This window comes from Streptococcus pyogenes (genome assembly GCF_002055535.1).
In the GTDB taxonomy this organism is placed as follows: domain Bacteria; phylum Bacillota; class Bacilli; order Lactobacillales; family Streptococcaceae; genus Streptococcus; species Streptococcus pyogenes.
On the sequence record NZ_LN831034.1, the window covers coordinates 1,667,697 to 1,898,382 of the forward strand.

General features: G+C 39.3%; 202 protein-coding genes, 2 tRNA genes, 1 other RNA gene and 10 pseudogenes (2 of these 215 only partly in view). 65 read left to right on the plus strand and 150 right to left on the minus strand.

Going from position 1 to position 230,686, the window contains the following annotated elements:
* The 13 genes from B6D67_RS08850 to lacA all read right to left on the minus strand — a co-directional run.
* A protein-coding gene (locus B6D67_RS08850; RefSeq protein WP_011285713.1) for a sensor histidine kinase crosses the window boundary here: on the minus strand, positions 1–11 show its start. 1,552 nt of this gene lie to the left of the window's left edge; the window shows 11 of its 1,563 coding nt (coding positions 1–11); the start codon lies at positions 9–11; its stop codon lies beyond the left edge, outside the window.
* A gap of 39 nt (positions 12–50) precedes the next feature.
* Positions 51–1,958: an FtsX-like permease family protein gene (locus B6D67_RS08855; RefSeq protein WP_010922659.1), complete on the minus strand. Its 1,908-nt coding sequence runs from the start codon at positions 1,956–1,958 to the stop codon at positions 51–53.
* A gap of 1 nt (position 1,959) precedes the next feature.
* On the minus strand, positions 1,960–2,697 hold the full coding sequence (locus tag B6D67_RS08860; protein WP_000812013.1) for an ABC transporter ATP-binding protein: 738 nt from the start codon (positions 2,695–2,697) through the stop codon (positions 1,960–1,962).
* Positions 2,694–3,173 (minus strand): ABC transporter ATP-binding protein, encoded by a 480-nt coding sequence (locus B6D67_RS08865; RefSeq protein ID WP_323740326.1) that lies wholly within the window; start codon positions 3,171–3,173, stop codon positions 2,694–2,696. Before B6D67_RS08865 ends, B6D67_RS08860 begins: the two co-directional genes overlap by 4 nt.
* 55 nt (positions 3,174–3,228) lie before the next feature.
* A complete protein-coding gene (locus B6D67_RS08870) occupies positions 3,229–4,854 on the minus strand; it encodes a DUF4135 domain-containing protein (protein ID WP_011285715.1) in 1,626 nt (541 codons plus the stop codon).
* Between the two features lie 82 nt (positions 4,855–4,936).
* Positions 4,937–5,092, minus strand: a complete 156-nt coding sequence (locus B6D67_RS08875) for a type A2 lanthipeptide (RefSeq protein WP_002982773.1) — start codon at positions 5,090–5,092, stop codon at positions 4,937–4,939.
* A 502-nt stretch (positions 5,093–5,594) separates the two neighbouring features.
* On the minus strand, positions 5,595–7,001 hold the full coding sequence (gene lacG, locus B6D67_RS08880) for a 6-phospho-beta-galactosidase (protein ID WP_010922661.1): 1,407 nt from the start codon (positions 6,999–7,001) through the stop codon (positions 5,595–5,597).
* 87 nt (positions 7,002–7,088) lie between these two features.
* Positions 7,089–8,786 carry a lactose-specific PTS transporter subunit EIIC gene (locus B6D67_RS08885; RefSeq protein WP_010922662.1) on the minus strand — a complete coding sequence of 566 codons (1,698 nt, stop codon included), beginning with the start codon at positions 8,784–8,786 and terminating at the stop codon, positions 7,089–7,091.
* Positions 8,786–9,103: a PTS lactose/cellobiose transporter subunit IIA gene (locus B6D67_RS08890; RefSeq protein WP_002982760.1), complete on the minus strand. Its 318-nt coding sequence runs from the start codon at positions 9,101–9,103 to the stop codon at positions 8,786–8,788. The genes B6D67_RS08885 and B6D67_RS08890 overlap by 1 nt, the downstream gene beginning before the upstream one ends.
* Positions 9,104–9,126: 23 nt before the next feature.
* Positions 9,127–10,110 carry a tagatose-bisphosphate aldolase gene (gene lacD / locus B6D67_RS08895; RefSeq protein ID WP_002982755.1) on the minus strand — a complete coding sequence of 328 codons (984 nt, stop codon included), beginning with the start codon at positions 10,108–10,110 and terminating at the stop codon, positions 9,127–9,129.
* A gap of 3 nt (positions 10,111–10,113) precedes the next feature.
* Complete coding sequence (locus tag B6D67_RS08900; RefSeq protein WP_010922663.1) at positions 10,114–11,043, minus strand: tagatose-6-phosphate kinase; 930 nt, start codon at positions 11,041–11,043, stop codon at positions 10,114–10,116.
* Positions 11,044–11,090: 47 nt separating this feature from the next.
* Positions 11,091–11,606, minus strand: coding sequence for a galactose-6-phosphate isomerase subunit LacB (gene lacB / locus B6D67_RS08905; protein WP_002988082.1), 516 nt, complete (start codon positions 11,604–11,606; stop codon positions 11,091–11,093).
* 34 nt (positions 11,607–11,640) lie between these two features.
* On the minus strand, positions 11,641–12,069 hold the full coding sequence (lacA, locus tag B6D67_RS08910) for a galactose-6-phosphate isomerase subunit LacA (RefSeq protein ID WP_010922664.1): 429 nt from the start codon (positions 12,067–12,069) through the stop codon (positions 11,641–11,643).
* 446 nt (positions 12,070–12,515) lie between these two features.
* On the opposite strand from lacA, the gene B6D67_RS08915 reads away from it, so the two are divergent.
* From B6D67_RS08915 to B6D67_RS10455, 4 genes and pseudogenes are all read left to right on the plus strand, one after another.
* The gene (locus B6D67_RS08915; protein ID WP_002982738.1) at positions 12,516–13,289 is read left to right on the plus strand and encodes a DeoR/GlpR family DNA-binding transcription regulator; all 774 of its coding nucleotides are present in this window, start codon (positions 12,516–12,518) and stop codon (positions 13,287–13,289) included.
* Positions 13,290–13,949: 660 nt separating this feature from the next.
* Entirely contained in the window at positions 13,950–14,237 is a 288-nt protein-coding gene (locus B6D67_RS08920; protein WP_002988079.1) for a DNA-damage-inducible protein J, read from the plus strand.
* Complete coding sequence (locus B6D67_RS08925; RefSeq protein WP_010922665.1) at positions 14,227–14,562, plus strand: type II toxin-antitoxin system RelE/ParE family toxin; 336 nt, start codon at positions 14,227–14,229, stop codon at positions 14,560–14,562. Before B6D67_RS08920 ends, B6D67_RS08925 begins: the two co-directional genes overlap by 11 nt.
* A gap of 97 nt (positions 14,563–14,659) precedes the next feature.
* Positions 14,660–15,667: pseudogene (locus B6D67_RS10455) on the plus strand (tyrosine-type recombinase/integrase); the annotation flags it as partial.
* 119 nt (positions 15,668–15,786) lie between these two features.
* Here the strand turns inward: B6D67_RS10455 and rpsI are convergent.
* From rpsI to B6D67_RS09040, 20 genes and pseudogenes are all read right to left on the minus strand, one after another.
* Positions 15,787–16,179: a 30S ribosomal protein S9 gene (gene rpsI, locus B6D67_RS08940; protein ID WP_002982716.1), complete on the minus strand. Its 393-nt coding sequence runs from the start codon at positions 16,177–16,179 to the stop codon at positions 15,787–15,789.
* Between the two features lie 20 nt (positions 16,180–16,199).
* Entirely contained in the window at positions 16,200–16,646 is a 447-nt protein-coding gene (gene rplM, locus B6D67_RS08945; protein ID WP_002982710.1) for a 50S ribosomal protein L13, read from the minus strand.
* 217 nt (positions 16,647–16,863) lie between these two features.
* A complete protein-coding gene (locus B6D67_RS08950; protein WP_002982695.1) occupies positions 16,864–17,070 on the minus strand; it encodes a helix-turn-helix transcriptional regulator in 207 nt (68 codons plus the stop codon).
* Entirely contained in the window at positions 17,067–17,573 is a 507-nt protein-coding gene (locus tag B6D67_RS08955; RefSeq protein WP_002988070.1) for a hypothetical protein, read from the minus strand. The genes B6D67_RS08950 and B6D67_RS08955 overlap by 4 nt, the downstream gene beginning before the upstream one ends.
* A 135-nt stretch (positions 17,574–17,708) precedes the next feature.
* Entirely contained in the window at positions 17,709–18,569 is an 861-nt protein-coding gene (locus tag B6D67_RS08960; protein WP_002982687.1) for a DegV family protein, read from the minus strand.
* Positions 18,570–18,665: 96 nt separating this feature from the next.
* Positions 18,666–19,184 carry an NYN domain-containing protein gene (locus tag B6D67_RS08965; protein WP_002982682.1) on the minus strand — a complete coding sequence of 173 codons (519 nt, stop codon included), beginning with the start codon at positions 19,182–19,184 and terminating at the stop codon, positions 18,666–18,668.
* Positions 19,185–19,187: 3 nt separating this feature from the next.
* Complete coding sequence (rlmB, locus tag B6D67_RS08970; protein ID WP_010922667.1) at positions 19,188–19,934, minus strand: 23S rRNA (guanosine(2251)-2'-O)-methyltransferase RlmB; 747 nt, start codon at positions 19,932–19,934, stop codon at positions 19,188–19,190.
* A gap of 46 nt (positions 19,935–19,980) precedes the next feature.
* Positions 19,981–20,778 (minus strand): hypothetical protein, encoded by a 798-nt coding sequence (locus tag B6D67_RS08975; RefSeq protein WP_010922668.1) that lies wholly within the window; start codon positions 20,776–20,778, stop codon positions 19,981–19,983.
* A gap of 195 nt (positions 20,779–20,973) precedes the next feature.
* On the minus strand, positions 20,974–21,387 hold the full coding sequence (locus B6D67_RS08980; protein ID WP_002982672.1) for a Mini-ribonuclease 3: 414 nt from the start codon (positions 21,385–21,387) through the stop codon (positions 20,974–20,976).
* Positions 21,380–22,723 (minus strand): cysteine--tRNA ligase, encoded by a 1,344-nt coding sequence (cysS, locus tag B6D67_RS08985; protein ID WP_010922669.1) that lies wholly within the window; start codon positions 22,721–22,723, stop codon positions 21,380–21,382. Before cysS ends, B6D67_RS08980 begins: the two co-directional genes overlap by 8 nt.
* Before the next feature lie 27 nt (positions 22,724–22,750).
* Complete coding sequence (locus B6D67_RS08990) at positions 22,751–22,981, minus strand: hypothetical protein (RefSeq protein ID WP_010922670.1); 231 nt, start codon at positions 22,979–22,981, stop codon at positions 22,751–22,753.
* Between the two features lie 478 nt (positions 22,982–23,459).
* Complete coding sequence (cysE, locus tag B6D67_RS09000) at positions 23,460–24,041, minus strand: serine O-acetyltransferase (protein ID WP_010922671.1); 582 nt, start codon at positions 24,039–24,041, stop codon at positions 23,460–23,462.
* Positions 24,042–24,049: 8 nt separating this feature from the next.
* Entirely contained in the window at positions 24,050–24,802 is a 753-nt protein-coding gene (locus B6D67_RS09005; protein ID WP_010922672.1) for an SseB family protein, read from the minus strand.
* Positions 24,795–26,927, minus strand: a complete 2,133-nt coding sequence (gene pnp, locus B6D67_RS09010; RefSeq protein WP_010922673.1) for a polyribonucleotide nucleotidyltransferase — start codon at positions 26,925–26,927, stop codon at positions 24,795–24,797. The genes B6D67_RS09005 and pnp overlap by 8 nt, the downstream gene beginning before the upstream one ends.
* 280 nt (positions 26,928–27,207) lie before the next feature.
* Positions 27,208–27,939, minus strand: a complete 732-nt coding sequence (locus B6D67_RS09015; protein ID WP_029714162.1) for a transaldolase — start codon at positions 27,937–27,939, stop codon at positions 27,208–27,210.
* A gap of 9 nt (positions 27,940–27,948) precedes the next feature.
* Positions 27,949–29,327, minus strand: a pseudogene (locus tag B6D67_RS09020) (PTS ascorbate transporter subunit IIC).
* Positions 29,328–29,353: 26 nt separating this feature from the next.
* Positions 29,354–29,638 (minus strand): PTS sugar transporter subunit IIB, encoded by a 285-nt coding sequence (locus B6D67_RS09025; RefSeq protein WP_002982644.1) that lies wholly within the window; start codon positions 29,636–29,638, stop codon positions 29,354–29,356.
* On the minus strand, positions 29,631–31,691 hold the full coding sequence (locus tag B6D67_RS09030) for a BglG family transcription antiterminator (RefSeq protein WP_010922676.1): 2,061 nt from the start codon (positions 31,689–31,691) through the stop codon (positions 29,631–29,633). The genes B6D67_RS09025 and B6D67_RS09030 overlap by 8 nt, the downstream gene beginning before the upstream one ends.
* A gap of 351 nt (positions 31,692–32,042) precedes the next feature.
* A complete protein-coding gene (gene rpsO / locus B6D67_RS09035) occupies positions 32,043–32,312 on the minus strand; it encodes a 30S ribosomal protein S15 (RefSeq protein ID WP_010922677.1) in 270 nt (89 codons plus the stop codon).
* A 157-nt stretch (positions 32,313–32,469) separates the two neighbouring features.
* Positions 32,470–32,625: a hypothetical protein gene (locus tag B6D67_RS09040; RefSeq protein WP_010922678.1), complete on the minus strand. Its 156-nt coding sequence runs from the start codon at positions 32,623–32,625 to the stop codon at positions 32,470–32,472.
* Positions 32,626–32,750: 125 nt separating this feature from the next.
* On the opposite strand from B6D67_RS09040, the gene B6D67_RS09045 reads away from it, so the two are divergent.
* Together B6D67_RS09045 and def are read left to right on the plus strand one after the other, a co-directional pair.
* Entirely contained in the window at positions 32,751–33,020 is a 270-nt protein-coding gene (locus B6D67_RS09045; protein WP_002982627.1) for a transcriptional regulator, read from the plus strand.
* 100 nt (positions 33,021–33,120) lie between these two features.
* Entirely contained in the window at positions 33,121–33,735 is a 615-nt protein-coding gene (def, locus tag B6D67_RS09050) for a peptide deformylase (protein ID WP_002982624.1), read from the plus strand.
* 33 nt (positions 33,736–33,768) lie between these two features.
* Here def and B6D67_RS09055 read toward each other — a convergent pair whose 3' ends face one another.
* The 13 genes from B6D67_RS09055 to B6D67_RS09120 all read right to left on the minus strand — a co-directional run bounded on the left by B6D67_RS09055 (position 33,769) and on the right by B6D67_RS09120 (position 53,479).
* Positions 33,769–34,311: an NADPH-dependent FMN reductase gene (locus B6D67_RS09055; RefSeq protein ID WP_010922679.1), complete on the minus strand. Its 543-nt coding sequence runs from the start codon at positions 34,309–34,311 to the stop codon at positions 33,769–33,771.
* Between the two features lie 130 nt (positions 34,312–34,441).
* Complete coding sequence (locus tag B6D67_RS09060; protein WP_002982615.1) at positions 34,442–34,870, minus strand: MarR family winged helix-turn-helix transcriptional regulator; 429 nt, start codon at positions 34,868–34,870, stop codon at positions 34,442–34,444.
* A gap of 109 nt (positions 34,871–34,979) precedes the next feature.
* Entirely contained in the window at positions 34,980–39,377 is a 4,398-nt protein-coding gene (locus B6D67_RS09065) for a PolC-type DNA polymerase III (RefSeq protein ID WP_011285722.1), read from the minus strand.
* A gap of 254 nt (positions 39,378–39,631) precedes the next feature.
* Entirely contained in the window at positions 39,632–41,488 is a 1,857-nt protein-coding gene (locus tag B6D67_RS09070; protein ID WP_010922681.1) for a proline--tRNA ligase, read from the minus strand.
* 197 nt (positions 41,489–41,685) lie between these two features.
* Positions 41,686–42,945, minus strand: coding sequence for an RIP metalloprotease RseP (gene rseP, locus B6D67_RS09075; protein WP_010922682.1), 1,260 nt, complete (start codon positions 42,943–42,945; stop codon positions 41,686–41,688).
* Positions 42,946–43,017: 72 nt separating this feature from the next.
* Complete coding sequence (locus B6D67_RS09080) at positions 43,018–43,812, minus strand: phosphatidate cytidylyltransferase (RefSeq protein WP_002982606.1); 795 nt, start codon at positions 43,810–43,812, stop codon at positions 43,018–43,020.
* 12 nt (positions 43,813–43,824) lie between these two features.
* Positions 43,825–44,574, minus strand: coding sequence for an isoprenyl transferase (locus tag B6D67_RS09085; RefSeq protein WP_010922683.1), 750 nt, complete (start codon positions 44,572–44,574; stop codon positions 43,825–43,827).
* 218 nt (positions 44,575–44,792) lie between these two features.
* Positions 44,793–45,158 carry a preprotein translocase subunit YajC gene (gene yajC / locus B6D67_RS09090; RefSeq protein ID WP_011285724.1) on the minus strand — a complete coding sequence of 122 codons (366 nt, stop codon included), beginning with the start codon at positions 45,156–45,158 and terminating at the stop codon, positions 44,793–44,795.
* A gap of 115 nt (positions 45,159–45,273) precedes the next feature.
* Positions 45,274–45,648 carry a thioredoxin domain-containing protein gene (locus B6D67_RS09095; RefSeq protein WP_010922685.1) on the minus strand — a complete coding sequence of 125 codons (375 nt, stop codon included), beginning with the start codon at positions 45,646–45,648 and terminating at the stop codon, positions 45,274–45,276.
* Between the two features lie 114 nt (positions 45,649–45,762).
* On the minus strand, positions 45,763–49,260 hold the full coding sequence (locus B6D67_RS09100) for a pullulanase (RefSeq protein WP_010922686.1): 3,498 nt from the start codon (positions 49,258–49,260) through the stop codon (positions 45,763–45,765).
* A gap of 197 nt (positions 49,261–49,457) precedes the next feature.
* Complete coding sequence (gene dexB / locus B6D67_RS09110; protein WP_011285728.1) at positions 49,458–51,071, minus strand: glucan 1,6-alpha-glucosidase DexB; 1,614 nt, start codon at positions 51,069–51,071, stop codon at positions 49,458–49,460.
* A 128-nt stretch (positions 51,072–51,199) separates the two neighbouring features.
* The gene (locus B6D67_RS09115; RefSeq protein WP_010922688.1) at positions 51,200–52,333 is read right to left on the minus strand and encodes an ABC transporter ATP-binding protein; all 1,134 of its coding nucleotides are present in this window, start codon (positions 52,331–52,333) and stop codon (positions 51,200–51,202) included.
* A gap of 297 nt (positions 52,334–52,630) precedes the next feature.
* Positions 52,631–53,479: a helix-turn-helix domain-containing protein gene (locus tag B6D67_RS09120; protein WP_010922689.1), complete on the minus strand. Its 849-nt coding sequence runs from the start codon at positions 53,477–53,479 to the stop codon at positions 52,631–52,633.
* A gap of 359 nt (positions 53,480–53,838) precedes the next feature.
* Between B6D67_RS09120 and ska the strand changes: the two genes are divergently transcribed.
* Positions 53,839–55,161 (plus strand): streptokinase, encoded by a 1,323-nt coding sequence (ska, locus tag B6D67_RS09125; protein ID WP_029714159.1) that lies wholly within the window; start codon positions 53,839–53,841, stop codon positions 55,159–55,161.
* A gap of 97 nt (positions 55,162–55,258) precedes the next feature.
* Here ska and dtd read toward each other — a convergent pair whose 3' ends face one another.
* The 3 genes from dtd to slc1 all read right to left on the minus strand — a co-directional run bounded on the left by dtd (position 55,259) and on the right by slc1 (position 59,234).
* Complete coding sequence (dtd, locus tag B6D67_RS09130) at positions 55,259–55,702, minus strand: D-aminoacyl-tRNA deacylase (protein ID WP_010922691.1); 444 nt, start codon at positions 55,700–55,702, stop codon at positions 55,259–55,261.
* A 14-nt stretch (positions 55,703–55,716) separates the two neighbouring features.
* Complete coding sequence (locus B6D67_RS09135; RefSeq protein WP_002988003.1) at positions 55,717–57,936, minus strand: RelA/SpoT family protein; 2,220 nt, start codon at positions 57,934–57,936, stop codon at positions 55,717–55,719.
* A 251-nt stretch (positions 57,937–58,187) separates the two neighbouring features.
* Positions 58,188–59,234: an adhesin Scl1 gene (gene slc1, locus B6D67_RS09140; RefSeq protein ID WP_010922693.1), complete on the minus strand. Its 1,047-nt coding sequence runs from the start codon at positions 59,232–59,234 to the stop codon at positions 58,188–58,190.
* A 381-nt stretch (positions 59,235–59,615) separates the two neighbouring features.
* Between slc1 and nrdI the strand changes: the two genes are divergently transcribed.
* The gene (nrdI, locus tag B6D67_RS09145) at positions 59,616–60,098 is read left to right on the plus strand and encodes a class Ib ribonucleoside-diphosphate reductase assembly flavoprotein NrdI (RefSeq protein WP_010922694.1); all 483 of its coding nucleotides are present in this window, start codon (positions 59,616–59,618) and stop codon (positions 60,096–60,098) included.
* Positions 60,099–60,491: 393 nt separating this feature from the next.
* On the opposite strand, the gene B6D67_RS09150 is transcribed toward nrdI, so the two are convergent.
* The 5 genes from B6D67_RS09150 to B6D67_RS09170 all read right to left on the minus strand — a co-directional run bounded on the left by B6D67_RS09150 (position 60,492) and on the right by B6D67_RS09170 (position 66,180).
* Positions 60,492–61,310, minus strand: coding sequence for an endonuclease/exonuclease/phosphatase family protein (locus tag B6D67_RS09150; RefSeq protein ID WP_010922695.1), 819 nt, complete (start codon positions 61,308–61,310; stop codon positions 60,492–60,494).
* An 82-nt stretch (positions 61,311–61,392) separates the two neighbouring features.
* Positions 61,393–63,579 (minus strand): PTS transporter subunit IIBC, encoded by a 2,187-nt coding sequence (locus B6D67_RS09155; RefSeq protein WP_010922696.1) that lies wholly within the window; start codon positions 63,577–63,579, stop codon positions 61,393–61,395.
* A 357-nt stretch (positions 63,580–63,936) separates the two neighbouring features.
* Positions 63,937–64,686, minus strand: coding sequence for a 16S rRNA (uracil(1498)-N(3))-methyltransferase (locus B6D67_RS09160; protein ID WP_010922697.1), 750 nt, complete (start codon positions 64,684–64,686; stop codon positions 63,937–63,939).
* Positions 64,686–65,639, minus strand: a complete 954-nt coding sequence (prmA, locus tag B6D67_RS09165) for a 50S ribosomal protein L11 methyltransferase (protein ID WP_010922698.1) — start codon at positions 65,637–65,639, stop codon at positions 64,686–64,688. Before prmA ends, B6D67_RS09160 begins: the two co-directional genes overlap by 1 nt.
* A 70-nt stretch (positions 65,640–65,709) precedes the next feature.
* Complete coding sequence (locus B6D67_RS09170; protein WP_011285734.1) at positions 65,710–66,180, minus strand: DUF3013 family protein; 471 nt, start codon at positions 66,178–66,180, stop codon at positions 65,710–65,712.
* 199 nt (positions 66,181–66,379) lie between these two features.
* On the opposite strand from B6D67_RS09170, the gene pabB reads away from it, so the two are divergent.
* From pabB to smeZ, 8 genes are all read left to right on the plus strand, one after another.
* Positions 66,380–68,137, plus strand: coding sequence for an aminodeoxychorismate synthase component I (pabB, locus tag B6D67_RS09175; RefSeq protein WP_010922700.1), 1,758 nt, complete (start codon positions 66,380–66,382; stop codon positions 68,135–68,137).
* A gap of 32 nt (positions 68,138–68,169) precedes the next feature.
* A complete protein-coding gene (locus B6D67_RS09180; protein ID WP_010922701.1) occupies positions 68,170–68,736 on the plus strand; it encodes an aminodeoxychorismate/anthranilate synthase component II in 567 nt (188 codons plus the stop codon).
* 32 nt (positions 68,737–68,768) lie between these two features.
* Positions 68,769–70,037: a replication-associated recombination protein A gene (locus B6D67_RS09185; RefSeq protein WP_029714155.1), complete on the plus strand. Its 1,269-nt coding sequence runs from the start codon at positions 68,769–68,771 to the stop codon at positions 70,035–70,037.
* 88 nt (positions 70,038–70,125) lie between these two features.
* Positions 70,126–70,322: non-coding RNA, 6S RNA (gene ssrS, locus B6D67_RS09190), on the plus strand.
* Positions 70,323–70,395: transfer RNA gene (locus B6D67_RS09195), tRNA-Lys, on the plus strand.
* 138 nt (positions 70,396–70,533) lie between these two features.
* Positions 70,534–70,974, plus strand: a complete 441-nt coding sequence (locus tag B6D67_RS09200; RefSeq protein ID WP_010922703.1) for a GNAT family N-acetyltransferase — start codon at positions 70,534–70,536, stop codon at positions 70,972–70,974.
* A 54-nt stretch (positions 70,975–71,028) separates the two neighbouring features.
* Complete coding sequence (locus B6D67_RS09205; protein WP_010922704.1) at positions 71,029–71,535, plus strand: DNA topology modulation protein; 507 nt, start codon at positions 71,029–71,031, stop codon at positions 71,533–71,535.
* Between the two features lie 248 nt (positions 71,536–71,783).
* A complete protein-coding gene (gene smeZ, locus B6D67_RS09210) occupies positions 71,784–72,485 on the plus strand; it encodes a streptococcal mitogenic exotoxin SmeZ (protein WP_010922705.1) in 702 nt (233 codons plus the stop codon).
* Positions 72,486–72,768: 283 nt separating this feature from the next.
* On the opposite strand, the gene B6D67_RS09215 is transcribed toward smeZ, so the two are convergent.
* A complete protein-coding gene (locus tag B6D67_RS09215; protein WP_011285736.1) occupies positions 72,769–73,035 on the minus strand; it encodes a hypothetical protein in 267 nt (88 codons plus the stop codon).
* Positions 73,036–73,213: 178 nt separating this feature from the next.
* On the opposite strand from B6D67_RS09215, the gene B6D67_RS09220 reads away from it, so the two are divergent.
* From B6D67_RS09220 to B6D67_RS09240, 5 genes are all read left to right on the plus strand, one after another.
* Entirely contained in the window at positions 73,214–74,842 is a 1,629-nt protein-coding gene (locus tag B6D67_RS09220) for an ABC transporter substrate-binding protein (RefSeq protein WP_010922707.1), read from the plus strand.
* 112 nt (positions 74,843–74,954) lie between these two features.
* On the plus strand, positions 74,955–75,932 hold the full coding sequence (locus B6D67_RS09225; RefSeq protein WP_009880585.1) for an ABC transporter permease: 978 nt from the start codon (positions 74,955–74,957) through the stop codon (positions 75,930–75,932).
* Entirely contained in the window at positions 75,929–76,750 is an 822-nt protein-coding gene (locus B6D67_RS09230) for an ABC transporter permease (RefSeq protein WP_029714151.1), read from the plus strand. Before B6D67_RS09225 ends, B6D67_RS09230 begins: the two co-directional genes overlap by 4 nt.
* An 11-nt stretch (positions 76,751–76,761) precedes the next feature.
* Positions 76,762–77,565, plus strand: coding sequence for an ATP-binding cassette domain-containing protein (locus tag B6D67_RS09235; RefSeq protein ID WP_003059481.1), 804 nt, complete (start codon positions 76,762–76,764; stop codon positions 77,563–77,565).
* The gene (locus B6D67_RS09240) at positions 77,549–78,175 is read left to right on the plus strand and encodes an ABC transporter ATP-binding protein (protein ID WP_010922708.1); all 627 of its coding nucleotides are present in this window, start codon (positions 77,549–77,551) and stop codon (positions 78,173–78,175) included. The genes B6D67_RS09235 and B6D67_RS09240 overlap by 17 nt, the downstream gene beginning before the upstream one ends.
* Before the next feature lie 80 nt (positions 78,176–78,255).
* Here the strand turns inward: B6D67_RS09240 and B6D67_RS09245 are convergent, their stop codons facing one another.
* The 5 genes from B6D67_RS09245 to scpA/B form a co-directional block, all read right to left on the minus strand.
* A complete protein-coding gene (locus tag B6D67_RS09245; protein WP_002982507.1) occupies positions 78,256–78,456 on the minus strand; it encodes a CsbD family protein in 201 nt (66 codons plus the stop codon).
* Positions 78,457–78,624: 168 nt separating this feature from the next.
* Complete coding sequence (locus B6D67_RS09250) at positions 78,625–81,102, minus strand: pneumococcal-type histidine triad protein (RefSeq protein WP_010922709.1); 2,478 nt, start codon at positions 81,100–81,102, stop codon at positions 78,625–78,627.
* Between the two features lie 12 nt (positions 81,103–81,114).
* Positions 81,115–82,035: a metal ABC transporter substrate-binding lipoprotein/laminin-binding adhesin Lmb gene (gene lmb, locus B6D67_RS09255; RefSeq protein WP_002987954.1), complete on the minus strand. Its 921-nt coding sequence runs from the start codon at positions 82,033–82,035 to the stop codon at positions 81,115–81,117.
* A gap of 235 nt (positions 82,036–82,270) precedes the next feature.
* Complete coding sequence (fbpA, locus tag B6D67_RS09260) at positions 82,271–83,554, minus strand: LPXTG-anchored fibronectin-binding protein FbpA (RefSeq protein WP_029714149.1); 1,284 nt, start codon at positions 83,552–83,554, stop codon at positions 82,271–82,273.
* A gap of 96 nt (positions 83,555–83,650) precedes the next feature.
* Positions 83,651–87,145, minus strand: coding sequence for a C5a peptidase ScpA/B (gene scpA/B, locus B6D67_RS09265; protein ID WP_011285740.1), 3,495 nt, complete (start codon positions 87,143–87,145; stop codon positions 83,651–83,653).
* Positions 87,146–87,578: 433 nt separating this feature from the next.
* Between scpA/B and B6D67_RS09270 the strand changes: the two are divergent.
* A pseudogene (locus tag B6D67_RS09270) lies at positions 87,579–88,945 on the plus strand (IS1182 family transposase).
* Between the two features lie 417 nt (positions 88,946–89,362).
* Here B6D67_RS09270 and sic read toward each other — a convergent pair.
* The 4 genes from sic to mga form a co-directional block, all read right to left on the minus strand.
* Positions 89,363–90,280 carry a complement-mediated lysis inhibitor Sic gene (gene sic, locus B6D67_RS09275; protein WP_046735276.1) on the minus strand — a complete coding sequence of 306 codons (918 nt, stop codon included), beginning with the start codon at positions 90,278–90,280 and terminating at the stop codon, positions 89,363–89,365.
* Positions 90,281–90,468: 188 nt separating this feature from the next.
* Positions 90,469–91,599 (minus strand): YSIRK-type signal peptide-containing protein, encoded by a 1,131-nt coding sequence (locus tag B6D67_RS09280; RefSeq protein WP_046735277.1) that lies wholly within the window; start codon positions 91,597–91,599, stop codon positions 90,469–90,471.
* 211 nt (positions 91,600–91,810) lie between these two features.
* A complete protein-coding gene (gene emm, locus B6D67_RS09285) occupies positions 91,811–93,265 on the minus strand; it encodes a M protein (protein WP_011285743.1) in 1,455 nt (484 codons plus the stop codon).
* A 143-nt stretch (positions 93,266–93,408) separates the two neighbouring features.
* Positions 93,409–95,037 carry a virulence factor transcriptional regulator Mga gene (gene mga, locus B6D67_RS09290; protein WP_029714100.1) on the minus strand — a complete coding sequence of 543 codons (1,629 nt, stop codon included), beginning with the start codon at positions 95,035–95,037 and terminating at the stop codon, positions 93,409–93,411.
* A gap of 384 nt (positions 95,038–95,421) precedes the next feature.
* On the opposite strand from mga, the gene B6D67_RS10580 reads away from it, so the two are divergent.
* On the plus strand, positions 95,422–95,607 hold the full coding sequence (locus B6D67_RS10580; RefSeq protein ID WP_011285744.1) for a hypothetical protein: 186 nt from the start codon (positions 95,422–95,424) through the stop codon (positions 95,605–95,607).
* Between the two features lie 105 nt (positions 95,608–95,712).
* On the opposite strand, the gene B6D67_RS09300 is transcribed toward B6D67_RS10580, so the two are convergent.
* The 9 genes from B6D67_RS09300 to B6D67_RS09340 form a co-directional block, all read right to left on the minus strand.
* Positions 95,713–95,964: a hypothetical protein gene (locus tag B6D67_RS09300; RefSeq protein WP_002982472.1), complete on the minus strand. Its 252-nt coding sequence runs from the start codon at positions 95,962–95,964 to the stop codon at positions 95,713–95,715.
* Positions 95,965–96,042: 78 nt separating this feature from the next.
* Positions 96,043–97,668 carry a CHAP domain-containing protein gene (locus B6D67_RS09305; protein ID WP_010922716.1) on the minus strand — a complete coding sequence of 542 codons (1,626 nt, stop codon included), beginning with the start codon at positions 97,666–97,668 and terminating at the stop codon, positions 96,043–96,045.
* Positions 97,669–97,769: 101 nt separating this feature from the next.
* The gene (locus B6D67_RS09310; protein ID WP_029714102.1) at positions 97,770–99,158 is read right to left on the minus strand and encodes a sensor histidine kinase; all 1,389 of its coding nucleotides are present in this window, start codon (positions 99,156–99,158) and stop codon (positions 97,770–97,772) included.
* Entirely contained in the window at positions 99,155–99,808 is a 654-nt protein-coding gene (locus B6D67_RS09315) for a response regulator transcription factor (protein ID WP_002991237.1), read from the minus strand. Before B6D67_RS09315 ends, B6D67_RS09310 begins: the two co-directional genes overlap by 4 nt.
* Positions 99,809–99,901: 93 nt before the next feature.
* Complete coding sequence (locus B6D67_RS09320; RefSeq protein WP_002993552.1) at positions 99,902–101,119, minus strand: ABC transporter permease; 1,218 nt, start codon at positions 101,117–101,119, stop codon at positions 99,902–99,904.
* Positions 101,120–101,131: 12 nt separating this feature from the next.
* Complete coding sequence (locus B6D67_RS09325) at positions 101,132–101,806, minus strand: ABC transporter ATP-binding protein (RefSeq protein ID WP_002982458.1); 675 nt, start codon at positions 101,804–101,806, stop codon at positions 101,132–101,134.
* Positions 101,793–103,061 (minus strand): efflux RND transporter periplasmic adaptor subunit, encoded by a 1,269-nt coding sequence (locus B6D67_RS09330; RefSeq protein WP_010922718.1) that lies wholly within the window; start codon positions 103,059–103,061, stop codon positions 101,793–101,795. Before B6D67_RS09330 ends, B6D67_RS09325 begins: the two co-directional genes overlap by 14 nt.
* A gap of 422 nt (positions 103,062–103,483) precedes the next feature.
* Positions 103,484–103,768, minus strand: coding sequence for a hypothetical protein (locus tag B6D67_RS09335; RefSeq protein ID WP_002982442.1), 285 nt, complete (start codon positions 103,766–103,768; stop codon positions 103,484–103,486).
* A 146-nt stretch (positions 103,769–103,914) separates the two neighbouring features.
* Positions 103,915–104,211, minus strand: a complete 297-nt coding sequence (locus B6D67_RS09340; RefSeq protein ID WP_002982439.1) for a DUF4298 domain-containing protein — start codon at positions 104,209–104,211, stop codon at positions 103,915–103,917.
* A gap of 243 nt (positions 104,212–104,454) precedes the next feature.
* Between B6D67_RS09340 and B6D67_RS09345 the strand changes: the two genes are divergently transcribed.
* A complete protein-coding gene (locus B6D67_RS09345) occupies positions 104,455–104,691 on the plus strand; it encodes a hypothetical protein (RefSeq protein ID WP_011285231.1) in 237 nt (78 codons plus the stop codon).
* A 275-nt stretch (positions 104,692–104,966) separates the two neighbouring features.
* Here the strand turns inward: B6D67_RS09345 and prsA are convergent, their stop codons facing one another.
* The 4 genes from prsA to B6D67_RS09370 all read right to left on the minus strand — a co-directional run bounded on the left by prsA (position 104,967) and on the right by B6D67_RS09370 (position 108,321).
* The gene (gene prsA, locus B6D67_RS09350) at positions 104,967–105,896 is read right to left on the minus strand and encodes a peptidylprolyl isomerase PrsA (protein ID WP_010922719.1); all 930 of its coding nucleotides are present in this window, start codon (positions 105,894–105,896) and stop codon (positions 104,967–104,969) included.
* A 479-nt stretch (positions 105,897–106,375) separates the two neighbouring features.
* Positions 106,376–106,681 (minus strand): Spi family protease inhibitor, encoded by a 306-nt coding sequence (locus B6D67_RS09360; protein WP_002993568.1) that lies wholly within the window; start codon positions 106,679–106,681, stop codon positions 106,376–106,378.
* A 1-nt stretch (position 106,682) separates the two neighbouring features.
* Positions 106,683–107,879, minus strand: a complete 1,197-nt coding sequence (gene speB, locus B6D67_RS09365) for a cysteine proteinase exotoxin SpeB (RefSeq protein ID WP_010922720.1) — start codon at positions 107,877–107,879, stop codon at positions 106,683–106,685.
* A gap of 271 nt (positions 107,880–108,150) precedes the next feature.
* The gene (locus B6D67_RS09370) at positions 108,151–108,321 is read right to left on the minus strand and encodes a hypothetical protein (protein ID WP_002982418.1); all 171 of its coding nucleotides are present in this window, start codon (positions 108,319–108,321) and stop codon (positions 108,151–108,153) included.
* Positions 108,322–108,819: 498 nt separating this feature from the next.
* Here B6D67_RS09370 and ropB point away from each other — a divergent pair, with 498 nt between their 5' ends.
* Positions 108,820–109,662 (plus strand): quorum-sensing system transcriptional regulator RopB/Rgg1, encoded by an 843-nt coding sequence (ropB, locus tag B6D67_RS09380; RefSeq protein WP_002982409.1) that lies wholly within the window; start codon positions 108,820–108,822, stop codon positions 109,660–109,662.
* A gap of 240 nt (positions 109,663–109,902) precedes the next feature.
* On the opposite strand, the gene sdaB is transcribed toward ropB, so the two are convergent.
* Positions 109,903–110,718 carry a streptodornase B gene (gene sdaB / locus B6D67_RS09385; RefSeq protein WP_010922721.1) on the minus strand — a complete coding sequence of 272 codons (816 nt, stop codon included), beginning with the start codon at positions 110,716–110,718 and terminating at the stop codon, positions 109,903–109,905.
* 363 nt (positions 110,719–111,081) lie between these two features.
* On the opposite strand from sdaB, the gene B6D67_RS09390 reads away from it, so the two are divergent.
* The gene (locus tag B6D67_RS09390; RefSeq protein ID WP_009880864.1) at positions 111,082–111,591 is read left to right on the plus strand and encodes a phosphatidylglycerophosphatase A family protein; all 510 of its coding nucleotides are present in this window, start codon (positions 111,082–111,084) and stop codon (positions 111,589–111,591) included.
* A gap of 81 nt (positions 111,592–111,672) precedes the next feature.
* Here the strand turns inward: B6D67_RS09390 and B6D67_RS09395 are convergent, their stop codons facing one another.
* From B6D67_RS09395 to B6D67_RS09430, 8 genes are all read right to left on the minus strand, one after another.
* Positions 111,673–112,761, minus strand: coding sequence for a glycerol dehydrogenase (locus B6D67_RS09395; RefSeq protein ID WP_010922722.1), 1,089 nt, complete (start codon positions 112,759–112,761; stop codon positions 111,673–111,675).
* A 56-nt stretch (positions 112,762–112,817) separates the two neighbouring features.
* Positions 112,818–113,486 carry a fructose-6-phosphate aldolase gene (locus B6D67_RS09400; RefSeq protein WP_010922723.1) on the minus strand — a complete coding sequence of 223 codons (669 nt, stop codon included), beginning with the start codon at positions 113,484–113,486 and terminating at the stop codon, positions 112,818–112,820.
* A gap of 12 nt (positions 113,487–113,498) precedes the next feature.
* Positions 113,499–115,916 (minus strand): glycyl radical protein, encoded by a 2,418-nt coding sequence (locus B6D67_RS09405; RefSeq protein ID WP_010922724.1) that lies wholly within the window; start codon positions 115,914–115,916, stop codon positions 113,499–113,501.
* 209 nt (positions 115,917–116,125) lie between these two features.
* A complete protein-coding gene (locus B6D67_RS09410; RefSeq protein WP_010922725.1) occupies positions 116,126–117,430 on the minus strand; it encodes a PTS sugar transporter subunit IIC in 1,305 nt (434 codons plus the stop codon).
* 9 nt (positions 117,431–117,439) lie between these two features.
* Complete coding sequence (locus B6D67_RS09415) at positions 117,440–117,748, minus strand: PTS sugar transporter subunit IIB (protein WP_002992103.1); 309 nt, start codon at positions 117,746–117,748, stop codon at positions 117,440–117,442.
* A gap of 27 nt (positions 117,749–117,775) precedes the next feature.
* On the minus strand, positions 117,776–118,096 hold the full coding sequence (locus B6D67_RS09420) for a PTS lactose/cellobiose transporter subunit IIA (protein WP_002992105.1): 321 nt from the start codon (positions 118,094–118,096) through the stop codon (positions 117,776–117,778).
* Positions 118,097–118,383: 287 nt separating this feature from the next.
* Positions 118,384–119,364 carry a sugar-binding transcriptional regulator gene (locus B6D67_RS09425; protein WP_002991275.1) on the minus strand — a complete coding sequence of 327 codons (981 nt, stop codon included), beginning with the start codon at positions 119,362–119,364 and terminating at the stop codon, positions 118,384–118,386.
* 15 nt (positions 119,365–119,379) lie between these two features.
* Entirely contained in the window at positions 119,380–120,126 is a 747-nt protein-coding gene (locus tag B6D67_RS09430; RefSeq protein ID WP_002991277.1) for a DeoR/GlpR family DNA-binding transcription regulator, read from the minus strand.
* Between the two features lie 125 nt (positions 120,127–120,251).
* Between B6D67_RS09430 and B6D67_RS09435 the strand changes: the two genes are divergently transcribed.
* Positions 120,252–121,025, plus strand: coding sequence for a glycyl-radical enzyme activating protein (locus tag B6D67_RS09435; RefSeq protein WP_010922726.1), 774 nt, complete (start codon positions 120,252–120,254; stop codon positions 121,023–121,025).
* Positions 121,026–121,261: 236 nt separating this feature from the next.
* Here the strand turns inward: B6D67_RS09435 and secE are convergent, their stop codons facing one another.
* Genes secE through B6D67_RS09460 form a run of 4 tightly spaced genes read right to left on the minus strand, consistent with a single transcriptional unit; the run spans position 121,262 to position 124,408 of the window.
* Positions 121,262–121,438, minus strand: coding sequence for a preprotein translocase subunit SecE (gene secE / locus B6D67_RS09445; RefSeq protein WP_002982348.1), 177 nt, complete (start codon positions 121,436–121,438; stop codon positions 121,262–121,264).
* A gap of 13 nt (positions 121,439–121,451) precedes the next feature.
* Positions 121,452–121,604, minus strand: coding sequence for a 50S ribosomal protein L33 (gene rpmG / locus B6D67_RS09450; protein WP_002982344.1), 153 nt, complete (start codon positions 121,602–121,604; stop codon positions 121,452–121,454).
* Between the two features lie 48 nt (positions 121,605–121,652).
* Positions 121,653–123,989 (minus strand): penicillin-binding protein PBP2A, encoded by a 2,337-nt coding sequence (pbp2a, locus tag B6D67_RS09455; protein ID WP_010922727.1) that lies wholly within the window; start codon positions 123,987–123,989, stop codon positions 121,653–121,655.
* 38 nt (positions 123,990–124,027) lie between these two features.
* Positions 124,028–124,408 (minus strand): RidA family protein, encoded by a 381-nt coding sequence (locus B6D67_RS09460; RefSeq protein ID WP_002982339.1) that lies wholly within the window; start codon positions 124,406–124,408, stop codon positions 124,028–124,030.
* 490 nt (positions 124,409–124,898) lie between these two features.
* On the opposite strand from B6D67_RS09460, the gene B6D67_RS10460 reads away from it, so the two are divergent.
* Positions 124,899–125,090 carry a hypothetical protein gene (locus tag B6D67_RS10460; protein ID WP_002982334.1) on the plus strand — a complete coding sequence of 64 codons (192 nt, stop codon included), beginning with the start codon at positions 124,899–124,901 and terminating at the stop codon, positions 125,088–125,090.
* Positions 125,074–125,985 (plus strand): RluA family pseudouridine synthase, encoded by a 912-nt coding sequence (locus B6D67_RS09470; protein ID WP_015056008.1) that lies wholly within the window; start codon positions 125,074–125,076, stop codon positions 125,983–125,985. Before B6D67_RS10460 ends, B6D67_RS09470 begins: the two co-directional genes overlap by 17 nt.
* 88 nt (positions 125,986–126,073) lie before the next feature.
* Here the strand turns inward: B6D67_RS09470 and B6D67_RS09475 are convergent, their stop codons facing one another.
* Complete coding sequence (locus tag B6D67_RS09475) at positions 126,074–127,714, minus strand: zinc ribbon domain-containing protein (RefSeq protein ID WP_011285753.1); 1,641 nt, start codon at positions 127,712–127,714, stop codon at positions 126,074–126,076.
* A gap of 246 nt (positions 127,715–127,960) precedes the next feature.
* Between B6D67_RS09475 and B6D67_RS09480 the strand changes: the two genes are divergently transcribed.
* A complete protein-coding gene (locus tag B6D67_RS09480) occupies positions 127,961–129,457 on the plus strand; it encodes a C69 family dipeptidase (protein WP_010922730.1) in 1,497 nt (498 codons plus the stop codon).
* Between the two features lie 323 nt (positions 129,458–129,780).
* Positions 129,781–130,132 (plus strand): annotated as a pseudogene (locus B6D67_RS10465) (NUDIX domain-containing protein); the annotation flags it as partial.
* Here the strand turns inward: B6D67_RS10465 and B6D67_RS10585 are convergent.
* The 7 genes and pseudogenes from B6D67_RS10585 to B6D67_RS09520 all read right to left on the minus strand — a co-directional run.
* Positions 130,109–130,409, minus strand: a pseudogene (locus B6D67_RS10585) (helix-turn-helix domain-containing protein); the annotation flags it as partial. The pseudogenes B6D67_RS10465 and B6D67_RS10585 sit on opposite strands and share 24 nt — an antisense overlap.
* Positions 130,410–130,659: 250 nt before the next feature.
* Entirely contained in the window at positions 130,660–132,291 is a 1,632-nt protein-coding gene (groL, locus tag B6D67_RS09495) for a chaperonin GroEL (RefSeq protein WP_010922731.1), read from the minus strand.
* 35 nt (positions 132,292–132,326) lie between these two features.
* Positions 132,327–132,617 carry a co-chaperone GroES gene (gene groES / locus B6D67_RS09500; protein ID WP_002991292.1) on the minus strand — a complete coding sequence of 97 codons (291 nt, stop codon included), beginning with the start codon at positions 132,615–132,617 and terminating at the stop codon, positions 132,327–132,329.
* 177 nt (positions 132,618–132,794) lie between these two features.
* Complete coding sequence (locus B6D67_RS09505; RefSeq protein WP_010922732.1) at positions 132,795–135,239, minus strand: ATP-dependent Clp protease ATP-binding subunit; 2,445 nt, start codon at positions 135,237–135,239, stop codon at positions 132,795–132,797.
* Positions 135,239–135,700, minus strand: coding sequence for a CtsR family transcriptional regulator (locus B6D67_RS09510; RefSeq protein ID WP_002982312.1), 462 nt, complete (start codon positions 135,698–135,700; stop codon positions 135,239–135,241). The genes B6D67_RS09505 and B6D67_RS09510 overlap by 1 nt, the downstream gene beginning before the upstream one ends.
* A 195-nt stretch (positions 135,701–135,895) precedes the next feature.
* Positions 135,896–136,099 (minus strand): cold-shock protein, encoded by a 204-nt coding sequence (locus B6D67_RS09515; RefSeq protein WP_002991299.1) that lies wholly within the window; start codon positions 136,097–136,099, stop codon positions 135,896–135,898.
* Positions 136,100–136,618: 519 nt separating this feature from the next.
* Positions 136,619–136,689: transfer RNA gene (locus B6D67_RS09520), tRNA-Cys, on the minus strand.
* 405 nt (positions 136,690–137,094) lie between these two features.
* Here B6D67_RS09520 and ahpC point away from each other — a divergent pair.
* Together ahpC and ahpF are read left to right on the plus strand one after the other, a co-directional pair.
* Entirely contained in the window at positions 137,095–137,655 is a 561-nt protein-coding gene (ahpC, locus tag B6D67_RS09525) for an alkyl hydroperoxide reductase subunit C (protein ID WP_002982304.1), read from the plus strand.
* 20 nt (positions 137,656–137,675) lie between these two features.
* Complete coding sequence (gene ahpF, locus B6D67_RS09530) at positions 137,676–139,208, plus strand: alkyl hydroperoxide reductase subunit F (protein WP_002982300.1); 1,533 nt, start codon at positions 137,676–137,678, stop codon at positions 139,206–139,208.
* A gap of 57 nt (positions 139,209–139,265) precedes the next feature.
* Here ahpF and hutI read toward each other — a convergent pair whose 3' ends face one another.
* Positions 139,266–140,531: an imidazolonepropionase gene (gene hutI, locus B6D67_RS09535; protein WP_011285756.1), complete on the minus strand. Its 1,266-nt coding sequence runs from the start codon at positions 140,529–140,531 to the stop codon at positions 139,266–139,268.
* 291 nt (positions 140,532–140,822) lie between these two features.
* On the opposite strand from hutI, the gene B6D67_RS09540 reads away from it, so the two are divergent.
* From B6D67_RS09540 to B6D67_RS09575, 8 genes are all read left to right on the plus strand, one after another.
* The gene (locus B6D67_RS09540; protein ID WP_010922734.1) at positions 140,823–142,853 is read left to right on the plus strand and encodes a urocanate hydratase; all 2,031 of its coding nucleotides are present in this window, start codon (positions 140,823–140,825) and stop codon (positions 142,851–142,853) included.
* Between the two features lie 88 nt (positions 142,854–142,941).
* Positions 142,942–143,841 (plus strand): glutamate formimidoyltransferase, encoded by a 900-nt coding sequence (gene ftcD, locus B6D67_RS09545; protein WP_010922735.1) that lies wholly within the window; start codon positions 142,942–142,944, stop codon positions 143,839–143,841.
* 10 nt (positions 143,842–143,851) lie between these two features.
* The gene (locus B6D67_RS09550; RefSeq protein ID WP_010922736.1) at positions 143,852–144,478 is read left to right on the plus strand and encodes a cyclodeaminase/cyclohydrolase family protein; all 627 of its coding nucleotides are present in this window, start codon (positions 143,852–143,854) and stop codon (positions 144,476–144,478) included.
* Between the two features lie 17 nt (positions 144,479–144,495).
* Complete coding sequence (locus tag B6D67_RS09555; RefSeq protein WP_010922737.1) at positions 144,496–146,169, plus strand: formate--tetrahydrofolate ligase; 1,674 nt, start codon at positions 144,496–144,498, stop codon at positions 146,167–146,169.
* 21 nt (positions 146,170–146,190) lie between these two features.
* The gene (locus B6D67_RS09560; RefSeq protein ID WP_010922738.1) at positions 146,191–146,787 is read left to right on the plus strand and encodes a HutD/Ves family protein; all 597 of its coding nucleotides are present in this window, start codon (positions 146,191–146,193) and stop codon (positions 146,785–146,787) included.
* A 219-nt stretch (positions 146,788–147,006) separates the two neighbouring features.
* Entirely contained in the window at positions 147,007–148,350 is a 1,344-nt protein-coding gene (locus tag B6D67_RS09565) for an APC family permease (RefSeq protein ID WP_010922739.1), read from the plus strand.
* 10 nt (positions 148,351–148,360) lie between these two features.
* Entirely contained in the window at positions 148,361–149,902 is a 1,542-nt protein-coding gene (hutH, locus tag B6D67_RS09570; protein WP_010922740.1) for a histidine ammonia-lyase, read from the plus strand.
* A 185-nt stretch (positions 149,903–150,087) separates the two neighbouring features.
* The gene (locus tag B6D67_RS09575) at positions 150,088–151,074 is read left to right on the plus strand and encodes a formimidoylglutamase (RefSeq protein ID WP_010922741.1); all 987 of its coding nucleotides are present in this window, start codon (positions 150,088–150,090) and stop codon (positions 151,072–151,074) included.
* Between the two features lie 30 nt (positions 151,075–151,104).
* On the opposite strand, the gene B6D67_RS09580 is transcribed toward B6D67_RS09575, so the two are convergent.
* On the minus strand, positions 151,105–154,179 hold the full coding sequence (locus tag B6D67_RS09580) for an AAA family ATPase (protein ID WP_010922742.1): 3,075 nt from the start codon (positions 154,177–154,179) through the stop codon (positions 151,105–151,107).
* A gap of 303 nt (positions 154,180–154,482) precedes the next feature.
* Between B6D67_RS09580 and rpsB the strand changes: the two genes are divergently transcribed.
* On the plus strand, positions 154,483–155,250 hold the full coding sequence (gene rpsB / locus B6D67_RS09585) for a 30S ribosomal protein S2 (RefSeq protein WP_002982262.1): 768 nt from the start codon (positions 154,483–154,485) through the stop codon (positions 155,248–155,250).
* Positions 155,251–155,383: 133 nt separating this feature from the next.
* Positions 155,384–156,424, plus strand: coding sequence for a translation elongation factor Ts (tsf, locus tag B6D67_RS09590; protein WP_010922743.1), 1,041 nt, complete (start codon positions 155,384–155,386; stop codon positions 156,422–156,424).
* A gap of 165 nt (positions 156,425–156,589) precedes the next feature.
* On the opposite strand, the gene pepO is transcribed toward tsf, so the two are convergent.
* The 3 genes from pepO to treP form a co-directional block, all read right to left on the minus strand.
* The gene (gene pepO, locus B6D67_RS09595) at positions 156,590–158,485 is read right to left on the minus strand and encodes an endopeptidase PepO (RefSeq protein WP_011285757.1); all 1,896 of its coding nucleotides are present in this window, start codon (positions 158,483–158,485) and stop codon (positions 156,590–156,592) included.
* Positions 158,486–158,692: 207 nt separating this feature from the next.
* A complete protein-coding gene (gene treC, locus B6D67_RS09600) occupies positions 158,693–160,321 on the minus strand; it encodes an alpha,alpha-phosphotrehalase (protein ID WP_010922745.1) in 1,629 nt (542 codons plus the stop codon).
* A 66-nt stretch (positions 160,322–160,387) separates the two neighbouring features.
* A complete protein-coding gene (gene treP / locus B6D67_RS09605) occupies positions 160,388–162,412 on the minus strand; it encodes a PTS system trehalose-specific EIIBC component (protein ID WP_010922746.1) in 2,025 nt (674 codons plus the stop codon).
* 210 nt (positions 162,413–162,622) lie between these two features.
* Between treP and treR the strand changes: the two genes are divergently transcribed.
* Positions 162,623–163,336 carry a trehalose operon repressor gene (treR, locus tag B6D67_RS09610; protein WP_029714110.1) on the plus strand — a complete coding sequence of 238 codons (714 nt, stop codon included), beginning with the start codon at positions 162,623–162,625 and terminating at the stop codon, positions 163,334–163,336.
* 278 nt (positions 163,337–163,614) lie between these two features.
* Here treR and B6D67_RS09620 read toward each other — a convergent pair.
* Positions 163,615–163,953 (minus strand): annotated as a pseudogene (locus B6D67_RS09620) (winged helix-turn-helix transcriptional regulator).
* A gap of 186 nt (positions 163,954–164,139) precedes the next feature.
* On the opposite strand from B6D67_RS09620, the gene B6D67_RS09625 reads away from it, so the two are divergent.
* A complete protein-coding gene (locus B6D67_RS09625; protein ID WP_010922747.1) occupies positions 164,140–164,997 on the plus strand; it encodes a VOC family protein in 858 nt (285 codons plus the stop codon).
* A 41-nt stretch (positions 164,998–165,038) separates the two neighbouring features.
* Positions 165,039–165,770 (plus strand): peroxide stress protein YaaA, encoded by a 732-nt coding sequence (yaaA, locus tag B6D67_RS09630; protein ID WP_010922748.1) that lies wholly within the window; start codon positions 165,039–165,041, stop codon positions 165,768–165,770.
* Between the two features lie 173 nt (positions 165,771–165,943).
* Here the strand turns inward: yaaA and nrdG are convergent, their stop codons facing one another.
* From nrdG to argR, 19 genes are all read right to left on the minus strand, one after another.
* Positions 165,944–166,558, minus strand: a complete 615-nt coding sequence (nrdG, locus tag B6D67_RS09635; RefSeq protein ID WP_002982219.1) for an anaerobic ribonucleoside-triphosphate reductase activating protein — start codon at positions 166,556–166,558, stop codon at positions 165,944–165,946.
* A complete protein-coding gene (locus B6D67_RS09640; RefSeq protein WP_011018311.1) occupies positions 166,558–167,067 on the minus strand; it encodes a GNAT family N-acetyltransferase in 510 nt (169 codons plus the stop codon). The genes nrdG and B6D67_RS09640 overlap by 1 nt, the downstream gene beginning before the upstream one ends.
* An 8-nt stretch (positions 167,068–167,075) precedes the next feature.
* Positions 167,076–168,011, minus strand: a complete 936-nt coding sequence (locus tag B6D67_RS09645; RefSeq protein WP_010922750.1) for a Gfo/Idh/MocA family protein — start codon at positions 168,009–168,011, stop codon at positions 167,076–167,078.
* Positions 168,012–168,039: 28 nt separating this feature from the next.
* On the minus strand, positions 168,040–168,186 hold the full coding sequence (locus tag B6D67_RS10295) for a hypothetical protein (RefSeq protein WP_002982210.1): 147 nt from the start codon (positions 168,184–168,186) through the stop codon (positions 168,040–168,042).
* 181 nt (positions 168,187–168,367) lie between these two features.
* Positions 168,368–170,566, minus strand: coding sequence for an anaerobic ribonucleoside-triphosphate reductase (nrdD, locus tag B6D67_RS09650; RefSeq protein WP_002992831.1), 2,199 nt, complete (start codon positions 170,564–170,566; stop codon positions 168,368–168,370).
* Between the two features lie 96 nt (positions 170,567–170,662).
* A complete protein-coding gene (locus tag B6D67_RS09655; RefSeq protein ID WP_010922751.1) occupies positions 170,663–172,222 on the minus strand; it encodes a glycosyltransferase family protein in 1,560 nt (519 codons plus the stop codon).
* 412 nt (positions 172,223–172,634) lie between these two features.
* Positions 172,635–172,940, minus strand: coding sequence for a DUF1292 domain-containing protein (locus B6D67_RS09660; RefSeq protein ID WP_002982199.1), 306 nt, complete (start codon positions 172,938–172,940; stop codon positions 172,635–172,637).
* An 11-nt stretch (positions 172,941–172,951) separates the two neighbouring features.
* Complete coding sequence (gene ruvX / locus B6D67_RS09665; protein WP_010922752.1) at positions 172,952–173,371, minus strand: Holliday junction resolvase RuvX; 420 nt, start codon at positions 173,369–173,371, stop codon at positions 172,952–172,954.
* Positions 173,368–173,637: an IreB family regulatory phosphoprotein gene (locus tag B6D67_RS09670; RefSeq protein WP_002982194.1), complete on the minus strand. Its 270-nt coding sequence runs from the start codon at positions 173,635–173,637 to the stop codon at positions 173,368–173,370. Before B6D67_RS09670 ends, ruvX begins: the two co-directional genes overlap by 4 nt.
* Before the next feature lie 112 nt (positions 173,638–173,749).
* Complete coding sequence (spx, locus tag B6D67_RS09675; RefSeq protein ID WP_002982188.1) at positions 173,750–174,148, minus strand: transcriptional regulator Spx; 399 nt, start codon at positions 174,146–174,148, stop codon at positions 173,750–173,752.
* A gap of 290 nt (positions 174,149–174,438) precedes the next feature.
* Complete coding sequence (gene recA, locus B6D67_RS09680; RefSeq protein WP_010922753.1) at positions 174,439–175,575, minus strand: recombinase RecA; 1,137 nt, start codon at positions 175,573–175,575, stop codon at positions 174,439–174,441.
* Between the two features lie 88 nt (positions 175,576–175,663).
* Entirely contained in the window at positions 175,664–176,935 is a 1,272-nt protein-coding gene (locus tag B6D67_RS09685; RefSeq protein WP_010922754.1) for a competence/damage-inducible protein A, read from the minus strand.
* Positions 176,936–177,003: 68 nt separating this feature from the next.
* Positions 177,004–177,564 (minus strand): DNA-3-methyladenine glycosylase I, encoded by a 561-nt coding sequence (locus tag B6D67_RS09690; RefSeq protein WP_010922755.1) that lies wholly within the window; start codon positions 177,562–177,564, stop codon positions 177,004–177,006.
* A 9-nt stretch (positions 177,565–177,573) separates the two neighbouring features.
* The gene (gene ruvA / locus B6D67_RS09695) at positions 177,574–178,170 is read right to left on the minus strand and encodes a Holliday junction branch migration protein RuvA (protein ID WP_002992186.1); all 597 of its coding nucleotides are present in this window, start codon (positions 178,168–178,170) and stop codon (positions 177,574–177,576) included.
* Position 178,171: 1 nt separating this feature from the next.
* A complete protein-coding gene (locus tag B6D67_RS09700) occupies positions 178,172–179,392 on the minus strand; it encodes an MDR family MFS transporter (protein ID WP_010922756.1) in 1,221 nt (406 codons plus the stop codon).
* A 10-nt stretch (positions 179,393–179,402) separates the two neighbouring features.
* Positions 179,403–181,385, minus strand: coding sequence for a DNA mismatch repair endonuclease MutL (gene mutL / locus B6D67_RS09705; RefSeq protein WP_010922757.1), 1,983 nt, complete (start codon positions 181,383–181,385; stop codon positions 179,403–179,405).
* Positions 181,386–181,513: 128 nt separating this feature from the next.
* Positions 181,514–184,069 carry a DNA mismatch repair protein MutS gene (mutS, locus tag B6D67_RS09710; RefSeq protein WP_029714114.1) on the minus strand — a complete coding sequence of 852 codons (2,556 nt, stop codon included), beginning with the start codon at positions 184,067–184,069 and terminating at the stop codon, positions 181,514–181,516.
* On the minus strand, positions 184,056–184,262 hold the full coding sequence (locus tag B6D67_RS10620) for a YlbF family regulator (protein ID WP_010922774.1): 207 nt from the start codon (positions 184,260–184,262) through the stop codon (positions 184,056–184,058). Before B6D67_RS10620 ends, mutS begins: the two co-directional genes overlap by 14 nt.
* Before the next feature lie 142 nt (positions 184,263–184,404).
* Complete coding sequence (gene argR / locus B6D67_RS09720; protein ID WP_002982171.1) at positions 184,405–184,842, minus strand: arginine repressor; 438 nt, start codon at positions 184,840–184,842, stop codon at positions 184,405–184,407.
* A gap of 290 nt (positions 184,843–185,132) precedes the next feature.
* Between argR and argS the strand changes: the two genes are divergently transcribed.
* Entirely contained in the window at positions 185,133–186,824 is a 1,692-nt protein-coding gene (argS, locus tag B6D67_RS09725) for an arginine--tRNA ligase (RefSeq protein WP_002991367.1), read from the plus strand.
* 87 nt (positions 186,825–186,911) lie between these two features.
* Positions 186,912–187,220 (plus strand): bacteriocin immunity protein, encoded by a 309-nt coding sequence (locus B6D67_RS09730; protein ID WP_002991370.1) that lies wholly within the window; start codon positions 186,912–186,914, stop codon positions 187,218–187,220.
* 26 nt (positions 187,221–187,246) lie between these two features.
* Here the strand turns inward: B6D67_RS09730 and B6D67_RS09735 are convergent, their stop codons facing one another.
* The 5 genes from B6D67_RS09735 to hisS all read right to left on the minus strand — a co-directional run bounded on the left by B6D67_RS09735 (position 187,247) and on the right by hisS (position 193,360).
* The gene (locus B6D67_RS09735) at positions 187,247–188,119 is read right to left on the minus strand and encodes a YitT family protein (RefSeq protein WP_002982164.1); all 873 of its coding nucleotides are present in this window, start codon (positions 188,117–188,119) and stop codon (positions 187,247–187,249) included.
* 42 nt (positions 188,120–188,161) lie between these two features.
* Positions 188,162–189,040: a YitT family protein gene (locus B6D67_RS09740; protein ID WP_002991372.1), complete on the minus strand. Its 879-nt coding sequence runs from the start codon at positions 189,038–189,040 to the stop codon at positions 188,162–188,164.
* A 19-nt stretch (positions 189,041–189,059) separates the two neighbouring features.
* Complete coding sequence (locus tag B6D67_RS09745; RefSeq protein WP_010922775.1) at positions 189,060–190,001, minus strand: YitT family protein; 942 nt, start codon at positions 189,999–190,001, stop codon at positions 189,060–189,062.
* Positions 189,994–191,742, minus strand: coding sequence for an aspartate--tRNA ligase (gene aspS, locus B6D67_RS09750; protein WP_010922776.1), 1,749 nt, complete (start codon positions 191,740–191,742; stop codon positions 189,994–189,996). Before aspS ends, B6D67_RS09745 begins: the two co-directional genes overlap by 8 nt.
* Positions 191,743–192,079: 337 nt before the next feature.
* A complete protein-coding gene (gene hisS, locus B6D67_RS09755; RefSeq protein WP_010922777.1) occupies positions 192,080–193,360 on the minus strand; it encodes a histidine--tRNA ligase in 1,281 nt (426 codons plus the stop codon).
* 219 nt (positions 193,361–193,579) lie between these two features.
* Between hisS and rpmF the strand changes: the two genes are divergently transcribed.
* Together rpmF and rpmG (B6D67_RS09765) are read left to right on the plus strand one after the other, a co-directional pair.
* A complete protein-coding gene (gene rpmF, locus B6D67_RS09760) occupies positions 193,580–193,762 on the plus strand; it encodes a 50S ribosomal protein L32 (protein WP_000290414.1) in 183 nt (60 codons plus the stop codon).
* A gap of 15 nt (positions 193,763–193,777) precedes the next feature.
* Entirely contained in the window at positions 193,778–193,927 is a 150-nt protein-coding gene (rpmG, locus tag B6D67_RS09765) for a 50S ribosomal protein L33 (protein ID WP_002982147.1), read from the plus strand.
* A gap of 39 nt (positions 193,928–193,966) precedes the next feature.
* Here the strand turns inward: rpmG (B6D67_RS09765) and B6D67_RS10480 are convergent.
* Positions 193,967–194,191, minus strand: a pseudogene (locus B6D67_RS10480) (FanG protein).
* A gap of 28 nt (positions 194,192–194,219) precedes the next feature.
* Between B6D67_RS10480 and B6D67_RS09775 the strand changes: the two are divergent.
* The 5 genes and pseudogenes from B6D67_RS09775 to B6D67_RS09795 all read left to right on the plus strand — a co-directional run bounded on the left by B6D67_RS09775 (position 194,220) and on the right by B6D67_RS09795 (position 197,575).
* Positions 194,220–194,834: a CadD family cadmium resistance transporter gene (locus B6D67_RS09775; protein ID WP_002995289.1), complete on the plus strand. Its 615-nt coding sequence runs from the start codon at positions 194,220–194,222 to the stop codon at positions 194,832–194,834.
* Between the two features lie 11 nt (positions 194,835–194,845).
* Positions 194,846–195,184 (plus strand): Cd(II)/Zn(II)-sensing metalloregulatory transcriptional regulator CadX, encoded by a 339-nt coding sequence (gene cadX, locus B6D67_RS09780; RefSeq protein WP_002995294.1) that lies wholly within the window; start codon positions 194,846–194,848, stop codon positions 195,182–195,184.
* 50 nt (positions 195,185–195,234) lie between these two features.
* Positions 195,235–196,146: pseudogene (locus B6D67_RS09785) on the plus strand (transcriptional regulator); the annotation flags it as partial.
* Positions 196,140–196,976, plus strand: a pseudogene (locus B6D67_RS09790) (ATP-binding cassette domain-containing protein); the annotation flags it as partial. The pseudogenes B6D67_RS09785 and B6D67_RS09790, both read left to right, overlap by 7 nt.
* Positions 196,973–197,575, plus strand: coding sequence for a hypothetical protein (locus tag B6D67_RS09795; protein WP_002982120.1), 603 nt, complete (start codon positions 196,973–196,975; stop codon positions 197,573–197,575). The pseudogene B6D67_RS09790 and the gene B6D67_RS09795, both read left to right, overlap by 4 nt.
* A gap of 475 nt (positions 197,576–198,050) precedes the next feature.
* Here B6D67_RS09795 and B6D67_RS10170 read toward each other — a convergent pair whose 3' ends face one another.
* Together B6D67_RS10170 and B6D67_RS10625 are read right to left on the minus strand one after the other, a co-directional pair.
* Positions 198,051–198,332 carry a hypothetical protein gene (locus B6D67_RS10170; RefSeq protein WP_015446326.1) on the minus strand — a complete coding sequence of 94 codons (282 nt, stop codon included), beginning with the start codon at positions 198,330–198,332 and terminating at the stop codon, positions 198,051–198,053.
* Between the two features lie 6 nt (positions 198,333–198,338).
* Positions 198,339–198,383 (minus strand): annotated as a pseudogene (locus tag B6D67_RS10625) (hypothetical protein); the annotation flags it as partial.
* Between the two features lie 402 nt (positions 198,384–198,785).
* Here B6D67_RS10625 and B6D67_RS09805 point away from each other — a divergent pair.
* On the plus strand, positions 198,786–199,628 hold the full coding sequence (locus B6D67_RS09805; protein ID WP_002991650.1) for a DUF368 domain-containing protein: 843 nt from the start codon (positions 198,786–198,788) through the stop codon (positions 199,626–199,628).
* 46 nt (positions 199,629–199,674) lie between these two features.
* Here B6D67_RS09805 and B6D67_RS09810 read toward each other — a convergent pair whose 3' ends face one another.
* Complete coding sequence (locus B6D67_RS09810) at positions 199,675–200,316, minus strand: NUDIX hydrolase (protein ID WP_010922781.1); 642 nt, start codon at positions 200,314–200,316, stop codon at positions 199,675–199,677.
* Between the two features lie 206 nt (positions 200,317–200,522).
* Between B6D67_RS09810 and B6D67_RS09815 the strand changes: the two genes are divergently transcribed.
* Genes B6D67_RS09815 through B6D67_RS09825 form a run of 3 tightly spaced genes read left to right on the plus strand, consistent with a single transcriptional unit; the run spans position 200,523 to position 202,499 of the window.
* Complete coding sequence (locus B6D67_RS09815) at positions 200,523–200,849, plus strand: PadR family transcriptional regulator (RefSeq protein WP_002982104.1); 327 nt, start codon at positions 200,523–200,525, stop codon at positions 200,847–200,849.
* Positions 200,836–201,423, plus strand: a complete 588-nt coding sequence (locus B6D67_RS09820; RefSeq protein ID WP_010922782.1) for a DUF1700 domain-containing protein — start codon at positions 200,836–200,838, stop codon at positions 201,421–201,423. Before B6D67_RS09815 ends, B6D67_RS09820 begins: the two co-directional genes overlap by 14 nt.
* Positions 201,420–202,499 carry a DUF4097 family beta strand repeat-containing protein gene (locus B6D67_RS09825; protein WP_010922783.1) on the plus strand — a complete coding sequence of 360 codons (1,080 nt, stop codon included), beginning with the start codon at positions 201,420–201,422 and terminating at the stop codon, positions 202,497–202,499. Before B6D67_RS09820 ends, B6D67_RS09825 begins: the two co-directional genes overlap by 4 nt.
* A 117-nt stretch (positions 202,500–202,616) precedes the next feature.
* On the opposite strand, the gene B6D67_RS09830 is transcribed toward B6D67_RS09825, so the two are convergent.
* Positions 202,617–204,890 carry a YhgE/Pip domain-containing protein gene (locus tag B6D67_RS09830; RefSeq protein ID WP_010922784.1) on the minus strand — a complete coding sequence of 758 codons (2,274 nt, stop codon included), beginning with the start codon at positions 204,888–204,890 and terminating at the stop codon, positions 202,617–202,619.
* Between the two features lie 134 nt (positions 204,891–205,024).
* Between B6D67_RS09830 and B6D67_RS09835 the strand changes: the two genes are divergently transcribed.
* Entirely contained in the window at positions 205,025–205,558 is a 534-nt protein-coding gene (locus tag B6D67_RS09835; protein ID WP_010922785.1) for a TetR/AcrR family transcriptional regulator, read from the plus strand.
* 153 nt (positions 205,559–205,711) lie between these two features.
* Here B6D67_RS09835 and rpsD read toward each other — a convergent pair whose 3' ends face one another.
* The 9 genes from rpsD to mnmA all read right to left on the minus strand — a co-directional run bounded on the left by rpsD (position 205,712) and on the right by mnmA (position 216,818).
* Entirely contained in the window at positions 205,712–206,323 is a 612-nt protein-coding gene (rpsD, locus tag B6D67_RS09840; RefSeq protein WP_002982092.1) for a 30S ribosomal protein S4, read from the minus strand.
* Between the two features lie 290 nt (positions 206,324–206,613).
* Positions 206,614–207,747, minus strand: coding sequence for an ISAs1-like element IS1548 family transposase (locus tag B6D67_RS09850; RefSeq protein WP_011285737.1), 1,134 nt, complete (start codon positions 207,745–207,747; stop codon positions 206,614–206,616).
* Between the two features lie 631 nt (positions 207,748–208,378).
* Positions 208,379–208,651 carry a Veg family protein gene (locus tag B6D67_RS09855; protein WP_002991405.1) on the minus strand — a complete coding sequence of 91 codons (273 nt, stop codon included), beginning with the start codon at positions 208,649–208,651 and terminating at the stop codon, positions 208,379–208,381.
* Positions 208,652–208,667: 16 nt separating this feature from the next.
* Complete coding sequence (dnaB, locus tag B6D67_RS09860) at positions 208,668–210,035, minus strand: replicative DNA helicase (protein ID WP_010922787.1); 1,368 nt, start codon at positions 210,033–210,035, stop codon at positions 208,668–208,670.
* 29 nt (positions 210,036–210,064) lie between these two features.
* On the minus strand, positions 210,065–210,517 hold the full coding sequence (gene rplI, locus B6D67_RS09865; RefSeq protein ID WP_002991410.1) for a 50S ribosomal protein L9: 453 nt from the start codon (positions 210,515–210,517) through the stop codon (positions 210,065–210,067).
* Positions 210,514–212,490 carry a DHH family phosphoesterase gene (locus B6D67_RS09870; RefSeq protein WP_010922788.1) on the minus strand — a complete coding sequence of 659 codons (1,977 nt, stop codon included), beginning with the start codon at positions 212,488–212,490 and terminating at the stop codon, positions 210,514–210,516. Before B6D67_RS09870 ends, rplI begins: the two co-directional genes overlap by 4 nt.
* A gap of 90 nt (positions 212,491–212,580) precedes the next feature.
* Positions 212,581–214,479: a tRNA uridine-5-carboxymethylaminomethyl(34) synthesis enzyme MnmG gene (gene mnmG / locus B6D67_RS09875; protein ID WP_010922789.1), complete on the minus strand. Its 1,899-nt coding sequence runs from the start codon at positions 214,477–214,479 to the stop codon at positions 212,581–212,583.
* A 123-nt stretch (positions 214,480–214,602) separates the two neighbouring features.
* On the minus strand, positions 214,603–214,920 hold the full coding sequence (locus tag B6D67_RS09880; RefSeq protein WP_010922790.1) for an NUDIX domain-containing protein: 318 nt from the start codon (positions 214,918–214,920) through the stop codon (positions 214,603–214,605).
* Positions 214,921–215,696: 776 nt separating this feature from the next.
* Positions 215,697–216,818 (minus strand): tRNA 2-thiouridine(34) synthase MnmA, encoded by a 1,122-nt coding sequence (gene mnmA / locus B6D67_RS09885; protein WP_010922791.1) that lies wholly within the window; start codon positions 216,816–216,818, stop codon positions 215,697–215,699.
* Between the two features lie 297 nt (positions 216,819–217,115).
* Between mnmA and sdaAB the strand changes: the two genes are divergently transcribed.
* Together sdaAB and sdaAA are read left to right on the plus strand one after the other, a co-directional pair.
* Positions 217,116–217,787: an L-serine ammonia-lyase, iron-sulfur-dependent subunit beta gene (sdaAB, locus tag B6D67_RS09890; protein WP_010922792.1), complete on the plus strand. Its 672-nt coding sequence runs from the start codon at positions 217,116–217,118 to the stop codon at positions 217,785–217,787.
* 11 nt (positions 217,788–217,798) lie between these two features.
* Complete coding sequence (sdaAA, locus tag B6D67_RS09895; protein WP_010922793.1) at positions 217,799–218,671, plus strand: L-serine ammonia-lyase, iron-sulfur-dependent, subunit alpha; 873 nt, start codon at positions 217,799–217,801, stop codon at positions 218,669–218,671.
* A gap of 412 nt (positions 218,672–219,083) precedes the next feature.
* Here the strand turns inward: sdaAA and B6D67_RS09900 are convergent, their stop codons facing one another.
* The 8 genes from B6D67_RS09900 to yfmF all read right to left on the minus strand — a co-directional run bounded on the left by B6D67_RS09900 (position 219,084) and on the right by yfmF (position 226,688).
* A complete protein-coding gene (locus tag B6D67_RS09900) occupies positions 219,084–219,698 on the minus strand; it encodes a transglycosylase SLT domain-containing protein (RefSeq protein ID WP_010922794.1) in 615 nt (204 codons plus the stop codon).
* 371 nt (positions 219,699–220,069) lie between these two features.
* Complete coding sequence (locus B6D67_RS09905) at positions 220,070–220,870, minus strand: energy-coupling factor transporter transmembrane component T family protein (RefSeq protein WP_002991426.1); 801 nt, start codon at positions 220,868–220,870, stop codon at positions 220,070–220,072.
* Positions 220,863–221,705, minus strand: coding sequence for an energy-coupling factor transporter ATPase (locus B6D67_RS09910; RefSeq protein WP_002982066.1), 843 nt, complete (start codon positions 221,703–221,705; stop codon positions 220,863–220,865). Before B6D67_RS09910 ends, B6D67_RS09905 begins: the two co-directional genes overlap by 8 nt.
* On the minus strand, positions 221,681–222,520 hold the full coding sequence (locus tag B6D67_RS09915) for an energy-coupling factor ABC transporter ATP-binding protein (RefSeq protein ID WP_014407975.1): 840 nt from the start codon (positions 222,518–222,520) through the stop codon (positions 221,681–221,683). Before B6D67_RS09915 ends, B6D67_RS09910 begins: the two co-directional genes overlap by 25 nt.
* Before the next feature lies 1 nt (position 222,521).
* Entirely contained in the window at positions 222,522–223,064 is a 543-nt protein-coding gene (gene pgsA, locus B6D67_RS09920) for a CDP-diacylglycerol--glycerol-3-phosphate 3-phosphatidyltransferase (RefSeq protein ID WP_002991432.1), read from the minus strand.
* A gap of 13 nt (positions 223,065–223,077) precedes the next feature.
* Complete coding sequence (locus tag B6D67_RS09925) at positions 223,078–224,103, minus strand: helix-turn-helix domain-containing protein (RefSeq protein ID WP_010922795.1); 1,026 nt, start codon at positions 224,101–224,103, stop codon at positions 223,078–223,080.
* Positions 224,104–224,152: 49 nt separating this feature from the next.
* Positions 224,153–225,442 carry an EF-P 5-aminopentanol modification-associated protein YfmH gene (gene yfmH, locus B6D67_RS09930; RefSeq protein ID WP_010922796.1) on the minus strand — a complete coding sequence of 430 codons (1,290 nt, stop codon included), beginning with the start codon at positions 225,440–225,442 and terminating at the stop codon, positions 224,153–224,155.
* Position 225,443: 1 nt separating this feature from the next.
* A complete protein-coding gene (yfmF, locus tag B6D67_RS09935) occupies positions 225,444–226,688 on the minus strand; it encodes an EF-P 5-aminopentanol modification-associated protein YfmF (RefSeq protein WP_011285767.1) in 1,245 nt (414 codons plus the stop codon).
* Positions 226,689–227,118: 430 nt separating this feature from the next.
* Between yfmF and hasA the strand changes: the two genes are divergently transcribed.
* The 3 genes from hasA to hasC all read left to right on the plus strand — a co-directional run.
* Positions 227,119–228,378, plus strand: a complete 1,260-nt coding sequence (gene hasA, locus B6D67_RS09940) for a hyaluronan synthase HasA (RefSeq protein ID WP_029714250.1) — start codon at positions 227,119–227,121, stop codon at positions 228,376–228,378.
* 35 nt (positions 228,379–228,413) lie between these two features.
* Positions 228,414–229,622, plus strand: a complete 1,209-nt coding sequence (gene hasB / locus B6D67_RS09945) for a UDP-glucose 6-dehydrogenase HasB (RefSeq protein ID WP_009880737.1) — start codon at positions 228,414–228,416, stop codon at positions 229,620–229,622.
* A 181-nt stretch (positions 229,623–229,803) separates the two neighbouring features.
* Positions 229,804–230,686, plus strand: the 5' portion of a protein-coding gene (hasC, locus tag B6D67_RS09955; RefSeq protein WP_010922799.1) for a UTP--glucose-1-phosphate uridylyltransferase HasC. It continues 32 nt past the right edge of the window; only the first 883 of its 915 coding nucleotides appear in the window; the start codon lies at positions 229,804–229,806; its stop codon lies beyond the right edge, outside the window.

Consider the following 230,686-nt stretch of genomic DNA (forward strand, 5'->3'; position numbering starts at 1 on the left):
ATTCTTATCATATTATTTACTTAATCGTTAAAGTTAAAAGATTTTTAAAATTAATTTTTGATTATGGATGTCACTAACCGCAATGTCAATACATAAAATGTGCCATATATTATCAAGAAGAAAAGCAGACAAAGCAATAAAGATAACATTATGATATTGCCTGCTACCAATGTATCCATGAATAAATATTTATAGTAAATAAGCAACATACCACCATTTACAATCCCAATGAATACAGGAATAAGGAAAAGTATACCTGTTTCATATCGAAGAATCCGATGAATCATTTTTTTACTATAACCTAGCTTACTTAGATAGCCATATTCTTCTTTATTTTCCATGATTTCGATGAGGCTTGTAAAGTACAGAATACTACCTGTACAAATAATAAAGAGTATGGATAGGAAAGTTATAAAGATATAAGTCGCAATATTAGCAGTCTTTACTGTGTGTTCCTTACTATAACTACTGATAACATCAGGAACCATACTAAACTGATTGTAAAATGCTTCACTTGACCTAATCGAAGTTCCATTAAAAGTCCTAATTGTCATTTCTTTCTCTGGAAAACGAGAACTAAGTTTAGCATATAATTTATCAGAAACAACCAGGGTCGTGACACTTGTAGAAAAACTAAAAACATTATTCGTTGATACTTGTTTTACAGTAACATCATATGCATTTCCTAAGTTAAAGGTTTTTCCAAGGCTAATTTCTGTTGGATAATAATTTATTAACAATGGGAGTGACTTACTACCTTCAATAGAATTTGTTCTGCCTTGAGCTTTCATTAACTCTTTGTAGTCACTGTAGTTAATTATATCAAAATAAGGTATTGTTTGCCCAGAGTCTGTGATAGTCACCTCTGGGATAGTATTCAATCGCAACAGGCCAACATCAACCAAGCTCACTTGGTCGTTCTCTAAAATAGTTGTAACATTGACTTGACCGTTTTCTGATTCAACATTATATTCTATGGCAGATGGAGTCAACCTCTCTATCCCATTAAGAGAATAAGCATAGAGCATTACCATCATTCCGGCAACTGAAACGGTTACTGTTAAAAGACCTCCCAAGACTGTTAATAATTTATTTTTTGTTGCAATACGATAGTTAAATTTGGGATAGATGATATTAGACAGAGGACGGTATAACCTTTTTTTATTTTCTTTTAACAACGAAACTACAAAAGCCAATCCATATCTGATGGTGAACACTGTTCCTAAAACAACTAAGACAATTATCAATAGAGAAACCGGTACCATCCCTATGCTTAATAGCATATTTCGTGTGGATGAAAACACTGTCGCCAAACATAAAATATATGACAATAGCAATGCAGTGATAGCAATAATAGCTCTGACTTTTCTTATCTTAATTTTTTTCTCAGCCTTTCTTGAGAAATTAACAAATTCAATCAAAGACTGTTTACTAATGATAAGTCCATTTGTGATGACATTAATCAGAAAAACTACGACTAATATTCCTAAAGACTCTATAATCTCATTAACTGTAATAAACCACTGAACTTCCATTGTTAAATTCAATAGATGAGTAATTGCCAGTACAGCTAAAAAATATAAAGTCGGTCCCAGCAATAAACTTACCAAGTAACTCAGAACTAGAATAACAAGATTTTCTAAAGTTAGTAATTTTGTTAATTCTCTTTTTGAAAACCCTAGTATTGCTAAGACTCCAAGCTCTTGACTACGTTTTTTTACAAAGAAATTATTGAAGTAAATTAAGAATACCACCAAAAATACAATCAAAAAAATCAATGACCCATTAGCGATAACTAGAGCTTGACCACTATCCCCAATTTTTTCTGTAATGATTTTATCTGAGATAAAATTTAGAAAAGCTATAAAAATACTTAATAAACCAATCGTAGCTAGAAAATAGATACGATATAACGAAAAATTTTTTTTAATGTTAGATTTTGTAATTGACCAAATCATATTACTCTCCTCTATCGGATAAAGCTTGACTAATTACATCGTAAAACGACTCTCCACAATCTTTTTTATCAATCTCCATGTGAAGTTTCCCATCTTTGAGGAGTATAACTCTGTCAGCATAAGAAGCTGATAAAACGTCATGAGTAACCATTAAAATAGTTACCTTTTCTGTTTTATTGATTTCACTCAAAATCATCATTGTTTCCTCAGAAGATTTCAAGTCAAGTGCTCCAGTTGGTTCGTCAGCAAAAATAATCTCTGGTTCTTTAATGATTGCTCTGATAATACTGACCCTCTGTCTTTGACCTCCAGAAAGTTGATACGGATATTTCTTCAACTGTTCATATAAATTAAATCTTTTTGCATAGCTATTTATCAAATCATCAATCTTTGAAGAATCAATATTTTTTAGAGACAAAGCAACAGAAATATTCTCCCTAATGGTTAGACTATCTAACAGCATATAATCTTGAAAAACAAAACCAATATCATTTTTTCTAAAATTAGTTGCCTCCTTATCAGAGAATGTGCTAATCTCTTTATCCGCACAATAAATATTCCCACTATCAATTTTATCAATAATTGAAGTAACATTTAAAAGCGTCGTTTTCCCACTACCGCTACGCCCCATGACAGCTACAAATTCTCCTTTTTCCACAATCAAATTGATATGGTCTAGAGCATAATTCAGTTGATTGGGATATTTTTTGCAAACATCTTTTAATACTAATTGTTTCATTTTACCTCTTCCTCCTGATATTTATTCATATACGAGTCATATAAGTCACAATAATCCTTATTATTTTTGTACAAATAATGATGGTTTCCATAGTCAATAATTTTGCCATTATCCATTATTAAAATCTTATCAGCTTTTTCAACTGTATTAAGTCTATGGGTAACCAAAACCCTCGTACAATGTAAAGCCTCAACATTTTTTTGGATTATTCTTTCAGTTTTTACATCTAAAGCTGATGTAGGTTCATCAAGAACTAAGATTCTAGGGGTAGTTACTAACTCTCTTGCTAGAGAAATTCGTTGTTTTTGCCCCCCAGATAGTGATGGATTGTCTCGAAAAAGTGGGGTATGAAACTTCATTGGCATACTCCTGATATCCTCATATAGTGATACCCTTTTACAGATTTCAATAACTTGTTTTTCTGTAACAGATTCTCTTCCTAGCAAAATGTTATACATCACATCCCCATCAAATATTGGAGAATCTTGAGGTACAAAAGCCGATATATTCCTAAAATCAGTTTTATCAATTTTAGAGAAGGTAATGTTCTGAGGAGATTGATAAAAACTGATAAGATTTGCCCTTTTCCCTCTCCCAATGCTTAATCGGTTTTTTCAAGACTATTTCAAGCAATTCACAAGTGAACTTCAATCTTTCATCGTTCAAAATAGTTATACTATCAAATAACGAGGTTGTATCTCCTAGATTTCCAATTAATGTCCCTACAGAATTATAGACGTTTCCTCTGGTATCCATTGAAAAGTAAGGAATATCACCATTCATCAAATCTTTAATTTCATTATCAACAATAAAATGTTCAATATGTTTTGTCTCATATAGTATCGAAAATAAATTCTTCCTCTTTTTTTCTGAGAAAAGATATTTTGGATTCGTAGAAGCTTGCAAAAATTTTCCATAGTCGGAAGTATTTCGAAATGGGACTCTGCTTTTCAATTCTGGAAAACCTTCTACTATTTCTTTAATCTTTGAACGTTGTGATAGAAGAAATATGTAGCACTCTCTAAATCCTGAAATGATCTCATTAGCATAGTCAAGAGGCTCTACCACTTTCCCATTTAATGTGGGAATATTGAACCCATCTTCTTGAAAATAGTCAACTTTTACTAACTTCATATCTCCACGATTTTTATTTATCAGTTCATATTTTCCTTTTTTTCTTTTTCCACCTTTTCCACTTATTCCAGAAACGTTAGGAGCGCTGTTTTTCTCAAATTGTACAGGAAATAAACCGTTTGAAAGTGATGTCTCATAAATTCTCTGATAGGTGTCTACAGTAATCCCTTCAAAATTCTGATTTTGTACATTCAACTTTCTTTGAAAAAATGTTTCAACGTCAATTAAATATAAATCTCCGCCTGAAACAATCACATTTTCCATATGTAAGTCCGTAATAGAAAATATTTCAGAAAATGCTGCTAAAACACCATACTTAAAGTAAATTTTCGCTACTTCATCTTTATTGGAACTTGTATAAGCTACACCAAGTTGCCAACAATAATCTGCTTTAACTAAGCTTTTAGGAAGACTGAATGAGGGTATATTACTAGATTTCAATAAACTAGTAAGTTCTAACAAGATACTGTGTGAATGATAACTTTTAGGCTTGTAGTAAACAGATTTCTCTTTAAACGCAATTTTAACGACTGTTTGCTTTTTAGAGTGACTGTCACCAAGTGAAAAGGCAACATTGCTTAGGGGCTCACTAATGTTAAAGCACGACTTTATCTCAGATAAGTCTTCTAAAAATCTATCAAATAATAAAGAATATGATTCCTCTATCAGTCCTACTTCTTTATTAATTTGTTTTAGCAAATACGGATACCTGTCAAAAAAATGATTTATTCCGTTTTCTTCTCTTATCTGCTGTATATACTGCTCATATGCCTCTGACTTATTTTCAATTTCCTTGGAAAAATGATTTATATCTAAAACTAGTGTTTTCATCGAAAGGAACATGATCGTTTCAAATAACTGATTTTCAAACTCACTATAAAATAACTTATGTGTCTTTTTCCTTAACACTTCACTGGTTTCTCTAATAGAAGTATCTAATATGTCATAGTCAAAAATTGAGTTAAAGTATTCGTAAAACTGATGTTGCTGATACTCTAACTTTAATTCATTTCTTTTTATCATTTTTTCCTACCACTACTTAAAAATCCTGCCTAGACTGAGTCTAAACAGGAAATTTTTAGTCTGCTTGTCCAGATTGTTTTAATTAACAACAAACAAATACTGAGTTCGGACAGTCATCAGTAATAGTTGCAAACCAACCGGAACCTTTTTTACCACCAGCTACTTCCATAAGTTCTTTTTCAGAAACTTCTTCGATAGCATTAGTCAAAATATCCTTTGAATTTTTCATAAAACTCATTCTCCTTTCTATCAGTATGTAGTGACTATTTTCTACACTTTTATTGTAAATAATACGTCTTCATTTTCAATGAGTAAAAAGTGCAAAAATGACTTTTTTCATATTTTTTAGTAAGATTTTTGAGATGTCACATAAGAGGTCACTTTATAACAAATAGCCCTCTGATATAAAAAACAAAACTCGTTCTTTACAGCTATTTTACAATCTAATCGCTTCTCGTTATAACATCAATCTCTAATCAGAAAATGGTTACTTTACTTATTTAATCAGGTCAGGAGTTTGAATGACAGAAGTCAAATATCTGAAAAAGGATGTTAAATAAAACTTTCAAAACCCATTTTCATCAACTAAAAACACTTATAACCCGATCTTACAACTAATGGATTACCATCAACAGCAAATAATACTATGCTTGAAAAATGTCAACATCATCTACTTTTTGTGACTATAATTCAGTAAACGAACATGACGTGTAAAAATGTATTAAAGAAGTATCTCAAAATCATTCAATCACTTGAGTTTCTGCTACTTTTTTATACCAGTAGGCACTCTTCTTAGGATAACGTTCTTGAGTTTCAAAATCAACATAGAAGAGACCGTAACGTTTTTCATAGCCATTTGACCATGAAAAGACATCCATCAGTGACCACATAAAGTATCCTTTAACATTTGCACCATCAGAAATAGCATCAGAAATAACTTCTAAGTGTTTTTTCACATAATCGATACGTCCACCATCATAGACAGTATTATCTACAAACTCATCTTTGTAGCCAAGACCATTCTCTGTAATGTAAATTTTCTTGTAATTAGGATAATCGGCTTTGACACGCATGATTTGATCATATAAGCCTTGTGGGAAGATAATCCAGTCCCAGTCCGTTTTTGGAACATCAACGGGTGCTTTTCTTCGACCAACACCCTTGATTTGGTATTTAGAGCTGCCTTTTTCACCCTTGCCATTGTGAATGATTTCAGTCTCACCATCAAAAGCTTGCATCCAATCACTCATATAGTAGTTAATACCAAGGAAATCATTCAAATCTTTTGCGGCGTCTAGTGCGGCAAAATCTTCTTCGCGAAGATCAAGTTCACCGCCATTCACCTCAAGGATATGGTTAACACCTTCCATTGTTTTATCTGAATACTTACCAAGATAAGTAGCATCAAGGATAAATTTATTATGGATGATATCTTCAAGTTCAGCTGCTCTAACATCATCAGGATTGTTAGCGTCAAATGGATACTTAGTTGGAAGTGCATGGACAACACCAATTTCACCTGAATAACCACTATCTTTAAAGAGTTTGACTGCACGAGCATGAGAGACCATCATGTTATGGTGTGATTGGAAAACTTTAGCAAGATCATATTGGATACCTGGAGGGAATTTACCAACTAAGTATTGGCCATCACCAATAGGCCCAATTTCGTTAAATGTTGTCCAATAGTTAACTTCTGAGAATTCTTTAAAACAAAATTCTGCATAATTTACAAAATGTTCAATGTTCTCACGATTGAGGAAGTCACCATCCGAGTGGAGAGCTTCTGGGGTATCAAAATGGTGAAGTGTAACAAAAGGCTCAACATGACGCTTATGACACTCTGCAAAAAGATTGTGGTAGTATTCTACTCCTTTAGGGTTAACTTCTCCTTTTCCTGTTGGAAAAATACGAGACCAGGCAATAGAGATACGGATGCCGTTGACACCAAATTCTTCACTAAGTTTCAAATCGACAGGGTAACGATTATAAAAATCACTTGCTGGCTCAGCTGTGTACCAATAGTTGTCTTCTAAGTATTTATCCCAAGCTACTGGTCCTTTACCATCTGTGTGGGTAGCGCCTTCAGCCTGGTAAGCAGCTGTAGCACCACCAAAAATAAAATCTTTAGGTAATGTTTTAGTCATCTCAGTTTCTCCTTGAATATCTTTCAAAAATAAAGTTCCCAAAACAATTTTTGTGTTTGAGAACTTTACGACATTTAAACTGTTTTCTTAATTTTCAAACTGTGCTTTTACAAAATCAAGAGCTCCTTGACCATCACGGGTCAATTTGATGTATTGAGCCCCTTCTGTTTTAGCTAATTTAATATCAAGTTTATCAGTTTCCACTTTCATATCTTCATAGTTAGAAGCTACTTGAGGTGCAAGGATAACAAGTTGATATTGTGGTAAAATCTCACGGTGAGCACCATAACTTCCTGCTGCTGCAGTGACAGGTGCACCATATTCTTTAGCTGCTTTATTCAAAGCATTTGCAAGCAAACCACTTGTACCACCACCGGCACAAAGAACGAGAACATTAGTTTGATCAGTGATTTCTTTGGTTTCTTTAGCTGCTGATTTTTCAAGAATAGCATCAGCTTTTTTAGTATCAAAGTTTGCTGCTACTTTTTCTTTGAGGGCATCTGATGAATTCGTACCTGCTGCTTCTTCAGCAAGAATTTGCTCATCATATACTTTCAAGAATGGGTAGTAGATGATCACATCAACGACAATTAACAAAGCTGCCAAAATGAATGCTAGAACTTGGAAGTTTGTACCAAGAATGAGACCTAATGGAGCTGGTGTAGTCCAAGGTAAGTTTGCAGTGAAACTGTTCATTCCAAGTGTGTCAATGAAGAATTTGAAAATCCATACGTTGACAATCGGTGCCAAGATAAATGGAATAAAGAAAATTGGGTTCAAAACAAGTGGAGCACCAAACAAAATGGGTTCGTTAACACCAAAGAATGTTGGAACAACTGATGCACGTCCAATGGCTTTGTTACGTTTTGATTTTGTTAACCACATGAACATGAATGGAACGACGAGAGTTGCACCAGTACCACCCATGGTAACGATGAACATTTGAGTCCCTGAAGTCAAAATCTTGTCAGCATGTTCACCAGCTTGAAGTAATTGAAGGTTGGTTTCAGCATTTGCGTAAGTAATCGCTGCAATGGCTGGTTCAACAATAGATGGTCCATGAATACCAACAAACCAGAAGAAAGCAAATGCACCGAAGATAATAGTGATTCCAACATAACCATCTGCTGCTTGGAACAATGGTGCAAGAAGTTTACCAATTGACTCGGCAACGTTAACGCCTAAAGTAGTATGAACAATCAATTCAATCACATAAAGAAGTACAACTGATAATGTAAATGGAATCAAATCTTTAAAAACTTGAGATATATTTGGTGGCACCTCTTCTGGCATGCGAATAGTAACATTGTTTTTCACACAGGCTTTATAGACATTTACGGTAATAAAAGCTGCGATGAAGGCCGTTAACAAACCTTTTGTTCCCATAAATCCAGTTAAGAAACCACCGTCTTTTGCTGGATTTGCTGCCATAAGTAAAAAACCTACAATAGCAGCAAGCATGGTTGAAATAAAGTTGATTTGGTTAGTGCTAGGCAATGAGCGGTTCATTGAATCGGTTAATGCTTTTGCAGTCGTACCAGCCACAAACAAACCTAAAATACCCATTGAGTAGTTGTATGGCGTCATCAAGAGATTCTCAATATCCTTACTCCAATGGAAGCCCCATGCATTTGGAACATAGGCAATCAAGATAAAGATACTTGAAAACAAGATAACAGGCATACCAGCGATAAAACCATCACGAATAGCGCGAAGATAGATGTTTCGAGAAATTTTCTCGAAGAAAGGTTTCCCTTTCTCAATCTGAGCAATTAATCCATTCATTATTTTGCTCCTCTCTTATAAAGTTCAATCATGTGTTTCATTAAATCTTGTAATAAAATGGTCGTCATTAAATGATCTTGACCATGCATTAAAGTGACACTATAAGCTAAGTCATCTCCAGCTGCTTCTTTTTGTAGTAGACTTGTCTGAGCATTGTGAGCATCATTCAAGCAGTCACTACCTGCAGCGATTAATTCTTCTGCTTTAGCATAATCTCCTTCTTGCGCTGCTTTAAGCGCTTCCAAAAATTTTGAACGGGCATCACCAGCATAGGCTACGATTTCAAAACCTAAAAGAGTAGTTTCTTCTCTATTCATTGTAGTTTCCTCCGAAAATAATGTTACATTTTTTCAGTCCAAGGACTTGCAGTTTTATCTAGTACTTTGTTTAATTCGTCAATATTTTTAAAACCTTCTGTACGCAACCATTCACGAGCTGCTTGTGGTCCTTCTTCGATATAGACTTTTACAGATCCTGCCCAGGTAGCACGTCCACATAAGACACCGTTGAATTTAGCACCTGATTCTGCTGCAAACACCAAAGTATCTTGGAACAATTTGGCAGAAACACCAGCACTCAAATAAATGTATGGTAAATCAGTAGAAGCTTCTTGGTCACGGAAAGCTTGAGCTGCTTCTTCTTTTGTAAAGAGAACCTCACCATCTGCAAAGCCTTCTACAAATTTCATATTTACTGGAACTTCAACTTTCAACACGTCAACTCCAAAGCGCTCTTTTGAGAAAACTTTCATTGCTTCGTTAACTTTATGAGCTTTAACTTTTGCAAACTCAGGGCTTGCATTGTCAGCAATTTTCTCATCATAAGTTAGAATTTCTAAGTAGAATGGAATATCTTCTGCACGGCATTCAGAACCAATACGTTCAATGTAAGCTTTTTTCTGCTCGTTAACATCTTGATCTCCATCAATATCATAGTAAAGAAGGAATTTAACTGCTTCTGCTCCAGCTTCTTTAATACGTTTTGCAGACCAAACATCTAAACAATCAGGTAAGCGACTAGTTGTTGTTGCATCGTATCCTGTTTTCTCATATGCCAACAACAAGCCTGCTTCTTCTGAACGAACACGACTTGCTGGCAAGCCATATTCAGGATCAAGTAGAATTGAGGATGCAAATGGTGTTAGTTCTTCAGAAACTAAACTTTTAAGCTCTTCAATTTGTTCTACTGTTGGCTCTTTTGTTTGATGTTGAGCCATCATACGTTTGAGAGCTCCACGTTGGTCAAAAGCTAAGGCAGAAATAACACCATCTACACTTAGTTTTTCCATGCTTTTGCGTTTGTTTTCAGTTAAAGTAATTGTCATTTTTTATACCTCTTTGACTTTAATAGATTGATATAACTTATCGTAATTTGCCATGTTAACATGCCCAGTTGTTTTTTCTTGCGCATTTAACATCCCTAAGACATTTGCTTTTGTTAATAAAGCTCGATCATCTTCATCATTCGCTAAACCTGAAGCAATACCTGCCACTGTAGAATCCCCTGAACCTACAGCGCTTACAATTTTGATTTTAGGAATGTCAACGTTATAAAACGTATCCTTGTGCTTTGCAAATACACCATCAGCACCAAGAGAAACGATTATCCATTCAATTCCATCAAATAGTTCATCTTGTAAGACTTCTTTTAAGGCATCAAAATCTTTTGTCATTTCTTTACCTAGAAGTTGAGAAAGTTCTTCAAGATTAGGTTTGATAACTGTTGGTTTACTATCACCTTTTAGTACTGCTTCTAGAGCATTTCCAGAACAATCCAGAACCGTTTTCTTACCATTAAGATTGGCAATCTTGATTAACTTCTGATAGTAATCATCTGGCATACCAGCAGGCAAACTGCCTGAGAGCGTCACTACGTCAACATCATTCAGTAAATACTTAAAATGATGAGTAAATCCATCAATTTCATCTACACTTAACATCGGTCCTTTTTCTAAAATCTCCGTTTGATTACCTTCGTGTAAAATGGCTATACAAGTTCTAGTATCACCTGAAATTTTATAGAAGCGACTTAAAATCGAATCAGGAAGATGATTAATGATAAAATCACCGCTTTCTCCACCTACACAACCTGTAGCTTTGACTGTCTCACCGAATTCATTAAGAACTCGGGAAACATTCAAGCCTTTACCACCGGGTGTCTTTGTAACGTCTACAACTCGATTGACAGTATCGCATTTTAGCTCATCCAAAGGGTAGGAGACATCAATAGCTGGATTTAAAGTAACTGTTAAAATCACAATAGCTCCTTTTTCTATATATATCCCTATAGTAATTTATTCAAATATTAGTCGTGATATTCACCACGGTCCCATTTTTCTAGGAATTCATCAAAGAAGTGTGGGTTGTTTTGATCTTGGCTAGCATGTTGCAAGCTATCCATTTTTTCAATCCATTTTTTATTTTCTTCAGTTGGTTTGTATTCCGCGGCCAAGAAAGCATCGATAATATCATTCATCAATAAACCACCGATAATTTTTCCACCAAAACCAATAACGTTTGCGTTTAGCTCTTCTTTTGAGTAGATAGCAGATGTCATATCTCTAACGAGTGCTGAACGAATTCCAGGAACTTTGTTTACAGCATTTGTGATACCAACACCAGTACCACAGATAACAACACCTAGTTCTGCTTCACCACTTGCTACTGCTTCACCAACTTTTTTACCAAAAATTGGATAGTGTGTGCGAACATTATCATACGTACCACAATCAATAACTTTATGACCTTGTGATTTTAGGTAATCCACAACAGCGATTTTTTCATAAGTAACAATATGGTCACAACCTACAGCAATTTTCATTTTTGTTCTCCTTGTTTTAACCTATTTCAATCAATTAGCACATTTTATTAAGCATGTCGACACGAACTTGATGACGTCCACCATCATATTTACCTTCGACAAAGCCTTTGATAATGTTCTTTGCAATTCCTGGAGCACTAATTTCAGAACCAAGCGTGATGATTCGAGCATTGTTGTGTCCTCTTGTCATGTATGCTGAGCGCTCATCTGATACTTCAGCTGCCACCATTCCTTTGATTTTAGTAGCTACCATGAAAGAACCAACACCATATGCATCAATGACAATACCTAAGTTATCATCGGATGCATTAACTTCTTTTACAACAGCTAAAGTTGTATCTACAAAGTCACGTACTTCGTTTTCACTAACATCAACGACTTCGTATTTACCTTCTTTAAGGTAATCTTTGATAACTTCTTTAAGTTCTTGACCTGCTTTGTCAGCACCGATAATAATTGCCATTTTATTTCTCCTATGATTTAGAATAAGTAAATGTGGAAAACCTACGTAGATAGTTAATTAACGATTTGCAACATCTTTTGAAATAACGCTTTCATTATTTCTATGACCTAATCATACACCCACCAAACATAAAAGTCAACATTTTTTTGTTTTATTTTTATAAAAAATAAACAAAATATGTTTATTTTTTTCATTTTTACGTTATTATCCTAATGTTTCTTGTGTTTCTTTTTCATTTCATAAATCCCTTTAACAGCCACTCGTAACCTATCATATATTACGAAACCCTTATCTCTATTTATTGTAAACGTTTTATTTAAAACATTTTCTATTTTGTTAATTTTTGTTTTTTCTAATGTTTATGTTTGTTTTGTTTGATTTTTTTATTGATATTATGTTATGATACCTTTAATAGTTATACCCTAAGACACTGATAGGAGATAAGAATGAAAAAGAAAGAGCGTCATGAAAAAATTCTCGATATCTTAAAAGTTGACGGTTTTATAAAAGTAAAAGATATTATCGATGAAATGAACATCTCAGATATGACCGCTAGACGAGATCTCGATACATTGGCAGATAAAGGATTACTTATCAGGACCCATGGTGGTGCTCAATATTTGGATTATTCTTCAGCAAAGGACGAAGGTCACGAGAAAACACACACTGAAAAGAAGGTCTTACAGACTACCGAAAAAAAACAAATTGCACAAAGAGCTAAAAACATTATTAAAGATGGCGAAACTGTCTTTATAGGTCCAGGGACAACATTAGAGCATCTAGCTGTCGAATTGAAAAATAGAAATATCAGAGTTATTACAAATAGCCTTCCTGTTTTTTTAATTTTGCACCCGAGCACTACTATTGATTTGATTTTAATTGGTGGTGAATGTCGTGAAATTACTGGTGCTTTTGTTGGTGCTATTGCCATTAATAACCTAGAAACATTAACATTTTCAAAAGCTTTTGTCAGCGCAAACGCAGTTTACAATAATTCTATTGCGACGTACAGTGATCTCGAAGGAGAAGTTCAAAGGGTTGCATTGAATAATGCTGTTGAGAAAATCCTTCTAGTTGATAGTACCAAGTTTGAAAGTTATGACTTCTATAATTTTTACCAACTAGATCAAGTGGACTTAATTGTGACTGATAAAAATGTGACAACTGATATCATAGAAAAGTACAAGAAATTCTCAAAAATCATAATCGCTGACAAGTAAAGGACCTACTCATATTAAAAAGCACTTCAGGGTTTAGATATATCCCCTGTCAAGTAAACAGGGAGCATATCTGAAAGTAGTGTTTGTGTTATAAAGAAGTTTCTTGCTAACTTATTTTCTGTTTTTTTTCAGACTTATCAGTCTTGTACTGTTCCTTTTTCTGATGAATAACGTGGAAATAGGCAGACAGCTATATATTTCACCTCTAGAATGGTTGCCATTACTGTCATCAAGACATGCTTGTTCTTTATCGTATGGAGTAAAGCTTTCTTTTAGCCATCAACATACCTCTTAAGTAGATTTTGGTTCGTTACCATGTCTACTTAAGAGGTGTCTTCAAAGCGCTTTAAAACGTTGCTATAACAGTATATTAACGTTTTGAGAATTGTGAAGCTTTACGAGCTTTTTTAAGACCTGGTTTTTGGTTGATATTCTGATATACATAAAGATACTTATAAAATCAACCTATTCCTGGTTCAATCAATCAAAATCTATTAATTATATACAAATATCTTATTCCCAACGGTATCAATAAGGTATCAAAAATAAGTTTCGGAGCTTATCAAATAATGAAAATCTGTCTCAATTACCGAGTCTTTTTTATTGACTTTTTTGTATATATGATATAATTAAATAAGTTACATAAAGGGGTTACATAAAATGACTACAGTAAAAAAAAACAGAGCGGTTACCTTTCAAGCTAATAAAGAATTGGTAAGCGAAGCAATGACAGTATTAAACAAAAAAAATTTAACCTTATCATCTGCTTTAAGATTATTCCTACAAAATGTCGTTGTCACAAACGAGGTTGACTTATTGACGGAAGAGGAGTTAGAGAAAGAAAAACTTTTCAAGCAATTTCAAGCTGAAATCAACAAAAATATTGAGGATGTTCGTCAAGGGAAGTTTTATACCTCTGAGGAAGTGAGGGCTGAACTTGGACTATAAGAAATATCAGATTATCTATGCTCCTGATGTTTTAGAGAAGCTAAAAGAAATTCGTGATTATATTTCTCAAAACTATTCCTCAACATCAGGTCAGCGTAAAATGGAGCAAATCATTAGCGACATAGAAAAACTCGAGGTTTTCCCAGAAGTTGGTTTTGATGCCGATGAAAAATATGGTTCAAAAATCATCCATTATCACAGCACTAAAGGTTATACCTTAAGTAAAGATTATATTGTCCTATACCATATCGAGGGGGAAGAAAATAGGATCGTTATTGATTACTTGCTTCCTACTCAAAGCGACTATATAAAGTTATTCAAATAACACGTTAAAAGCCTTAGCAGTCTTGCTAGGGCTTTTTTGGTAGATTACCAATTAACTAGGAGCAAAATGAGTTCGGGCTGTTTAGTAGATATTCCACAAAGAAGCCAAAGACTACGAAGCTAGGCTAATCTACCTTAAGGCTTCAGGAAACTTGGAGGAGTTCACCAAGCCAACTCATAAAACTTATAGCGAGATATTCGAGAAATGGTATCAAGCCTATCAAGATACGGTAGAGCCAACCACGGCTTCTCGTACTCTTGATCTGTTTCGACTTCACATTCTGCCAGTCATGGGAGAATTGCCCATTAACAAAACCTCCCCTTTAGACTGCTAGAACTTCATCACCGATAAAGCAAAGACCTTTAAGAATATCAAGCAAATCAAGTCCTACACTGAAAAGGTCTTTGATTTTGCCATCAAGATGAAACTGCTCAAGCATAACCCTATGGCTGAAATCATTATGCCAAAGCGGAAAAAGACACGAATAGAAAACTATTGGACGGTTCAAGAACTTCAGGAGTTTTTAGCCATAGTACTTCAGAAAGAGCCTTACAAGCACTACGCACTATTTCGGCTACTAGCTTATAGCGGCAGCTATGCGCTCTTAAATGGGCTAATATAGACACTAAGCGTCAATAAGAGCCTAGGACGATTAGACGGACAGGCAATCGAAAAAAGCACTAAAAATGATTTCTCAGTAAGAAAGATTAAGCTAGACAGCGAAACTATTTCTATTCTGCAAGAATGGAAAGCCATCAGCCAAAAAGAAAAGACACAACTAGCAGTTGCACCTCTTTCAATTAAGTCTGACTTTATATTTACATACTGTACTAGAGAAGGGAGTATTGAACCACTTCATGCAGACTATATTAACAATATCTTATCAAAGGTCATTAAGCAACATAGTCTTAAAAAAATAAGTCCTCACGGCTTCAGGCATACCCATGCAACCCTGATGATTGAGATTGGAGTTGACCCAGTAAATACAGCCAAAAGGTTAGGACATGCTAGTAGTCAAATGACTCTTGATACATACAGTCATGCTACTGCAGTCGGAGAAGACAAATCAATCAAACAATTTGCTAACTGTCTCAAAAATAACTAAATAAACGTATTAAACCAAGTCAAAAGTTTTCCGAAACGGTATCAAAAGCAAAAAACGACAAAAAAAGCACCTTGCAAGAGACTTGCAAAATGCTTGTAATCGTTGATGTAAAGCTGTTCTTAACGTTTTGAGAATTGTGAAGCTTTACGAGCTTTCTTAAGACCTGGTTTTTTACGTTCAACCATACGTGCGTCACGTGTAAGAAGGCCAGCGCGTTTCAATGAATCGCGGAAGTCTGGGTCTACTTGAAGAAGCGCACGAGCGATACCATGACGGATCGCACCTGATTGTCCACCGTAACCACCACCAACAACGTTAACGAAAACGTCGTATGAACCTTCAGTTGATGTAACTGCAAAAGGTTGGTTGATGATCAAACGTAAGTCAGCATGTGGGATGTATTCTTCTACATCTTTTTTGTTAACAGTGATTTTACCAGTACCTGGAACCAAACGAACGCGTGCAACAGCGTTTTTACGACGGCCAGTACCTGCATATTGTGCTTGTGCCATTATTTAATGCTCCTTTCCTCTTAGATAAGTCCTGAGATGTCAAGTACTTCTGGTTGTTGTGCTGCGTGAGTATGCTCACCGCCAACGAAGACTTTCAATTTCATACCTTGTGCACGTCCAAGAGTGTTATGTGGAAGCATGCCTTTAACTGATTTTTCAATCAAGCGAACTGCGTTTTTAGAGCGAAGTTCACCAGCAGTGATTGATTTCAAACCACCTGGGTACATTGAGTGAGTGTAGTAAACTTTATCAGTTGCTTTTTTACCAGTTAATTTAACTTTTTCAGCGTTGATAACGATAACAAAATCACCTGTATCAGTATGTGGTGTGAAAGTTGGTTTGTTTTTTCCGCGAAGTACGCTAGCAACTACTGCAGAAAGACGTCCAAGTGGCACATCAGTTGCGTCAACAACGTACCATTTGCGTTCAACTTGGCCTGGTTTAGCCATGAAAGTTGTTTTGTTCATGATTTCTCCTATACGAATTCGTAATATTTGTTTACAAGGTGATGGGTGTTCCGTCCCATCGAAGGTATTTGGAAGGTTCCGGGGCCTTTCAAATGGGGTAAACAATACCGCCTACTATGATATCAAACTTAAGAGGCTCCAGTCAAGTGCTTTAGCTGATTTTATTGGATTATTTTTTCTTTCGATTTAGGAGAATGGCAGAGCTGCTCTGCTGGTGTTAACGAGAATCATCAGCTTCCCAAAAAAGGTCATCTAAAGTCTTATCAAGCACTCGACAAATGGCAATGCAAAGATTAATCGTTGGGTTGTAATCACCTTTTTCAACAGCCGCAATGGTTTGTCTGGAGACGCCTACCAAATCTGCTAGAGCTTGTTGAGACAAATCTTTGCCTGCACGCGCTGCTTTTAATTTGAGGTTCTTCATTCATCTGCCTCTTTAGCATCCAGATAATGACGATAGAAAATACTAGCTCCCATACTAAGGTTACAATATGTCGTTTGAACTGCCAACCCTCCCCAAAGAGCCAATGTAAAGAGGAAGCTTGCAGATACCAGTCCCTCTGTGAATCGGCTAATAAAGAGTGACAGCCAGATAACCACAATCATAAACCAAAACCCAATAGTGTATCCTTTGAGAAGAATCTGTTTTTGGCGTTCATCATATTTGGGCAACTTCTGATCGTCCCTTACCTTAGAATCTAGTACTTCCTTGCTGTCTAGTCTCGTTTGGAGCTTTTTCGCTGTCTTTAGCCCCCATACCAACAATATGAGAAAGCTAGTCAATACAAAAGCTACGCCTCCAACTAAGTAACGTTGAAAACTGGTCTTAGCCAGTAATGTTGCTACTATCACAACTAGATCCATCACTGCTGTTATGACAATGAAACCCCATTGTGACTTAGCGAGATTTTGTTTGCTATCAAACATGATTCGTTTCTCCTTTAAATCTTTATATGACATAATATAAATTATTTTGGATATTTTGTCAAATATATTTTACATAATTGATTGACTTAAGCAGCAAAAAAGGATTGAGGATTTCTCTTCAATCCTTATAAGGGATTAACGGGAATTCTGCCCAATCACAAAAACTGCCAGGGTGTTAGGACCAACGTGAGCTGAGATAACTGGTCCTAGTGGCATCATAAGAACATCGCTAATATTCTCATGCGCCAGCAGCTCTTCTCGTAACTTTTCGGCACTACCCTGATCGCTTGTATAAGAGACAATAACCGTCGAATCCGCAATATCTTTTTCCACTTGAGCCACCATTTCTTTGATGGCTTTTTGGCGTCCCCGAATTTTTGCAATGGGCACCAATTTCCCTTCCTCATCAATCCACAAAAGAGGTTTGATACTGGCTAAACTGCCTAGAAAAGCTGAACCTTTTGACAGACGCCCACCACGCATCAAATGAAAAAGATCATCTACTAAGAAATAGGTGCGCAGTCGAGGGATCACTGCTTCAACAATATCTTTAGTCTCCAGTAAATTTTTGCCACTATCTCTGGCTTCTGCTGCTAAAATGGTTAGATAGCCTTCTCCTCCTGCAGCAGCCAAGGTATCAACAATTTCAATCACCGCATCGGGATAATCTTCTCGAACAAGATCGCGTGCCATTAGAGCGCTTTGATAGGTACCCGATAAAACCGAAGAAAAAGCAAGATAAAGCAGTGCTTTGTTGTTCCTAGCATGTTCACGAAAAACCTTCTCAAACTCTCCCACATTAATCTGACTGGTTTGAGGATGACTGCCAGCTTTCATCTTTTTCAAAAGGTAATCACTACTAATACGGTTAGGACCGACCGTTTCATAAACCTCTCCATCGCACAAAATCGTTAATCCTATAAGGACAATATCATGATCTTCTGCCCAGGTTTGATTCAAATCAGCGGTTGAATCTGTCATTATTGTAAAGGTCATTCTTACTTCTCCTCATCCAGTTTTTTAGTTTGATAATCAAATAATTATTGTTTTATTTTATCAAAAAAACCCGCACTTGGCGAGTCGTAATTCTCATTATCGATCTAACTGAGACATAAAATCCTTCAATTGAATAAGCTGTCCTTGGTCAAAAGGCCGCAGTTTAGGCGTTTTGAGATCAATATCTCTAGACATTTTATCTAAATCAGCTTTGACAGTATGAACTCTTTGCTCTAATTCTCTTGCAGTGACACGAAGAGCTCCTTGAGAAAAAATCGTCCATTGTTCATTTAAATCACTCGTAGCTACTTCTACCATATGTATAGCCGTATTTAACTCTGCTGCCATGCGCTCAATGTAGCTATCTGCTGTTTCGTCTTCCTCTGTAAATACCACTGAGATATAATACTGGTCATATCGTTGCCTTAACCCCGGTACATATTGGGCATCAAAAACACAAATAATATTAATATTCTCAAAATGGGCATAATGATTAAGTTTTGTTAAAAGTGTGTTACGTGCCTGATCAAGCTGATTTGTCTTAAACAACTGACGGGTTGATTGCCAAAAGGCAATCATATTATACCCATCTACTAATAATATCCGTTTTTTCATAATTTAGCGCCTATTTCGGAAAACTTCATACATGAGAATAGCTGCCGCTACGCTAGCATTTAAGCTCTGTACGTGACCATTCATAGGAATCGTAATCATTTCATCAACTTGCTTTTTGATATTGGTAGAGATGCCTTTACCTTCGTTACCAATGACTAAAGCAAGTTTACCATTAGTGTTCCAGCAATCAGACGGTGTTCCATTCATGTCTGTGCCAAAAATCCAGAATCCTCTTGCTTTCAATTTATCTAGAGTTTGACTAAGGTTAGTTACTCTCGCTATCGGAATATGTTCAACAGCACCTGTAGACGTCTTTGAAACCACTGGAGTCACACCAACAGAACGATGTTTAGGAATAATCACTCCACATACATTTGTAGCATCAGCTGTCCGTAAAATCGATCCTAAATTATGAGGATCTGTCAGACCATCTAAAATAAGAATCAAAGGATTTGCTTCTTGCTCTGCTATTTCGAGGATCTCATCAACATCAGTATAGGCAAAAGCTGATACTCTCAGAACAAAACCTTGATGCACAGCTCCATCAGTCATTTGTGACAAGGTTTTTTTAGGCGTCCATGAAATAGCGACCTTTTTTTGTGTCGCTAAGCTTTTGATGTTATCCACTTTCTTTCCTCTTAAATCCTCTTGGATATAAAGCTTATTTCCTGTATTTGCTTGAAGGCTTTCTGTAACGGCATGAACACCATAGACGATATCGTTTGTTTCAATAGTATCTTTATCTTCCATGAGTTTATTATACCATGAATGCTTCAAAATAAATGCATAGACTCTTTTATTTTCGTCTAGATACTTTTTGAATAGCTATAAATAAACCTGCAGCTAAACTGACTACTAGACCTAATAAGACCCAAGGGAATCCTCTTTTTGAAGTAGGTTTTACTTCCTCTTTGTCCACTAGCATTTTTGTCTTGTTGCTACCGTTTTTTTGGCTATTACTAGCAGTTGGTGTAAGTTTCTCATTTTTAGTAGATCGCTTTAAGGAAGTTGATCGATGATTAGTAGCTGATCTGAAAGGATTTGAAGTAGAATCTATTTCTTGGTTAGCTGATTGATTTGTTTGAGCTTTTGTGTCTACATCGACTGAATTCGTCATTGCTTTAGAAGTATCCTTTTGTTGCATATTAGTTGGTGTTTTTCTAGCTTTGTTTTGATCAAAATGAACAGTTCCTGATTGACCAGTTACTGCCTTTTCTTGAGTATGAACGGTGACAGTTACATGATAGTCACCACTCTTTTGTCCAGTTAAATCAAACCAAGCTGTAAAACGACGCTGTTGCGCTGCCATAGTATATACCCAACTATTAATAGTATTATCACTAGCGTCTTTAAGTGTTATCGTTGCCTGAGTTGGTTGTCTGACAGGTTGATCTGTGGTGACTGTAGCATCAATATAAGGTTCTGTTCCACGCATACTGGCTTCAACACTGACCTGACTAATAGTTGATTCAGCTATAACATTATCAGTGTGCTGATCTTGTGCATACACAGATATGGCTTTGCCAGAAGTCCCCAGCAAACCAATAAGTAAAGCTAGTGATAATAAGCTAATTGTTTTTTGCATAGTTGTCATAATAAATATCTCCTCTTTAAATTAATCTTACCCTCTCATTATAAACTATTCGAAAATGATTTCATTATTTTTATGTCTTTTTTGTTACAAATGTATCTTTTTTATATCATTATGTCTTTTTGATGTCATAAAAAGACTTAATGGCTCTCTACCTTTACTTCAGACCTATGAAAATAAGAGTCTCCTAGGGGACTCTTATGAGGATATCAATTGTTGCTTTTCTACATACTCAATACACCATCTGATCAATTCTTCTAACCGCTCTTTTTGGCCCATCATATCAAGATAACCCATAATGGCTTCAAAACCTGTCGACATACGATAGGTAATAATATCGGCATTCTTAGCTTTAGTATGGCTATTGGTATTGCGACCACGCTTATAGATGTCTTCTTCTTTTTCGGTCAATAGCTGCGCTTCTAACATAGCCTGAATCAAGTTGGCTTGTGCCTTAGCAGAAACATATCTCGTTGCTAAACGGTGTAGCTGGCTAGGTTTCGTTTTACCTTGAAAAATGAGATGACGACGAACATAGTAGGAATAAACCGCATCCCCTTCAAAGGCTAGGGCAATGCCATTAATCAAATTCACATCAACTGGATTAGTCACGCAGCCACCTCACACCATCTTTGGTATCTAGCAGCTTGATGCCTTGAACTGCTAACTGATCTCGAATGGCATCAGCTGTGGCAAAATCACGATTCGCGCGTGCTTCTTGTCGCTTGGCAATCAAGGCTTCAATGTCAACCTCAAGCACCTCTTCTTCAAAGATAATGCCAAAAACAGCTAACATTTTCTCAAAAGCGCTTTTAACAGGTTCTGTATAGGAGCCAGAATTAATCCACTTGGCCATGTCAAATACGACGGTAATCCCATTTGCTGTATTGAAATCATCGTCCATAGCGTCTTGGAAAGCTATTACAAACTGTTTTAGCTCTTGCTCATCTGCAGTTTCTGTCAGCGGTTGTTGCAAGGTGTTTTTAAGATACTTCAGATTGATTTCCGCATCATGAATAGTCTTTTCAGTGAAGTTAATTGGTTTTCGGTACTGTTGTGTCGCAAGAAAGAATCGCAAAACCTGACCATCAACGGTTTGTAACATGTCATGAACGGTCACAAAATTACCTAGTGACTTGGACATTTTTTCGTTATCAACAGTGACAAACCCATTGTGCATCCAATAGTTAGCAAAAGTCTTGCCTGTTTTGGCCTCAGATTGGGCAATTTCATTGGTATGATGAGGAAATTCCAAATCAGCTCCGCCACCATGAATATCAATGGTATCACCAAGAATTTCAGTAGCCATCACAGAACATTCAATGTGCCAGCCTGGACGACCAAACCCCCAGGGGCTATCCCAAGAAACCTCACCTGCCTTAGCTGATTTCCAAAGAGCAAAGTCCAGTGGATTTTCTTTTAAAGCTGTCTCAGCATCTGTTCGACCACTGGCTCCAACTTCAAGTTCTGACAGGGTTTTATTAGCTAGCTTGGCATAATGCTCTGACTTTTCCACGCGGAAATACACATCTCCATCTGCTTCGTAAGCAAAATCTTTTTCAATGAGACTTTCAACAAATGAAATGATTTCTGCTATATAATCCATAACACGAGGATTTTGTGTGGCTGGCTTAACACCAAGTGCCTTGGTATCTTCTATAAAAGCTGCAATAAAGCGATCTGACAATTCTTTAGGAGAAACACCTGCTTGAGTAGCAGCCTTGATAATTTTATCATCGACATCGGTAAAATTGGAAATGTAATTGACCTGATAGCCAGTATACTCAAAATAACGTCGAATGGTGTCAAAAGCGACCGCTGATCTAGCATTTCCAATATGAATATAATTATAGACCGTCGGTCCACAAACGTATATATTGACTGTATTTTCAGTCAAAGGTACAAACTTGCGGAGCGAACGGGTCATGGTATCATAAATTTTAATCATGTAAACTCCTTATTCAATAGTCTGGCATTAGTTGTCATCTTGATATCCTAAGTCTTTTTCTGAAATGCTGTTCCACCTTTTCAACAATTTAATATTAATAACCAAACCTATTAACCAAAATAGGGTCAAAATGAAGTATATAATCGCTTTAACCATGTCTTGTCTCAGTAAAAAGATTAGACTAGCCACCAGTGTAATACTAGAAACAAGAATAGACAAACTCATAATGACATACAGCCCAACTCTTATTTTATTCATGAGGCTCCTTTATTAACGAAAAACCTTCACAACCTGTGAAGGCTTCAGAAAGTAGACAAACCCACTTTTATGCTCAAAAAGCATGAATAGATCTGCTGATTTGACATCAGGTTTCCTATTTCTGCATGTGGGGTGAGCCAAAACAGCTGCTTTTTGTTGTGGTAAAAGTGGTATCAATACTGACAGTGATGCCCATACAGATTTTTGAGACCTTAGGCTCAAAACTAAGGCATGGAATTCCAAAGGAAGTCGCTGCCGTAAGCACCACCTGAGAAAAAGTATCACAATAGACTGTTTCTTCAGTCTAAGACTTGCTTAGTTGATGCTCTTTTACGTGTTTTTTGTATTTTGTAACATTCCCATATCACTACACTCAGCAACCAAACTGATAGGGCTAGCTAAGTTCAACATTACTCTACTAGAAAGTCCCAAAATATTTTATCGGAAGTCATCAGTGCTTCTTTTTGTTATTTTCCGATCATTTTGACAACTGATAAGAGACCTCTCGTTGTTTTTGTAAACTTTGAATTTGACGATTATCTTTTTGCCCATGCACTCGTACTATCTTAGCTGGCACACCTACAACTGTCACGTCTTCAGGAACATCTGATAACACAACAGCTGCTGCCCCTACTTTAGCATTTGCTCCGATGTCAATAGGTCCAATCACTTGGGCATGTGCCGAAATTAAGGCACCTTGTCGAACCGTTGGATGACGCTTGCCACAATCTTTTCCGGTTCCACCTAGGGTCACCCCATGATAAAGCATCACACCTTTTTCAACAATTGCTGTCTCTCCAATAACAAGACCAGCACCATGGTCAATGAAGACTCCAGGAGCGATTTGTGCTCCAGGATGGATTTCAATTTGTGTCCAAAATCGCCAAAATTGGCTATGCATTCTGGCTAGTAATTTAAAATGATGTCGCCAAAGAAAATGAGACAAACGATGAGCAGCTAGGGCTTTGATGCCTGGATAAGTTAGGATAACCTCAAGACTATTACGAGCAGCTGGGTCTAGAGCTTTAACAATAGCTATACTTTCTTTCCACCAACCCATACTAACTCCTACGACTTATCTAATTCTGACCAATCAACAAGAATTTGTTGGTCATCAAAAGGATTGATGGCGACACCGAACGTTTCATCAAGCTCGTTTTCACCATTTCTTGGTTGATAAATATCATCAATCGTCCAAGTCAGAATCACTCCTTCAGCTTTCCTGAAAAGGCCTCCAAAATCGTCTTGGTTGTACCATTTCGCAAAGCTTTGAAGATTTGAAAAGGCGGGAACATAGCTTTTTCCTTCAGGCGTTGACATGGTAGGAAAAAGGCGGTCGTAATGGTTATTATCTTTAGGATAAACAAAGGCAGGAACAAGGTAAACCTTTTCCATCGTATCTGCCGCCACATTGTCATCACTCATAAGCGTATTTAACACAGTGGTGTAATGGTTCATAAATTGAATCATATCACTGCTTTTGAAAATGGTAGAATTCCCAAAATCTCCCTTTTTCTTAAGGTTAAAGATAAGACCTGCTGCACCAGATGTAATGACTTCTTCTAGCACTGCAAGAGCTGAACGCTCCAGCCAATACTGACTTTGAGCACTCTTTTGTTCTTCTTTAAAGCGAGCCATATCTTCCTTATCGGTAAAAACAGGGGTAACCTTGACACCTTCGACTTCTATCACGTAGGGTTCTTTAGCAGCCCAGACAGGAAAATTATGGAAAGCGTTGACAAGCGCAAGGCTATCCAAAAAGTTATCAGGCGCATTGATAAAAGCTCTTAAGCGAATATCTAATTCATTTGATTTAGTCATGTTTTTCTTCTTTTTTCTCTGGTTTTGGTGGGCGTGGAATCAAAGCTTTCATTGAGGCATCCACACGACCCTTCTCATCAATCTTAATGACCTTAACATCAACGTCTTCACCCACTTCAAGGACATCTGACACGTTGGTCGTTCTCGTCCAGGCAATTTCAGAAATGTGAACAAGAGCATCTGTCTTGTCAAAGAGGTTGACAAAGGCACCAAATTTCTCAATACGGACAACCTTAGCATGGTAAACTTCGCCTACCTTAGCTTCACGAACAAGACCTGCAATAATTTCTTTAGTGCGGTCAATGGCAGCTTGGTCACTTGAGTAGATAGAGACATTTCCTTCGTCATCAATATCAATTTTGACACCCGTTTCGGCAATAATCTTGTCAATAGTTTCGCCACCTTTACCGATAACCACTTTGATTTTGTCTACGTCAATCTTGATGGTGTCAATTTTCGGTGCAGTTGGGGCTAACTCAGGACGTGGTTCAGCGATAGTTGCTTCAATCACATCAAGGATTTCAAAGCGAGCTTTTTTAGCTTGTGCAAGAGCTTCTTCTAGGATTTGAGGGGTAATTCCTGCAATCTTAATATCCATTTGAAGGGCTGTAATCCCTTCACGAGTTCCTGCCACTTTAAAGTCCATATCTCCAAAGTGGTCTTCAAGACCTTGGATATCGGTCAAGACTGTATAATTCGTCCCATCGGAAATGAGACCCATGGCAATCCCTGCCACAGGCGCTTTAATCGGCACACCACCAGCCATTAGGGCAAGGGTCCCAGCACAGATAGAAGCCTGAGAAGACGAACCGTTAGATTCTAGAACTTCGGCAACTAAACGAATAGCATAAGGAAACTCTTCTAAGCTTGGCAAGACTTGTTCAAGAGCGCGTTCACCTAAGGCACCGTGTCCAATTTCACGACGACCAGCAGCTCCGTAACGACCCGTTTCACCAACTGAATATTGCGGGAAATTGTAGTGATGCAAAAAGCGTTTTTTGTACTCTGGGGCCAGACCATCAATGATTTGAGTTTCTCCCATTGGTGCCAAAGTCAAAACTGACAAGGCCTGCGTTTGACCGCGCGTAAAAAGACCTGATCCATGTACTTTTGGCAAGAAGTCAACCACAGCATCAAGCGGACGAATTTCGTCAATCTTACGACCATCAGGACGAATCTTGTCTTCTGTAATGAGGCGGCGCACCTCAGCATGCTCCATTTGTTCAAGGATTTCTGCCACGTCACGCATAATGGTTGCTAGGTTTTCGTCTTCTGCGTAACGCTCTTCGTATTCAGCCTTAACCATTTCTTTAACGGCTTCTGTGGCTGCTTCACGCGCTTTTTTCTCTTCAACTTGAACAGCTTTTTGCAGTTGAGCATTGTACTTAGCCACAATATCAGCTTGTAAGTCTACATCAACCTGTAACAGTTCAACCTCAGCTTTTTCTTTACCAACAACTGCTACGATTTGTTCTTGGAAGGCAATTAATTCTTGAATAGCTTGGTGACCTTTTAAAAGAGCCTCAAGCATGATGTCTTCTGATAATTCTTTGGCACCAGACTCAACCATATTGATGGCTTCTTTGCTACCAGCAACAGTTAATTCTAAGAGTGATGCTTCCATCTGTTCTTTATCTGGGTTAATGATGAACTCGCCATCAATATAGCCAACTTGAACACCTGCAATCGGTCCATTAAATGGAATATCTGAGATTGACAAGGCCAGAGATGAGCCAAACATCGCTGCCATTGGAGCGCTAGCATTTTCATCATAAGAAAGGACAGTGTTAATCACTTGTACTTCGTTACGAAAACCTTCGGCAAACATGGGACGAATCGGGCGGTCAATCAAGCGAGCTGTCAAGGTCGCATCTGTTGAAGGGCGTCCCTCACGTTTCATGAAACCTCCTGGGAATTTACCAGCGGCATACATTTTTTCTTCGTAATTAACTTGAAGGGGGAAGAAATCACCCGTTGCCATTTTCTTAGACATAACAGCTGCGGTCAGGACAGTTGAGTCGCCATAACGAACAACGGTTGCCCCATTGGCTTGCTTAGCGACTTGACCAACTTCAACAACAAGGGGTTTCCCTGCAAATGTTGTTGTAAAGGTTTGTTTTGACATATATTCTCCTTTTAATTTTCAGAGGGGTAAAGAGGTACCTGTTCTCTGCTTAGATTCAGTTGTTATACGTTGTTTTGCTACAAAAAGCAACCTGCCACGCTTGTCACACGCTCCTCTTTGTATCAAACGACGTATCTGCTACATTTTACCATAAAATACTAGAAATTTCACTGTCAGATCGCAATCTCTTGAAATGTCCTTGAAAAATATTAAACGAAACTTATACTCTTTAACAAAGCAAAAAAAAGCAGGTTGGTATGCCTGCTTTCGTCTCCTAATATTAATGATTGTAATCCTCTAAAATTTTAAAGCCGAGGCTGGTACTGTCTTTCAGAAACATTTGCACGGTTTCAAGGGAATAGTCTTCTAAATCTTTTCCTTGAAGAGGCAACTTGGCAATCAAATCAGTGGTACAAGTGATAATGTCCACGCCTAGCTGATCAGCTTGATAGATATTATAAGTTTCACGAGGACTAGCCCACAACAATTCGACCCCTTCTTTTTGACGACAAATGCGTAGAGCTTCTTCCATGATTGGCATTGGGTCAACGCCGGTATCTGCAATACGACCAGCAAAAACAGACACAATAGCTGGAACTCGAGCGGTTAAATGATCAACCACAGCTTGAGTCTGCTCAATTGTAAAAATGGCTGTGACGTTTAACTTAATGCCTTTGGCTGACAACTTTTGAATGAGGGGACAGGTTGATTCTCCTGTTGAAGTGGTGACTGGAATTTTCACATAGATATTGTCACCTAGACTGGCAATTTTCTCAGCTTCCTTTTCCATGCTTGCGAGATCATCCGCAAAGACTTCAAAGGACACTGGGTAGTCTGTAATTTTGGCAAGCACTTCTTTGGCAAAGCCAATATAAGAACTGATGCCTGCTTTTTTCATCAAACTTGGATTGGTTGTAAAGCCTGTGACCAAACCTGTTTGTAAATCCTTTAACATGGTCTCTAAGACCGCACCGTCTGAAAAGACTTTAACGTTTAGTTTTTTTGTCATCATATCCTCCTTTTAGATTTCTACTGAAACATTATTGATGGCTTCTTGAGATTTTGACAGAAAGTTTGGAAGCACCAATACAATAGCAAGCACAGCAACCACCAAGTAAATACCGATTTGACCAATCGACGTTCCTAAGCGGCCCAGTAAAATCCCTAAAACACCGAAATCCACATCTCCAAAGGTCGTGTTTGAAAAACCAAGTTTACCAAGTACAGGTAGAAGCATGGCTGGCAAGAAGGCGAGTAATAAGCCATTAGCGAAGCACCAATCATCGCACCGCGACGACCACCTGTTGAATTTCCAAAAATCTCTGCTGTTGCACCGCAGAAGAAATGAGGCACCATACCTGGGATAATCAGGACACCACCTGCAACTCCTAAAATCAACATCCCAAGTAAGCCACCAACGAAACTTGACGCAAAACCGATGATAACAGCGGTTGGCGCATAAGGGAAGAATACCGCACAATCCACGGCTGGAATAGCATTTGGAATTAATTTGTTAGCAATACCTTGGAAGGCTGGAATCAAGTCAGCCAAAATCATGCGAACACCAGCGTAGACAATTGCCACACCAACCGCAAAGGTAAGACCACTCTTAATGGCAAAAATAAATGGGTTTTGACCTGCTGCTAATTCTTCTGCTACTGAAGCATTCCTCAAAACAGAAGCCACTGTTGCCACCAAGTAGAAAATCACCATGATAAGTCCTGTTGAAATGGTGGTGTTGCGCAAGAAACTCCATTTTTCAGAAATCTGAAGGTCTTCGGTATCTTTACTGTCTTTGCCAACCTTGCTACCAACCCAGGCAGAAAGGTAATAGCCCAAACTACCAAAGTGTCCCATAGCGATTTCATCTCCGTCAGTCACTTTCAGAGTATACTGTTGACCAATGGCTGGCGAAATAGCTGACCAAGCTCCCAAGAGGAACCCATCTAAGATAATCAAAAGACTTCCTTTGAAACCAACAGCTCCAAGCACGGCGGACAAGAGACAAGCCATAAAGAAGCTGTGATGTCCTGTTAAGAAAATGTATTTGAAGCGGGTAAAACGAGCAAAAGCCAAATTGAGCAATAACCCAACCACCAAGATGGACATAGTTTCCACACCCAGAATCTTTTGAGCGACAGAAGTGACGGCTTCGTTATTTGGCACTACGCCAGTGATGCTAAAACCGTGCTCAATGAGTTTGGCAAGAGGGTCCAAATTGGTCACAATAACACCCGCCCCTGCAACAAGCATAAGGTATCCCAAAATCGGCCCCAAGGTTCCTGTCAACACCTTATGAGCAGGTGTTTTCAAAGCCACCAACCCTGCAAAGGCAATCAAGCCCATTAAAAATGCAGGTTCTTTTAAAATATCTCGAATAAATGATAATAATGCTTCCATAGTATCTTCCTATTTCCTTTAAAGGCTTATTCCTTGCCACTCATTTCCTTGAGAACCGGAACCAAATCTTCTTCAATTTTTTTACGATTGGTATAGCTTTTAACGATACAAACCTTGGCATCCTCTGGAAAAATATCTTTAAATTCTTTAACGGTAACAAACAAATCTGCACCCTTTCCAACAGCCGCATTGGAATCACAGGATTCTGCATCCACATCAATACCCAAACTAGAGGCGATAGCTTCTACTTTCATGCGAAGTAACAAGCTACTACCAATACCGTTTCCACAAACCGTTACAATTTTAATCATGTGATTCGTCTCCTTTTTCAATCATATGGCTAATCAGACTCATTATTTCCTCAGTATTCTTAGCCTCAATTAATTGCTCAATATGTTCATCATCATCTAAAATCAACGACAGTTCCTGCAAAGCCTTCAAATGTGAACTAGAATCCACAGCAGACAAAACAAAAATCAATTGCACTTGCTTGTCTGGATCACCTTCTTGCTTCAAATCAAAGCTGACAGGTTCTTTTAGTTGTAAGAGAGACATGCCTAACTGCCGCGTTCCTTTTTCAGGCGCCGCATGAGGAACAGCCACCTTAGGGGCTAAAACAATATAGGCCCCAAGCTCATTGACCGAATCAATCATGCCATCGATATAAGATGTTTCAATCATCTGGTGTTCTAGTAAAGGCTGAGCAGCCAAACGAATCGCTTCCTGCCAATCCGAAACAGCATCAGCCTGCCTAATAAAATCTGCTGTTAACAAGTCCAATAGTCCTAGACCTCCTTTTTCAATCGTTAAATGGTTACCAATCAGGTAACGGGATAAATCACTAACAAGTCCTTCTTTATTAGTAATCGTGGTATGTTTATGAATAATACTCAACAGATCATCCAAAGCGAATTGCTCTGACAAGGGAAGATGAAAGTCATCACAGACCATCTTTTTCAACATCATTTTTTCAACAGGTCCCATCAAAGCTTGCGTCACATAAACAGGTTTAGCACAGTCAAAAGCTACTGTTGAAAAAATCAAATCAAAGGATGCTGGATCCAACAACTTTATTTTGTCCAGCTGGTGAATCCTAATAAACTGTAGCTGTGGAAAAAGTTCCTTCAAGGTTGCCTCCAACATCAGAGACGAACTAATGCCATTAGGGCAAACAGATAAGGCTACCAGCTGATTGCTTGGCCTCTTCTTAGGGGCCTGCAACCATCTCCCAAAATGAATGGTAAAATAAGCAACCTCATCTTCATTAACTGATTTCCCCAATTGTTTTTCTAGAGGAGAAAGGCTGCGCTTGACCAAGTAAAAGAGAGATTCATAATCTTGTTTGATTTGTTCCTTCAAAGGATTGGTCAAGTTAATGTCGTAGTAAAGTCGGTAATAAGCTGGCAAAAGGTGACTGTATAGGTTCTGACGAAGTTCTGGGGTATCGGTGATAGACAATCCCGTGTTAACCGCCACCGAATTGATGATTTCCTCCATAATGTCATAAATAGGTTGCTGAAAGACTAACTCTAAGTCACCTTGGATACAACCAAGTAACCTAGATTGAACCAAATATTTTTCTTCGGTTAGACTGGGGAAGTTGACCAATAACTGGTCCACCATCGTTTCAACAGCTGGCGAAGCTAAAGGAAAAGTATCCACTGCTTCAGCCCTTACGTTCCGTGAAAATGGTCGATGAGCGAGAAGGCAGAAAAAATAAATCAAATCCCTCAATTTCTCCGAAATAAAAGTTAAGTGGTTCTCCCTGCTCAGTTCCTCCAACGTTGCTGCCATCACCTTTTTCTGGTCGGGCAAACCAAGTTCATGCAATAAGTAACTGAACACCCAAGGTCCAGATGTGACTTGCAAAAGAGAACTGACCGCTGATTCTAAGAGACGCCGCAAGGCTAAGGGTTCTCCTTCAAAAAAATAACCATCCTGGCGATTGTAAGCTAAAGTTACCTGAAAAGCTTGTACCCGATCACGCACCAAGTTTAAATCAGCAATAACAGAATTTCTGCTGAGCCGTAACAAGCTTTCCAAGTGGTTAATGGAGATAAATTCTTTAGCCATCATGATGTAAATGATAATCATATCCAGACGCTCATCTTGAAAGAGATAGTCGTCTAAGGTAGGTAGCATGCGATTCAACAAGTCCTTTTCAGTAAGGTCTGGCGGATAAACCAGCTGCCTGTCCAGAGCAATAAGGGGTAACTGATAGAGTGACAACGTGTCATTGATTTTAGCAATATCTGCCAGTATATGACGTTTGCTTGCCTTTAAAATGGATTCAAATGCCTCCAGTGAATGTCCTTTATATTTAGAAAAGAGTTGATAGTTTCTGATGAGCTCATGAGATAGCATGTCATCTCCTCCTATAATGTCAGTATAAAATGAAGCGTTTTCATTTTCAAGATAAATTGAGTCCAATTGTCTCATGTCATTTTTGACTGCAATTGGACTCAACAGGTGATATCATTGTAACAAGTTCCTCAAAAGGTGGTCAAAAATAGGCAAATCTGGGAATTGATTCCCTTTTTCTTCATGATACAACAAAAGATACCTCATCACTGAGATACCTTTTGTTGTTAAATAAAATCATCAACTGCTAAAAAAACAGTCTTAGACCATTCTAGCCAAATGTGTAAGTTAACAAACAACATGTCAAAAATGAAAAAGCCCACTGCATAAGCAGAGGACTTTTTAAACTTGAAATTAACGACGAAGTCCAAGAGATTGGATCAACTCACGGTAACGGTTAACATCTGTACGACGTAGGTATGCCAACAAGTTACGACGGTGACCAATTTTTTTCATCAATCCACGGTAAGTAGCGTGGTCTTTTTTGTGTTGTTTGATGTGGCTGTTCAAGTGGTTGATTTCCCAAGTAAGAACTGCTACTTGAACTTCAACTGAACCTGTATCGCCTTCATGACGTGCATATTGAGCAATGATTTCATTTTTTTTCTCTTTTGAGATTGCCATAATATATTCTCCTTTTTTTGCTTAATCCGAGTCTTAGGATTGGCACTCCTAAAACCAAGAAAAAGTTGGTTTGTCTTTCGACCACTCTATTCTAGCAGATTCATAATATTAGGTCAACCGTTATCCTATTATTCTAAGCTCTCACATCCAAACCACCTTAAGCAACAGAACTAGCAAGGCCAAATAGCCAAGAGGCTGTTTTTAAATCAGAATAAACCTGTGCGATTGCTTGCCTAATAAGATAACCAGCTAAAAGAGGTAAGATGGCTGATCCCCGCACTTCAGCTGATAAGCGGTAACCTAGCATAGTCATTCATTTCTTTCCAACAAAGTGTTCACTGATAATATTAATTGCTCTAGTATTAACAAACCCAATCCCTAATCCATGAACACAGCTTATTAACCGATGCGACCTGCCTTTATGACATAGGTCAAGAGTTGACACAAAATGTTTGCCAACAAAACATTACCTATACCGTCAAAGAGCGCTTTGCTTCCTATACCCTTGAAGCGCAAGCCAACCAAGAGGTTCATCTAAACCTTACATTATTAGCAAACCGTTTTGGAACAAGCGATCGCCATCTTAAGCACGTACTTAAGCAGCCCATTTTTCAGAGGATTATCGAACGCATCTGCTTCAAAACCTATCGTATTGCCGATTTAGACGCTCTAACTCAATTAAGACCTCTGAGGTATGCAGCCCATTAACTTATAATAGCAATCACTCTAACCACTATCTGACTTTTCTTTAAAAAAGAAATGATTTGTGATATAGTAAATCCAGTTAAAAAAAAGTAAAGGAGTAGACATGTCTGCACAAGATAAATTAATTAAACCTAGTCATCTGATTACCATGGATGACATTATTCGTGAAGGGAATCCAACTTTAAGAGCTGTCGCCAAAGAAGTGAGCTTACCCTTGTGTGATGAGGATATCCTATTAGGAGAAAAGATGATGCAATTTTTGAAGCATTCTCAAGATCCTGTAATGGCGGAAAAACTTGGTCTTAGGGCCGGTGTTGGTCTAGCAGCTCCTCAGATTGATGTGTCAAAACGTATCATCGCTGTGCTCGTTCCTAATCTTCCTGATAAAGAAGGAAATCCTCCTAAAGAAGCCTATAGCTGGCAAGAAGTCCTGTATAATCCTAAAATCGTTTCTCATTCTGTTCAAGATGCAGCCCTTTCTGATGGCGAAGGTTGTTTATCTGTCGATCGTGTTGTTGAAGGGTATGTGGTTCGCCATGCTCGTGTTACAGTAGACTACTATGATAAAGAAGGACAACAGCATCGCATCAAATTAAAGGGATACAACGCTATTGTGGTTCAACATGAAATTGACCATATCAATGGTGTTTTGTTCTACGATCGGATCAATGCTAAAAACCCCTTTGAAACCAAAGAAGAGCTCTTGATTTTAGACTAACAAAAAAAGGCCCTTTAGCCTTTTTTTGTTAGTCTAAATAGCCGCTAAAAGAGCCTCTGCCTGAGATAGCAAGTTTGCTTTTGTCTCTTTTGAAATCTCAAGCCTTCCTGTTCCCCAGGCATCAGGATTCACAGTTGCTTTTGTAAACTCTCCTGCTACTGAAGTTCGGATAAACGGCAATAGTGCTTTAAACTGATCAAATACTTGATCATGCCCGCCATTTGCAACTGAAGAGACCGTAACCACCTTACCGCCAATAGCAGATGGGCCCGTCGGATCAGACAAATCAAGAGCACGAGACAACCAGTCTAGCAGGTTTTTAACAGAACCTGGAATAGAGAAGTTGTAAACTGGTGTAAAAATCCAGATAGCATCCGCTGACTGAACAGCTTGACGAGCGTCAACAACTGGTAAAGGTGCATTAGCTTCGATATCTTGATTCAAAACAGGAACGTCTTTCCAATTTAAGTAAGATACAACTGCTTGATGTTCCAGAGCTTTTTGTGCTTGAGCCGCTAATTGATGGTTAAAAGACCCTTCACGAAGCGAGCCAACAATAAATAAAATATGTTTCATCTCTTTGCCCTCTTTTTTTAAAGATCGTTTTAAAGCTTTCTAAAAGTGGTATTTCATTGATACTTCTTTTTGAAATTTATCACTATGTAGTAATTATATCTTCTCTAAGAAGAGCTGTAAAGAGATTTGTTTATAATTGTTTGAACTTTTTGAGAAGTTCAATCAGACAAAGTTGTTCTTTTTCAGTCAAAACAGCAAAGGCTTCTTCCACCCGTGCGACGTGTTTAGGCAAAACAGCTTCAATCAAGCGAGTACCCTTATCTGTTAAGGTAACCACATAGGCTCTTTTATCCGTTTTGTCTTTGCACTTGCTAATCCAGCCATTGCGTTCCATATTATTTAGTACAACAGTCATATTCCCCGAAGTCGCTAACAAAGAATCAATCAAGTGATTGATTCGCATACAGCCTTTAGTATATAGTACTTCAAGCACACTGAACTGCGTGGCTGTTAAATCTGCCTTTTTAAAAATATCAGCCCCAAAAGCATCTAGCGTTCGCTGAGCTTTACGAAACACCACCATGGCTTTCAAAGCGGTGTTCTTATCTAAATGACTCATTTGATTTCCTCGCTTTATACGGTATGTCACAGTTTAGTATCAGAGAGATTAGAAAGTGATCTTGTCCCTCTTCTTTTATGACTTTGCATATTACTATCATCATGATAATCTAGAAAAAGTCATCAAAAAGACTTAATTGATTATCTTCTGGCATATTTCCTAAAATACCCATCTCATCCATTTTCTCAACGAGCGTTGACGATGCCCCGCCTCGTTTACGCAATTCCATTTTAGAGAGGAATTCGCCTTCTTGACGAGCTTTAACGATTTGCTTGGCCACGTTTTCACCCAGACCTTCTAGCGCTATAAATGGAGGGATAAGGGTATCTCCTTTGATTTGGAATTCTATAGCATCACTTTTGTAAAGGTCTAATTTGCCAAACTTAAAGCCGCGTTCTAACATTTCGTTGACAATCTCCAAGGTTGTAAAGAGGTCATTTTCCACATTGGTGGCTTCATTATTTTTACGTTTTATAGTAATATCTTCCATTCTTGCTTTAACAGCATCTAAACCACCACTCATGGTTTTTAATTCAAAAGCCTTCGCACGAATAGAGAAATAAGCACAATAATACATAATGGGGTGGTGCACCTTGAAATAAGCCACCCGAAGGGCCATCAAAACATAAGCTGCCGCATGGGCTTTAGGGAACATGTACTTGATTTTTCCACACGATTCAATGTACCAGTCGGGCACATTGTTTTCTCGCATGGCATCAATATAGCCATTACGTTCTTCCTCAGAAATTTTTAGCCATAATCCCTTACGCACACGCTCCATAATGGTAAAGGCCATTTTTGGTTCTAAGCCTGCGTGCATGAGGTAAACCATGATGTCGTCACGACAACCGATAACGGTTTTTAGGGTTGCAATGCCTTCTTTAATCAAATCTTGTGCATTACCAAGCCAAACATCGGTTCCATGAGATAGTCCAGACAACTGCAAAAGCTCCGCAAAAGTGGTCGGATGCGTCTCATTAACCATGCCGCGAACAAAGTTGGTTCCAAATTCTGGAATGCCTAGCATACCAGTCGGTGTCCCAATTTGTTCCGGGGTAACGCCCAAAACCTCTGTCCCAGAAAAGAGAGCCATAACTCCCGGATCATCAGCAGGAATAGTAATAGGATCAATGCCCGATAAATCCTGAAGTTTACGAATCATGGTCGGATCATCATGCCCTAGGATATCAAGTTTCAAGACGTTTTCATCAATATCATGGAAGTTAAAGTGAGTTGTCTGCCAAGAAGCCGTTACATCATCGGCTGGATATTGCACGGGGGTAAAATCATAAACATCCATGTAATTAGGAATAACAACAATCCCCCCAGGGTGCTGCCCAGTCGTTCGTTTCACACCAGCAGCACCTGCTGCTAGACGATCCACCTCAGCATCACGATAGAACTTGCCATAGTCGCGTTCATAGCCTTTGACAAATCCATAAGCTGTTTTTTCTGCTACGGTACCAACTGTTCCAGCACGAAAGGCGTATTCGTCACCAAAAATATCTCGGACATCCAAATGGGCACTGGGCTGGTCATCACCAGAGAAGTTCAAATCAATATCGGGCACCTTATCCCCATCAAACCCAAGAAAGGTCTCAAAGGGAATGTCTTGCCCATCTTTTTGATAAGGGGTGCCACATTTCGGACAGGGTTTATTAGGCAAATCATAGCCAGATCCAACTGACCCATCTGTGATAAATTCAGAATGTTGGCAGGACGGGCAAACGTAGTGAGGCGGCATAGGATTAACCTCAGTAATCCCAATCATGGTGGCGACAAAGCTAGACCCTACAGATCCCCTAGAACCAACTAGGTAGCCTCGCTCATTTGACCGGTTAACAAGCATTTGGGAAGCGAGATAAATCACAGCAAAACCGTTCCCCAAGATAGAGGTTAACTCTTTTTCAATGCGTAAATCAATAATATCTGGGAGAGGATTACCATAAATTTCAAAGGCTTTTTGATAGGTTAATTCGGCAACCGTCTCTTCGGCCTTATCAATATACGGGGTGTAAAGATCGCCCTTAACCACTTCCACTTCCTCAATACGGTCCGCAAAATCCTGAGTATTTTGCACAACTACTTGATAAGCGAGGTCTTTTCCAAGAAAGGCAAACTCATCCAGCATTTCATTGGTTGTTCTAAAGTGCGCTTTAGGTAGAGGAGCAGGCTGTGCCCCTTCCCCACGGCCGATTGTTCTATTAATCATGGCACCCTGACCAAGACTACGCACAATAATTTCACGGTAAATCTCTTCTTCAGGCTCTAGATAATGCACATTCCCAGTGGCAAGCACAGGTTTCTTAGCTCGTTTCCCTACTTCAATGAGGTCACGAATCACCTGCTCAATACCTGCTTGATCTTTGATTAATTCACGGACAACCAATGGCTGGTAAATGGCTGGTGGCATGATTTCGATAAAATCATAATACCTAGCCAAATCAACCGCTGCATCAATTCCTTTAGTCAGAACGGCATCAAAAACCTCGCCGTCAGAACAAGCTGTACCAAGTAACAAACCCTCTCTGTGAGCATCTAAGACGGTTCTTGGAATACGCGGCACCCCTTCAAAATATTTGATATTGGAAAGGCTGACCAACTTAAACATATTTTTAAGACCAACCTGATTTTGCACATAGATAGTCGCATGCTTAATCCGCGCTTTTTTGTAAGAATCCTCAGCCACCAAATCTGTATTGAGTTGCAAAAGATTTTTGATGCCATGCTTTTCTCTGGCATCTTTTAGAAAAATAAACAAAAGACGTCCTGTGGCTTCCGCGTCGTAATTGGCCATATGATGGTGGTCTAGACTCACTTGGAAACGCTTGGTGAGCGGTCCCAAACCGTGACGCTTGTACTCAGGATACAAGTTTCTAGCAAATTCTAAGGTATCAATCACAGGCTGTGTGATTTTGGGCAAGTCGTGGCGTTCATAATTGGCGTTCATAAAGCCCACGTCAAAACTGGCGTTGTGGGCAACCAAGATACTATCTTTGCAAAAGTCCTGAAAAGCTTTTAGGACAGTAACCAATGGCTTGGCGCCCTGCAAATGCTTATCGGTAATTCCTGTCAATTCGGTGGTAAAGGCTGAAAGAGGATGCCCAGGATCAATGAATTCATCAAACTGCTCTACAATATTTCCTTTAAACATTTTGGAAGCCGCAATCTGAATCAGGTCATTATTCATAGCAGATAGACCTGTGGTTTCCACGTCAAAGACCACATAGGTAGCTTCGTGCAAATCCATATCAACAGGTTCATAAGAAATAGGCACCTTGTCCTCAACAATATTGGCTTCTAGGCCAAAAATAGCCTTAATCCCAGCTTTGCGAGCCCTATGGTAGCCATGAGGAAAACTTTGCACATTAGCATGGTCGGTGATAGCAATCGCCTTGTGTCCCCACTTGGCTGCCGTATCAATCAAGCTTTCTACTGTCGGTAAGGCATCCATGGTAGACATATTGGTGTGGGCATGAAGTTCGACCCGCTTTTGCCCTTCTGGCATCAGGTCTTTGCGCTCATGACGGACAATTTCTTTGACCTGCTGGACATTCATGGTGAGACTCTTCGTAAAAGGATTGGTCTCAATATTCCCTTGTACCCGTAACCAAGCTCCCTTAGCAATCATATCAAATTTACGGAGCTCCTCATCGTCTTTAGCCCATTTTTGGAGAGCAAACGAGGAGGTATAGTCTGTCATTTTAAAGTTGATGATATGGCGACCTGTCCTAGTCGTTTTACGCTCCACGTCAAAAACCATACCCTCAAAGACAATCCGGTTTTCTTCGGTCTCAATCTCAATCATTGGTGTGATGGTTGCTTTTTCAAACCCTGCCTGACGCTTAGCTGCTCGTTCCTTGTAGTCAAACTTAGGAGCAGGTGTGGCTTCCTCAACTGGTGGCATCATGGCTTCAAGAGATTTTTGGGCTTCCAAATTATCCTGCACAGCCTTTTTCACAAGAGCCTGACGACTGGAAACAAAATTCTTGGTCAAATGCTCAGTCATTTCCTGATCTGACACCATATCTATGGTCAAGGTGCCAAAGCCAAAGGCTTCTAATTGCTTGACCAGATTAGGCAGATGATTGTTTCTAAAATGATCGTTATTCACAAAACCTGGCGCTGCAATAATGAGTTTGTCATCCTCATAAGTCACTTTGAGCTTTGAGAAAGAAGATTTAAAACTAGCACTATTACACGGTGCATGCTCAAAAGCTTCTTGGTAATAAGCTTGAAGCAGATCATCTGAATAATCCACCTGAGCAGCTTGGATGTCAAAGGTTACCTTAATGTCAGCCGCCTCAAAAGTTCTTATCAAACGATCATGCAATTCACGATAAGTTGCAATCGGTAAAACCGCTGCAAAGGCAAAATGAAATTCCCACAAGCGTGACACCGAATGTACCTTTACCTCGATAATATCAGCAGATGAAAAGGCACTTGAACGTCTCATGTCAAGTGGCATTTCTATCTGGTCCATCAATTTAGCGAATAAATCTGACATAATTTTCTCCTGATTTTACTAGGCTTTATTTTATCACAATTCAAGATGATTTTCGAGTTTTAGATGGAAAGAAAAGCAGGGCTTTCTTCTGACGTTCTTTGGCTAATTTATTCCAAGTGATAGCTCAGTTGAGGTCATTTTTTTTGCCAATCTTTTATCGCCAAGCGCTTTTGGTAAAGCAAAAGCCACTCTGTATCAGACAAGTTCACAGCAAAAAGAGGCCACTCTAAACAGGCAGCCTCTTCATTTCTTTTTTAGTGTTCTTTTGTTAAAATTTCAAGGGTTTCGATGAGGTTTTCTGCATTAACTTCAATGCTGTCACCTGTTGCCTTGATTTTAATTTCCACGATACCTTCAGCGGCTTTTTTACCAACAGTGACACGAATTGGCAAACCAATCAAATCGCTATCAGAGAATTTCGAACCGACGCGTTCATTACGGTCATCTGTCAAGACATCATACCCTTTAGCCATCAAGTCAGCTTCTAACTTCGCCGTCAAGTCTTGGGCCACTTGATCTTTGACATTAACTGTAATCAAATGCACGTCAAATGGGGCTAATTCTTTAGGGAAGTTAATACCCCAAGCATAACGGTAATCGCCTTTTGGTGTCTTGTTCACAAAGAGACGGGCATGCTGTTCAATGACAGCAGACAAAATGCGGCTAACCCCGATACCATAACAACCCATCACAATTGGAACTGTTCTGCCATTTTCATCAAGAATCGTTGCTCCCATGCTGTCTGAATAACGAGTGCCCAACTTGAAGATATGACCGACTTCGATACCACGCGCAAACTGGAGAACACCATGACCGTCCGGAGACATTTCCCCTTCTTTGACTTCACGAATATCTACATATTCAGCCTGGAAGTCACGTCCTGGATTGACTCCTGTCATATGGAAACCATCCTTGTTAGCTCCTGCAACGGCATTGGTAAGGTTTTGCACTTTGCGGTCAGCCACAATACGACTACCTTGTGCCAAGTTGACAGGCCCAAGTGAGCCAAAACCTGCACCAAAGAAAGCACGGGCTTCTTCTTCACTAGCTGGCTCTAAAAAATCAGCAGCTAGATAGTTTTTTAATTTAACGGTATTGATATGGTCATTTCCAACTAGCAAAGCAACAACAGGTTCATTATCTGCCACAAAAAGCAAGGTTTTGATGGTTTGTGTTTCATCTACTGAAAGAAAAGCAGCCACTTCATCAATCGTTTTGCAATGTGGTGTCTCAACTTCTGCCAAGGCATCTTCAGCAGCTACTTTTGAGGACGGTTTGTATTCGTTAGTTGCCATCTCAAGGTTGGCAGCGTAGCTTGATTCTGTTGAATAAGCAATAGTATCTTCACCTGAAATCATCCAAGCAGCCAATTCTGCCTTAATATCTTCTAAGACCTCTTTTGGAATATCATCCATTGACGCAATAGACTTGTCAAGAACCACCCAGCGATCAAGATCCGTACGAGCTGGTGTAATGGCCATAAATTCTTGGGAATCTTTCCCCCCCATGGCACCGCCATCTCCAATAATCCCTTTGAAATCTAAACCAGCTCTGGTAAAAATAGCTTCGTAAGCTTGACGATAATCTTCGTAGGTCACATCTAAATCTTCATAGTTGTGATGGAAACTATAGCCGTCTTTCATAATAAACTCACGGGTACGAAGCAAGCCATTACGCGGACGTTTTTCATCACGATACTTAGACTGAATTTGATAAAGGTTTAAGGGCAATTGCTTGTAAGATTTGACCGCATCACGCACCAAAGTCGTAAAGGTTTCTTCGTGAGTTGGACCCAAGATAAAGTCTGAGTTATCACGGTTTTTAAGCTTATAGAGGTCCTCTCCATAGGTCTCATAACGGCCTGATTCACGCCAGAGATCAGCTGTCAAAAGAGCTGGCGCCAACATTTCAACAGCACCGATCTTTTCAAACTCTTCACGCATGATGGTCTTGAATTTCTCAATGGTACGATTTGCCAGTGGTAAATAAGCATAGATACCAGCAGAAACTTGGCGCACATAACCGGCACGCACCATAAGCGCGTGGCTGATAACCTGGGCATCACTTGGCATTTCGCGCAAGGTTGGGATAAGCAGTTTACTTTGTTTCATAGATTATTCCGTTTTAATACATCCCCTTATCCTCAAACCCTTCTGGAAACATCAAGTAAGAGTGAAGCGGGATTATTCAATAATTTGAATGTGTATTCCTTTCATTTTGAGTAAGACCTCAACCCTTGCAAATCTTAGGGTTGAGGTCTTTTTCGATCTTTAACATGATAAGGTCAGCTTAAGATGACCTATCTTGATTAGAAAAAGACGCGCATGATATCATTCCATGTCACAGCAATCATCAATACGACCATGATAGCAACCCCAGCTAGGGTGATATAGGCCTCTGTTTCTTGCTTGATAGGCTTGCGACGAATGGCTTCAATGATATTCATCAAGATTTTTCCCCCATCAAGTGCAGGAATCGGAATCAGGTTAAAGATCCCTAAATTGATCGAAAGCATTGCCATAAGAGATAAGACTGACTCTAAGCCGTTTTGAGCAGCCTGATTGGACATGTCATACATGGCAACAGGTCCACCTAATTTATTGAGACTAAAGCCAGTGATCAATCCTTTCAAAGCATTCAAAATAGTAAACGCCCTACTCCAAGCTAATTCTAGACCGCCTAAGAGCTTATCCTTAAATCCTGTTTTCAGACTCGCCTTAACTCCTATCGTGTATGTCTTTGCATGCTTTTGTGGTTTCACAGCCACCGTTTTTAAGCGCTGATGTGACTTGTAGGTGACCTTAATGGTCTGTGACGGGCCTAGATCCCGTGTTGCAAGGTCTACAGCCTCAGTGAGATCATTCCAGCTAGTCACCTTGTAACCATTAATTGCGACAATTTGGTCATTATCTCGAAGACCAGCCTTAGCTGCTGCTCCATTTTCTTGAACACGGACATGATTGCTACTAAAATCTGGCATCCCACCTTGTAAAAAGACCAAGAGGATAAAAACCACAATCCCTAAAATAAAATTATTCATGGGACCTGCAAAATTGGTGATTAAACGTCCGCCAATACTAGCATTTTGATATTGAACATCAAGCGGAGCAATTCTTATCTCAGTACCGTCTTCTTCAACAATAGTAGCATCGTGAGCGACCTTATATGTCTTGGTTTCTTCTAAAACTAAGCCAGTAATACTCAGCTGATCTTCTAAGTCATAGCCTGTAACATGCATTGGGAGACTCGTTGGGTCTAACTTACTTTGAGACAAGTTGATGCGCTTAACAAAACCTTGCTCATTAAGGGTTAAACTTGCTGGAGTACCTGTTTTGATCTCAGTTTTGTCATCACCCCAACCAGCCATTCGCACATAACCGCCCAAGGGTAACATCCTCAAGGTATAAAGAGTTCCTCCTTGGTCAACATGAGAAAAAATTTTAGGGCCCATTCCAATGGCAAATTCTCTTACTAGAATGCCTGATTTTTTAGCAAAATAGAAATGTCCAAATTCATGGACAATCACTAAAATACCAAAAATAATAATAAAGGTTATTATTCCTAACATAGATTTCCTTTCAGTCTATTGCTTTTTTGAGTTTTGTCGCGTTGTTGCGACTCCAAACATTACCTCTTAAGATTAAAATAAACCAAAGAGATGCATGATGGGAAAAACAAAAATCATGGAATCAAAGCGGTCTAAAATACCACCATGTCCCGGGATAAGCTTACCTGAATCTTTGACACCAAAGTGACGTTTGAGAGCACTTTCAACCAAATCACCAAATTGGGCAAAAATGGAAAAAAGAGCGACCAAAACCAACATGGTCAAAAAGTGATGTGGCGCATAAACAGACCTATCAATCACCATAAAGATAAAAGACACAAGGACTGCACAAGCGATCCCTCCTAAACTACCTTCAATGGTTTTGTTTGGAGAAACTGTAGGCAATAGTTTGCGTCTACCAAACTGACGCCCAATCAGATATGCTCCAATATCAGTGGCCCAAACGATAAATAAGGCCAAAAAGACCTTGTCAATTCCTGACAGGCGAGCATTGATCAAATGTTGAAAACCAATCCCAACATAAAAACTAGTTGCAATCGGAAAGGCCGCATCATCAAATGAATAAGCTCTGCTATTTAAAACAGTACCTGCCAAAATGAAAAAAACCATTAAGCTGTAAAAAGCAACATTCGCATCAATTGGTAAAAAAGTGAGGTAATGGTCCATCGGAACTGCCAATACAAAGGCGGCTAACATGGCAAAAACACCTTCAAAAGAAAAGACTTCTAATCTTTTCATTTTCAGTAATTCTGATACCCCAATCATGGCCAAAACGCCTACAAATAATTGGAATGGTAGGTTTCCTATTATGAGAAAAGGTAGGAAAATAGCTACTGCTACTCCCCCCCAAACAACACGTTCTTTCATAACTATCTCCTTTTAGACCTTGCCAAAACGACGTTGGCGGCGGTTATAATCCGCAATGGCCTTTAGTAGCTCTGCCTTTTTAAAATCAGGCCACAAGACTGGTGTGAAATAAAATTCACTGTAAGCTGATTGCCAAGGCAAGAAATTGCTCAAACGCAGCTCACCACTGGTGCGAATAATCAAATCGGGGTCTCGGTAGAGATATGGCAGATGGTCTGTCATCAAGTAATTAGCAATCAAATCCTCCGTAATATCTCCTGGATTTAATTTGGCATCTAAGACATCTTGAGCAATAAAGCGAACAGCACTGGTAATCTCAGCACGTCCTCCATAATTGAGAGCAAAATTCAAAATTAAACCCGTATTACGTTTTGTTTTGTCGATGGCTGCATTTAGCGCTGCCAAGGTATCTTCAGGTAAACGACTAGTCTCTCCAATCATTTGAATCTTTACATTGTTCTCATGAAGCACAGGCACATATTTGTCAAAGAAGGTTACTGGTAAATTCATGATAAAAGACACCTCATCTTGGGGTCTGGACCAGTTTTCTGTCGAAAAGGCATAGACTGTCAGAACTTTAACCCCCAACTCAGATGCAGTAATCGTTACTTCTTGTAAAGCATCCATCCCAGCTTTATGCCCAAACACTCTAGGTTTTAGTCTTTTTTTGGCCCAACGTCCATTACCATCCATGATAATTCCAATATGCTTTGGGATACTCCCCAAAACTTTTTTTGTTGATTTCGCTTTTAATCCAAACATGTTTTTTCCTTATTGATAAGCATACTTATCTCATATTTTATCATATTTCACGCCTTTTGGCTTGTTTTTTATCAATTAGATCTTATCTTCACAAAATGTTCACCTATCCTCTGATAGATGTGTCAGCTTTTCATGAACCTGTTAGCATCAGAATAACTGTTTCAATCCAGGGATCAAAACAAAAAAGTTTGGCATATTTCATCCAAACTTTCCCCGCCTTAATGGCTTTCAATGGCACTGTCAGTGTCAGTGCTATCTACTGTCTCAACAGCAGGCTCATTAACAACACTGGTTTCTTCTGTTTCAACCAGTGTCGTTTCTGTAGTAGCTTTTGTTACAATACGCTTAATAGCTAATAGCTCAAATGTCAAAAAGACGCCATCCACATCTAACACAATCTTTTTAGCTGTTGTATCGACTTCGTCAACAATCGCAAACATGCCACCAATCGTTACGACTTCGTCTCCTTTTTCAATAGCGTTTAACTGATTTTGGCGTTCTTGCGCTTGTTTTTTTTGTTGACGTTGCATAAACCAAATCAATCCAAGCATCACTACAAACATTAAAATTGTTGGAAATCCCATAATGTCTCCTTTTTATTCTATAAAAGTCATGTCTTACTATATCAAAAATCAAGCGGTATAGCAAGACTAGACGTTACCTGATGTCTTCTTTAAACGAGACGCTAAGCGCAGTGCTTTACTCACGAGTCAAAAAAGCTAAGATGTCATCTGGTGTCAAACTTGAATCACATACAGCCCTTTGGTGCTGATCGTAACTAACCAGCAAAGCTGGAACTGTCACTAATTGGTAGTTCTCACGAAAGGCAGCAAGCTCAGCAGCATCAGCAGCGTTTTCGCTATCCACAAAATAGACTTCTTTTTGATTATCTGTTGCTACTTGTGCCAACTTGGGAGCAAAGCGGCGACAATAAGGACAGCTCGAACGTCCTAAAAAGACAATCATGTCTTTGCCACTAGCGATAGCTGATGTGACTTCTGCAACACTCGACGGTATAAAATTCGCAACGATTTCTTCAAATGTCATGGATGTCTCCTTCTCTTTTGGTCTCATGATACACTAAAGTAGCAATTTTCTCAATCACAAGGTCTTTTCACAGCTCAGAGCTTTTATAGCCGTCAAAAAGAATCCGCAAACAGCAATCTTTTTGTCTCTATTAACACCACCCTAATCTTTTTGGCGCTTCATCAACAGGCTAATAGCCAATAAAAGCAGAGCTATTCCAGCTGCTAATAAGCCTTTTGAGGAGGCTTCACCCGTTTTTGGGAGCTTTTGGTTTGTTTTAGCTCTTTTTGGTCTAGTCATTAATGATTTGTCTAGGTCTTTTGAGCCATCTGGTGTTTTGGTTTGATGATTGTCTGTCTGACTCTTTTGCTGAGAGGGATTAGCCGTTTTTGAGGATACTTTGAGGACCAGGGCAGTTAGGCCTTCAATAGTCAAGCCTTCTTTGGTAAACTGGACTCCCTTAGGCTTAGCAATGGCAGTAACACCAGCTTGCTCAGCATCAACAAGCACTTGGGCTCCTAGCAAATAGCGGTAGGCTTGAGGTAAAACTACCTTGCGGGTCTTGTTGTCTGCATTGACAAAGACAGCATAGCGATCTCCATTTGATGCCACTGTTTGGTAACCCATGATGAGGTCCTCTTGTTGAATACCATCTTGTCCTGCTTGGGTGATCAAGGTCACATCCCGATCTACCTCAGCTTTGGTTGCTTTTGTAAAGGCATCTGTTGAGCGACGCAACGCAATTAGTCCCTGTGTATAGGCTTTTGTTTGGTTGCTAATCGGGTGAGCTATGGAATCTGTTGCCTTTGCCCAGTCAAAATGATTGACCGCATCAGACGAATCATAAGAATCGTGGATGAAGTAAGGGTATTGCGCTACAGCATCAATCAGAGTCGCCTTATTTGGCACCTTGTCATCAGACGCCTTTGTCTTGTAGTCGGGATTTAGAAGCTGCTTGGTTCGTCCATATTCCTGACCAGAATGGATAAAGGCAGTCCCTTGAGCAGTTAAAATCATGGTATTTCCTAGACGAATACGCTTGTGAATCTCTTCTTCAGCCACTTTAGGATCCTTATTGATGGATTTGGCAATGACATCATGTAAGGTCAGGTTGTCATGGGCTGCAATATACTGCACTACATCTCCTGGGGCATCTGCTTCAAAGTTACCAGGCTGTGCTTTGATCGTTTTGAATAAACCTTCTAGATTTTTTGCGCCACCAGTAATAAAGGCTGCTGTGCCTTCATTTGGAAAACCTGACTTGAGGGTATTTCTGATATCATCAGAGAAAACACCGACCGTATTGGTTGCTTTCATCCAATCTTGATCTGCCGCAATTTCTTTTTTCCCCTCATCACCTTGGTAGGTACGCCAGCCTTCGCCAATCATAATGGTATTTGGATTAATGGCTTTGGCTGCCTTAAAGGCTTGCTCAATAGCTGCCGCATCATGGTCACCCATCATGTCGAAACGAAAACCATCTACCTTGAATTCACGAGTCAGATAAGTAATCGAATCCACCAAGATACGACGACTCATGGCATGTGTCGTTCCTAGACGACCTCCGCCAAAACTCTCTCTAGCTGTACCATCAGCATTCATAAAATGATAGTAGTTGGGTTCCAAATCTTCAAAGAGATAGGTTCTAGCCGTGTGGTTATAAACCACATCAAAAATAACACCCATACCACGTTTGTGAATCTCATTGACAAGGTTTTTAAGCTCTGCGATACGTAAAGCAGGGTCATTAGGATTTGCCGAATACATGCCAGAAAGGGCAAAGTAGTGTTGTGGGTCATAACCCCAGTTGTAATTATTGTCTGAAGACGTGTAGGCTGTTGAGCGGCTCTTGTCCAGCTCATTGGCATAAAAATAACTCAAAACCGGTAGCAATTGAACGTGGGTAACCCCCAAGTCTTTGAGATAGTCTAGCTGTTCAACGAAAGCTGAAAAAGTCCCAAAAGGGTGTGTTAACTTGCCTTCTAGAGCCTTATCTGACGTAAAATCTCGCACATGTGCTTCATAGATAATAGCGTCTTCACGCTTTTTAAAGTTGTTAATTTTGGCAAAATCAAGGCCTGTTGGTCCTAGTTTGCTTGGATCAATAAAGGCAGCTTTTGCTGTTTTGATGTCATCAGTAGCAGTCGCATCATTCCAGGCAGCGAGAGATTTGGCGTAAGGATCCAAAACCATGACTTTTTCCTGACCGCGCGTGATTTCATAAAGGTAATAGTAGCCTGTGTAATCACTAATGCCCTTGACACTGTCAGAAGTTAGATGAGCTCTCCAAACACCCTTGTCCGACTTGGTCAAATCAGCTTGACCAACCACCCTTGTCTGATCTTGTTTATCATAAACGACAACCTTAACAGTATCAGCACTTGGAGACCATAGCGCTAAATCAACAGAACCATCCTTAGCTAGGGTAGCTCCAAGTTCACCATCGTAAGCATAGAGTTTATCTTTTAATTGCCAGGATTGGCGAGCGACTTGGCTAACTTCTCCAAATGTAACCGTGTAGACTGCACCTTGCGCCTTAAAATCACCCTTTAATGTCATTACAGACTTATCCCTGTCAAGTGTCAACTCATCAATTGCAACAGTTTTCCCTGCTTTGTCAGTGATCTTGATGTTTTGTTTCACCGCATCTTCATCAAGCCCATCTAAGGTCGTAAAAATGGCTTTAATCTCATTTGGCGTGGTTTGTTCAGCTCCTTTGAGACTAACCTGATCAATATAATAAGGATTGTTGTAAACTTTTGGGTCAGTGTCTTTGACAAAAACCTGAGTATGATTGTCTAACTCTTTAAATAGATAATCTTTTGGTTGCACTTTAATAGCATCTCCTGTCTTACTTTTATCAAGGATTAAAAATCCGATTTCGTTAGCTCCTTCTTTTAAGGGGACATCAACATAAGCTCCATAATGCCCTTTATGTGACAAGTCAAGTCCATTTGGCCAGTCGGTCGTTGGGGTTTTGACATCTTTAAAGGTCCAGACAGCTAAGTTATCGTAGTGTCCCGATTGATTGTGGTAGTTGATTCGAAGGTAACCTTTTTTCAAAGGTCGATAAGCGTGCGCATGGTAATTCTCGTCTATCCAAACTTCATTCATTTTTGGCGTGAGAAGCGAGATGTGCTGGTCCTTTGAAAGATTCTCTCCAGCTTTATTATTAATGAGATAAGACACTTGCTGGCGGTGTTTAGCTGCTAGTGGCACATCTAGATAATAGCCATAGTCATCTTTTTTCGCTTTTGTCATGGTGATAGCACCATTTGGCCAATCCTTTGAAGGTTGATCCACATCTCCCCACACCCAAAGTCCCAAGCTTCCTAGCGACTCACCAGCTGGCAATGTTTTAAAATGCATACGCAAATGATGCTCAGCAATACTAGCAGGATTAGCTGACGAGCTGTCTAAAACTGGTTTTGCCTCCTTGCTAGACGATTGAAGACCATCACCAGATTTAGCATTGCCATCTCCTTGTTGAGCTTCATCGCGGGCTAGTCCAACAATGGTTTTAGCAGCAACTTGATGTGTTAAGATACTAGGGGTGCACCCTAACACGACAGTCCCAGTTGCAGCGATTACAAAACCTATCCCCCACTTTTTTAACAGATATTGATAGCGCTTTGATCCTTGGTTGACTTTCTTTTTCATAAGACCTCCATTTAGTATAACATTCAAACAAGACTATCTTATCACATTGCGCAAGCGCTTGCAAGACATGCCGCACTTCAACTTAGAACACAGCTCAAACAATGACTATCACCCCTTAATAGGATCTCAAAAATTAAACAGCCAAAACGAGTTTCCACTCGCTTGGCTGTTGGGTAAACTCAAATCACATACAGCTGCTAGGCCTTCAGTTTGAGACAAAAGGCATCCCAAGGTTGTAAGTGCTTGGTCTCTAATACCGTGTCCACATCTGTATTGGCGATGATCACTTGTGCACCTGCTAAGTCTGTGGCAAAGACTTGCTCCTCATCAGACACATTGACAACAATCACATACGTCTCTTCTCCAAGCTGACGCTGATAAGCAAACACTTTATCAGCTGTTGGCAAGAGGTGATAATCCGCTTCAACTAGCCAGTCTTGCTCCTTACGCAAGGCAATCAATTTTTGGTAGGTGTAAAAAATAGAGTCTGGATCAGCAAGGGCATCGGCCACATTGATGTCTTGGTAGTTGGGGTTGACCGGCAACCAAGTCTCTTTTGCTTCAGAAAAGCCAGCATGTGTGTCCTTAGACCACTGCATCGGCGTTCTAGCATTGTCTCGTCCTACCTTACGGATGCTATCCATCACACGCGCAGCTGACACTCCATTTCCCATAGCTTCCTTAGCATAGTTAAGGGACTCAATATCATTAACCTCGGTTAAGTCTTTAAAAGGATAATTGGTCATGCCAATCTCTTCTCCTTGGTAAATGTAAGGGGTTCCTCGCATCAAATGCAGTAAAATAGCTAAAGCCTTGGCTGATTTTTCTCGGTAAGTGCTGTCATTGCCCCAAATGGATAAGACCCGTGGCAAGTCATGGTTATTCCAAAAAAGCGAATTCCAGCCTTCTCCTAACTTTAATTCTGTCTGCCACTTGCTAAAAATAGCTTTCAGAGCAGGCACGTCTAATTCTTTGGCATAATCCCACTTGGGAGCGTCAGGTTTATGTTGAAGACCCACATGCTCAAATTGGAAGACCATGGATAACTCTTTGTTTTCAGGGCGAGAATACTGGCGAGCAATTTCAGGCGTTGCTCCCCAAGTCTCACCGACTGTCATCACGTCATGGTTGCCAAAGGTTGCTTGATTCATTTCTTTGAGGTAATCGTGTAAGCGCGGCCCGTTACCCGTGATCTCCAAGTCAGGAACCTTCCCAATCAGGTCAATCACATCCATACGAAAACCACCGATGCCTTTGGCAATCCAGAAATTCATCATATCGTAAATTTTTTGGCGCAGCTGAGCATTTTCCCAGTTCAAATCAGGCTGTTTCTTGCTAAACAAATGCAGGTAATATTGTCCTGATGCCTCATCCAATTCCCAAGCAGATCCTGAAAAAATAGACATGAGGTTGTTTGGCTCGTCACGCCAAATATAGTAATCACGCTCAGGACTATTGGGATTTTCTCTAGCTTCAACAAACCAAGCATGCTCATCAGACGTATGGTTGACCACCAAGTCCATGATAATCTTAATGCCTCGCTCATTAGCTGCTGCTAAGAGCTCATCCATATCTGCCATGTCTCCAAAAACATCAGCAATCGCTTCATAGTCAGAGATGTCATAACCATTGTCATCCATTGGACTTTGGTAAACAGGAGATAACCAAATGGCTGTAATGCCAAGTTTTTGCAAGTAGTCCAGTTGACTGGTAATGCCTTTTAAATCACCAATACCATTGCCGCTGGTGTCTTTAAAGGACCTTGGGTAAATCTGATAAATCGTAGCTTTATGCCACCAGTGTTTCTTCATTATTCTTCTCCTATTAATCATTCATTCATCTTTTATTTTAACGTTTTTTCTCTTTTTGTGCAATCGTTTGCGCAAATAACATGATAAAAAGGCTGGAACCCAACCTTTTTATGAATATCGCTTATACCTTAACGAATAGCTTGTTCGGTATCTCTGTCAAAGAAATGCCCCTTAGCCACATTAAAGGTCAAGCTAACTTGCTCCCCTGGACTATGGAAATCACGCGCATCTACACGAGAAGCAAACTCAGTTTGTCCAAGCTTGACATAGAGCATCGTCTCAGAGCCCAGTAACTCAGAAACCAAAACTTCTGCTGTGACAGTTGCACTTGGATAAGTATCATGCACGATTTGTCTACTAGAAATGTCTTCTGGACGAATACCAAAAGTGACTTTTTCCCCCTTGTAACCAGCAGCTTCAAGCATTTTTGCTTGTCCTTCTGGAATAGCAATGTCAAGACCATCTTCACTCACAATGCGGCCATCTTTAACTTCCACTTCAAAAAAGTTCATGGCAGGGCTTCCGATAAAACCGGCAACGAATTTATTAGCTGGAAGGTTGTACAATTCTTGTGGCGAGCCGACTTGCTCAATTTTACCAATCGTTCCATTACCTTGAGGGTTTTTAGTGGCACTCATGATAACGATACGGTCTGCCAAAGTCATGGCTTCGGTTTGGTCATGGGTAACGTAAATAGTTGTTGAGCCGATACGACGGTGAATTTTAGCAATTTCAGCACGCATAGACACACGAAGCTTCGCATCCAAGTTTGACAAAGGCTCATCCATCAAGAATACCTTAGCATCACGGACAATAGCACGCCCCATGGCAACACGCTGACGTTGACCACCAGACAGGTCAGCCGGTTTACGCTCTAAAAATTCGGTCAAACCAAGAATCTGCGCAGCTTCCTTGACACGACGGTCAATATCATCTTTTTTGTACTTACGTAATTTCAAACCAAAGGCCATGTTATCATACACAGTCATGTGTGGGTAAAGGGCGTAGTTTTGAAAGACCATGGCAATATCACGGTCTTTAGGAGACTTGTCATTCACCACTTCGCCACCGATTTTTAACTCTCCTTCAGAAATGTCCTCAAGACCTGCAATCATACGAAGAGTAGTCGATTTACCACATCCTGAAGGTCCAACAAAGACGATAAATTCTTTGTCTTTAATGTCTAAGTCAAAATCTTCAACGGCATAATGAGTAGTATTTGGGTATTTTTTATAGATGTGATTTAGATTTAATTCAACCATGTGTAACTCCTATTTGAACAGCAAACGTTCTAGCTGACTGCAAAGCTAGAAACCACTGATATCTTTTATATGATGCTTTTATTATAACAAAAATAGCGCTTTCAAAACAGAGACAAAGCGACCAAACTTCTTTGGGCAACTTGCACAATAGCAGGGCTAGTCAAGTCGTAAAGACCCATAAAACAAGAAAACCATGTAAACACAGGCCGGTCACAGGAGCCAAAACAAGCTGAACGATCTATCATTCTCCCTATCAGCTACAGTCCAGGCAGCAAAAAAGAAAGCCCTGTGCCTTTCCTAATATTTCAACAAAAAGAGATGAGCAAAGGCTAAATCATCCAATTGCTTCAAGTGGAGTCCTGATTGCTGAGCAAATTTATCAAGTTTGTATTGCAAGGAGTTACGGTGAATATACAAGCGCTGCGCTGTCTGCACCAGATTGCCGTGTTCTGACCATAGCGCGTGAACCACATCGGCCATATCACTTTGAGGACTTAGGAATTGGTGAAACTGACGCGTCAATGCCAAAAAAGTGTGGTGCGACAGCAAAGACCACAGCATCAGTCCTGAAAATGTTAATAATTTTCTGCCTGATTGTTGCCTTAAATAGGCCGTTAACAGCTGACATTCCTCCTCAAAACACTCTCTCAATGTACCCGCAGCTACCTGATACCAGGCATTTCCAACAAACATGGTTAAGGCCAAACCAAAATCACTTTCTAGCGTTGGCAGGAGATCTTCAAGCCAGCGCAAGACCTTTATTGAGATTGCTTGTCGGCATAAAAATGCCGTTTGGGTTGCACTGATAGGCAAAATGACTTCAAGCCCTGCAATCATTTGTTGGAGCAACTCAACTAAGTCATCTGGTAAAGCCTGCTGATGATTAAGGTAAATGAACTGAGAAGTCTCATACAGCTGAGGGGGATTGCCCTGATGATCAAGCAAATACCGCTGCCAAGGTGACCCTAGCGGCTGCAAGACCTCACACTGACCCAGCCCCACCTCAAGTAATAAGCGCTCTTTTTCGGATAAACATGATTTGGGAAAATGCACATATTGGTCCCCTTCTTTGATACTCATCCAATCTTTATCTCCTAACGGATGAGGGCCTACTTGCATCTCTGGAAAATAGTCTTTTAGCTCCATAGCCATTCCTTTCATGACGGTCTTTAAACCATTATAACACATGACTCTTTATCACACAGTTCGGTTTGTTGTCAGCACGATTTTGTATTTTCTGCCTTTTTAATCATTAAAGCTAAATAATGGTTATTCATTTTTAGCAAGAACATTCAATCAAATGGCTATTTATCGGAAGATTAATTTAATTTATTGGAAGATTAATTTATGTTTATACTAAAAAAGTATTGTTGCCCTTTTTTCATTATCATGACATTATCATTAAGATATCATTTAAAAACAATCATTAGATTTTTGTTTGTATCTATAAAATTATTATGTTATTCTAATAATGGGGATTGAAACTTAACTTTTAGGAGGTTTCTATGAAAAATTACTTATCTATTGGAGTGATTGCACTGCTGTTTGCATTAACATTTGGAACAGTCAAGTCGGTCCAAGCTATTGCTGGGTATGGATGGCTACCAGACCGTCCACCTATCAATAACAGCCAGTTAGTTGTTAGTATGGCCGGTATCGTTGAAGGTACCGATAAAAAAGTTTTTATAAATTTTTTTGAAATCGATCTAACATCACAACCTGCTCACGGAGGAAAGACAGAGCAGGGCTTAAGTCCAAAATCAAAACCATTTGCTACAGATAATGGCGCAATGCCACATAAACTTGAAAAAGCTGACTTATTAAAAGCTATTCAAAAACAGCTGATCGCTAACGTTCACAGTAACGACGGCTACTTTGAGGTCATTGATTTTGCAAGCGATGCAACCATTACTGATCGAAACGGCAAGGTCTACTTTGCTGACAAAGATGGTTCGGTAACCTTGCCGACCCAACCTGTCCAAGAATTTTTGTTAAAGGGACATGTGCGCGTTAGACCATATAAAGAAAAACCAGTACAAAATCAAGCAAAATCTGTTGATGTAGAATATACTGTACAGTTTACTCCTTTAAACCCTGATGACGATTTCAGACCAGGGCTCAAAGATACTAAGCTATTGAAAACACTAGCTATCGGTGACACCATCACATCTCAAGAATTACTAGCTCAAGCACAAAGCATTTTAAACAAAACCCACCCAGGCTATACGATTTATGAACGTGACTCCTCAATCGTCACTCATGACAATGACATTTTCCGTACGATTTTACCAATGGATCAAGAGTTTACTTACCATGTCAAAAATCGGGAACAAGCTTATGAGATCAATCCTAAAACAGGTATTAAAGAAAAAACGAACAACACTGATCTGGTCTCTGAGAAATATTACGTCCTTAAACAAGGGGAAAAGCCGTATGATCCCTTTGATCGCAGTCACTTGAAACTGTTCACCATCAAATACGTTGATGTCAACACCAACGAATTGCTAAAAAGCGAGCAGCTCTTAACAGCTAGCGAACGTAACTTAGACTTCAGAGATTTATACGATCCTCGTGATAAGGCTAAACTACTCTACAACAATCTCGATGCTTTTGATATCATGAACTATACCTTAACTGGAAAAGTAGAGGATAATCACGATAAGAATAATCGTGTCGTTACAGTTTATATGGGCAAGCGCCCTAAAGGGGCAAAGGGTAGCTATCATTTAGCTTATGATAAAGATCTCTATACCGAAGAAGAACGAAAAGCTTACAGCTACCTGCGTGATACAGGGACACCTATACCTGATAACCCTAAAGACAAATAACCACGATCTTCTAAAATGATGAGATTAACTGACAAAAAAAGCAAGCAACACGCTATCAACAGTTGCTTGCTTTTTTCTAACCTCTTAGTTGTAGAGACTAGTGACATTTCGTGTCTAAAATAATCGTAACTGGTCCATCATTGATGAGACTAACCTGCATATCTGCCCCAAAAACGCCACGCTCAACTGGCACAAACTCTGCCAATTGTTCATTAAAGCTATCATACAACTGACTAGCCAAATCTGGCTTAGCAGCACCAGTAAAGGCAGGACGGTTTCCCTTTTTGGTGTCAGCATAAAGGGTAAATTGCGACACAGATAAGATACTGCCCTTGATGTCTTGGATAGACTGGTTCATCTTGCCATCAGCATCTGAAAAAATGCGCATGTTGACTATTTTTCGCACAGCGTAAGCCAAATCTTCTGCATTATCATCTGGTCCCACACCTACTAACAACAACAACCCTTGATTAATAGCGCCAGCAATTTTCCCATCAATAGAAACAGAGGCCTCTTTGACCCGTTGCAAGACAAGTTTCATGTTTTTATCCTTTCTTAGCCATTGGTCCGCTTCACGCTATAAACATCTGGAACTGCCTTGATTTTTTCGACAACAGTGGTCAGATGCGTCAGATTTGGAATGCCAAAGCTCACGTGAATATTAGCAAACTTCATGTCCTTGGTCGGCTGAGCATTGACTGTCGATATGCTCTTGGTTGAGTTTGATAAAATTTGGAGCACATCATTAAGCAGACCACTACGATTGAGCCCATAGATATCAATTTCAGCCTGATAATCTTTACTCGAATTGTCCAAATCCCACTCGACCTCAATCAAGCGTTCTTGGTAGCCATCTTGACTCTTAATGTTATGACAGTCCGATCTGTGAATCGCAATGCCACGCCCTTTGGTAATGTAGCCGTCAATAGGATCACCAGGTACAGGATTACAACACTTGGCAATCCGCATCAAGAGGCCTGATGCTCCTTGGATAATGACTCCATTTTCACTGCGAACCTTGAGCACATCTTTGTTTTCGTGTTTGACCTCACCGCCCTTAACCAATTCTTCAGCTTCTGCTTTAGCCTTGGCCCTTTCTTCTTCACGGCGCTCTTTTTCGGTTAACTTGTTAAAGACACTGATAGGACTAATGTCACCAAACCCAACGGCTGCATAGAGTGATTCTTCGCTCTTCACACTGACTTTTGGAAGGATGGCTTCAATGCGTTTTTTGTCAAGGTATTTATTGGCAACGTAGCCCTGCTCTTGAAAATAAGACACCAACAAATCACGGCCTTTATTCACTGACAATTCCTTGTCTTGATTTTTAAAGAACTGACGAATTTTGTTGCGAGCCTTATTGGTTTTGACCAGTTTTACCCAGTCTCGACTAGGGCCAAAGGAATTGGCATTGGTGATGATTTCAACCACATCTCCTGTTTTTAACTTGGCAGTGAGAGGAACCATACGTCCATTGACTTTGGCACCTGTTGCTTTTTCACCGATTTGCGTATGGATCGCATAAGCAAAATCAATAGGACCTGATTCTTTTGGTAACTCCTGAACGGCCCCTGTCGGTGTAAAGACATAAATCCGTTCAGAAAAAATGTCTTCTTTGACCGAATCCACAAAGTCCACTGCATCGCCATTTGAGGCATCTTGCAATTCTACCAGCTCTTTGATCCAGTTCATGCCAACGGCTTGCTCAGCTTGATTGACCTTACCACGCACGCCTTTTTTATAAGCCCAGTGAGCAGCAACCCCGTACTCAGCCACTTGATGCATGTCCTTAGTTCTGATTTGAATCTCAATAGGTCCTTTTGGCCCATACACGGTGGTATGAATAGACTGGTAGCCATTAGCTTTAGGAGCTGCAATATAATCCTTGAAGCGGCCTGGCATGGGACGCCAAAGCTCATGAATATAGCCAACCATAGCATAGACATCGCTTTGCGTTTCCATGACACAACGAATGGCAATCAGATCAAAAATCTGATCGAATCGTTTCTTTTTGTCCCGCATTTTCCGATAAATCGAATAAATGTGTTTTGGTCGGCCATACACATCTCCAAACAACCCTTGTTGTGTCGTATAGGTTTTGACCTTACTGACAATAGCCTCTACCAAAGCTTCACGCTCGCGACGTTTTTCTTTCATCATATGGGAAATTTTGTAAAATTCGGTTTCATTGAGGTAACGAAAAGCCAAATCTTCTAGTTCCCATTTGATGCGACTAATCCCCAAACGATGCGCCAAGGGGGCATAGATTTCCATGGTTTCGCGCGAAATGCGCTCTTGTTTGTCCTTGCGCAAATGTTTGAGGGTGCGCATATTATGCAGGCGGTCAGCCAATTTCACCAAAATCACGCGAATATCTTTGGACATAGCCATCAGCATTTTGCGATGGTTTTCGGCGAGTTGCTCCTCATGAGATTTGTACTCAACTTTACCTAACTTGGTGACACCATCAACGATATCACGAGCATCATGGCCAAAGTCTGCTTCGATCTCATCTAAGGTAATATCCGTATCTTCTACGACATCATGTAAAAAGCCACAAGCAACTGTCACAGCATCCAGATGCAAATCAGCCAGAATCCCCGCCACCTGAATCGGATGGACGATATAGGGTTCGCCTGACTTTCTCACTTGGTAGAAATGGGCCGCTGTTGCATATGCTAAAGCCTTTGCCACAAAAGCCACATCAGCCTTGGTCATATAGGTGGCCGCTAAGGCAATGACTTCTTCTCCTGTTACGTTCATTATTTTTGCCATTTCGTTCCTCATCTAGCATTTCTTTTCCCTATTTTAACACTTTACACACAAAAGCAAAAGGCAGAATCTGCTAAGAAAGCGCTTAGTGTGACCTTTTCTTAGAAAACGGTTAGTGAGCTGCTTTTGATATCTTTTGGGATCTCTCAGGCGTGAGCATGATACCAAAGGCCTGCTCCCGACCAAAAATAGAGAGAACCAAGGGGCTCTCTCTATTATGTTTGCTTATCAGTAAGGTCTCTCAATTCAGAGAATTAGTTGTTTTCTTTGCGTTTTGTAACGGCTAGGACACCAGCTGTTGTCATCACTGCTACTGCTGCTGCTGTAAAGAATGGGTTGGCTTGCTCACCAGTTGCTGGTAGACGTCTGTGGTTGTTGGCTACAGGTGTCTTAGCCATATTGCCATTGCGGCGTTCTGGCGTTTGGTTAGCTTCTTTGTCAGCAGGTTTTTCTGCAGCTGGAGTTACCTCTTTGCTCTTTTCTGGAGCTTTTTCGCCTGGTTGGCCTGCTTCGCCTTCTGGGCTCTTTTCTGGAGCTTTTTCGCCTGGTTGGCCTGCTTCACCTTGTGGGCCTGCTGGGCCTTGCTCACCTGGTTTGCCTGCCTCACCTTGTGGGCCTGCTGGGCCTTGGGCGCCCGTTTCACCTTTTTCACCTTGTGGGCCTACTGGACCCTGAGCTCCGGTTTCACCGCGGTCACCTTTTTCACCCTTTTCGCCTGGAGCTCCATCTTTACCTGGAGCGCCATCTTTACCAGCTTCACCTTGTGGGCCTTGGATTCCAGCTTCGCCTTTTTCACCGCGTTCACCGGTTTCACCTTTGTCGCCTTTTTCACCGCGCTCACCTTTTTCACCAGCTTTACCTTGGATTCCTTGCTCACCGCGGTCACCTTTAGGACCTTGGGCGCCCCTCTCACCAGTTTTACCTTGTGGTCCGGCTGGGCCAGCAGGACCAGTCTCACCACGGTCTCCCTTGATTCCAGATTTACCAATTAAATCTAGAATCTCCTTAAGCCTCTTCTCAGTAAAATCTTTTAGCTCCTTTTGAAAATCTTCTTCTTTAAAATAGGTTCCATACCACTTTCTTTCCCAAAATTTCTCATTGGACACTTCTGGATATTTTTTAAGACTTTCTTCGATCTCTTTTATTTTTGACTCTCTTTGACTCGACGTCATAGTCGTAGAAGAAACCTCAGCCTTAACGCTGCTTGCCCCGCCTCCAAAGGCTAGAAGGACGGCAGCGGCTGAGGTTAGCCCGTAGCGCCAGACTAGTTTGTTGAGATTATGGTGCTTTGATGTCAACATATGTTGTTCTCTCTTTCTTTATTAGATGGTGTGTTTTAGATAAAAATAACATGGTAGCTAGACCTGATTATTTATAATAGTATTATAATAGAGTGTGAAAACGATTGTAAAGTTCTCTTTTGTTGTTCATCTTTTAGATTTTGACTGATCACTCTTTTGTGGAGATCAGAGGGCTACTTTGGCACTTGCCTGCCTCGTTTTTAAGTCGAGGGCATCCGGATCCTTTCTTTAAGGTCACTCTTTTTTGAAATGTTACTTTTTTTGACTGCTTGTACCTTCTTGTCTGGTTGGATACCGCTAGGTTTCTTCTTTACTTGTTTGTTGGTCTTGATTGTGGTAAGCTTATGAAGAAACCTTGTAGGATAAAAAAAGGAGACACTTATGCCTCAGATTACCCTTGTTTTTATTAGCCTCAGTGGCAACACCCTTAGCTTTGTCAAGCGGCTATCCCTTTATCTAGCAGACAATTACGATTACCATGTCAAACAGATTAACATTAAAGATTTGAAGCACGAGACTTTTCCCGTCAAGGAAGAGTTTGTGGCGATTTTACCCACTTATCTAGAAGGCGGAAATGGCGTTGACTCTGGTGATGTGGAGATCCTCACCACTCCTTTGGGAGAGTTTATTGCTGCCCATGGCAACGCCCAGCGTTGTCTTGGGATTATTGGCTCAGGCAACAAAAACTTTAACCATCAGTATTGCCTGACAGCCAAACAGTATGCCAAACGCTTTGGCTTTCCACTGCTAGGTGATTTTGAGCTGCGAGGGACTCCTGATGACATTTCGCGGTTAGCCCAGGTCATCATGGAGGCCAGCTCCAGACACTCGTCTAACGACACACAGACACTGCCTAACAGCTAGACAGTCCATAGATGATCATAGCTGTTTTAAAAAAGAGCGCTTTTAGGACAATAACTACAGAGGGCCCTACCCCACGCCTTGTGATTTCTCAGCCTTTGAAAAGAGCGATCACAGTGCTTCTTGGGGCTTGGGATCACACCAAGCACTCCTAGAAATACCCCCATGCAGACTTTAGCAAGGCAACTGAACGCTTGGTGGTACTTTCTGTGAAGCTCAGATGGTTGGTGACAAAAAAGCCCTGGTTTTCTGGGGTTACTGACATGACTAAAGAGGTCTAACCAGCTCTACCTTGAGCTGGTTAGACCTCTTTGTGTTCTCCTAATCCCCCCTAGATGATCGCAGTTTCTTATGTGTCTTGGCTTCTCTTATGTGGTGTGCCTGTTAGCACATGCTCTAACGCCAGCCTAATGTCACTTCTAGACCATAGTGGTCACTGACGACTGGCGCATCTCCGCCTTCAAAGGTAATCTTAGAAGATCGGATGATGAAGTCCTTACTGGTAAAGACATGGTCCACCTTGAGGGCTTCTTTGTTACCTTGCCAGCCATCAATATCAGCCACGATGCTATGATCACCAAACACGTGGTCAGCACCCTTATGGCTATCTTGTAGGTCTAGGGGGCTACCCATCATCACTTGATAACCGTCTTGATCCGTTGGATTGTTAAAATCTCCCATAAGTAGCAAGGGACAGTTTAGTGTGAGCAGTTCTTTTTCTAATTTCTCCCACTCCCCTAAAAACCCCTTGTCAAACCAAGATAGGTGCACATTGACAACAGCGACTTCTTTGCCATCTAACGTGGTTTTGGCTATGAGTGAGCGTCTGGTGTGGTAGTCTGTTTCATCATCCATCGCTGACACGAGAATATCTGAAACATGAATAGGTTGTTTTGATAAGATTGCCACGCCTTCCTGGTAAATGTCATAGCCAATATGGTTATAAGCCCAAGACCAATAATAGTGCTGCCCTCGTTTTTGTAAATAATGGATCAAGAGAAGGGCAAAATGGTCTTTATGAATGCTTGGTGTCCCTGAAAGAGCTTGATATCTTGGTAAATCTGTGGCCAGCTCGCTCTCGATTAACTGATTGATTTCTTGCAAGCAAATGATATCGTATTTTTCAGCTAAAATATGCTCAGCCAAAGCAACTAATTTTTTAAGAGTGTTGGCTTGCATCCACGAATGGGTATTCAGTGTTAATACCTTGGTCATTAATCCTCCTTTATAAGACAAGAAGAGCCATAGGGCCTAAACCAGCTATGGCTATTACCTATCACTATCTCGTGATGTTTTGTTAAAGTTCTACGGTAGCTACTTTAGTCTTAGCAGGCTGAGCTCCTAAAGATGTCAAGGTCACATCTTGGATCTCTGTTGTGTTGGTAAAAGCAACAACAATGATTGTTTCACGCTCTGCTGATTTAATAGCAGCAAGATCTGCTACGACTAATAGGTCACCTGCATGAACCCGTTGCCCTTCTGAGACTTTGACTGAAAAAGGCACACCATTTAAGGCGACGGTATCAAGTCCCACGTGCACCAGCACTTCAAGACCATTATCTGTCAGTAAACCAAAGGCATGCTTGGTCGGAAAGACACTGGTCACAAGGCCAGCTACGGGTGCATAGATATTACCATGGGTTGGTTCAACCGCAAACCCATCTCCCATCATCTTAGCCGCAAACACCTGGTCTTTTACACCTGTGATTGGGAGAACCATCCCGTCTGCCACTGATAGCACATCTTCTGTCACGTGTTTAAAATCTTTTGCGGGAGTCGGTTTGCTAGTGAGCTGTGACATATTGACTTCTGGAATAAGAGCACCTGAGTCCAGCAAATCTTGAATATCTGATTTCAAAATATCTGCTTTAGGGCCATAGACCGCTTGAACGCCGTTGCCTTTTTGGATCAAGCCTATAGCGCCAGCTTTTTTCCAATCGTCCTCAGCACCAACCTTAGCGGGGTCTTTGACCGTCACTCGTAAGCGCGTCATACAAGCATCAACATCATCAATATTGCCTGCCCCACCAAGGAGATTAACGATTTGCACGACTTGAGAGTTGCTATCTGCTACTTGGGTAGGTCTTGTTTGAGTGTTACGGTCACCCAGTATATCGGCATCGTAGTTGCCTAAACGGCCAGCTGTTGCGAGATGCATTTTCTTGATCATCATATCTGCAATAAAGTACATGATAACTGCAAAGAGGACAGAAACCCAAACAAAGTTAATCACATCCATGCCTAGGCCTGCTTTAAGAGCCATAGGGGTGCGGGTTAGTAGCTCTATATTTCCAAATGAGTGAACACGGAGATTCACAAGGTCTGCCATGGCAAATGAAGCTCCTTGAACAAGGGCATAGACGATGTAAAGTGGCATTGCTGCAAACATAAATAGGTACTCAAGTGGCTCAGTTACCCCTGTCAAAAAGACCGCTGCCGCTGCTGAGATGAACATCATTTTGTATGTGTGTTTTTTATCGGCATCCACATTACGGTACATGGCTAAGGCAACCCCCATCAATGTTCCGGTAGCTCCAATCATTTGTCCTACTTTGAAACGAGCTGGAGTCACACTATCCATTAAGTGACTATAGGCTGAAGCGTCTGATCCTTTAAGGTGAACAAGGTCAGTTACCCAAGCAAGCCACAAAGGGTCTTGACCAAATACTTTTGTCCCCGCTGCTGCACCTGTCATGACCTCATAAGTTCCACCAAGAGCTGTATAGTTCATTGGGATCGTCAACATGTGGTGAAGACCAAATGGCAACAAGAGACGTTCCAAGGTACCATATAGGAATGGGGCTAGGATTGGAGCTGAATCTTGTGAAGAGGCAATCCACATCCCAAAACTGTTAATCCCAGACTGGATCACCGGCCAAACAACAACCAAAATAAGGGCTACAAAAATAGAACGTAAAATAACGACAAATGGTACAAAACGCTTCCCATTAAAGAAGGTCAAAACTTCAGGAAGTTTACGGTAATTATAGTATTTGTTATAGGCCGTTGCTCCTACGAACCCTGCAATAATCCCAACAAAAACCCCTGTGTTTAAAGCTGGAGATTCCAAGACACTGGTGAAATAATCTTTAACGATCATTTGAGTGCCAAGGAGGCTTGTGATTTTTGCTTCTGGATCAGCTAGCATAGTACTAGACACGCCATAAAAAGCACCTGTTATCCGATTGATCAAGACAAAAGCAAGCCCTGAGGCAAAGGCCCCTCCAGCTCTTTCTTTAGCCCAACTACCACCAATGGCCAAGGCAAATAGCAAGTGAAGGTTAACAATAACAGCCCAACCAATTTGAGCGATAATGTTGCCTAGAGATGCCAAAAATGCTGAGTCGTGGTTAATCATTGGAATAGAGTTTCCGATACTGATCATTAAACCAGCCGCTGGCATGACAGCAATAACGACCATAAGACATTTCCCAAATTTTTGCCAAAATTCGAAACGAAACAGTTGCTTGAATGATGTTTTCATTCTATCTCTCCTTTATTATCCCCTTTTAGCCATAGCTGCCCTTAAGGCGCTTTTGTGACACAATGATATAGACAGCAACTCAGTGATGCAATCGCTTGCATTGATCTGATACCTTTATTATACTAGCCTCGCAACAATTTGTAAAGCGTTTTCTTAGACAGATGTTAGTCGTTTTTTTTCATTAATATAGTAGTATAACTCACCAAAAAGAGGACAAGAGCCCATTTCCTTTTTTGGTGATGAGCCCATCAACGCTCTTCGAAAAAACAAGAAGCAATAAAAAAAGGCCGTTGACACAATCGTGAACTGCCTGTCCGTTTCTTTAGCCTCTTCTTTCTAAAGTAAGCAACAGCTTACTTATTTTGATGCCTGCAATTCCAAAGCATAACTAAGAGCACTTAAGGCATATAGCGGCGCTGTCTCTGCTCGCATAATGCGAGGGCCTAAGCCCACCTTAATGGCACTTGCTGCCTCAAACTGAGTGATTTCAGTTGGGGAAATTCCCCCTTCTGGTCCAAAGATAAAGAGGATTTTTGCCCCTGGCTTAACTTCTTTTACTTCACGCGCCAAGGTCGCTAGCTGACCTGCCTTAGCTGTTTCCTCATAAGCAATGAAGATATGATCAAAGCTAGAAAGGCTTTTTAGAAACTCTGCTTTATGTTCAAAAAGGTGAACTTCAGGCACCCTATTTCGTTTGCTCTGCTCAGCCGCTCCTAATACAATCTTAGCCAATTTGTCTTCTTTTTTAGCTAATTTTTTGCCATCCCATTTGACCACTGACCAGTCTGCTGGGTAGCCCCATAGCGCACTGGCTCCCAATTCAGTCACTTTCTGGGCAATCGTGTCTAACTTATCGCCTTTAGGAAATCCAGAAGCAATAGTCACTTTAACAGGCAATTCCACCTGATCTGGCAAAGCCTCTATAATCTCTAACTCATGAGCCATACTATTGGTCACCTTAGCTAAATACTTCACCCCATCATCAAAGACCAAGACAACTTCAGCCTCGTCAGCCAAGCGCATCACTTGAAACATGTGCTTGATGGTATCTTTATCGGTAATCGTTACCTTTTTTTCTGCTTTGCCTTTAATAAAATACTGTTGCATTAGCCGCCAATCACTCCTGAGATATCATCTGTTTTTTTAAAGACAAGGGCATTCCACTCACCTTGAACCATGTGAGTTTCTAAGAAAAAGCCTGCGCTAAAGGCAGCTTCCAGAACCATATCCAATTTCTCAGAAATGATGCCAGATAAGATAAGGTAACCTTCCTTTTTGACCAAACGGTAAGCATCATCAGTCAATAAGACTAAGATATCCGCCAAGATATTGGCTACAATCACATCCGCTTCTTGGCTAACCCCTTTTAAAAGGTCACCAGCAGCCACATGAATGTTGTCTGTTCCTTGGTTTAAATCAATGTTGTCTTGAGCCACTCGAACAGCCACGTCATCTAAGTCATAAGCGTAGATGGTTTTAGCACCTAGTAAGGAACTGGCAATCGAGAGGACACCTGAACCGGTCCCTACATCGATAACTGTCTCACCACCACGAAGGATTTGTTCCAAGGCAAAAAGGCTCATCTTAGTTGTGGGATGTGTCCCTGTCCCAAATGCCATTCCAGGATCTAGTTTAATCACTTTTTCCCCAGCAGAAGCGTCATAATCCGTCCAACTAGGGACAATGGTTAAATCATGCGTGATGCGAGCTGGTTCATAGTATTTTTTCCAATTGTCTGCCCAGTCTTCCTCAGCCAATTCTTGACTGTCCACAGTAACCTGACCAACCTGTAACCCAAAACTAGCTAACTCCGCTAACTGTTCATTAATGGTCGCAATAATATCCGCCAAATTAGTACTACTTGGGTAATAGGCTGTGATAGCTATCATGTCAGACTGCTCCACATCTGGGTATAACTCCCCAAAGCGGTCCTTTTGCCCAATATAGTCTGCGCTATCTGCGATAGCAACCCCTTGACTGCCTGTCTCAATCAACACATGTGAAACAGCCTCTTGCGCATCACGATGCACATGAACCGTCACTTCTTGCCACGTTTCCATAGTTATGTCCTTTCTATTTTGACCTTTTGGTTATTGTCCTAATAGTGTTAGCACCATCTCATGTGTCACCTTAGTACCTTGGGTAAGGGTAACTTGCTGCTTCTTCTAGTCCTTGTTGACCTTCTTCAAAAGCTTGCGCGTTCCACTCCAAGAAGAAATCAGCCTTGCTGTCATCTGCTAAGAAATCCATCAAATCGCTGTGCCCTTCAATAGCAACATCGTTGAGAAATTGCGCAAAGTAAGCTAAGAATTCACGAGAAAAGCCCTTTTTAGCGTCAAAAGGAATAGTAACCAAATAATCTGCTGCATCAAATTGAGACTTGGCAGGGTTATAAAAGAGCACATAGTCCTCAAAGACAATATCATCTTGGGTCACTTCGCCACTATCGTCAATGGTTTTTATAGCCTCTTTATTTTGAGCTTCTAACACAAAAGTCACTTCAACCGCATGATTTTTCTTGTCCCAATCCATAGCATAGTCATACTGAAAATGCTTATCCATTTCTTCTTCTAATACTGATAAAAAGCCGTATGTTGCCATCTTTTTTATACCTAATCTTTCTAACTGTTGCTGTATAAGGCTTTGTAAGACCTCATTAGTTTACTTACTTTGACATGCTGAGCGTACTGTTATAACTTTTATTAACTGAATTATAACATATTTGACTAATATTGACCATAAGAGAAGGTCTTAATGGCAGGATCACCTCTAGCAACCGCTTTTATGATATAATTTGGGTATGCATAGAAAAACTATTATTGATTTCAAAGAGCTCGGGCAACGCTATCTTTTTGATGAGCCATTAGTAGAATTGGTAGCCAAGTCCTTAGATCAGGTCGGTCCAGTCATTGAAAAAGTACAACACTACCAACAGCTGGGCTATTACGTGGTGGGCTATCTCAGTTATGAAGCAGCTGCTTTTTTTGACAATGCCCTACAAACCCATAATGACAGACTAGGCAACGAGTACCTTGCCTATTTTACAGTGCACAAAACCTGTCAAAAAAAAGACCTACCTCTTGATTATGACAGCATTACTATCCCTAACCAATGGGTCAGCGCAACTCAAAAAGAAGCCTATCAAAAAGCCATTGAAACCATTCACCGTGAGATGCAACAGGGCAATACTTATCAGGTTAACTACACCCTTCAATTAACTCAGGAACTCAATGCAGCTGATAGTTTAGCCATTTACAATAAACTCGTCGTTGAACAGGCTGCTGGCTACAATGCCTACATCGCCCATGATGAGTTTGCCGTTATTTCAGCTAGTCCTGAATTGTTCTTTAAACAAGAGGGCAACAGGTTAACTACTAGGCCTATGAAAGGCACCACCAAACGAGGGGTTAATAGCTGGCTGGATCAACAAGAACATGACTGGCTCCAAGCTGACGGGAAAAACCGTTCTGAAAACATGATGATTGTGGATTTGCTCCGCAATGACATGGGGAAAATTTGCCAAACAGGCAGTGTTCGTGTTGATAGGCTCTGTGAGGTCGAGCGATACTCTACCGTCTGGCAAATGACCTCAACTATTGTTGGTGACCTCAAAGCGGACTGTGACCTGATAGACATTCTCAAAGCTCTCTTTCCTTGTGGCTCTATCACAGGGGCACCAAAAGTCTCCACCATGGCAATTATCACATCTCTGGAGCCAAAACCAAGGGGGATTTATTGTGGAAGTATTGGCATTTGCCTACCTGATGGTCGCCGTTTCTTCAATGTTCCCATTAGAACCATCCAGCTCAGTCATAATCAAGCTACTTATGGTGTCGGAGGCGGCATCACTTGGCAAAGCAAGTGGGAAGACGAATACGAGGAAGTCCATCAAAAAACAGCTTTTCTCTATCGGCACAAACAAATCTTTGACCTCAAAACAACCGCCAAGGTGGAACACAAAAAAATAGCCTTCCTTGAGCAACACCTCAATCGCCTTAAAGAAGCAGCCACTTATTTTGCTTACCCTTATAATGAAAAAGCTTTGCAGAAACAACTGTCAACCTATTTGGAAAATAAGAATAATGCTGCCTACCGTTTGATGATTCGTTTATCCAAAGATGGAAAGATTAGCCTCTCTGATCAACCCTTGGAACCTTTGTCAGCCGATTTTCTGACAGCTCAACTCTCTTTACAGAAAAAGGACGTGACAGCTTCGCCTTTTACCTACTTTAAGACCAGCTACCGGCCTCATATTGAGCAAAAATCTTATGAACAGCTATTCTATAACCAAGCGGGGCAATTATTGGAAACGTCCATTGGCAATCTCTTTGTTCAGCTGGGTCAGACCCTCTACACACCACCAGTGGCTGTGGGGATTTTACCAGGACTTTTTCGCCAAGAACTGCTAGCTACTGGTCAAGCTCAGGAAAAAGAGGTGACACTAGCTGATTTAAAAGAGGCTAGCGCTATTTTTGGAGGAAATGCTGTCCGTGGCCTTTATCCTCTCAACCTTGAGCTTACTCACCTTGATGCCCTCTTAGCTAAGAGTCAAGCCTAAACTGCCACTCATCTTTTGTTATTAAGGAACCTATGATACTCTTAATTGATAATTACGATTCATTTACCTACAACCTCGCCCAATATTTAAGTGAATTTGACGAGACGATTGTCTTGTATAACCAAGACCCAAACTTATATGACATGGCCAAAAAAGCTAACGCTCTAGTCCTCTCACCTGGTCCTGGTTGGCCCAAGGAAGCCAACCAAATGCCAAAACTCATTCAAGACTTTTACCAAACAAAACCTATCTTAGGAGTGTGTCTGGGACACCAAGCTATCGCTGAAACTTTAGGGGGAACCTTACGCTTGGCCAAACGCGTCATGCATGGGAGACAAAGCACCATTGAAACGCAAGGCCCTGCTAGTCTTTTTCGCTCCCTGCCACAAGAGATCACCGTCATGCGCTACCATTCCATCGTTGTGGATCAGTTACCAAAAGGTTTTAGCGTAACCGCTAGAGACTGTGACGATCAAGAAATCATGGCATTTGAACACCACACCCTGCCACTTTTTGGGCTACAATTTCACCCAGAAAGCATCGGAACTCCTGATGGCATGACCATGATTGCCAACTTCATCGCAGCCATTCCCCGTTAATCTCATCCCCCAAAAGAAAGGAGGACAGTTACATGCCTGATCATTTAGCGCTCAGAATGCGCCCCAAAACCATTTCAGAGGTCATCGGACAAAAACACCTTGTTGGCGAAGGCAAAATCATCCGTCGCATGGTGGAAGCAAATAGACTATCGTCCATGATCCTCTATGGCCCTCCAGGAATCGGTAAAACTTCCATTGCTTCTGCTATTGCTGGTACTACTAGATATGCCTTTCGGACCTTTAATGCCACCATTGACAGCAAAAAACGTCTCCAAGAAATTGCGGAAGAAGCTAAATTTTCTGGTGGCTTGGTATTATTACTAGACGAGATTCATCGCCTTGACAAGACAAAACAAGATTTTCTTTTACCTTTACTTGAGAATGGCACCATTATCATGATTGGCGCAACCACTGAGAACCCCTTCTTTTCAGTGACACCCGCTATCAGAAGCAGGGTCCAAATTTTTGAATTGGAACCACTTTCTAACGAGGATATTAAAACAGCCATTCAGCTAGCAATTTCCGACAAAGAACGGGGATTTCCTTTTTTAGTGACAATTGATGATGAGGCGCTAGATTTCATTGTTACCGCCACAAATGGAGACCTACGATCTGCTTATAATTCCTTGGATCTAGCAGTCATGTCTACTTCTCCTAATGAAGATGGTAGTCGTCATATTAGTCTAGAGACAATGGAAAATAGTCTGCAGCGTAGTTATATTACCATGGATAAAAACGGGGACGGGCATTATGATGTTTTATCTGCCTTACAAAAATCCATTAGAGGTTCTGATGTCAATGCTAGCCTGCACTATGCCGCTCGTTTAGTAGAAGCTGGAGACTTGCCTAGTTTAGCAAGACGATTGACCATTATTGCTTACGAAGATATTGGCTTAGCCAACCCTGACGCCCAAGTTCATACCGTCACCGCACTAGATGCCGCCCAACGCATTGGTTTTCCAGAAGCTCGTATTCTTATCGCTAACGTGGTCATTGATTTGGCTCTATCACCTAAATCCAATTCAGCTTATTTAGCTATGGATGCAGCTTTAGCTGATTTGAGAACATCAGGCAACCTCCCCATTCCAAGACATCTTAGAGACGGGCATTATGCTGGCAGCAAGGACCTAGGCAATGCCAAAGATTACCTCTACCCACACGCCTACCCTGAAAAATGGCTCAAACAACAATACCTACCAGATAAATTAGTAGGACATCATTATTTTGAAGCCAATGAAACCGGTAAATACGAACGCGCACTTGGTTCAAATAAAGAGCGTATTGATAAGCTCTCAGACTGACTGCTAGTTTTAAAAATCGCAACCGATTTCAAAAATCGATAATTTTGCTTGAAAAAATTTTAAAAAGTGGTATTATAAAAGTACAGAAACATTGCTGTGGCATACGAATCCACATCTAAGTGTTGACCGACTATTTCTTTGTATTTTCGGGAAACAAAGACTCTTTCTAGTCTGCAAGCCGTTTCACGCGGACGCAACTTCCAAGAAAGAGCGCGTTACCCACCTGCTTATACTGCGCGGGCTCAATACAAAAACGTGGATCACCGGTGCCAATACAGCATTCTTGCCTCCTTAGCTCAGTTGGTAGAGCAGTAGACTCTTAATCTATGGGTCACAGGTTCGAGCCCTGTAGGGGGTATAAACTATACATGAAAAAACCTTTGTTTAAAGGCTTTTTTTGCTTGTCAGAAGAGGATTTGTTCCATCATTTATCCCCGCAGTAATTTTTTATGGTATGATACCAATTAAAGCGCTTAAGATTAAGGTGGAGACTGTTATGAAAATAATTGAGTACAAAGGAAATTACAGAGATGACCTCATTTTTATGGTCTTGGAAGCAAAAAATGCCTTAAGGAGAATTCCCAGCATTAACCCGGATCTTTTGACAATTGAAACAAGTTATTTGGAAAAAGAGGATTGTTTTTGGCTAGCGGTCAATGAAGAAAGTCGTGTTATTGGCTCAATCGCTTATTCTTCTATTCCCAAAACAAATGAGGTCTTCTTGCACCGTCTCTTCATCAAACCAAGCTTAAAACATCAAGGCATTGGCAGTCAACTTCTGGCGTTTGCAGAAGATTATCTAAGGAAAATCGGCAAGAGTCATGTTCGTATCCACTTAGGTCAACCTAAAGAACAATGGTTTGAATCTTATCGGTTTTATCCTAAACATGGTTATCAATTCTATGATGACACGCATCTCATCAAGAAACTAATCTAAACACATTTCCTACCCTTTATAGTCATTTCATACGTCATTTTTAGGAGGTATCCATTGAAAATTGCCATCATTGGACATAGTGGCTCTGGCAAGTCAACCTTAGCACGATTTTTAGGCCAACATTACCATTGTGAGGTATTCCATTTAGACCAACTACACTTCTCATCGAACTGGCAAGAACGGTCAGATCATGACATGATAGCTGATTTATCAACATGCCTGCTCAAACAAGATTTGATTATTGAGGGGAATTATGCCAATTGTCTCTATGAAGAGCGCATGAGTGAAGCTGATTACATTATCTATGTTAATTTCAGTCGGTTTCATTGTGTCTATCGAGCATTTAAGCGTTATTTAAACTATAGGGGAAAAACGCGTCCTGATATGGCTGACAACTGTCAGGAAAAATTTGACGTTGCGTTTGTGAAATGGATTCTACTAGATGGACGTTCAAGAAACCAATTAAAAAAATACCAATCCGTTGTCCAAAAATACTCTCATAAAACCATTGTCTTAACAAATCAAAAGCAGCTAAGTCATTATATGAATACGATCAACTAATTAGAGTGCAAAACTAAAATAACCACGGGTAATCCGGGCTATTCAGACTGAAAGCCTTTGTTTAAAGGCTTTTTTGCTTGTTTCATAACTAATCGGCTTAATTAAAAGCGTCAATCCACTTTTAGTATCATGTCTCAATTTTCATTCGATAGTCAGCAAGTATATCTACAAAATTGTTAATGATTATTTCTTTTGAAAGTGTTATATTAAAACATAATAAAATAATAACTCCTGAAAAGAGGCTATTTATGAAAAAAACAAAACTTATTTTTTCTTTTACTTCAATATTCATTGCAATAATTTCTCGTCCTGTGTTTGGATTAGAAGTAGATAATAATTCCCTTCTAAGGAATATCTATAGTACGATTGTATATGAATATTCAGATACAGTAATTGATTTTAAAACCAGTCATAACTTAGTGACTAAGAAACTTGATGTTAGAGATGCTAGAGATTTTTTTATTAACTCCGAAATGGATGAATATGCAGCCAATGATTTTAAAGATGGAGATAAAATAGCTATGTTCTCCGTCCCATTTGATTGGAACTACTTGTCAGAAGGAAAAGTCATAGCATATACCTATGGTGGAATGACGCCTTATCAAGAAGAACCAATGTCTAAAAATATCCCTGTTAATTTATGGATTAATAGAAAGCAGATTCCTGTCCCCTATAATCAAATATCAACTAACAAAACAACAGTTACAGCTCAAGAAATTGATCTAAAGGTTAGAAAATTTTTAATATCACAACATCAATTATATTCTTCTGGTTCTAGCTACAAAAGTGGTAAATTAGTTTTTCATACAAATGATAATTCAGATAAATATTCTCTCGATCTTTTCTATGTAGGATATAGAGATAAAGAAAGTATTTTTAAAGTATACAAAGACAATAAATCTTTCAATATAGATAAAATTGGGCATTTAGATATAGAAATTGACTCCTAATTCAATTTTTCAATATAACTTTTATACACTAAGCTATTCCAAATAGATTGAATCCTCTAAAAAGTAAGTATGTCTTTTTTTATATCACTTAGATTTTGTTCTAAATTTGTTCTAGAATGCTATACTTTCTATATTAATTTTAAAAAACAAAAATTGATAAATTCCTTGATAATACTAGCCATTTTTGTTTATAAATTTTCTTTATTATGCTGTTTCTACTTGTAGGGGGTATGATACAAAAATGACAAAAGCTTTTAGAACGTAGACAGACCCAGTGTGATGCTCAAAAAACATGAACTACTCTGCTAATGTGATACCCGATTTCCTGTTTCTGCGAACGAAGTAAGCCAAGACCAAAACAGATGTTTTTTGCTGTGGAGAAAGTCGCTGCCGCCCGAACCACCTCAAAAAAAGTATCAAAAAAGACTTTTTCACTGTTATTTTTACCTGTATTAATGGCTATCTGAAGTTTTTGATTCCCTTCGTAAACTACAATTCCTTTATTTCTTAGTGACCAGTTTAATTCTTTTTTTAATCTAAAATAAGTCATGAAACCTCTTTATCTTTTGTTAATACATCAACTTATAAAAAAGCCCTGAGTATCTTCCTGAAAATAACAAAAATTCTAATTAACCAGTTAAACAATTGCCCTCCTATTTGTTTATTGCTATAATGAGATGGAGTCGTTACTATTATTATTTATTAATTAGAAATAAGGAGATTTGATTGTGTCAAAATACCTAAAATACTTCTCTATTATCACGTTATTTTTGACTGGGCTTATTTTAGTTGCATGTCAACAACAAAAGCCTCAAACAAAAGAACGTCAGCGCAAACAACGTCCAAAAGACGAACTTGTCGTTTCTATGGGGGCAAAGCTCCCTCATGAATTCGATCCAAAGGACCGTTATGGAGTCCACAATGAAGGGAATATCACTCATAGCACTCTATTGAAACGTTCTCCTGAACTAGATATAAAAGGAGAGCTTGCTAAAACATACCATCTCTCTGAAGATGGGCTGACTTGGTCGTTTGACTTGCATGATGATTTTAAATTCTCAAATGGTGAGCCTGTTACTGCTGATGATGTTAAGTTTACTTATGATATGTTGAAAGCAGATGGAAAGGCTTGGGATCTAACCTTCATTAAGAACGTTGAAGTAGTTGGGAAAAATCAGGTCAATATCCATTTGACTGAGGCGCATTCGACATTTACAGCACAGTTGACTGAAATCCCAATCGTCCCTAAAAAACATTACAATGATAAGTATAAGAGCAATCCTATCGGTTCAGGACCTTACATGGTAAAAGAATATAAGGCTGGAGAACAAGCTATTTTTGTTCGTAACCCTTATTGGCATGGGAAAAAACCATACTTTAAAAAATGGACTTGGGTCTTACTTGATGAAAACACAGCACTAGCAGCTTTAGAATCTGGTGATGTTGATATGATCTACGCAACGCCAGAACTTGCTGATAAAAAAGTCAAAGGCACCCGCCTCCTTGATATTCCATCAAATGATGTGCGCGGCTTATCATTACCTTATGTGAAAAAGGGCGTCATCACTGATTCTCCTGATGGTTATCCTGTAGGAAATGATGTCACTAGTGATCCAGCAATCCGAAAAGCCTTGACTATTGGTTTAAATAGGCAAAAAGTTCTCGATACGGTTTTAAATGGTTATGGTAAACCAGCTTATTCAATTATTGATAAAACACCATTTTGGAATCCAAAAACAGCCATTAAAGATAATAAAGTAGCTAAAGCTAAGCAATTATTGACAAAAGCGGGATGGAAAGAACAAGCAGACGGTAGCCGTAAAAAAGGTGACCTTGATGCAGCGTTTGATCTGTACTACCCTACTAATGATCAATTGCGAGCGAACTTAGCCGTTGAAGTAGCAGAGCAAGCCAAGGCCCTAGGGATTACTATTAAACTCAAAGCTAGTAACTGGGATGAAATGGCAACGAAGTCACATGACTCAGCCTTACTTTATGCCGGAGGACGTCATCACGCGCAGCAATTTTATGAATCGCATCATCCAAGCCTAGCAGGGAAAGGTTGGACCAATATTACGTTTTATAACAATCCTACCGTGACTAAGTACCTTGACAAAGCAATGACATCTTCTGACCTTGACAAAGCTAACGAATATTGGAAGTTAGCGCAGTGGGATGGCAAAACAGGTGCTTCTACTCTTGGAGATTTGCCAAATGTATGGTTGGTGAGCCTTAACCATACTTATATTGGTGATAAACGTATCAATGTAGGTAAACAAGGCGTCCACAGTCATGGTCATGATTGGTCATTATTGACTAACATTGCCGAGTGGACTTGGGATGAATCAACTAAGTAACGCGTTTAGTTAATACAGCGACTTTAAGTTTGGAGTCTGAGAAAACAAGATACACAAAACTGTGCTGATCGTTTCCTCGGCTCCTTTTCTTATCGATTAAGGAGATTTCATTGTGAAACGTACTACCATTATTATCATCTGGAAAATCATCAGATGTGTCACGCTTATTTTTGGGGTATCTGTTTTGACCTTCGTTTTGTTAAAACAATCTCCAGTAGATCCAGTCATGGCAAGTGTCAATTATGACACATCACTAACCCCTGCTCAGTACAAAGCGATTGCTCACCACTATGGCTTGGATAAGCCAGCTCTAGTCCAATATTTTATTTGGTTGAAAAATGTGATACAGGGAGATTTAGGGACCTCGCTCGTTTATCGGCAACCTGTTAGTGATATTATTAGATCACGGGCAGGTGCTTCTTTCATACTTATGGGACTCTCTTGGATCTTATCGGGTCTTATTGGATTTATCTTAGGAACGTTATCCGCTTTCCATCAAGGGAAATTACTTGACCGAGTTGTCAGGTGGTTTTCATACCTTCAGATATCAGTACCAACGTTTTGGATTGGACTCATTTTTTTATTAATCTTTTCTGTCCAGCTGGGGTGGTTCCCGATTGGTATTTCTTCCCCGATAGGCACTTTGAGTCAAGATATTACGTTAGCTGATCGAGTTAAGCACCTTATGTTACCTGTTTTCACGCTAAGTATTCTAGGCATTGCCAATGTCACCCTTCATACGAGAACTAAAATGATGTCGGTGCTTTCTAGTGAATATGTCTTATTTGCCAGAGCGCGTGGGGAAACACAGTGGCAAATTTTTAAACATCATTGCCTTAGAAATGCTATCGTACCAGCTATTACACTGCATTTTTCCTATTTTGGAGAATTGTTTGGAGGATCTGTTCTTGCTGAGCAAGTTTTCTCATATCCTGGCTTAGGGTCTACCCTCACTGAAGCAGGACTTAAAAGTGATACACCGCTCCTTCTAGCTATTGTGATGATAGGGACATTATTTGTTTTTGCGGGCAATCTTATTGCGGATATTTTAAATAGCATCATCAATCCACAGTTAAGGAGAAAAGTATGATATTGAAACGTCGAACGGTGGTTTTATGGCAACTGGGTATCGCCATTTCTCTCATTCTTAGTATTCTAGCCTTAAACCTTTATTTCTATAGGACGCCTTTGGAAACCAATGCAGCTTTACGCAACCTCGCTCCTTCCTTAAACCATCTTTTTGGGACAGATGGTTTAGGTAGGGATATGTTTGTCAGAACGATTAAAGGGCTTTATTTCTCTTTACAAGTCGGCTTATTAGGCGCCCTTATGGGAGTCTTTCTTGCGACCGTTTTTGGAGTGCTTGCAGGTCTAGGAAATAGCCTTATTGATAAAATAATAGCCTGGTTGGTTGATTTGTTTATTGGTATGCCTCATTTGATTTTTATGATTCTCATTTCTTTTGTTGTTGGGAAAGGGGCTCAAGGGGTTATCATTGCAACAGCTGTTACCCATTGGCCCTCTCTAGCAAGGCTTATCCGCAATGAAGTCTATGATCTAAAGAATAAAGCCTTTGTCCAGCTCTCTAAAAGCATGGGAAAAACGCCTTATTATATTGTGAGGCATCATATCCTGCCTTTGATTGCTTCTCAAATTTTCATTGGGTTTATCCTCTTATTTCCGCACGTCATCTTGCATGAAGCATCCATGACTTTCTTAGGATTTGGCCTTTCTGCCGAACAACCTTCGGTTGGTATCATTTTGTCAGAGGCAGCTAAGCATATCTCTCTTGGCAATTGGTGGTTGGTGATTTTTCCAGGCCTTTATCTTATTTTGGTTGTCAATGCCTTTGATACTATCGGAGAATCTTTAAAGAAACTCTTTTACCCTCAAACGGATCATTTTTAGGAGGTAGAGATATGACAGAAACATTATTAAGCATTAAAGACCTCTCCATCACCTTCACTCAATACGGAAGATTTTTAAAACCATTTCAATCCACACCGATCCAAGCGCTGAATTTAGAAGTTAAAAAAGGTGAGTTATTAGCTATTATAGGTGCTAGTGGTTCAGGCAAGAGTTTATTAGCACATGCTATTATGGATATTCTTCCTAAAAATGCAGCTGTAACAGGAGATATGATTTATCGTGGTCAATCACTAACTTCTAAACGCATCAAACAGTTGCGAGGAAAAGAAATGACGTTGATTCCACAATCCGTTAATTATTTAGATCCATCTATGAAAGTCAAGCATCAGGTGCGCTTGGGTATCTCAGAAAATGCTAAGGCTACTCAAGAAGGATTGTTTCAACAGTTTGGATTAAAAGAAAGTGATGGTGACTTGTATCCTTTCCAACTTTCTGGCGGAATGCTCCGACGTGTTTTGTTTACAACGTGTATTAGTGATACGGTTTCTTTGATTATTGCGGATGAGCCCACCCCTGGATTACATCCAGATGCTCTGCAAATGGTTTTAGATCAACTACGCTCCTTTGCAGATAAAGGAATAAGCGTCATATTTATCACCCATGATATTGTAGCAGCTAGTCAAATTGCGGATCGTATTACTATTTTTAAAGAGGGAAAAGCTATTGAAACAGCCCCAGCTAGCTTTTTTAGCGGAGGTGGGGAGCAATTACAAACAGAATTTGCGAGACGTTTATGGCGCACACTCCCTCAGCAAGACTTTTTGAAAGGAGTTACTCATGACCTTAGAGGCTAAAAAGCTTGGCTTTTATCATAAAAAAGATCAATGGCTTTTTAAGGAGATTGATTTAGAGGTAGCACCTGGTCAAATCTTAGGGATATTTGGACAAAGTGGGTGTGGAAAAACGAGTTTATCCAGAGTGCTTGCTGGTTTTTTGCAGCCTAAATCTGGTGAAGTATTAGTTGATGGCAGTCATTTGCCTAACAAAGCATTTAGACCTGTACAACTTATCCAACAACATCCTGAACAAACCATGAATCCTTTATGGCCTATGAAAAAAAGTTTGGAAGAAGCCTACTATCCAAGTCAAGATTTGCGAGATGCTTTTGGCATTCAAGAAAAATGGCTAAAGCGTCGTCCTAGTGAACTCTCGGGAGGGGAATTGCAACGCTTTTCGATTGTGCGTTCATTACATCCAGAGACGAAATACCTTATTGCAGATGAAATGACTACTATGTTGGATAGCATTACACAAGCTAGTGTATGGAAAAGCCTGTTGGAGATTGTAAAGGATAGAAATTTAGGTCTCATCATTATTAGTCATGAGTTTGATATGTTAGAAAAACTTTGTGACGCGTGCTATATGATTGAAGAGAATCGTACTCAACTGTTCAAGCATACCTAACACCTACGGTTATTACCTATTGAGTCTTTTCCTAACAAAATCACACCATTAAAAAAACCAGCTTACAGCTGGTTTTTTAATTATTTTAATTTTTCCTTAACGGCATCTACAGCACCTTCAACCGCTTCCTTTGCATCGTCTGCAAGTTCTTTGCCTTTAGCAATTGTTTTTTCAACAAATCCTTTTGCTTCTAGCTCTTTATCACCTGTCAACTTACCAGCACCTTCTTTTAGGCCACCAGATGCTTGCTCAATTTTTGATTTTAATTTTTCTTCTGACATGATTAGAATCCTCCTCTTTTTTTTATCATTCTAACATGGATACCATTTCTTTGCAAAAGAAAACCGCTATTATCCAACTTTTATCACTACTCGTTACATAAAATGACTTCAAAATCACCGTAACTTGCTTTGACAAAGCAGTGCTTTAACAATGAGATCTTCTTTTGGTTAAGGGTTTATTTGTTGAAGTGTCTTGATATCATAAGTTACCAATTCACCATTTTTATTATAAAATTGGACACCTTCTGGTTGGAAAATGAGATACTTAGGATCGATATTAGCTTTTTGTGCTAATTGATTGATATGATCTTCTAGGGTTGCTCTATCTAGACCATAGTCTGGTAAACTGTCTATAAAGTCATCTGATTCTTTTTCTTCTTCTTTACTGGCTTCACTTGGCTGTTGGTTTTCATTGCTCTTATCTGCCTGTTGCTTTTCTTTGGGTTTATCCGTATCAGTAGCATCACCAGCGTTTTTCTTTGCCAATAACTCTTGAGCTTGTTGCCACTCAGCTTGGGATAGATCAGATTTATTAATGGTTCTCAATGAACTGCCATCTGCTCTTGGGATGCTAAAGGAGCCATCTTTCCATACAAAAGTTTCTTTGGCCAAAACATCTCGTGGATCGAAAATATAGCCGTCTGGTGTTGCAAAACGACCTTCTGCTAGGGCTTTTTGAACTTCTTCAGCAGAATGGATAATTTGCCAGTTTGGCATACCAGCACGTTTATCAAGAGGCGTAACATTTGGAATGACCGAACCTGACTCTTCATGCCCTGGCTTAGACCATATATCCGGACGAACTTCGGGGTGTTGCATCACATACTTGATTGTTGCAATCTGATCGCGCGTCAACCATGAATACGGAACGACATGGATATGATCAATATGAGGGATAACAAACGAACTTCCAGTATCGTAAGTAGCATTACCAGCATGCATCGGCAGACTTGACACATCTACAGCAAGTCGTGGCTCAATACCTGTGTCAACAATGTCATAACGGTAATGTTTCTTATCTTTAAGCATTAGTTCTTGTTCGGCAAAGGCAATCTGAGTCAAATCAAGTTGATCACGAGCATAGAAATAGTCCTTGCCATCTTTTGGCATCATATAGCCCACTTTACCATCTTTTGTTACTTTGCGACTCACTTTTTTAGTGTCAAAGAGTGGTTTTTCTTTGCCTTGTTCCTGATCCAAAGCAGCAGCAAGCTCATCAGCTTGACCTTTTGCTTTCACCCAGTTAGCGACCTCATCCAACTCATATTGTTCAAGTTCTCCAAATCCTATATAGTGGAAATGATCTCCGTGTTTAGCTGTAACTCCTGATTTATCCACTGAATGAATGGATTCTTTACTAAAAACATAAGCATCACTCGTATCATATGGTTTACCATCTAAGCCTTTTCCGTAAGCTTTGATGCGATGACCAAGAAAGGTATGTGTCACTTCTTTATCTGATGGTTTTGAATGATCTGAACCTGAGTCATCGTCCTCAGTTTGGCCGGCTAAGTATCGATCTGCTAATTCCATTTCAAGAGGTGATAACTGACTTCTTGGGATAATATGATAATGATCTCCATGAGGCACCACATACCCAAAAGCGTTTGATTTGATCACTTGAGTCGGTTCAAAAATCAACCCATCTTCTTCCACATGACGGTATTTCAAATCAAGACGGTGTAGTTGATCTAAAAGTTCCTTAAAGGTTTTTCCTTTAAACTCATCTCTTTGGTGTTTGTTTTGTGACGCATCATTTGGCCTAGGAGGCGCTGGATGATAGCCACCGTTATCTGGCTGATGACCTTGTCCAGGGTTAGGCGTCACATCAGGAATTGGGGCTTTCCTACGACCTGGGGCTGGGGCTGGTGTCGGGCGGTAATCAGACGGTCTAGCACCTCGACCTTGTTTTTGACTCCAGTAGGCTTGTGCAGCAGCTAGCTCACTTGGAGACAAATCCTTTTTAGGAATATAATGATAGTGATTACCATGAGGTACTAAATAAGCATCTCCTAAATCATCAATGATATCTGTCGGACTAAAAATATAGCCATCGTCTGTAGTATAGCGTCCTTGTCTTTTTGCTTCATTGACTGCCGCAACTTCTTCTTTACTGAGATGGGCCACTTGAGCTAAACCTTTTTCTTTAGCTTCTTTAGTTCCTTTGGCTACTTGCTCAGCAATTTGTTGTTTGGTTCGAATGTTTTTGCGCTTGCTACCTGGCTTGAGGTAAACATAATAGTTGCCATTGACTTTAATAACGTAACCGTCTAAGATTTCATTGATAACGTCTGATTGTTTAAAACGGTAATTAGGATCCGTCATCAACAACTCTTCACTAATAATCGCATCATAAGGAACTTTCCCATTGTAAAAATGATAATGGTCACCATGTGAGGTCACATAGCCTTGGTCAGTAATTTTGACTACGATCTGTTCAGCAGAGATGCCTTCTTCAGCACTGATTTGATCCATCGTTTTGTTTGTTTTAGGGGCTTTTGCCTTACCTTTGCTATCATCAATATAGGCAATTTGATTGTCCTTTGTTGCTGAACCCATATGATGCTTACCAAGTTGGTAACTTCCAATATGAGTAGCTAGTAAAATAGCAGCAACTGAGCCGATATAACCATATGTTTTCTTCACTAATAATCTCCTTTACTTCAACTGTTGATAGAGCACTTCCAAATTTGCTCTAAGATTTTCTAGATATGTCTTGTTTCCGCTTGGAGCAGCTTCAAGTGGACTTAATGTCTTTACTTTAGCTCCTGTTGATTTCGCAATAGCATGAGCAATTTTGGGATTGACATTGTCTTCTGCAAAAATAGTCTTGACGTTGTATTCTTTAACAAAGTCTTGAATTTCTTTCAATTGGCGAGGAGAGGGCTCTTGCTCTGGGGAAATGCCCGAGATACCAAGTTGTTTCAAGCCGAATCGTTTAGCCAGATAAGAAAATGCCGTGTGCTGCGTCACGAATGTTTTTGAGCGCACCTTTTTAAATTTTTGAGTGTATTCTTCAGTTAGTTGCTCTGCTTCTTTTTTGAAAGCCTTAGCATTTTTAGTGTAACTGTCTTTGTGTTTAGGATCCAAACGTCCTAGCTCTTTAGCGATATTAACAGCTTCCTCACCAGCTAAAACGGGATCTGTCCAGGTATGTGGGTCATAAAGTGTCGCAGGATCAATGCCTTGTGTGACTTCCATATCTTCTAGCCCTTTGACTCTATCTAGTGTCAAAGGTTTTGACGCTTCAAACACATCAACCTTTGATTTTTTTAAATTAGGGTCTAGATCCCTTGCCCAAGCTTCTAAGGTATGTGAATGGTAAACAAACAAATCCGCGTCATAAATAGCTGCCACATCATTTACAGACGGTTCAAAGGAATGAATGCCTGCACCTGATTGGATCATCCTCACATCATTGAGGTCTCCAGATACTTCTTTTGTCATCGCATACATTGGGTAAAAGCTGGTTACAACTGACATGCCTTGCGTAGGCTGTTTGGGGTTTGCTGACTTATCACACCCTGCTATCATTACTAAACTCACGACCATAGCCATGAGAAAAAAACCTTTTTTCATAGTACCTCCTCAATTATAATTTAACCAGTTATTAACCAGTTAATTTTACTCCTTTATCAATGCTTTGTCAATGGCAACTACCATCTTTTATCACAGCAACTGAAGAGATAAGCAAAAGACAATTGTTGACAGCTATTTGTCCTAACTTCTTTTTGATGAGGCAGCACATCTAAAAAAATAGAGAGAACCAAATTGGTTCTCTCTATTAAATAAGCTCTTATCAGTTTAAGTAATACTATTTTTTAGTTTCTTTTTGGCGTTTTGTGACTAAAAGACTGCCAAATAGAGACATCAAAGTCATAGTAGCTATAAAGAGTGGCTGTGCTTTTTCACCTGTTGAAGGCAAGTACTTACCTGACTCATGGGCCCTAACCTGTCTTGACAATGAGCGATTTGGAGAGTAAGACTGTTCTTGCTCTTCTTTTTTATCAGAAGATCTCTTTGAAGTTGGTTGTTGAACGGTTTGTTCTGAAACAAGTGAAGAGGCTGCTGGTTTTTCAGCTGCTGAAGATGGCTTATCAGAGTCTTTAGTAACAGCTGGTGGCGTCTGAGTCTCTGATTCAGCTGGAGTTGATGGAGACGGGCTTGTCGTAGCTGCTACTGAAGATTCTTCACTCTCAGCTGGTTGAGATGGAGCTGCTGGTTCTTCAGGAGTTTCTGGAGCCGCTGGAGTTGATGGGGCTGCTGGAGTTGATGGAGATGGGGTTTCCTCAGAAGAAGCTGCTACTGAAGGTTCCTCACTCTCAGGTGATGGAGATGGAGTTGCTGGCTCTTCAGGAGTTTCTGGGGCCGCTGGAGTTTCTGGAGATGGGGTTTCCTCAGAAGGAGCTGCTACTGAAGGTTCCTCACTCTCAGGTGATGGAGATGGAGCTGCTGGTTCTTCAGGAGTTTCTGGGGCCGCTGGAGTTGATGGAGATGGGGTTTCCTCAGAAGATGCTGCTACTGAAGGTTCCTCACTCTCAGCTGGTTGAGCTGGAGCCTCAGATAAAGCTGGGGCCACTGGACTTTCCGAAGATGGGGTTTCCTCAGGAGAATCAGTCGTAACTGATGTTGAATCACCTGTCACCATCGAATCTGAAGCTGATGCCTGTGTCTCCTGCACGGGTGCCTCAACTGGCTGAGTAGTAGACTCAGTAGACGCTGGAAGATCCTTAACGGCTGTCATATACTCACTATGATACGTGAATAATAGCTTATCTTTGTCTGGTGCAGTTTTAATTTTTTGTTTATACGTTTCTTTTTGTGCTTCAGATAAACGTGATTCTTCTACTTCTTTTTTAAATTCCTCTTTGGCAGCTTCTAAGCTTATACCTAAAGGAATAAGGCCATCCTTATCAATATGATGCCAATTTTCTGATGTAGTGGCTGTAGTCTTTTGAGTAAGAGAGATTGGAGGGATGCCATCTACGGCATAGGCAACCTTTCCTAAAAAGAGACTCGCAATTGCTATACTCGTTACCCCAACGCTCAGTTTGCGAATGGAATAGCGGCTGTGTTTGTTATTTTCTGCTCTACGCATATTGTCCTCACATATCTATTTTTATACTGCTATGCCTTCTTTTGAAAAGAAGACTGATCTAACTCATCATCAATAGTAGCCATCTGATCAGTTGTACTAATCTTCAGTGCGTTTTGTTTTAAAGATATGAGCTACTAATCCCAAGAAGAAAGTGGTCATAACTAACTTAAGGAGATGTAAACGATTTGTATCCTTGTCATTAGTCGTTGGTAACTGATCTTTTGTTGATGCTTTTGTAGCTAAAGCACGCTTAGAAGATCGTTTCTCTAGAGTACGAGAAGGTTGACCTTTTTGAGGAGTTTTACCTGGTGTTTGACCTGAACTATCTTTTTCTGGTTTAGTTTCTGGTTTTTTATCTGGTGTTTGACCTGAACCGTCTTGTTCTGGTTTAGTTTCTGGTTTTTTATCTGGTGCTTGACCTGAACCGTCTTGTTCTGGTTTAGTTTCTGGTTTTTTGTCTGGTGCTTGATCTGAACCGTCTTGTTCTGGTTTATTAGAGTGGCCTTCCAATAGCTTAGTCACTGGTGTATAAGTGATGTTACCAGCCATATCTTCAACAACATAAGTAAAGTCTGACATTTTCAATGGAACAGTAGCGCCTTCCATTGTTTCAGCCTCTTCAGGAAGAGTAAAGGTACCATCTTCATTTGGAGAAATATACTCTGTTGTTGGCAGATCCTCATCCATATAAGTGTAAGCAATACGCTCACGGTAAACCGGTTGGCTGGTTTTTGGTTTAGATGCAAGTGTCAAACGACGATCTTCTGTTGAGAATGTTGCCGATGTTGCGACTTCAGGTGTCGTATTGTCTACAATCACATCAAAATCAGTGTGTTGTTCTTTTGCACCTGAGCTAATCGGAGTGTAGCGAACACGATAGGTGTATGTTCCGTTAGCAACAACTTTGCCGTCTTTATCTTTACCGTCCCAACGCGTTTTTTCAAAACGGGTTGAACCAAGTGTGCTTGCCAAGTCATTGTTGTAGTTTTTAACAACTTGCTCGGTTACCTCACTTGTCCAAACAACATTTCCTTCTTTGTCCAAGACTTCAGCCACAAGGTTTTTAGCATTACGCAAGAAAGTACCTTGGAATTGGACATAATCTCTGTTACCGTCCCCATTTGGAGAGATCGCAGCATATGGCTTGCCATTAGCGTGACGGTGGATATAGTAGTGGCTATCATCGTCTTGTTTTGCAAAAGTACCTGCAAAAATGGTTTCTGTGATCTCTGAAGATTCGATATCCTCTATGTTTTCAACCCCTTCTTTGACAGCTTTAATAATCGTCCATGGATTAGACTCTGTAGTAAGTGCTGTAAAGTTATTTTTCAGAGCGTAAAACTGTAATCCATCACCATCTAATTGGTCTTTGGCATCACTATTTGCTTCATGATAGTAGCTGCTACCGTCTTTGCTATCATAGATTGGTTTTTCTAAGGCTGACAGATTGCCAAAATCACCTCGGAAACCAATATAGGGAATACTCATAAGCTCTTCTTTTGTAGGATCTTGTTTGAAACGAACAAAACCTTCTAAGAAATAGCCATTTTTCATTGGGGCAAGCAAGTCCTTGCTAAATTGACTAACATCGATTGGAATGGTGACTTGTTTGCTGCTATTGGCTGGAATTGTGATTTTTTGCCATGATGTCTCATACAATGCTTTAGGAGCCAAGGCAAAGAGTTTTCCATCTACTTTATCTGTTTGAACAGTTGCTTGGTAATACAACTCTTGAGGTTTATCAGATTTGTTGTGAACTGTTACTGTTACTTCAAATTTATCAGAAACATTGTTCAGGTGAACCTTGCTTGAGGTATTATCCTTATCTGTCACATACATCGTTGCTGCTGAAGCTTTTTTAGCATCGACTGCTCCTGCTCCTTGTTGGCGAGGAGAAAAATAAGCTTTTTCATCTTCATCATATAAGGCAGTTGCTGAGCTCATCAATACTTTTTTAGCTAAATCAAGACGCTCTGATGGTGTCATATCAGGATACTGTGTCTCATATTGCTTTTGCAACAGTCCCATGATACCCGCTACTAATGGCGCAGACATACTAGTTCCAGAAAGTTTGGCATACTTGTTGTTAGCCACTGATGACAAAATATCTTGGCCGGGTGCTGCAATATCTGGCTTAATATTGCCGTCAGCTGTCAGACCCCAGCTTGAGAAGCGGCTTAGTTTGGTGCCACTTGCTGTTGGCAATACCTTAGGTGTCGCATTGAAGGTGATGGTTTTTTGGGGATTCTCTTTTAATAAGAGACCATCTTTTCGACTGATAAAGGCCGCAGGCATCTGATCAACATTTGGCAATTCAATCGGGAAGCCCTTGTCCTGATTGTCATAGATCAAGACTCCTACAGCACCAGCTTTTTTAGCGTTTGCAATCTTATCTTTGAAATCAATATCGCCACGTTCAATAAGGGCAATCTTACCTTTGACATCCTTAAAATCATCCTCTTTCATCCCACGATTAGCATAAGCATAGTCGTAAGCCTTGTTTGGCTCAAAACGGTTTGTTGAAAGAACAGGCATTTCTTTATCTTGCTGATCGGCTGTTTTGACCGTAGCAGTTTCAGTGAGCTGTTTATCTGGGCTGTAAGAAGCAACTGTCAATGTTGAGTCTGCCGCTGCAGGTGTCCCAACCACCCCATAATCAGGATGATCTGCTAGAGGTAGACGGGTCTTGCCCCCAAAGCTACTATCATTACCAGCTGAGGTCACAATGCTAACACCTTTTGATTTGGCATAGTCAAAGGCTTTTTTGGTTTCGTCTGGAAGGTTGGCATAGGCTAGTGCAGCATTACCAAAGCTCATATTAATCACCTTAGCTCCCAAGTTGACAGCATCTATGATAGCTTGAGCGTAGTTACGAGCATAGTCTGCTAGTCCATTTACAATTTCGACACGCATCAAAAGCAATTGAGCCTCAGGCATCGCACCTTCTAGGCGGTAAGGTTCTTTCGTTTCAGATGGAGCATTTCCTGACAAGATCCCTGACACGTGTGTGCCGTGCTCTTGATCGACAGCGGTTTTACCATCTTTACTATAGTCGTGGTAATAAGCAACCTTATCATTGACCCACTCGCCATAGGTAATACCGTGCTCTTTTTTAGCTTTTTCAAGATCTTCTTTTGATTGGTAACGTGCTTTGGTTTTGTCTGTTAAGCGCCACGCTTCATGATTTTTATCAAAACCAGCATCAATCACTGCAACAACAGTCCCAGCTCCTTTGCCTGCTTTTTCCTGCAGGGTTTTGACCTGAGAAGGGTCGTTCAAATCCCTAATAGTCGCTTTTGAGGTTGCTGGTGTATCAGCAGTTTTAGCAGGAGCTTGAGGGGCTAGATCATTAGCGTCATCTGCTATTGTTTCTTCTGCGTCATCAGGAGTTTGTGGGGTTTTGGTTTCCTTTGATGATGGTGCTTCCTCAGAAACCGCTGTTGGTTGTGGGGTTTCTACAGCTTGTTCGGTAGCAGGAGTGTCTTCTGTCACAGTATTTGCTTTAATGTCTGATTGTGCATTGAGCAAGATGCTCGTAGACATGAGCGCAATGGCAAGTTTATCAAATGGTAATTTTTGTTTTTTACGCAATGTGTCGTCCTTTCCTGATGAGAGACTTTGTCTTTATGACCATTAAGAAAAGAGAGAATCAAACGATTCTCTCCTAGCTGTCCATCTGTGCGTAGAGAAATAAGGATAACGTCTTTTTTAAAGAGCAAACAGGGGTTATTTGCATATGATACAGCTATTTTTCTTGCTTTTGTCATAATGATTAAATGTATCTCATTTATCAATTATATTAATAACATATTTATTATAAAACAAAGATGATTATTAGTAAAGGTCAGCTTTTTAAGAGTTGCTTAGTTTGTGACCTCCTTATCCTCATTCTTTTAGACATAAAAGAGAGAACCGATCGGTTCTCTCTTCAGACTGAAGACAAAGTCCTTAGAATCGCTTTTCTAGGGGCTTTTTATGATATTTAGGAGTATAATATAAGAAAAAGGACTTGTGAGGTTCTCCTATGTTACACAAAGAAAAACCTGATTATAACCGCAATCAGTACGGTTTCTATACCCTTGACCAGTTAGTGCCTGATGAACATTTCCTGCGCCAAGTGGAAGCTGTGATTGACTTCGACTTCATCTATGACCTAGTAGAAGACACCTATTCGTCTGATAATGGTCGCCCTAGCCTTGATCCTGTCATGTTGGTTAAAATCCCTCTGATTCAGTGCTTTTATGGCATTCGTTCCATGCGTCAGACCATCAAGGATATTGAAGTGAATACTGCCTATCGCTGGTTTTTAGGTTTGACTTTGGATGACAAGGTGCCACATTTCACAACCTATGGCAAAAATTATTCCCGTCGCTTTCAAGAAAAAGGCTTGATTGAGTCCATTTTTACGCATATTGTTGGGCTATGTATCAATACAGGCCTGATTGACCCGACGGAGATTTTCATAGATGGGACTCATATTAAGGCTGCGGCTAATAATCGCAAGTTCATCAACCGAGAGGTGGAAAAACAAGCCAAGTTCATGAGTGAACAGCTAGAAATCGAAATCAATCGGGATAGGGAGAAGCATGGAAAAAAGCCGCTAGGGCCCGCCAAAGAGCTAGAGCCCGTCGCTAAGAAAATCTCCACAACCGATCCAGAAAGTGGCTGGTTTCACAAAGGTGATCATAAGGAAGTCTTCGCTTATTCTGCTCAGGTGGCTTGTGACAAGTATGGATGGGCGCTTGCTTATAGTGTTGAGGCTGGCAATATCCATGATAGTCAGGCTTTTCCTGCACTTTTTGCCAAGCTTGAACCCTTGAAACCACAGTTTATTATTGCGGATTCCGGCTATAACGTTCCCAGCATTGCCAAGTTTCTGATTGATAAGGAGATCACTCCTGTCCTTCCTTACACACGACCAAGAGGAAAGAAAGACCTTCTACGTCCGAAAGAATTGATTTATGATGAGCACTTTGATTGTGTCATCTGCCCTGAACATCAAGCCTTGACCTACCGCACTACGACCAGAGAAGGCTACCGAGAATACAAAAGTGACCCTGTAATTTGTGCCAATTGTCCCCTGTTATCTGTATGTACGACCAGTAAGAACTACCAAAAAGTTGTCACACGGCATATTTGGAAAGACTATTTGGCACAGCCAAGGAATACCACAATCTCTGCTATACGAGAGAGAAAGGCAAGTCCAAAATGGAAGATACGGTTGGACTGACTTTGGCATGCTTAAATCTCAAAAAACTGGTCAAAAGGATGGCGGGAGAGCCTTTTTATTTTGTTCAGATGAGGTGGTTTAAGCACGGAAACAGCCATTTTTATCTAAAAACACTAAAAAAGACAAACACCAAATCGATGTTTGTCTTCAATCTGTTCTAGAGACTTTTTCTTTATTCTGAGCGATAGTTTTCATACATTGCTTTTTTAGATGAGTACACTGCACTCTTTTATAATGGTTTTAGTGTCCGTGGAATAAAGAGTTCAGCATTATACTCACTATTGTTAACTTCACTATCACTTTATTCAATGTATCATAGTCTAACCAAGCTTGCTAGTTTCCCCAATGATAGTCACCAGCAATTCAGGTAGTGGCAATATGCTACCCGTCTCCTAAGCAAGAATCTTTCTCGGACTCAGATAGTCCATAGCGCAGCGCATCAATCACTCCTATCAGAAATTTTAGCAAGACATAAATAACATTTTACAGCCCTACATCACCTATGGAATCAGAATTTTTCGTAAAAATCCCTAAGAAGCGTGGCAAAAGCAGCACTAAACTATTCCTATCGCATCCCTTTACGTTGCTGATGGTGTATATGGTGTACCGAAGGCTTGCATGTAACCTTTTTTATATTCGTCTGACCAGCCACCATACTGGAAACCTTCAAAATCAATACCTCTACCTGAGTTTTTTGCTTTCAAGCCAGCTGAAAACCCTCTATCAAAATCTGATTCTTGTGGATTTTTTTGAGGAGTATGTTGCGGTTTTTCTGGCACACGAGGTTCACTTGGGAAACGAGGGGCGTCCTCAGATTGGCCCCAATCAGAGGGGCCAAATGATAATTCATCAAAGCCATTCCACTGAGGCCACTCAATCTGAGGAGGTTCAGGAATATGAGATGGGTTTGGTGATTGTTCGTTCTCAGGTTTAGGAATATGTCCAGGTCCTCTCCAATCATCACGTTTTTCATACCCTGTACCTAATGCTTCTCCATATGGTGGAGTGTAAGGGTCAATTGCTACCGTACCAGGTCCTCCCCAATCATCACGTTTTTCATACCCTGTACCTAATGCTCCTCCATATGGTGGAGTGTAAGGGTCAGTTGCCACCGTACCAGGTCCTCCCCAATCATCACGTTTTTCATACCCTGTACCTAATGCTTCTCCATATGGTGGTCTCGTTTTATCTTCTGTCTCATCTTTTTTATCGCTAGACCAGTCATCTTCAGGCCAATCTTCAGGCCATTCTTCTTTATCGCTAGACCAGCCATATTGAGACCAGCCATATTGAGACAAACCAACTCCAGACCGGTCATATTTAGACAAACCATCTCCAGACCAGTCATCTTCAGGCCAGTCATCTCCAGACCAGTCAAAATTGCGTGATGTATACGTTTCGGCTGAAACTGGTTGTGTAGCTCCTAGTAGAGCCACGGCTACAAGGGATGTAAATAGTAGTGTTTTACTATTTTCAATCTTATTTCTAATATTCATTAGTATTCTCTCCTTAATAAATTATTTCGTTAATGTTTTCATTATAAAACAAAGACGATTATTAGTAAAGGTCAGCTTTTTAAGAGTTGTTTAGTTTGTGACCTCTCCTTAACCTCATTCTTCTATACATAAAAGAGAGAACCGACTGGTTCTCTCTTGATGTTCACTCAGTATTACAAAGTGATAGCTTAGTTTTCTTCTTTGCGTTTTACAACTGCTGCTACTCCAGCTGTTGCCATAACAGTAAGGGCTGCCGCTGTGAAGAATGGGTTAGCTGTTTCACCTGTTGATGGTAACTGTCTCTTAGTTTCCTTCATTGGTGCTTTGTTTTGGTTAGGTTTTGTACCTGCTTGTGGTGCTTGACCTTTACCTGGAACAGCTTTGTTTCCTGGTTTTGTATCAGGGGTTTGTGAGTCTGATGCTTTTCCAGCTCTTAGTTTTGCAAGTTCTTCAGCTTGTTTCGCTAATTGTTCTTTGAGTGCTTTTGCTTCTGCTTCAAGTTTTTGGTGATTTGCTTCAAGCTCTTTTTTAGCTGCACGAGACGCTTCAAGGTCACGGCTTAGGCCTTGACGACTTGCGTCTGAGATTTGTTTGTCTTCTTTAAGTTTTTGGTGCTCAGCTTCAAGTTTTTGGTGATTTGCTTCAAGCTCTTTTTTAGCTGCACGAGACGCTTCAAGGTCACGGCTTAGGCCTTGACGACTTGCGTCTGAGATTTGTTTGTCTTCTTTAAGTTTTTGGTGCTCAGCTTCAAGTTTTTGGTGCTCAGCTTCAAGGTCTTTTTTAGCTGCACGAGACGCTTCAAGGTCACGGCTTAGGCTCTTACGACTAGCTTCTGAGATTTGCTTTTCTGTTTCTAATTGTTGTTGTTTTTGGAGTTGTTCTTGATAACGTTTTTCTACTTCTCGTTGGTATTTACGTTCTAATTGTTCTTGATTTTTTTGTCGCTCTTCTTGTTCTTGTTGTTCTTTTTGGTGCTCTTTGTGCTCGTGATCTAATTTTTTGAGATAGTCAAGCTCCAATTTTTCGAGCTTTCCTTGATTTTCTTTGCTAAGTTTGTCTAAATTTTTCTTATTCTCCTCATTCTCACTCTTGAGTTTTTCGTTTTCCAAACTTGTGGTTTCAACAACCTCAACAAGTTTAGCATTATCTTCGTCTAACTTTTTATACTCTTCTTGCCAATCAATTTTAGCCCCTTCCGCCTTAACTGTTGTTTGGTTTGCAAAACCTGCGCCCAAAACGGTCAAAGCAACGGCTACTGAAGCCGTACCGGTTTTTAGTTTCCGTAGTGAATAATTTTTCTTGGTTTGTTGTCTAGTCATTATCTACTCCTTGATTTTATTAAAAAAGAAAATTAATAGTGCTATTATTTTCCTAATATTTTTATTATATATAGTTAATCAAAAGGAGTAAAGGTCAGCTTTTTAAGAGTTGTTTAGTTTGTGACCTCTCCTTAACCTCATTCTTCTATACATAAAAGAGAGAACCGACTGGTTCTCTCTTGATGTTCACTCAGTATTACAAAGTGATAGCTTAGTTTTCTTCTTTGCGTTTTACAACTGCTGCTACTCCAGCTGTTGCCATAACAGTAAGGGCTGCCGCTGTGAAGAATGGGTTAGCTGTTTCACCTGTTGATGGTAACTGTCTCTTAGTTTCCTTCATTGGTGCTTTGTTTTGGTTAGGTTTTGTACCTGCTTGTGGTGCTTGACCTTTACCTGGAACAGCTTTGTTTCCTGGTTTTGTATCAGGGGTTTGTGAGTCTGATGCTTTTCCAGCTCTTAGTTTTGCGAGTTCTTCAGCTTGTTTCGCTAATTGTTCTTTGAGTGCTTTTGCTTCTGCTTCAAGTTTTGCTTGTAGTTCAGCTTTTTCTTTTTCTGTTAATTTCTTGCTTTCTTCAAGCTCTTTGTTAAGTTTTTCAAGAGCAGCTAATTTGCTGTTTGCTTCTTCTAAAGCTTTTTCAACTTGTTTCTTAGCTTCACGTGATGCGTCCAAGTCACGGCGAAGGCCTTGACGGCTTGCGTCTGAGATTTGTTTTTCTTCTTTAACCTTATCAAGTTCAGCAGTCAAGTTTGCTAAATCTTTTTCAACCTGTTTCTTAGCTTCACGTGATGCGTCCAAGTCACGGCGAAGGCCTTGACGGCTTGCGTCTGAGATTTGTTTGTCTTCTTTAACCTTATCAAGTTCAGCAGTCAAGTTTGCTAAATCTTTTTCAACCTGTTTCTTAGCTTCACGTGATGCGTCCAAGTCACGACGAAGGCTTTGACGACTTGCGTCTGAGATTTGTTTTTCTTCCTCAAGTTTTGCTTTTTCGATCGTTAGCTGCTCTTTTTCAGATGAAAGTTGATCAAGTTCAAGTTTTGCATTGCCTAAAAGATTACGATTAATCTCTTGTTCTCTAGTAATCGTTTCTAACTCTTTTTCTAAGACGTTAGCTCTATTATAGTCCTGACTCGCTTGGTCTATCGCTAATTCAAGAGCTTTCTTTTTCTCTTCTAACTCTTTTTCTAAAGCGGTAGCTCTATGGTAGTCCCGACTTGCCTGGTCTATCGCTAATTCAAGAGCTTCCTTTTTCTCTTCTAACTCTTTTTCAAGTCTTTGTCTATCCCAACTTGTTGATTCCTTTGCTAAGTCATAGTCTTGTTGTAGTTCTTTTAATTTAGTTTCTAAATCTTTACGCTGGTCTTCTAAGGCTTGTTTTGCTTTTTCAAGTTCTTCAGCTCTCTTAAAATCTCTTCCTGCAACTTCCATTGCATTCTCTAATCTCGCTTTTAAGTCCTTGTTTTCGTGACGTAAACGTATATTTTGTATTGCGGGATTGTTTGCTGCAAGATCTTCTATAACTTCCCTAGGATTACCATCACCGTTAGCCTTAACCTCTGTTTGATTCGCAAAACCTGCCCCTAAAACAGTCAAAGCTACCGCTACTGAAGCCGTTCCTGTTTTTAATTTTCTAAGCGAATAGTGTCTATTCGTGTTATTTTTAGCCATTTTTATGCTCCTTATGCTATCATTTTTTAGGAAGAAACCCTCATTTTCAGGGTTTAACTCTAATAATTCTATTGTAAATAATAGAAGCCAAAAGGTAAAGACCAGCTTTTTTAGCTTTTGCCACCTTTTTGACCTAAATGCTATTAATGATGAATCTGTTTTTGAGTTGCTACAGTTAGGCTGTCTAAGTTGTGGAGGGGGGCATGCAACTTGTTGGGGGGAGTGGGTAAGATAACCTCTTTGCGATGAAAGTCCAAGGGGTTGATGGGTTTGTCTAGTGGCAAGCTGTCTGCAAAGCTGATGTTTAAAAACGCATTGAGCTTGTCAATAATCGCTTCTGGAATCATTTTGTGGAAAAAGAAAATTTCTAGCTCTTCGCTTTTTCCTACCATAACATCTGTCACGATCACATCATACTGTTTTTCAATCTCTTCTAGATCGATGGTCAGAGCATCTAGCTCATTGAAGTTTGTGATGCTAAAAAACTCTCCGACGTACTTTTTTAGGAAATTACCAACACTGTTAAAACTTCTTTCAATCACCAGAAGACGAATTTTTTCATCTTTTTGATTTACTTTTAGGAAACTATTTTCCCAAGTGATGAAAAAGGCGTAGATCAATTGGTTAGTCAACTCTGTGCTGATAGGTTCTTTCTCTGAACGCATCAGTTTTTCTACACCTGCTACAAATGCTTTATAAAGATGAGGGTGTTCTTGCTTGTAAAAGTTGAGGTAACTTTTTTTGTAATCGAAAAATAGGTAATTAGCTGTGATATCTTCTTCTTTCAATACGGTAGTGTTATGAAGGATGACAGCTACTTCGTATTTGTTGGTGACGCTGAGATTGAGCCTGATTTCTAACTCATCAAGGAGATGAACCCAGTTGGTCACTTTTCGACAGCCCGTTGGTGAGTCTTGTTTGATGCTATCAAACGCATAACCGATTTCTAATTGGTCATTAACGTGATTAGAGAACATCTCAGCTATGGTAGTCTCATCTAGGTATAGTCCAAATTTGAGGTGAAACAAGCGTGAAAGGTCTTGGAATTCTAAGGATGATTGGATGAGCTGAGAAAAACGTTGACTGGTTTTTTTGTTGTCGTAGACGGCAGAGTGTCCCTTGTAATAACGAATCAAGTTAACTGAGCTTAGTATTTTAAGGTGCTGAAATAATGTAAAATTAACCCTCACATCGACCTCTTTTATCATTAAACTGAGTAGCCGCTCACAGTTCTTTAAGTTTAGGATTTCCCCAAAAGGCCACTCTGAGATTTTATAGGCTTCCGAAAAATACTTGAGGTAAAATAGTCGAATCTGGTGTTCATCTCCTGATACTTGTACGGGACTAGTTAAAATAGTAATACCAAAGGTATGCATCAAATAGGCATTGGTTTTTTTGATGAGACGCTTGAGTGTTGAAAGGCTCACAAAGAGCTCTTCAGCTAATTCTTCCAAAGAGTTGAAGTCTCTGAAAAAAAGGGTCTCCAGCAATTTAAATGATTGAGAGTGTCTCAGAGCTTTCTGATAGACTTCTTGCAAACCGCAATGTTGATGGTACCAGATTGTAATATAACCATTTTTATAGGTAATTCCTCCCACTTCCTTCATAAATTGCATGTTAGTGAGACATGTTTGCAATGTTAACATGGAGATGTTGAGAGCTTTGCTGAGTTCTTTATCTTTGACGCCAATGGCGTCAGCGTTTTCTGTTACGTATGAGATTAATTTTAGTTCTCTCCACTGTTGACTTGTAAACAACTTACTTACATACATTACCTTGTATACCCTTCTTTTTAATTTTCTTGATTTTCTTGTTATTTCGTGAGGTATTTCGTTAAGTCAGTACGACCTATATTAAGAAAAAGTATACCATAAAATGCCTTTCAAATTCTTTCATTAAAATCCAAAAAACAGTCACGATCACGCATTTATTTCTTTTTGTTCATTATTTATAAAACATATTATAAAACGTGACCCAAAAATTGGATTTTTACCCATTTTTTATGCCATTTATGCTCTTTTTGTTTTAAAAGAGGTCTTATTTTATATTTTTTTTATATTTTTTGAACCTAATTTATCTTTTGTCACTAACTTAATTAGATTTTTTACATGCAATTCAATGTTTTTGACTGATTTCAGTTTTTAAGTTTGACTGTTATGGTACAACCATTAAAAATTCTATCATACTTCAGTCAATTTACACCAACATTAGCTCTTGAAAACGTTTCTACGATGTTTTTTATGAACTGGTTAACTTGTCTTTTTTCGTTGGCTATTTTGAGAAAACAGGGCTTTGGGTTCTATTTTGCTTTTAATTTTAGCCATGTGACTCTCACATCATAAGGAGTGTTTGGCTTTTTGATGACATCATGGCTCTCAAAAGACCAAAAAACTTCCAATAACTTAGCTCGTGCTCTAAATTATTGGAAGATTATTTGACCTATTACTCTAATCTCGCAAATTGTCCTCTAATGCGTCAAAGATACGGTTTAGAGCAAAGATAATAAAGAAACAGACACTTCCTAACATGGCAACACTCGCTATTCCCATAAACGTATTTTCCATGCTAGGCTGGCCCAAAAGACCAATGCCATAACTGAGTATACTTAAGAGTAAACAGGCTGTACCTAGTTTTAGGAGGTAGCCATTACGAACACGTTTTTTTGTTTTTTGACTCGGGGTGGTCACTTTCTTTATCATCTGATGAACCTCATTCTAAGTTGACGCTGTCTCTTTTTGAGATTGGTCAACAGGCAGGTAGCTTCTTGGTTGTGGGGGTTATGGTCTTGGGAGTTTGTCCCCTACGACATAGGTCAACAAACTAGCCTGCTCAGCTGTGAACGTCCGATAGGAAATGGTGCCTAGTCCCATAACATTTGACTCTGAAATTAAGATAGAACCATCTTCTTTGATTTGCTCTACAACAGCAACGTGACCATAGGTTGCATCTGCTCCTGCTTGGCCTGGTGCAAATGAGACGACATAGCCCACTTTAGGTTTATGGGTGGTCACAAAACCTGGCTTGCGCTGCCAGTCGCCACCGTTACCCATGTACCTGTCGACTTGATAACCTAGCTCTTTGACACGATTATAGGCGTACCAAGTGCATTGGCCAAAGCTGTAGGTCTCTGACTTGTAGGTCAAAACGTTTTGTGGCTGACTTCTTTTATAACCTACGGGCACTTCGCTAAATTGTGTCCCGGAAGTTATCTTGAGATGTTCTGGAATCTCAGGTGTGCTTCCATGATCATCTATCCATTGGTCTAGTTTGGTCATGATATCTGCTCGTCTTTGCCCACTGCCACTTGTATCTGTAAAGTAAACCCCACCATCAATCAAGGTATCCAACTGGCCTAGTGACCATTTTTTTGCTTTGAGGTCTTGTCTTTCAAAGGTTTGGTTTTTGTTGGCAATGATGGTGTCTTCTACCATGTGACGAATAGCAACCTCATCGCTGTATTTTTTGGCATTGTTTGGGTTGAAGTCAAAGGCGCCATAACCAAACATATTGGCTCCTTTTTCTTTAGCAACTCCCTGAGTACCTAGTGAGCTTTCTGCCATTGCAATAGCTACGATAGCTCGAACGTCTAGTCCTGTTAGTTTTTCCCATTCTAATAAACGCTTTCCGTTTAAGCGTTCTTTATCATAGTGAATACCTAGACTGTTCAAAAAACCATCTAGCTGTTCAGCAGTAATCCCATAACGGCGTGACAACAGGTTGTGAGTGTAGGCAGAGTCACCTGTCCAGTGTCTCACGTAAGCCGCTGATGAGCGACTGCTTGGTTTTAGCTTGCTCAGGTCTTTGTCACTTTCTCTCCAAGGTATAAAGACAGGAGCAGCTGCTAAAGGAGGTTGGATGGGTTTTGGAGCGTCACGATTTGGCTCTGGTGTTTTATCAGTTGCTTTTTCTGGTCCTTTTTCAGGGGTTTTATCAGCTGATTTTTCTGGTGTTTTATCAGGTGTCTGATCTTTTTGCTGATCAGGTGATGGGGTAGGTCGGCCGTCTTTGTTTTGTGACTCTTTTTGAGACGACTGGTCTTTGGGAGATGGGGTGGATTGATCACTGCTGTCTGGTTGCTTGGTGTCGTTTTTGTCTTTATTTGGTTTGTCAGTAGCTTCAGATGATGCCTGATCGGTCTGCTTAGTATCATTTGAAGGGGGGGTTGGGTGAGTGTGTGATGGCTTATGGTCTTTTTGGGTGTCGTGCTGCGACGCTGTTTCCTTGCTTTTTTTGTCTTTTTTTGGTGTTTCACTCTCGTCATCCGTATCAGTATCTGCTGTAGTAGGCTGATCAGTGGATGATGTGCTATTACGCAAGGAGGTATCAGCAACAACTAATGGCACTGCACTGTTTAAGAGTATGGTACTTAATAGTGTTACTGCTAACAATTTCCTTTTCTTCATATATGATTTCTCTCCTCTTTTTTATACTTGCCTAAACAATGATGGGTAAAGGTCAAGGCTTGGTTAATGATTGATGACTTTTGTCGTCCTACTAGTATGGATCAATCGTCATGATGGGATGGAAAATCAATCGTAAATACCATCCATCTTTGATCAAGAACAACAAAGCGATAAGCCAGATGATGCTGATCAAGAATCTGGTGGGTGATAAACAGCCCCAATCCTGTACCACCGTCTTTCCTGTTACGACTATAATCTGGTCGATAAAACGGTTGGAATAACTGTTTCATCTGCTGTTGTGTCAATAATGTCTCTGCTTCATTTTTAATCACTAGTTGGTTGTCTTTTAGTTGAATCATCACTTGGCCGCCTGATTTGGTATAGTGAAAGGCATTGTCAATAATATTTTTAATCGCCTTTAGTAGATATACTTTATTGGCTTTGACGAATTGTTCTTCGAGATTGATAGTCACTTTGAGGTGTTTTAGTTCTGATAAGACGAGAAAGACTTCCATTTCTTCTTCTAGGCTGCTTTTTAGTGAAAACAGTTCTTGATTTTGAGAAGCTAGGGTTTCAATCTTAGATAAAGATAAAATGGATTGAACCAGTTGGGCTTGCCCTTCAAGGACGTCTCGGCACTTTCGCAAATATTTGTCACGATCTGCAAAGTCACCAACATTATAGAGCATTCCATCAATCATTCCGATAATACTAGTGATTGGTGTCTTTAGCTCGTGCGATGTCATGCGTAAAAACTCAGATTTCTCTCTTTCTGAATCAGAAGCTTTTTCATACTCTTTTTGCAAGGATTTGATGCTCGTTGAAAGACTCGCATACAAACGGTTAATATCACTAGCCAACATTGCTATTTCATCTTTGCCGTGAATGGTACACGTTAAGTTTGGTTCTAGGTTGACCATTTTTTTGGCGGTTTGTGACATGCTAAGGATACGCCGGCTAGAAGTCCTACTATATAAGTAGGCGACAATACTCCCTACGGTCACTGAAAAAATCAATAGTGACGGGTAGAGGTCAAGGAGAACTTTGCTAGCATCTGTTACGGGTTGAAGTGAAGATTGCCCAAGCAATGTCATTTTTTTTCCATCGCGTAGGGTTACTTTTTGACTCATCACCTTAACATTAGAATAAGAGTTGTCAAAGGTGGTGACGATATTAACATTTTGACTGTCTTTGCTTTCACTGACGCCGTCTAGGAGCTGCAAGGAAGGATAGAGCAGTTGGTTATCACTGTCTACTAAGCTGTACCAAATATTATCTTTGTTGATTTTTTTTGTTAGGATATCTCTAATCTCGGTTACCGTTTTGCCTTTGATTTGCTTGCTTGTTTGGTCAAATTCACACTTAACTTCTTTGTCTTTGACTTTGGTGTAATAAATTGGCATTGCAAAATAAAGCACTAACAAAATAGAGGTAACCACTACAATAATTAAGCCATTGATGACCAAAAAGGTTTTTTTGATTAGTCTCACTCACGCTCTCCCAATAAATAGCCCATGCCTGTAATTGTCTTGAGGGGAATACCCGTCATTTTTTTACGAAGGTTCTTGATGTGGTTGTCAAGGACACGCGTGTCCAGTTCAGAATAGCCCCATATGTCATCCATCAATTGGTCTCTGGTGACAATTTTTTGGTGACGTTTTGCTAAATAATCAATAATGTCATATTCTTTTTTGGTTAGTTTGACCAATGTTCCTTGCCAATAGACGCTATGTTCGGTCTCATCAACAAGTAAGTCTCCGATTTGGCGCTTTTCATCTGGAGTAGAGACGCGTAATACATTTTCGATACGTTTGATTAAAATGAGTGGTGAAAATGGTTTGGTCACATAATCACTAATCAAATGGTTGAAGCTTACAAGCTGTGTGTACTCGTCATCTAATGCCGTTAGCATAATAATAGGGACATCTGATGTCTTTCGAATTGTTTTTAGCACTTCTAAGCCACTTAAGGAAGGGAGCATGATGTCTAAAATAATCAGATCATAAGACGTTGTCTGCCACTTGTCTAAGGCAGCTTGGCCATCAAATACACAATCTGGATCATAGTTATTCGCTTTTAAAAACTCACAAATCACTTGACTGATGGTATCATCATCTTCAACTACTAATATTTTAAACATAACTTCCCTTTCTAGATTGGCGTTTAGTGTATCAAGCAGCTAAGGATGACATCAAAGGGTCATCCTTTTTGACTTTTATGCTTGTTTGGTTGATTATTCAAATCGCAATGCTTCAATTGGGTCTAGCTTAGACGCTTTAATGGCTGGTAATAGTCCAAAGACAATCCCTATAATACAACAAAACGCTAAACTCAAGACAACTGAGAACAAGGATAGGATATAGGGATATTCGAGTGATCTTGTGATGATCAATCCTGATACCATCCCTGAAATAACCCCTATCACACCACCTAGCAAGGTTAGAATGACCGCTTCAATTAAAAATTGTTTTAAAATAAGCTTACGTCTAGCGCCAAGCGCTTTTTTGATCCCAATTTCTCTCGTTCTTTCGGTAACTGATACTAGCATAATGTTCATCACACCAATACCACCTACAATAAGAGAGATACTAGCAATACCAGCTAATAACACAAAATTAGATTTGTTTAGGTTGTCTAGTTGGCGTTCAAATTCTTTAAGGTTCATGACACCAAACATATAATCTGATTTAGGGATCGTTTGATTGAGCATATCACTGACACGCTTTGCTACAGGTTTGAGGTCATCTGCGCGATAGGTCTGGATCGTGATCTCAGGTGTCGCATCCACTACACCATTAATATTATACCACTGATGTAGCGGGATATAAGCAATTTTCTCAGTCCCACTTGTGAGGCCACTTTGTTCTTTTGATTCAAACACCCCAATGACCCTGAAGGGATTTCCCATCACTTCGACAAATTTTCCAAGGCCATCGTCTTTTGGAAATAGTGACTCATACAAGCTTTTTTCAAGGTAAATCACCTGTTTTTGGTCAATAAAGTCTTTGTCTGAAAAGTCACTGCCTTTAATAAATGTCATGCGTCTCACTTCAGCTACGTTTTTTGTGATGGCAGAAATCTTTGCAGATGATTTTTGGCCTAGATGGTAGACTTTGTCATCAATACCATATGAGATCAGGGCATTTTTGACGCCTTTGACTTGCTGTATTTTGCTAAGCTCTTCTTCAGCCATAAAAGGAAGATAGTCTGGTTTTTTAGCATTTGACTTGTCTGGAAATTTAGGGTCAATACTACTTTTTTTGTTAAACACAATGTTAATAGTGTTATTGCTGCCACCAATCAACTGTCTTTTGGTATTTTCGGTATTACCTTCGATGATTGAAAAGATTGCGATAATGGCACCAATACCGATAATAATCCCTAGCATTGTCAAAATTGACCGCATCTTGTGTGATAATATAGAGCTTAAAGCTGCAATAATATCTTCCATTATTTTCCCCCTTTACTCTATATCGGAATGTTCTATATTACCATCTCTTAGGATCACCGTCTTTTTGCATAGGGCAGCTACTTCAGGCTCGTGTGTGATGATAATAATCGTTTTGCCGTTATCATTGAATTGTTTAAATAGGTCCATGATTTGGACGCTGGTTTTTGTGTCTAGTGCACCTGTTGGCTCATCACCAAGGATAAAACTCGGGTTAGTGACTAAAGCTCTTGCAATCGCTACACGCTGTTTTTGCCCACCAGATAGCTCCATCGGTTTAAATTCACTACGTTCTTCTAGTCCTACTAGCTTTAACATCTCTAGGGCTCGTTTGCGACGCTCTTTTTTAGGAACATTCATATAAGTCAAGGGTAATTCGACATTTTGACAAGCTGTTAGCTTGGGCATCAGGTTAAAATTTTGAAAAACAAAGCCGATTTTTTGATTACGCAAATCAGCAAGTTCATTATCAGATAAGGATGACACGTCTCTGCCTTCAATGGCATATGAGCCAGAGCCAGGCTTATCTAAACACCCAATGATATTCATCAATGTTGACTTTCCCGAACCTGATGGTCCCATGATGGCTAAAAAGTCACCCTCGTTAACTTCTAAATCGATTCCTTTTAAAATCGCAAATTCTTCAGTTCCAAGATGATAGCTTTTTCGAATATCTTTAAGGTTTAACAATACTTCCTACCTCCATACCGTCTTTCATGCCAGGAAGCGGCTGAGCAATCTTATCTTGCATAGTCAAGCCACTTGTTACCTCAACATAACCTTTTGAGAAGGGCTTAGTCTTGATTTCTTGTTTTTTGACCTTGTTTTTATCAACTTTCCACACATAGGTTTTTCCATTTTCTGCCATTGTAAAGGTTTCTTTCAATACGATCTTGCCAGCTTCTGGAACATTGTTGAGCACATTAACATAGGTGTGTGAGCCAATGAGTGGCTGCTTGTCTGATTGGTCAAGTTCAATAACATAAGGGAATTTTGCTTGGTTTGGATTATCTTGTTGGTCATTGCCACCTTGGCCTTGACCTTGGCCTTTTTCCTCTGCTTTGAGGTTGCCAACTTGGGTTACTTTTCCAGTCCATTTTTTAGAGTTGTCTTTGCGGTCAATCACTTCGACTTTTTGACCGATTTTTAACTTGTCACGGTCAAATTCACTAATGTTACCTTTGACTAACATTTTTGATTTGTCGATAATTTCCATAAAAGTTTCATTTTCTTTTTTGGATTTTGATTGATTTGGCAAATCAGTATTTAGACTAACAATGGTTCCTGCGGTGTCTGACTTAACGGTGTCATACTCTAGTTTACCTTTTTCCGTTGTGGCAGTAGCATTAGCTTTATCGAGTTCGATTTGAGCGGTTTTGACATCGCTATCTGCTGTTTTGGCATCGCTTAGTGCTTGGGATACACTGTCTTCTGCGCTGCGAATTTGCTCTAGTAAGCTCTCATCTGGTGCAGTGTTGTAGCGAGATTTTAGGGTGTTGATTTCATTGACCTTGCGATTGTAGGTTTCCCACTTCAATGCTGCATTGGTTTTAGCAACTTGGAGCTGATTGGCTTTGGTTTGAACATCAAATTCTGAACTTTGAGCCGTTAACCGCTGTGACGTTTCATAGCTAAACAAGGGTTGTCCTACTTTGACAACATCGCCTTTTTTAACAAAGACCTCTTTGACTTCTCCTTTACTTGAGTCGATTTTGACTTTGCTGCTGTTGTTAGCTGTTACTTCGCCAGCTAAGGTCAAGCTGATATCTTTTCCTTGTTCCATGGCTTCTTTTATGGTTAAGGCTTTTACTTTGTTGACACTAGAGACAATTTCTTGTTGTTGATGGTTCATTATCAAGTAGCTACCACCAACCACACAGGTCAACACTCCAGCACTCAACAAGGCTAATTGTTTGCGCGTCATTTTTTTTCTTAACTGAAACATACTTTCTCCTCAATAGCTATTTTTTCTTTTTATACGATTTTTATGGTTATACCATACCAACGTTATCCCTTTTGAACGGTCACTAGCAAGACCTACTAGTCATGATGACGCTTAACACCAACGATTAATCCGATGACCAACAGTAAGATGACAGGTATAATGGATCTTTTTTCATTTTAGCACTTCCTTTTTGGTAGCTTGAAACACGACAAACTGGCTATTTTAGCGTTCTTTTCTTGTTTTTGGAAAACAAAAATCATATAACCGTTCGCTCACATAAGCACGGGTATATGATTTTGTACATTTGCGAGTTAGTGTGTTTGGCTATTTAGGCATTATGATAAGTGAGTTACCATCTTAGGCAGACTGCCTCATGTCATGCGTAACGTTTGCGAGTCACCTTATGCTCTTTGTTGTAACCCTTAGTTTTTAGCAGGAGCGCCTGATCCACCAGCATCTTTTGATTCCATGCCTTCTTCGTTTCCTGCAGGAATCTGAATCACGTTTCCATCTTTTGTGGTGTATTCTGTAACTTCTTCGCCATCAACCACTTTTGTTTTTTTGCTAACTGCGTCGTCTTTGATGTCAGACATTTTGATTTCTTTAACTTCTTCTTTTTTAGAATCTTTTTTTGTGCCACAAGCTGTTAAAAAGCATGTTGCTGCTAATGCTAATGCAGGAATGACTAATACTTTTTTGAATTTCATGATGAAATGCTCCTTTTGTTTTGATACCTTTAGTTTAACAGACGCATCTACTGTTTTTCTAACGATTATCTGTTTTTTATCTGTTTTTTTGAGATTGGCTAGCTTTTTTTGTCCTGTCATCGTAGTATCTGTGACGTTAGCGATGGTTACATATGCTTGTACATGATAGGGGCCAAGTCTAAGATATCAGCTAGTAGTTGGTTATGGTCACCGATCATATCAAAGAGGAGGTCTTCAGATAGGACACCGCACGGGATATCATCCCAAGGTTGGTTTGCAAGCCGAAACCATTCGTCACTACTGTAAAAATTTCTAAGTGTGGCATATTCCTCATAATGCTCTTTAAAGGCATCTAGGGCTTCTATGAGATTTGCTAGCTTTGGGCTAAAGGCCTCATAGGTTTGTTCCATTTTTTCAACGATTAACTGATCTTGCTTTGTCATGGGTTGCTCCTTTGCTGGTTATTACCTTTATTTTACACCGAAATGCTAGCAATTGTCATGAAAAAACCTCTATTTGATAAAAGCATACATCATCCAAAAAATGTGCTCACTCAATAAATATAGGGTCATCATTTTTATTTAAAGATTGTTTTGTGACCTTGATTTTTAATCTTTTTCTCCTTAAAATGACATTATTGACACTCTTGTCTGTTAAGGTGACTATCATTAGATAAGGAGGCCAAGATGACCCATCGTTTTTTTCTCACCCCTCTTTCAACCCTCTGGCGCCGTCTGAGACCAAAGCGTTACTCCAAAAAAGTTTTGGCTGATGAGCCTACTAGCTATCAGCCACCGGCAGCTCATGGCCCGTGCGACGATATTCATCAGTTGCTTGAGGACAAGAGCTTATCAGACGATTATCTGATTGCTACTTCTGCGATGAGACACCTCTGGTACTGGGGGTATAGTCAGATTGGGTAGTTAGAGTTTCTGACTCCCAATCAGCTATGTTAACGGACTATCACTGATAACATTCACGCTAAGCCTCATTCTAGCTAGGCTTAGCGTGAATTTTTTTTGCTGACTGGTTTTTAAATATTAAAGACTCTATCCTTATTTGGATAGAGTCTTTAGCTTTATGACATTGCCCTAGACCATCAGTATAGGACACGTTTCCATTATCGGTGTTTTGAAAAGGGGAGTGATGGCTAGGGCTGTCTTTTTAAGCAACCTTAGGGAAATAAACTGGCAACCCTCTATTTTTGGGCAGGTTGTTTTTGGTTAGGTTTTGCAAACTGGGCTAAGATATTGGCAAATGCTTTGTCTTTGATTTTGACATTTGCTTTATCAAGAGCTTTAGCGATGACTTTGTTTTGGAAGTCAGGGTCTTTTAATTTGCCAGTCACGATGATGTCTTTCAAGCGTTTTTGGTACGCTTTCCAGTCTGCTTTTTTAGTTGCTTTTTTGGTGACTTTGATGATATGGTAGGTGCGTTTTGAGGTGGCTGGATCAAGCGCTGTGATGATTTCTGATCTGTTCCCTTCTTTGAGGCCTGATGCAGCTCTAACTACTTCTGCTGGTAGGGTTGTTTCGCCTGAGTCAAACGTATAGGTTGTTTTTTTATCGGCTGCAGTGGTTTTTTCTTTGGCAATAGCTGCAAAGTCTGCCCCTTCAGCTTTGACGGCTTCAAGCGCTGCTTTGGCATCCTCTTCTTTTTCAAACTGCATGATTTCTGCGGTCATGGTTGGGGTATAAGCGTCATAGGCCTGACGGTAGTCTTTTTTTGAGATGGTTTCGTTTTTGGCTTGTTCTTTGACGGCATATTCGACTAATTTTGTGAGGCGAATTTGTTTTTTATAGGTTTCTGGCGTTAAGCCTGATTGTGCTAGGACTGTCTTAAAGGATGTACCGTATTGGTCTGCGGTTTGTTTATAGGCTTTTTCAACCTCTTTGTCAGAGACTTTGTTGGCATATTGTGTCTCAAAAACGCGGCTAATCACCAAGCTTAACATGGCTTTTTGTGCGAGTTCTGTGTTTTTGGTCTCATTGTAGAAGTCACTGACAGTGATGGTGTCTCCTTTCATCGAGACGAGTTTGGTGTTGTTGTGTGATGATTGACAAGCTGATAAGGTCACGACTGTCGCCAGCGTTACCACTCCTGTAATGAGTTTATTCATTTGTTTCATGTCCTTTTGAGCCTCTTTTCTCATTAATAATTACTGTTATCTTATATCATTAGTCTTAAACGTAGCTTAATCTTGCTTTTTGGTGTTGCTGCTCGTTGTGACTGTTCGTTAGAAAGCCACTGTCTTTAGGATAGGTTAGGTTGTGGTGTTTGGCTGTAGTCATGTATGAACAGAATCTGACGTTGGCTATTTTTGAGTGTTGTTTTCTTGCCACGGTATGGCTAGAATAACTCTCAAAAATCGTAAAAGGACTGAGTCCCATCTCTACAGAACTCAGTCCTTTACCTTGGCATCTTAGGGAAGTCATCATTAGTAGGCGTTGATGACCTCCTTTATCAATGGGTGACTTTTCGATGGAAACAGTCTGCTCCATGAGACAAACACTTGCTTAGGTCGGCGTGAAACTTAAAAGGTAGTGGTATTTTAGAAACACGGTCGTCTTAAACGAGTGGTGAGGGGGCAAAAGCTACTTTGACCGATCAATCCAAAGAGTTGATTTGTTTTTGGTAAGCTTCTATCATACTCCTGACATTATCATGGTTGAGGTCTAGGTTATTATCAAAAGAATAGCCTAAAATGGTGTGCGCTCTGGTGTCTCCTGATACGATGATAAATCCAGCAGGAGACAAAGCATAGATGTATAGCTCACCACCTGAGTGATCTGTGTCTGATGGATAGCTTAACTGCTGCACGCGCATAGGGGTTTTTGTTTGTGTGTTTTCGGCACAAAAGGTTTCAGCTATGCGGCGTGCCTCAGGTTCTGTTCTAACGAAATGCATTTCCATACTAAGGTTTGATGCCTACAACAGCACTTTGGTAACCGTTGAAGCCGCCTGCGCCGCCACCAGTACCAAGAGCTGAAGGGTTTAGTGCGTCAAGACGGAAGAAGCCGTCAGAGACTCCACCCCAACCCCAGTTAACATGGTAGAAGTTACGTCCGTCAGCACCATCGATAACAAAGGCATGTCCGCCTACTTTACCGACACCTTGGTAGTATACTGGTTGGTTTTGAGATAATTCTTTGTCAATTTGTGCTTCCCAATCTTGTTTGCTAAAGTCGCCACGGTTGATTTGGTGAACAGATTGGTTGTAGCCAAAGTTTTCTTTCAAGGCTCTTTGAACACGAGAGCTACCTGCAGAACCACTAGATGGACCATAATCCATGTCTACTGAAATACCAACATCAGCCATCAATTCTGAAATCGCCATTTTTTGAACGTTAGATTCTCTTCCGCTATAAGTAGGTAAGATGTTGTTCCAGTTGTATTGTCTAGTAGAGATAGCTGCAAACAAGTTCTTAGGATGGTTGAAATATGGGTTATTTGAGCTTAGTGTGTAAGTGTAGTCTTTCAACCCTTTGTTAGGGTAATTATGATATTTCATAATTTGAGCAGTTGCAGTAGCAACACATCCTGTAGCTGCATGTTGACCTACAAAAGATTGTTCACCTGGTTTTACTTTTTCAATAACAGGTGTCAATAGGTTGTAAGGGTTACCTTGATTGTAATGAATGCCTTTTGAATCAAGGAGAGATTTAACAACTGGTTGTTTAATCTCAGCGGTACCAGCATAAGTAGTGTCTAATTTTTTGTTTTCTTTGATTTGTTCGACATAACTTTCCATGAAGGAAGCAATGTTTTCTTTACCGTTAGCGTCAAATGATCCGCTGGTAGAGTATCCTAGAATTTCTGGAGAACGTTTATCTCCTGAAACGATAACAAATCCTCCAGTAGAAATATTGTAAACATACATATTAGAGCCAGAAAGTTCTCCACCTAAGTTAACTTTGTCAAGCTTAATATCTTCTGCGCTTCGTGCACCTGCTTTGATAGCTGCTGATTTTTGGATAAATGTGATAGCGCTATCTTTTGCTTCTTTTTCGTTACGAGCAAAGTTTTGATCGGCAAATACTGGGTTAGCAAGAACAAATCCACCTAATGCTAAAAGACTTAATAATCTGACACCTAATTTCTTTTTATTCATTTTTTTTATACCTCTTTCAAAATAAGTTAATCTACTGCATTTGCTTTTAACGGTACATTGGACACACCTCCTTACTTAGCTGAATCGTATGGTTATCATACGATGTCGCTGATACCATGAATGGTAATAGACAATAACACGGTTAGTTGACACTGACAACCCAACCCAATTATTCTCATCTCATGTGAGCCTAATTGGTTTTGGTCAAAAGACGCTATGAGTCGTTGCACTTATCATCTTTTGGTTGATCTCTTATCTTCTGCCGTATCTACTAGGCAGACTGATAGGCAAGATCAGCTAGCAAACAATAGGTTGTGCTTGACAGTTTTTTTAGATGATATGGGACCGTTCTCATTTTGTTAATAACTGATTCTGTGATAAGGATCGTGATAGGGTCCACAACACCAAGTGAAAGTCCTTTGTCTTTTTTTGGGTTGTCCATTAGTTGACTCGTAGGCTTTTTCCTGGCTGATTTATCTCATTTTTACTGACAATTAGCCTTTTAGTTACTATTGTGGCTAGTAGATGCTCATTTCAGTTGACAAGAAACTTAAAAATACTGATAATATAAACAAAATGATTCTTTTGTTTGTCAATGCTTTTATTGACTTCTCATTTTTATCTACTACCATTTTGCAAAAGGAACTACAAAAATAGTAACAATAACCACATAGTAGGCGCCTCCTTTTAACCTTATGGCTATATCATAGCTGCTTATTTTGCTAACCCATTATTTTGTTACGTATTAGGTACACACGTAACGTATTTTTAACATCTATTAGATTAGAAAGGTTTAACATATGACAGTTGATAAAACTATCGCATCTGGCTATTGACCTTATGCACCTATCATAAGCGACTATCATCCGAAACATTCAACTTGTTACGTATTAGGTACATGCGTAACGTATTTTTGACATCAACTAGGAAGGCTTGACATATGGAAATTGGTGAAACCGTTGAATTCATTAGGCATTCAAAAAACATTTCGATTAAACAAGTTTGTGGTGATTATCTCACTAGGCAAACCTATTATCGTTTTATTAAAAATAATCTTGACATTTCTTCGAAAAAGTTACTTTATATCTTAGACAACTTGAATGTCAATGTTGATGAGTTTCTCTTTATTAGTAATAACTTTAAACAATACAAAGAATTTATTGATATGGATACGGCAAAACATTATTTTGAATGCCGAAACATAGAAGGTTTAAATCATATCCTTGATTCTTATAAAGATAGTAAGTCAACAAAGGAAAAGAACCTTTTTGCCTTGGTCAAGGTGTTATTAGCAACTCTTACTGAGGAAGACTGTCTGACAGAGCGGACTTATTTGTCAAACTATCTTATTAATATTGAAACTTGGAGTCACTATGAGACTGTGCTTTTTAATAATTGTATGTTTATTTTTGAGTCTTGCTTTATTGAGATGGTGTTTTCAAAAGTTATTTTGAACCTCGATAAATACAATACCCTAAGGTATTATGGGAATGAATCGATTCGGATGTTTGTCAATATGTTGATTTTGTTTATTCAGCGACAAGAGTATGATAAAGCTTCTGAGATTTTGGCAAAAATTGAAGATTATCAGCTAAATGATGATTGCTTATATGAACGGTGTTGTGTGTCTTTTTTTGATGGCATTATTGGCCTCATAAATGGTAAAGAGGGGGCTGAGCAAAAGTGTGTGCAGATCTTGGAGATCTTCCAATTACTTAATTGCAAAACGATCCATCATATGTTTCAAACCTACCTAGAAGCCATTAAACATAAACTGTCCTGAGGCTCTTTAAAAAGCTAACGCTCTTATGGTGTTAGCTTTTTGATTTGGTATCTTAATAAATGGTGTAGTTTATCTCAACAGCTCCAGGGCGATTTTTTCAATTTGCTTTTTACTTTTTGACAAATCATAAAAAGCAATGACGACAATCATTGCTTTTTCTAGTATTTTTACTTTCTATAGTCATTGCTTTTTTTGATGTAAAAAGCTAGGCCTAGTGAGCAGAGGTCTAGCCTTTTGGTATTATTTCTGAGTAGGTGTACCGTTATGGTAGTTAATGGTGTAGCCATTAGCTGTGTTGTAAACTAATACTTTCTCGTTGATGGTATTATCAGAAGATTGCATTGATACCACGACAGCTCTTGGAATCAACTCGTCTGCGTTATAGATTGGAGCAGCTTCATAATAAAGATAGCCATCACGATTTGCTTCTAACCATTCTTGAGCTCTTTGTTCGGTATAGCGCATGCCGCCTTTTTGGTCACGACCTCCTACATTTTGGGTACGTGTCCCTGTAACGGCATTGACTCTGAGTGCATCTCCACCGAGACTATCTGCAATGAGATGACTTCTATTCCAGAAATCTCCGACATAAGATAGACCATTTAACCATTCAATTTTATATTTGACATGATTAGGGTTTCCAGTCCAGCCTGCGGGGTTTTGATTTTTACCGAAAGATTGTCTAACACCGTAGCTACCTTCAACATTGGCATAAGTCAATGTACCTCTAGCAGTACGCGTCCTTCCTAACTCATCTAATTTGCTATAGAGAATATCTCCTGCTTTAGGAAAGAGTGCTGGAGTGATCTGACTAGTACCTAAGGTTTTGTAATAGTTGGGACTGTCATTGAATGTCCAAGCTAATGCTTCGTTTAGGTACTTGCTTGCGCCATCATTTAGAACAACATCATTTGAGACCTGTGTTTGTCGTGCCAGTGCAGTATTTTCAAGTGTGACTGTTGTTACAGCCATTGTGGCTGATACAAGAGCTACCATTGAAAATTTTACTAGCCGACATTTTTTAGAAAAAACCCGTCTTGATCCAAGTAGATTCATATGCTTGTCCTCTTTTCTAATTTCGCTCACTAACCATAGTATACGCTTACTTAACTAGTTTATCAATAGTTTTTTTAAAAAATATGAAAATTAAAGGAGATAGTAAGGAGAAAAAAGAAGGCGTTGTCTTTTTGTTTTGCCATACTAATATCATTTTTGAAATAGGTGCTGTGTGTCACCTAGAGGTGGTGATTGTATTTAGGCCTAGGTAAGATGGTTACTTTACTATCGTTTCTTTGACTTTTACCAAGTAGGGGATTTCAGTAGTCAACACCTCTTAAAAAAGAACTATTCCCTCTTTAGCTGTTGTAGAGGTTTCTTAAAATCTTTTATGTTACAATAAAGAAAAAAAGGAGGTTTCACATGTCAACTGACCATCAATTACGAGAAGTTTCTTATCAATTACTGGCTGAGCGAGGGGTTTCTTTAGAAGCTATTGCAGAGCTGGTGCTTTTTTTGCAGAATGATTATATTCCCAATTTGACCATGGCAGAATGTTTAGAGAGCGTTGAGGCGGTGCTTGCAAAACGAGAAGTGCAAAATGCTATTATCACTGGGGTAGAATTGGATAAATTGGCTGAAGCCAACCAGCTGTCTGAGCCACTCCTTAGTATCTTGAAAACCGACCAAGGGCTGTATGGGATTGATGAAATCCTGGCCTTATCCATTGTTAACCTCTATGGGTCTATCGGTTTTACCAATTATGGGTATCTGGACAAGACAAAACCGGGAATAGTTGACAAACTCAACCACAAAGATGGCTACTCCTGCCATACCTTTTTAGATGATATTGTTAGCGCCATTGCGGCAGCAGCTGCCAGTCGTATTGCCCACAATGACCCCGCTAAAAGTGCTATTACCAACCAACAATAAGCAAAACAAGTCTAGGAAGTGACTCCCTAGACTTGTTTTTTTGAGGTTATCTGGCAAATAAGAAATCTCTTTTTGGTTAGCCTATCGACTCGTAACATAGGCATCAACAGCAACCAAAGCCGCTGCTACATCTTCTGGACTGATAACAAATGGCATTTGATGGATGGTTTCGCCTGCCATGGTTGCTTGACGGCCAATTTTTAAGAAATCCTCTTGAGTAGCCGTGTCTAAATGCATTTCTTTGAGGGTTGTTGGCATGCCAATAGCTTGGTAAAAGTCGATGTAGCGGTCAATTTCTTCACGCGAACGATTTTCCAAGAAGAGTTGGGTCAACGTGCCATAGGCGACTTTTTCACCATGGGTAAGGTGATGAATAGCACCTGTCAGCGCTGTAAAGCCATTGTGAATGGCATGTGCAGCAGCCAGACCCGCACTTTCAAAACCAAGCCCACTAAGAAGTGTATTGGCTTCAATGACATTTTCCAAGGCCGGGGTCACGACTTGTCTGTCACAGCTAGCCATCGCTTTTAGGCCATCTGCAAACAAGGTCTGCTCACAGGCTTTGGCAATGGCAACTCCTGCCAAGGTTTGATTGCCACCTGCCATGGTGTCTCCATTTTTTTGCATAACAGCACGCGCCTCTACCCATGTTGCTAACCCATCTGCAATCCCTGACGCCAATAAGCGTTTTGGTGCCTGACAGATCACTTGTGTGTCAACCAATACAAGATCTGGATTCTTTGAATAGAAAATGTATTTTTCAAAGGCTCCTTCATCGGTGTAAATAACCGATAAGGCTGAGGTTGGGGCATCTGTTGAAGCAATGGTTGGGGCAATAATCACCGGAACAGCAAGTAAGTCAGCGATAGCCTTAGCACTGTCAATGGTTTTTCCACCACCAAGTCCAATAATAACATCATTGCCATTTTCCTTGGCAATGGCAACCACGCGGCTGATTTCATTATCTGAGGCTTCGCCATTAAAGGCTACGTGAACAGGAGTCATGCCATTATCTATCAAATAGCTTTCAAATCTTTCTCCGACGATGCCATACACCACGTCATCACACAGTAAAATGGGGCTATCCCCTAGTTGTTTTAGGGTTTTAACATTGGTAAACAAGGCATTTTTACCTTGAATGTAACGAGATGGACTTGCAAATACTTTCATCGTTGAACTCCTTTATCTGTGATTCCTAATGATGTGATTACTACTGATGCTATTTCTTAAATGCTCTTGCGGTGATGAATGGCTTCCCAATCCTTGCCAAAATCGTCAACCGCTTTTTGAATAGATGGCATGGCAAATCCTGCTTCAAACACATCTGGGCCAGCAGTGATGGCTTGTGCTCCTAGAGCAAAGGATTTATTAACCTGAGCCACATTTTTAAAGCTTGCTGCCAAAATCTTACTATTAGCATTCTCGCGGTTAATAGCTTCTGCTAATTGTTCTATGACAGCTTCTGGATCAATATTAAGATTTTCCATACGGTTATAGTAAGGAGCCAAATAATCAGCGCCAGCTTCAATGGCTAATAGTCCTTGGAAGGTCGTATAAATAGCGGTTGCTGTGATGTGATAGCCTTCGGCTTTCAAGGTTTTAATGGCTGCAAGGCCCTCTGTGGTTACAGGTACTTTGACATACACACTATCTCCACATTGCCTGCGGATTTCAGCAGCATCTTTTAAGATGCCTTCGTAATCTTGGGCGATCACTTGAACATGAATAGAAGCCTTGTCACCGATAATAGCACGGACTTCTCGAATCCGTTCAAAGAAATCAATCTCACCTTCTTTTTTGGCAATAGAAGGGTTTGAGGTCACACCTGCGAGAGGCAAAATGTGATGCCATTTTTTAATAGCTTCTAAATCTAAAGTGTCTAACATGTATTCCATACTTATTTTCTCCTAAAGTGTGTGTTCTGTACGTTCAATAATGTCATCTTGGGTTGCTTTTGAGAGCACATTGAAGAAAGCTGAGTAGCCGGCAACACGGACAATGAGGTCGCGGTGCTTTTCAGGATGTTTTTGGGCATCAATCAAGGTTTCACGTGACACGACATTGTACTGGATATGATAACCGTGTAGGCGATTAAAGAAGGTACGAAGTAAGGCCATTAATTTCAGTTTGTCTTCTTCTTTGGCCAGGGTTTGTGGGTTAACTTTTTGGTTGAGTAGCACTCCTCCGACAATCTCATCTGTTGGTAATTTAGCAACAGATTTCAATACTGAAGTCGGGCCTTTTTTGTCCATGCTGTGTTCTGGTGAACAGCCTTCTGCTAGTGGTGTGCCTGCATGGCGACCGTCTGGTGTCGCCAAGGTCCCTTTTCCTTGTCCGACATTGGCTGAGATTGATGATGTCCCAGAATAGCGGATACCTCCGATTGGGCCACGGCCATACCGGGTATTTGGGTATTTGGCAATTTCATCAATGTAGGTGTCGTAAGCTTCGACGACTAAACTATCTGCGTAGTCATCATCATTACCATATTTTGGTGCGTCATTGATGAGCATTTGGCGGATGTCTTCTCCGCGTTCTCCAGCAAAGTCACTTTCAAGGGCCTTCCAGAGTTCCTCTGGGGTCAAGCGACCTTCTTCAAACACTAATTTTTTCAGCGCTGCTAGGGAGTCTGATAGGTTGGCAATACCAACTTGAAGGCCTGAGATATAGTCGTAAACAGCTCCGCCTTCTTTTAAGGTCTTGCCACGACCGATACAATCATCTGTCAAGGCTGAGCAAAGAATATCTGGTACTTCACGTTCAAGACCGAGGTCAATGGCATTTTCAACAATGACGCTCATGCGGGTAATTTCGCGCAGGGTGGCATCCCATGCTGCTTTTAATTCTTCATAAGAGGTCATGTCTTTGAAGTGACCGTGTCCTTTTGCAAAGCGCTTGCCTGATGCTGGGTCAATCCCGTCATTCATGGTAATCAGCAAGATTTTAGGGAAGTTGATGTAACTCATCCCCGTGCAACGGTAGCCCCATTTTCCAGGAACTGCTGTTTCCACACAGCCAATGGCTGAGTAATCATAAGCATCTTCTTCTGAGACACCTTTTTTGATGAAAGATGGAATGATGATTTCATCGTTGTTCATGGCTGGCATACCAAAACCAAGTTTCATGACCTCGATACATTCGTTCATAAAGGTATTGTCTAGGCCTTTGTGGTAACGAACAGTCAAGTTAGGTTGTGGCAATTTGGTTTGAGCCACACTCCGTAGGACAAGGTAAGACAGTGGGTTGACCGCATCTTTTTTATCGCGTGTTTGACCGCCGATTGTCACGTTTTGGTAAAGTGGACTACCTGCTGATGAGAAGGTGTGGGCTTGGCTCCGTACTTTATTAATGGTCAAGGTCTTAATCCAGAGGTTGGTCAAACGTTCAACAATTGTGTCTTCTGTTTCACGGCCAGCCTCCAAATCAGCTTTGACATAAGGATACATGTACTGGTCAAAGCGGCCATAAGATAGGGAATGCCCATTTGATTCAATTTGCAAAATACACTGAATGAACCAGACAGATTGCACAGCCTCTGCAAAGGTTTTCGCTGGTTCGTAAGGTACTTTATCACAAATGCGCGCGATGTCTAACAATTCTGCTTGACGTTCTGGTTTAGCCGTTTTTGCTAGTTCTCTAGCCAACTTGGCATAGCGTTTAGCATAAGTTTTGACTGCATCAATGACAATAAAAACAGAGTCGTAAAAATGGTATTTGTCAATGTTTTCAGGAATGGTCAAATCAAGCGCAGCTTTGGCAGCTCGTGCCCGTTCTTCAAATCCCTTTAAGCCATGCTCCAAGAGTTTTTGGTAATTAACCGCTAAATGAGCATCCCCAGAGTTCATCTTGCCTTCCATGCCAAAGAAACCTGTTTCCATGTACACTTGCACTTCTTCTGGTAGCAAGACACCGCAGCGAGCACGCAGGTTATTGTTTTCCCAGAATGGGGCAATGTCTCGGAGCTGTTGCTTGGTTTCTTCGGTAATGTAGAAGACATCCCCATCTCGTTTTTCAAAAAGATCAAGTTCGTTGAGGACAAATTCCAGAGTGTATTCTGGGAAAATCGGTGCATCCTTGTTTGAAGAGGCTTGGTTACCAGCAATGAGGCTTTCATCCTCAATATAGATGGTCATGTTTTCCAAAATAGTTTGAAGCATGTAAGCGCGTTTGAGGTTTGCTGGCTTATTTTGGTGTTTTTGATAGGCTTCAGTGGCTAAAATAGCACGCTCAGCATCAATATAAGGTTTCTTGTCTAACACAGCTTCACGATAGTGAGTCATTCTGTCTGTTAAATGTCCAAAATAAGGGCTTTTTGTTTCAGTCATGCGGGGTCTCCTTCTTTCTTACGAAATTATAAACGTTTCTTTCGTAACTATTTTATCATATATTAGGACTTTTGCGTATCCTTAACCATAAGAAGAGATAGTCACTTTATTTTGCACTATTGTGCAATATAGGCCTGATAAGTCGTTCTTCTTTTTCTAAAAAACCACCTCTAACTGGAGATGGTCTCAAGAATTTGGTGGACGCTAAATCATGACTCTTCACTAGCTTGTTCATTTTGATAAGCCATATTATCTTGGATTTTAAAGAATGGGAAGTACACCAACGTTGACATGATGAGTATAAGAATTTGCACAATAGCTCCTTGCCAGCCACCAACCATGAACCCTGAGATAATGGCTGGTGTTGACCACGGAAGGGTCACTCCTGCAAAGGGCTGCATGAAACCAATAGCAATGGCGCCATAAACTGTGAGAGCTGCCAAGACCGGAACCAAGATAAATGGCAAGAACATGACTGGATTCATCACAATTGGAAAACCAAAGACGACTGGTTCATTAACATTAAAGAGGGCTGGGAAGGCTGCAACCTTGCCTAAAGCCTTGTATTGTTTGGATTTAGCCGCAAAGATCATAGCTACCACTAAACCAAAGGTAATGCCAGAACCTGATAGAATCAAGAAAGAGTCTAAAAATTGTTGGGTTACAATATGGGCACCCTTGTCTAGGGATAACTCACCTGCTGCCATCAAGGCCTTATTGGCATCTAGATTTGATAAGAGAAGAGCAGTGACAATTCCATTGACCACAGATTGCCCATGCACGCCAAACCACCAAAGAAAGGAAATAAAGAAGGCAATACCTAGTGCGCCATAAAGAGAACCCGTTAACCCTTGCAGCGGTACCTGAATGACATCATAAATCATTTCAATAAAGGTGCCACCACCTGTTACTGACTTGGCAATAATATACACAAGCATTGACAAGGTAAAGATCACAAAGGCTGGAATCATGGCTTCAAACTGTTTGGCGATGGCTTGTGGCACTTGATCTGGCATTTTAATGACGATATGACGACGGATAAATGTTGTGTAAACAGCTCCGACCGTTAAACCAATCACAATAGCACCAATAATCCCTTGACCACCAAACCAAACCTTACTGATAGCATCTCCAATAGCTTCACCTTCTGCTGGAACATAAGATGATCTCAATAAAATAAAGAAGGCTGACAAGGATAGAACCCCTGAAGGGAGAGGTTCAACACCTGAGTTTTTAGCATAAGAATAGCCAATTGCAAAACAGGAAATCAACCCCATAATAGCAAATGTTCCATGGTAAACCTGCATAAAGGGTTCTGTCCAGTCAGCACCAAACACACTAGCAATGGCATCATTAACCCCTTGGAAAGGAATCTGCCCAGCAATCAGGAAAAGACTCCCCACAACGGTCAAAGGTAAAATGGCTAACATACCGTCTTTTAAGGCAATGATGCCGCGCATATTCACAAATGTCATGATTGGCTTGATGATGTTTTGCATATTCATTTTTGCCATGATTGACTCCTATTCTTTAACAAGGCTAAGGGCTAAATCAAGCACCTTGTTGCCGTCTAACATTCCATAATCAGCCATTGGGATAACTGCAATAGGGATATCATTGTCTTTACAAATAGCTTCTGATTTATCCAGAGTATAGGCAACCTGTGGGCCTAAAAGTGCCACATCAAGTAATGGTGCATAGTCCGCTAATTTCCCTTGAGCATAGGCTTCAATCTGACAATCAATGCCTTTTTTTTCAGCAGCTACTTTCATGTTGTTCACCAACATACCGGTTGAAAATCCTGCTGCACAAAACAATCCAATTTTAATCATGTCAATCTCCTTTTTAGTCATGAAAACTTATTTAGTTGCCAATTCTTTACGAAGGTCAATAATCTCTTTGATGAGATTAATTTCTGTAATGGTCGTCATCAAGTGATCCTGTGAGTGAACAAAAAGAGCTGTAATCTCTGACTTATTACCACTAGCTTCTTGGGCAAGAAACTGGGTCTGTAAATTGTGGGCTTCTAATAAGGCATCATCTGCTAAGGCCATTTCTTTTTCACTAGTGGCATAATCGTCCTCTTTAGCACATTTCAGAGCTTGGTAGATATGTTGTTTGGCATCGCCTGCATTTAAAATTAAGCCCATAATGATTTGGTCTGGTACAATAACTTGCATTGGTGTCTCCTTTTTTTCTTTTTCATGTGATGTAACGGCAATGAGTCTTTTTTTCGAAGGTGATGTTATTGTGTTTGTAATCGTTTACATTTCGTTGGTAAGTTTATTGTATCATTTTTGTTTTTAGGGTCAATATATTTTGTGCTATATTTTGGTTAATGCACTTTTGTGCCAATACATTAACTGCACATTTGAGCAATCTCTGTTTTATCAACACATCAAACAAAAAAAGCCCTGACCGTTTGGTCTTGGGCCTCTATAAATATCATAGTATTTTTGAATTTCTATTAAAGAAGAACGTTATTAAGATCAATATCTTCATCTAACGCTAAAACAGCTAGCATGGTCTCTTTATCCGTCACTAGATAATTGATAAAACCTGCTTTTAAGGCTGCCAATATTGCCTTAGCCTTGTGTTTACCTGTTGCAACAGCCATTGTTTTGGGGACACGCCTCAACTGTTCTAGTGAAATACCAATAGTTCGATCCTGTAGGCCAGTGTAAACTGGCTGACCTGCCTGATCAAAGAAACGGCAACAAACTTCACCAACGGCTTTTTCATATTTGAGTTGGTCATGATCTGAGCTGGTTAATAAATCACGCCATTGGCTCTGCTCAAGGCTATTAGGCTCCCCACCAATTCCTACTAAGGCAAGATCTAACTGGTCCCAGCTTGTTAAAATGTCGTTAAAGTATTTAGATTGTAAGATTCCCTTAGCCAAGTGTTTGTCTTCTTGAATGACCATAGCGTTCATAAAAGCGCTATTACCATGAAAGATGCGAGCCAAGCGGTAAACCAGGGTATTGACATGGTATTTGGCATTAATATGGCTAGGTCCTCCTGCCAAAGGATAAATAAACACATCTTTCATCGCTTTTGGATTTAACTCATCCATCAAGCAAGAAAGAGTCGCTCCCCAGGACAGACCGATCTTATCGCCATCTTTAACAACATGTCTAAAAACCTCAGCTGCTGTTTTAGCAACATTTGTCAAGGTATCCATTGGGGTATCTTCAACCTGGTTGGGCACAAGGTCTAGTTTTTCCAAGCCATACTGCTGTCGCACGTATTCTTCTAAAGCAAATAAATCAGCATCATAGTCGGCAATTTCAATCCGAACAATGCCTTCTTCCTTGGCTTTTGCTAACATCCGACAAACCGTTGTTCGGTAGATATTCATTTCCTTTGAAATCAAGGTTTGGCTCTTGCCTTGAACATAATGCAAGTAAGCCACCTTGGCAAGGAGCCGTCTGCGTTCTTCTTTCATCTAGCCACCTATTTTCTAAGAAACAAAATCAAGAACAAGACCACTAGCACTTAATAACTCTTGTGTTTGCTTGTCTAGTGCTTGGTCTGTAATGACGCGATTGACATCAGCTAATGACAACTGGTGTACCAGACTGGTTTTTGAAAACTTGCTGGAATCGGTCAGAATCACCACTTCCTCAGCAGCATCTGCCATGTAACGCACCCCTTCTGAGCGCATCATGTCCTTGCCCATAAAGCCAAGATCTTTGTTGAAACCGTCTGTTCCAACAAAGACACGATTGACATGAAAAAGGGATATCATTTCTTTCAATAAAGGACCAACAGTCACCTCTGAATTGGGCTGGTAATAACCGCCCAGTAAAATGATTTGACAGCTACTATATTGACGAATGTAGTTGGCAATGAAGCACGAATTGGTAATGACTTTAATATTTCGTTTGGTCTGGCAAAGCACTTCTGCCAAAAGGGCACAGGTTGAGCCAGATTCAATCATAATGGTATCGTTGTCTTGTACCAATTCAGCTGCTTTTTCTGCAATCCGTCGCTTTATGTTGTAATTGTAGGACAAGCGTACATTGAGGTCATCGCCACTGTTTAGCACCGCATAGCCATGTTCCCGTCGCAACAAGCCCTTACTTTCAAGCTTATCAAGGTCTTTTCGAATGGTTACTTTCGAAACGTCTAATTGCTCTGATAAACTGTTAACATCTATTTTTTTCTTCTGGGAAACCAGTTGAATAATACGTTCTAATCGATTCATCATTCACCTCCCTTTCATTGTACCAGTTATTTTCTTAAAAGAAAAGGGATATTTACTTTCATTCGTAATTGATTTATTTACGTTTATCTGGTATGATAGTTTTACAACGAAAGGAATTCACACTTATGACTGATCGCGGTATTGTTTTCAACATCCAACATTTTAGTATTCATGACGGTCCTGGTATTCGGACAACCGTTTTTTTAAAAGGTTGCCCCTTGAGATGTCCATGGTGTGCCAATCCCGAATCCCAACAAAAAGCGCCTGAGCAGATGTTAACAAGTGATGGGCTTAATACTAAAATAGTTGGAGAGGAAAAAACCGTGGACGAGGTGATCGAAGAAGTCCTTAAAGACCTTGATTTCTACGAAGAGTCAGGTGGGGGCATGACCCTGTCAGGGGGGGAAATCTTTGCTCAGTTTGACTTTGCCTTAGCCCTGTTAAAAGCAGCCAAAGCAGCAGGTCTTCACACCGCAATTGAAACCACCGCCTTTGCCAAACACGAGCAATTTGTCACCCTTGTTGACTACGTGGACTTTATCTATACCGATTTGAAACATTATAATCAGCTCAGACACCAAAAAGTGACTGGGGTTCGTAATGACTTGATTATCAAGAATATTCATTATGCCTTTCAAGCTGGAAAAGAAATCGTCTTGCGCATCCCTGTTATTCCCCAATTTAATGATTCCCTAGACGATGCTAAAGCCTTCTCAGAGCTCTTTAATCAGCTTGAGATTGACCAAGTGCAACTGTTACCTTTCCATCAATTTGGAGAAAACAAGTACAAACTTCTAGGTAGGGAGTATGAGATGGCTGAGGTCAAGGCTTATCATCCCGAAGATTTAGCAGACTATCAGGCTGTTTTCCTCAACCATAATATTCATTGCTATTTTTAATGTGCTAAGCAAGTGAGGCCAGGCTGTTTATGCGTTGACTCTGTTACAAGCTAATTTAGTGCACTTGGTTTGGAGATCGTTGCTACATTGCCTTTACCTTTATGCTTTTTTAAAGCTCAAACCAGTATGGGCTTTAAAAAAGCTTACCAATCAGATTATTGATACTACAAAAAAGGCTGGGAATACTCCCAGCCTAGGCTTTTCCAAGCAAGCTTATCATTTCTACCAATCTTGACCTAGAATAAATTAATCAGTGCTAATACACTCTTTGCTAAGAGCTGATCAAAGATGTAGATAATCACCGTAAAGAAAGCTGTGTACTCAAGAACTGAGATAAAATCTTTCCAACGTTGTTTACGATTTGGCCATGTTGTGTCTTTTAAGACTTTAAAAGTCCCGCTAATGAATCCCATCAGGCTCTCCTTTTTAACGTGTTTCTTTGTGTAAGGTATATGTTTTGCAGTATTTGCAAAATTTATTTACTTCTAGACGTGTTGGTTTAGGCGTGCTACTCACTCCGATAGAGTAGTTACGACTGCCACATTCGACACACGCTAGACTCGCTTTTTTCTGTGCCATAACGCCTCCGTAACTATTATTTTAACACGATCTCTAAAATACTGCAAGCTATCTAAAATAGTCAACAATCTCTTTCCAAATAGATTGGGCTTTATCACGTAACCCTGACTGATCGACTGCTTTTGATAGTGATTGCGAAGCTTCTTGTGCTGATTTTCTTAAACCATCAATAATAGATTGAGTATCAACTCCTGATTGATTACCTGTTTCATTGACTCCATAAACAGCTGAAATACCATTTTGAGCGTAGGCATTATCTACATGAAATTGGCTGCCCTTGGTATAAGGCAAAATGTAAGATGCCTGAGTGCTAAAAATAGCTGAGGCCGTGCCTGCACTTGAATCCGTTAGATAATGATTTTCATCGGTCTGATTAAATCCTACCCATTGACTAATAACAACATCTGGCGTATAACCAATAACCCACTGATCGCCTGCTAAGTCGGGATTGAAGTTGGTTTCTGTCGTCCCTGTTTTACCAGCTAGTGTATAGCCATATACGTTAGCATTGACTGCTGTTCCATTTGAAAAGGTACCTAGCATCATGGCTGTCATCTTATCTGCAACAGACTGGCTGACAACACGTTTAGCCTTATCAGTAAAGGTTTTAAGCACTTCACCCCTGGCATTTTCAATCCGGTTAATCAAGTGCGCAGGATGGATTACTCCATTATTGGCAAAGGCAGCATATGCCTGAGCCATCTCCAATGGATTGGTTGTCACGCTGCCACCTAAAGCTACCCCCAACTCTTTTTTGGCAGAGCTCATATCTAACCCAAATGTTTTACCATAGGTAAAGGCTTTATCGATTCCGATATCGTTCAATGTAGAAACTGCTGGAATATTATAAGAGTTTGCTAATGCTTGATACATAGGAACATCTTCTGATTCATAATTTCCATAATTATGTGGCTGATAGCCATCGAAATCTTGAACGGTATTTGGTAGTTCTTTTTCAATTGACCATCCTGAAGCAACGGCTGGCGCGTAAACCACGAGTGGTTTGATTGTTGATGCGGGACTACGTTTTGCTTGAGTCGCATAGTTAAAACTTCTGAAAGTCGGATTTTCACTACTATTCACACGACCAATCAGACCTCTAACACCTCCTGTTTTAGGATCTAAAGCAACACTAGCTGCTTGAGCAGAGCTACCGTCATAAGCTGAAACAGGAAATAGTTCATCGTTGTTAAAAGTCGTCTGCATGCCAGTTTGGTAATTTTGATCTAGCTCAGTGTAAACTTTGTATCCATTATTAACAATGTCTTTTTCTGAAAGACCATAAGTTGCTATTGCTTCACTAATAACAGCATCAAAGTAGGATGGGTATTTGTAGTCATCTGTCTTACCAACATAAGTATCAGCTAAGCGATTTTTTAGCCCTACTGCTCTAGCTTGCTGAGCTTTTGTTTGGGTAATCTTTTTGGCATCAACCATCGCTCCTAAAACAGTATCTCTACGGTGAGTAGCATTTTTTAGAGAATGGTAAGGGTTATATATTTCAGGTCCTTTGAGCATACCTGCTAATGTGGCAGCTTCATCCAGTGTTAAGTTAGCAGCTGTGGTTCCAAAATATTTTTGACTGGCATCTTCAACTCCCCAAACTCCATTTCCAAAGTAGGAGTTGTTAAGGTACATAGTAAGAATATCTTTTTTACTGTATTTTTTGGTCAACTCTAACGCCAAAAAAAACTCTCGGGCCTTTCGTTTAATTGTCTGATCTTGTGAGAGATAAGCATTTTTAGCCAGTTGCTGTGTAATCGTTGAGCCACCTCCAAAGCGGCCCGCCGTAACTACCGCCAATAAGAAGCGTTTAAGATTAATACCGCTATTACTGTAAAAAGTCCTATCCTCAGTGGCAATAACAGCATTCTCAAGATCATCTGAAATAGCGTTGAGCTCAACATAACTCCCTTTTTGACCAGATAAACTGCCTGCATACTCTCCTTTGTGATCATAAATAACCGTTGTAGCCTTCAAGGCATCTTGTAAATCAGATACTTTAGCTGTTTTTGATAAGTAAAACAAGTATGATCCTAAGAGTAAGACAAGAGTTCCAATCAGAATCATTAGCAGTTTTCCGATGTGATAGCGGCGCCAAAAACGCCGAATTGGACGTTGAGGAGACGGCAAAACAGCTTCCAGCTTTTGCAACCAAGCGGGCCGACTTTTAGGGCTTCCTTCGTAGGCTCTACTGCGTTGCAGAGCTGTTGCAGGGTCTTGTTCTGAGTTTTTGGTAGCTGATGAGTCCAAATGATTGGCATTTGGCGAATACTGCTTTTGATTGTGTTGTGGCGTTAAACGCGTTTTTTGATGCATTAAGAATTGTTTTTCCTGATATGCTTTAGGAAAAAATTTCTTTTGTAAAAGTTCTAGAAATCTCATAACGTTATTATACCACTATGATCTTAAAGTAACCTTGATTAGGTCATCGAAATATGCTTTGAATAAGCCACACCATCCACTTGAAAGAGTAGTCCTTGTGGTCCACCGTGATGTGCAAATTCCGTTTGAATCGATTTTCGAGCAGGGTATCTGCCATTAAAGCGCTCTTTAATCATTTTTTCCATCACAGGTATGTTCCAAACGTCTCGAAATAGACAATCCATTTGAACAACTGCATCTAATGTGAGCCCCACCAATGCTAATCGGCGCTCCATCTCGTCAAAGGCTCCATTAATCTGACTTTCAATGTCTTGTCCAACATTGCCGACACAATAGTTTAAATAATAGAAATCTCCTGCTTCTACAAGGCCTGTATGCCCTCTATCTTCGTTAACATCATAACGTCTAATTGTTTTCATTGTTTTTCCTCTATTTTACGATTATGTTTTTATCACAATTATAACAATTTTTCTTAATATTTTATATTAAAAACCTTTGGTTGACTTCTTTTACGATAGAGAAATACCTATCATAAGGCCAAACTAATCCGTATTTTTCCGATACGTCGTTCAACCTCATGGGGTTGTTTTGAAAGAACATACCTGTTTGACTCATCGTCTTAGGTAACTATGTGTTGATAAGTTTTATCTTGCTATTTTTTATGACTGTTCCAACTTCGCAACACGTTAGTTGTTTTCTATTTCTGCGTTAGCACCTAGTTTCATATCATTTCTGTTACAAACTCTATCAAGAGGTCTTATTTAAGACACTTTCTTATTAGATGGATTAGCAAAATAACGTTTTTACCTTTTTGAGTGGCACGTTTTGATTAGAAACATGCTATAATAGCATTGAATTCCTTGCATTAATCAGGAGCTCACATTAAACATAGAAGGACGGGTTTAACCAATGAATAAATTCCAAGCTTTTAAAGAAACCTTATCCGCAGAAAGTCTAAAAGCCATTTACGATGAGACTCGCTTGGAGGTAGCTAATGACGAGCGTGAAGGTACTGAAGCTTTCTCTGCTGCTCTTGCCACCCAAATGGCTATCAACCTTGTTGAAAAATACCATAACTGGCTCAATGAAGACAACAAATAAACCATCAAAGGGGTTTACTGTCACACTGAAAAATCCCTTTGAAGAATTGACGGTCAAAGCATTATTAGAGGAACAATTGTTAATTCCCCGTAAAATTAGGCATTTTCTGAGAACTAAAAAACATGTTCTTATTAATGGTCATTCTGTTAACTGGCAAAGTTGTGTTAAATACGGTGATCAGGTCAAACTTTTTTTTGATCACGAAGATTATCCTGAAAAGATTATCGTGATGGGGCAGGCCGAAAAAGTAACCTGCCTTTATGAAGATGAGCACATCATTATTGTTAACAAACCTGAAGGGATGAAAACACACGGCAATGATCCAACAGAGTTGGCGCTGCTCAACCACGTGTCTGCTTACACGGGACAGACCTGCTATGTGGTTCATCGTCTGGATAAGGAAACAAGTGGGGCCATTTTATTTGCTAAAACACCTTTTATCTTACCAATCCTTAATCGTCTTTTAGAAAAACGAGATATCCATCGAGAATATTTGGCACTAGTTCACGGATCCTTAGACAGTCCTAGGGTAACTTACCATCATCCAATTGGTCGTCATCGACATGACCGCAGAAAACGTGTTGTCGATCCGATAAATGGCAAGAAAGCTATTACTGAGGTAACTCTAGTCAAAAACTTCCACAAAACGGCAAGCTTACTCACTTGTCAATTACAAACTGGACGGACTCATCAAATTCGAGTCCATTTAGCCCATCAAGGTCATGTTTTATTTGGTGATCCTTTGTATTCCAATGGAAAAAAAGATTGTGCTCGACTGATGCTCCATGCTTATCAATTACGTTTGAAACACCCTCTAACCCAAGAAGACATTTGCGTGCAAGCTAAATCAGCTACATTTGACGCAGTCTTAAACGCTCAAAAGGCTAGGAAATAATCTCCTAGCCTTTTGAGTTTATCTGTTTTCATAGCACTGTATTTGAGCGATAACATTGTTTCTACTGTTCTTTGTGGCTTTGCATCCTTTATGGTTGCTTTTGCAAAGTTACTCCCGAAAGTGGCTTGGTATAATCAAATTCATGTGTTAATGCTGCCTGCCACACCACTGGAGAGGCTGTTTTACCAGATATTTTGAAACCATAAGCATATTTGACATTTGCACCCCCCAATCCTCCTTCTGGAACTAAGGCGCTTATGTCACTTCCAGGATCTGGCGTATAAAGATAAAAACCATTGCCTTTGTCTTCAACTTTACTAATTTTAGCTGTCCGAGTTTCTTTAGAACGGTTGCCTTTTTGATCTTCAACTTTAGTCGTAATTGTTCCATCTGATGCTAGAGACATATGGATGCTCAAACCATTGGCTTGGCCTGTCCACGTTCCCAAAATAGACTCAGGAAAGACAGATGGCGCTTTGAGTTGATTGTCCTCTTTAACAACAGTAATATTTTTGGAGCCGGACTGGCTGATAAGGTAATGCTGTCCAACTTTTTTTACAGTCACTTTTCCAGTCAAGTCTTGATTAATATGTCCAGAGGTATGCTGCTCAGGATCTGTTGACTTGTCATACAAAAATTCGTAGGTAGCTGTGAAATCAAGCACGTAAGTTGTTTTACCCACTTGAGTCATTGTTGTCAAAAGGATAGATGGAATATTGAGACGGCTGGCTTTTCTTGTATCTGTCTGAAATTTCGCTTTTATGGACTCTTTCAATCCCCTATAAAATGCGTTGCTAGACCCTGCCTCAAAGACGCTACGTAAGTTAGATGAGTCTTGACCTGTACTGAGGTAGTGCATCAGCTGATCAAAAGCTGATACTAATAGCTCCCCTGCCTTGTCCTCTTCTAAAAGATCTGTAACTAAAATCTCCAGGGTTGCTCCTTCTTCAACATCAGCTAGAGCATATTTTTGTGATCTTAACTCACCATCTGGGAATGTTGTTTTCATATAAGCTTGTGCGTTTTCTGTAACAGGGTAATCTTCTACTTGTAATTGACCATCTTTTAATGTGCCAATATGGTTATCATCGAAGTAAAGATCTCCTTGCTTAGCATTGCTTGTTACCAAAAAAGTTCTAAAAGACACACTCAAATCTAGCACGGGATTATCACCATCATATGATTTGTTGACTTTAATGTTTCGCCCGTTGTGTTTGCCTCTGATACTTGCGGTATATTCTGCCGTTGGTAGCCGATCAAGCTTGACTGAGAACTGTTCTGAATCAGAAACAGCAACTTTTTTTTGATTTAAAAGAACGTCTGCTTGAGGCACATTCGTTTTTATCGTTAAATCCATGGGTTTTATGGCAATCCGATAATCAGGAAAAATCCAAAAACGACGACCAACAGACTTTACTTGAACGGCACTATCTTGACTAGCGGCTTTTAAATCCTGCTTTTTTTGCCTCAATTCTTTCTGACTATACCTTCTAAACTTAGTATACATCGCCTCGTCATTTGTGATCTGCTCATTAGTATCATCCCAGACTAGATATGCTTTGATATTCTCAAAAACTGGTCCTGATTGGGCCGATCGAGCTTTAAGATAGGCATTAATACAATGATTTTTAGAGTAGTAAAAGGCACCACCGATCAGGAATAAAAAAAGGCTAGTTGCAGCTATTATAGTTATTTGTTTTAGTTTCTTATGATGAAATGGTTTGGTCATCAACAGACCCCAACTTTCTATGTTTTTCTTTACTATTATATCATAAATGGCTAATGGATTTTCGAAGAAACCTAGATAGTTCACTGCCTATACATTTTTAGGGGCCGTTAAGCCAAAATTCAAGAGAGAATTCTCATAATATTTAGATAGCTAACAATTTCAAAACACTTCATAAAAGACTTGAATTTTTAAAAAGAGCATTTTATAATGTCTGTGAAAGCGTTATCGTTTACTAGGAGGATTCGCATGATAAACAAAAAAATATCACTTGGAGTTTTAAGTATTCTGACAGCCTTTTCGCTTCAAAGTGTTAGTTATGCTTGTACTGGTTTTATTATTGGCAAAGATTTAACCAAAGACGGTTCTCTTCTTTATGGTCGAACAGAAGATCTTGAGCCACACCATAATAAAAATTTCATTGTACGTCTAGCAAAGGACAATCCTGCTGGCGAAAAATGGAAAGACCTCTCTAATGGTTTTGAGTACCCGTTGCCTGAGCATTCTTATCGCTATAGTGCGATTCCTGATGTAACACCTAACAAAGGCGTTTATGACGAAGCTGGTTTTAATGAGTTTGGCGTCTCTATGTCTGCAACAGTATCAGCTTCAGCTAATGATGCCATCCAAAAAATTGATCCTTACGTCAAAAATGGCTTAGCGGAATCATCTATGACCAGTGTCATTTTACCAAGTGTCAAAACAGCCCGTGAAGGTGTCGCATTGATCGCTAAAATAGTCACTGAAAAAGGAGCTGCTGAAGGAAATATTGTTACCTTGGCTGACAAAGACGGCATCTGGTACATGGAAATTCTCTCTGGTCACCAATACGTTGCCATCAAATTCCCAGATGATAAATACGCTGTTTTTCCAAATACCTTCTATCTCGGACATGTCGATTTCAATGATAAGGAAAATACGATTGCCTCAGAAGATGTGGAAAAAGTCGCTAAAAAAGCCAAATCTTATACCGAAGTTGATGGTAAATTTCATATTGCCAAATCTTACAATCCACCACTAAACGATGCCAACCGCTCTCGCTCTTTCTCAGGGATTAAATCACTTGACCCTGATTCAAAAGTAACTTATAAAGACAGCAATTATGAGTTGCTCCAAAGCACTGATAAGACCTTCAGTCTAGAAGATGCGATGAAACTGCAACGTAATCGTTTTGAGGGGCTGGATCTTAAACCACTTGATCAGATGGCATTAGACGGTAAGGGTAAACCAAAATCCAAAAAAGCTGTTAAAGGTTATGCTTATCCCATATCAAATCCTAATGTCATGGAAGCTCATATTTTCCAACTGAAAAAAGACATCCCTGCTGAATTGGGTGGTGTCATGTGGCTATCTATTGGCAGTCCTCGTAATGCCCCTTACTTGCCATACCTTGGCAATATCAGTAGAACCTATGAAGCCTATCAAGAAAAAAGCACCCAATATAACGATAAGTCATGGTATTGGACGGTGTCACACATTAATGATCTCGTGGCTGCTCATCCAAAACCATTTGGAACTAAAGTGATTGATGAGATGAAAGGCTTGGAAAAAACCTGGATAGCCGAACAAGACAAAAGCACCAAAGAAATCAGTGACTTAGTCGTCAGTGACCCCAAAGCTGCTCAAGAAAAAGCTGATAAGATTTCACTAGATCGCGCTGAAAAAACCTTCAAACGCTTAAAAGCTATTGAAGCCAAGTTGGTTAAAGAAAAACCCAAAAACAAGAAAGGCTTGAATAGATCATAATACCATAACCCAAAAAAGCTTGTATCAACAAGTTTCTCCATAACTAGAGCTGAAGTCAAAAAATAAGGTCTCACACTTTGTGAAACCTTATCGGTATAGGAGGGGTGAATAAGATGGGAATCGGGTTGAGATAGCATTAGTTTAAGACGATACTTCTACAACCAAATACTTATCCTATTAAGGAATGACATTAGTATACTAGATAAGACTTAAAGAAACCTTAAGCCAAAAAAACAACAAGAAACCTCTTTCACCCCTTTTTTCTTATACTATACTAAAAGGTGGTGAATCTGGTGATAGCAACGGTTAGAGACTGGGGCAATATGTGTGTCAAACATAACGATATGATTTTATGACTCCATAGACAACACGATAACTTCCCAGGATGGGTCCAGCCAGAAGGTAAAGTCGAGCCCTGCGAATCTTTCTTTGAAGCGGCTTTATGAGAACTAAAAGAAGAGATAGATCTGACAGCTTTAAACCTTCAATTAAAGGGTATTTCTAGCTTTATCCAGCCTGACAAAAAAAGAGGGCTATGTCTATTATGACTTTCTATGTGAATCCTTTGAAGGAGAGCTACTGACAGAGTCGCGTGAGGGACTCCCAAAATAGCATGCCATAGCAGACTTAGACATGCTGGATATGCCAAAAGATATCCGTGAACATCTCCTTCTTATCAGTTGATGCTAGTTGAGCATGAAGTAACTGCTTCAAGCCATCACTATCTTGAATTGTGTTGTCACGATGAAAATCATGGACAGCATACATAAACTCATCAATGGGCATGTTACTTTCATCCAAAATCAGCATAAATGTCGATATGGTTAAGTCCGTCTCCCCTTTTTCGAAACGCGACAGCTGAGAGGTTGATATACCAGCCTTTGCGACATCTTTTAATCGTAATCCCTTTGATTCTCTAAAGGTTTTTTAAAATCTCTCCAAAATGATTCATCACAGACCTCCAACACCCATATATGGGAATAACTTTTCATTGACTCCATGATAGCACATGACAAAGAAAAACAATGTATTTTCCAATACATTAAAAGTCTGTAACCACAAAGATTGGCATTTTATATCACAACTAAAAAAACAAAGATGGGATATCATGAGTCGAAATCCAATCTTTGTTCTTTTTTCATAGTAAGAAGCAGACCTTTAGTCTCAACTTCTTTTTCATAATCCTTAATGCTATAGAGAGCTTAGAAGCCGCCCATCATTCCTGGATCCATACCTGCTGGCATTGCTGGCGCTGGCGTAGCTGGTTCAGGTTTATTAGCAACAACTGCTTCTGTTGTCAAAATAAGACTAGCTACAGAAGCTGCATTTTGAAGCGCTGATCGTGTTACTTTGACAGGGTCAATGATTCCTGTTTTAATCATATCAACCCACTCACCTGTTGCAGCATTAAATCCTGTTCCTGCAGGGCTGTTTTTCAACTTGTCAATAACTACGGAGCCTTCGTACCCAGCATTTAAAGCAATTTGACGTACAGGCTCTTCTAGAGCACGAAGCACAATGTTACGTCCAGTAGCATCATCGCCCTCAAGCTCAAGAGCTGCTACTTTTTCAATAACCGTAATAAGTGCTGTTCCACCACCAGCAACGATACCTTCTTCAACGGCTGCACGTGTAGCATTTAGAGCATCCTCAATGCGAAGTTTCATTTCTTTTAAAGCTGTCTCTGTTGGAGCTCCTACTTTGATAACAGCTACACCACCAGCTAATTTCGCCAAACGTTCTTGTAGTTTTTCACGGTCAAAGTCAGAAGTTGTTGTTTCTAATTGCGATTTAATCAGTGCAATACGGTTAGCAATAGCTTCTGAACTTCCTGAACCTTCAACAATTACTGTGCTATCTTTATCAACTGTAATCTTAGCAGCCTGTCCAAGGGCTGTCATTGTAGCATCTTTTAATTCAAGTCCTAGATCCTCTGTAATCACTGTACCACCTGTCAAGATAGCAATGTCTTCAAGCATAGCTTTACGACGATCACCAAATCCTGGCGCTTTGACAGCAACCACATTGAAAGTACCACGAATCTTGTTCAAGACAAGGGTTGGAAGTGCTTCACCATCCACATCATCTGCAATAATGAGTAATGGACGGTTGGTTTTAAGAACTTCCTCAAGTAGTGGCAAAATGTCTTGGATGTTTGACACTTTTTTATCCGTGATTAAGATAAATGGGTTTTCAAGGTCTGCAACCATTTTTTCATTGTCTGTGACCATGTATTGAGACAGGTAACCACGGTCAAATTGCATGCCTTCAACCACTTCAAGTTCTGTTTCCATACCTCGAGATTCTTCGATGGTAATCACACCATCGTTGCCCACACGCTCCATAGCTTCTGAGATATACTCTCCAACTTTTTCAGAGCGTGATGATACTGCAGCGACCTGAGCAATAGCTTCCTTGCCAGATACAGGTTGAGCAATGGCTTTCAAGGCTTCAACAGCTGTTGCTGTTGCTGTTTCAATGCCTCGACGGATACCAATTGGATTAGCACCTGCTGTCACATTTTTTAGTCCTTCATGAACAATGGCTTGTGTCAAAACTGTTGCAGTAGTCGTCCCATCACCAGCAATATCATTGGTTTTAGAAGCCACTTCAGACACCAATTTTGCTCCCATGTTTTCAAAATGATCTTCTAATTCGATCTCTTTAGCAATGGTTACCCCGTCATTAGTAATTAAGGGAGAACCAAAAGCTTTTTCAAGAACAACATTGCGCCCTTTAGGACCAAGCGTTACTTTGACGGTATCTGCTAACATATCAACTCCGCGCACCATGGCAGCACGCGCATCTGCTGAAAATTTAATATCTTTTGCCATATTCAATCCTTCTTTCTATTTAGAGATTTGTCGTTTTATTTTGTAACAATAGCAATGATGTCAGATTCACGGATGATAGAAACTTTCTCATCATCTACGGTTACTTCTAAATCATGCCCATTTTCAACTAAAACCTCTTGACCCACTGAAACTGAAGGTAGCACGCTATCACCTGTAATAGTGCGAACACCCGTTTCACTGACAGCGAGGACTGTCGCTTTTCGTGTTGACTCTTTATGAGTGCCTGCAAGGACAAAACCACCGACTGTCTGCTCTTTTTCATCATCAAATCTTACGACCACACGGTCACCTAATGGTTTTAACATGAAATTTTCCTCCAATAAAAGAATCTTTAGTAAAGTTAGCACTCATGTTCATCGAGTGCTAACTTTATATTCTATTTTATCACTTGGTCAAAAATAGTCAAGAAAAAAGAAGTTATTTTTGTAAGAATAACCTCTTTTTTTGGTGACATCAAGGATGATCCACCTTTTATATGGAAATTAAGCTATGTGAAACGTTAATTTGCCATGTGATAATCCAATTTTTAGCGTATGCCCACTTGTCAATTCTCGAGAAAGAATAAGCTCTGATAGCTTATCTTCTATCTCAGTTTGCAGCGTTCGACGTAATGGTCTTGCCCCCATATGCTCATCATAGCCGACCTCGGACAAATGTTTCAAGGCCAAAGGCTGAATTTTAAGGGTAATACCTTTTTCTGCCAATGTAGTAATCAGGGGCTGTACCATGATTTTAACCACATCGCGCATGTTATCTTGGGTCAGACTATGAAAGACCACTTTTTCATCAATACGATTGATAAATTCTGGGCGGTAAGTTTTTCTTAATTCTTCTAAAATACGTTTCTCCATAGCTTGATGGTCTTGGTGAATGTCTTTGACCCCAAAACCGACCGTTTTATCATCGCGCAGGGCTGTTGCGCCAAGATTGCTGGTCATGATAATAATAGTATTTGAAAAATCGACCTTACGCCCACGACTATCAGTCAATATACCATCATCTAATACTTGAAGGAGAACGTTAAAAATATCAGGATGTGCTTTTTCCACTTCATCAAAAAGCAAGACTGAATAAGGTTTATTTCTAACTTTCTGTGTCAGTTCACCTCCTTCATCATAGCCGACATAACCAGGAGGTGCTCCATTAAGCCTAGACGCTGCGAATTTTTCCATGTACTCAGACATATCAAAACGAATAAGCGCTGCTTCATCATCAAAGAGAACTTCTGCAAGGGCCTTTGCTAGTTCTGTCTTACCTACTCCTGTTGGGCCAAGAAACATAAATGATCCAATAGGACGTTTTCCTGTTCGAATACCTGACTGATTACGACGAATGGCTCTTGAAATAGCCGTAACAGCAGCATCCTGACCAATCACACGCTTATGCAGTTCTTTTTCTAAATTGAGGTATTTTTTACTATCAGCTTGCGTCAGTTTTTCAAGTGGAATTCCCGATAACTTACTCAAGGTTGCCAAAATATCATCTTCTGTCACCGGTGTTGGTTTTCTCATCTGACCTTTTGCTTCTTTAGCTAAGAGGCGAGATACTTTTTTCATATCACCATTGATAAGAGCTTGGTCTATTGGTGTTAAAGTCTCAGGTGCTGATTTTTTCACCATGTTTTGCACAGCAGCACTAGCTTCATCTAGTAAATCGATAGCTGAATCAGGGAGATTTTTACTGGTTAAATAACGGTGTGCCATTTTTACAGCTGTTTTAACTGCCTCATTTGATATCGAGACATTATGGTAGGTCTCATAAGATAATTTTAGGCCCATCAAAATCTGATAAGCATCTTCTGTATTAGGTTCTTCAATTAATATTTTAGCAAAACGACGCGAAAGAGCTGCATCTTTTTCAATATGTTTTTGGTATTCTTCTTGAGTTGTTGCTCCAACCATATGAAGAGTGCCGCGCGATAATGCTGGTTTTAAAATGTTAGCCGCATCAAGTGTACTGTCAATACCACTGCCAGAACCCATAATAGTATGTAGTTCATCAACAAAAAGAATAATCTGACCATCAGCTTCAATATCATCAATGATTTGATTCATGCGCTCTTCAAAATCCCCACGAAAACGGGTTCCTGCTACCACACTCATCATGTCTAATTCTAGGACACGCATCTCCTTAAGTTCATAAGGAATAGCGCCATTTGCAATCCGTTGAGCAAGGCCATAAGCAAGCGCAGTTTTACCAACACCTGCATCACCTACCAAGACAGGATTGTTTTTCGTTTTACGACTTAGTACCTGAATCATACGAGATACTTCTTGGTCACGTCCAATCACCGATTCTAACAAACCTTGTCTTGCCATTTCAGTCAAATCTCTTGTGAAATCACTCAACTCACCAGCTGTACTTGGTGGCTTCATCATATCTGAAAAGGTCCCTTGTGTTTTCGTTTTTTTAGGCTTACGTAGTTCGTGAATAGCCTTGATCATTTCCTTACTGTAACCTGCATGACGTTCTATTGCTTTTCGCAAGTCAGCTAATCGCGGCTGCCCATTGCCGTTATCTTTTATCTGATAGCCAGCTATTTCTAACAAACGACTCGCCATAATATCTGGATTCAATAAAATAGCAAATAAGACATGCTCAGAGCCGACTTCTTGATCCCTAGTGATTTGGCTAATAGCCTGCGCAAAAGCTAACAAGTTAGTCAAAGTTTTAGATTGAGGTCTGAAGTCTACACGAGACAACTGTTCTTTAGGGGTTTTGCCCATGGCTAAAATAGCTGCAGCTTCATATTCTTCTATGGCGACTTGGGCATCATATTCACTTAAAATCATATTTGCTAAAGAATTATCTACAGCTACCATAGCTAACAAAACATGCCAAGTTTCCAGGCAATGGCTATCAAAGCGAGCAGCTTGGAACTGCGCCTGTCTAAAAATGTCTTGCATCTTCGTTGAATACATAATCATTAATTGCTTCCCTTTCTGTCAATTCGTTGCAATAAGCGATAGAGCATTCGTGCACGAATAGTTGAACCATCAGTTCCTAAAACATCATCAGACGCCACAGCCAAAATGATATTTCCCTCACGCTCTGTCAATAAGTGTTCGTCAAAAAGCAATTGTATCGAGTCCGTGAAAACTTGCTCACTGATACAGTCTTCAATAGTTGCCATTAAATTGCCAATCAGATGGTGTTTGTCTGAAAAATGAACCTTGGCAATACGAATATAGCCTCCACCACCTCGTTTACTCTCTACTTCATAGCCTCGACTCTCCGTAAAACGGGTTTTAATGACATAGTTGATCTGACTTGGGACAACTTGAAACGAATCTGCTAGCATGGACCGCTTAATTTCTGCTATTCCTGACTTAGCTAATAATTCTTTAATATACTCTTCAATGCTGTCTGAAGTATTTTTGGTTGGCATGCTGTCACTCCTTTGCTTGCGGGCTACTCTAAAAACTTAGTAGCACCACGTCAATACATTTTGACTAAAACTGACTATTATTATAACAAATACAAGACCTTAAACGCAACTCTTAATCATTAAAGGTAACTGGTAGAAATCAAAAAAGCAGTTGCTGTTTCCAACATCTGCTTCTCTTTAGTTACTTTAACCAGATTAGGCCAATTTAGTGATATTGACTGCTTGAGGTCCACGTTGACCTTCTTCGACGTCAAATGCCACTTTTTGTCCTTCTTCTAACGTTTTAAAACCATTAGTTTGGATGGCTGAAAAATGTGCAAAGACATCTTGACCGTTTTCAGTTGAAATAAAACCAAAACCTTTTTCAGCATTAAACCATTTTACTGTACCTTGTGCCATATACATCCACTTCCTTTCTAAAAATCATTTGTAAAAATAGAGAGAAATAAAGATGTTGAAACACAAATACTAACTCAAAAACTAATTTACTCACTAAGAGTAACACATTTTATAACACTTGTCAATAACATGCTTAAAAACATTAAGAATATAGTTGCATTGTAATGGGTGGTTACTTTATAAAGCTGACTATGGTAAGGTAAACAAGTAGAGATTCAACTCTACTCGCTCTCACATCACCGTGTCTATCGTTAAGGTGCACGGCAGTTCAACTAACTTTTAACGCATATCGTTTAAGGGGGTAAGAACTCTGACCTTTATTTGCAATCGTTTACCAATTTTGGCCATAGTATTTTTCATACCTAATAATCAGGCTCTAAAAGACATCTTCGGGAAATTTGACCGACTTTTGACCGACTTTATTTCTTTTTTTCTCTTTTTTTATCCTGCCGCAAAAAATAAAAACCTTGATTTAACAACGTTTTCACGAAGTTAATCAAGGCTTGTTTTGTATATAAAAGGCGGTAGACGGATTTGAACCGACGATCAAGCTTTTGCAGAGCCGTGCCTTACCACTTGGCTATACCGCCACAACAAAGATTATTTTACCCTAATTCCACAAATCCGTCAAGCACTATTTGCACAAGACATATCCAATTAATATAACAGCCATTCCCTGATCTCATGCCAAAATAGGTTACAATATTAGCGATTAGGTAACCATAATATTAAGTTGCCTTAACGGAATCAAAAAAGTTTTTTGTAAACGCTTTAATAACAATTATATTTTCTGTAGATTATAATTAAATTAACCTTTGATTTAACGGCATCTTCAGCTTATTTAGAATCATTTTAATTAATGTGATTTATTTCACAACTTAATTGTCAGAAAATAATCGCTGATTTCCCAGTAAAATCAAGGGTTTCTGAGTAGACATAATCTTGTTGTTCTTTTATAATACAAGTATAAAACTATAAAAAAGGAGGACAACTATATGTCTCTAATTGGAAAAGAAATTGCTGAATTTTCAGCTCAAGCTTATCACGATGGAAAATTCATCACTGTTACAAATGAAGACGTTAAAGGAAAATGGGCAGTTTTTTGTTTCTACCCAGCAGACTTTTCATTTGTTTGCCCAACTGAACTCGGTGACCTTCAAGAGCAATACGAAACACTGAAATCTCTTGGTGTAGAAGTTTATTCTGTCTCTACTGATACTCATTTTGTTCATAAAGCTTGGCATGATGATTCAGATGTGGTTGGCACTATCACATACCCTATGATTGGTGACCCTTCACACCTTATTTCACAAGCCTTTGAAGTGCTTGGCGAAGACGGACTTGCTCAACGTGGAACATTTATCGTTGATCCAGATGGTATTATCCAAATGATGGAAATTAATGCTGATGGTATTGGACGTGACGCTAGCACCTTGATTGATAAAATTCACGCTGCCCAATACGTCCGTAAACATCCAGGTGAAGTTTGTCCAGCTAAATGGAAAGAAGGCGCTGAAACTTTGACACCAAGTCTTGATTTAGTTGGTAAAATTTAATAAATTTTAGGAGGAAAGCTATGGCATTAAGTCCTGATATTAAAGAACAACTTGCCCAATACCTCACCCTGTTAGAAGCTGATCTTGTTTTGCAAGTTTCCCTTGGTGACAATGAGCAGTCTCAAAAAGTCAAAGACTTTGTGGAAGAAATAGCTGCTATGTCTGAGCGTATTTCTATTGAAAACATCACTTTAGACCGACAACCAAGCTTTAAGGTTGCGAAAAAAGGTCACGGTAGTGGGGTTGTCTTTGCTGGTCTTCCTTTAGGCCACGAATTGACGTCCTTTATTCTTGCTCTCTTGCAAGTATCTGGACGTGCTCCAAAAGTGGATCAAGATGTTATTGATCGCATCAAGGCCATTGACCGTCCGTTGCATTTTGAAACTTATGTCAGCTTAACCTGCCATAACTGCCCAGATGTTGTTCAAGCTTTAAACATTATGTCCGTCTTGAACGACAAGATTTCACACACTATGGTAGAAGGCGGCATGTTCCAAGATGAAGTGAAAGCAAAAGGCATTATGTCTGTCCCTACTGTCTTTTTAGACGGGGAAGAATTCACTTCTGGTCGCGCTACCATTGAGCAACTCTTAGAACAAATCGCTGGCCCACTTTCTGAGGAAGCCTTTGCTGATAAAGGCCTCTATGATGTCCTTGTTATTGGTGGTGGCCCTGCGGGCAATAGCGCTGCTATCTATGCAGCTCGTAAAGGACTAAAAACAGGTTTACTTGCTGAAACCTTTGGTGGTCAGGTCATGGAAACGGTCGGCATCGAAAACATGATTGGTACCCTTTACACTGAAGGACCAAAATTAATGGCCGAAGTGGAGGCCCATACTAAGTCTTATGATGTTGATATTATCAAAGCACAACTAGCTACTTCTATTGAGAAAAAAGAAAACATCGAGGTTACTCTAGCTAATGGTGCGGTTCTACAAGCCAAAACTGCTATCTTAGCTCTTGGGGCCAAATGGCGTAACATTAATGTTCCTGGTGAAGATGAATTCCGTAATAAAGGGGTGACTTACTGCCCTCACTGTGACGGTCCTCTCTTTGAAGGCAAAGATGTTGCTGTTATCGGTGGTGGGAACTCTGGATTAGAAGCGGCCCTTGACTTGGCTGGTCTTGCTAAACACGTTTACGTTTTAGAATTCTTGCCTGAACTTAAAGCTGACAAAGTGCTTCAAGACCGCGCAGCTAAGACTAACAATATGACCATCATCAAAAATGTTGCTACTAAGGACATTGTTGGAGAGGACCATGTTACAGGTCTTAACTACACTGAGCGTGATAGCGGTGAAGACAAACACCTTGACCTTGAAGGGGTCTTTGTTCAAATTGGTCTTGTTCCAAACACAGCTTGGCTCAAAGATAGTGGTGTCAACCTAACCGACCGCGGAGAAATCATTGTGGATAAACATGGGTCAACCAATATTCCTGGTATCTTTGCTGCTGGGGACTGTACTGATTCAGCTTATAAACAAATCATTATTTCCATGGGGTCTGGTGCTACTGCTGCCATCGGTGCCTTTGACTACTTGATTCGTCAATAAAACAGCATATTTAAAAGAAGTTTTGAGCTAACGCTCAAAGCTTCTTTTTTAAATTTTTTAAAGAATACGACCTCGGTCAACTGTGAGTTGTCCTTTTTTATAGACTTGGTGAATCAAGTTGGTGGCAAAGAAATAAAATGGGTAATCAATATTTGGGGCATCAAAAATGGCAATATCTGCTTCTTTACCAACTGTCAAACTACCAACTCTCTCCTGACGATTGACAGAGTAGGCCGCGTTAATGGTAACAGCATTTAAGACTTCAATCGGTGTTAAACGTAACATAAAACAACCTAATTGCATCACAAACTGCATGTTAGCAGTCGGGCAACTGCCTGGATTACTATCTGTTGAGAGGGTGATGGCCATGCCAGCATCGATCATTTTGCGAGCAGGGGCATAAGTGTCTTCCATCAAACTAAAGGTGGTGGCTGGAAGCAAATTACCAATAACACCAGCACCAATCAACTTAGCGATACCATCATCTGTTATCATCATCAAATGCTCTGCACTAACTGCGCTGAGCTCTGCTGCGACATCAACTCCGCCTATAGACGCAATTTCATCTGCGTGAATACGAAGCTTGAAGCCCATTTCTTTGGCTTTGCTTAACAGATAGCGAGACTCATCAGCTGTAAAAACATTTTTTTCACAGAAAATATCACAAAATTCTGCCAGATTTTCCTCTTTAACAACAGGAAGCATATCCTTGATAATCACATCGAGATAAGCCTTAGGATTCCCTTTGTATTCTTCAGGAATCGCATGGGCTGCCATAAACGTAGACACCAAATCAATGGGATGGTCTTTTTCTAAAGCAGCAACAACATCCAGTTGGCGTTTTTCTGTTTCCCAATCAAGGCCGTAGCCACTTTTCGCTTCGACAGTAGTCACTCCATGAAGCAACATGTAGTCTAGCAATCTCTTGGATTTTTGATAAAGGTTGTCAAAGCTGGCTGACCGAGTGGCCCTCACCGTGCTTAAAATACCACCACCTTGAGCTAAAATATCCAAGTAAGACACCCCTGCTAATTTCTTGGCAAATTCATGTTCACGACTGCCACCATAGACCAAATGGGTATGACAGTCAATAATACCAGGCGTTGCAATTTTACCTTTATAAGAACGCATAATAGTCTGTGTACCGACAAGCTCAGCATCTGGTTCACCAGAACCAAGAGCCACAATGAGGCCGTCTTTGATGGCTATATAGCCATCTTCAACGATAGTGGCTTTTTTCATTTCTTGACCAGTTAAAGGATGACCTGGATCATTTAGACAAAATAGTTGATTAAAATGTGTTAATAAGACATCAGCAACCATAAAAACCTCCTTTTTTAACATCGTTTGTCAACTGATTAATAGCCATTACTAGTCCCCCCTCACCCACTCAATAGTTGCGATCTTTGCAACTTTGGTAACAACAATTAACCTCTGACTGACTTTATCTGTCATACCTCAAGTGTACTGATTAAGCGTCAAATTTTAGTCAAAAAATGAGGTTTTGATTTTTTTTTAGACTTTTTTCGCATTTCAAAGCGTGGTTGACTTTTTATAGACTAGACTAAGTTAGACTAATCTCGACAATAAAAAGGAGTTGAGGAGGAGTTTTCTATGTCATTTTACAGTGAAACTGACATAGCTGCCGCTATGACTGTTAAGTTAGACGATGTTTTACCGGAAAAGACTGTGTTTGAAGAAGGTATCCGAAGAGCACCAGACAGAGGTTTTCGATTGACCCAGGCTCAGACCGAAATCGCCTTGAAAAATGCCCTACGCTATGTACCTACGAAGTTCCACGAAGAAGTCATTCCAGAATTTTTGGAAGAACTCAAAACCCGTGGCCGTATTTATGGCTACCGCTTTAGACCAAAAGACCGCATTTACGGCAAACCCATTGACGAGTACAAGGGAAATTGTACAGCTGCCAAGGCCATGCAGGTCATGATTGACAATAACTTGAGTTTTGAAATTGCCTTGTACCCTTACGAACTAGTCACATATGGAGAAACTGGTTCTGTTTGTGCCAACTGGATGCAATATTGTTTGATTAAAAAATACCTAGAAGTCATGACTGATGAACAAACCTTGGTGGTTGAGTCTGGTCATCCAGTTGGTCTTTTCAAATCCAAACCTGAAGCGCCTCGTGTGATTATTACTAATGGCCTTTTGGTGGGTGAATACGACAACATGAAAGACTGGGAAATCGCTGAAGAGATGGGTGTCACCAACTATGGTCAAATGACCGCAGGTGGTTGGATGTATATTGGCCCACAAGGAATCGTTCATGGAACGTTTAATACCCTCTTAAATGCTGGTCGTCTCAAACTTGGAGTGGCTGATGACGGTGATTTGACCGGTAAACTCTTCATCTCATCTGGTCTAGGAGGCATGAGTGGGGCACAAGGTAAGGCTGCTGAAATTGCTAAAGCAGTTGCCATTATTGCTGAAGTTGACCAATCTCGGATTAAAACCCGTCATTCTCAAGGCTGGATCAGTCAAATTGCCGAAAGCCCTGAAGAAGCTCTGCAATTAGCCCAAAAAGCCATAGATGCTAAGGAGTCCACTTCGATTGCTTACCATGGTAATATCGTTGATCTTTTAGAGTACGTCAATGACAAGCAGATTCATGTTGATCTTTTGTCTGACCAAACCTCTTGTCACAACGTTTATGACGGTGGCTACTGCCCAGTAGGTATTAGCTTTGACGAAAGAACCCGGCTCTTGGCAGAAGATAAAGATACCTTCCACCAAATGGTTGATGATACCTTGGCACGGCATTTTGAAGCTATTAAGACGTTAACTGAAAATGGCACCTATTTCTTTGACTACGGCAATGCCTTTATGAAGTCTGTTTACGACTCTGGTATTACAGAAATTTCTAAGAATGGTCGTAACGACAAAGACGGATTTATCTGGCCATCCTATGTGGAAGATATCATGGGACCTATGCTTTTTGACTATGGCTATGGACCTTTCCGTTGGGTCTGCTTGAGTGGTAATCACGATGACTTGGTGGCCACTGACAAAGCTGCCATGGAAGCTATCGATCCTGACCGCCGCTATCAAGACCGTGATAACTACAACTGGATTCGTGATGCTGAGAAAAATCAACTCGTAGTTGGTACCCAAGCCCGGATCCTTTACCAAGACTGTATCGGTCGTGTGACTATCGCCCTTAAATTTAATGAATTGGTCCGCAAAGGCAAGATTGGTCCTGTCATGATTGGTCGTGACCACCATGACGTGTCTGGTACCGACTCACCATTTCGTGAAACCTCAAACATTAAAGACGGTTCCAATGTGACCTGTGATATGGCGGTGCAATGTTACGCTGGTAACGCTGCGCGTGGTATGAGTTTAGTGGCTCTTCATAACGGTGGCGGAACTGGTATTGGTAAAGCCATCAATGGTGGTTTCGGACTTGTTTTAGATGGCAGCGAACGCATTGATGAGATTATTAAATCTGCTATTGCTTGGGACACCATGGGTGGTGTTGCTCGTCGCAATTGGGCTCGCAATGAGCACGCTATTGAAACCGCTATTGAGTATAATCGTCTCCATGCAGGTACTGATCACATCACTATCCCATACTTGGCTGATGATGACCTTGTGACTTCAGCAGTAGATCAATTATTTCACTAATAACTGCTAGCTAAAAATGTAAGCGTTATCTAAAGTAGATAACCTATTCCCTTAATGAGTAATTCAATGACATAAAAGGAGATTAAACATGGCGAAAATTGTTGAATGTATTCCCAACTTCTCAGAAGGCCAAAATCAGGCTGTTATCGATGGTTTGGTAGCGACGGCCAAAAGTATTCCTGGAGTGACCCTTCTCGACTACTCTTCTGATGCGAGCCACAACCGGAGCGTGTTTACCTTGGTTGGAGATGACCAGTCTATTCAAGAAGCAGCTTTCCAACTGGTGAAATACGCTTCTGAAAACATTGATATGACCAAACATCATGGCGAACACCCTCGTATGGGAGCAACCGATGTCTGCCCATTCGTTCCGATCAAAGACATCACTACACAAGAATGTGTTGAGATTTCCAAACAAGTCGCAGAACGGATTAACCGTGAACTTGGAATCCCAATCTTCCTTTATGAAGATTCTGCCACACGCCCAGAACGTCAAAACCTGGCCAAAGTCCGTAAAGGACAATTCGAAGGCATGCCAGAAAAACTGTTGGAAGAGGATTGGGCACCTGACTACGGAGATCGTAAGATTCACCCAACTGCTGGGGTAACTGCCGTTGGTGCTCGCATGCCATTGGTTGCTTTCAATGTTAATTTGGATACTGACAATATCGACATTGCTCATAAAATTGCGAAAATTATCCGCGGTTCAGGTGGTGGCTACAAATATTGTAAGGCTATCGGTGTCATGTTAGAAGACCGTCATATTGCCCAAGTTTCCATGAACATGGTTAACTTTGAAAAATGTTCTCTTTACCGTACTTTTGAAACCATCAAATTTGAAGCGCGTCGCTACGGTGTGAATGTTATTGGTTCTGAAGTCATCGGCTTAGCGCCAGCCAAGGCCTTAATCGATGTGGCTGAATACTACTTACAAGTTGAGGACTTTGACTACCATAAACAGATTCTTGAAAACCATTTGCTAGGTTAGGAGGTTCTCTATGGGTTTAGTTGATTTAAGCTTAACAGATTTCGCTAAAGTCCTTGGCTCAGATGCCCCTGCTCCAGGTGGTGGTTCTGCTGCTGCTCTCTCTGGCGCTAATGGCATTTCCTTAACCAAGATGGTCTGTGAATTGACTCTTGGTAAGAAAAAATACGCTGACTACCAAGATATTATTACAGAGATCCATGCTAAAAGCACCGCTCTACAAGCTAGCTTGCTTGCAGCCATTGACAAAGATACCGAAGCCTTCAACCTGGTTTCTGCCGTTTTTGATATGCCAAAAGAGACTGACGAAGACAAGGCTGCTAGACGAACTGCCATGCAAAAGGCCTTGAAAACAGCTGCACAATCACCTTTTGAGATGATGACCCTCATGGTCGAAGCACTTGAGATCACTGCAACAGCTGTCGGTAAGTCTAATACAAATGCTGCTAGCGACTTAGGAGTTGCTGCTTTAAACTTAAAAGCAGGTTTACAAGGCGCTTGGTTGAATGTTTTGATTAATCTGTCTGGCATCAAAGATGAAGACTTTGTTACCGACTATCGCCAAAAAGGACAAGCCTTACTAGACAAGGGCTGTCATTTGGCAGATGACATCTACACGAAAATTCTCGATATTGTTTAACAAGTAAAGGAGCAACTATGGTTTTATCAGATATTGAAATAGCCAACTCTGTCACTATGGAACCTATCAGTAAGGTTGCCGATCAATTAGGGATTGACAAGGAGGCGCTCTGTCTCTATGGTAAGTACAAGGCAAAAATTGATGCCCGTCAACTGGTCGCCTTAAAAAACAAACCTGATGGCAAACTCATTCTTGTCACTGCTATCTCACCAACACCAGCTGGTGAAGGCAAAACCACCACTTCTGTTGGATTGGTAGATGCTCTTTCTGCCATTGGAAAAAAAGCAGTTATTGCCCTTCGTGAACCTTCTCTTGGTCCTGTTTTTGGGGTTAAGGGAGGAGCTGCTGGCGGTGGCCACGCGCAAGTTGTCCCAATGGAAGACATCAACCTTCACTTTACAGGGGACTTTCATGCCATCGGTGTCGCCAACAACTTATTAGCTGCCTTGATTGATAACCACATTCACCATGGCAATAGCCTAGGCATTGATTCCAGACGTATCACTTGGAAACGTGTGGTGGATATGAATGACCGCCAGCTTCGTCATATTGTTGACGGCTTGCAAGGCAAGGTCAACGGGATTCCTCGTGAAGATGGTTATGACATTACCGTCGCCTCTGAAATCATGGCAATCCTGTGCCTATCCGAAAATATTTCTGACCTCAAAGCCCGCCTTGAAAAAATCATCATCGGTTACAACTACCAAGGTGAACCTGTAACAGCTAAAGACTTGAAAGCTGGTGGTGCCCTAGCCGCTCTGCTCAAGGATGCGATTCATCCTAATCTCGTGCAAACCCTGGAACACACACCAGCCCTCATTCACGGTGGCCCATTTGCTAATATCGCCCATGGCTGTAATAGTGTCCTCGCCACCAAACTAGCCTTGAAATATGGTGATTATGCCGTTACCGAAGCTGGATTTGGCGCTGACCTTGGAGCTGAAAAATTCATTGACATCAAATGCCGCATGTCAGGCCTTCGCCCAGCAGCCGTTGTCCTAGTAGCCACTATACGTGCCCTTAAAATGCATGGGGGTGTGCCAAAAGCAGACCTGGCTACTGAAAATGTTCAGGCCGTTGTGGATGGTTTACCTAACCTTGACAAACATTTGGCTAATATCCAAGACGTCTATGGCCTTCCAGTTGTCGTGGCGATCAATAAATTCCCGCTTGATACCGATGCCGAATTACAAGCTGTCTATGATGCCTGCGACAAACGTGGCGTTGACGTTGTGATTTCTGATGTTTGGGCAAATGGCGGAGCTGGTGGCCGTGAACTGGCTGAAAAAGTCGTGACACTAGCCGAGCAAGACAATCAATTCCGCTTTGTTTATGAGGAAGACGATAGCATTGAAACCAAACTGACTAAAATCGTTACCAAAGTTTACGGTGGTAAAGGCATCAACTTGAGCTCAGCAGCCAAACGTGAACTGGCTGACTTAGAACGCCTCGGCTTTGGCAACTACCCAATTTGCATGGCCAAAACCCAATATTCCTTCTCAGACGATGCCAAAAAACTTGGCGCACCAACTGACTTTACAGTGACTATTAGCAACCTTAAAGTGTCCGCAGGAGCAGGATTTATCGTTGCCCTAACAGGTGCTATCATGACCATGCCTGGCCTTCCAAAAGTACCTGCCAGCGAAACAATTGATATTGACGAGGAGGGCAACATCACAGGACTATTCTAATTGGAAATAAGGAGAGAACAAATGACAAAGGTAACCATCAAAGCGCCCTCTGATTACCTCCAAACTGACTGGTCTGGCGGTGAAACCAACCAATTGTTCCTTTATCCCGAAGATGGAGATTACAAAAAGAGAGAATTCTCTTATCGTCTCTCAACTGCAACTGTAGCCCTACGACAGACAACCTTTACCCGACTTGATGGCTATCACAGGATTCTAATGAGCCTAGACAAGCCCATCACATTAAGTGATTTGAGTCATGCTAAAGAGATTTCCCTAGCTCCTTTTCAACCCTATGCGTTTGAAGGCGATACCAGAATCGTCAGTCGTGGAACCTGCCAAGACATCAATTTAATGTATGATGACCAATACCAAGGGCAATTATTACCCGTCTGGTCTGACACACCATTTGAGGCACCTAAAGCGGACTGTCAACTGCTTTATGCCCTAAGCAAACTGACTTATTCTGTGACCAATCAGGCGAATCAAGAGCTTGAAGCCAATCACTTGTTGGTAACCGAGCAGGAGGCCAGCCTTTCAGATCTAAAAGTTTGCCTCAATCAAACAAGCCCCGCCCAAACTCCAGTAGCTGTTTGGGCAGGCTTATGGTATAAGACTTAGTGGGATAAAGATAGGCATCACACTACTCATGCCTATTCTTCTCCAATGAAATCACTACACATCATTACAAAAGGCTACCTATTTCTCATCGCTAACCAATAGCTCATCACTATCGTTAGGTGCAAGAAGGATCCTCCTAAACCGACTATCTCCTCATTTCCTAGCGACCTTATCCATTATATTTGAACGCAATTTGCAAACAAAAAGGAGAGCATTATTATGGCGTCAAATCACATGAACGAACAAGAAAGAGAACAGGCAAAGTTTAGCTTGAGCGGTGCCACTCTTTACGGGATCAATGCCGTTATCGGCTCTGGTATTTTTCTCTTACCTAGGGCCATTTATAAGGGCCTTGGCCCTGCATCCATCGCTGTTATGTTTGGAACAGCTATTTTGACCATCATGTTGGCAGTTTGTTTTGCAGAAGTCTCTGGTTATTTTGGGAAAAACGGCGGAGCCTTCCAATATTCCAAACGAGCTTTTGGTGATTTTATTGGCTTTAACGTTGGCTTCCTTGGTTGGACCGTTACCATCTTCGCTTGGGCAGCCATGGCAGCTGGGTTTGCCAGAATGTTTATCATTACTTTCCCTGCCTTTGAAGGTTGGCACATTCCACTTAGTATTGGGTTAATCATCTTACTATCTTTGATGAATATCGCTGGTTTGAAAACCTCTAAAATTGTCACCATCACAGCCACCATTGCTAAGTTAATTCCAATCGTTGCCTTTTGTGCCTGTACCCTTTTCTTCATCAAAAACGGGCTTCCTAACTTTACCCCATTTGTTCAGTTGGAACCAGGGACTAACCTCTTAGGGGCTATCTCCAATACTGCTGTTTATATCTTCTATGGCTTTATCGGTTTTGAAACCCTCTCTATTGTCGCTGGGGAAATGCGTGACCCTGAAAAAAATGTACCGCGTGCTCTTTTAGGATCAATCAGTATCGTCTCTGTCTTATATATGCTGATTATCGGTGGAACCATTGCCATGCTTGGCTCTCAAATCATGATGACCAATGCACCTGTTCAAGATGCCTTTGTTAAAATGATAGGCCCTGCTGGCGCTTGGATGGTCTCAATCGGTGCTTTAATTTCCATTACAGGTCTTAACATGGGAGAATCCATCATGGTGCCACGTTACGGTGCTGCCATTGCTGATGAAGGGCTCTTACCAGCTGCTATTGCCAAGCAAAATCAAAATGGCGCGCCACTCGTTGCTATCTTGGTTTCAGGAGCAATTGCCATTGTACTCCTGCTTACTGGCTCATTTGAAAGCTTAGCAAAACTCAGTGTTGTTTTCCGCTTCTTCCAATACATTCCAACAGCACTAGCCGTTATGAAATTACGGAAGGACGATCCCGATGCTAATGTGATCTTCCGAGTACCATTTGGCCCTATTATCCCAATTCTTGCAGTTATCGTTAGTTTAGTTATGATTTGGGGTGACAACCCAATGAACTTTGTTTATGGTGCAGTTGGTGTCATCATTGCAAGTAGTGTGTACTACCTTATGCACGGACGTAACCACCAAATGGACCAAATGCCCCCTAAGGAACAAATCTAGGAGAAAAACTATGACAAGAGTGATTAATTTAGATGGCGAAAGCCTTACTATCGAAGACGTGATTGCGATTGCTCGCCAAGGCGTAGCCTGTCACATTGATGATAGTGCTATTGAAGCTGTGAATGCCTCTCGTAAAATTGTTGATGACATTGTCAGTGAAAAACGGGTGGTTTACGGGGTGACCACCGGTTTTGGATCCCTTTGTAACGTGAGCATCTCACCAGAAGATACAGTTCAACTCCAAGAAAATTTGATTCGTACCCATGCTAGTGGATTTGGTGACCCATTGCCAGAAGATGCCGTGAGAGCTATCATGCTGATCCGTATCAATTCACTAGTCAAAGGGTATTCTGGTATTCGTCTATCCACCATTGAAAAACTGTTGGAACTGCTCAATAAAGGGGTTCATCCTTACATTCCTGAAAAAGGGTCTCTAGGGGCTTCAGGAGATTTGGCGCCGCTTGCTCACATGGTGCTTCCTATGCTTGGTCTAGGGAAAGCTTACTACAAAGGAGAGCTTCTTTCTGGTCAAGAAGCTCTTGATAAAGCTGGTATTGACAAGATTTCTTTAGCCGCTAAAGAAGGACTCGCCCTTATCAACGGAACAACTGTTCTCACTGCAGTCGGTGCCCTTGCAACCTATGACGCCATTCAATTATTGAAACTGTCAGACCTAGCTGGTGCCCTATCCCTTGAAGTGCATAACGGGATTACTAGTCCATTTGAAGAAAACCTTCATACCATTCGCCCACAAAGCGGCCAGTTGGCAACAGCCCGCAATATCCGAAACCTCCTTGAAGGCAGCCAAAACACAACCGTAGCTACTCAATCTCGTGTGCAAGACCCTTACACCTTGCGCTGCATGCCTCAAATTCATGGGGCTAGCAAAGACAGTATCGCCTATGTCAAATCCAAAGTTGACATTGAAATCAATTCTGTCACAGATAATCCAATTATCTGTAAAGATGGCCACGTTATTTCAGGAGGTAACTTCCACGGAGAACCAATGGCACAGCCATTTGACTTCTTAGGCATCGCCATTTCTGAAATTGGAAATGTTTCTGAACGCCGCGTGGAACGTTTGGTCAATAGCCAGCTCAGCAAATTGCCATCCTTCCTTGTCAAATACCCAGGTCTCAATTCAGGCTTTATGATTACCCAGTACGCCTGTGCCTCTCTTGCTTCTGAAAACAAGGTTTTGGCACATCCAGCCAGTGTGGATTCTATCCCATCTTGTGAGAACCAAGAAGACTTTGTCAGCATGGGCACCACCGCTGCTCGCAAGGCCTTTGAAATCCTTAAAAATTCTCGCCGCATCGTGGCTACTGAAATCATGGCAGCCTGCCAAGCCCTTGATCTCAAACCTGAAAATCATGAACTAGGTAAAGGGACTAAGGTTGCCTACGATCTCTTCCGCAAGGAAGTCAACTTTATCGAACACGATAAACACATCGAAATCTACGATGAACTAAACAAGGCATCAGCAGTCATTGAAGACCCAAGCTTCCTCGAAGCGGTTGAGCAGGCAGTTGAGTTGAGTATCCAATTTTAGTGAATAAGGTACTTCTTTAACTAGAGGGGCTGTGGCAGAGGTCATGGCCTCTTTAGACTAACTAACCGGGACCAAAAGCAGACGATTTTATTGCTCTGCTATTCCTAAAAACCAGTGACAAAGGCCAAGAAAGTGTTGACTGTAAGTTTTATTTTGCTATCATAATCCTAAAGGAGATGACGCGCATGCTAGAAGATTACTACCCATCCACCACTAGCTATTATCATGGTGGGATCGACGATGACTTATATACTGCCAAATGGGGCATGGTCATGACTTTCCTTGACCTTAACGACAGCTCACTAACCCCATTTGAAGGGACACATTTTGCCTTGATTGGCTTTAAAAGTGATAAGGGGGTTTATATCAATAATGGTCGTGTCGGAGCGGTCGAAAGTCCAGCTGCCATACGAACCCAGCTCGCCAAATTCCCTTGGCATTTAGGAAACCAAGTTATGGTTTACGATGTGGGTAACATTGACGGCCCCAATCGCTCTTTGGAACAACTGCAAAACAGTTTAAGCAAAGCCATCAAACGGATGTGTGACCTCAATCTCAAACCCATCGTCTTAGGAGGTGGCCATGAAACCGCCTACGGCCACTACTTAGGCCTACGCCAAAGCCTATCCCCAAGTGATGACCTAGCTGTCATCAATATGGACGCCCACTTTGATTTAAGGCCTTACGACCAAACAGGCCCTAATTCAGGGACAGGCTTTCGACAGATGTTTGACGATGCGGTTGCTGACAAACGCCTCTTTAAATACTTCGTTTTAGGCATTCAAGAACATAATAACAACCTTTTCCTATTTGACTTTGTGGCAAAATCCAAGGGCATTCAATTTTTAACAGGTCAAGACATCTACCAAATGGGCCATCAAAAGGTCTGCCGAGCCATTGACCGTTTCTTAGAAGGGCAAGAAAGGGTCTACCTGACCATTGACATGGATTGTTTCTCAGTTGGTGCTGCGCCTGGGGTTAGTGCTATCCAGTCCCTCGGTGTTGACCCAAATCTTGCCGTCTTAGTTTTGCAACACATTGCAGCTAGCGGAAAATTAGTTGGCTTTGATGTGGTTGAGGTTTCACCACCACACGATATTGATAACCACACCGCCAATTTAGCAGCCACCTTTATCTTTTACCTCGTACAGATTATGGCACAACATAGCTAAAACCCTCTGATTCACTTCAGAGGGTTTTCCTTAGCTTTTAGCAGATAATTGTTGACGCAAATCGTTCAACTCACTCACCAAATGACAATCTCGGTAAGGGTTGAGGTTAGTACTAGCAATCTCATAATAATACTCAAAGGATTCTGACAACAGGTGGTCTGCCATTTCTTTTTCCTGCTGACTTAGGGTAGCTCCTTGAAATATCAATTGGTACTTGACCACAGCCATCAAATAGAAAACCAAGCCCTTATCACGCGGATTGCGATACCTAGACATCAAGGTTTCTCTGTAATCAAGTAGGGTCAAGGCTGGCTGATAATTGCCCTTTTTCCATTGAATCATAGCCAGGTAAATTTCAAGTTGCGTTTCTTTCCAAGGATAACTATGATTGACCAAAGCTTCCTTAGCCAAACTCAAGATTTGCTCAGCTTGTTCAAAATCAGCTAAATAAAAGTAGGAAATCCCTAATCCAATATAAAAAATACTCGCCGATAACTCAGCTGGCTTGTTTTCGGTCAAGGCAATGGCTTGTTTTTGATAAGCAACGGCCTTTTCAAACTGATAGCGAATCTGGGCAATCTCCCCCAAATAATCTAAGGCAGCAGCAATCTGAATCGCATAGTTAGCTTGCAAGCCTGGCGTCACCTTGAAGAAGTCAATCGACTGTTGAAGCAGACGCTCTGCCTCATTTAACTCCCCAATAATCAAATGATAGAGACCGTTTAACCGCAAACTAATCGCAATGGCCTCAAAATGATTAGCAGCAACCGCTGCCTCCAATGAAAGACTAGTGTAATAACGCATTTCTGGCTTGTTTTCCACTTGGATACAGTAATGAATTAACTGGCGATAGCCTTCTAGCAAGAAGGAGGGCTGTTTTAGCTCGGTTGCCAAAGCGATGACCTTTTGAATGTGTTTAATCCCTTCTTGATACCTCCCTGTTCGAATATCATAACGGCCTTCAAGGTAAGAAAAACGAATAAGCAACTGCTGGAAATCACGGTTATTATCATAGGTCAGTTCCAAATCCGCAATGCTTTGACGAATCTTATCAAACTGCTCTTCCATTAAGCGTTGATGGTCACGATCTGACTTTTCCAAGGAGCCAATACTCTTTGAATAAATGGGAAACAGCTCATGCTGAAATGGCAAGGTAGCATCTAGATAGTTAAGGTTGTATTCCAAAGCCTTAATCACCTGCCGTGATTCCTGATAATGGTAAGCAATGTCATCTAATAAGTGAGGGCTTGGTGTCAAAATAGGCAGTAAATCTTCTAACCGTTTGGCAATTTGTCCGTGCAATAAACGCCTTTTTGACAAAGATAAACGGTCATAACTATAGAGTTGAATAATCCGCTGACGAAATGAAATCAACACTTCCTCTCCTACGCTTTCTTCTACCAAAATATAGTAGTGCCCCAGATTATCCACCATCTCGATCACTTCTTCTAAAGGCAGTAACATCAATTGAGCGAGGGTATTTAGAGGGATAGGCCTCCGACAACAAGACAAATAGTTTAACAATGCGTCATCACGACTACTTAGATTAGCTAGTTTAAGACCCAACTTAGCCTTAATGGCAGGCGTTAAAGGCACAAATTTTTCGTGACGCAGTAGGGCCTGAGTGTATTCTGACAAAAAGAAAGGGTTGCCTTGGCTGGCTTGATAGAGGTGCTCCATTTCTTCTGCCGTCACTGGCTGACTACCCAGTTGACTGTTAATATAAACCAAACTTTCTTGCCGATTAAAAGGCTCCAAACAAATGCTTTCTAAACGCCCTTGACTCATCAAAGCATTCAAACAAAGACCGAGCTCAGGAGTCGTTCCTAGATGCTTGGTCAAGACAAAAGCAATCGGATAGTGGACCAATTGATTCATGACCCGTTGCAACAAGGTCAAACTATCCTCATCCATCCAGTGACAATCCTCAATAAGGATTACCAGCGCCTTGATTTCTGCCAAATGTTGTAAAATATCAACAATAAAGGAAACCAACAAGCTGGTGTGGTCCTTGATAAAGGGTTGGTTGTTATCTTCTTGAAAAATGGTTGCCACAGGAAAACAGCGTTTAAGAGCAGCCTTCCAAGCTTTGGTGGTCAATAAGCGGTTTTGAATCACCAAATCTCCCAGGCCATCTAAGATATTACGCCAAGGCAATAAGGAATCCATAGCCTCTTCACGAAAACATTTAGCTGTGACAATTTGAAACGTTTGGGTTTGATTGGCTAAGACCTGTCTGGCTAGGGTTCGTTTCCCAATCCCTGTATCACCAATTAAGAGCAGAGCTCCTACCTCTTGGCAGGCCAAACAGTTGGCAAAATAGTTTTCCAGCTGCTTAATCTCATCAATCCGCCCCAAAAAATGATTACTGTTGCGCAAAAAATGCTTGATTTTGCGTTCATTACGATCTTTAGCGACCACTTCCTGATAAATCTGTTGGCTTTGCAAACTTGGCTGAATCCCTAGCTCCTTATCCAACACATTAGCCAACTGATAATAAGTTTCGATGACCTTACCAGGACAATTCCCCTGCTGATAAAGCCTCATCAAGAGCTGATAATTTTTCTCTTCAAATTCATCACGTTCAATAAGCTGTTTTAAATGTTCCTCGACATCTTCAATGGCATCTAAAGAGAGCTTTTCTTCAATTTTTTGGTAACACGCTTTTAGGTATACCTGTTCATACTGCATACGCATTTTTGAAACCCAAAGATCAAATTCCTCACCACTTTTAAGGTAAAAGCCCTGCAAAAACTCCCCTTGGTAGAGTTCTAAGTGAGCTAGCGGATCAGCCAGAAAAAGGTTAATATCTGTTTTGATATCAAGTGTTTTATTCAAAACCAGCAGGTTGCGATTGGGACAAATAATCACATCAGCTTGCAAGACTTTATTGACCTGGTAGATAGCGTTTCGTAAATTCTTTTTCGCTGTTTGCGTGTTCTTATTTTCCCAAAGTAGACTCGCCGCCACCTCGCGGCTAACAGATCCATTAACCACTAAGTAATAAAGGAGAGCATTTGCTTTGGCAAAGGCAAAAAATTGTTCTTTGTCATCAAGAAAAATGTGGGGACTGCCAAGCAATTGAAATCGAATACCCTTCGTCATGAAAACGCCTCCAAAAATTAGTCAAATTCACTATATCTTAAATAAAACGATTTGGCAAGTGTCACCCAAAATGAGCAAAAGCTTGTCTTAACACTTACCAATAAACAAAGAAGCTAGTCATCTCAAAAATAAGGGAATCCATAGCATTTCTCCTTGCTTTTAACCTCTTTTTTTGATACTATAGTAAGGTCGTGTAGACGGCAAATACTCATTCTAGACCAATTGTGGGCTTGTTGCCGATAGGTTAGCCTGCAAGTCGAAGTCTGGAAGAGGAAAAAACATTTTATAAAGGAGAAACTACTCATGGCAGTAATTTCAATGAAACAACTTCTTGAGGCTGGTGTTCACTTTGGTCACCAAACTCGTCGCTGGAACCCTAAGATGGCTAAATACATCTTCACAGAGCGTAACGGTATCCACGTTATCGATCTTCAACAAACTGTAAAATTAGCTGACCAAGCTTACGAATTTGTTCGTGATGCTGCAGCAAACGATGCTGTCATCTTGTTCGTTGGTACTAAAAAACAAGCTGCTGAAGCAGTTGCTGACGAAGCAACGCGTGCAGGCCAATACTTCATCAACCACCGTTGGTTGGGTGGAACGCTTACCAACTGGGGAACTATCCAAAAACGTATCGCTCGTTTGAAAGAAATCAAACGTATGGAAGAAGAAGGAACCTTTGACGTTCTTCCTAAGAAAGAAGTTGCACTTCTTAACAAACAACGCGCTCGTCTTGAAAAATTCTTGGGCGGTATCGAAGATATGCCTCGTATCCCAGACGTAATGTACGTTGTTGACCCACATAAAGAACAAATCGCTGTTAAAGAAGCTAAAAAACTTGGTATCCCAGTCGTAGCGATGGTTGATACAAACGCTGATCCAGATGATATCGATATCATCATTCCAGCTAACGATGACGCTATCCGCGCCGTTAAATTAATCACTGCTAAATTAGCTGACGCTATTATCGAAGGCCGTCAAGGTGAAGATGCAGACGTTGCTTTTGAAGCTGACACTCAAGCAGATTCAATCGAAGAAATCGTTGAAGTTGTCGAAGGCGACAACGCTTAATTAGCACAGAGTTCCTAACTCTTATAGCAAACTTTGTTTGTCTTTAACAATCGAAAACCAAACGGGGCAGAAAGCAAACCGCTCTGTCTCGTTTTTTGAAACCAAAACAAATATCATTTGGAGGATACTACACATGGCAGAAATTACAGCTAAGCTTGTAAAAGAATTACGTGAAAAATCTGGTGCTGGCGTTATGGACGCTAAAAAAGCACTTGTTGAAACAGATGGTGACATGGACAAAGCCGTTGAACTTCTTCGTGAAAAAGGAATGGCTAAAGCAGCTAAAAAAGCTGACCGTGTTGCCGCTGAAGGTTTAACAGGCGTTTACGTTCATGGTAACGTTGCTGCTGTTGTTGAAGTTAACGCTGAAACAGACTTTGTTGCTAAAAATGCTCAATTCGTTGAATTGGTAAACGCAACTGCTAAAGTTATCGCTGAAGGCAAACCAGCTAACAACGATGAAGCACTTGCACTTGTTATGCCTTCAGGTGAAACTCTTGCTGAAGCTTACGTTAATGCAACTGCTACCATCGGAGAAAAAATCTCATTCCGTCGTTTTGCTTTGATTGAAAAAGCAGATGAGCAACACTTCGGTGCTTACCAACATAATGGTGGCCGTATCGGGGTTATCTCAGTTGTCGAAGGCGGCGACGATGCTCTTGCTAAACAAGTATCAATGCATATCGCTGCAATGAAACCAACTGTTCTTTCATACACTGAGCTTGATGCACAATTCATCAAAGATGAACTTGCTCAATTGAACCACGCTATCGAACTTGACAACGAATCTCGTGCAATGGTTGATAAACCAGCTCTTCCATTCTTGAAATACGGTTCAAAAGCTCAATTATCAGACGATGTGATTACTGCTGCTGAAGCAGACATCAAAGCTGAACTTGCTGCTGAAGGCAAACCAGAAAAGATCTGGGACAAAATCATCCCAGGTAAAATGGACCGCTTCATGCTTGACAACACTAAAGTTGACCAAGCTTACACTCTTCTTGCACAAGTTTACATCATGGACGACAGCAAAACTGTTGAAGCTTACCTTGACTCAGTAAACGCTAAAGCGATTGCTTTTGCACGTTTTGAAGTTGGTGAAGGTATCGAGAAAAAAGCTAACGACTTTGAATCAGAAGTTGCAGCTACTATGGCTGCTGCCCTTAACAACTAATCACTTATTTCTGATAAGTCTAAAAAAGGCAACCTTCTTTCCTGAGGGTTGTCTTTTTGTTGTGTCAAAACGGACACCAATAAGGAAGCAAAAAACTGATCCTGTGTTTCACAGAATCAGTCATTTTTATAATCACAGGCATTTGAAGGTTTATCAACTACCTAATTACCAAATAATCACACGGTCTTTCGGAGCTCTCCACATAGCATCGCCTTCTTTAATATCAAAGGTCTCATGGAAAGCATCAAAGTTGGTTAAGGTGACATTTGTTCGCAGTTCACCCGGAGCATGAACATCAATGCTAGCTAGCATTTGCATGTATTCCTCACGGGCCTTCATACGCCAAATCGTCGCAAAGTTAATAAAGAAGTCACGGGCTGAGAAGTCTTCTTCTGATTGTGCCGCTTCTAAAGCACAAGCTACCCCACCTAGATCAGCGACGTTTTCTGAAACTGTCAATTTACCATTGACCTTAGCACCATGTGACTCTAAGCCGTCAAACTGCGCCACAATCTTATCTGTGCGCTCTTTAAAGGCAGCATAGTCTTCTTGTGTCCACCAATCATTTAGGCTACCATGTTCATCAAAGGAAGCACCATTGGTGTCAAAGGCATGTGAAATCTCATGCGCAATGACTGCACCAATTCCTCCATAATTGGCTGAAGAACTCTGATCTAAAGAATAAAATGGCTCTTGTAAGATTGCCGCAGGAAAGACAATCTGATTTTGCTGAGGATCATAATAAGCATTGACTAAGTGGGCTGGCATATGCCATTCACTACGGTCAACTGGCTTGTTCCATTTACTCCAAGTGTGAGCAATCGTGATTTTAGCCAAGTTCTGTGCATTTTCAACCAATGACAAGCTCTCATCAATCACTTTTTTAGCATAGGTTTCTGGTAATTTTTCTGGGTAACCAATATGTGGCGTGATAACATTTAATTTAGTAATGGCTTTTTCACGTGTGGCTGGTGCTAACCAATCAGCCGTTTCTAGACGAGACTTATAAACCTCAATCATGCGTGCTACCTTACTTTCCACATCAGCCTTAGCTTCTGGGGAGAATTTTTGACCAGCATACCACAAGCCAAGCGCTTGGCTAAACGGTCCTTGCGCCAAATAAAAGGCTGCTTTTTGTTTGTCCATAGCTTGAGGTGTTCCTGAAAGAGCGCGCGAATAAGCGCCTGATTCCACACGAATATCATCCGTCAAGTAAGCATTGTAAGCATTAGCCGCGTCCACAATCAAATTAGCCTTGAGTAAATCCCAATTGGCTTCAGAGTAATAAGTGGCTGCAAATTCTGTCCAAAAACGTTCCTCAGGAACAATAACCTTGTCAGGTACTTGGCCTAAAATCTTTTCAAAAATGCTATCCAAAGGAAGCTCTGGAGCTAGTTTTTTAAAATCAGCCCACACATAAGGATGGTATAATTTGGCATATTCTGAGCCTTCCTCACGAGACAAGACATACTTGGCCAATTGCTTATCTAGCTCAATTACCTTATCCAAAAGATCCTTGATTTCTTCTGTTGAAAAACCAAATTGAGGTAAAAGCTTTTCTTGCGACTGACGCCAAATACCACGCAATTCCTCAGCTTTTTCGTTGCCTTCTTCGTAGTATGTTGTATCTGGCAAAAGAATGCTTGGTGCTTCTGCCCAAAGCACATTCAGCTGAGCATTCATAAAGTCTGGTGCCACACTAAAGGGAAATTCATTTGGTAAACCTGCCAATTCATATTTCGCTATATTAGCAACAAATTCTGAAAAAGATTTTAAGGACTGATATTCTTCAATTAAAGGGAGAATTGGACTTACTCCAACTTCATCACGTTTAGCGTAGTCAGCCACCAAACGATGGAATTTCACAAAATTTTTTAAAATAGCATCATCAGGGATATTTTCTCCAGCTAGCCAAGCATCTGTAGTGTCTAGCATTAATGCCTCAATTTCATCTGCTAAGTCTGAAAATCCACCTGTTCGAGGCTTGTCGTCTGGAATAACTGCTGTTTCAGCCCACTTTCCATTCACAGCCTGGTAAAAATCATCTTGATAAGTTGTCATTCGTATCTCCTTATATCATTTTAAATTTGTAGAATCTTTATCTTAAACTCTACTTATAATCTTTTCCATTGTACCAAAATTTAGCTAAAATAACTTATCTCAATTGTTTTTATTTAGAAAAAATAAGAGTTTAAAAATAAATATATGAGAAAACTTCTTTTTTCGTGACAATCAGCAAAAGCCTGAGGCCTAACCTCAGGCTTTTAGTTAGTTATCAGCTAAGATAGCAAGTGTCTGATAAGGTTTCAGTATCACTTTTTCACAAATAGAAACTTTCTCATAGTTGCTGATTAAGACCTGTCCATGTTGATAACGTGGAGGTAATTCCAGTTCGACCTCATCAGCATAGAAATGATTGAGAACAAGCAAACACTGGTCACCTAAATGGCGTTCAAAGGCATAGACAGCCTGACTATCTTTAAAAGCAGCCCGATAGTCCCCTTCAGCAATAATAGGGAGTTCCTTCCGCAAAGCAATCAAGCGTTGGTAGAAAGGAAAAATACGTCCCTCTTTTTCTGTTTCGACATTGATGTCTCGATAAGATTTGCCAACCTCTAACCAAGGCTTACCAGTCGTAAAGCCAGCATGTTCACTAGCATCCCATTGCATTGGTGTTCTGGCATTGTCCCTTGACTTGGCCTTGATAATGGCAAAGGCTTCTTCTGCACTTTTACCTGAGACTAATAAGCTTGAGTAAGCATTGAGACTTTCCACATCCACATAATCATCCATACTATCAAAGTCTGGATCAAGCATGCCAATCTCCTCACCCATATAAATGTAAGGCGTTCCTCGTGACAAATGGATGGAAGCTGCTAACATCGTCGCACCTTCGTTTCGGAAATGTGTTACATCAACAAAACGATTCAGGGCACGTGGTTGATCATGGTTATTGTAGAACAAGGCATTCCACCCATTGCCCTGACTCATGCCTTCACCCCAAGCATGGAATAAGTCTCGCAGCGCTGCAAAATCAAAAGCCATAATAGTCCATTTCTGACCGTTCTCATAATCAACTTTTAGATGGTGGAAATTAAAAGCCATGGATAGCTCCTCACGTTCGGGAGCCGTGTATAAAAGACAGTTGTCAATAGTCGTTGCAGACATTTCCCCTACTGTCATAAACGAATCATCCTGACCAAAACTGGCTTGATTGAGATCATGAAGATAAGTGTGAGTAATAGGACGATCCGTATAAGCTGGCTTACCATCATTGACCGGACAATCCACCAGCTCTTCATCTTTCCCAATCAGGTTAATCACATCAAAACGGAACCCCTTCACTCCTTTATCTCGCCAAAAATTAACCACTTTAGCCAATTCCTCACGAACATGTGGGTTCCGCCAATTCAAGTCAGCCTGTGTCACATCAAACAAGTGTAAGTAGTATTTGCCTGTATCTCCAAAAGGCGCCCAAGCATTCCCACCAAATTTGGAAACCCAATCAGTCGGCTGATCTCTCAAGATAAAGAAATCCTGATAATAAGGGTCTCCTGCTAAAGCTTTTTGGAACCACTCGTGGTCTGTGGAACAGTGATTCAAAACCATGTCCAACATTAACTCAATCTGATGCTCCTTAGCAGCTTTTACCAAATTTTCAAAATCAGCCATTGTTCCAAAATCAGGGTTGACCGCCGTATAATCTGAAACATCATAGCCATTGTCTCGTTGTGGACTAGGGTAGAAAGGGTTCAACCAAATCATATCTATTCCTAGTTCTTGTAAGTAAGGCAATTTATCAATGATCCCTAGCAAGTCTCCCACACCATTTCCAGTCGTGTCCTTATAGGATTTTGGGTAAATTTGATAGACGACTTTCTTTTTATCAATTGTCATGAGTTTTCCTCCCTAAAATAGTTTCAGGAACTGATCTCAGTTCCTGAACGTTTTCTCTTAGTAAACCTACTTTTTCACCGCTACTGCTAACTTATCATTAACCTTAATCTGACGCGGTAAACTACCTTCAACAGTTACCGTAAAAACATCTTGATTAGTCACCACAAGAGGCGTTTCAGTGGCGTATCCAGCTTCAGAAATTGCTGCTATATCAAATTGAATCAATGTTTGTCCAGCCTTAACCTGATCACCTTGCTTCACCAAAGCTTCAAATCCTTGACCATCTAAGTTAACCGTATCCATGCCAATATGCATCAATAATTCCAAACCTTCAGTCGTCACCAAACAAATAGCGTGTTTAGTTGGGAACAAGACCGATACTTCAGCATCACAAGGCGCTACTAACACCCCTTCTGTCGGTTGAAGAAGAGCACCTTGGCCCATAACTCCCTGTGCAAAGACAGGATCAACAGCTTCAGACAACGCTTTAACTTCACCCGTTAAAGGGCTTGTTAAAGTGATAACTGTTCCTTGCATAGTCTTATGTGGAGCAGTTGCTACAGGAGCATCCGAAACGGGTGTCTCAGGTAGTTTAGCTTCATCTTCTGTCTTAGTCATGATATGTGATTTACGGAAAAAGAAGGTTAAAAACATCGGCACCACAATGGCTACTGCCATACAGATGAAGAATGGAATCATGTACTTCACATTGATAGCCATGAAACCTGGTAAACCACCAACACCAATAGAATTTGCCTGAACATTAAAGGTTGTTGATAAGAGACCCGCAATACCTGAGCCAATCATTCCGGCTACAAAGGGATAAACGTATTTAACATTAACCCCAAATAAGGCAGGCTCAGTTACCCCAAGGTAAGCAGAAATTGCTGCAGGAAGCGATATTTCAGCCTCACGTTCTTCATGACGATTCATTAAATAGTAAGCAAAAACGGCTGACCCTTGAGCGATATTTGAAAGAGCAATCATTGGCCACAAACCAGTTGTACGAGTTGCAGTATCAGCAATTAATTGGGTATCAATGGCATTTGTCATGTGATGTAAACCAGTAATAACTAGCGGAGCATACAAGGCACCAAAGATAGCACCGAATAGCCATTTAACAGGACCAGTCAATCCAGCTAACACAACAAAGGAAATCCCTTTACCAATAGTCCAACCGATTGGCCCCAATACCGTATGCGCTAAAATCAAAGCTGGAATCAAAGAAAGGAATGGCACAAAAATCATTGAAACCACTTCTGGAATCCGTTTACGCCAGAAAATTTCAAGATAAGCAAGGGACAGACCAGCTAAAAGGGCTGGAATAACCTGTGCCTGATACCCAATACGATTAATGGTAAAGAAACCAAAATCCCAAACCCAGTTTTTGGCAATCTCAGCAGCAGGCGTTCCTGCCACCGCATAGGCATTCAATAATTGTGGTGACACCAAACAGATACCAAGGACAATCCCTAAAATTTGAGTGGTTCCCATCTTACGCGTCACAGACCAAGTAATCCCAACTGGTAAGAAGTGGAAAATAGCTTCCCCTGGTAACCACAAGAAATGGTTAACCCCTGACCAGAAAGGAGATACCCTCACAATCGTATTCCAAACAGGATCCCCAGCTGCATCAAAAACTAATTTCCCTTTTTCGACCTGCTGCCCAAGAAATTCAAAAGGCACACTCTCCAAAATATTACGGAAACCTAAAATAAGCCCCCCAACAATAATCGCCGGAATAATAGGTGTGAAAATCTCAGCCAACATGGTCATCACCCGTTGTAAGGCATTTTGATTACTTTTAGCTGCTGATTTGGCAGCTTCTTTAGACACCCCTTCAATACTAGAAACAGCTGTAAAGTCATTATAAAAAACTGGAACATCATTACCAATGATTACCTGAAACTGCCCAGCATTGGTAAATGTCCCTTTAACTACAGAGATTTTTTCAATCTCTTTGACATTTGCCTTATTATTATCATTCAAAACAAAACGCATACGCGTTGCACAGTGTGTGACAACCTTGATGTTTTCTTTACCACCAATAGCAGTTAGAAGACTCTTAGCATCCTGTTCAAATTTTCCCATGTGACATCCCCTAGTCCTTTGTTCTAGTTGCTTTTAACAAGCAACGTCAAAATGAAATATTCAAATTCTTAGATAGAATCTAACTGACACCTTTATTGTAATCGATTGCAAATTTGTCTACAAGTTGTTTGTGCCAAAAAAGCCATTATTTTGGTAAAATAAAAGGTGTTGTCTGTAAAAAAATAGACAAATGGAAAGGTAATTTACCCTATGACAAAGTATGAACGTATTTATAAAGACCTCGAAACAAAAATAAACAAAGACTTTTACAAAGAAGGGGATTTTTTACCTACTGAAATAGAATTGAGTCAACAATACCAAGCTAGCCGAGATACCGTCCGCAAGGCTCTCTCACTTCTCACAAAGGCAGGTCTTGTCCTCAAAAAACAAGGACGTGGCACCCAAGTGATTAGACATCATCAGATCATGTTCCCTATCTCAGAACTAACTAGTTATCAGGAACTCGTCTCTTACTCAAATCTAGATTCTAAGACCAACGTCATTGCCATTGATAAACTGATTGTGGATGAGACACTTTCAAAATTGACCGGTTTTAGCAAAAACAGCTTGGTCTGGCGTGTTACACGCCAACGCGTTGTTGAGGGTGTGGCTTCCGTCTTAGACATTGATTACCTTAGTAAAACTTTGGTGCCAATAATGACAAGGGAAATCGCAGAGCATTCTATTTATCAATATTTGGAAAAGGAACTCCATCTCGCCATTGACTTTGCCCTCAAAGAGGTTACCATTGACCAAATAACCGATCGTGATAAAATTTTACTTGACCTTGGATCAGACCAACATGTTGTTTCCGTCAAATCCAAAGTCTACCTTTCCAATAATAACCAATTCCAATTCACCGAGAGTCGCCATAAACTGGAAAAATTTAAATTTTTAGATTTTGCTCGGCGCAGACCAAAATAAAGACAGAAAAAAGCCTTGCAAAATGCAAGGCTTGCTTTTCTTTTTCTTGACTCTGAGTTTCCCCATTATCAACTGTGTTATTGTAAGTGTGCACTTACTTGACCTGAGCTTCTGTTTTCTCAAACAGACTTGATATTATATTATCATATTCGTGAGATGAGCGCAAGTCTTTTTGTAGAAAAAAAGTAATTTTATCAAACTGTAAAGAATGTGATAATATCATTTTTTAAAAACTCTCAGCTTCTCTAAGTCTCAGTCTGCTCGGACAACTCTTTCCTCTAGCCTTCTTCAAATAAATCGGCATGTTTTTCTTGGTAAGTTTGGCCCCAATCCGACATCGCTTCAATAACAGGAGCTAAGCTCAACCCAGTTTCTGTTAAGGAATACTCCACCCGAGGTGGCACTTCTGCATACACTTCCCGATGAACCAATCCGTCTGCTTCCATAGCCCTTAATTGGGCAGTAAGTACCTTTTGACTGACCGAACCTATTGAGGACTTCAACTGCCCAAAACGCAAGGTCCCCTTTAGCAAGTCTCTTAATATTAATAATTTCTATTTATTCCCGATTACCGATAAGGTTGTTTCTACGGGACAAGCCGGTCTTTTTTTCAGCATAGGCAGCAGCTCCTCTTAGTATCTTTTTGTAACTTATAACCCATTATAGACTATTAGAGAGAACAGAAACAAGATAGGGCTGACAAATGAGTTACTTTTTAGTGCCTATACCACTTATTTGTGCCTACTTTTCTTTTTGAAACTGATTGATTATGATAGATTTAATTAGTTTTTGGAGGTAATAGGATGATATACCCTTACAACTCAACCATCTCTTTAGGAACGGTTTCTCTAAATGTTACCGATCTAGCAAAGATGACAACCTTTTACACAAGTATTATCGGTTTACAGGTTCTCTCACAAGACACGACATCTCGTCAATTGACTACAGACGGTAAAACCGTTATCTTAGAGTTACGACAAACACCTTTACCAGGCGATAAAGCTTATGGTCTTTATCACACAGCCTTTTTAGTTCCTGATCGTCATAGCTTGGGACTTGTTCTCAATCATTTCTTAACCAGAAGTATCTCTTTAGAAGGAGCAGCTGATCACGGCCATAGCGAAGCTATCTACCTCAGCGATCCTGAGGGTAATGGGATTGAAATTTATCATGACAAAGCTGTTGAGCATTGGGATATCCGCGACAATGGTCAAATTATTGGTGTGACTGAGCCCACGGATACCAAAAGCATATTGGAGCAGTTGACAGATATCCCCAAGCACTTTTTACTAGCTCAAGACACACGCATTCGCCATGTCCATCTGAGTGTCAAAAATGCTCTGGCTTCTTCACTTCTCTATCAAAAGGTTTTTGATTTAGGCGATAAAATGACCATTCCAAGTGCTAGCTGGATTGCTTCAGGGAACTACTATCATCACCTTGCATTCAATCACTGGTCAGCCCCTTACCTCAAAAAACACCAAGAAGGTGCTCCAGGCTTAGCCTTCTTGACCATTCACATTGAGACGCCCCTGCTTTTTTCAGCCACTCTCAAAAAAGCAAGATTACACGGCCTAGCTATTTTACAAGAAGATTCTTCTTCTTTCACGACAGAAGACGAGGAAGGTATCCGTGTGAACGTCATCCTTGGACAAGACTAGTTTTCTTGACAGAAAGCAAGTAACTTTACTACAATAACACTATGCTAACCTTTTTAATTCCAACCGCAAAAGAAATGACGATCCCTAAGGAATCTCACCCACACCTCCTTCCACAAGACAGCCAAGCCATTTTAAAAATCATGGCAGCTATGACCACGGAGGACTTGGCCAAATCATATCGTATCAAAGAAGAGTCAGCTAAAAAAGAACAGCAACGCTGGCAAGACATGGCCTCTCAACAAAGCTTGGCTTACCCTGCCTACCAACTGTTCAATGGCCTTATGTACCGCCATATCAAGCGCGATAAGCTCACTACCCAAGAACAGGCTTACCTCACCCAGCAGGTTTACATCACCTCATCCTTTTACGGTATCATTCCCGCTAATCATCCTATCGCAGAGCACCGCCATGATTTTCACACCAGAATAAAAATTGAAGGACAAAGCCTCAAGTCTTACTGGCGGCCCTGTTATAATCAGTTTGCCAAAGAGCATCCCCAAGTGATTTCCCTTTTATCCAGTGAATTTGACGATGTCTTTTCCAAAGACTGTAAACAATTGTGGATAAGTCCCAAGTTTATGGCAGAAAAAGAGGGCCAATTCAAAACCCATTCCACCATTTCAAAAAAGGCACGAGGTGCATTTCTCACTGCCTGTATGGAAAATAATTGCCAAACTGTTGACAGCCTTAAAAGCCTTGTCTTTGCTGGTTTTTACTACCATCCAGACCTATCAACAGATCATGAATTTGTCTATATCAAAAAAGAGGCCTAGGCCTCTTTTTTAGTCTTTATTCACAATTCTACAACTTATACACAACCTGTGGATAACTATGAGGATAATGTGGGGAAAACCAGGGAATAACAATTACTTTCTCCCCAATTCACCCTTAAAGGACCTGTTTTCACATGACCTTTTCAAAAAAATCATGTGGATAAGTCAGCTTCTTAAAGCAAATCCTCCCGACTAATTTGTTCAAAGGTTTGGTCCCCATCGTTTAACTTATCCCAGATAATCACTTCTTTAGCAGCCAAAGACTTTTGAACATCGATAATTCGCTGGTTAGAAGAGCCTCTAAATTGCAACATGAGGTTCTTTTTTGTGATATCAAAACGACCATCTACCAGAATATCAATTAAGGACAGCATTTCCAGTTTGTCTGGTGTTTCAAGCATCATTTCTTCCCAAGTATAACCCGTCCAAGACCAAATATCTTTTTCTGGCAATTCACGCCGAATACGCTTAATCAGAGGAATTAAGATACCCGTATTCAAAAAGGGTTCTCCACCTAAAAGTGTCAGTCCCTGAACATAAGGCTGTGCCAAATCCGTCATTATCTGCTCTTCAAGTTCTTGCGTATAAGGCATTCCCGCCTTAAAAGACCAAGTCGCAGCATTATAACACCCCTTGCAATGGAATAAACAACCAGACACATAAAGGGAATTACGAACCCCTTCACCATCAACAAAGTTAAAAGCCTTATAGTCAATAATCCGGCCTTGACTTAACTCCTCTGCCTGCCATTCCTTTGGCTTAGGATTATTCCAACACTTTTCTGCCATCACTTATCGCCTCTTTGTTCTTCAATCCAATAACGTTCCGTTCCACCTCGACTATCTTCCAAGATACCGCCGTTAGCCACAATAACTGCTCGGCTTGCAACATTAGTCTCATCACAAGTTACCAAAATTGTCGTGATATTCTTGGAAATCGCATAGCTGACAGCTTGTTTAAGCATCTCCTTGGCATAACCTTTCCCACGCTGGCTGGGACGGACAGAGTAACCAATATGCCCACCTTTTTCAAGTAATCTCTCATTTAACCGTAAACGAAGATTTAAGAACCCGATAGCCTGACTTCTCTCATCAAATGCGACGTATTGAATAGCAGGCACTCCTTGACTGGACAAACCCATTTCCTGTCGCAAGGAATCTTCCAACCATGTTTCATAGTTAAAGTCATTGACGTTAAAATGCCATAACCCATCTGTAGCACTTTTCTGCTCTAAAAATTCGTTAATCATTGACAATACAGCGTCTTTATCTTTTAAAGTCGGTCGTCTTATTTCCATATCAATTCCTAATCCTTAGGCAACTCTACCGTTAACTCTCCATAAGAAAGCTGAGAGTCAGCAATCTGTTGACAAATCCAGTGGCTTAAAAGACTAGACTCAGGGCTGACAGGATTGACGCCTGTGCTAATAGCTTCTAAAAAGGCATCGATCATTGTTTCAAAACCTCTTTTGTGCAAGGTAGTGTCCCAAGAAGCAAAGCCAAGCACCCTTTTTTCAGTACCTTTATAAATAGATAACTCGTCTAAGTTCTCTAAATGATAAGTTTCTTCAGCCCGTTGAACTTCCATTACCTCACGGCGACTCCCTGATTGTAAATTCATAGAAGCTGTAGTCGTCATGCTTTCGGTCATCAAGGTTACCATAACTTGACTCAGTAAGCCTGCTTCCAGATGATATTGAAAATGCCCTTTTAGTAAGGTCCCTTCTGTCAAGAATAAGGCTGTATCTAAAGGATGGATAAAGAAATCAAAGAGCTTAAAAGTCATATCTCCTGGCCGGTTCAAGTCATTTTTTTCAACAGCCACTTTACGCTTAGTTGACAAACTTGACAACTTCTTGACACGAGGTGTAAAACGCCTGTTAAATCCTGCCATCAGAAAAGTCTGATTTTCTTTGGCTAAGTCATAGAGGTTCTTTGTCATCAGGTAATTGTCAGCTATAGGTTTATCCATAAAGACTGGGATCCCCTGATTTAAAAATAAACTAGCCAACTCTGCGTGGGCCGATGTGGCCGCATGAATAAAGACCCCATCTAAGTTTGTTTTTGACAACTCCTTGACATCACTGTAAAGAATAGCGTGACCAAATAACTGACCGACCTGCTGACGTACTGCTGCATTCCGCGTTGATAGATGCCAAGTAATGTCACTCAGCTGTCTCATATATGGTAAATAGGCTTTTTGTGAAATAGCACCTAGTCCCACAATCCCAATATTAAGCATACTCAACCTTCTTTCTTTACTGGATACTTTAGTTATCCTGTTTTTTTGACTTCTCTAAAAACCGAGCCTTAAGTTCTTGAACGCGGGATTTTTTATCCGTCTTTTTTTTAGAATGCTTCTCATGAAAGCGTTCTACCTGCTGCATTCCTTTATAGTCTAATTGATATTTTCCCATTATTTCTTCCTTATCTCTTTCTTCTTATAGTCCGATTGCTAACAGCTAATTAGTCATTTTGGATTAGTTATTCTTATCTCACAATTGCTAAGAAACCATTAAACAATAAAAGATTGCTTGCATGAAGCAACCTTTTAAGCATATCATATTTCCATCAAAAGGGCTCTCCCCCAGCTTGAGTTTATAGGCCTGGGTATTTTATAGTAGAACCATTCATATGTTTTACACGCGCAGAGATTTCCTTATGGCGACCGTTAACCATTGGGCGGGCCTGAGGATTCCCCAAGTAACCACATGTACGTTTGACCACATCAACTGTTTTAGGGTCATTATTGCCACAGTTTGGGCAAGTAAAACCACGTTCTGTTGGGGTAAAATCGCCTTCAAATTGGCAATTATAGCATTTATCAATAGGCGTATTGGTTCCCAAATACCCCACACGATCATAAGCATAGTCCCAAACCGCTTCCAAGGCCTTTGGATTTTGTTGCAAAACAGGATACTCACAGTAGTGGATAAAACCACCTGAAGCACCTGCTTCTGGATAATCTTTTTCAAAATCTAATTTTTCAAAAGGTGTCGGACTCTTACGCACATCATAGTGAAAAGAATTTGTATAGTATTCTTTATCCGTAATATCTGTCACAATGCCAAATTTTTCCGTATCTAAACGACAAAAGCGATCTGTCAAACTTTCTGATGGAGTCGAATAAACAGAGAAATGATAACCATATTCATCTGACCAATCCTCACAGGCCTGTTTCATTGCCTTGACAATTGACAAGGTAAAAGCTTTAGCATCTGGATTACCTTCCCATTGACCACCATAAAAAACAGACGCCACTTCATAAAGACCAATATAGCCAAGAGAGACTGTTGCACGACGATTCTTAAAGAGATCATTTACATTCCCTGTCTTCTCCAAACGCTTTCCAAAAGCACCATATTGATAAAGAATAGGAGCATTTGCTGGTTTTGCTTCTGTGACACGTTCGACACGATAAATTAAAGCATCCTTACTAATTAGCATCCTCTCATTAAACAGCTCCCAAAACTTATCCATATCGCCATTTGATTCCATGGCAATGCGAGGTAAATTGAGGGTGACAACCCCAAGATTCATACGGCCTGAGGTCACATCTTGCCCATTTTCATCTTTCCAGCCTTGAAGGAAAGAGCGGCATCCCATTGGAGATTTGAAAGATCCTGTCAAATCAATAATTTTATCATAAGATAACATATCCGGGTACATCCGCTTAGTCGCACATTCTAAAGCCAAAGTCTTAATATCATAGTTTGGTGAATCTGGTTCTAAATTCAAGCCACGTTTAACCGTGAAAATTAATTTAGGGAAAATAGCCGTGCGATGTTCACTACCAAGACCATTAATCCGAATGGTCAAAATAGCTTTTTGAATCTCACGTTCAAACCAAGACGTCCCCAAACCAAATCCTAAAGAAGTAAATGGTGTTTGACCATTAGACGTAAAGAGCGTATTAATTTCATACTCCAAAGACTGCATCGCATCATAAATATCTTTTTGAGTCTTTTCAAAAGCATAGCTTTCTCTCTTAGTCTCAACGATCCATTTCTTAGCATCAGCCATATGTTTTTTAAAGTTAAGCTCCGCATATGGGGCTAAAAACTCGTCAATGCGATCAGCTGTGCATCCGCCGTACTGACTTGATGCTACATTCGCAATAATCTGTGAGATCTGAGCTGTTGCAGTTTGAATAGACTTGGGACTTTCCACTTCAGCATTACCAATTTTAAAGCCATTGGCTAACATGCCCTTAAAGTCAATTAAACAGCAGTTCGTCATCGGTGTATAAGGACTGTAATCCAAATCATGGTAATGGATATCTCCTTTTTGATGAGCATTAGCAACATGCGAAGGTAACATTTTTAAACCAATCGATTTCCCTACGATTCCAGCAGTTAAATCTCGTTGAGTATTAAAAACATCGCTATCTTTGTTAGCATTTTCATTAACAACTGTTTGATCTTTATTAATTAATTTATCAATAGAAAAATTGATATCTGTTGCTTGTGAACGTGCAAAGTCACGCTGAGTACGATAATTAATGTATTCTTTTGCAATAGCATATTCATTAGCTGCAAGAAGCTTATGCTCTACAATATTTTGGATTTCATAAATTTTGATATTAGTTGGAAAACGCTCAATAATTTCTGCTATAATGCGATCAGAAATAGCCTCTAATTTAGCCTCAACAAGTGGCGACATCCGAGTTACTTTCATGCTTGCTTTTAATAAAGCACTATAGATTTTTGTACTATCAAAATTAACAAGGCGACCATCTCGTTTAATCACTTTAATATCAGGTTGAACAGTCACCTTGTCTTCTTCTAAACTTACCATATCAAATCTCCTTACGGAACTATTATATCACGACAACTAAAAAAATCAATATATTGTGTCAAGTTTTTTGCTCGAACACAATATATTGATATTAAATTACTTTTTCTGATAAACAATAAAACTTTTTGTCGTTATCTGTTTATCTACTTTGTAATTAGTAGATAATACTTTTTGAATGATTTTAGGCAGGTTTTTATAGCGATTAACAACGATATAAGCAGCCTTATTTTCTAATAATTCATCTTCTAATATTTTTCGATGACTCTCTTTTTGCGTATTGATGTCAGGAGAACTAAATTGAGAAACAGATTTAGCTTTACTGTCCAAATAAATTTTAGAAGTATCATCCCAAACATAAATAGATTGAGTTTTATTTAGTTTCTGTTCTAAATAACTAGCAATATGATCACGCTCCTGATTAAGAGGAATACTACTAATGAAACAATAAGTAGAACAGATTAGTATTGTCCCTACAATTAAAATTGGCAAATAAAAGTGTCTCTTAAGATAAATCATCATTACTCGACCAACACCATTTTTACCATGACGTCTGCGATGACTACTCTGACCTAATCCTATACCATACTGATAGCCAACAGGAATAGCAGTCAAAATTAATCCAAAAGGTAAAAGAGGTAAAAGATGATAGGGGCGATAGTCTTGTGAAAATATAGCCACAAGTATAGATTCTAGAATGACCATGACAAATAGCCACTTGACGACCCTATCAGAATTGTTTTTAAATCGCCTAATGACATTCTCCATTCCCGTCAAAAGACCAAGCCCCAAAGCGAAGAACAACTGAATAGCCAGTCCAAAAAGCAACGATAAGTTTCCTGATTTAAAAAAAGTAAAAGGATAAATCATCGTTTGTGATAAATAAGGATTTAGCACTTGTAAGTTCAAAATGAAATATCCTGCTGTGTAAAAAACTAAAATCATTCCAAAAATCGAAGCTAGCAGTTGATAAAAACCTCTTGCAAGATGCTTTTGGCTTATATTATAAGAAAAAACTGTCACACAAGCAAAAGACCAAAAGATAAGGGTACTCGGGTCAATTAGCATTGCAAGAGCACCTACAAAGCCAAAAAGAATAAATGCCTCATCTTTCACTAAACAGGCAAAATACTTAGTTAAAAACCAAGCCGATATTAATATAAATGGCATAGCCAGTTGAGTAGGATACAATCCCCCAAAACCAAGACTAACAGATAATAAATAGTAGCTAATTGAAAAAGTTAAAGCCACTTTTTGAAAGCCTGTCATATAATTAATGAGTTTATAAAGATATAAACCAGATAAGTAAAAACAAAACACCTGAACAAAGACTAGCCAAAGTGTCGATCCCAAATAATAACTTAATGCAATGATAACAAAGTAAAAGAGCCCTCCTGTTGTAAAAGCAGCACTATAGGGAAGTTGCCCCTTCGTTAACATCATTCCTATATATAAGTTTTGGGACTGAAGACCATTGGCTGCATCTGTTAAAAAAGGTACTGCAATTGTTAAAGAACTGATAATAATGCTAAAGAAAAGCAGATAGCATTTATGAAGCCGAGGTACTTTAGTTTCATATTGAGTGGTGTGTACTCGTGGGCCATCGTTGGCCAGTTCTATCGTCTCTTTTCGGATGAATTCATCGTTTAACTCGATCACTATTTTTCTCCTTGAAATATCATATTCTCTAACGATTCAATAAAAGCAATATTTCTTCATATCACTAGTCTAACATAGCTATTATCCATTATTTTTTAGTATGAGATAAATAACATGACTTTGTATTGCACATAGCAAAGTGACAGTACATAAACAAAGTAAGTTGAAAAATGATATTATCGTCAAAGAATATTATAAAACAAGTATAACAGAATCTTTTATTTAGTCAATTTCTGATATATTTTCACATACTGTAATAATTCTCTAAATATATGCAAAGGTTTAGCCTTATAATTATTAATAAATTTATCATTTAATTCTTTTATCATTATCACCTCCTGCTTATTTATTCGAAAATAACATTAAAAAAATAGCCCTCACGGCTACTTTTTAACATAGTGTCACTAACAATTTAGTTCTCATCTAGAAAACTATTAAATACCTCTTCAATCATATCCCATTCAGCATCTGAATCCTCAGGAATCGGTTGTAAATCCCCTTCAGTACCATCTTCATTTTCAGTAAATGAATAGGCTTGGATTTCAATTTCACCAGACTCATCTTCTTCAGATCCCGCTGGAACCAAGAGAACATAATTTTTACCAAACTCTTCACGACCATCAATTGTTAATAAAATTTCAAACAAGGTTTCATTTCCTTGTTCATCCACAAGTGTGATAACTTCGTGTTGGTGGTCATTTTCATGATTATGTGTCATTTTTTATCTCCTTAAAAATTCCGATTTAAATAGTTCTGTAAAATGAGTTGTGCAGCTAATTTATCAATGACTTTTTTTCGCTTACCACGACTAATGTCAGCTTGCTCAATAAGCATACGCTTTGCCTCAACAGTCGTCAATCGTTCATCTTGATAATGGACTGGAAGTCCAAAGAGGTGCTCTATGTGGTTTCCATAAGTTATACTTGCATCAACACGTGGACCATTGGTGTTATTCATATTTTTTGGCAATCCAATAACAAACTGTTCAACTTGGTACTGCTTAACAAGCTCTTCTAAACGTGTAAAGCCAAATTCTGCTTTTTCCTCATCAATCTTGATAATTTCAAGTCCTTGGGCTGTAAAGCCAAGAGGATCACTAATAGCTACACCAACCGTTTTCGAGCCAACATCAAGTCCCATTATTCTCATTTAACATCAATTCCATTTCCTTGTAAATAGTAGCGAACAAGTTCTTCTACAATTTCATCACGTTCATATTTACGAATCTGATTTCGAGCATCATTATAACGAGGAACATAAGCTGGGTCCCCACTCAAGACATAACCAACAATTTGATTAATTGGATTATAACCCTTTTCATCAAGTGAATGATAGACTGCTGTTAATGTTTCACTAATTTGTCGTTTGTCGCCATCATCCAACTTAAAGCGGACTGTTTCATCTGTAAATCCCATACTTACACCTTCTTTCTAAAATTAAGTGCTATGCTTTATTATAGCTTATTTCTATTAAATAAACAAGAATTTCAAGCGAAGAAGGTATTTAAAAAAAGCTCTACAAGAGCTTTTAGAGTGCAGCACGTAATCGTGCTTCAGTATTTTCAATATTACGAATAGAGCGAGGTAAAAAAGCACGAATATCGTCTTCTTTGTAGCCTACTTGCAGACGTTTATCATCAATCAAAATGGGACTTTTAAGGATGCGCGGGTTATCTTGAATCAAATCAATAACCTCACTAACACTTAATTCTTCAATATCGCAATCGAGAGCTTTGGCATAACGATTTTTAGATGAAACAATGCTCTCCACTCCATTTTCGGTTTTTGATAAAATTGCTAAAATTTCTTCTTTAGTTAGCGGTTCTTTTCCTAAGTTCTGTTCTTTATAAGCAAGCTTATGGGCATTTAGCCAAGTTTTGGCTTTCTTGCAGCTCGTACAACTTGAAATCGTGTAAATTTTAATCATGTTGCTGACTCACTTTCTATTTCGTGATAGCTTTATTGTAGCACAGTTTCTTATCTATAAATATAGGTCTTTGGACCTATTTTTTTAATTTTAAAGATATTATCTTTGTAAAATAAGGTTTTTCACCTGTATTCCCTTGAATTATTAGTTATTTTAATTTTATATCAGTTAACCTAAGTTCTGCTCTCTCACATCTTTTTAAATGATGGTTTCTATTCACCCACACACCTATGAACAGTAGTCCTACTAACCTTTAAAAATACATTTTAAAAAGCCCTGAAGGGCTCTTTTTAATCTTCAATTTCAATACCATTATCTAAATCTAAAGCAAGATCATCGGTTTCTTCTGATGCTACTGCCATAGCAGATTCTTCTTCGCTTTCTTCAAGCAAACCAAATTTAACACGTACTTTAAGGTCGATTTCATCAAACAATTCTGGGTGATCGGCCAAATAACGCTTAGCATTTTCAGAACCTTGGCCAATCTTCTCACCATTATAAGAGAACCAAGCACCTGCTTTTTGGATAATGTCCAAATCAGAAGCAATTTTCACAAGCTCCCCTGTACGAGAAATACCTTCCCCATACATGATTTCAACTTCTGCTACCTTAAATGGCGGAGCGACCTTGTTTTTAACAACCTTGATTTTGGTCTCCTTACCAATACTGCTATCTTTTTGGTCACCAGTTCCTTTAATTTGAGTTGTTCCACGCACATCCAGCCGAACAGAAGCATAGAATTTCAAAGCTCGACCACCTGGTGTTGTTTCAGGATTTCCAAACATCACACCAACTTTTTCACGCAATTGGTTAATAAAGATAGCGATAGTTTTTGTTTTATTAATAGAAGCTGATAATTTACGCATGGCCTGACTCATCATACGTGCTTGCAATCCGACATGGCTATCGCCAATATCACCATCAATTTCAGCACGTGGCACTAAAGCTGCTACTGAATCGACAACAACCAGATCAACCGCACCAGAATCAATCAATTTACCTGCAATTTCAAGTCCTTGTTCTCCAGAATCTGGTTGAGACAAGAGGAGTTCATCAATATTAACCCCAAGCGCAGCAGCATAAGCTGGATCAAGCGCATGCTCGGCATCGATAAAGGCTGCGATTCCACCTTCTTTTTGAGCTTGTGCTACAGCATGTAAAGCCACAGTCGTTTTACCGGAAGACTCTGGACCATAGATTTCGATGATACGTCCTTTAGGATAACCACCAGCTCCAAGCGCAATATCAAGAGCTAGACTTCCTGAACTCATAACCTGAACTTTTTGCTCTGCACGTTCTCCTAATCGCATCACTGCACCCTTACCAAAATCTTTTTCAATATTTTTCAAAGCATCATCAAGGGCTTTGCGACGTTCGTCACCAAACTTCTTAGTGATTTCTTCATTCTTTTTTAATTTTTTTGCCAATACTTTCTCCTCTTTTTTAACAAACCATCGTCAGCAGGATTAATCTACATAATTGTAAACCATATCCTACTATAGCTACTAAATAACATTATAGCAAATTCTCAAGTTTTAATAAAGTTTTACGGACCATATTAAAAGCATGTAAAGTAGCGATATAGCGCACATCCAAACGACTTCGCCCGCTAATCAAAACCTTTATTGATTCTACCTTATTTTGAGTGGCAAGACCAATGAAAACTGTACCTGCAGGCTGTTCCTCCAACATATCTGGTCCGGCAACACCTGTTAAACTTACCCCAATATCAGCACCAGTCAATAACCTTGCTTGCTCCGCCATCCCCTCGGCCGTATAAGCACTAACAACGCCATGCGATTTCAACTCCTCTAAAGGAAGGCCTAGCATTTTCGCTTTTTCTTCCATGCTATAAGTCACAAAGCCTCCATTGAATACTTGAGAAGCTCCTGGAAAACTCGCCAAAGTTGACTGAAATAATCCCGCGGTTAGACTTTCTGCTGCTGTAATTGTCTTATCATATTTTACTAAGAGCTCAAATGTCTCACGCGCTAAGGAATTATCCTCCCCATAGCCATAAAAGACATCAGCTAAGGGTTGACCTTCAAGAGTTTTTCGGGATAGTAGCTGCGCTTCTAGCTGACCTAACTTTTTATCTGCCAGAGCTTGGTTTTCAGTTTTTGTTGATAAGCGAAGAGTCACTTCGCCAGTCTTAGCATACGGAGCAATGGTTGGATCAGTTTGATTCTCAATAAAATCTGACAAGACTGTTACCAACTGACTTTCCCCAATACCAAAAAAGCGTAGTACCTTTGAATACAATGTACTGTATTGTTTTGACAGAAGTGGTACCAATTCTTCATTTACCATCGGCTTCAATTCACTTGGAGGACCCGGTAAGACAACATAACTAATACCATCGACTGTGATGAACCCACCAACCGCAAGACCAGTTTTATTTGGCAAAGGGATTGACCCTTCAATCACTTGTGCCTGTCGCTCATTATTTGGTGTCCGTGATGAAGGCTTGCGCTTAGCAAAAAAGTCATCTAGTTTCTGACAAGCTTGCTCATCATAAACCAAGTCTTTCCTAAGGTACTTTGCTAAAGTTTGTTTGGTTAAATCATCTTTCGTTGGACCAAGGCCACCACATAAAATTACCAAGTTACTACGCTGACTAGCAGTTGTAATCACTGAAAGTAAACGCTCCTCGTTGTCCCCAACAGCCGTTTGAAAATAGACATCAATACCTAGCTCTGCCATTTTTTCCGACAGAAATTGAGCATTGGTATTCACAATTTGACCAGTCAAAATTTCGGTACCTACTGCAATCAGTTCAGCTTTCATTTCCCCACCTACTTATCTATTCGTAATCTGATCTCATTTTATCAAAAAATCTTCCAATTCACGAAGAATTAGAAGATTCTATTGAAAACACAAGCCTCTTCATGGTCATTTACCAGACCCGATGCTTGCATAAAAGAATAAACCGTTGTAGGCCCTAAAAATTTAAATCCTCTTTTCTTTAAATCCTTAGCTAAGCGAATAGATAATTCTGTTTGAGCAGGAACAAGATTCTCTTGATTGACAAGGTTGTTAATTGGCTTTCCCCCAACAAAATTCCAGAGATAAGTTGAAAAACTACCAAACTCTTTTTGAATTTTCTGTACTGCGATAGCGTTGTTGACAGTTGCTGCTAGCTTTAGCTTGTGGCGGATAATGGATGGATTCTCTAAAGCATCAGCCATTTCCTCCGAGGTAAAGGTTGCAACCGATGCAATGTCGTAATGATGAAAAACAGTTCTGAAAGCTTGGCGTTTTTTCAAAACAGTCAGCCAGGATAAGCCTGACTGGTAACTTTCAAGGCACAGCAATTCAAAAAAATCTCTATCATCATCCAGGGGTTGACCCCATTCTAAATCGTGGTAATCACAGTAAAGCTGGTTATCCTTAGGAACCCATGAGCAACGTTTCATGTGAAACACCTACCCTTTCATTAACAGTTTCAATGCTGATTTGATGTATTGCTCTGCCGTCTCAGAGGTCCCCTCAAAGAAGGCACGAATTTTTTTCAGCTCTTTTGCTTTATAACCGAGAGCAAGGAGGGCTTCAATCGCTTCGTCCAGTTGAGTATTGCCTGCTTTATTGCTGCGCGCTTTGGTATGACCAGTCTCTTGTGGAGCCTCCACAAATTTGCCAGCTAAGTCAAGAACCATTTGCTGCGCTGTTTTTTTACCAATTTTAGGAAATTTCATTAGGTACTTAATGTCACTGTTATCAATGGCATTCACAAGTCCCTCATTATCATCAACTGCCACAATAGCAAGAGCTGTTGTCGGACCAATACCTGATACAGAAATTAATTTCAGAAAAACATCTTTTTCATCTTCCGTGTGAAACCCAAACAACAGGTGAGCATCCTCACGAATCACTTGATGCAGATAAATGGTTACCAATTGGTTGACACTATCTGTAAAGCTATAAGGATTGGCAACATTAATCATGTAGCCCAATCCATTAGCTTCAACGACAATGTATTTTGCCGTAATTTTGGTCAATTGACCTTTAATATAATCGTACATATTACACCTTTTTCATTTTTGCAGAAACAACCGTAAAATAAATCCCTAGCAAAGCAATGACTGCAAATAAGCATTGCACGCCTAAAGGACCTGTAAAATGGCTGACAGATACTAGTAGACTAGCCAAAATAGCACCTAGGGGTTGTGCCATTGACACAAAACCTGTATAAGATCCTATTTGGGAATGATCCATCATATCAGCACGTAGGACTTGACTAGCAGAAACATTTATCATTTCCCCAAAAGTTAACAAAACAACTGATAACCAGATAGCATAGAACTGCGTAAAGGTAAATGACAAGAGCATCCCTAGAGTAAATAGTAAAGAACCAACCACAAGCTGAGGTAATAGTTTCCATTTTTCCGTTAATTTATTTACTACTGTCATGAAAAGGACAATCAGCAATGTATTAGTTAAAACCATTAATGATAACATTTTAGAACTAGTTACTTGGAAACCTAACACAGCCGTTGGCTGAAAATACAGTTTCAAATGGACTGGCACATAGTTATCCATCTGCATCCAGATACTACCAGAAAAGATGGCACCTAAGGTAAACAAGACAAAGGCACGATCATGAAACACCTGACGGTAGTTCTGAAAACTCGCCAGTAATCCTTTACCATGGTCAAAAGCGTGTGTTTCTGGTCTAGTTTCATCAAAACAGTAGTAAGCAACGCCAAAACAAAGTACATTGACGAGTAATAAGGCTACTAACAAGGCTAAAAAATGATGGTCATAAAAAAGCCCAGATAGCCCTGCACCAAACATGACGGCAATATTGATAAACCAATAATTGATGGTGTAAACAAATCGACGATTACTCTCATCAGTCAAATCAATCAACATAGCTTCATAGGCAGGACCATAAAAACTAGAAGCAATCTCTACCAATAAAATACCCGCAAAGGTTAACCAAGGAATAGCCGCATTAGGCAAATTAGCTAAAATAGTCAGAAACCAGCCTAGTGTTGTTCCTACTGACCCAATCATAATGACTTTTTTGCGACCAAGAGCATCTGACAGATGCCCACCGTATAAAGTTCCAACAAATCCCATCAAACTGGTAATCATCATTAAGAGGCCTGTCCAAAACGTACCAAAGTAAGTCGTATAATACATGGCCATAAAGGGAAAGATACTACTGCCTAAGGTAATGGTCACAAAGCGTACCAGTTGCCTCAGCTGAATCTGCTTAGGAAGGTTTAAAAACTCTTGCATCTCATCCTCTCTAATATTTTCCTAGCTCTCGCAGGCTAGTGTGATTTTCTTGAATTCGACGGAACATTTTTTCCATATCTGCCTTACTAAAATTAATCAATACGGGTCTACCATGAGGGCAGTTATAAGGATTTTGACATTGGGCCAATTGCAGTAGCAGATTTCTTGCTGAATAATCATCCAAGCTATGATTTGCCTTGATAGATCGTTTACAACTCATCATAATAGCTAACTCTGCTCGGTAAGTTTTAATAGATACCTCATTGGTTAGAAGTAACATGTCACACATTTCATAGACACCAGATGCAATCTCTTCTTCTTTCATCCAGATAGGATGCTCCCTCAAAATGAAAGTATTGTGCCCATAAACTTCTAAGAAGATACCAACTTCATTTAAGAGTGCCATTTTCTCCTGTAAGTTAATGAAATCAGAACCAGAAAACTCAAACAAATAGGGCACCAACAATTGCTGTAAACTACTGTCAACCTCACCTATCTTATCACGATAATATTCGTATTTAACCCGCTCCTGGGCAGCGTGTTGGTCAATTATAAATAAACCATCTTTTCCCTGAGCAAAGAGATAAGTTCCGTGCATCTGACCAAAATAATCCAATTCGGGAAACACTGATTGCCCTTCATTTTCCAAACGGGTTAGCATTTGAGATAACTTTTGTCTGTTTTTTAAGTCAAGATTAGGATGATCAGTCTCGGTAAAGGTATTCTGGGGACGACTTGCGTGTTTAACCGAAGAAGGTCCTATAACTTCTTCTGAGTGGGGTAACAGCTCTACTTTTTCAACCTTTACACTGTTGTCAACAGCGCCGGAATAAAAATCAGTTTCAGGTATTTTTTCCGAGACAGCCGACTCTTTGACAAAAAAGTCATTCTTTTGAGGATCATAATAAAGTCCCCTAGACTGTAAAGGAAGTTGTGTTTGCTCTGGTTTAGAGAAATGTCGTGTGCTTGATTTGGCTAAATTTTCCAGAGCATCTGGAATCAAATCTTGTTCCTTAAGACTCTCTGAAATAGCCGTGCTAATTAAAGCCATTAATTCACGCTCTTTTGAAATACGAACCTCTTGTTTTGTGGGGTGAACATTGACATCGGCCAAATAGGGATCAATCTGAATATCAATCACAACAATTGGGAAACGTCCAACCATGAGCTTAGAACCGTAACCATCAAGAATTGCTCGATTAAGCAAGAAATTCTTGATGTAACGCCCATTAACCAAAATCGTCATGTAATTACGGTTGGCGCGTGTCAACTCTGGCAAGCTAACATAGCCGGAAACTTCAAAATCCAAATCAGCATTAGAGATAGCCAGCATTTTTTTGGTAGTATTCAAACCATAAATCCCTGCAATTGCTTGGCGTAAATCGCCAGTTCCTGATGTCTGAGTTAATTGGCGACCATCACTAATCAGTGTGAAAGCAACTTCTGGATGTGCCAAACTCAACCGGTTGACCACATCTACAATGTGAGCTAATTCTGCCTGTAAACTTTTCATATATTTGAGACGAGCAGGCGTGTTGTAAAAAAGGTTTTCAACCTTAATTTTGGTTCCAGTAGGAGTTGAGATCGCTTCAAGTGTCTCAATTTCCCCACCAGTAGCTATAAGAAGAGAACCGTGAGTGACTTCTTTTGTTGCTGTTTTTATCGTGATTTTACTGATAGAGGCAACAGACGGTAAAGCCTCTCCACGGAAGCCAAGTGTTCTAATTCTAAACAAATCACTCTGACTCTTAATTTTACTAGTAGCGTGGCGACGCAGACTTAAAGGTAAATCTTCATGAGACATTCCCTCACCGTTGTCTGTAACCTGTATCATCTTAAGGCCAGACTCTTCAATTTCAACGGTAATCTGGCTACTTTTAGCATCAATAGCATTCTCAACCAATTCCTTGACAACACTCGCTGGCCTTTCTACAACTTCACCAGCTGCAATTTGGTTGGCGAGAACTTCCGGTAATTCAATAATGTTTGTCATAATTTCCTCGCATTCTTATGGACTATTATAACACACTTAATAAATAGCCGAAGGCCTCGGACCGTTTTTGACAGAACAAAAAGATGCCTTCAATATAGAAAGCATCTTTTTCATTTTCAGCTGAAAGACTATAACAACTTTTTCAATTCGTAAAGAGTTGTCATTGCTTGAAGCGGGGTCATGTTCATGACATCAATAACTTCCAGTGCTTGCCTAATCTCATGAGCTTTCTCTTCATCACCAAAAAGGGATAATTGCCCCTGTCTAACAGCGCTGCTTGACTCAACTTGTGAAGGGACTGATATTATCTCAGTAGATCGTGACTGTGTTTCTAAACGGGTCAGAACTTCGTCTGCTCTCTTTAATAGGGATTTTGGCAGTCCTGCTATTTTTGCCACATGAATACCGTAAGATTTATCCGCCGGTCCCTCAGCAATCTTATGAAGGAAGGTAACATCGCCATCTTTTTCAAGCGTTGCTACATGAACATTGACTAGACTTGTCAACTTAGTTGACAAGTCTGTCAATTCATGATAATGCGTTGCAAATATGGTCTTAGCACCAACTCTATCATGGATATATTCAATAATTGCCTGGGCTAAAGCCATACCATCATAAGTTGCCGTGCCTCGTCCCAGTTCATCAAATAGAATAAGAGAGTTGTCACTTGCGCGTTTGATTGCTTGGTTTGCTTCCATCATCTCCACCATAAAGGTTGATTGCCCAGAAATCAAATCATCAGCAGCCCCAATACGCGTAAAAATCGCATCAAATAAAGGTAAATCAACATGATCAGCAGCCACAAATGAACCCATCTGGGCCATGATAACCGTTAAGGCCAGCTGTCTCATATAAGTCGACTTACCACTCATATTTGGACCTGTAATCAGCTGAATACTGGTCTGTTGGTCAAAAGAGATACTATTGGGAATGTATTCCTGCACTCCCATAACCTTTTCAACAACCGCGTGACGACCTTCTTGAATTGTAATCACATGATTATCATTGAACTGCGGCCGGATATAATGATTGGTTTCAGCAACGACTGCTAAACTTTGCAAAACATCTACCGTTGCCAAAATTTTAGCCAGTTTCTGTAAACGATTAATATAGGTTTCAACTTGAGCTCGAATACACATAAAAATATCGTATTCTAAACTAGATGACTCTTCCCTAGCCTCTAACATCTGACCTTCAATCTTAGCCAATTCTGCTGTTCCATAACGTTCAGAATTTTTTAAAGTTGCCTTTCTGAAAAAATGCTCGGGAACTAAGCTAAGATTTGAATTCGTAACGTGAAAATAATAACCATCTTTTTTATTGTAATCAATTTTTAGGTTATTAATGCCACTTGCTTGACGCTCTTTGGCCTCAATATCCGCAATCCAGCCTGTCCCCTCTCGCATTACTTTACGATAATGGTCCAAGCGCTCATCAAAACCATTGCGGATAATACTTCCTTCACTAATAGTTGCTGGTGCATCTGGATCAATGGCTGTTCTAATCAAGTATTCCAACTCAGGCAAACTGTCAATATCATTGACAAGTTTGTCAACACAAGGACTGTCAAAAGACTCTAAGATAGCTTTGATATAAGGCACTTGAGCTAAGGTATGCCCCAATTGAAGTAAATCTTTCGGATTTGCCTTGCCAAAAGACACGCGACTAGATAAGCGTTCGATGTCGTAAACACCTTTTAAACTATTGCTTAAATCGGTTCGCTCAATAAAAGCATTCAGAAAAACTTGAATAATTTCTTGACGCTCTAAAATAGCTTCTTTAGAAACCAAAGGTCGATCAATCCATGAGCGCAAAAGCCTCATCCCCATAGCTGTCTTGGTTTCATCTAACAGCCAATAGAGACTTCCATGTTTTTTATTAGTCCTAGCATTTTCTACCAAATCTAAACTTGACTTAGTGGCATACGACATCTGCAAATAATCCTTGATCTCATAGTGAACCAATGCTTGCAAGTGGCTGAGTTCTCGCATTTGTGTTTTGTGAACGTATTGCAAGAGTTTTCCTGCCGCTGTCAGTTCTACCGTTGTCAATTGGCCGTCAATTAAAGATTTATCTTCATAGACCGTTTCTTCATAAGAAAGCAGCAAATTCATCTGCTTGACCAAAATCGTCTGTTCTTCTTCAGATAAATCAAAACCTAGTAAGACTTCTTTCGCCTTGAGGTTTTGGATTTCGCTACGAACACTCGTAAAGTCCGCCAAATCTGTCACGCAAAATTCACCTGTGGATACATCCATATAAGCCAATCCATAACGGCAACCATCAAAGTCAACAGCTACCAAAAAGTTATTGGCGCTATCTGGCTTAGCTGAATCCACAACCGTTCCAGGAGTTATGACTTGAACGACCTCACGCTTCACCACCCCAACAGCTTGCTTTGGGTCTTCCATTTGTTCTGCGACAGCAACCTTGTAACCCAACTCAATTAACACATCAATGTATTGTTGGGCAGAATGATGTGGCACGCCTGCCATAGGAATTGGATTTTCCGCATTCTTGTTGCGACTGGTCAAACCAATTTCTAAGAGTTGTGCTGCTTTGACAGCGTCCTCGTAAAATAATTCATAAAAGTCACCCATCCTAAAAAGCAAAAAAGCATCTGGATAATCTTTTTTGATGTCCAGATACTGTTGCATTCCAGGAGAAATGTTAGTTTTTGCCATTTGTTAACTCCTTGTTTAACTGATCTTCTATACGTTTGGTGATATACTGAATCACATCACTTGCATCTTGCATCTTTTCTCGATAATCATCAATTAATGGCTGATGACTGAGCCTATCTTCTAGTTCTTTTGCCCTGCTTGCAGATACTGTCGCAGCCTTTTCTTTATCTATTTTTTTTGAAAAGCAGGGCATCTTGTTGATAGCGTTTCATCTGATAAGCTTACTTTTTAAAATCATGGAGCTTAGACAGCTATTGCTGCACTTCTTTATAAGCAACGATACTAGAATTCATGGATAGCAAGAATCAATTGTGTCAAAGACTCTTAATAGCTAGTCATAGGCCTGCAGCCAAATCTTTTTCAAAGCGTTTAGCAATCTCTTCGTCTCTGCAAATCACAAGCAAGGTATCCGCACCAGCAATGGTTCCTAGAATATCTTCAATGGCATCATTGTCAATCAAATTAGCTAGAACATCAGCCTCTCCTAAATTGGTATGGAGAACCAGCATAAAACCTGCTCGATCAACTTTCAAAACATAAAAACGCACCTCAGGACTAAATGGTGTTGCAACGGGTTCAGACAAACTATAATAGAGTTTGCCTTGTTCATCTCTCAATTTCAAAAGGCCAATTTCTCTTAAGTCCCGAGATAGAGTTGCTTGGGTGACCACAATGCCTTCTTTTTGAAGGTGATTTTTAATATCTTCTTGTGTGCCAATATGCTCTGCTTGAATGATTCGCTTAATCTGCTGTTGACGCTCCATTTTATTCATGATATATCACCCCAATTGTATAATTATCCTCTCAAATTATAACAAAAAAAGTGTATTATTTCATCTTCGCCCAGCTATTTTCAGCAATTTTTTATCAAATTCAACTAGAATTTCACTTGAAAACTGTTGAAAAGAAACCTCATTTCTCTTTTTATAACATTTTCAGAAAAACAACAACCTCAAGCAATTCATTTCCTTGAAAGTTTCAGTATAATTTATCAATCCTCTCCTCGTTTATTTTAAAGAAATATGTTAGAATAGGGTGACAAACAATTTTTAGGAGACGCTGTATGGATACTAAAACTCTAATCGCAAGTGAAATAGCTAAAGTTGTTCCAGAATTAGAACAAGATGCTATTTTTAACTTGCTTGAAACCCCAAAAAATTCTGACATGGGAGACCTTGCCTTTCCAGCTTTTAGCTTAGCAAAAGTCCTTCGCAAAGCCCCTCAAATGATTGCTAGCGAGTTAGCTGAACAGATTGATGAGAGCCAATTTGAAAAAGTCGTAGCTGTCGGCCCTTACATCAACTTTTTCCTTGATAAAGCTAAGATTTCCTCACAGGTCCTTGAACAAGTGATTACAGCAGGTTCAGACTATGCTCAGCAAGACGAAGGTCAAGGGCGAAATGTTGCTATTGACATGTCAAGCCCAAACATCGCTAAGCCATTTTCAATCGGTCACCTCCGCTCAACAGTTATTGGTGATAGTCTCGCTCACATTTTTGCCAAAATGGGCTATAAACCTGTAAAAATCAATCACCTTGGTGACTGGGGTAAACAATTTGGTATGCTCATTGTTGCCTACAAAAAATGGGGAGATGAAGCTGCTGTTCAGGCACATCCTATTGATGAACTCTTAAAACTTTACGTTCGTATCAATGCTGAAGCTGAAACTGATCCCACCGTTGATGAAGAAGCTCGTGAATGGTTCCGTAAATTGGAAGATGGCGACAAAGAAGCTACTGAATTATGGCAATGGTTCCGTGATGAAAGTTTACTTGAGTTCAACCGACTTTATGACCAATTACATGTCACCTTCGATAGTTACAACGGTGAGGCCTTCTATAATGACAAAATGGATGAGGTTCTTGACTTATTAGAAGCTAAAAACCTTCTTGTAGAATCTAAAGGTGCCCAAGTTGTTAATCTTGAAAAATATGGTATTGAACACCCTGCCTTGATCAAAAAATCAGATGGCGCTACTCTTTACATTACCCGTGACCTAGCTGCCGCACTTTACCGTAAACGCACTTATGACTTTGCTAAATCCGTTTATGTTGTTGGTAATGAGCAAGCTGCTCACTTCAAACAATTAAAAGCAGTGCTAAAAGAAATGGGTTACGATTGGTCAGATGATATGACACACGTTGCTTTTGGACTTGTCACAAAAGGCGGTGCTAAATTATCAACACGTAAAGGTAATGTTATTCTTCTTGAACCTACGGTTGCTGAAGCCATTAACCGTGCAGCTTCTCAAATTGAAGCGAAAAATCCAAACCTTGCTGACAAAGAAGCTGTTGCACACGCTGTTGGTGTCGGTGCCATCAAGTTTTACGATCTCAAAACAGATCGTATGAATGGGTATGACTTTGACCTTGAGGCCATGGTTTCCTTTGAAGGAGAAACTGGACCTTATGTTCAATACGCTCACGCTCGTATCCAATCTATTCTACGTAAAGCTGACTTTACGCCATCTGCAACCACCACTTACAGTTTAGCTGATGCTGAAAGCTGGGAAATTATCAAACTTATCCAAGATTTCCCACGCATTATCAAGCGAACATCAGATAACTTTGAGCCTTCTATTATGGCTAAATTTGCTATTAACTTAGCCCAAAGCTTTAACAAATATTATGCTCACACTCGCATTCTCGACGACAACTCAGAACGTGATAACCGCTTAGCTCTCTGCTATGCAACTGCTACTGTTCTTAAAGAAGCGCTTCGCTTACTCGGTGTTGACGCACCAAATGAAATGTAAGTAATAACATTACTAAGGCTGTCACATTTATGACAGTCTTAGTTTTTTATATTATAATAATAGCACAATATGTTACAGGAGAATGCCATGCCATCAGAAAAAGAAATATTAGATGCTCTTAGTAAAGTTTATAGCGAACAAGTAATACAAGCAGATGATTATTTTCGTCAAGCGATCTTCGAGCTCGCCAGTCAACTTGAAAAAGAGGGGATGAGCTCACTCCTAGCTACAAAAATTGACTCACTTATCAATCAATACATCTTAACACATCAATTTGATGCTCCTAAAAGCATATTTGATCTTAGTCGCTTGGTAAAAACAAAAGCTAGCCATTACAAGGGAACTGCTATATCAGCTATTATGCTTGGTAGTTTCTTAAGTGGGGGACCAAAATAAAAATACAGGCTGTTTGACCTGTATTTTTATTTATCATAATTTCTTCGGCGAATTTTAAAATCAGAGCTAATAACTTCGTCCACATCAATAATGGAGATAAAGGCATCTGGATCCAAACCAGCTAAAATACGTTTGACTTCCCGAACTTCAGTTGGGTTCAAGGTCACATACATGATATTGTAATCATTACCAGAGTAAGCTCCTTGACCTTTCAAGTAAGTCACTCCACGATTGATTTCGGTTAGGATAGCTTGAGCGGCAGCCTCTGAATGCTTGGTAATAATAATCATTCCACGGATAGTGTAACCACCATTTTGAACCACACTAATCATTTGGCTAAAAACAAAGCTTGCCACCAAAGTGTAAAGCATGTGTTTTAAATCCACATAAGTCAACGAAGCTGTCAATACAAGAGCATCCACCAAAAGCAAAGTTTGACCTAGCTTAGCTCCAAATTTTTCTTCTGCAATGCGACCAATAATATCCGTTCCACCTGTGGTTGCACCATAGCGAAAAACAATGCCACTCCCAATCCCTGAAAAGAGACCTGCCACTACAGCCACCAACATCATGTCATTTTCCAAGCCAAGTTCGATAGGAACTTTTTGCCACATCCAGATAAAAGCGGACATCAGAACTGTTCCATAGATGGTTAGAGCCAAAGAACGCTTCCCAAAAATCTTTGCCCCTAAAATAAAAAGTGGAAGATTAAATAAGAGAGAAGAGTAAGCAGGATTAATCCCAAAATGCGCGTGTAAAATCAAGGTTATTCCTGCCACACCACCTTCAGCCAAAGCATTAGCCATGTTAAAATTAACAAAACCGAAGGTATAAATGGCTACACCTAGGGCAATCAAAAACAGTTTTAGTAGTTTAGTCAATTTATCGTGATGTGCCATCCTTTATCCTCACTATTCTTCGCAGGCAACTCTAATGCTCATTTATTTTCTCTTTTTATGGTATTTGCTTTTAATAGTTAAAAATTCTGGGCTATTGACTTCATTAACATCAAAATAAGTGATAAAGGCATTGGGATCAACCTGAGTTAAAAAAGCTTTTAATTCCCTAATATCTCTTCGCCCCAAAGCCACATAAATCACTTTTTTACGGCGACCAGAGTAGGCTCCTTCACCTGTTAGATAAGTAACTCCTCTTCCCAATTCGTCCATGATGAACCGGGCAATTTTCTCCGCTTGTTCTGAAACGATAAAAATGCCACGGGCTGAATAACCACCTTGTTGTACCAAGCGAACAATTTGACCATACATAAAGCTAGCAATCAGAGCATACATCATTTGCGGCAGGGAAATATAAGTCAAAGAGACAATCATGACAAAAAGATCAATGCCTAAAAGAGCTTGATTCAGCTGTAGTCCTAACTTGTCTTCTAATAACTTAGCAATAATATCTGCTCCACCGATGGTTCCACCATTGCGAAACACAAGACCGCCACCTAGACCACCAATAATTCCAGCCATCAAGGAAACGACTAAATTGTCATGGTCCAAGTCAACGACCAAAGGAAAGCGTTGAAACAGCCACACAAAAAAGTAAAGTGATAAAATACCCGTTACTGTGTAAACCATGGCTCTTTTCCCAAAACATCTAGCTCCCAGCAAGACCAAAGGCAAATTAATCAAATAGCCTATCAAAGAAGGATCAATCTCAAAAAGTGCCTTACCAACTAGGGTGAGACCAGCTAAACCATTGGCTGCAATGCGATTAGCCATGTAAAAATAAACAAAAGCAAAGGCGTAGATAGCAGCTCCTAAAATAATAAAGCAAAATTTCTTTAACTGTAAACGTTGGTCAATTGACATGACACCTCCTGTGTTTTTCTTAATCATCTTCCACAAAACGACCGATAATTCTAACATTCTCAGCCACTGAAACAAAGGCTTGTGGGTCTGTTTTTAACATCAGCCATTTGAATTCTGGGTATTCTTCACATGTCAAAATGGTAATCAAAACTGCTTTTTGTTCATGCTTGTAAGTCCCTTCTGCGTCGTTGATACTGGTCACTCCGCGATGCAGACGTTTATGGATCATATGAATCACACGCTCTGGATGGCTGGTAACAATAGTTGCCTGCATTTTCTTTTGCTTGGTGAAAATGGCATCCGTAACACGACTTGATACAAAGATAGAGACCATAGAATAAAGGGCGTACTGCCAGCCAAATAAAATCCCTGCAAAGGCTAAAATTGCACCATTAACCATCAATGAGAGACTGCCCACATCCTTGCCTGTTCGTTTTCTAAGGGTCAAACTGACAATATCAGTCCCCCCACTAGAGATACGTGATTTGAGACCTGTACCAATTCCCATTCCCATAACCAAACCACCAAAAATAGCATTGATAAGAGGATCAGTCGTCAGCGTCACTTGAGGCATGATTTGAATAAAGAAAGAACTCATGCTGACTGTGATAAAGGTAAAAATGGTAAATTGATGCCCAATTTTATACCAAGCTAAAATAAGCAAAGGAATATTAATCAAATAAAACGCAAAGGCGATGGGAAAATCATAGCCTAAAAGACGATGACTAAGAGCTGAAAAAACCTGTGCTAGACCAGTTGCTCCACTTGAATAAACATGCCCAGGCTGGAAGAAAAAATTCACAGCAATACTAGAGAGAATGCCATAAAGCAGAGAAGCCGAAATCTTCTCTGCATATTTTTCTCTTGAAATACTTCTTAGAGCGTGGAGTAGGCCAACTTTCTTGGCCCCTCTACTAATGACATATTTAACTTTTTTCTTATAGGTTGTTTTCTTAATCATGACTTTCTATTTGAAGACTGAGTTCTTCTAATTGGTTTTCAGAAACAAGACTAGGTGCTTGCGTCATTGGATCAGAGGCTTTGTTATTTTTAGGGAAGGCAATAACTTCTCGAATATTGTCTTTTCCAGCAAGCAACATGACAAAACGGTCAAGACCAATTGCCAAGCCACCATGAGGAGGAAAGCCGTAGTCCATCGCTTCTAGTAAGAAACCAAATTGGTCGTTAGCTTCATCAGCGGTAAAGCCAAGAGCCTTGAACATGCGCTCTTGCATCTCTTTTTGATTGATACGCAGGCTACCACCACCAAGCTCGTAACCATTTAAAACGATGTCGTAAGCAATAGCCCGTACCTTAGCCAAATCACCCTCTAACTCATGAGCAGATTCTGGCGTTGGAAGAGTGAAGGGGTGATGAGCTGACATATAACGTCCTTCTTCTTCTGACCACTCAAACATTGGCCAATCAACCACCCAAAGGAAATTAAACTGCGACTGATCAATCATGTCAAGGTCCTTGGCAATACGATTACGAAGGGCACCTAATGTATTATTAGCAACCTCAAGAGTATCCGCTACAAATAAAACCAAATCATTCTCAGCAAGTTTTAATTGGCTTGACAACTCTGTCTCAATAGCTGTCAAGAACTTGGCTACTGGGCCTGCCAATTGACCATCTGTCACCTTAACCCAGGCAAGGCCTTTAGCACCAAATTGTTTGGCAAACTCAGTTAATTTGTCAATATCTTTACGAGAGTATCGATCTGCATTTCCCTTCACCACAATCGCCTTGACAGCTGGTGCTTCTGAGAAAACCTTGAAGTCATTTCCTTTGACAGTTACTGTCAAGTCTTGTAAAAGCATTTCAAAACGTGTGTCTGGTTTATCAGAGCCGTAGCTATTCATTGCTACATCGTAGCTCATACGTGGGAATGGTAGGGTTACATCTATTTCTTTTGTCTCTTTCATCACTTTAGCAATCATGCCTTCAACGATGTCTTGAATTTCTTGTTCAGAAAGGAATGACGTTTCCAAGTCAACTTGTGTAAACTCAGGTTGACGGTCACCACGTAGATCTTCATCGCGGAAACATTTCACAATTTGATAATAGCGATCAAAGCCAGCATTCATCAATAACTGTTTGGTTATTTGCGGACTTTGTGGCAAAGCATAGAAATGCCCTTGGCTAACACGACTTGGTACCAGATAGTCACGCGCACCTTCTGGAGTTGATTTTGTCAACATAGGTGTCTCGACATCGATAAACTCAAGGTCATCAAGGTAATTACGGATAGAATGAGTCACTTTTGCACGTAGCTTGAAGTTTTCTAACATTTCTGGACGTCGTAAATCTAAGTAACGGTAACGTAAACGCGTGTCATCACTTACTTCAACGTCATCTTTAATTTCAAAAGGCGTCGTTTTAGCTGTGTTTAAAATGGTCAAAGCAGATACTTTTAACTCAACCATTCCTGTCGCCAACTTATCATTGGCTTGTTGTCGAGCTTCAACAAAACCTTCCACTTCAATCACATATTCACTACGTAAGCGTTCAGCAGTTGCCATCACATCACTGGAAACTTCCTCAGGGTTAATGACTAATTGCATCACACCCTCACGGTCACGCAAATCAATAAAGATGAGACCACCCAAGTCACGACGACGACTGACCCATCCTTTCAATGTGATTGTCGTTCCAATGTGTTCTTCGCGAACACGCCCTGCATACATGCTACGTTTCATAAATAAATTCCCTAAAACAAACAGAATCCTGTGAAACCTGCTCGTTTCCAATTCCTTTCACTATATAAATCAATTAATTCATTCCCTACTATTATAGCAAAAAGCCCTTAAAAACCCCACCCATTTAAAAAGAGTTTTTCTAAAGATAAAGCAAAAATACTGAGCCGTCAGTATTTTGACATATCAAGTGTCCTCACAGAATACTAAGAAAGCTAATCAATCCCCTTACAGAAAACAAACAGGTGCAACTCCCTTCTAAAAAGAGAAGTTACACCTGTTTTAGTGATTATCTTCTAAACAATCATATCAACACAAGCTTATGACGACAATAAAATCATTAAGATAATAATTGCTCTGAGATGTTCGCAAAGTTTGTCATCATATCTTCAAAACTGACTTCCACTTCTTGACGACTACGATTATTCTTAATCACAGCTTTGCCTGCTTCAACTTCACTTTCTCCTAAAGTCATTACCAATTTTGCTTTAAAGGTATCGGCTGATTTAAACTGAGCCTTAATCTTACGGCCAAGGTAATCTCGTTCAGCTGTAAACCCTTGACGGCGAATGGCTTGAACCAATTCTAAAGCTTTGCTATTAGCACCATCACCTAACACAGCAAGGTAAATATCCATCTCTGTCTCAATTGGCAAGGTAATGCCCTGCTTTTCAATAATCATCAAGAGACGTTCTAAACCAAGACCAAAGCCAAATCCTGGAGTCTCAGGCCCACCAAAATAACCTACCAAACTATCATAACGTCCACCCGCACAGATAGTTAAGTCAGAACCTTCCACAGACGTGATGAATTCAAAAATAGTGTGGCTATAGTAATCAAGGCCACGCACCATATTGGTGTCAATCACATAAGGAATGTCAAGTGCTTCAAGCATATCTTTGACCGCCTCAAAGTGCGCCTGACTTTCCTCATCTAAGTAATCCAAAATAGAAGGCGCTTTTTCAACGGCTAGTTTATCTTCTTTTTCTTTAGAATCAAGCACGCGCAGTGGGTTTTCATCCAAGCGACGTTGACTATCTTTAGATAATTGATCACGCATTGGTGTTAAGTAGTCAATCAAGGCTTGACGATAAGCTGCACGACTCTCAGGACTCCCCAAACTATTTAAATGAAGGGTGACATCCTTAATGCCCAATTTTTCAAAGAGGTGATAGGCCATCGCAATGGTTTCAACATCTGTTGCTGGATTAGCAGCGCCGAAACATTCTACCCCAATCTGGTGAAATTCACGTAAACGACCAGCTTGAGGACGTTCGTAGCGGAACATGGAACCGATATAATAAAGTTTGACGGGTTTTTGGACCTCTGGCGCAAACAATTTATTTTCAACATAAGAACGCACCACTGGAGCTGTACCCTCTGGTCGCAAGGTAATGTGACGATCTCCTTTATCATAGAAATCATACATTTCCTTCGTCACAATATCAGTCGTATCACCTACAGACCGCGAGATTACCTCGTAGTGTTCAAACATAGGAGTACGAATTTCTCCATAATTATATTGGCTAAACGTATCACGCGCAACAGATTCCACATACTGCCATTTCGCAGCATCCCCAGGCAGAATATCCTGGGTTCCTTTTGGTTTTTGAAGTTTCATAAGTTTACCTCTTTGATTAGTTTTCTCTTTAAACATTCTACCATTTTTTCTTATATTTTAAACAAGCATATATCATTTGCTTTAGTTTGATAGTATTTTCACCATGAAATTGTAAAAATAAAAAGTTTTGTCAAGTAACTTTACTTTACAAAAAAGATATGTTATCATAGTGAAGTTGATGAAAATCAAAACTTACACATCGAAAGGAAGAACAAGAAAATGGCAGTACCTGCACGTCACACGTCAAAAGCGAAGAAAAACAAACGTCGTACACACTACAAATTGACAGCTCCATCTGTACAATTCGACGAAACTACTGGAGATTACTCACGTTCTCACCGTGTATCCCTTAAAGGATACTACAAAGGACGTAAAATCGCTAAAGCTAACGAAGCTAAATAATAGAAGGGAGATACCATGCGCGTAAATATTACACTTGAACATAAAGAATCTGGTGAACGCTTGTACCTTACTTCAAAAAACAAACGTAACACTCCAGACCGTCTTCAATTGAAAAAATACTCACCAAAATTACGTAAACACGTTACATTTACAGAGGTTAAGTAAGGGGTTCACTACACGTCATTAGACGTCAAAACATTGATTTTAAGCGATTTTTGAATTTTTGAAGTTCATTACATTGTAATATAAATCAATAAGAACTCTACCTTTTACTCTACCTTTTTTAGATGAATATATCATTTGGATATTGAAGTTAAGCCCTGTTATCATTTGGATGGCAGGGCTTTTTTATATTTGGTACACTAACTTCTTATCTATATTTTGGTGTAGCTGAAATTGACATCTACAAAGTTTAATGTTAAAATTCATTCAAAAATATATTTGAATGAGGTGTTTTATGATTCAAAATGTTGTTACTTCAATAATCCTGTATTCTGGGACAGCCGTAGACTTACTTATTATCCTAATGTTATTTTTTGCCAAAAGAAAAAGCAGAAAAGACATCATTAACATCTATTTAGGACAATTTCTAGGCTCTGTTAGTCTAATATTGCTAAGTTTGCTTTTTGCATTTGTCTTAGATTATATTCCTAGTAAAGAGATTTTAGGTTTGCTCGGTTTGATTCCAATTTTCCTAGGCCTCAAAGTTTTGCTTTTAGGAGATTCTGATGGAGAAGCTATTGCCAAAGAAGGTTTGAGCAAAGATAATAAAAACCTGATTTTTCTAGTCGCTATGATTACTTTTGCAAGTTGTGGTGCTGACAATATTGGTGTCTTTGTCCCATATTTTACTACCTTAAATTTAGCGAATTTGATAGTGGCTTTACTTACCTTTCTAGTCATGATTTATCTCTTGGTTTTTTCTGCCCAAAAATTGGCACAAGTCCCTTCTGTTGGAGAAACTTTGGAAAAATATAGCAGATGGTTTATTGCCGTTGTTTATTTAGGATTGGGGATGTATATCCTGATTGAAAACAACAGCTTTGACATGCTATGGGCTGTGTTAGGCTAGGAGAAAAAATTATGAAAAAAGATAGTATCTGTCAAGTGGGTGTTATAAATCAACAAAATGTTACAACCGCAACGAACTACCTTGAAAAGGAAAAAGTCCAAAAATCACTTCGTATTTTATCAAAATTTACCGATAATAAACAGATAAATATCATCTTTTATCTCCTTGCCGTCGAAGAACTCTGTGTCTGCGATATAGCCTGTTTATTAAATCTCAGTATGGCATCTGCCTCCCACCATCTTCGTAAACTAGCCAATCAAAACATCTTGGACACTAGAAGAGAGGGGAAAATTATATATTATTTTATAAAAGATGAGGAAATCAGAGATTTTTTTAATCAACTAGGATAACAACTATTTTTACTACTTTCTACTTTTCCATGATTATAGGGGGATTATATATGAAATTTTTTGAAGAAAATTATTCACAAGAAATACCTACTCGTATCAAAAATTTAAGAAAAAAACACAATATTACACAAAGCGAACTAGGCAATGCAGGTCAAGTTAGTCAAGTTGAAAGTGGTAAGCGACCAATTACGAGTTCGATGTTAGTTTATTTAAATGCTCTAACCGCTTCGAACTATACGTATATCGTTTTTGGAGAGTTAGATGAGTTTATTGAGAATCTGTTTCATTATTTTTTCAGTTCTATTTTATATAGAGATTTAGAGGCTGTAGATGAAAACCTATATTCTTTCATGAGTGATGATTTAATTTCAATCCAATCAAGTTGTCTAAGTATTGCCAAGACATTTGCAAATTTCAATATTCAAAGAAAAAGATTTATGATTTCTACTGAAACTGAAATGGATACTTTTCACAAGAAAGATGACATTGACGTATGGGTTGGTGGAAAAAGTTATAACCCCGCTAGGAGTTTTAGGAATAATCCAATAAATGAATTAACTGTTATTGATTTTGAAGAAATGGCTGATATTCTTTTGTTGATGTTGAGAGATAATCTAATTAGGTCGTTTGAAATTAATGTCTGCAACACACTGTTCGAATTAGATAAAAATGGTGAACCGACAACATTTAATCTAGATAAAATTGACTCAATAATCAATAAGTGGTGGTCTGAGAATGTCTCAACAGAGATAATACCCAACCTCATAAAAAAACTTAGAGAAAATCCCTTGTTTAATATCGGATTTATGGTAAATGATATATTAGAACGAATGTATAAAGAGGACATACCAAAGTCTTACCTTACTTCTGTTCCATTAGTTATTTCCAAAAAAGCAAGGTCAACTTTATCGATTAAGTCAAACGGAAGTCAAAAAATAGATAAATCAAAATTTGCACAGATTTTGTCCCTTTAGAGACGGATGACTTACACATTCAACGTGGATTATTCTTCCCTTGGAGAAAGGGGATTTCAGAACGCTTGGCGATTCCTGATTTAGATAAATTTTCATCTAACTTACAACAGGGGAAAATTCCTGTCATAAAGCACTTCGAACTCAATTTAGATAAGGGGAGTCACTGGGCTATTGCTGGAAATTCAGGTTCTGGGAAACCGTACGCTCTCACTTACTTCTTGAGTGTCCTGAAACCTAAGTCCGGCCTAATTATCATTGACCCAAAATTCGATACCCCTAGCCAATGGGCAAGAGAAAATAAAATTGCCGTTATCCACCCAGTAGAAAACCATTCAAAATCTGATTTCGTTTCACAAGTCAATGAACAATTAAACCAGTGTGCAACTCTCATTCAGAAACGACAAGCTATCTTGTATGATAATCCCAATCATCAATTTACCCATCTAACTATTGTTATTGATGAAGTCCTCGCTCTATCAGAGGGAGTCAATAAGAATATCAAAGAAGCTTTTTTCTCCCTACTATCACAAATTGCCTTGTTGGGACATGCTACTAAAATCCATCTATTCTTGGGAAGCCAGCGTTTTGACCATAACACTATTCCCATTTCAGTGAGGGAACAGCTAAACGTATTATTGCAAATTGGAAATATCAATCAGAAAACCACTCAATTCTTATTTCCAGACCTAGATCCAGAGGGAATTGTCATTCCAACAGGACACGGAACAGGTATCATTCAAGTTGTCGATAATGAACACTCCTATCAAGTTCTACCCTTACTCTGTCCAACCTACTATACTAAGCGAGGTATCCTATGACCACTAAAACCTACTTCATGAGAAGCTTCAATCTCATATTATACTTACTGCTTATTGCTCCAATCTGCTATGTGTTCGGTTGGCTGTTCAATCTTGTTTCAGTTCAATTATCTACCGTCACATTTGTCAATCTGGATACGGTTAAAAACGTTACTGATACCATTAGTTCTGTATGTTATGGATTCGCTCTTATTTCTTTACTTCTAGCCTTATTATCTGGATTAAAGATGATACAACGCTTGAATACAGATAGCCTTGGGAACTACTGCCAATCTATTTATCGCACCTTTCTATTAAGACACTTCCTTTTCCAGCGTGAACGAGTACAGAAGGTAAGCAACTTTGAACACCAGACCGTTACCACTATCAATCCAATCCATAACGGGTTTAACCGAGCTGTACGTAAGTGTATCGTAGATATACGAAAAGATGCCATTACTGTATTTCTAAAAGTTCCTAGAGACCAACAGGGGCAAAAAATCCTAAAGGATACGGGAGTACAACTGAAAGAAGAGATTGTCATCCAACACACAGACTATTATTTCTCTTCTCCTGTTCGAGTTCGTAACCAATTGTGGTTTATTGGTCAAAAGCGTTAATTCCTTGGGGCTGTGGCTTGCGTTAAGCAAAAGCCAGACAGCCCCTTTTTTATATTCTTATCTATCATGACCTATTGGGGTTACTACGACAACGAAAGTTAGAAGCTGTGGGTATTTATTTATCTTGAAAAGATTGCTGAACTAACGCAATAACTACTCTACCATTCACTCTACCTTTTATTAAGCAACTATCAATAAATATTGATACAATAAGGTTTATAACAGCTAAAATAGAAAATACTTAACCTTTACAGAAGTAAAATAATTGAGATGAGAAAAGCCTATGAAATGAACGTTTCAAAGGCTTTTTTCGTGTTTAAAAAAACAAATGAAAAAACAAAATAGAGAGTAGGGTTATTAACACTGTCAGTCCTGTGTACGCAATAACAATCCATGCTTTTTGATAAGGATATTTTGCTTTTTCTTTAATCTTATCAATCTGATCTAAGCTCTCACCCTTTGCTATAGCTTCAAGTTATCGGTAAGTCTGAACATCATATGTCTTTTTAAATCGCTCAATTCTTAAGGCGATACGCATGATTATCAACCATAAGATAGCAACCGGACCATATCCCCACCAACCTAACCAAGACATTATAGGATAAATACTGATAGCAATTAGGAGTGTCCCAAATAACATAATATGCGTATTCCTATCACATTGTTTAATCTCCTCATCCTTAATAATTAAAGTCATTTTTGGGATATCTTCTGCTATTAGTTGCTCTAAAGGAACCTGTAAGGACTTACTTAACATCAAAAGATTTTGCAGGTCTGGATAGCTTTTACCGTTTTCCCAGTTTGAGATAGTCTTCTTGAAACATACATCATTTCAGCAAGCTCTTCTTGTGACATCTGTAATTTTTTTCAATAATAAGATAACTGGTTTTTAAAGCCCATAATAAATCTCCTTTTTAATAGCTACTATAATCCTTCTTCAATAAGTTTACTATCAAAAGTCTTTGACCTAAGCTTTTTTTCGTTTATCTTTTTAATAATTATCGTAAGGTTTACAGTCTTTGTAAATTTTATTTACAACTTTGACAATCAAACTTGACTTGATCACAAAGACATGGTGTTTAAGGAAAATATCTTCAAAATTGAATGTATTATTTATTAGGAACAATTATTTTAGTAGGGATATGCAGCTTTGTGTCAGCAATTCTTTAAATTTATGATACAATAAAATCATTCTTTTCAGGAGGCAACAATGGTTTCATTTATTTCAAGAGTTTTTAAAGGCATGATTATTGCACTAGGTTTTATTTTACCTGGTGTATCCGGTGGTGTTCTCGCAGCCATTTTAGGAATCTATGAGCGAATGATTTCCTTTTTAGCTCATATGAGGGATAACTTTATTGAAAATGTCTTATTTTTCTTACCAGTAGGAATTGGTGGTATTTTAGGTATTGCTCTCTTTTCTTTCCCCGTTGAGTTTTTGCTTAAGCACTATCAAGTTAGCGTCTTATGGGGATTTGCTGGCGCTATTGTCGGCACTATTCCTAGTCTGATTAAGGAGTCAACCAAGCAGTCTCAAAGAGACAAAGCTGACTGGCTATGGCTAGTCCTTACCTTTGTTATTTCAGGACTAGGTCTTTACTTCTTAAATGACTTAATCGGTACCTTACCAGCTAACTTTTTAACCTTTATTTTAGCAGGTGCCTTAATTGCTTTAGGAGTACTGGTCCCTGGACTAAGCCCGTCAAATCTCTTACTTATCTTAGGACTCTATGGTCCTATGTTAATAGGGTTCAAATCTTTGGATTTATTAGGGACTTTCTTACCTATTGCTATCGGAGGAGTCCTAGCCATCTTGGCTTTTTCTAAAAGTATGGATTATGCTTTACAGCACCATCATTCAAAAGTTTACCACTTTATCATTGGTATTGTATTATCCAGCACGCTATTAATTCTTATTCCAAATAGTAGTAGTCCCGAATCCATTTCCTACAGTCATGCAGGTATCTTAACCTGGCTTATGGCCTTTGTGTTATTTGCTCTTGGTATTTGGCTCGGACTTTGGATGAGTCAATTAGAAGAAAAATACAAATAACCTTTACAGTTTGTTGACAAAAAGTTGACGCCAACAAACTAGTGCTCTATCTCCCCTTAGATTTTTCAATATCTGAGGGGTTTTTCTTTGCAATTGATTCATCATTTAGAATATCGGTTAAACACTTAGTAAACTGGGCAGTCATTCCCCATATGGTTTCTTCTAGATTTTCATAAAACGGAATACTACGGTACTCTTGACTAAATTGGTAGTATTTCCCATTACGAATACGGTCAAAAGGAAAATCCGTTGTCTCAATAGGAGTGACTTCTAAACGATAATAGACAGGATCAGTGAAAAGTAGCTGACGTAAAGGTACTATAAAGACCTTGTCAACTTCTTCGTTAGGCTGTATGCTTTTCCAGTCATCAACGACTAATTGACCAACGAAACAATGAATAGTTCTAGAAGACTGTACTAAATAATCAATTTCACCCCATAGCTGGATCTGGGACGCATCAACAGTCAATTCCTCAACTGTTTCTCGGATAGCAGCTTCTTGAAGTGTCTCCTGATTTTCTACTTGTCCCCCTGGGAAAGAAACTTCCCCCGGTTGTGAAATATGCTGACTTCTGACTTCATATAAGACATGCCAGTCATCATTGACAAGAATAAGAGGTAAAAATACGGCGTACCGCTTCTCCTCTCCTAGTGGTTTTGCCTGATACTGTTTTAATAAGTCCTTCATAGTCTTCCCTAATTTCTCTTTCCGTTAATCTTATCTTCATCATAACCAATCCTAGCTTTTTGGTCAACTTATTACTCCTAGTTAGTGATTTTTGATATATATGTTATTTTTTTATATATAAAATATTGACATATCAAAAAACTAAGCTTATACTATATATGTAAAATAATTATATATAAAATTTTTATATATGAAAGGAGCCTAAAATGTATTTTCCAGTATCGGCTACCTTGATTGAATTTCTGATTTTAGCCATTGTCGAAAAAAATGATTCTTACGGTTACGATATTAGTCAAACCATTAAACTAGTGGCTAATATCAAAGAATCCACTCTCTATCCTATTCTTAAAAAATTGGAGAAAGCAGGTTTTTTGACAACTTATAGTCAAGAACATCAGGGACGAAAGCGTAAATATTATGCTGTCACTTCTTCGGGGAGAGCACAGCTGATTTTTCTAAAAAAAGAATGGCAGAGCTATAAATTTGCCTTAGACGGGATTATTGAAGGGAGCTTAAGACATGACAAGGACTGAGTATCTAGCAGAACTAGATAAATACTTGCGCAAACTACCTAGAGAAGACTACCATGAAGCGATGGAATATTATATTGAATATTTTGATGAAGCTGGTCCTGACAAAGAAAGCCAGGTTATCGACGATTTAGGAAATCCTAAGGAAGCTGCCAGTGAAATCATTTCAAATGTTCTAGGAAAACACTTGGCAACTCCCGAGAAAACTCCCAAAAATCGGGCAACAATTATTGGATTAACCATTTTGTCCCTCTTTGCTGCTCCGATTGCTTTACCCGTATTGCTGGCGTTGATTCTCTTTATTATTGCCTGCCTAATGCTCGGGCTCACAGCTATCTTTGCCGCCTACATTTTTGGGCTTGCAGGTATTCTTGTCGCAGGAGTGACCCTGTTTGAAAGCTTGACCTTGATTGGCTCATCTATTCCTGCACAAGCTATGGGCATCGGCAGCGCCTTGTTGTGTTTTGGTGGTGGTCTTCTTATTTGGATTATTGCCACAGCATTCCTTCGTTTTTCAGGACGGGCTTTTGTTGCCTTTATTAAGTGGATCAGTAATAAGAAAGGAGCTCAAGCATGAAAAATATCTCACGCAAATGCTTTATGACCAGTGTGGTATGTATTATTCTAGGAGGCATTCTTCTAGGGACTGGCTATGCAACTGGAGGACTTCAGGACATTAAACACCAAACAGCTCCCAAAAAGGTCATCAAAACATTTGACCAAATAACTGCTCTTGATATTGACAGTTCTGCCTCAACTATTACAGTAGAGACAGGACCCGTTCAAAGACCAACAGTGACCTATTACACACATCCTAAACTTATTGATCCTATCGTCACAACAGTAACAGGTAAGACCCTATCTCTTTCGCAAACACCTAAAGACGTTGTCATCACTGGTGGAATTGAAATTTTAGGTTTTACTCTCAATAATAGTCGTCAAGAGAAGAACTACCGTTCTATTACCATTACTGTTCCTGAAAAAACTAGCCTCAATGAAGTTAAGGCAAGTAATGTCCCACATACCACTTTGTCAAATCTAACTGTCCAAGATATGCAATTCGATGGCAATCTTACTCTTTTACATACCAAAGTCAAGAAAGCTACTATCACTGGTATGTTGGAAGCCACTAAAAGTCAGTTAACAAATCTCGAGTTAAAAGCTGACTATTCTTTTTCAAACCTGACTGATTCTAGTGTGGAAAATGGGACCATCAGCTTAGGAAATGGACAACTAACTACTAAAGATACCACTCTAAAAGCTGTCAATATTCAATCATTACACCCTGGTGGTATAGAAGCCGAGAGAACAACCCTTGAAAATGTGACCTTCACTGTTTCTAAAAGCAAAGAAGAAGAGGAGAACGACTACTATGACAATGATGCTATCTTCACCGCTCATGCCCTTACCCTTAAAGGGACTAATACTATTACTGGTGGTGATATTGATGTTGACATAACCTTGACAAAAGCAAAGGCCATCGCCTACAGAGCAAGGACCGAAAATGGTAAAGTCTCCCTTGGCTCACAGCTGACACCAGCTAAGATTGGTAAGGAATCAACTTCAGATGTTATTTCTTATGTGGCTGAGAATAAAGCAGCTACTGGAAATTTAACGGTTAATCTCAATAAGGGAGACATTACTATCAAATAATCTTAACAAGACAATAAAAAACTTGACAGAAATTGTCAAGTTATTGTCAAAATAAGACAAAAAACAGCATCTAGTGTAACTGCCTTAGATGCTGTTTTTTTTTTGAGGTTATTTTATTTAGACTGTTTTCTTGGGACGATAAATGAGTAGTGCTAATACCATAAATGCCAGTAAGAAACCAGTTAAGACTTTCACTTCTACTCCAATATGACCTGATAATGAAATGGTTTGTCGTAAACCAGATACCACATAAGTCATTGGTAAGAAAGGATGTAACTTTTGGAAGAATGCTCCACTTAACTCAATGGGGTAAGAGCCACCTGAAGAGCCAACCTGAAGCAATAACATGACCAAAGAAGCAAAAGAGCCATATCGATCATCCCAACCGACCAAAGCTGTGACAAGAGCCATAAACGTCCAACCACTTAGCATAATAAATCCTAAGGTTTCCATACCATAACGGGCTTCAAACCCTAATAATTGAATAGCTAAGTAGAGAACAATGGATCCCATAGTCGAAATAAAACCATTAATAACAAATTTTTGTTTAGCCCAATCCCATTTATCTTTGACCGGACGACCAGATAAAGAATTAGCAAAAATGACGTTGGTTGAAAGGGCCACAACCATTAGAGAAACAGCAATCATATAAGGTGCCATCCCGATCCCATTCGTCTTAACACCATCTTTGTCTTTCTCATTTAACACAAGAGGTTTTGCGACAGCTTTAGCATTTTTATCAGTCACAGAAACAAGCGATAACTGCTGAGAGGCTTTGGCTAAGGAACCATTTAAGGTTGACAATCCTGTTGATAATTCAGTCAATCCGCTCGTTAATTGATGACCACCCTGACTCAATTGAGAACTACCATCAGCTAGTTTAGTAGCACCTTCTGATAATTGATGGCTACCATCTAGTAATTCTCCGGACTTGGATGACAAGGCATTGGCACCTTCTGAGAGTTTTATTACCCCAGAACCAATGGCAGTATTATACCTGTTTAATTGTGCTAATCCTGTTGTCAATTGATTACTTCCTGGTAGAACTTGTTGATTTAAGCTACCATTTACCTTTGCTAATCCCGTTGATAATTCAGTTAAAGCAGAACTTGCTCCCGGCAAAGCTTGATTGGATTGATTAGCAATCTGTGCAACAGCTTCCTTAAGTTGCTCCAACTGTTTTGACTGATCTTCTTGAGAGAGAGACTGTAAACTTGTTGACAAAGTTTGAACAGAACTTAAAATAGTTTGGGCTGCAGATACGGTCTGACTTTTATCAGATTGACTGAGGGCCGCAGCTAACTCTCCTTGTTGTTCAGCAGTTAATGATTGGTAAACGCTAGTAGCTTGGAGAGCCGATAATTCTTCATTCTGAGCGGCAGTCTCTTCAGCAATGACTTGTTTGGCAGCTTGAGCGATAGCTCCTAAGCTATTACCTAACTCATCAGCATTAAGGTTAGGGGGTTGCAATGTTGATAGCTCTGTATTTAGTTGCTGAATGCCTTGATTTAGGACTGGTAGTCCTACAATTAAGGATTGAATTCCCTTAGCTTTCTCGTCAGAAAGTGTTGTTGCTTGTGTCAACTGTGAAAGACCCTGATTAAGCTGAGAAGCTCCCTGGGATAACCTAGAAACCCCATTCAGATAATTGGGGATGTCCGTTGATAATGTTCCTAACCCATTCTTGACTTGGTTGACACCATCTGTATAGGTAGTCAAACCTGATGTCAATCGACCAGTACCTTGTTGAAACTGTTGGCTAGCACCCGTTAAGGCTGCTAAGTTCGTCGAAAGTGTTTGACTCCCCGCCTGAGCAGTCTTCGCTCCTGAAGCAAGTGCTTGACTTCCAGCTGAGGCTTCTTTTAATCCTGATTGGAGGTCTGTCATACTGCTAAAAACTGCTGAGGTATAAGTCTTCGTAATGTTTTGCGAAACAGACTCTTTCAGCTTAGCCATCGCTGTTTCCCCCATCTTAGCAGCGACCATTCCATGTCCTTTACTCGTTTGGTAACGGATAGTTAATTTTTGGGGTTCGGGATTTAATAAGGTTGCTGCCCGTTGAGAAAGATCTTCGGGTAAAGTAATAACCATATAATAATCACCTTCTTTAAGTCCCTCTTGAGCTTGCTTAGCTGAGACAAAATGATACTCTAAATCTTTACTTTTAGACATCTTGTCCACCATATCATTCCCAATTGTCAATGACTTATCAGCTCTCTTTGCAGGCTTATCATGATTAACAACAGCAATGGGAAGGTCATTGACCCGACCATAAGGATCCCACATTGAGCCTAGAAAGGATAAATTATATAAGGCAGGCACTAGGGCCACACCAATCATTGTAATCATTAATTTTGGATTTTTAATAAGTGTTTTCAATTCTTCTAACATATTTTCTCCTAAAATGGACATACTGTTCAAAAATTATGATAAAATATATTATACAATTTAAATTTAAATTTACAAGAGAAAAAAATTCACTTTTGGACATTATGTCTAAAAGTGTTCAAAAGGAGAGATGGTAGATGGTCAACCGTAAAGAAAATACGAAGCAAGCAATTTTAAAAGCAATGGTTATGTTACTAAAAACCGAAAGTTTTGACGATATTACCACAGTTAAATTATCTAAAAGAGCTGGAATTAGTCGCTCTAGTTTTTACACACACTATAAAGATAAATATGAAATGATTGACTATTATCAGCAAACCTTTTTTCACAAATTAGAATATATTTTTGAGAAAAAATATCAAAATAAAGAACAAGCCTTCCTTGAAGTATTTGAATTTCTCCAAAGAGAACAGCTTCTCTCTTCCCTTTTGTCTGCTAACGGTACTAAAGAAATACAGGCCTTTATCATCAATAAAGTTCGCCTACTCATCACTACTGATTTACAGGACAAGTTCAGTACCGAAGAGTTATCTCAAACGGAAAAAGAATACCAAAGTATCTACTTAGCCCATGCTTTTTTTGGTGTCTGTCAAAGTTGGATTGCTAAAGGTAAAAAAGAATCACCTCAAGAAATGACACAATTCGTTCTCAAAATGCTTACGAGTACCTAAATAATAACCCTTACGAAAGTATCATTTTACAAGTCATCAGCCTTAGTGATAACTTTTTTAGAAGCCATAGTAAAATGAAGGGATCAGGATAAATTTGTTATGAGATACAAAAAAAGCCTATTAAATAGGCTTTTTGTAAGTTTAATCTTAAAATTAAAGCATTTTGTTATAGAATTCAACGACAAGTGCTTCATTGATTTCTGGGTTAATTTCATCGCGTTCTGGAAGGCGAGTCAATGAACCTTCAAGTTTTTCAGCATCAAATGATACGAAAGCTGGACGTCCAAGAGTAGCTTCAACAGCTTCAAGGATTGCAGGTACTTTCATTGATTTTTCGCGAACTGAAATCACTTGACCTGGATCAACGCGGTATGAAGGGATATCAACGCGTTTACCGTCAACAAGGATGTGACCGTGGTTAACGAATTGACGTGCTTGACGACGAGTAGTTGCTAAACCTAGACGGTAAACAACGTTGTCAAGACGACGTTCTAAAAGAACCATAAAGTTGAAACCAAGAGTTCCTTCTTTGATTTTTGTAGCTTGAACGAACAAGTTACGGAATTGTTTTTCACCTAAACCGTATGAGAAACGAAGTTTTTGTTTCTCAGCTAACTGCAAACCATATTCTGAGAGTTTGCTACGGTTGTTTGGACCGTGTTGACCAGGAACGTAGTTACGACGTGCCAATTCTTTACCTGTGCCTGTAAGTGATAAACCAAGGCGACGTGATTGTTTCCATGATGGACCAGTATAACGTGACATATTACATGTCCTCCTCTAAATTTTTTGAGGAAATAACGGTTTAAAAAATCCTGATTCGTGCAGGGGGTTTTCGCCTAAACAGCAAAGGTTACTTGAATAGATAACCACCTGTTGACGAGCTTCATATTTTTCTGCTGTTATTTCGCACAAAGAACAGTTTACCATAAGAAAGTTGTTTTGTAAAGTCAGTCTATCTATCATCTCACGCCGTACGCATGAAAACTTTCTCTTCATCCTTTTGTGCCCGGACATCAATTTTGAAAAGATTCCTTTTTAAATCAATCATCTGCTTAGCCTCTTTCTCCAAATAATTGGACTAAATAATCTTCCAAATGGACAGAAATATACCGTTGTTTGCGACGATAACTGAGGTCTTTTTTAGGAAATACCATCACTTTGAGAAAATATAAGCACATTTTTCGGATAAGATTTAGGTTAAATGCGGCTCTTTTATCCAATGTCTGATGATGATCTTCATGATAAACAACGTCCAATAACCAGTGCATACTCTCTATCTGCCAATGACCTCGTACACAATTGGCAAATGTGAGGACATCCGGCTTAAAGCTAAAGATAAAATAACGATTCTCTTGACTCAGCTGACCATCCTTATCAATCGTGTTACGAGTCATCCCAATACCACGTAACTTATGCCATTTGGGATAATTTTGACACAACCATTTGATATCGGAAGACACCCAGTATTCTCTAACTTCAATCTGTCCCCTAGATTTTTCAACAGTCTGATAATACTGTGCATTTTCTTGGAGTTCTTCCAATAAGTTGACATCACTAAAATAAAGAGCAATATCATCATAAAGTGTTTCTTGATTTCCTTTGACGGCTAAGCAATAGTCTGCTTTACCTTTTATAATCGTATCAACGATAGCCGTCTGCGTGCCCATTGCGTCTATCGTTACAATGCTTTTACGGATATCAATTGTCCGCAATAGCTGAGGGATGGCAACAATTTCATTACTTTTCTCCTCAACCGCTACCTGTCCCAAACTAAGATGATGACCCCCATCATAAGCCGTTACAATATGAACAGGCTTCTGATTTTTACCTCGATTGCCTCGAATCGTTTTACCGTCCACTGAAATCAGTTGATGAACGGCATCTAAGCTTGTCAATGATTGCTCAAATTGAACTTTAAGCTCTTTTAAACGGTCTGAATTAACAAGACTAATCACACGCTCTAAGGTATCATGAGACGGACAACCTTCACTCAAATCAACGTAGGTCGCAAACAATGGTTCATTCATTTCAATAAAATCTTCCATCTCCTTCCAGGTTTCAATGCCAGCTAACTGACAAACGAAGACAAGAAATAGAATGGTTGATAAGGGGTAGCGAATTTTCCAAGATTGACGACTATCCAATTCAACTGCGCAATCATCAATAGAAATAATAAAATCAATCATCGTAGTCACCTCATCTATAGTGTACTACTTTGATTGATTTTGTCATTATGAATCTAGTTTTCTGAAAACAAAAGTTTCTTCATGCGTTTGGCGTGTCTATCATCTGATGATCAGTTTAATATTTTAAGGTCAGATATGAGACGAACCACCACTGATGAATTAAGAAGACTATATTATAAGAAGTTATAGTTATGGTAATAAAGACAACTGTCATTAACAAAAAATAATTTAAATGCTAATTTGCAGTTCTTAAACCTTGACTGTTTTTTTCTTAGCTCTCTATCAAAAGCACTTCACTGGAAACTCTTAATGGCTCTGAAATGGCTAGTATATTGTATTTATCAGGGGAGGTTTACTCGTTTGTTCACTTCAAGATAGTTTTACCGGATACTTCAAGCTCCTCTATTAATTACACTTGTGTCAAAACTTTATTTCACGATAATCTTTTAACCTTAGTACTAAGATCATTTGCTTAACCATGGTGAAGACCTCTTTTTTCCTTCAATCTAACCTAAAAATATTATCTTTTATAGGAATTTTTTCAAAATAAAAAGAATACAGGCAGAATAATCTTCTATCGCTAATAATTATATCAATTTATTGTAAAGAAAAAGCCTCTATGAGGCAAAAATCAATCTAAATAACGAATTAATGTTTTTTCTGTCAAAATATCTGAATAGGTGTATGATTCGACATAAGAATTATCAATTGCTCCTGGAGTATCAGAGCTATCACTATACTCAATGATAAAGAGTGAACTGTAAACTTCAATAAGCCTACCAATTTTATTTTTTTCCCGTTTCCGTCCATTCTCAAGGGTTAATTCTACTAACTGTCCTTCATGGGCTCTTATGTCCTCTTTAATTTTTTTCATTTTTGCAACATCTGTAAATGCATCGCTCATTTTTTGTCTCTCTTTCTTATCTTTCTTCAAACTGGGCTATACTTGAGAATTTGTTGTATTCTTTTTGGAACATCAGTTTGACTGTTCCACGCGCCCCAGCTCTATTTTTCTCGAGGATAACTTCAATTGTGTTATCTTCAACAGCTTCTTCAGCATCATCACATTCTTTACGGTAATAATCGTCCCGGTATAAGAAGGCTACAATATCGGCATCCTGCTCAATAGATCCTGATTCACGAATATCTGATAAAACTGGTCGTTTATCTTGCCTTTGCTCAACGCCACGAGAAAGCTGACTTAGGGCAATAACTGGTACTTTCAATTCTTTAGCTAGGATTTTAAGCTGTCTTGAAATATCTGAAACCTCTTGCTGACGATTTTCGGGTTTAGTTCCTGTAATCAACTGTAAGTAGTCAATTACAATGAGACCTAAACCACCATCCACTTCTTGAGACAATTTCCGTGATCTTGCGCGGATTTCAGTAATTTTAATCCCGGGCGTATCGTCAATATAAATCGGTGCTTCTGCCAAAGCTCCCTGAGCAATTGTTACATTATTCCAATCCTGATCTGTGAGTTGCCCTGTTCTTAAACTGTGCGAATCAACCATTCCTTCTGCTGCAAGCATACGATCTACTAAACTTTCAGCACCCATTTCCAAAGAAAAAATAGCAACAGTCTTTTTTTGCTTAGTCCCCACATTTTGCGCAATATTAAGAACAAAGGCAGTCTTCCCCACTGCTGGCCGAGCAGCTAAAATAACTAATTGATCTGGGTGTAAACCTGTTGTAATCTTGTCAAGGTCTCTAAAACCAGTTGGTAAACCTGTAACATTTGAAGTCTGCTTAGAACGTGCTTCTAAAGCCTCGTAATTAACTTTTAGCACATCTGAAATTTTGCGAAACCCACTACGATTACTATGTTCATTGAGTTCAATTAAAGCTCTCTCAACTCCAGCGATAACCTCTTCTGGTTTTAAAATTTCATCATAAGCTAGGTTGACAGATTCTGTCAACCTAGCAATAATATCACGCAACATAGCTTTCTCAGCTACAATTTTAGCATAATATTCTGCATTAGCACTAGTTGGGACACTATTAACTAGTTCAACAATATAGGATAAGCCACCAATACTTTGCAGATCATCTTGATCATCTAGGATTGTTCTTATAGTGGTTGCATCAATGGCATCATTACGATCGCTGAGGGTAATCATTGCCCGAAAGATAATTTTATGAGCGTACTTATAAAAATCGTCTGGACTGATAAATTCTCTCACTGCAATCAGCTTATCAGGTGAGATAAAGATTGACCCAAGAACAGATTGCTCTGCTAGTAAATCTTGGGGTTGAACTCGTAATTCAGCTACTTCAGGCAACCTCATAACCTCCAAATCTTGTGATGTTTTTTATATTATGCTTCTGTGATAGCCAATTTAATCTCAGCTGTTACTTCCTTATGTAATTTCACAGGAACTTCAATTAGACCAATGGCGCGGATAGGATGATCTAAAACAATATGACGTTTATCAACTTTTACACCAAATTGCTTTTGCAATTCTTCTGAAATCTTTTTAGCTGTGATGGAACCAAATGTACGTCCATCTGGACCAACTTTTTCTTGAAATTGAACACGTGTTTTGTCCTCATCCAAAACAGCCTTGACAGCTTGAGCTTCTGCTAATATTTCAGCTTGAGCTTTTTCTTCAGCTTTTTGTTTTCCTTTTAATTCACCGATGCTTTGACTAGTTGCTTCTTTAGCTAAATTTTTCTTAATAAGGAAATTTTGAGCATAGCCTGTTGGGACCTCTTTGATTTCTCCTTTTTTACCTTTTCCTTTTACATCTGCTAAAAAAATAACTTTCATGATTCTACTTCTCCTGTTTCTTTCATTGTCATATTAATAGTTTTCAATAATAAGTACTTCGCTTGGGGAAGACTGATATCCGTTAACTGACAGGCAGCAAGATTAAAGTGGCCTCCTCCACCTAATTTTTCCATCACACGTTGAACATTGATTTTACTACGACTTCTAGCTGAAATAGCAATCTTATGAGAAGCTGTTTCAACTAATACAAAGCTAGCCTCAACGTGAGCCATTGACAGTATCGTATCTGCAGCTTTACTAGCAATAACATTGCTATAAAGATGATTTTTTTCTCCTGCAGCTACAATGATACTGTCACCAAGACGTTCTCCTTGTAAAATAATTTCATTTATTTGCTTATATTCTTCAAAATCTGTTGCGGATATATTTTGAATTTCAACACTATCACTTCCTTTGCTTCTTAAGTAACTAGCGACATCAAAGGTACGACTTGTCACTCGCGTAGAAAAATTTTTAGTATCAAGCATAATACCTGCCATTAAAACACTGGCTTGGATCTTATTTAAACATTTTTTAGCATTTTGAAATTGAATTAACTCAGTGACGAGCTCCGCAGCACTACTTGCTCCACTTTCAATAAAAGTTAAGATAGCATTATCAGGAAAATCATCATCTCTTCTGTGATGATCAACTACAATAACATTTTGAAACTGTTCATAAAATTCTTTAGAAAGTGTTAAAGATATCTTAGAATGGTCAACCATTACTAAAAGTGATCTTGGAGTCACTAAACCCATTGCTTGAGAAACACTGATTAGACGAGTCTTTCCGTCAGCCTGCAATCGCTCAATAGCCCTTTCAATATCTGGACTCATCTCATCTGGATTGTAAACGGCAAAACTATTTTCAATAATGTTACCTGCGAAAAATTGCATACCAACAGCTGAACCTAGTGCATCCATATCAAGTTTCCTATGTCCAACAATAAAAACATTGTCCACCATCTTGATTCGATCTGAAATAGCTGTCATCATAGCACGGGTACGTGTTCTTGAACGTTTAACTGTAGAAACAGACCCTCCCCCGAAATAAATTGGATTCGTATGATCCGCATTTTCACGAATGACAATCTGATCACCACCACGAACAAGCGCAATATTAAGATTCTCAAGAGCTACCTGTCCAATCTGGCTATGATTTTCTTCACCAAAAGAAATTCCTATGCTGAGTGTTAAAGGGCGCTGAGCATCTTGAGCTTCTTTACGAAACTCTTCTAAGACAGAAAATTTATTATCCATCAAATCATTTAATGTTTTAAAGTCTGTAAAGAAATAGTAGCGATCCATATTAACACGACGGTAAAAAATCCGTTTTGACTCCATAAACTCATCAATGAAGTTAGCTACAAATGAATTAATTTTTGAGGTATCTGCATCTGATAAATCATCAGTGATATCATCATAATTATCAACCGAAATAATGCCAACAACCGGTCTTAACATACTAGCATCAGCTAATTGCCTGTTTCCCACAAAGCTATCAAAAAAATAAAAAATTCCTGATGATACATCAATATAAGAAGTGTATTTATTACCAGAAACTTCAAATGTTTGAGAAATATCTTCACGACGTTTTTCCGTAATAATTTGCTGAATCAAACCGTTTTGTATAAAACCCTCTTCAGTTGTAAAAATTAATTCTGCATAAGGATTATACCATTCTACAGCGTTGGTCTCTTGATCAAATTGAACTACTCCAACAGGCATATTATCAAGTAGCGTTTTTAGGTTATCTTCTGTTTGTTCATTTAAGAGCTCAATATGAGCTAAGTCTGATAATTGATAAGCTTCTTTTTGATACCATAAAAGAGCAACAACAAATAGCAAAACGAGAAAAATAGCTAATAATATTAATATTTTTGATTGCATAATACTGACACAAAGTGCCAGCAGTCCAAATAAAATCAATCCCATCATAATCAAATGAATGGTTTCAAAACGAAATTTTTTCATCTTTATAACCTCTTAAGCACACATTATACCATAAAAAAGCCCTGAAATACAGAGCTTCCACTTGCTTTGAGATTACAATTTCATTTCCATTTAATATTTTCGATGAGCTTTTCCGTTTCCTTCTAAATAAATCATCAAGATACTGATGTCCGCAGGATTGACTCCTGAAATACGACTAGCTTGTCCAATTGTTTCAGGATTAATTTTCTTAAATTTCTGACGCGCCTCAGTTGCAATAGAATCAATAGCATCCCAATCAATATTTGTAGGAATACGTTTTTCTTCCATGCGTTTCATCTTAGCAACCTGATCTAAAGCTTTGCGAATATAGCCTTCGTACTTGATTTCTGTTTCTAAAAGTTCAATGATTTTAGCATCTAAATCTTCAGCCGCAGGACCAACAAAAGAGACTGCAGTCGCATAATCAATTTCTGGACGACGCATGAATTCTTTAGCAGTCATCGCATCGGTTAACGGTTTGAAGCCTAGATCTTGAACGCGGTCATTGGTTTCTTTAATCGGTTTTAATTTGATACTGTTCAGACGTTTTAATTCGTTATCAAATTGGTTTTTCTTAATTTCGAAGGCCTTCCAACGCTCATCATCAACCAACCCAATGTCGCGACCAATCTCTGTCAAACGCATATCAGCGTTGTCATGACGTAAAATCAAACGATACTCAGCTCGCGATGTCAACAATCGATAAGGTTCCAAGGTTCCTTTGGTAACCAAATCGTCAATCATAACGCCAATATAGGCATCGCTCCGTTTCAAAATAAGTTCTGGCTTACCTTGAACTTTCAAAGCAGCATTGATTCCAGCAATAAGTCCTTGGCCAGCAGCCTCTTCATACCCAGAAGTTCCATTAGTTTGCCCAGCCGTAAAGAGTCCTGAAATTAGCTTGGTTTCAAGTGTGGCACGTAGCTGGTGAGGTAAAACAATATCATATTCAATAGCATAACCAGTGCGCATCATTTCAGCCTTTTCAAGTCCTTTGATCGAATGAATCAAATCTTTTTGGACATCTTCTGGAAGACTCGTTGACAACCCTTGAACATACACTTCTTCTGTATCACGCCCCTCTGGCTCTAAGAAAAGTTGATGACGTTCTTTATCAGCAAAGCGAACAATCTTATCTTCAATAGATGGGCAGTAACGAGGGCCTACACCTTTAACAATGCCAGAAAACATCGGTGCTCTGTAAAGGTTCTGATTAATGATATCATGACTAGTTTGATTCGTATAAGTCAACCAGCAGGGAATTTGATCTTTGAGATAATCAGCATCTTTTGACATAAATGAAAAATGATTAGGTTTGTCATCACCTGGCTGAATTTCCGTTTGATCGTAATTAATAGAAGATGCTTTGACACGAGGAGGCGTTCCTGTTTTGAATCTGCCAATTTCTAAGCCGAGTTTTTTTAAATTATCTGCTAAGGTTACTGATGCCAAACTATTATTAGGCCCAGAAGAATATTTGAGTTCTCCTAAAATAATTTCGCCACGCAGAGCTGTTCCTGTTGTCACTACAACTGCCTTAGCTGCAAATTTTTGTCCTGTGGCTGTTAAAACACCTACAACTCGTCCATCTTCAACTAGAATATCATCAATCATCGTTTGGCGAAGAGTCAAATTAGCCTGTTTTTCAACCGTATGTTTCATTTCACGCGCATACAGGGATTTATCTGCTTGAGCTCGGAGAGCGCGTACAGCTGGTCCCTTACCTGTATTAAGCATTTTCATCTGGATATAAGTTTTATCAATATTTTTACCCATTTCGCCGCCAAGAGCATCAATCTCTCTAACCACTATCCCTTTGGCAGATCCTCCAATAGAAGGATTACACGGCATAAAAGCCAACATATCAAGGTTGATTGTTGCCAATAAAGTTTTACAACCCATACGACTAGTGGCCAAACTGGCTTCAACACCAGCATGACCTGCACCTATGACAATGACGTCATAGCTTTCTGTAAATTCATGTGTCATTTTTTTAAAATCCTTTATTTCAGTCTATTCATTTAAAATCATACGCTTTAGTTTAGCCTTCAATACGGACAATATGTCCTGGCCATTTAGCCAACTCGGTTTGTAAAAACTCAGGAACAAGATTCATTTGATCCAGTTGATTGATTGGAATCCATTCACAAACCTGTCGCTTGCATTCTCTATCATTTCTAGTTTAGGGTCTTCTAAGGGGCTTACCAAATAATGAAATTCAATATTATGCCAGAAAACATCATCGATATCAAAATGATTCTCAACCATAAAAGCCAGTTGATTAACCTTAGCTCGAATACCAACTTCCTCTAAGGTTTCACGTAAAACAGTTTCATGCGTTTTTTCACCTACCAAACTTGTACCACCAATGGTGTAATATTGGTCATCTGCATCTCTAGTTAAAAAATTCTTACCATTTCTAACAATCAAGCACTAGCTCGTAAACTAAAGTTATCTGACCTCTAGTGATTCTAAATTCCAGTCCTATTAGCCATCTCATTTCTAGAGCTAAACCATAAAAAGGGCCAAAACCCTAGAAGATTGCAGGACAAAAAAACCTACAACTTTCATGAGCTTTGACCATCATTCCGATTGTTACTATCTATTTTAAAAAAAATGATTAGTGATTGTCAATATTGATTTCATCACAGACCTTTACAGTAATGTCAATGTTTTTACAACTCTGTCAATCTATTGTAATGTTTTTAAAATGATTACAAAAGTATCACTATGTCTAATCTAGCGAGGCGAGAAATAAAAATGTCATCAGTATTATCATACGATTTTTTGATATCTTCTAAAGTAGTAAAATACAGATACTGTTGTTTCTAAGTCTACAAGTAAGAACGCCGATAACAAAACCATAAAAGTATAACTAGGAATTTCCAATAATTTTTTACACATTTAGTATTAGATAATAGGTACTAATAATCATGAAATAATCTGTTTTACGAAATACCTAATCATCAAAATATCTGTTGTAATACTAGAGAAAGTGAGTCTCATGATCGTATGATTTCTACAGTAACTAATAAAGTAATGACTCAACTTTTACGAACTATTTTTAAAAATAATGTGATTATATTTAAAATATACAGATATCATAAATTAATCCATTAACGCATGATTGGCTTTTATAAATAATATCATATGATGTCAAAGGAATTGTTGAATGTCCCTTTCTTTTTATCTTAATAAAAGATTCATTAAATGTACTGACAAGGCTGCCCATTTTTATAAGCCATGTCAATCATACCACCACCAAGGCATTCTTTTCCGTCATAGAAAACAACAGCTTGACCAGGAGTAATCGCGCGCTGTGGCTCTGCAAAAACAACTTCTGCCTTATCTCCTCGAACATGCACCGCCACGTGTGAATCGGGTTGACGATAGCGAAATTTAGCAGTACATTCAAATGTGAACTCTTCTGGCATCTCACGTGTAAAATGGATGACTGAGGCGTCAAGACTATTTGACATTAGGGCTTCATGGTAGAAACCTTGACCAACGTATAAAATATTTTGCGACAAATCTTTACCGACAACAAACCAAGGTTGATTATCCCCACCATGCTGACCACCAATGCCCAGACCCCCACGCTGACCAATAGTATAATACATAAGGCCGGCATGTTCTCCCATATCGCGACCATCAATAGTCATCATGCGACCTTTTTGTGCCGGTAAGTACTGGCTCAAAAACTGTTTGAAATTCTTTTCACCAATAAAACAAATACCTGTTGAATCTTTCTTTTTAGCCGTTGCAAGCCCTGCTCGCTCAGCGATTTCTCTAACTTCTGACTTTTGCAAATGACCAAGGGGGAATAAAGTCTTTTGTAGTTGTTCCTGTGATAGTTGACTTAAAAAGTAGGTTTGGTCTTTGCCATTATCAGCTCCACGTAACATGTGAACCGTACCATTTTCATCACGCTTGACTTGAGCATAGTGTCCCGTTGCTACATAATCTGCACCTAAAGTCATGGCATAGTCAAGGAAAGCTTTAAATTTTATTTCCTTATTACACATGACATCAGGATTTGGAGTACGACCTGCTCGGTATTCGGCCAAGAAATATTCAAATACTCTGTCCCAATATTCTTTTTCAAAATTGACTGAATAGTAAGGAATACCGATTTTATCAGCAACGGCTGCTACATCTTTGTAATCTTCAGTAGCTGTGCAAACACCAAATTCATCTGTATCGTCCCAGTTTTTCATGAAGACACCAATAACATCATAACCTTGCTCCTTTAAAAGTAGAGCTGTTACAGATGAATCAACGCCACCACTCATACCAACGACAACACGTATCTTTGAGTTATCTGTCATAAAAAATTCTCCCATCAATAATAAGATAGAAAAAGATAATCATCATATTATGAATATTATGATTCTTTTTCTTATCAGTTAACGTACGATTGAAGGTCGTCGTTTTCAAAAGTCGATTTGAAGGTCGATTTTGAAGCGCCATCAGCGCAAACCTTATTATAACAATTACTGCGTGGAATGCCAATCATTTTATTGCTCAATAATTTTTTATTATAAAAATAATTTTTTATAATTATATTGCTGTTTTTTGATATTTTTTTGTTATAATAAACATAGAAATAAAAAACGGAGTTGCCTATGAATACACAAAAATTTCAATCAGTTTTTGACATCATTGGGCCAGTAATGATTGGTCCATCAAGTAGTCACACAGCTGGTGCCGTCAGAATTGGTAAGGTAGTCCATTCCATCTTTGGAGATATTCCTGATGAAGTGACGTTTCACCTTTATAATTCATTTGCTAAAACCTACAGAGGACATGGTACTGATAAGGCTCTTGTTGCAGGAATTATGGGTATGGGTACTGATAATCCTGATATTAAAAATTCTCTAGAAATTGCTCATCAAAAAGGGATAAAAATCTATTGGGATATCTTAAAAGATAGTAATGCTCCCCATCCCAATACTGTTAAAATCAGTGTCAAAAAAGCTGACAAAACACTTAGTGTTACTGGTGTTTCAATTGGAGGAGGAAACATTCAAGTAACAGAACTAAATGGTTTTTCTGTCTCGTTATCCATGAATACTCCTACTATAGTTACTGTACACAAAGATATTCCCGGAATGATCGCAAAGGTAACTGATATCCTATCTTCCAATAATATTAATATCGCCACAATGAATGTTACACGTGAATCCGCTGGTGAAAAAGCTACTATGATTATAGAAGTCGATTCTAGAGAGTGCCAAGAAGCAGCCAACCAAATTGCAAAAATTCCTCATATTTATAATGTCAACTTCTTTGACTAGAAAGGAAAGCTATGTTTTATACTATTGAAGAACTTGTCAAACAAGCTGACCAACAATTTAATGGAAATATTGCTGAACTCATGATTGCCACGGAAGTGGAGATGTCTGGAAGAAATCGAGAAGATATTATCAAAATCATGTCACGCAATTTACAAGTTATGAAAGCAGCTGTAACAGAAGGACTAACCTCAACCAAATCTATCAGTGGTTTGACAGGGGGCGATGCGGTCAAAATGGATAACTACATTAAAAAAGGGAACAGCCTTTCTGATACTACTATTCTTAATGCTGTTAGAAATGCTATAGCTGTAAACGAATTAAATGCTAAAATGGGACTTGTCTGTGCAACACCCACTGCAGGAAGTGCAGGATGCTTACCAGCAGTGCTCGCAACAGCTATTGAAAAACTTGACTTATCAGAAAAAGAACAATTAGAGTTTTTATTTACTGCAGGAGCTTTTGGTCTTGTTATTGGAAATAACGCCTCTATTTCTGGTGCAGAAGGTGGATGCCAAGCAGAAGTTGGTTCTGCAGCTGCTATGAGTGCAGCTGCTCTTGTTAAAGCAGCCGGTGGAACATCTCATCAAGCTAGTCAAGCTATTGCGTTTGTTATCAAAAATTTATTAGGACTTGTCTGTGATCCTGTTGCCGGCCTAGTAGAAGTGCCTTGTGTCAAACGCAATGCCCTAGGAGCAAGTTTCGCCCTTGTCGCAGCTGATATGGCTTTAGCTGATATTGATTCTCAAATTCCTGTTGACGAAGTTATTGATGCTATGTATCAAGTCGGCTCTGCCATGCCAACTGCTTTCCGTGAAACAGCAGAAGGTGGTTTAGCCGCTACTCCAACTGGACGACGTTACAGCGTAGAAATATTTGGCGAATAAATAGATAGTTAGAAAAATTCTTAGAAATATTTGAAAGCGTTTTATTTTTCTGCTATATATTCACTAAAATGACTAATAGATAGCTATCAAGCTATGTTGTTTCCCCTTAGAAACAACTTCTAGTAAATTGTTAAAACTCAAAAGTGTAGTAGTGTAAAATACTGAAAATTGCTAATGACCTTATAAACATTTAAGAGTTTTTTTCCTGCTTGTTATCAGTATAACTGCCTTAAATATCAGAGGCACTTAAGTGCTGGTCAGTTTTCCTAAATAATACGAGCTATATTCCCGATAAGGCAATGTTTTGTTTTGAGACTAATTCATCACTACAAATCATAAAGACAATTAAATACCAAAAACCTATTGTTAGTAAATACTAACAATAGGTTTTATTTCTTCCAGCCATGTTTATTTAGTAACCCCAAGCTGATAAACCTTGTGCACTATAGGCTTTCAAGGCTGCATTGACTTGATCTTCAACCGTTGCTGTAGAACCCCAACCTGGCATTGTCTGGAACAACCCTGATGCCCCAGAAGCATTAGCTGCGTTAGGATTTCCATTAGATTCACGCGCAATTATATGTTCCCAAGTTGATTGTGGAACACCTGTTGCTGCTGCCATCTGTGCCGCCGCTTGACTTCCTACAATACCAGCAGTATTTCCATTGGAAAGTACCACATTGTTTGGATTATAGGCTACTGAAGATACCTGCTGAACAGTTTGAGTCACTTCTTGCTGAACAACCGGTACTTCCTCTGTTACTGTCGGAGCTACAGAGTTTTCTACTGTGGGAATAGGCTCCGAAGCAATGCTCTTTGCTTTTTCTTTGCTTTCTTCTTTAGTAATAGCATGATTATTTTTTGGAGCCTTGTCGATTGTTACCATTTTACTTTCTGACTTCTTAGCATAAGACTTAGTATCAGCATTTTTACTTGAGAAGGCAAAAATGATGGCTAATATTGTTAGAGCTAACGCTACTAATCCAAAATTAAAATAACGTTGTTTTAAATTTTCTTTCTTAAACATTCAATAATACCTCACTTTTCTCCGTTATCCATAATATCTTTTAATTATTACCTCGTTATTGAAGATATATTAAAAATATTACAACTACATTGATATTATAAGAAGTTGTAAAAAATCATAAAACTCTTCTTCTTAGCAACATTAAAAAGCGGGATAATATCATTAAACTAAGAATTTAGTTCTGTATTGAACAGGACTCAGTCCTTTTAGATTTCGTTCGATTTGTTATTATTGGGAGGATTAATATAGTTGAGATAGCGGTTTTCAATTCCTCAAATGAAGAAAAGTACCTCAATCATTAGATATTGTATCTAACTTTTGAGGTACAATTCACTTCTTACTAATAAAGAAAAGTTTTGTGCTAAAAAATATTACAAAGAGGTTTTCAAGAAAAAAAGTAGCAAACCCAATAAAGAAACTATTCCAATAGCTAAACTATCTTTTAGCTGCCAGTCTAATTGACGATATTTAGTTCGCCCTTCTCCTCCCTGATAACCTCTAGCTTCCATAGCAATAGCTAATGCGTCGGCTCTTTTAAAGCTTGAAGCGAAAAGAGGGATTAAAATAGGAATAATGGATTTAACTTTTTGAATTAAATTTCCCTCTCCAAAATCAACTCCACGGGCCCTTTGTGCATTCATAATACGCGTGGTATCATCCATTAAAGTAGGCACAAAACGTAAACTTAAAGAAAGCATTAGTCCGATCTCGTGAGCTGGAACTTTAAATCTTGTTAAAGGTTTTAATAATGATTCAACTGCATCAGATAGGCTTAAAGGTGTTGTCGTCAACGTTAACAGCGTTGAAAAGAAAATAATTAGAACGAAACGCATAAAAATTAAAATAGCTTGGCTCAATCCTAAATCAGTTATGCTAATGAACCACCAACTAAAAATTACTTTTCCTCCTTGTGAGAAAAACATCTGAAATAAAGTCGTGAAGAGGATAATACCAATCATTGGTTTAACCCCATTTAAAAAGAAAGACAACTTGATTTTTGACAAAAAAACAACTGCTAAAGTAAAAGTCAACATCAACAAATTTGTCACAACATTGTTAGCCCAAAAGATAATGACAATATAAATAATCATCGCTAATAATTTACTTCTTGGGTCAAGACGATGAATGAGAGAATCTCCGGGAATATAACGACCAAGAATCAGCTTATCCATGTTTTAGTACCTCTCTTAGCTCCTCTAAGGTAATAGGCAAAGAAGAGATAGGTATTCCTCTATCAACAAGCCTTTGAGCAAGTTTAGTCACCTTAGGAACTCCTAACTGTTTTTTCTCAAGCAAACTGACTTGTTGAAAAATTGTTTTGGGTTTTCCTGATAAAATAATTTTACCTTTGTCAAGAACATATACAAAATCTGCGTAATTGGCCACATCATCCATCAGATGGGTTACTAAAACAATAGTCATGCCAGATTGGTGTAACTTTTTAAAAATAGTCATTAATTCTTTACGCCCTTTAGGATCAAGACCAGCAGTCGGTTCATCTAAAACTAAAACCTTTGGCTGCATAGCAAGGATACCCGCAATAGCAACACGACGCATTTGACCCCCTGAGAGTTCAAATGGATTCTTTTCAAAAAGATTTTCTGAAATCCCAACAAGAGCTAGTTTTTCACGCGCTAAAGCTTCTGCTTCCTCCGGAGAGACCCCAAAATTTTGAGGGCCAAAAGCAACATCTTTCAAAACTGTCTCTTCAAATAGTTGACTTTCTGGAAATTGAAAAACTAATCCTACATGTTTTCGAATAGATTTAATCTCTTTATTTTTAGAGTGATTCGTTATATCTTGTTTATCTACGCTGACAATTCCCGTTGTCGGAACGTGTAAACCATTTAGCAATTGCATAATGGTCGATTTCCCGGATCCAGTATGTCCGATAAAAGCCGTATAAGAACCATCTAAAATATCTAAATTAATGTTAAAAAGGGCACGCCCTTCAAAAGGAGTCCCTGCTTGATAAGTATAACTTACATTTTGGAGATTAATTGACATAACTGATTTTCTAATTCCTTTTCTGTGAGATATCCATAGTCAACAGGATAACCTTCTTCTTGAAGCATCTGTACAACAGATGTTGTAAAAGGGATATCAAGACCTAATTGGAGTAGTTCATCCCCTCTTGCAAATAATTGTTCTGGTGTTGATGTTGATTCCACTTGACCATCTTTCATCACTAAAACTCTATCACTAAGAGCAACTTCATCTAAGTCATGAGTAATGGAAATAACAGTCAGCTGGTAGTCGTCACGGATGTTTTTTATAGTTTTGATTAACTCTAATCGTCCTTTAGGGTCAAGCATACTAGTAGCTTCATCTAAAATAATAATTTTAGGCTTCATAGCAACTGCACCTGCAATAGCTACGCGCTGTTTTTGGCCACCAGATAAACGGGCTGGTTCTTTTTCTTTAAAGTTCTGCATGCCGACTAACTCTAAAGCATGATTAACCCTCTCTTTTATATCTTCATGTGCAATACCTTTATTTTCAAGCCCAAAAGCAACATCATCTTCAACAGTTGCTCCAACAAACTGATTATCAGGGTTTTGAAAGACCATACCAATTTTATGACGAATTTCCCAAACATTAGTTATGGTTAGTAGATCTCCATCAACAATAATAGACCCTGATTCTGGTTCCAATAATCCATCAATTAACCGAATAGTCGTTGATTTACCAGATCCATTATGGCCAATGATAGACAGCCACTCACCTTGTTTCACATGAAACGATACGCCATCTAATGTTGGTTTTTCTTGGTCTTTATGGTAATTAAATGTAACTTTTTTAAGTTCAATAATAGCTGACATGTTATTTAAACGTATCCTTAAAAAGAAAGCTTGCTCCTTTAAAATAATCATATCCAGAATAAATAGTGAAAAAAAGAGCAATATAGAGTAAGACGTTTCCTAGGAATATCCAATGGCAAAGTAATAAAATAATAGACAACATTTGTGTCGCTGTTTTGATTTTTCCCGGCATAGCAGCTGCAAGGACCTTTCCTCCGGTTTCAACAAGTAGTAATCGAAGACCAGTTACTGCCAATTCTCGGCAAATAATAACAGCTGACACCCACGCAGGAACTAAGCCAAGTCCAACTAACATGATAAAGGCACTCATGACAAGCATCTTATCTGCTAGAGGATCGGCAAACTTTCCAAAATTACTGGCTACATGCCACTTACGCGCAAGATACCCATCTAGATAATCGGTAAAACTGGCAATTGCAAAAATCACAGCTGCAAAAATATGCCACCCCACCTTATTAGATGAGGAAGTAATAAAAAGAAAGAAAGGAATCATTGCGATTCGAACAAGAGTTAATAGATTAGGAATATTTTCTTTTTTTATCATTAGTCTACCTTAATTATTGGATCTTAAACGTGATATAACTTAAGTCAGTACTTGTTAAAGGTGATAGATCAACAGGTTGTCCATCAATTGTTACAGATACACCTTTTGTCACACCAAGTGTCAACAATGATTCTGTTATTTCTGCAGGTAAAGTCGCTGTATAAGTTGGCGAGTCTTGAGTCAATGTTATACCACCTTCACCAATTTCTGAATTTGTTAGAGAAATCCAACTACTTTGTGCCTCGGTTAAAGACACACTGATATCAACGGTCTCTTTAGATTTAGTAACAGTCGCTATTAAATAATTACCCGACCCCTCAGTTGTGACTTGAGTTTTGCGATCATTTGAATTATTTTTTAAACCGTTAGTAGACTGCTCAGAGGCTTTAAGCAAAGCAACTTCAGCTTCTTTAGCTCTTTGACTCTTTTCGAATTGTTGCCAAACACCTAAAATGATAACACTGATAATTGCAAAAGCAATCGTTCCTAATATAACTATGGGAAATAGTGACGTTTTAGAACGACTGTCAGTGCTATTTCGCCTCATACGTGACACATTTTTTTTAGGAATTAACCTGTTATCTGATTTAAATTGGCTAACAGGCGATATCGTTTTTAGTGGCGATTTGCTATCTAAACCAACAGTCTTTACAGGGATAACTAAGGTTTCTTTGTTTTTAGAAACTTCTAACGGTTGACCATACCCCATGCTCTGATGTGATAACAACTTCTCTTGTAATCGTTTCTTACTTAACTTCTCTTCAACAATCTCAGTTACAGATTTTATATCACTGTCTTTTTTGGAATTAACTTGATAACGGTATCGTCTTTTTAAAGTATTGAAATCTAACTCAACAATGTCAGCATATTCTTTTAAAAATTGATCAAATTTTTCTTCCGGAATAATTTTAAACTGATCCAATTCCATTGCCAGCAAGTAATGGGAAGAAATCCCTGTCTTCAATTCTATATCATCTAGTGTGATATTTTTTCCAACACGCGATTCTCTTAACACTTCACCAAGACTTTTTTCACTCATACAGGTACCTCAAAAATAATATAGTAACCCTATTATAACAGATTTTCATCTATTTTGGGAAGACTGTGAAGTCTGAAGCATCAGCTTTTTCAAAAAATGCTTTTCCAATTGTAACAACATCTTTTAGAGTGAGTCTTTCTATAATTTTTGGAATATCAAAATATGTTTCTTTATCAGAATCAGACAGGTATAGACTGAACTGATGGGTTAAATGTTCTATAGAGTCTAAACTCTGAATAAAGTCACCATACATTTCTTTTTTTAATAGATTTAAGTGCTCATTTGTAAACTCTTTTGATATCTTTATAGTAGCTAATTTTTGACGGATATAGTTAGACATTGCGATAGGCTCTGGTGTATCAAGTGATATTAATACAAATTGAAAATTATGATGAATTTCAACATCCACATCAAATGAATCGTCTATTTTACCATCTTCATATAGCGTATGATAGATTTTAGAAGTCCAACCTATAAGCATTGATAAAAATAGCTTCAAGGCAATACGATACGTTAATAGTGAATGCTGAGTTAAGGTCAGATACCCTCGAAAACCAACAACCAGCTTGGCAGTAGTAACATCCATGTCAACAGAAGATGATTTAATGACAGGATAGTAGTGTAAAGGATCAACAGTTACCCTTTTTCTATCTGGATAGGATAATGTGGTTTGAAACCTTTGAATAGCTAAAAAAGTTTCGTCAATATCAATATCACCGACAATGAATAGACTCATATTAGTAGGTTGGTAAAAATAAGTATGATGCGTTTCCAATAATATTTTCGTGATCTTTTGAATGGATGCTTTTGAGCCAGCAATATCATTAGCTAAACTTGTTTTTGGAAATAAGTTCTGAAGGATTCCACTATATGCACGGTAGTCAGCATCATCTTGATACATATCAATTTCTTGCCCGATTATTTTTTTTTCTCTACTAACAGATTCATCTGTTATATTAGCAGAAAGAACAAAATATTGAAGGAGTTCCAAATTTTCCTGAAATTTACTAGCTGTTGAAAAGAAGAAACTCGTTTGGTTGAAAGTTGTAAAGGCATTTGTCTCTGCTCCTAGCTGTGTAAACTTTAATGAAATATCTCCACCTGATTCATCTTCAAAGAGTTTATGTTCTAAAAAGTGTGCAATACCTGCTGGAGCATCTCGTGATTCGTCATCGACTGTCAACTTATTGTCAAGAGAACCGAAACCTACTGTCAACATAGCTGTTTTTTCTAAAAACCCTATTTTTTTTATAAAATAAACAGTTAAACCATTTTCTAATTTTACATAGTAAAGGTCTTCGTCAATATTAGGATAGTTTATCTTTACTAATTTTGTCATTTTATATTCCTTCTAAAAAATAGACAGTTTGAAGCTTTAAAAGATTAGCTACTTTAATGATATCTGCTTTATTAACTTCATTAACCCCTTTAATCCAATTTTTAATAGAATAAGAAGAATCAATGTAAGAAGATCTGTATATTCTTTCAATTATATTTTTATTATAATCTTCTGATAATAAGGCATTATTCAACAACATCGATCTGGTCTTTTTAATCAATTGTTCTGAGAATCGTCCCATTTTAATGGCATTTAATTCTTGGATGATTAGTTGTAACGTTTTAGTGCGATGTTGACTGTCAATTCCAGTATAAATTTCAAATAATCCTGTATAACTATCAAAACGACACCCTATACTATAAGCAAGTCCTTCTTCTTCTCTAATTTTTATAAAGAGACGGGAATGTGCAAAAGAGCCTAACAACCCATTTAAAAGAACTAAAGCATAATAGTCACGTTGTCCAAAAACTGAAGGGAAGTGATAAGCTAATTGTAAAATAGATTGATGAACTGCTCTTTTTTCAATAGATTCTTTAATAATATTGACAGAATTTTGTAAATGAAAGAAATTTAGGTTTTTATTTCGGTTATCAAGTGGAAATTGATGAATTAGCTGAACAACGCGATAATCATCAAAATCTCCTAAAATGAAAATATCAATCTGATCTTCATTGAGCATTTTATGAAATTCTTGATAGCTAGTATAGGCAGTCTCTTTTGCAATTAGTTCTGGGCTACCATATTCTGACATTTGTAGATTCTTATTACAATAAAACAATTCTTTTACCTTAAGAGAGCTGTAGTAAAAAGAATCCTCTCTATCTGACTCGATGTAGTTAATCAAATTATTTTTTTCAGTCTCAAAAACTTTAGGCTGATACTGGGCGATGGATAATAGGGGTGAGAACAAGATATCTTTTAAAAACTGAATCATTTCATCTAGTATTTTTTCCCCATTGCAAGCATATCTATCTTGAATAAAAGTAATATCGATATCCACAATATGAACTAACCCTTTTGTTAACACGTTAGTTGACAAGCTAGCTCCATAAAGTCGTGCTAATTTTTCTCTAAACTGCCTAACAGTTGGATAACACTCATTAGCTGTTGCTAACATCTGTGCCACTAAGACTCTTTTTGCTACTGTTTTTTGGTTCAAATCACCTGAAAAACGAAAGGTAATATGATTGGTTTTAAACTGTTTGGTCTTAATCAGATGAAGTTGTACTCCCTGAACAATTTTCATAATGTTTCCTTAATAAATAGTGTGATCCTTACGATTATACCATTTTTATTCAGGTTAGGTGAGTGATAACTTTTTTTGACTTAATTGTCGGGATTCTAGTGTTAGTAAAATATAGTTTTCTACAATATATCCTTTACCAGTTATCATATTTCTTGATATTTTTTAAAAATCAAAATATATCTATTTTTTTCACAAAATTAGATAAAACTATTTGAAAAGTTTGCTAAAATAATTTATAACAATTCAATTATTTTGAGATAATTTATATTAAATAAATTATCCTGATTTTTCTTTTTTTGGGGGAAATTTTTTAATTTAAATACATTTTTATTAAAAATATTTCTATGACTAGTTGACATTACCCCTTATTTATATTAGAATATCGAGGTCCCTGTCTTTCAAGGAAATTAAAAAAGAAAGAGGTGTAATTGTGCCTATTTTTAAAAAAACTTTAATTGTTTTATCCTTTATTTTTTTGATATCTATCTTGATTTATCTAAATATGTATCTATTTGGAACATCAACTGTAGGAATTTATGGAGTAATATTAATAACCTATCTAGTTATTAAACTTGGATTATCTTTCCTTTATGAGCCATTTAAAGGAAAGCCACATGACTATAAAGTTGCTGCTGTAATTCCTTCTTATAATGAAGATGCCGAGTCATTATTAGAAACTCTTAAAAGTGTGTTAGCACAGACCTATCCGTTATCAGAAATTTATATTGTTGATGATGGGAGTTCAAACACAGATGCAATACAATTAATTGAAGAGTATGTAAATAGAGAAGTGGATATTTGTCGAAACGTTATCGTTCACCGTTCCCTTGTCAATAAAGGAAAACGCCATGCTCAAGCGTGGGCATTTGAAAGATCTGACGCTGACGTTTTTTTAACCGTAGATTCAGATACTTATATCTATCCAAATGCCTTAGAAGAACTCCTAAAAAGCTTCAATGATGAGACAGTTTATGCTGCAACAGGACATTTGAATGCTAGAAACAGACAAACTAATCTATTAACGCGACTTACAGATATCCGTTACGATAATGCCTTTGGGGTGGAGCGTGCTGCTCAATCATTAACAGGTAATATTTTAGTTTGCTCAGGACCATTGAGTATTTATCGACGTGAAGTGATTATTCCTAACTTAGAGCGCTATAAAAATCAAACATTCCTAGGTTTACCTGTTAGCATTGGGGATGATCGATGTTTAACAAATTATGCTATTGATTTAGGACGCACTGTCTACCAATCAACAGCTAGATGTGATACTGATGTACCTTTCCAATTAAAAAGTTATTTAAAGCAACAAAATCGATGGAATAAATCTTTTTTTAGAGAATCTATTATTTCTGTTAAAAAAATTCTTTCTAATCCCATCGTTGCCTTATGGACTATTTTCGAAGTCGTTATGTTTATGATGTTGATTGTCGCAATTGGGAATCTTTTGTTTAATCAAGCTATTCAATTAGACCTTATTAAACTTTTTGCCTTTTTATCCATCATCTTTATCGTTGCTTTATGTCGTAATGTTCATTATATGATCAAACATCCTGCTAGTTTTTTGTTATCTCCTCTGTATGGAATATTACACTTGTTTGTCTTACAGCCCCTAAAACTTTATTCTTTATGCACCATTAAAAATACGGAATGGGGAACACGTAAAAAGGTCACTATTTTTAAATAATATGTGCATCGAGTAGTTAGAGAAGGAGTAATTTTATGAAAATAGCAGTTGCTGGATCAGGATATGTTGGATTATCACTAGGAGTTCTTTTATCACTTCAAAACGAAGTCACTATTGTTGATATTCTTCCCTCTAAAGTTGATAAGATTAATAATGGCTTATCACCAATTCAAGATGAATATATTGAATATTACTTAAAAAGTAAGCAATTATCTATTAAAGCAACTTTAGATAGCAAAGCAGCTTATAAAGAAGCGGAACTGGTCATTATTGCCACACCTACAAATTACAACAGTAGAATTAATTATTTTGATACACAGCATGTTGAAACAGTTATCAAAGAGGTACTAAGCGTTAATAGCCATGCAACTCTTATCATCAAATCAACAATTCCAATAGGTTTCATTACTGAAATGAGACAGAAATTCCAAACTGATCGTATTATCTTCAGCCCTGAATTTTTAAGAGAATCTAAAGCTTTATATGACAACTTATATCCAAGCCGAATTATTGTTTCTTGTGAAGAAAACGATTCTCCAAAAGTAAAGGCAGACGCAGAAAAATTTGCACTTTTATTAAAGTCTGCAGCTAAAAAAAATAATGTACCAGTACTTATTATGGGAGCTTCAGAAGCTGAAGCAGTAAAACTATTTGCCAATACTTATTTAGCGTTAAGGGTAGCTTATTTTAATGAGTTAGACACTTACGCAGAATCGAGAAAATTAAATAGTCACATGATTATTCAAGGAATTTCTTATGATGATCGAATAGGAATGCATTATAATAACCCATCATTTGGTTATGGAGGTTATTGTCTACCTAAAGATACGAAGCAATTATTGGCAAATTACAATAATATTCCTCAAACGCTAATTGAAGCTATCGTTTCATCAAATAATGTGCGCAAGTCCTATATTGCTAAGCAAATTATCAACGTCTTAGAAGAGCGGGAGTCCCCAGTAAAAGTAGTCGGGGTTTACCGTTTAATTATGAAAAGTAACTCAGATAATTTTAGAGAAAGTGCTATCAAAGATGTTATTGACATTCTTAAAAGTAAAGACATTAAGATAATTATTTATGAGCCAATGTTAAACAAACTTGAATCTGAAGATCAATCTGTACTTGTAAATGATTTAGAGAATTTCAAGAAACAAGCAAATATTATCGTAACTAATCGCTATGATAATGAATTACAAGATGTTAAAAATAAAGTTTACAGTAGAGATATTTTTAATAGAGACTAGCCATGTCTTCATCTATAACAATAATATTCATTTTTACTTTAAAAGAACTGCAGTTGGTGGTATGATTGAGCACTATGAAATAGTCGAAAAATCATATGAAAACGTAACATGATGTCAAATGAATTCCGTTCTGAAAACGAATGTCACTAAGCCATAGATTATAAAAAGTGAGGAGTTACTGATGACCAAAGTCAGAAAAGCCATTATTCCTGCTGCAGGTCTAGGAACACGTTTTTTACCTGCTACCAAAGCTCTTGCCAAAGAGATGTTGCCCATCGTTGATAAACCAACCATCCAGTTTATCGTCGAAGAAGCGCTAAAATCTGGCATCGAGGAAATCCTTGTGGTGACCGGAAAAGCTAAACGCTCTATCGAGGACCATTTTGATTCAAACTTTGAATTAGAATACAACCTCCAAGCTAAGGGGAAAAATGAACTGTTGAAATTAGTGGATGAAACCACTGCCATTAACCTTCATTTTATCCGTCAAAGCCACCCAAGAGGGCTGGGAGATGCTGTCTTACAAGCCAAAGCCTTTGTGGGCAATGAACCCTTTGTGGTCATGCTTGGAGATGACTTAATGGACATTACAAATGCATCCGCTAAACCTCTCACCAAACAACTCATGGAGGACTATGACAAGACGCATGCATCCACTATCGCTGTGATGAAAGTTCCTCATGAAGATGTGTCTAGCTATGGGGTTATCGCTCCTCAAGGCAAGGCTGTCAAGGGCCTTTACAGTGTAGACACCTTTGTTGAAAAACCACAACCAGAAGATGCGCCTAGTGATTTGGCTATTATTGGTCGTTACCTCCTAACCCCTGAAATTTTTGGTATTTTGGAAAGACAGACCCCTGGAGCAGGTAACGAAGTGCAACTCACAGATGCTATCGATACCCTCAATAAAACTCAGCGTGTCTTTGCACGAGAATTTAAAGGCAATCGTTACGATGTTGGGGATAAATTTGGATTCATGAAAACATCTATCGACTATGCCTTAGAACACCCACAGGTCAAAGAGGACTTGAAAAATTACATTATCAAACTAGGAAAAGCTTTGG

Excerpts from the sequence above, each read along its gene's own strand:
- rplM (WP_002982710.1), bottom strand. The coding sequence starts at position 16,646 with ATGAACAAAACAACTTTCATGGCTAAACCAGGCCAAGTTGAACGCAAA.
- rpsO (WP_010922677.1), bottom strand. The coding sequence starts at position 32,312 with ATGGCAATCTCAAAAGAGAAAAAAAATGAAATCATTGCTCAATATGCA.
- B6D67_RS09640 (WP_011018311.1), bottom strand. The coding sequence starts at position 167,067 with ATGGAAATAAGACGACCGACTTTAAAAGATAAAGACGCTGTATTGTCA.
- B6D67_RS09685 (WP_010922754.1), bottom strand. The coding sequence starts at position 176,935 with ATGAAAGCTGAACTGATTGCAGTAGGTACCGAAATTTTGACTGGTCAA.
- B6D67_RS08955 (WP_002988070.1), bottom strand. The coding sequence starts at position 17,573 with ATGTTTGATAGCAAACAAAATCTCGCTAAGTCACAATGGGGTTTCATT.
- B6D67_RS09300 (WP_002982472.1), bottom strand. The coding sequence starts at position 95,964 with ATGATAAAGAAAGTGACCACCCCGAGTCAAAAAACAAAAAAACGTGTT.
- B6D67_RS09120 (WP_010922689.1), bottom strand. The coding sequence starts at position 53,479 with ATGGAGCTAAAAGACTATTTTCCAGAGATGCAAGTAGGCCCTCATCCG.
- hutI (WP_011285756.1), bottom strand. The coding sequence starts at position 140,531 with ATGGTTGCTGATGTCTTATTAACACATTTTAATCAACTATTTTGTCTA.
- B6D67_RS09835 (WP_010922785.1), top strand. The coding sequence starts at position 205,025 with ATGGTCAACCGTAAAGAAAATACGAAGCAAGCAATTTTAAAAGCAATG.
- B6D67_RS09245 (WP_002982507.1), bottom strand. The coding sequence starts at position 78,456 with ATGTCAGAAGAAAAATTAAAATCAAAAATTGAGCAAGCATCTGGTGGC.
- sdaB (WP_010922721.1), bottom strand. The coding sequence starts at position 110,718 with ATGAATCTACTTGGATCAAGACGGGTTTTTTCTAAAAAATGTCGGCTA.
- B6D67_RS09095 (WP_010922685.1), bottom strand. The coding sequence starts at position 45,648 with ATGAGACCAAAAGAGAAGGAGACATCCATGACATTTGAAGAAATCGTT.
- B6D67_RS09015 (WP_029714162.1), bottom strand. The coding sequence starts at position 27,939 with ATGATGACAAAAAAACTAAACGTTAAAGTCTTTTCAGACGGTGCGGTC.
- B6D67_RS09560 (WP_010922738.1), top strand. The coding sequence starts at position 146,191 with ATGACAAAGGTAACCATCAAAGCGCCCTCTGATTACCTCCAAACTGAC.
- B6D67_RS09430 (WP_002991277.1), bottom strand. The coding sequence starts at position 120,126 with ATGAATCGATTAGAACGTATTATTCAACTGGTTTCCCAGAAGAAAAAA.
- rlmB (WP_010922667.1), bottom strand. The coding sequence starts at position 19,934 with ATGGAAGATAAAGATACTATTGAAACAAACGATATCGTCTATGGTGTT.
- B6D67_RS08960 (WP_002982687.1), bottom strand. The coding sequence starts at position 18,569 with ATGACCTTTACAATAATGACAGATTCAACCGCTGATTTGAATCAAACC.
- B6D67_RS09900 (WP_010922794.1), bottom strand. The coding sequence starts at position 219,698 with ATGTTTAAGAAAGAAAATTTAAAACAACGTTATTTTAATTTTGGATTA.
- tsf (WP_010922743.1), top strand. The coding sequence starts at position 155,384 with ATGGCAGAAATTACAGCTAAGCTTGTAAAAGAATTACGTGAAAAATCT.
- rpsD (WP_002982092.1), bottom strand. The coding sequence starts at position 206,323 with ATGTCACGTTATACTGGTCCATCATGGAAACAATCACGTCGCCTTGGT.
- B6D67_RS09150 (WP_010922695.1), bottom strand. The coding sequence starts at position 61,310 with ATGACCAAGGTATTAACACTGAATACCCATTCGTGGATGCAAGCCAAC.
- ropB (WP_002982409.1), top strand. The coding sequence starts at position 108,820 with ATGGAAATTGGTGAAACCGTTGAATTCATTAGGCATTCAAAAAACATT.
- B6D67_RS09855 (WP_002991405.1), bottom strand. The coding sequence starts at position 208,651 with ATGAGCGATGCATTTACAGATGTTGCAAAAATGAAAAAAATTAAAGAG.
- B6D67_RS09420 (WP_002992105.1), bottom strand. The coding sequence starts at position 118,096 with ATGCAAGTTATTGTACCAGACCAAATCATTATGGGCTTAATTTTAAAT.
- rpmG (WP_002982147.1), top strand. The coding sequence starts at position 193,778 with ATGCGCGTAAATATTACACTTGAACATAAAGAATCTGGTGAACGCTTG.
- dnaB (WP_010922787.1), bottom strand. The coding sequence starts at position 210,035 with ATGAGGTTGCCTGAAGTAGCTGAATTACGAGTTCAACCCCAAGATTTA.
- B6D67_RS09395 (WP_010922722.1), bottom strand. The coding sequence starts at position 112,761 with ATGAAAGTATTTGCAAGTCCATCTCGTTACATTCAAGGTAAAAATGCC.
- ruvX (WP_010922752.1), bottom strand. The coding sequence starts at position 173,371 with ATGAGAATAATGGGACTTGATGTTGGCTCGAAAACGGTTGGTGTAGCT.
- B6D67_RS09850 (WP_011285737.1), bottom strand. The coding sequence starts at position 207,747 with ATGATTGATTTTATTATTTCTATTGATGATTGCGCAGTTGAATTGGAT.
- ruvA (WP_002992186.1), bottom strand. The coding sequence starts at position 178,170 with ATGTACGATTATATTAAAGGTCAATTGACCAAAATTACGGCAAAATAC.
- mga (WP_029714100.1), bottom strand. The coding sequence starts at position 95,037 with ATGTATGTAAGTAAGTTGTTTACAAGTCAACAGTGGAGAGAACTAAAA.
- spx (WP_002982188.1), bottom strand. The coding sequence starts at position 174,148 with ATGATTAAAATTTACACGATTTCAAGTTGTACGAGCTGCAAGAAAGCC.
- cysE (WP_010922671.1), bottom strand. The coding sequence starts at position 24,041 with ATGGGTTGGTGGAAAGAAAGTATAGCTATTGTTAAAGCTCTAGACCCA.
- smeZ (WP_010922705.1), top strand. The coding sequence starts at position 71,784 with ATGAAAAAAACAAAACTTATTTTTTCTTTTACTTCAATATTCATTGCA.
- B6D67_RS09215 (WP_011285736.1), bottom strand. The coding sequence starts at position 73,035 with ATGACTTATTTTAGATTAAAAAAAGAATTAAACTGGTCACTAAGAAAT.
- yfmF (WP_011285767.1), bottom strand. The coding sequence starts at position 226,688 with ATGAAAATTGTTCAGGGAGTACAACTTCATCTGATTAAGACCAAACAG.
- B6D67_RS09200 (WP_010922703.1), top strand. The coding sequence starts at position 70,534 with ATGAAAATAATTGAGTACAAAGGAAATTACAGAGATGACCTCATTTTT.
- B6D67_RS09100 (WP_010922686.1), bottom strand. The coding sequence starts at position 49,260 with ATGAAAAAGAAAGTCAACCAAGGATCAAAGCGCTATCAATATCTGTTA.
- B6D67_RS09185 (WP_029714155.1), top strand. The coding sequence starts at position 68,769 with ATGCCTGATCATTTAGCGCTCAGAATGCGCCCCAAAACCATTTCAGAG.
- B6D67_RS09625 (WP_010922747.1), top strand. The coding sequence starts at position 164,140 with ATGATATACCCTTACAACTCAACCATCTCTTTAGGAACGGTTTCTCTA.
- rpmF (WP_000290414.1), top strand. The coding sequence starts at position 193,580 with ATGGCAGTACCTGCACGTCACACGTCAAAAGCGAAGAAAAACAAACGT.
- B6D67_RS09515 (WP_002991299.1), bottom strand. The coding sequence starts at position 136,099 with ATGGCACAAGGTACAGTAAAATGGTTTAATGCTGAAAAAGGTTTTGGT.
- B6D67_RS09390 (WP_009880864.1), top strand. The coding sequence starts at position 111,082 with ATGTCAACTGACCATCAATTACGAGAAGTTTCTTATCAATTACTGGCT.
- B6D67_RS09405 (WP_010922724.1), bottom strand. The coding sequence starts at position 115,916 with ATGACTGAAACAAAAAGCCCTTATTTTGGACATTTAACAGACAGAATG.
- sic (WP_046735276.1), bottom strand. The coding sequence starts at position 90,280 with ATGAATATTAGAAATAAGATTGAAAATAGTAAAACACTACTATTTACA.
- B6D67_RS09810 (WP_010922781.1), bottom strand. The coding sequence starts at position 200,316 with ATGAAGGACTTATTAAAACAGTATCAGGCAAAACCACTAGGAGAGGAG.
- B6D67_RS09425 (WP_002991275.1), bottom strand. The coding sequence starts at position 119,364 with ATGAAAGAAGAACGCAGACGGCTCCTTGCCAAGGTGGCTTACTTGCAT.
- B6D67_RS09580 (WP_010922742.1), bottom strand. The coding sequence starts at position 154,179 with ATGACGAAGGGTATTCGATTTCAATTGCTTGGCAGTCCCCACATTTTT.
- B6D67_RS09235 (WP_003059481.1), top strand. The coding sequence starts at position 76,762 with ATGACAGAAACATTATTAAGCATTAAAGACCTCTCCATCACCTTCACT.
- B6D67_RS10620 (WP_010922774.1), bottom strand. The coding sequence starts at position 184,262 with ATGCCCTGCTTTTCAAAAAAAATAGATAAAGAAAAGGCTGCGACAGTA.
- B6D67_RS08950 (WP_002982695.1), bottom strand. The coding sequence starts at position 17,070 with ATGAAGAACCTCAAATTAAAAGCAGCGCGTGCAGGCAAAGATTTGTCT.
- B6D67_RS09660 (WP_002982199.1), bottom strand. The coding sequence starts at position 172,940 with ATGACACATAATCATGAAAATGACCACCAACACGAAGTTATCACACTT.
- B6D67_RS09470 (WP_015056008.1), top strand. The coding sequence starts at position 125,074 with ATGAAGACAACAAATAAACCATCAAAGGGGTTTACTGTCACACTGAAA.
- B6D67_RS09740 (WP_002991372.1), bottom strand. The coding sequence starts at position 189,040 with ATGTCAATTGACCAACGTTTACAGTTAAAGAAATTTTGCTTTATTATT.
- B6D67_RS09555 (WP_010922737.1), top strand. The coding sequence starts at position 144,496 with ATGGTTTTATCAGATATTGAAATAGCCAACTCTGTCACTATGGAACCT.
- B6D67_RS09510 (WP_002982312.1), bottom strand. The coding sequence starts at position 135,700 with ATGCCAACCAAAAATACTTCAGACAGCATTGAAGAGTATATTAAAGAA.
- B6D67_RS09055 (WP_010922679.1), bottom strand. The coding sequence starts at position 34,311 with ATGAAACATATTTTATTTATTGTTGGCTCGCTTCGTGAAGGGTCTTTT.
- B6D67_RS08885 (WP_010922662.1), bottom strand. The coding sequence starts at position 8,786 with ATGAATGGATTAATTGCTCAGATTGAGAAAGGGAAACCTTTCTTCGAG.
- speB (WP_010922720.1), bottom strand. The coding sequence starts at position 107,879 with ATGAATAAAAAGAAATTAGGTGTCAGATTATTAAGTCTTTTAGCATTA.
- B6D67_RS08975 (WP_010922668.1), bottom strand. The coding sequence starts at position 20,778 with ATGACAACTATGCAAAAAACAATTAGCTTATTATCACTAGCTTTACTT.
- pbp2a (WP_010922727.1), bottom strand. The coding sequence starts at position 123,989 with ATGAGATTTCTAGAACTTTTACAAAAGAAATTTTTTCCTAAAGCATAT.
- B6D67_RS09700 (WP_010922756.1), bottom strand. The coding sequence starts at position 179,392 with ATGCAAGAGTTTTTAAACCTTCCTAAGCAGATTCAGCTGAGGCAACTG.
- ahpF (WP_002982300.1), top strand. The coding sequence starts at position 137,676 with ATGGCATTAAGTCCTGATATTAAAGAACAACTTGCCCAATACCTCACC.
- B6D67_RS09480 (WP_010922730.1), top strand. The coding sequence starts at position 127,961 with ATGATAAACAAAAAAATATCACTTGGAGTTTTAAGTATTCTGACAGCC.
- B6D67_RS09320 (WP_002993552.1), bottom strand. The coding sequence starts at position 101,119 with ATGGAAGATATTATTGCAGCTTTAAGCTCTATATTATCACACAAGATG.
- ska (WP_029714159.1), top strand. The coding sequence starts at position 53,839 with ATGAAAAATTACTTATCTATTGGAGTGATTGCACTGCTGTTTGCATTA.
- sdaAB (WP_010922792.1), top strand. The coding sequence starts at position 217,116 with ATGAATACACAAAAATTTCAATCAGTTTTTGACATCATTGGGCCAGTA.
- hisS (WP_010922777.1), bottom strand. The coding sequence starts at position 193,360 with ATGAAACTTCAAAAACCAAAAGGAACCCAGGATATTCTGCCTGGGGAT.
- B6D67_RS09565 (WP_010922739.1), top strand. The coding sequence starts at position 147,007 with ATGGCGTCAAATCACATGAACGAACAAGAAAGAGAACAGGCAAAGTTT.
- argR (WP_002982171.1), bottom strand. The coding sequence starts at position 184,842 with ATGAATAAAATGGAGCGTCAACAGCAGATTAAGCGAATCATTCAAGCA.
- pepO (WP_011285757.1), bottom strand. The coding sequence starts at position 158,485 with ATGACAACTTATCAAGATGATTTTTACCAGGCTGTGAATGGAAAGTGG.
- rplI (WP_002991410.1), bottom strand. The coding sequence starts at position 210,517 with ATGAAAGTTATTTTTTTAGCAGATGTAAAAGGAAAAGGTAAAAAAGGA.
- B6D67_RS09815 (WP_002982104.1), top strand. The coding sequence starts at position 200,523 with ATGTATTTTCCAGTATCGGCTACCTTGATTGAATTTCTGATTTTAGCC.
- lacD (WP_002982755.1), bottom strand. The coding sequence starts at position 10,110 with ATGACAATTACTTTAACTGAAAACAAACGCAAAAGCATGGAAAAACTA.
- mutL (WP_010922757.1), bottom strand. The coding sequence starts at position 181,385 with ATGACAAACATTATTGAATTACCGGAAGTTCTCGCCAACCAAATTGCA.
- B6D67_RS09820 (WP_010922782.1), top strand. The coding sequence starts at position 200,836 with ATGACAAGGACTGAGTATCTAGCAGAACTAGATAAATACTTGCGCAAA.
- B6D67_RS09040 (WP_010922678.1), bottom strand. The coding sequence starts at position 32,625 with ATGACTATGCTAGGTTACCGCTTATCAGCTGAAGTGCGGGGATCAGCC.
- sdaAA (WP_010922793.1), top strand. The coding sequence starts at position 217,799 with ATGTTTTATACTATTGAAGAACTTGTCAAACAAGCTGACCAACAATTT.
- pnp (WP_010922673.1), bottom strand. The coding sequence starts at position 26,927 with ATGTCAAAACAAACCTTTACAACAACATTTGCAGGGAAACCCCTTGTT.
- treP (WP_010922746.1), bottom strand. The coding sequence starts at position 162,412 with ATGGGAAAATTTGAACAGGATGCTAAGAGTCTTCTAACTGCTATTGGT.
- B6D67_RS09315 (WP_002991237.1), bottom strand. The coding sequence starts at position 99,808 with ATGTTTAAAATATTAGTAGTTGAAGATGATGATACCATCAGTCAAGTG.
- ftcD (WP_010922735.1), top strand. The coding sequence starts at position 142,942 with ATGGCGAAAATTGTTGAATGTATTCCCAACTTCTCAGAAGGCCAAAAT.
- hutH (WP_010922740.1), top strand. The coding sequence starts at position 148,361 with ATGACAAGAGTGATTAATTTAGATGGCGAAAGCCTTACTATCGAAGAC.
- dtd (WP_010922691.1), bottom strand. The coding sequence starts at position 55,702 with ATGAAACTTGTCTTGCAACGGGTCAAAGAGGCCTCTGTTTCTATTGAT.
- emm (WP_011285743.1), bottom strand. The coding sequence starts at position 93,265 with ATGGCTAAAAATAACACGAATAGACACTATTCGCTTAGAAAATTAAAA.
- B6D67_RS08890 (WP_002982760.1), bottom strand. The coding sequence starts at position 9,103 with ATGAATAGAGAAGAAACTACTCTTTTAGGTTTTGAAATCGTAGCCTAT.
- B6D67_RS09060 (WP_002982615.1), bottom strand. The coding sequence starts at position 34,870 with ATGAGTCATTTAGATAAGAACACCGCTTTGAAAGCCATGGTGGTGTTT.
- yfmH (WP_010922796.1), bottom strand. The coding sequence starts at position 225,442 with ATGACAAAATTAGTAAAGATAAACTATCCTAATATTGACGAAGACCTT.
- B6D67_RS09345 (WP_011285231.1), top strand. The coding sequence starts at position 104,455 with ATGACCCATCGTTTTTTTCTCACCCCTCTTTCAACCCTCTGGCGCCGT.
- B6D67_RS08965 (WP_002982682.1), bottom strand. The coding sequence starts at position 19,184 with ATGAAAAAACGGATATTATTAGTAGATGGGTATAATATGATTGCCTTT.
- lmb (WP_002987954.1), bottom strand. The coding sequence starts at position 82,035 with ATGAAAAAAGGTTTTTTTCTCATGGCTATGGTCGTGAGTTTAGTAATG.
- B6D67_RS09370 (WP_002982418.1), bottom strand. The coding sequence starts at position 108,321 with ATGGACAACCCAAAAAAAGACAAAGGACTTTCACTTGGTGTTGTGGAC.
- B6D67_RS09030 (WP_010922676.1), bottom strand. The coding sequence starts at position 31,691 with ATGCTATCTCATGAGCTCATCAGAAACTATCAACTCTTTTCTAAATAT.
- B6D67_RS08915 (WP_002982738.1), top strand. The coding sequence starts at position 12,516 with ATGAAAAAGAAAGAGCGTCATGAAAAAATTCTCGATATCTTAAAAGTT.
- rpsB (WP_002982262.1), top strand. The coding sequence starts at position 154,483 with ATGGCAGTAATTTCAATGAAACAACTTCTTGAGGCTGGTGTTCACTTT.
- pabB (WP_010922700.1), top strand. The coding sequence starts at position 66,380 with ATGCATAGAAAAACTATTATTGATTTCAAAGAGCTCGGGCAACGCTAT.
- B6D67_RS09475 (WP_011285753.1), bottom strand. The coding sequence starts at position 127,714 with ATGACCAAACCATTTCATCATAAGAAACTAAAACAAATAACTATAATA.
- B6D67_RS09115 (WP_010922688.1), bottom strand. The coding sequence starts at position 52,333 with ATGGTTGAATTAAATCTAAATCACATCTATAAAAAATACCCAAATACT.
- B6D67_RS08920 (WP_002988079.1), top strand. The coding sequence starts at position 13,950 with ATGACTACAGTAAAAAAAAACAGAGCGGTTACCTTTCAAGCTAATAAA.
- B6D67_RS09240 (WP_010922708.1), top strand. The coding sequence starts at position 77,549 with ATGACCTTAGAGGCTAAAAAGCTTGGCTTTTATCATAAAAAAGATCAA.
- B6D67_RS09575 (WP_010922741.1), top strand. The coding sequence starts at position 150,088 with ATGCTAGAAGATTACTACCCATCCACCACTAGCTATTATCATGGTGGG.
- B6D67_RS09280 (WP_046735277.1), bottom strand. The coding sequence starts at position 91,599 with ATGACTAGACAACAAACCAAGAAAAATTATTCACTACGGAAACTAAAA.
- aspS (WP_010922776.1), bottom strand. The coding sequence starts at position 191,742 with ATGAAACGTAGCATGTATGCAGGGCGTGTTCGCGAAGAACACATTGGA.
- lacA (WP_010922664.1), bottom strand. The coding sequence starts at position 12,069 with ATGGCAATTATTATCGGTGCTGACAAAGCAGGTCAAGAACTTAAAGAA.
- B6D67_RS09135 (WP_002988003.1), bottom strand. The coding sequence starts at position 57,936 with ATGGCAAAAATAATGAACGTAACAGGAGAAGAAGTCATTGCCTTAGCG.
- B6D67_RS09825 (WP_010922783.1), top strand. The coding sequence starts at position 201,420 with ATGAAAAATATCTCACGCAAATGCTTTATGACCAGTGTGGTATGTATT.
- B6D67_RS08870 (WP_011285715.1), bottom strand. The coding sequence starts at position 4,854 with ATGATAAAAAGAAATGAATTAAAGTTAGAGTATCAGCAACATCAGTTT.
- B6D67_RS09775 (WP_002995289.1), top strand. The coding sequence starts at position 194,220 with ATGATTCAAAATGTTGTTACTTCAATAATCCTGTATTCTGGGACAGCC.
- B6D67_RS09645 (WP_010922750.1), bottom strand. The coding sequence starts at position 168,011 with ATGCTTAATATTGGGATTGTGGGACTAGGTGCTATTTCACAAAAAGCC.
- B6D67_RS09925 (WP_010922795.1), bottom strand. The coding sequence starts at position 224,103 with ATGAGTGAAAAAAGTCTTGGTGAAGTGTTAAGAGAATCGCGTGTTGGA.
- B6D67_RS09170 (WP_011285734.1), bottom strand. The coding sequence starts at position 66,180 with ATGGCAACATACGGCTTTTTATCAGTATTAGAAGAAGAAATGGATAAG.
- B6D67_RS09335 (WP_002982442.1), bottom strand. The coding sequence starts at position 103,768 with ATGAAATTCAAAAAAGTATTAGTCATTCCTGCATTAGCATTAGCAGCA.
- B6D67_RS10460 (WP_002982334.1), top strand. The coding sequence starts at position 124,899 with ATGAATAAATTCCAAGCTTTTAAAGAAACCTTATCCGCAGAAAGTCTA.
- B6D67_RS09400 (WP_010922723.1), bottom strand. The coding sequence starts at position 113,486 with ATGGAATACATGTTAGACACTTTAGATTTAGAAGCTATTAAAAAATGG.
- B6D67_RS09155 (WP_010922696.1), bottom strand. The coding sequence starts at position 63,579 with ATGAAAACATCATTCAAGCAACTGTTTCGTTTCGAATTTTGGCAAAAA.
- lacG (WP_010922661.1), bottom strand. The coding sequence starts at position 7,001 with ATGACTAAAACATTACCTAAAGATTTTATTTTTGGTGGTGCTACAGCT.
- B6D67_RS09085 (WP_010922683.1), bottom strand. The coding sequence starts at position 44,574 with ATGTTTGGATTAAAAGCGAAATCAACAAAAAAAGTTTTGGGGAGTATC.
- slc1 (WP_010922693.1), bottom strand. The coding sequence starts at position 59,234 with ATGTTGACATCAAAGCACCATAATCTCAACAAACTAGTCTGGCGCTAC.
- B6D67_RS10580 (WP_011285744.1), top strand. The coding sequence starts at position 95,422 with ATGGTACAACCATTAAAAATTCTATCATACTTCAGTCAATTTACACCA.
- B6D67_RS09065 (WP_011285722.1), bottom strand. The coding sequence starts at position 39,377 with ATGTCAGATTTATTCGCTAAATTGATGGACCAGATAGAAATGCCACTT.
- B6D67_RS09805 (WP_002991650.1), top strand. The coding sequence starts at position 198,786 with ATGGTTTCATTTATTTCAAGAGTTTTTAAAGGCATGATTATTGCACTA.
- nrdG (WP_002982219.1), bottom strand. The coding sequence starts at position 166,558 with ATGGCAGAAAAGTGTTGGAATAATCCTAAGCCAAAGGAATGGCAGGCA.
- yajC (WP_011285724.1), bottom strand. The coding sequence starts at position 45,158 with ATGGGATTTCCAACAATTTTAATGTTTGTAGTGATGCTTGGATTGATT.
- treR (WP_029714110.1), top strand. The coding sequence starts at position 162,623 with ATGACAAAGTATGAACGTATTTATAAAGACCTCGAAACAAAAATAAAC.
- B6D67_RS09230 (WP_029714151.1), top strand. The coding sequence starts at position 75,929 with ATGATATTGAAACGTCGAACGGTGGTTTTATGGCAACTGGGTATCGCC.
- B6D67_RS09540 (WP_010922734.1), top strand. The coding sequence starts at position 140,823 with ATGTCATTTTACAGTGAAACTGACATAGCTGCCGCTATGACTGTTAAG.
- secE (WP_002982348.1), bottom strand. The coding sequence starts at position 121,438 with ATGGGATTCATTAGCGGGACTTTTAAAGTCTTAAAAGACACAACATGG.
- B6D67_RS09910 (WP_002982066.1), bottom strand. The coding sequence starts at position 221,705 with ATGTCAATTAATCTCCAAAATGTAAGTTATACTTATCAAGCAGGGACT.
- yaaA (WP_010922748.1), top strand. The coding sequence starts at position 165,039 with ATGCTAACCTTTTTAATTCCAACCGCAAAAGAAATGACGATCCCTAAG.
- B6D67_RS08860 (WP_000812013.1), bottom strand. The coding sequence starts at position 2,697 with ATGAAACAATTAGTATTAAAAGATGTTTGCAAAAAATATCCCAATCAA.
- groES (WP_002991292.1), bottom strand. The coding sequence starts at position 132,617 with ATGTTAAAACCATTAGGTGACCGTGTGGTCGTAAGATTTGATGATGAA.
- def (WP_002982624.1), top strand. The coding sequence starts at position 33,121 with ATGTCTGCACAAGATAAATTAATTAAACCTAGTCATCTGATTACCATG.
- lacB (WP_002988082.1), bottom strand. The coding sequence starts at position 11,606 with ATGAAAATTGCTGTAGGTTGTGACCATATTGTTACTTATGAAAAAATC.
- B6D67_RS09070 (WP_010922681.1), bottom strand. The coding sequence starts at position 41,488 with ATGAAACAAAGTAAACTGCTTATCCCAACCTTGCGCGAAATGCCAAGT.
- B6D67_RS09160 (WP_010922697.1), bottom strand. The coding sequence starts at position 64,686 with ATGCAACAGTATTTTATTAAAGGCAAAGCAGAAAAAAAGGTAACGATT.
- B6D67_RS09670 (WP_002982194.1), bottom strand. The coding sequence starts at position 173,637 with ATGGGATTTACAGATGAAACAGTCCGCTTTAAGTTGGATGATGGCGAC.
- fbpA (WP_029714149.1), bottom strand. The coding sequence starts at position 83,554 with ATGCGTAGAGCAGAAAATAACAAACACAGCCGCTATTCCATTCGCAAA.
- B6D67_RS10295 (WP_002982210.1), bottom strand. The coding sequence starts at position 168,186 with ATGGGAAAATATCAATTAGACTATAAAGGAATGCAGCAGGTAGAACGC.
- dexB (WP_011285728.1), bottom strand. The coding sequence starts at position 51,071 with ATGAAGAAACACTGGTGGCATAAAGCTACGATTTATCAGATTTACCCA.
- B6D67_RS09550 (WP_010922736.1), top strand. The coding sequence starts at position 143,852 with ATGGGTTTAGTTGATTTAAGCTTAACAGATTTCGCTAAAGTCCTTGGC.
- mnmA (WP_010922791.1), bottom strand. The coding sequence starts at position 216,818 with ATGACAGATAACTCAAAGATACGTGTTGTCGTTGGTATGAGTGGTGGC.
- B6D67_RS08855 (WP_010922659.1), bottom strand. The coding sequence starts at position 1,958 with ATGATTTGGTCAATTACAAAATCTAACATTAAAAAAAATTTTTCGTTA.
- rpmG (WP_002982344.1), bottom strand. The coding sequence starts at position 121,604 with ATGGCACAGAAAAAAGCGAGTCTAGCGTGTGTCGAATGTGGCAGTCGT.
- B6D67_RS09330 (WP_010922718.1), bottom strand. The coding sequence starts at position 103,061 with ATGTTTCAGTTAAGAAAAAAAATGACGCGCAAACAATTAGCCTTGTTG.
- B6D67_RS09915 (WP_014407975.1), bottom strand. The coding sequence starts at position 222,520 with ATGTCAGCTATTATTGAACTTAAAAAAGTTACATTTAATTACCATAAA.
- B6D67_RS09025 (WP_002982644.1), bottom strand. The coding sequence starts at position 29,638 with ATGATTAAAATTGTAACGGTTTGTGGAAACGGTATTGGTAGTAGCTTG.
- groL (WP_010922731.1), bottom strand. The coding sequence starts at position 132,291 with ATGGCAAAAGATATTAAATTTTCAGCAGATGCGCGTGCTGCCATGGTG.
- B6D67_RS09415 (WP_002992103.1), bottom strand. The coding sequence starts at position 117,748 with ATGATTAAAATTGGATTGTTTTGTGCAGCAGGATTTTCAACCGGTATG.
- B6D67_RS09180 (WP_010922701.1), top strand. The coding sequence starts at position 68,170 with ATGATACTCTTAATTGATAATTACGATTCATTTACCTACAACCTCGCC.
- B6D67_RS09870 (WP_010922788.1), bottom strand. The coding sequence starts at position 212,490 with ATGAAAAAATTTCGTTTTGAAACCATTCATTTGATTATGATGGGATTG.
- hasB (WP_009880737.1), top strand. The coding sequence starts at position 228,414 with ATGAAAATAGCAGTTGCTGGATCAGGATATGTTGGATTATCACTAGGA.
- nrdD (WP_002992831.1), bottom strand. The coding sequence starts at position 170,566 with ATGGTAAGTTTAGAAGAAGACAAGGTGACTGTTCAACCTGATATTAAA.
- B6D67_RS09410 (WP_010922725.1), bottom strand. The coding sequence starts at position 117,430 with ATGGCAAAAATGAATATGCAAAACATCATCAAGCCAATCATGACATTT.
- B6D67_RS09305 (WP_010922716.1), bottom strand. The coding sequence starts at position 97,668 with ATGAAGAAAAGGAAATTGTTAGCAGTAACACTATTAAGTACCATACTC.
- B6D67_RS09435 (WP_010922726.1), top strand. The coding sequence starts at position 120,252 with ATGACTGATCGCGGTATTGTTTTCAACATCCAACATTTTAGTATTCAT.
- prsA (WP_010922719.1), bottom strand. The coding sequence starts at position 105,896 with ATGAAACAAATGAATAAACTCATTACAGGAGTGGTAACGCTGGCGACA.
- pgsA (WP_002991432.1), bottom strand. The coding sequence starts at position 223,064 with ATGATAAAAAAAGAAAATATTCCTAATCTATTAACTCTTGTTCGAATC.
- B6D67_RS09905 (WP_002991426.1), bottom strand. The coding sequence starts at position 220,870 with ATGGATAAGCTGATTCTTGGTCGTTATATTCCCGGAGATTCTCTCATT.
- B6D67_RS09360 (WP_002993568.1), bottom strand. The coding sequence starts at position 106,681 with ATGGAAATGCATTTCGTTAGAACAGAACCTGAGGCACGCCGCATAGCT.
- B6D67_RS09745 (WP_010922775.1), bottom strand. The coding sequence starts at position 190,001 with ATGATTAAGAAAACAACCTATAAGAAAAAAGTTAAATATGTCATTAGT.
- argS (WP_002991367.1), top strand. The coding sequence starts at position 185,133 with ATGGATACTAAAACTCTAATCGCAAGTGAAATAGCTAAAGTTGTTCCA.
- mutS (WP_029714114.1), bottom strand. The coding sequence starts at position 184,069 with ATGGCAAAAACTAACATTTCTCCTGGAATGCAACAGTATCTGGACATC.
- B6D67_RS09080 (WP_002982606.1), bottom strand. The coding sequence starts at position 43,812 with ATGAAAGAACGTGTTGTTTGGGGGGGAGTAGCAGTAGCTATTTTCCTA.
- cadX (WP_002995294.1), top strand. The coding sequence starts at position 194,846 with ATGAAAAAAGATAGTATCTGTCAAGTGGGTGTTATAAATCAACAAAAT.
- B6D67_RS08875 (WP_002982773.1), bottom strand. The coding sequence starts at position 5,092 with ATGAGTTTTATGAAAAATTCAAAGGATATTTTGACTAATGCTATCGAA.
- mnmG (WP_010922789.1), bottom strand. The coding sequence starts at position 214,479 with ATGACACATGAATTTACAGAAAGCTATGACGTCATTGTCATAGGTGCA.
- rpsI (WP_002982716.1), bottom strand. The coding sequence starts at position 16,179 with ATGGCACAAGCACAATATGCAGGTACTGGCCGTCGTAAAAACGCTGTT.
- B6D67_RS09795 (WP_002982120.1), top strand. The coding sequence starts at position 196,973 with ATGACCACTAAAACCTACTTCATGAGAAGCTTCAATCTCATATTATAC.
- B6D67_RS09830 (WP_010922784.1), bottom strand. The coding sequence starts at position 204,890 with ATGTTAGAAGAATTGAAAACACTTATTAAAAATCCAAAATTAATGATT.
- treC (WP_010922745.1), bottom strand. The coding sequence starts at position 160,321 with ATGACAATTGATAAAAAGAAAGTCGTCTATCAAATTTACCCAAAATCC.
- B6D67_RS09690 (WP_010922755.1), bottom strand. The coding sequence starts at position 177,564 with ATGAAACGTTGCTCATGGGTTCCTAAGGATAACCAGCTTTACTGTGAT.
- cysS (WP_010922669.1), bottom strand. The coding sequence starts at position 22,723 with ATGATTAAAATTTATGATACCATGACCCGTTCGCTCCGCAAGTTTGTA.
- B6D67_RS10170 (WP_015446326.1), bottom strand. The coding sequence starts at position 198,332 with ATGTTAAGTAAGTCCTTACAGGTTCCTTTAGAGCAACTAATAGCAGAA.
- B6D67_RS09005 (WP_010922672.1), bottom strand. The coding sequence starts at position 24,802 with ATGACTAAATCAAATGAATTAGATATTCGCTTAAGAGCTTTTATCAAT.
- B6D67_RS09735 (WP_002982164.1), bottom strand. The coding sequence starts at position 188,119 with ATGGCACATCACGATAAATTGACTAAACTACTAAAACTGTTTTTGATT.
- prmA (WP_010922698.1), bottom strand. The coding sequence starts at position 65,639 with ATGGAAACGTGGCAAGAAGTGACGGTTCATGTGCATCGTGATGCGCAA.
- B6D67_RS09460 (WP_002982339.1), bottom strand. The coding sequence starts at position 124,408 with ATGAAAACAATTAGACGTTATGATGTTAACGAAGATAGAGGGCATACA.
- B6D67_RS09340 (WP_002982439.1), bottom strand. The coding sequence starts at position 104,211 with ATGACAAAGCAAGATCAGTTAATCGTTGAAAAAATGGAACAAACCTAT.
- rseP (WP_010922682.1), bottom strand. The coding sequence starts at position 42,945 with ATGTTAGGAATAATAACCTTTATTATTATTTTTGGTATTTTAGTGATT.
- ahpC (WP_002982304.1), top strand. The coding sequence starts at position 137,095 with ATGTCTCTAATTGGAAAAGAAATTGCTGAATTTTCAGCTCAAGCTTAT.
- nrdI (WP_010922694.1), top strand. The coding sequence starts at position 59,616 with ATGCCTCAGATTACCCTTGTTTTTATTAGCCTCAGTGGCAACACCCTT.
- B6D67_RS08990 (WP_010922670.1), bottom strand. The coding sequence starts at position 22,981 with ATGAATAAAATAAGAGTTGGGCTGTATGTCATTATGAGTTTGTCTATT.
- B6D67_RS09505 (WP_010922732.1), bottom strand. The coding sequence starts at position 135,239 with ATGATTATGTATTCAACGAAGATGCAAGACATTTTTAGACAGGCGCAG.
- B6D67_RS09730 (WP_002991370.1), top strand. The coding sequence starts at position 186,912 with ATGCCATCAGAAAAAGAAATATTAGATGCTCTTAGTAAAGTTTATAGC.